General features: G+C 73.5%; 212 protein-coding genes, 1 tRNA gene, 5 pseudogenes and 2 riboswitches (2 of these 220 cut by a window edge). Of the genes and pseudogenes, 106 read left to right on the forward strand and 112 right to left on the reverse strand.

All coding sequences use genetic code 11. The features are described 5' to 3' along the window. From ACGFZ2_RS13045 to ACGFZ2_RS13055, 3 genes are all read right to left on the reverse strand, one after another. On the reverse strand, positions 1–412 hold the 5' portion of the coding sequence (locus ACGFZ2_RS13045) for an RNA methyltransferase (RefSeq protein WP_357694048.1). The gene continues 212 nt to the left of window position 1, outside the view; the window shows 412 of its 624 coding nt (coding positions 1–412); it begins with the start codon at positions 410–412; its stop codon lies off the left edge, out of view. Between the two features lie 165 nt (positions 413–577). Then, on the reverse strand, positions 578–1,102 hold the full coding sequence (locus tag ACGFZ2_RS13050; protein ID WP_393258217.1) for a hypothetical protein: 525 nt from the start codon (positions 1,100–1,102) through the stop codon (positions 578–580). A 61-nt stretch (positions 1,103–1,163) separates the two neighbouring features. Then, positions 1,164–1,679: a MaoC family dehydratase gene (locus tag ACGFZ2_RS13055; protein WP_350678051.1), complete on the reverse strand. Its 516-nt coding sequence runs from the start codon at positions 1,677–1,679 to the stop codon at positions 1,164–1,166. Between the two features lie 547 nt (positions 1,680–2,226). Between ACGFZ2_RS13055 and trxA (ACGFZ2_RS13060) the strand changes: the two genes are divergently transcribed. The 3 genes from trxA (ACGFZ2_RS13060) (at position 2,227) to ACGFZ2_RS13070 (ending at position 4,078) form a co-directional block, all read left to right on the forward strand. Next, the gene (gene trxA, locus ACGFZ2_RS13060; RefSeq protein ID WP_091098340.1) at positions 2,227–2,589 is read left to right on the forward strand and encodes a thioredoxin; all 363 of its coding nucleotides are present in this window, start codon (positions 2,227–2,229) and stop codon (positions 2,587–2,589) included. 134 nt (positions 2,590–2,723) lie between these two features. Further along, positions 2,724–3,164, forward strand: a complete 441-nt coding sequence (locus ACGFZ2_RS13065; RefSeq protein ID WP_393258212.1) for a hypothetical protein — start codon at positions 2,724–2,726, stop codon at positions 3,162–3,164. Continuing rightward, positions 3,161–4,078 carry an HTTM domain-containing protein gene (locus ACGFZ2_RS13070; RefSeq protein WP_393453020.1) on the forward strand — a complete coding sequence of 306 codons (918 nt, stop codon included), beginning with the start codon at positions 3,161–3,163 and terminating at the stop codon, positions 4,076–4,078. Before ACGFZ2_RS13065 ends, ACGFZ2_RS13070 begins: the two co-directional genes overlap by 4 nt. Here the strand turns inward: ACGFZ2_RS13070 and ACGFZ2_RS13075 are convergent. Continuing rightward, entirely contained in the window at positions 4,042–4,461 is a 420-nt protein-coding gene (locus ACGFZ2_RS13075) for a DUF393 domain-containing protein (RefSeq protein WP_350701473.1), read from the reverse strand. The two genes, ACGFZ2_RS13070 and ACGFZ2_RS13075, sit on opposite strands and share 37 nt — an antisense overlap. 101 nt (positions 4,462–4,562) lie before the next feature. On the opposite strand from ACGFZ2_RS13075, the gene ACGFZ2_RS13080 reads away from it, so the two are divergent. The 4 genes from ACGFZ2_RS13080 to ACGFZ2_RS13095 all read left to right on the forward strand — a co-directional run bounded on the left by ACGFZ2_RS13080 (position 4,563) and on the right by ACGFZ2_RS13095 (position 7,080). Next, entirely contained in the window at positions 4,563–5,612 is a 1,050-nt protein-coding gene (locus ACGFZ2_RS13080) for an Rv2578c family radical SAM protein (RefSeq protein ID WP_393453670.1), read from the forward strand. Positions 5,613–5,635: 23 nt separating this feature from the next. Next, positions 5,636–6,376, forward strand: a complete 741-nt coding sequence (locus ACGFZ2_RS13085; protein ID WP_393453023.1) for a hypothetical protein — start codon at positions 5,636–5,638, stop codon at positions 6,374–6,376. A 22-nt stretch (positions 6,377–6,398) separates the two neighbouring features. Further along, positions 6,399–6,806 (forward strand): CoA-binding protein, encoded by a 408-nt coding sequence (locus ACGFZ2_RS13090; RefSeq protein WP_393453026.1) that lies wholly within the window; start codon positions 6,399–6,401, stop codon positions 6,804–6,806. Positions 6,807–6,885: 79 nt separating this feature from the next. After that, entirely contained in the window at positions 6,886–7,080 is a 195-nt protein-coding gene (locus tag ACGFZ2_RS13095; protein WP_393453029.1) for a hypothetical protein, read from the forward strand. Between the two features lie 12 nt (positions 7,081–7,092). Here the strand turns inward: ACGFZ2_RS13095 and ACGFZ2_RS13100 are convergent, their stop codons facing one another. Further along, positions 7,093–8,289 (reverse strand): acyl-CoA dehydrogenase family protein, encoded by a 1,197-nt coding sequence (locus tag ACGFZ2_RS13100; protein ID WP_393258201.1) that lies wholly within the window; start codon positions 8,287–8,289, stop codon positions 7,093–7,095. A 174-nt stretch (positions 8,290–8,463) separates the two neighbouring features. On the opposite strand from ACGFZ2_RS13100, the gene ACGFZ2_RS13105 reads away from it, so the two are divergent. Continuing rightward, entirely contained in the window at positions 8,464–9,000 is a 537-nt protein-coding gene (locus ACGFZ2_RS13105) for a DUF4190 domain-containing protein (RefSeq protein WP_393453032.1), read from the forward strand. Positions 9,001–9,019: 19 nt separating this feature from the next. On the opposite strand, the gene ACGFZ2_RS13110 is transcribed toward ACGFZ2_RS13105, so the two are convergent. Next, positions 9,020–9,925 (reverse strand): SDR family NAD(P)-dependent oxidoreductase, encoded by a 906-nt coding sequence (locus ACGFZ2_RS13110; protein WP_350701482.1) that lies wholly within the window; start codon positions 9,923–9,925, stop codon positions 9,020–9,022. 120 nt (positions 9,926–10,045) lie between these two features. Between ACGFZ2_RS13110 and ACGFZ2_RS13115 the strand changes: the two genes are divergently transcribed. Beyond that, complete coding sequence (locus tag ACGFZ2_RS13115; protein ID WP_393453035.1) at positions 10,046–10,549, forward strand: DUF4190 domain-containing protein; 504 nt, start codon at positions 10,046–10,048, stop codon at positions 10,547–10,549. Positions 10,550–10,606: 57 nt separating this feature from the next. Here the strand turns inward: ACGFZ2_RS13115 and ACGFZ2_RS13120 are convergent, their stop codons facing one another. Continuing rightward, positions 10,607–11,563, reverse strand: a complete 957-nt coding sequence (locus tag ACGFZ2_RS13120) for an HpcH/HpaI aldolase/citrate lyase family protein (RefSeq protein ID WP_393258192.1) — start codon at positions 11,561–11,563, stop codon at positions 10,607–10,609. Positions 11,564–11,691: 128 nt separating this feature from the next. Between ACGFZ2_RS13120 and ACGFZ2_RS13125 the strand changes: the two genes are divergently transcribed. Together ACGFZ2_RS13125 and ACGFZ2_RS13130 are read left to right on the forward strand one after the other, a co-directional pair. Further along, entirely contained in the window at positions 11,692–12,516 is an 825-nt protein-coding gene (locus ACGFZ2_RS13125; RefSeq protein ID WP_393258189.1) for an SDR family NAD(P)-dependent oxidoreductase, read from the forward strand. A gap of 40 nt (positions 12,517–12,556) precedes the next feature. Continuing rightward, a complete protein-coding gene (locus ACGFZ2_RS13130) occupies positions 12,557–13,339 on the forward strand; it encodes a GNAT family N-acetyltransferase (protein WP_393453038.1) in 783 nt (260 codons plus the stop codon). 28 nt (positions 13,340–13,367) lie between these two features. Here ACGFZ2_RS13130 and ACGFZ2_RS13135 read toward each other — a convergent pair whose 3' ends face one another. After that, complete coding sequence (locus tag ACGFZ2_RS13135) at positions 13,368–15,569, reverse strand: APC family permease (RefSeq protein ID WP_393453041.1); 2,202 nt, start codon at positions 15,567–15,569, stop codon at positions 13,368–13,370. 137 nt (positions 15,570–15,706) lie between these two features. Next, the gene (locus tag ACGFZ2_RS13140; RefSeq protein ID WP_393453044.1) at positions 15,707–16,666 is read right to left on the reverse strand and encodes a DMT family transporter; all 960 of its coding nucleotides are present in this window, start codon (positions 16,664–16,666) and stop codon (positions 15,707–15,709) included. A 105-nt stretch (positions 16,667–16,771) separates the two neighbouring features. Here ACGFZ2_RS13140 and ACGFZ2_RS13145 point away from each other — a divergent pair, with 105 nt between their 5' ends. Then, the gene (locus tag ACGFZ2_RS13145; RefSeq protein ID WP_393453047.1) at positions 16,772–17,554 is read left to right on the forward strand and encodes an HAD family hydrolase; all 783 of its coding nucleotides are present in this window, start codon (positions 16,772–16,774) and stop codon (positions 17,552–17,554) included. Between the two features lie 40 nt (positions 17,555–17,594). Here the strand turns inward: ACGFZ2_RS13145 and ACGFZ2_RS13150 are convergent, their stop codons facing one another. Further along, complete coding sequence (locus ACGFZ2_RS13150) at positions 17,595–18,104, reverse strand: hypothetical protein (protein ID WP_393258174.1); 510 nt, start codon at positions 18,102–18,104, stop codon at positions 17,595–17,597. Positions 18,105–18,196: 92 nt separating this feature from the next. After that, positions 18,197–19,066 carry a PhzF family phenazine biosynthesis protein gene (locus ACGFZ2_RS13155; RefSeq protein ID WP_393258171.1) on the reverse strand — a complete coding sequence of 290 codons (870 nt, stop codon included), beginning with the start codon at positions 19,064–19,066 and terminating at the stop codon, positions 18,197–18,199. Between the two features lie 33 nt (positions 19,067–19,099). Here ACGFZ2_RS13155 and ACGFZ2_RS13160 point away from each other — a divergent pair, with 33 nt between their 5' ends. From ACGFZ2_RS13160 to ACGFZ2_RS13170, 3 genes are all read left to right on the forward strand, one after another. After that, entirely contained in the window at positions 19,100–20,383 is a 1,284-nt protein-coding gene (locus ACGFZ2_RS13160; protein ID WP_350701507.1) for a magnesium transporter MgtE N-terminal domain-containing protein, read from the forward strand. After that, positions 20,376–20,993 (forward strand): DUF1003 domain-containing protein, encoded by a 618-nt coding sequence (locus ACGFZ2_RS13165; RefSeq protein WP_393258168.1) that lies wholly within the window; start codon positions 20,376–20,378, stop codon positions 20,991–20,993. The genes ACGFZ2_RS13160 and ACGFZ2_RS13165 overlap by 8 nt, the downstream gene beginning before the upstream one ends. Before the next feature lie 156 nt (positions 20,994–21,149). Further along, a complete protein-coding gene (locus tag ACGFZ2_RS13170; protein ID WP_393258165.1) occupies positions 21,150–22,298 on the forward strand; it encodes an Mrp/NBP35 family ATP-binding protein in 1,149 nt (382 codons plus the stop codon). 214 nt (positions 22,299–22,512) lie between these two features. Here the strand turns inward: ACGFZ2_RS13170 and ACGFZ2_RS13175 are convergent, their stop codons facing one another. Continuing rightward, the gene (locus tag ACGFZ2_RS13175; protein WP_393258163.1) at positions 22,513–22,935 is read right to left on the reverse strand and encodes a preprotein translocase subunit TatB; all 423 of its coding nucleotides are present in this window, start codon (positions 22,933–22,935) and stop codon (positions 22,513–22,515) included. Positions 22,936–23,010: 75 nt separating this feature from the next. Next, the gene (locus ACGFZ2_RS13180) at positions 23,011–24,336 is read right to left on the reverse strand and encodes a S1C family serine protease (RefSeq protein WP_393453050.1); all 1,326 of its coding nucleotides are present in this window, start codon (positions 24,334–24,336) and stop codon (positions 23,011–23,013) included. 298 nt (positions 24,337–24,634) lie between these two features. Between ACGFZ2_RS13180 and ACGFZ2_RS13185 the strand changes: the two genes are divergently transcribed. After that, positions 24,635–25,222 (forward strand): O-methyltransferase, encoded by a 588-nt coding sequence (locus tag ACGFZ2_RS13185; protein ID WP_357693991.1) that lies wholly within the window; start codon positions 24,635–24,637, stop codon positions 25,220–25,222. Positions 25,223–25,262: 40 nt separating this feature from the next. Here the strand turns inward: ACGFZ2_RS13185 and ACGFZ2_RS13190 are convergent, their stop codons facing one another. Next, positions 25,263–26,735, reverse strand: coding sequence for a leucyl aminopeptidase family protein (locus tag ACGFZ2_RS13190; RefSeq protein WP_393453053.1), 1,473 nt, complete (start codon positions 26,733–26,735; stop codon positions 25,263–25,265). A 129-nt stretch (positions 26,736–26,864) separates the two neighbouring features. Further along, entirely contained in the window at positions 26,865–27,032 is a 168-nt protein-coding gene (locus ACGFZ2_RS13195; RefSeq protein ID WP_007455245.1) for a DUF3117 domain-containing protein, read from the reverse strand. 190 nt (positions 27,033–27,222) lie between these two features. On the opposite strand from ACGFZ2_RS13195, the gene ACGFZ2_RS13200 reads away from it, so the two are divergent. Both ACGFZ2_RS13200 and ACGFZ2_RS13205 read left to right on the forward strand, forming a co-directional pair. Beyond that, the gene (locus tag ACGFZ2_RS13200; RefSeq protein ID WP_393258155.1) at positions 27,223–28,047 is read left to right on the forward strand and encodes a PaaX family transcriptional regulator C-terminal domain-containing protein; all 825 of its coding nucleotides are present in this window, start codon (positions 27,223–27,225) and stop codon (positions 28,045–28,047) included. Next, positions 28,044–28,835, forward strand: a complete 792-nt coding sequence (locus tag ACGFZ2_RS13205) for an enoyl-CoA hydratase/isomerase family protein (RefSeq protein WP_393453056.1) — start codon at positions 28,044–28,046, stop codon at positions 28,833–28,835. Before ACGFZ2_RS13200 ends, ACGFZ2_RS13205 begins: the two co-directional genes overlap by 4 nt. 105 nt (positions 28,836–28,940) lie before the next feature. Here ACGFZ2_RS13205 and ACGFZ2_RS13210 read toward each other — a convergent pair whose 3' ends face one another. From ACGFZ2_RS13210 to ACGFZ2_RS13225, 4 genes are all read right to left on the reverse strand, one after another. Further along, entirely contained in the window at positions 28,941–29,564 is a 624-nt protein-coding gene (locus ACGFZ2_RS13210) for a hypothetical protein (RefSeq protein WP_393453059.1), read from the reverse strand. Between the two features lie 13 nt (positions 29,565–29,577). Next, on the reverse strand, positions 29,578–30,159 hold the full coding sequence (locus ACGFZ2_RS13215; protein WP_393453062.1) for a DNA-3-methyladenine glycosylase I: 582 nt from the start codon (positions 30,157–30,159) through the stop codon (positions 29,578–29,580). A gap of 177 nt (positions 30,160–30,336) precedes the next feature. Beyond that, positions 30,337–30,834, reverse strand: coding sequence for an SRPBCC family protein (locus ACGFZ2_RS13220; protein WP_393453065.1), 498 nt, complete (start codon positions 30,832–30,834; stop codon positions 30,337–30,339). Next, positions 30,831–31,637 (reverse strand): DivIVA domain-containing protein, encoded by an 807-nt coding sequence (locus ACGFZ2_RS13225; protein ID WP_393453068.1) that lies wholly within the window; start codon positions 31,635–31,637, stop codon positions 30,831–30,833. The genes ACGFZ2_RS13220 and ACGFZ2_RS13225 overlap by 4 nt, the downstream gene beginning before the upstream one ends. Before the next feature lie 214 nt (positions 31,638–31,851). Here ACGFZ2_RS13225 and folP point away from each other — a divergent pair, with 214 nt between their 5' ends. Continuing rightward, entirely contained in the window at positions 31,852–32,721 is an 870-nt protein-coding gene (gene folP / locus ACGFZ2_RS13230) for a dihydropteroate synthase (protein WP_393258144.1), read from the forward strand. Between the two features lie 95 nt (positions 32,722–32,816). Here the strand turns inward: folP and ndhC are convergent, their stop codons facing one another. Next, a complete protein-coding gene (gene ndhC, locus ACGFZ2_RS13235) occupies positions 32,817–33,194 on the reverse strand; it encodes an NADH-quinone oxidoreductase subunit A (protein WP_350678128.1) in 378 nt (125 codons plus the stop codon). A gap of 124 nt (positions 33,195–33,318) precedes the next feature. Here ndhC and ACGFZ2_RS13240 point away from each other — a divergent pair, with 124 nt between their 5' ends. The 3 genes from ACGFZ2_RS13240 to ACGFZ2_RS13250 all read left to right on the forward strand — a co-directional run bounded on the left by ACGFZ2_RS13240 (position 33,319) and on the right by ACGFZ2_RS13250 (position 37,911). Next, entirely contained in the window at positions 33,319–34,731 is a 1,413-nt protein-coding gene (locus ACGFZ2_RS13240; RefSeq protein ID WP_393453071.1) for a hypothetical protein, read from the forward strand. Between the two features lie 305 nt (positions 34,732–35,036). Continuing rightward, positions 35,037–36,884, forward strand: a complete 1,848-nt coding sequence (locus ACGFZ2_RS13245) for a 2-oxoacid:acceptor oxidoreductase subunit alpha (RefSeq protein WP_393258139.1) — start codon at positions 35,037–35,039, stop codon at positions 36,882–36,884. Beyond that, positions 36,877–37,911: a 2-oxoacid:ferredoxin oxidoreductase subunit beta gene (locus ACGFZ2_RS13250; RefSeq protein WP_393258137.1), complete on the forward strand. Its 1,035-nt coding sequence runs from the start codon at positions 36,877–36,879 to the stop codon at positions 37,909–37,911. Before ACGFZ2_RS13245 ends, ACGFZ2_RS13250 begins: the two co-directional genes overlap by 8 nt. A gap of 124 nt (positions 37,912–38,035) precedes the next feature. Here the strand turns inward: ACGFZ2_RS13250 and ACGFZ2_RS13255 are convergent, their stop codons facing one another. Next, positions 38,036–39,841: a trypsin-like serine protease gene (locus ACGFZ2_RS13255; protein ID WP_393453074.1), complete on the reverse strand. Its 1,806-nt coding sequence runs from the start codon at positions 39,839–39,841 to the stop codon at positions 38,036–38,038. A 351-nt stretch (positions 39,842–40,192) separates the two neighbouring features. Then, positions 40,193–41,206 (reverse strand): NAD-binding protein, encoded by a 1,014-nt coding sequence (locus tag ACGFZ2_RS13260; protein WP_357693958.1) that lies wholly within the window; start codon positions 41,204–41,206, stop codon positions 40,193–40,195. Positions 41,207–41,463: 257 nt separating this feature from the next. Between ACGFZ2_RS13260 and ACGFZ2_RS13265 the strand changes: the two genes are divergently transcribed. Both ACGFZ2_RS13265 and ACGFZ2_RS13270 read left to right on the forward strand, forming a co-directional pair. Beyond that, positions 41,464–41,988 (forward strand): helix-turn-helix domain-containing protein, encoded by a 525-nt coding sequence (locus tag ACGFZ2_RS13265; RefSeq protein WP_393453078.1) that lies wholly within the window; start codon positions 41,464–41,466, stop codon positions 41,986–41,988. 135 nt (positions 41,989–42,123) lie between these two features. After that, the gene (locus ACGFZ2_RS13270; RefSeq protein ID WP_393453081.1) at positions 42,124–42,723 is read left to right on the forward strand and encodes a ClpP family protease; all 600 of its coding nucleotides are present in this window, start codon (positions 42,124–42,126) and stop codon (positions 42,721–42,723) included. 165 nt (positions 42,724–42,888) lie between these two features. Here ACGFZ2_RS13270 and ACGFZ2_RS13275 read toward each other — a convergent pair whose 3' ends face one another. Next, entirely contained in the window at positions 42,889–43,770 is an 882-nt protein-coding gene (locus ACGFZ2_RS13275; RefSeq protein WP_393258123.1) for a trypsin-like serine protease, read from the reverse strand. Positions 43,771–44,073: 303 nt separating this feature from the next. Further along, positions 44,074–44,439: a winged helix-turn-helix transcriptional regulator gene (locus tag ACGFZ2_RS13280; protein WP_393453084.1), complete on the reverse strand. Its 366-nt coding sequence runs from the start codon at positions 44,437–44,439 to the stop codon at positions 44,074–44,076. 116 nt (positions 44,440–44,555) lie between these two features. On the opposite strand from ACGFZ2_RS13280, the gene ACGFZ2_RS13285 reads away from it, so the two are divergent. Next, positions 44,556–45,404 (forward strand): SDR family oxidoreductase, encoded by an 849-nt coding sequence (locus ACGFZ2_RS13285; RefSeq protein ID WP_393453087.1) that lies wholly within the window; start codon positions 44,556–44,558, stop codon positions 45,402–45,404. A gap of 54 nt (positions 45,405–45,458) precedes the next feature. Here the strand turns inward: ACGFZ2_RS13285 and ACGFZ2_RS13290 are convergent, their stop codons facing one another. Further along, complete coding sequence (locus tag ACGFZ2_RS13290) at positions 45,459–46,436, reverse strand: zinc-binding dehydrogenase (protein WP_393258114.1); 978 nt, start codon at positions 46,434–46,436, stop codon at positions 45,459–45,461. A 384-nt stretch (positions 46,437–46,820) separates the two neighbouring features. Between ACGFZ2_RS13290 and ACGFZ2_RS13295 the strand changes: the two genes are divergently transcribed. Then, complete coding sequence (locus ACGFZ2_RS13295; protein WP_393453090.1) at positions 46,821–47,363, forward strand: DUF6650 family protein; 543 nt, start codon at positions 46,821–46,823, stop codon at positions 47,361–47,363. Positions 47,364–47,906: 543 nt separating this feature from the next. Here ACGFZ2_RS13295 and ACGFZ2_RS13300 read toward each other — a convergent pair. Together ACGFZ2_RS13300 and ACGFZ2_RS13305 are read right to left on the reverse strand one after the other, a co-directional pair. Continuing rightward, positions 47,907–47,979, reverse strand: a tRNA-Arg gene (locus tag ACGFZ2_RS13300). 573 nt (positions 47,980–48,552) lie between these two features. Next, a complete protein-coding gene (locus ACGFZ2_RS13305) occupies positions 48,553–49,197 on the reverse strand; it encodes a serine/threonine protein kinase (protein WP_393453093.1) in 645 nt (214 codons plus the stop codon). 110 nt (positions 49,198–49,307) lie between these two features. Between ACGFZ2_RS13305 and ACGFZ2_RS13310 the strand changes: the two genes are divergently transcribed. Then, a complete protein-coding gene (locus tag ACGFZ2_RS13310) occupies positions 49,308–50,162 on the forward strand; it encodes a hypothetical protein (protein WP_393453096.1) in 855 nt (284 codons plus the stop codon). Between the two features lie 65 nt (positions 50,163–50,227). After that, positions 50,228–50,350: pseudogene (locus tag ACGFZ2_RS13315) on the forward strand (hypothetical protein); the annotation flags it as partial. Between the two features lie 177 nt (positions 50,351–50,527). Here the strand turns inward: ACGFZ2_RS13315 and ACGFZ2_RS13320 are convergent. Further along, a pseudogene (locus ACGFZ2_RS13320) lies at positions 50,528–50,626 on the reverse strand (RNA polymerase subunit sigma-70); the annotation flags it as partial. A 204-nt stretch (positions 50,627–50,830) separates the two neighbouring features. After that, a complete protein-coding gene (locus tag ACGFZ2_RS13325; protein ID WP_393453099.1) occupies positions 50,831–51,895 on the reverse strand; it encodes an AI-2E family transporter in 1,065 nt (354 codons plus the stop codon). Positions 51,896–52,074: 179 nt separating this feature from the next. On the opposite strand from ACGFZ2_RS13325, the gene ACGFZ2_RS13330 reads away from it, so the two are divergent. Beyond that, positions 52,075–52,521: a hypothetical protein gene (locus tag ACGFZ2_RS13330; protein WP_393453713.1), complete on the forward strand. Its 447-nt coding sequence runs from the start codon at positions 52,075–52,077 to the stop codon at positions 52,519–52,521. Positions 52,522–52,773: 252 nt separating this feature from the next. On the opposite strand, the pseudogene ACGFZ2_RS13335 reads toward ACGFZ2_RS13330, so the two are convergent. Beyond that, positions 52,774–52,917 (reverse strand): annotated as a pseudogene (locus ACGFZ2_RS13335) (hypothetical protein); the annotation flags it as partial. Between the two features lie 84 nt (positions 52,918–53,001). On the opposite strand from ACGFZ2_RS13335, the gene ACGFZ2_RS13340 reads away from it, so the two are divergent. From ACGFZ2_RS13340 to ACGFZ2_RS13350, 3 genes are read left to right on the forward strand one after another with little or no spacing between them, the layout of a single operon-like run. Beyond that, the gene (locus ACGFZ2_RS13340; RefSeq protein ID WP_393258102.1) at positions 53,002–53,568 is read left to right on the forward strand and encodes a hypothetical protein; all 567 of its coding nucleotides are present in this window, start codon (positions 53,002–53,004) and stop codon (positions 53,566–53,568) included. 3 nt (positions 53,569–53,571) lie between these two features. Next, entirely contained in the window at positions 53,572–54,219 is a 648-nt protein-coding gene (locus ACGFZ2_RS13345) for a nucleotidyl transferase AbiEii/AbiGii toxin family protein (RefSeq protein WP_393453102.1), read from the forward strand. Continuing rightward, positions 54,216–54,464, forward strand: coding sequence for a hypothetical protein (locus ACGFZ2_RS13350; RefSeq protein ID WP_393453105.1), 249 nt, complete (start codon positions 54,216–54,218; stop codon positions 54,462–54,464). The genes ACGFZ2_RS13345 and ACGFZ2_RS13350 overlap by 4 nt, the downstream gene beginning before the upstream one ends. Positions 54,465–54,772: 308 nt before the next feature. Here the strand turns inward: ACGFZ2_RS13350 and ACGFZ2_RS13355 are convergent, their stop codons facing one another. Beyond that, positions 54,773–55,348 carry a hypothetical protein gene (locus tag ACGFZ2_RS13355; protein WP_393258097.1) on the reverse strand — a complete coding sequence of 192 codons (576 nt, stop codon included), beginning with the start codon at positions 55,346–55,348 and terminating at the stop codon, positions 54,773–54,775. Further along, entirely contained in the window at positions 55,345–55,842 is a 498-nt protein-coding gene (locus ACGFZ2_RS13360) for a sigma-70 family RNA polymerase sigma factor (RefSeq protein ID WP_363702819.1), read from the reverse strand. Before ACGFZ2_RS13360 ends, ACGFZ2_RS13355 begins: the two co-directional genes overlap by 4 nt. Before the next feature lie 174 nt (positions 55,843–56,016). Between ACGFZ2_RS13360 and ACGFZ2_RS13365 the strand changes: the two genes are divergently transcribed. From ACGFZ2_RS13365 to ACGFZ2_RS13375, 3 genes are all read left to right on the forward strand, one after another. Beyond that, complete coding sequence (locus ACGFZ2_RS13365; RefSeq protein WP_393453108.1) at positions 56,017–56,298, forward strand: hypothetical protein; 282 nt, start codon at positions 56,017–56,019, stop codon at positions 56,296–56,298. A 73-nt stretch (positions 56,299–56,371) separates the two neighbouring features. After that, a complete protein-coding gene (locus tag ACGFZ2_RS13370; RefSeq protein ID WP_393453110.1) occupies positions 56,372–56,875 on the forward strand; it encodes an NUDIX hydrolase in 504 nt (167 codons plus the stop codon). Between the two features lie 86 nt (positions 56,876–56,961). Further along, entirely contained in the window at positions 56,962–57,132 is a 171-nt protein-coding gene (locus tag ACGFZ2_RS13375) for a transposase (protein ID WP_393453673.1), read from the forward strand. 55 nt (positions 57,133–57,187) lie between these two features. Here the strand turns inward: ACGFZ2_RS13375 and ACGFZ2_RS13380 are convergent, their stop codons facing one another. Together ACGFZ2_RS13380 and ACGFZ2_RS13385 are read right to left on the reverse strand one after the other, a co-directional pair. Further along, positions 57,188–57,691 carry a hypothetical protein gene (locus ACGFZ2_RS13380; protein WP_393453113.1) on the reverse strand — a complete coding sequence of 168 codons (504 nt, stop codon included), beginning with the start codon at positions 57,689–57,691 and terminating at the stop codon, positions 57,188–57,190. 209 nt (positions 57,692–57,900) lie between these two features. Beyond that, complete coding sequence (locus tag ACGFZ2_RS13385) at positions 57,901–58,221, reverse strand: hypothetical protein (RefSeq protein ID WP_393258085.1); 321 nt, start codon at positions 58,219–58,221, stop codon at positions 57,901–57,903. A 176-nt stretch (positions 58,222–58,397) separates the two neighbouring features. Between ACGFZ2_RS13385 and ACGFZ2_RS13390 the strand changes: the two genes are divergently transcribed. The 15 genes from ACGFZ2_RS13390 to ACGFZ2_RS13460 all read left to right on the forward strand — a co-directional run bounded on the left by ACGFZ2_RS13390 (position 58,398) and on the right by ACGFZ2_RS13460 (position 73,862). Beyond that, positions 58,398–59,165 (forward strand): BTAD domain-containing putative transcriptional regulator, encoded by a 768-nt coding sequence (locus ACGFZ2_RS13390; RefSeq protein ID WP_393453116.1) that lies wholly within the window; start codon positions 58,398–58,400, stop codon positions 59,163–59,165. Positions 59,166–59,366: 201 nt separating this feature from the next. After that, the gene (tvaA, locus tag ACGFZ2_RS13395) at positions 59,367–59,594 is read left to right on the forward strand and encodes a thioviridamide family RiPP peptide (protein WP_393258081.1); all 228 of its coding nucleotides are present in this window, start codon (positions 59,367–59,369) and stop codon (positions 59,592–59,594) included. A gap of 152 nt (positions 59,595–59,746) precedes the next feature. Beyond that, positions 59,747–60,703 (forward strand): phosphotransferase family protein, encoded by a 957-nt coding sequence (locus tag ACGFZ2_RS13400; protein ID WP_393453119.1) that lies wholly within the window; start codon positions 59,747–59,749, stop codon positions 60,701–60,703. After that, positions 60,700–61,710 (forward strand): T3SS effector HopA1 family protein, encoded by a 1,011-nt coding sequence (locus ACGFZ2_RS13405; protein WP_393258076.1) that lies wholly within the window; start codon positions 60,700–60,702, stop codon positions 61,708–61,710. The genes ACGFZ2_RS13400 and ACGFZ2_RS13405 overlap by 4 nt, the downstream gene beginning before the upstream one ends. A gap of 26 nt (positions 61,711–61,736) precedes the next feature. After that, the gene (locus ACGFZ2_RS13410; protein ID WP_393258074.1) at positions 61,737–62,606 is read left to right on the forward strand and encodes a phosphotransferase family protein; all 870 of its coding nucleotides are present in this window, start codon (positions 61,737–61,739) and stop codon (positions 62,604–62,606) included. Then, a complete protein-coding gene (locus ACGFZ2_RS13415) occupies positions 62,603–63,220 on the forward strand; it encodes a flavoprotein (RefSeq protein ID WP_393258071.1) in 618 nt (205 codons plus the stop codon). Before ACGFZ2_RS13410 ends, ACGFZ2_RS13415 begins: the two co-directional genes overlap by 4 nt. A gap of 1 nt (position 63,221) precedes the next feature. Next, complete coding sequence (locus ACGFZ2_RS13420; RefSeq protein WP_393258069.1) at positions 63,222–64,439, forward strand: 50S ribosomal protein L11 methyltransferase; 1,218 nt, start codon at positions 63,222–63,224, stop codon at positions 64,437–64,439. After that, complete coding sequence (locus ACGFZ2_RS13425) at positions 64,436–65,791, forward strand: YcaO-like family protein (RefSeq protein WP_393453122.1); 1,356 nt, start codon at positions 64,436–64,438, stop codon at positions 65,789–65,791. The genes ACGFZ2_RS13420 and ACGFZ2_RS13425 overlap by 4 nt, the downstream gene beginning before the upstream one ends. Positions 65,792–65,802: 11 nt before the next feature. Then, complete coding sequence (locus ACGFZ2_RS13430) at positions 65,803–66,525, forward strand: TfuA-like protein (protein ID WP_393258065.1); 723 nt, start codon at positions 65,803–65,805, stop codon at positions 66,523–66,525. Beyond that, positions 66,491–67,375, forward strand: coding sequence for a phytanoyl-CoA dioxygenase family protein (locus tag ACGFZ2_RS13435; RefSeq protein WP_393453125.1), 885 nt, complete (start codon positions 66,491–66,493; stop codon positions 67,373–67,375). The genes ACGFZ2_RS13430 and ACGFZ2_RS13435 overlap by 35 nt, the downstream gene beginning before the upstream one ends. Further along, positions 67,359–68,192, forward strand: a complete 834-nt coding sequence (locus ACGFZ2_RS13440; protein WP_393453128.1) for a C1 family peptidase — start codon at positions 67,359–67,361, stop codon at positions 68,190–68,192. Before ACGFZ2_RS13435 ends, ACGFZ2_RS13440 begins: the two co-directional genes overlap by 17 nt. A gap of 82 nt (positions 68,193–68,274) precedes the next feature. Next, on the forward strand, positions 68,275–68,448 hold the full coding sequence (locus tag ACGFZ2_RS13445; RefSeq protein ID WP_393258058.1) for a hypothetical protein: 174 nt from the start codon (positions 68,275–68,277) through the stop codon (positions 68,446–68,448). Positions 68,449–68,545: 97 nt separating this feature from the next. Continuing rightward, entirely contained in the window at positions 68,546–69,427 is an 882-nt protein-coding gene (locus tag ACGFZ2_RS13450; protein WP_393453131.1) for a hypothetical protein, read from the forward strand. Positions 69,428–69,468: 41 nt separating this feature from the next. Then, the gene (locus tag ACGFZ2_RS13455) at positions 69,469–71,649 is read left to right on the forward strand and encodes a B12-binding domain-containing radical SAM protein (protein WP_393453134.1); all 2,181 of its coding nucleotides are present in this window, start codon (positions 69,469–69,471) and stop codon (positions 71,647–71,649) included. A 203-nt stretch (positions 71,650–71,852) separates the two neighbouring features. Further along, complete coding sequence (locus ACGFZ2_RS13460; RefSeq protein ID WP_393453137.1) at positions 71,853–73,862, forward strand: FG-GAP-like repeat-containing protein; 2,010 nt, start codon at positions 71,853–71,855, stop codon at positions 73,860–73,862. 102 nt (positions 73,863–73,964) lie between these two features. On the opposite strand, the gene ACGFZ2_RS13465 is transcribed toward ACGFZ2_RS13460, so the two are convergent. Then, on the reverse strand, positions 73,965–75,254 hold the full coding sequence (locus ACGFZ2_RS13465; protein WP_393453140.1) for an alpha/beta hydrolase family protein: 1,290 nt from the start codon (positions 75,252–75,254) through the stop codon (positions 73,965–73,967). Between the two features lie 272 nt (positions 75,255–75,526). On the opposite strand from ACGFZ2_RS13465, the gene ACGFZ2_RS13470 reads away from it, so the two are divergent. Next, positions 75,527–76,465: an ATP-binding cassette domain-containing protein gene (locus tag ACGFZ2_RS13470; RefSeq protein WP_393453142.1), complete on the forward strand. Its 939-nt coding sequence runs from the start codon at positions 75,527–75,529 to the stop codon at positions 76,463–76,465. Further along, positions 76,462–77,289, forward strand: a complete 828-nt coding sequence (locus ACGFZ2_RS13475; RefSeq protein ID WP_393453145.1) for an ABC transporter permease — start codon at positions 76,462–76,464, stop codon at positions 77,287–77,289. Before ACGFZ2_RS13470 ends, ACGFZ2_RS13475 begins: the two co-directional genes overlap by 4 nt. Positions 77,290–77,326: 37 nt before the next feature. Here ACGFZ2_RS13475 and ACGFZ2_RS13480 read toward each other — a convergent pair whose 3' ends face one another. From ACGFZ2_RS13480 to ACGFZ2_RS13530, 11 genes are all read right to left on the reverse strand, one after another. Further along, complete coding sequence (locus tag ACGFZ2_RS13480) at positions 77,327–77,983, reverse strand: response regulator (RefSeq protein WP_393453148.1); 657 nt, start codon at positions 77,981–77,983, stop codon at positions 77,327–77,329. Between the two features lie 109 nt (positions 77,984–78,092). After that, positions 78,093–79,604, reverse strand: a complete 1,512-nt coding sequence (locus ACGFZ2_RS13485) for a sensor histidine kinase (protein WP_393453151.1) — start codon at positions 79,602–79,604, stop codon at positions 78,093–78,095. Positions 79,605–79,779: 175 nt separating this feature from the next. Continuing rightward, the gene (locus ACGFZ2_RS13490; RefSeq protein ID WP_393258039.1) at positions 79,780–80,145 is read right to left on the reverse strand and encodes a hypothetical protein; all 366 of its coding nucleotides are present in this window, start codon (positions 80,143–80,145) and stop codon (positions 79,780–79,782) included. 44 nt (positions 80,146–80,189) lie between these two features. Beyond that, on the reverse strand, positions 80,190–80,957 hold the full coding sequence (locus ACGFZ2_RS13495; protein WP_393258037.1) for an ABC transporter ATP-binding protein: 768 nt from the start codon (positions 80,955–80,957) through the stop codon (positions 80,190–80,192). After that, on the reverse strand, positions 80,957–82,141 hold the full coding sequence (locus tag ACGFZ2_RS13500) for a FecCD family ABC transporter permease (protein WP_393453154.1): 1,185 nt from the start codon (positions 82,139–82,141) through the stop codon (positions 80,957–80,959). Before ACGFZ2_RS13500 ends, ACGFZ2_RS13495 begins: the two co-directional genes overlap by 1 nt. A 5-nt stretch (positions 82,142–82,146) precedes the next feature. Next, positions 82,147–83,154 carry an ABC transporter substrate-binding protein gene (locus tag ACGFZ2_RS13505; protein ID WP_393453157.1) on the reverse strand — a complete coding sequence of 336 codons (1,008 nt, stop codon included), beginning with the start codon at positions 83,152–83,154 and terminating at the stop codon, positions 82,147–82,149. 28 nt (positions 83,155–83,182) lie between these two features. After that, positions 83,183–83,366: riboswitch (cobalamin riboswitch) on the reverse strand. Between the two features lie 84 nt (positions 83,367–83,450). Continuing rightward, entirely contained in the window at positions 83,451–84,164 is a 714-nt protein-coding gene (locus ACGFZ2_RS13510; protein WP_393453160.1) for an ABC transporter ATP-binding protein, read from the reverse strand. Further along, positions 84,161–85,237, reverse strand: coding sequence for an ABC transporter ATP-binding protein (locus ACGFZ2_RS13515; RefSeq protein ID WP_393453163.1), 1,077 nt, complete (start codon positions 85,235–85,237; stop codon positions 84,161–84,163). Before ACGFZ2_RS13515 ends, ACGFZ2_RS13510 begins: the two co-directional genes overlap by 4 nt. After that, positions 85,234–86,103: an ABC transporter permease gene (locus ACGFZ2_RS13520; RefSeq protein ID WP_393258025.1), complete on the reverse strand. Its 870-nt coding sequence runs from the start codon at positions 86,101–86,103 to the stop codon at positions 85,234–85,236. Before ACGFZ2_RS13520 ends, ACGFZ2_RS13515 begins: the two co-directional genes overlap by 4 nt. Beyond that, the gene (locus tag ACGFZ2_RS13525; RefSeq protein WP_393258023.1) at positions 86,096–87,133 is read right to left on the reverse strand and encodes an ABC transporter permease; all 1,038 of its coding nucleotides are present in this window, start codon (positions 87,131–87,133) and stop codon (positions 86,096–86,098) included. The genes ACGFZ2_RS13520 and ACGFZ2_RS13525 overlap by 8 nt, the downstream gene beginning before the upstream one ends. Next, positions 87,103–88,695: an ABC transporter substrate-binding protein gene (locus ACGFZ2_RS13530; RefSeq protein WP_393258020.1), complete on the reverse strand. Its 1,593-nt coding sequence runs from the start codon at positions 88,693–88,695 to the stop codon at positions 87,103–87,105. The genes ACGFZ2_RS13525 and ACGFZ2_RS13530 overlap by 31 nt, the downstream gene beginning before the upstream one ends. A gap of 70 nt (positions 88,696–88,765) precedes the next feature. On the opposite strand from ACGFZ2_RS13530, the gene ACGFZ2_RS13535 reads away from it, so the two are divergent. Further along, on the forward strand, positions 88,766–88,930 hold the full coding sequence (locus ACGFZ2_RS13535) for a hypothetical protein (RefSeq protein WP_393453166.1): 165 nt from the start codon (positions 88,766–88,768) through the stop codon (positions 88,928–88,930). Between the two features lie 220 nt (positions 88,931–89,150). Here ACGFZ2_RS13535 and ACGFZ2_RS13540 read toward each other — a convergent pair whose 3' ends face one another. Then, positions 89,151–90,398, reverse strand: coding sequence for a hypothetical protein (locus ACGFZ2_RS13540; RefSeq protein ID WP_393453169.1), 1,248 nt, complete (start codon positions 90,396–90,398; stop codon positions 89,151–89,153). Positions 90,399–90,613: 215 nt separating this feature from the next. Here ACGFZ2_RS13540 and ACGFZ2_RS13545 point away from each other — a divergent pair, with 215 nt between their 5' ends. Beyond that, positions 90,614–91,129 carry an RNA polymerase sigma factor gene (locus ACGFZ2_RS13545; RefSeq protein WP_393453172.1) on the forward strand — a complete coding sequence of 172 codons (516 nt, stop codon included), beginning with the start codon at positions 90,614–90,616 and terminating at the stop codon, positions 91,127–91,129. Next, a complete protein-coding gene (locus tag ACGFZ2_RS13550; RefSeq protein ID WP_393453175.1) occupies positions 91,122–92,309 on the forward strand; it encodes a WD40/YVTN/BNR-like repeat-containing protein in 1,188 nt (395 codons plus the stop codon). The genes ACGFZ2_RS13545 and ACGFZ2_RS13550 overlap by 8 nt, the downstream gene beginning before the upstream one ends. A 44-nt stretch (positions 92,310–92,353) precedes the next feature. Here the strand turns inward: ACGFZ2_RS13550 and ACGFZ2_RS13555 are convergent, their stop codons facing one another. Continuing rightward, positions 92,354–92,908: a hypothetical protein gene (locus tag ACGFZ2_RS13555; protein ID WP_393453178.1), complete on the reverse strand. Its 555-nt coding sequence runs from the start codon at positions 92,906–92,908 to the stop codon at positions 92,354–92,356. Positions 92,909–93,088: 180 nt separating this feature from the next. On the opposite strand from ACGFZ2_RS13555, the gene ACGFZ2_RS13560 reads away from it, so the two are divergent. From ACGFZ2_RS13560 to ACGFZ2_RS13570, 3 genes are all read left to right on the forward strand, one after another. Further along, a complete protein-coding gene (locus ACGFZ2_RS13560; RefSeq protein WP_393453181.1) occupies positions 93,089–93,544 on the forward strand; it encodes an ATP-binding protein in 456 nt (151 codons plus the stop codon). 89 nt (positions 93,545–93,633) lie between these two features. Next, positions 93,634–94,467: an MEDS domain-containing protein gene (locus ACGFZ2_RS13565; RefSeq protein WP_393453184.1), complete on the forward strand. Its 834-nt coding sequence runs from the start codon at positions 93,634–93,636 to the stop codon at positions 94,465–94,467. After that, on the forward strand, positions 94,464–95,432 hold the full coding sequence (locus tag ACGFZ2_RS13570; protein WP_393453187.1) for an anti-sigma factor RsbA family regulatory protein: 969 nt from the start codon (positions 94,464–94,466) through the stop codon (positions 95,430–95,432). Before ACGFZ2_RS13565 ends, ACGFZ2_RS13570 begins: the two co-directional genes overlap by 4 nt. Before the next feature lie 27 nt (positions 95,433–95,459). On the opposite strand, the gene ACGFZ2_RS13575 is transcribed toward ACGFZ2_RS13570, so the two are convergent. Next, positions 95,460–96,269: a hypothetical protein gene (locus ACGFZ2_RS13575; RefSeq protein WP_393453189.1), complete on the reverse strand. Its 810-nt coding sequence runs from the start codon at positions 96,267–96,269 to the stop codon at positions 95,460–95,462. After that, positions 96,266–96,847: an RNA polymerase sigma factor gene (locus ACGFZ2_RS13580; RefSeq protein WP_393453192.1), complete on the reverse strand. Its 582-nt coding sequence runs from the start codon at positions 96,845–96,847 to the stop codon at positions 96,266–96,268. Before ACGFZ2_RS13580 ends, ACGFZ2_RS13575 begins: the two co-directional genes overlap by 4 nt. Before the next feature lie 237 nt (positions 96,848–97,084). Here ACGFZ2_RS13580 and ACGFZ2_RS13585 point away from each other — a divergent pair, with 237 nt between their 5' ends. The 3 genes from ACGFZ2_RS13585 to ACGFZ2_RS13595 all read left to right on the forward strand — a co-directional run bounded on the left by ACGFZ2_RS13585 (position 97,085) and on the right by ACGFZ2_RS13595 (position 100,061). Beyond that, a complete protein-coding gene (locus ACGFZ2_RS13585) occupies positions 97,085–98,323 on the forward strand; it encodes a DUF2786 domain-containing protein (RefSeq protein ID WP_393453195.1) in 1,239 nt (412 codons plus the stop codon). A 98-nt stretch (positions 98,324–98,421) separates the two neighbouring features. Further along, positions 98,422–98,790, forward strand: a complete 369-nt coding sequence (locus ACGFZ2_RS13590) for a YciI family protein (RefSeq protein WP_393257992.1) — start codon at positions 98,422–98,424, stop codon at positions 98,788–98,790. Beyond that, positions 98,787–100,061, forward strand: coding sequence for an RNA polymerase sigma factor (locus tag ACGFZ2_RS13595; RefSeq protein ID WP_393453198.1), 1,275 nt, complete (start codon positions 98,787–98,789; stop codon positions 100,059–100,061). Before ACGFZ2_RS13590 ends, ACGFZ2_RS13595 begins: the two co-directional genes overlap by 4 nt. A 52-nt stretch (positions 100,062–100,113) precedes the next feature. Here ACGFZ2_RS13595 and ACGFZ2_RS13600 read toward each other — a convergent pair whose 3' ends face one another. The 8 genes from ACGFZ2_RS13600 to ACGFZ2_RS13635 form a co-directional block, all read right to left on the reverse strand. Continuing rightward, on the reverse strand, positions 100,114–101,634 hold the full coding sequence (locus ACGFZ2_RS13600; protein WP_393453676.1) for an alpha/beta hydrolase: 1,521 nt from the start codon (positions 101,632–101,634) through the stop codon (positions 100,114–100,116). 177 nt (positions 101,635–101,811) lie between these two features. Beyond that, entirely contained in the window at positions 101,812–102,081 is a 270-nt protein-coding gene (locus ACGFZ2_RS13605) for a hypothetical protein (RefSeq protein ID WP_350701618.1), read from the reverse strand. Then, the gene (locus tag ACGFZ2_RS13610; protein WP_393257986.1) at positions 102,078–102,434 is read right to left on the reverse strand and encodes an ArsR/SmtB family transcription factor; all 357 of its coding nucleotides are present in this window, start codon (positions 102,432–102,434) and stop codon (positions 102,078–102,080) included. The genes ACGFZ2_RS13605 and ACGFZ2_RS13610 overlap by 4 nt, the downstream gene beginning before the upstream one ends. A 139-nt stretch (positions 102,435–102,573) precedes the next feature. Continuing rightward, entirely contained in the window at positions 102,574–103,071 is a 498-nt protein-coding gene (locus ACGFZ2_RS13615; protein WP_393453201.1) for a hypothetical protein, read from the reverse strand. A 181-nt stretch (positions 103,072–103,252) separates the two neighbouring features. Beyond that, positions 103,253–103,426, reverse strand: coding sequence for a CsbD family protein (locus ACGFZ2_RS13620; protein WP_357453060.1), 174 nt, complete (start codon positions 103,424–103,426; stop codon positions 103,253–103,255). Between the two features lie 207 nt (positions 103,427–103,633). Continuing rightward, entirely contained in the window at positions 103,634–105,886 is a 2,253-nt protein-coding gene (locus ACGFZ2_RS13625) for a heavy metal translocating P-type ATPase (RefSeq protein WP_393257981.1), read from the reverse strand. A gap of 10 nt (positions 105,887–105,896) precedes the next feature. Then, positions 105,897–106,898, reverse strand: a complete 1,002-nt coding sequence (locus tag ACGFZ2_RS13630; RefSeq protein ID WP_393453204.1) for a hypothetical protein — start codon at positions 106,896–106,898, stop codon at positions 105,897–105,899. A 29-nt stretch (positions 106,899–106,927) separates the two neighbouring features. After that, a complete protein-coding gene (locus ACGFZ2_RS13635) occupies positions 106,928–107,137 on the reverse strand; it encodes a copper ion binding protein (RefSeq protein ID WP_357697820.1) in 210 nt (69 codons plus the stop codon). A 148-nt stretch (positions 107,138–107,285) separates the two neighbouring features. Between ACGFZ2_RS13635 and ACGFZ2_RS13640 the strand changes: the two genes are divergently transcribed. Next, complete coding sequence (locus tag ACGFZ2_RS13640; protein WP_350681148.1) at positions 107,286–107,588, forward strand: metal-sensitive transcriptional regulator; 303 nt, start codon at positions 107,286–107,288, stop codon at positions 107,586–107,588. Between the two features lie 54 nt (positions 107,589–107,642). Here ACGFZ2_RS13640 and ACGFZ2_RS13645 read toward each other — a convergent pair whose 3' ends face one another. After that, complete coding sequence (locus ACGFZ2_RS13645) at positions 107,643–108,272, reverse strand: DUF305 domain-containing protein (RefSeq protein WP_393453207.1); 630 nt, start codon at positions 108,270–108,272, stop codon at positions 107,643–107,645. Positions 108,273–108,349: 77 nt separating this feature from the next. Beyond that, on the reverse strand, positions 108,350–108,922 hold the full coding sequence (locus ACGFZ2_RS13650) for a hypothetical protein (RefSeq protein WP_393453210.1): 573 nt from the start codon (positions 108,920–108,922) through the stop codon (positions 108,350–108,352). Between the two features lie 428 nt (positions 108,923–109,350). Between ACGFZ2_RS13650 and ACGFZ2_RS13655 the strand changes: the two genes are divergently transcribed. Together ACGFZ2_RS13655 and ACGFZ2_RS13660 are read left to right on the forward strand one after the other, a co-directional pair. Continuing rightward, entirely contained in the window at positions 109,351–110,694 is a 1,344-nt protein-coding gene (locus ACGFZ2_RS13655) for a YibE/F family protein (RefSeq protein WP_393453213.1), read from the forward strand. 166 nt (positions 110,695–110,860) lie between these two features. After that, a riboswitch (cyclic di-AMP (ydaO/yuaA leader) is annotated at positions 110,861–110,992 on the forward strand. 3 nt (positions 110,993–110,995) lie between these two features. Then, positions 110,996–112,015 (forward strand): coiled-coil domain-containing protein, encoded by a 1,020-nt coding sequence (locus ACGFZ2_RS13660; RefSeq protein ID WP_393257967.1) that lies wholly within the window; start codon positions 110,996–110,998, stop codon positions 112,013–112,015. A gap of 241 nt (positions 112,016–112,256) precedes the next feature. Here the strand turns inward: ACGFZ2_RS13660 and ACGFZ2_RS13665 are convergent, their stop codons facing one another. Then, complete coding sequence (locus tag ACGFZ2_RS13665; RefSeq protein WP_393453216.1) at positions 112,257–113,045, reverse strand: carbonic anhydrase; 789 nt, start codon at positions 113,043–113,045, stop codon at positions 112,257–112,259. 206 nt (positions 113,046–113,251) lie between these two features. Here ACGFZ2_RS13665 and ACGFZ2_RS13670 point away from each other — a divergent pair, with 206 nt between their 5' ends. Continuing rightward, positions 113,252–113,578, forward strand: a complete 327-nt coding sequence (locus tag ACGFZ2_RS13670) for a MarR family winged helix-turn-helix transcriptional regulator (RefSeq protein WP_357697807.1) — start codon at positions 113,252–113,254, stop codon at positions 113,576–113,578. A gap of 134 nt (positions 113,579–113,712) precedes the next feature. Here ACGFZ2_RS13670 and ACGFZ2_RS13675 read toward each other — a convergent pair whose 3' ends face one another. The 3 genes from ACGFZ2_RS13675 to ACGFZ2_RS13685 all read right to left on the reverse strand — a co-directional run bounded on the left by ACGFZ2_RS13675 (position 113,713) and on the right by ACGFZ2_RS13685 (position 117,645). After that, positions 113,713–114,405 carry a hypothetical protein gene (locus tag ACGFZ2_RS13675; protein ID WP_357697805.1) on the reverse strand — a complete coding sequence of 231 codons (693 nt, stop codon included), beginning with the start codon at positions 114,403–114,405 and terminating at the stop codon, positions 113,713–113,715. After that, positions 114,402–115,877 (reverse strand): type VII secretion protein EccE, encoded by a 1,476-nt coding sequence (eccE, locus tag ACGFZ2_RS13680; RefSeq protein WP_393453219.1) that lies wholly within the window; start codon positions 115,875–115,877, stop codon positions 114,402–114,404. Before eccE ends, ACGFZ2_RS13675 begins: the two co-directional genes overlap by 4 nt. Positions 115,878–115,965: 88 nt before the next feature. Then, positions 115,966–117,645: a right-handed parallel beta-helix repeat-containing protein gene (locus ACGFZ2_RS13685; protein ID WP_393257960.1), complete on the reverse strand. Its 1,680-nt coding sequence runs from the start codon at positions 117,643–117,645 to the stop codon at positions 115,966–115,968. A gap of 310 nt (positions 117,646–117,955) precedes the next feature. On the opposite strand from ACGFZ2_RS13685, the gene ACGFZ2_RS13690 reads away from it, so the two are divergent. The 3 genes from ACGFZ2_RS13690 to ACGFZ2_RS13700 are packed head-to-tail and all read left to right on the forward strand — an operon-like array spanning position 117,956 to position 120,062. Continuing rightward, on the forward strand, positions 117,956–118,324 hold the full coding sequence (locus tag ACGFZ2_RS13690) for a YwqJ-related putative deaminase (protein ID WP_393259183.1): 369 nt from the start codon (positions 117,956–117,958) through the stop codon (positions 118,322–118,324). Next, complete coding sequence (locus ACGFZ2_RS13695; RefSeq protein WP_393257958.1) at positions 118,321–118,806, forward strand: SUKH-3 domain-containing protein; 486 nt, start codon at positions 118,321–118,323, stop codon at positions 118,804–118,806. The genes ACGFZ2_RS13690 and ACGFZ2_RS13695 overlap by 4 nt, the downstream gene beginning before the upstream one ends. After that, complete coding sequence (locus tag ACGFZ2_RS13700) at positions 118,800–120,062, forward strand: SseB family protein (RefSeq protein ID WP_393257956.1); 1,263 nt, start codon at positions 118,800–118,802, stop codon at positions 120,060–120,062. The genes ACGFZ2_RS13695 and ACGFZ2_RS13700 overlap by 7 nt, the downstream gene beginning before the upstream one ends. A gap of 67 nt (positions 120,063–120,129) precedes the next feature. On the opposite strand, the gene ACGFZ2_RS13705 is transcribed toward ACGFZ2_RS13700, so the two are convergent. The 5 genes from ACGFZ2_RS13705 to eccCa form a co-directional block, all read right to left on the reverse strand. Further along, positions 120,130–120,561, reverse strand: a complete 432-nt coding sequence (locus tag ACGFZ2_RS13705) for a hypothetical protein (protein WP_393453222.1) — start codon at positions 120,559–120,561, stop codon at positions 120,130–120,132. A 96-nt stretch (positions 120,562–120,657) separates the two neighbouring features. Continuing rightward, a complete protein-coding gene (mycP, locus tag ACGFZ2_RS13710) occupies positions 120,658–122,013 on the reverse strand; it encodes a type VII secretion-associated serine protease mycosin (RefSeq protein WP_393453225.1) in 1,356 nt (451 codons plus the stop codon). Between the two features lie 100 nt (positions 122,014–122,113). After that, a complete protein-coding gene (locus ACGFZ2_RS13715; protein ID WP_393453228.1) occupies positions 122,114–123,859 on the reverse strand; it encodes a hypothetical protein in 1,746 nt (581 codons plus the stop codon). A gap of 34 nt (positions 123,860–123,893) precedes the next feature. Beyond that, positions 123,894–124,511 (reverse strand): hypothetical protein, encoded by a 618-nt coding sequence (locus tag ACGFZ2_RS13720; RefSeq protein ID WP_393453231.1) that lies wholly within the window; start codon positions 124,509–124,511, stop codon positions 123,894–123,896. 108 nt (positions 124,512–124,619) lie between these two features. Then, positions 124,620–128,576 carry a type VII secretion protein EccCa gene (eccCa, locus tag ACGFZ2_RS13725; protein ID WP_393453234.1) on the reverse strand — a complete coding sequence of 1,319 codons (3,957 nt, stop codon included), beginning with the start codon at positions 128,574–128,576 and terminating at the stop codon, positions 124,620–124,622. A gap of 141 nt (positions 128,577–128,717) precedes the next feature. On the opposite strand from eccCa, the gene eccD reads away from it, so the two are divergent. Next, entirely contained in the window at positions 128,718–130,106 is a 1,389-nt protein-coding gene (eccD, locus tag ACGFZ2_RS13730; protein WP_393257944.1) for a type VII secretion integral membrane protein EccD, read from the forward strand. A gap of 50 nt (positions 130,107–130,156) precedes the next feature. Here eccD and ACGFZ2_RS13735 read toward each other — a convergent pair whose 3' ends face one another. Beyond that, a complete protein-coding gene (locus ACGFZ2_RS13735; RefSeq protein WP_393453237.1) occupies positions 130,157–130,903 on the reverse strand; it encodes an SUKH-3 domain-containing protein in 747 nt (248 codons plus the stop codon). A 140-nt stretch (positions 130,904–131,043) separates the two neighbouring features. Here ACGFZ2_RS13735 and eccB point away from each other — a divergent pair, with 140 nt between their 5' ends. The 3 genes from eccB (at position 131,044) to ACGFZ2_RS13750 (ending at position 133,271) form a co-directional block, all read left to right on the forward strand. Next, on the forward strand, positions 131,044–132,471 hold the full coding sequence (gene eccB, locus ACGFZ2_RS13740; RefSeq protein ID WP_393453239.1) for a type VII secretion protein EccB: 1,428 nt from the start codon (positions 131,044–131,046) through the stop codon (positions 132,469–132,471). Positions 132,472–132,636: 165 nt separating this feature from the next. Then, positions 132,637–132,966: a WXG100 family type VII secretion target gene (locus tag ACGFZ2_RS13745; RefSeq protein WP_393257938.1), complete on the forward strand. Its 330-nt coding sequence runs from the start codon at positions 132,637–132,639 to the stop codon at positions 132,964–132,966. A 17-nt stretch (positions 132,967–132,983) separates the two neighbouring features. Then, positions 132,984–133,271, forward strand: coding sequence for a WXG100 family type VII secretion target (locus ACGFZ2_RS13750; protein WP_393257936.1), 288 nt, complete (start codon positions 132,984–132,986; stop codon positions 133,269–133,271). 156 nt (positions 133,272–133,427) lie between these two features. Here the strand turns inward: ACGFZ2_RS13750 and mycP (ACGFZ2_RS13755) are convergent, their stop codons facing one another. Next, entirely contained in the window at positions 133,428–134,723 is a 1,296-nt protein-coding gene (gene mycP, locus ACGFZ2_RS13755) for a type VII secretion-associated serine protease mycosin (RefSeq protein WP_393453241.1), read from the reverse strand. Between the two features lie 154 nt (positions 134,724–134,877). On the opposite strand from mycP (ACGFZ2_RS13755), the gene ACGFZ2_RS13760 reads away from it, so the two are divergent. The 5 genes and pseudogenes from ACGFZ2_RS13760 to ACGFZ2_RS13780 all read left to right on the forward strand — a co-directional run bounded on the left by ACGFZ2_RS13760 (position 134,878) and on the right by ACGFZ2_RS13780 (position 152,726). Further along, entirely contained in the window at positions 134,878–135,270 is a 393-nt protein-coding gene (locus tag ACGFZ2_RS13760; RefSeq protein WP_393257931.1) for a YbaB/EbfC family nucleoid-associated protein, read from the forward strand. After that, on the forward strand, positions 135,267–135,608 hold the full coding sequence (locus ACGFZ2_RS13765) for a hypothetical protein (protein ID WP_393257929.1): 342 nt from the start codon (positions 135,267–135,269) through the stop codon (positions 135,606–135,608). Before ACGFZ2_RS13760 ends, ACGFZ2_RS13765 begins: the two co-directional genes overlap by 4 nt. Before the next feature lie 45 nt (positions 135,609–135,653). Next, the gene (locus ACGFZ2_RS13770) at positions 135,654–150,530 is read left to right on the forward strand and encodes a toxin glutamine deamidase domain-containing protein (RefSeq protein ID WP_393453244.1); all 14,877 of its coding nucleotides are present in this window, start codon (positions 135,654–135,656) and stop codon (positions 150,528–150,530) included. Between the two features lie 53 nt (positions 150,531–150,583). Continuing rightward, positions 150,584–152,076: pseudogene (locus ACGFZ2_RS13775) on the forward strand (DUF6406 domain-containing protein). 23 nt (positions 152,077–152,099) lie between these two features. Further along, positions 152,100–152,726 (forward strand): hypothetical protein, encoded by a 627-nt coding sequence (locus ACGFZ2_RS13780; protein WP_393257923.1) that lies wholly within the window; start codon positions 152,100–152,102, stop codon positions 152,724–152,726. 148 nt (positions 152,727–152,874) lie between these two features. Here ACGFZ2_RS13780 and ACGFZ2_RS13785 read toward each other — a convergent pair whose 3' ends face one another. Both ACGFZ2_RS13785 and ACGFZ2_RS13790 read right to left on the reverse strand, forming a co-directional pair. After that, entirely contained in the window at positions 152,875–153,411 is a 537-nt protein-coding gene (locus ACGFZ2_RS13785; protein ID WP_393453246.1) for a hypothetical protein, read from the reverse strand. 570 nt (positions 153,412–153,981) lie between these two features. Then, positions 153,982–154,248, reverse strand: coding sequence for a hypothetical protein (locus ACGFZ2_RS13790; protein ID WP_393453249.1), 267 nt, complete (start codon positions 154,246–154,248; stop codon positions 153,982–153,984). A 293-nt stretch (positions 154,249–154,541) separates the two neighbouring features. Here ACGFZ2_RS13790 and ACGFZ2_RS13795 point away from each other — a divergent pair, with 293 nt between their 5' ends. The 6 genes from ACGFZ2_RS13795 (at position 154,542) to ACGFZ2_RS13820 (ending at position 158,957) form a co-directional block, all read left to right on the forward strand. Then, positions 154,542–154,955, forward strand: coding sequence for a hypothetical protein (locus ACGFZ2_RS13795; protein WP_393453252.1), 414 nt, complete (start codon positions 154,542–154,544; stop codon positions 154,953–154,955). A gap of 294 nt (positions 154,956–155,249) precedes the next feature. Further along, on the forward strand, positions 155,250–156,062 hold the full coding sequence (locus tag ACGFZ2_RS13800; protein WP_393453255.1) for a hypothetical protein: 813 nt from the start codon (positions 155,250–155,252) through the stop codon (positions 156,060–156,062). An 88-nt stretch (positions 156,063–156,150) separates the two neighbouring features. Further along, positions 156,151–156,483, forward strand: a complete 333-nt coding sequence (locus ACGFZ2_RS13805; RefSeq protein WP_393257909.1) for a DUF1232 domain-containing protein — start codon at positions 156,151–156,153, stop codon at positions 156,481–156,483. Between the two features lie 32 nt (positions 156,484–156,515). Continuing rightward, complete coding sequence (locus ACGFZ2_RS13810) at positions 156,516–156,920, forward strand: pyridoxamine 5'-phosphate oxidase family protein (RefSeq protein ID WP_393257906.1); 405 nt, start codon at positions 156,516–156,518, stop codon at positions 156,918–156,920. A gap of 352 nt (positions 156,921–157,272) precedes the next feature. After that, complete coding sequence (locus tag ACGFZ2_RS13815) at positions 157,273–157,959, forward strand: C39 family peptidase (protein ID WP_393257903.1); 687 nt, start codon at positions 157,273–157,275, stop codon at positions 157,957–157,959. Positions 157,960–158,072: 113 nt separating this feature from the next. Beyond that, positions 158,073–158,957, forward strand: coding sequence for an aminoglycoside phosphotransferase family protein (locus tag ACGFZ2_RS13820; protein ID WP_393453679.1), 885 nt, complete (start codon positions 158,073–158,075; stop codon positions 158,955–158,957). Positions 158,958–159,110: 153 nt separating this feature from the next. Here ACGFZ2_RS13820 and ACGFZ2_RS13825 read toward each other — a convergent pair whose 3' ends face one another. Continuing rightward, positions 159,111–159,560 carry an Lrp/AsnC family transcriptional regulator gene (locus ACGFZ2_RS13825; RefSeq protein ID WP_393257900.1) on the reverse strand — a complete coding sequence of 150 codons (450 nt, stop codon included), beginning with the start codon at positions 159,558–159,560 and terminating at the stop codon, positions 159,111–159,113. A 96-nt stretch (positions 159,561–159,656) separates the two neighbouring features. Between ACGFZ2_RS13825 and ACGFZ2_RS13830 the strand changes: the two genes are divergently transcribed. Next, positions 159,657–160,562 carry an SMP-30/gluconolactonase/LRE family protein gene (locus tag ACGFZ2_RS13830; RefSeq protein WP_393453257.1) on the forward strand — a complete coding sequence of 302 codons (906 nt, stop codon included), beginning with the start codon at positions 159,657–159,659 and terminating at the stop codon, positions 160,560–160,562. 97 nt (positions 160,563–160,659) lie between these two features. Here the strand turns inward: ACGFZ2_RS13830 and ACGFZ2_RS13835 are convergent, their stop codons facing one another. The 3 genes from ACGFZ2_RS13835 to ACGFZ2_RS13845 form a co-directional block, all read right to left on the reverse strand. Further along, entirely contained in the window at positions 160,660–160,896 is a 237-nt protein-coding gene (locus ACGFZ2_RS13835; protein ID WP_393257895.1) for a ferredoxin, read from the reverse strand. A gap of 4 nt (positions 160,897–160,900) precedes the next feature. Further along, on the reverse strand, positions 160,901–162,106 hold the full coding sequence (locus ACGFZ2_RS13840; protein WP_393257892.1) for a cytochrome P450: 1,206 nt from the start codon (positions 162,104–162,106) through the stop codon (positions 160,901–160,903). A gap of 192 nt (positions 162,107–162,298) precedes the next feature. After that, positions 162,299–162,481, reverse strand: coding sequence for an antitoxin (locus ACGFZ2_RS13845; protein ID WP_393257889.1), 183 nt, complete (start codon positions 162,479–162,481; stop codon positions 162,299–162,301). 259 nt (positions 162,482–162,740) lie between these two features. On the opposite strand from ACGFZ2_RS13845, the gene ACGFZ2_RS13850 reads away from it, so the two are divergent. After that, positions 162,741–163,877, forward strand: a complete 1,137-nt coding sequence (locus ACGFZ2_RS13850; RefSeq protein WP_393257887.1) for an AI-2E family transporter — start codon at positions 162,741–162,743, stop codon at positions 163,875–163,877. Positions 163,878–164,058: 181 nt separating this feature from the next. Here the strand turns inward: ACGFZ2_RS13850 and ACGFZ2_RS13855 are convergent, their stop codons facing one another. Then, positions 164,059–164,724 carry a dienelactone hydrolase family protein gene (locus ACGFZ2_RS13855; RefSeq protein ID WP_393257884.1) on the reverse strand — a complete coding sequence of 222 codons (666 nt, stop codon included), beginning with the start codon at positions 164,722–164,724 and terminating at the stop codon, positions 164,059–164,061. A 213-nt stretch (positions 164,725–164,937) separates the two neighbouring features. Here ACGFZ2_RS13855 and ACGFZ2_RS13860 point away from each other — a divergent pair, with 213 nt between their 5' ends. Further along, positions 164,938–165,114 (forward strand): hypothetical protein, encoded by a 177-nt coding sequence (locus ACGFZ2_RS13860; protein WP_393257881.1) that lies wholly within the window; start codon positions 164,938–164,940, stop codon positions 165,112–165,114. A gap of 39 nt (positions 165,115–165,153) precedes the next feature. Here the strand turns inward: ACGFZ2_RS13860 and ACGFZ2_RS13865 are convergent, their stop codons facing one another. From ACGFZ2_RS13865 to ACGFZ2_RS13905, 9 genes are all read right to left on the reverse strand, one after another. Next, complete coding sequence (locus ACGFZ2_RS13865) at positions 165,154–167,526, reverse strand: glycoside hydrolase family 65 protein (RefSeq protein ID WP_393453260.1); 2,373 nt, start codon at positions 167,524–167,526, stop codon at positions 165,154–165,156. Then, complete coding sequence (locus tag ACGFZ2_RS13870; protein WP_393453263.1) at positions 167,523–168,275, reverse strand: HAD-IA family hydrolase; 753 nt, start codon at positions 168,273–168,275, stop codon at positions 167,523–167,525. The genes ACGFZ2_RS13865 and ACGFZ2_RS13870 overlap by 4 nt, the downstream gene beginning before the upstream one ends. Positions 168,276–168,339: 64 nt before the next feature. Beyond that, positions 168,340–168,804 carry a DUF4442 domain-containing protein gene (locus ACGFZ2_RS13875; RefSeq protein WP_393453266.1) on the reverse strand — a complete coding sequence of 155 codons (465 nt, stop codon included), beginning with the start codon at positions 168,802–168,804 and terminating at the stop codon, positions 168,340–168,342. A 46-nt stretch (positions 168,805–168,850) separates the two neighbouring features. Beyond that, complete coding sequence (locus ACGFZ2_RS13880) at positions 168,851–170,146, reverse strand: ABC transporter ATP-binding protein (protein ID WP_393453269.1); 1,296 nt, start codon at positions 170,144–170,146, stop codon at positions 168,851–168,853. Between the two features lie 159 nt (positions 170,147–170,305). Continuing rightward, complete coding sequence (locus ACGFZ2_RS13885; RefSeq protein ID WP_393453272.1) at positions 170,306–172,513, reverse strand: CDP-glycerol glycerophosphotransferase family protein; 2,208 nt, start codon at positions 172,511–172,513, stop codon at positions 170,306–170,308. Between the two features lie 16 nt (positions 172,514–172,529). Further along, positions 172,530–174,542 (reverse strand): DUF5941 domain-containing protein, encoded by a 2,013-nt coding sequence (locus ACGFZ2_RS13890; protein ID WP_393453275.1) that lies wholly within the window; start codon positions 174,540–174,542, stop codon positions 172,530–172,532. Continuing rightward, positions 174,539–175,285 carry an ABC transporter ATP-binding protein gene (locus ACGFZ2_RS13895; RefSeq protein WP_393257866.1) on the reverse strand — a complete coding sequence of 249 codons (747 nt, stop codon included), beginning with the start codon at positions 175,283–175,285 and terminating at the stop codon, positions 174,539–174,541. The genes ACGFZ2_RS13890 and ACGFZ2_RS13895 overlap by 4 nt, the downstream gene beginning before the upstream one ends. Positions 175,286–175,287: 2 nt before the next feature. Next, positions 175,288–176,115, reverse strand: coding sequence for an ABC transporter permease (locus ACGFZ2_RS13900; RefSeq protein ID WP_393453278.1), 828 nt, complete (start codon positions 176,113–176,115; stop codon positions 175,288–175,290). Positions 176,116–176,174: 59 nt separating this feature from the next. After that, positions 176,175–177,545 carry an L-serine ammonia-lyase gene (locus ACGFZ2_RS13905; RefSeq protein WP_393453281.1) on the reverse strand — a complete coding sequence of 457 codons (1,371 nt, stop codon included), beginning with the start codon at positions 177,543–177,545 and terminating at the stop codon, positions 176,175–176,177. A 384-nt stretch (positions 177,546–177,929) separates the two neighbouring features. Between ACGFZ2_RS13905 and ACGFZ2_RS13910 the strand changes: the two genes are divergently transcribed. Beyond that, positions 177,930–178,136 carry a PspC domain-containing protein gene (locus tag ACGFZ2_RS13910; protein WP_393453284.1) on the forward strand — a complete coding sequence of 69 codons (207 nt, stop codon included), beginning with the start codon at positions 177,930–177,932 and terminating at the stop codon, positions 178,134–178,136. Between the two features lie 55 nt (positions 178,137–178,191). Here the strand turns inward: ACGFZ2_RS13910 and ACGFZ2_RS13915 are convergent, their stop codons facing one another. The 7 genes from ACGFZ2_RS13915 to pdxH form a co-directional block, all read right to left on the reverse strand. Beyond that, positions 178,192–178,956: a DUF4230 domain-containing protein gene (locus tag ACGFZ2_RS13915; RefSeq protein ID WP_393453287.1), complete on the reverse strand. Its 765-nt coding sequence runs from the start codon at positions 178,954–178,956 to the stop codon at positions 178,192–178,194. Between the two features lie 144 nt (positions 178,957–179,100). Further along, positions 179,101–180,261 (reverse strand): acyl-CoA dehydrogenase family protein, encoded by a 1,161-nt coding sequence (locus ACGFZ2_RS13920; protein WP_393453290.1) that lies wholly within the window; start codon positions 180,259–180,261, stop codon positions 179,101–179,103. 99 nt (positions 180,262–180,360) lie between these two features. Next, positions 180,361–180,666 (reverse strand): type II toxin-antitoxin system VapB family antitoxin, encoded by a 306-nt coding sequence (locus tag ACGFZ2_RS13925; RefSeq protein WP_007454850.1) that lies wholly within the window; start codon positions 180,664–180,666, stop codon positions 180,361–180,363. Positions 180,667–180,856: 190 nt separating this feature from the next. Next, positions 180,857–181,459: a nitroreductase family protein gene (locus tag ACGFZ2_RS13930; protein ID WP_393453293.1), complete on the reverse strand. Its 603-nt coding sequence runs from the start codon at positions 181,457–181,459 to the stop codon at positions 180,857–180,859. Positions 181,460–181,471: 12 nt separating this feature from the next. Beyond that, positions 181,472–182,401 (reverse strand): aldose 1-epimerase family protein, encoded by a 930-nt coding sequence (locus tag ACGFZ2_RS13935; protein ID WP_393257844.1) that lies wholly within the window; start codon positions 182,399–182,401, stop codon positions 181,472–181,474. 53 nt (positions 182,402–182,454) lie between these two features. Next, the gene (locus tag ACGFZ2_RS13940; RefSeq protein WP_393453296.1) at positions 182,455–183,756 is read right to left on the reverse strand and encodes an MFS transporter; all 1,302 of its coding nucleotides are present in this window, start codon (positions 183,754–183,756) and stop codon (positions 182,455–182,457) included. Then, positions 183,753–184,382: a pyridoxamine 5'-phosphate oxidase gene (pdxH, locus tag ACGFZ2_RS13945; RefSeq protein WP_393259180.1), complete on the reverse strand. Its 630-nt coding sequence runs from the start codon at positions 184,380–184,382 to the stop codon at positions 183,753–183,755. Before pdxH ends, ACGFZ2_RS13940 begins: the two co-directional genes overlap by 4 nt. Positions 184,383–184,664: 282 nt before the next feature. Between pdxH and ACGFZ2_RS13950 the strand changes: the two genes are divergently transcribed. The 4 genes from ACGFZ2_RS13950 (at position 184,665) to ACGFZ2_RS13965 (ending at position 189,502) form a co-directional block, all read left to right on the forward strand. Further along, positions 184,665–185,771, forward strand: coding sequence for a citrate synthase 2 (locus tag ACGFZ2_RS13950; protein WP_350685273.1), 1,107 nt, complete (start codon positions 184,665–184,667; stop codon positions 185,769–185,771). Between the two features lie 270 nt (positions 185,772–186,041). After that, on the forward strand, positions 186,042–187,169 hold the full coding sequence (gene serC / locus ACGFZ2_RS13955; RefSeq protein ID WP_393297896.1) for a phosphoserine transaminase: 1,128 nt from the start codon (positions 186,042–186,044) through the stop codon (positions 187,167–187,169). A 187-nt stretch (positions 187,170–187,356) separates the two neighbouring features. After that, positions 187,357–188,439, forward strand: coding sequence for a septation protein SepH (sepH, locus tag ACGFZ2_RS13960; RefSeq protein WP_393453299.1), 1,083 nt, complete (start codon positions 187,357–187,359; stop codon positions 188,437–188,439). Positions 188,440–188,515: 76 nt separating this feature from the next. Further along, positions 188,516–189,502 carry an aldo/keto reductase gene (locus ACGFZ2_RS13965; RefSeq protein WP_393453302.1) on the forward strand — a complete coding sequence of 329 codons (987 nt, stop codon included), beginning with the start codon at positions 188,516–188,518 and terminating at the stop codon, positions 189,500–189,502. A 181-nt stretch (positions 189,503–189,683) separates the two neighbouring features. Here the strand turns inward: ACGFZ2_RS13965 and thpR are convergent, their stop codons facing one another. The 5 genes from thpR to ACGFZ2_RS13990 form a co-directional block, all read right to left on the reverse strand. After that, positions 189,684–190,262: an RNA 2',3'-cyclic phosphodiesterase gene (gene thpR / locus ACGFZ2_RS13970; RefSeq protein ID WP_393453305.1), complete on the reverse strand. Its 579-nt coding sequence runs from the start codon at positions 190,260–190,262 to the stop codon at positions 189,684–189,686. 13 nt (positions 190,263–190,275) lie between these two features. Further along, positions 190,276–190,785, reverse strand: a complete 510-nt coding sequence (locus ACGFZ2_RS13975; protein ID WP_393453308.1) for a hypothetical protein — start codon at positions 190,783–190,785, stop codon at positions 190,276–190,278. A 103-nt stretch (positions 190,786–190,888) separates the two neighbouring features. Continuing rightward, positions 190,889–192,172 carry an MFS transporter gene (locus tag ACGFZ2_RS13980; protein WP_357452896.1) on the reverse strand — a complete coding sequence of 428 codons (1,284 nt, stop codon included), beginning with the start codon at positions 192,170–192,172 and terminating at the stop codon, positions 190,889–190,891. A 70-nt stretch (positions 192,173–192,242) separates the two neighbouring features. After that, a complete protein-coding gene (locus ACGFZ2_RS13985; protein ID WP_350686624.1) occupies positions 192,243–192,692 on the reverse strand; it encodes a MarR family transcriptional regulator in 450 nt (149 codons plus the stop codon). Positions 192,693–192,812: 120 nt separating this feature from the next. Continuing rightward, positions 192,813–194,291, reverse strand: coding sequence for an NCS2 family permease (locus ACGFZ2_RS13990; RefSeq protein WP_393453311.1), 1,479 nt, complete (start codon positions 194,289–194,291; stop codon positions 192,813–192,815). Between the two features lie 88 nt (positions 194,292–194,379). On the opposite strand from ACGFZ2_RS13990, the gene ACGFZ2_RS13995 reads away from it, so the two are divergent. After that, positions 194,380–194,628 (forward strand): DUF2530 domain-containing protein, encoded by a 249-nt coding sequence (locus ACGFZ2_RS13995; protein ID WP_393257823.1) that lies wholly within the window; start codon positions 194,380–194,382, stop codon positions 194,626–194,628. Between the two features lie 46 nt (positions 194,629–194,674). Here ACGFZ2_RS13995 and ACGFZ2_RS14000 read toward each other — a convergent pair whose 3' ends face one another. Further along, positions 194,675–195,514 (reverse strand): DUF3027 domain-containing protein, encoded by an 840-nt coding sequence (locus ACGFZ2_RS14000; protein WP_393257820.1) that lies wholly within the window; start codon positions 195,512–195,514, stop codon positions 194,675–194,677. Between the two features lie 87 nt (positions 195,515–195,601). On the opposite strand from ACGFZ2_RS14000, the gene ACGFZ2_RS14005 reads away from it, so the two are divergent. Both ACGFZ2_RS14005 and ACGFZ2_RS14010 read left to right on the forward strand, forming a co-directional pair. Beyond that, a complete protein-coding gene (locus ACGFZ2_RS14005; RefSeq protein ID WP_393453314.1) occupies positions 195,602–197,278 on the forward strand; it encodes an MFS transporter in 1,677 nt (558 codons plus the stop codon). Then, the gene (locus tag ACGFZ2_RS14010) at positions 197,275–197,925 is read left to right on the forward strand and encodes a futalosine hydrolase (protein ID WP_393453317.1); all 651 of its coding nucleotides are present in this window, start codon (positions 197,275–197,277) and stop codon (positions 197,923–197,925) included. Before ACGFZ2_RS14005 ends, ACGFZ2_RS14010 begins: the two co-directional genes overlap by 4 nt. A gap of 43 nt (positions 197,926–197,968) precedes the next feature. Here the strand turns inward: ACGFZ2_RS14010 and ACGFZ2_RS14015 are convergent, their stop codons facing one another. After that, the gene (locus ACGFZ2_RS14015) at positions 197,969–199,015 is read right to left on the reverse strand and encodes a GNAT family N-acetyltransferase (RefSeq protein WP_393453320.1); all 1,047 of its coding nucleotides are present in this window, start codon (positions 199,013–199,015) and stop codon (positions 197,969–197,971) included. Positions 199,016–199,754: 739 nt separating this feature from the next. On the opposite strand from ACGFZ2_RS14015, the gene ACGFZ2_RS14020 reads away from it, so the two are divergent. Further along, complete coding sequence (locus ACGFZ2_RS14020; protein WP_393453323.1) at positions 199,755–200,648, forward strand: 1,4-dihydroxy-6-naphthoate synthase; 894 nt, start codon at positions 199,755–199,757, stop codon at positions 200,646–200,648. Here the strand turns inward: ACGFZ2_RS14020 and ACGFZ2_RS14025 are convergent. Then, positions 200,609–200,995, reverse strand: a complete 387-nt coding sequence (locus tag ACGFZ2_RS14025; protein WP_393257809.1) for a cold-shock protein — start codon at positions 200,993–200,995, stop codon at positions 200,609–200,611. The genes ACGFZ2_RS14020 and ACGFZ2_RS14025 overlap by 40 nt on opposite strands. A 28-nt stretch (positions 200,996–201,023) precedes the next feature. Beyond that, entirely contained in the window at positions 201,024–201,647 is a 624-nt protein-coding gene (locus ACGFZ2_RS14030) for an HAD family hydrolase (RefSeq protein ID WP_393453324.1), read from the reverse strand. A gap of 87 nt (positions 201,648–201,734) precedes the next feature. Between ACGFZ2_RS14030 and ACGFZ2_RS14035 the strand changes: the two genes are divergently transcribed. Next, positions 201,735–204,218: a helicase-associated domain-containing protein gene (locus ACGFZ2_RS14035; protein ID WP_393453326.1), complete on the forward strand. Its 2,484-nt coding sequence runs from the start codon at positions 201,735–201,737 to the stop codon at positions 204,216–204,218. Between the two features lie 59 nt (positions 204,219–204,277). Here the strand turns inward: ACGFZ2_RS14035 and ACGFZ2_RS14040 are convergent, their stop codons facing one another. After that, positions 204,278–204,526, reverse strand: a complete 249-nt coding sequence (locus tag ACGFZ2_RS14040; protein ID WP_393453329.1) for a hypothetical protein — start codon at positions 204,524–204,526, stop codon at positions 204,278–204,280. A gap of 129 nt (positions 204,527–204,655) precedes the next feature. Beyond that, the gene (locus tag ACGFZ2_RS14045; RefSeq protein WP_393453332.1) at positions 204,656–205,522 is read right to left on the reverse strand and encodes a L,D-transpeptidase family protein; all 867 of its coding nucleotides are present in this window, start codon (positions 205,520–205,522) and stop codon (positions 204,656–204,658) included. A 176-nt stretch (positions 205,523–205,698) separates the two neighbouring features. Between ACGFZ2_RS14045 and ACGFZ2_RS14050 the strand changes: the two genes are divergently transcribed. Then, entirely contained in the window at positions 205,699–207,378 is a 1,680-nt protein-coding gene (locus ACGFZ2_RS14050) for a DNA repair helicase XPB (protein ID WP_393257796.1), read from the forward strand. 1,023 nt (positions 207,379–208,401) lie between these two features. On the opposite strand, the gene ACGFZ2_RS14055 is transcribed toward ACGFZ2_RS14050, so the two are convergent. The 3 genes from ACGFZ2_RS14055 to ligD (ACGFZ2_RS14065) all read right to left on the reverse strand — a co-directional run bounded on the left by ACGFZ2_RS14055 (position 208,402) and on the right by ligD (ACGFZ2_RS14065) (position 211,102). Beyond that, the gene (locus ACGFZ2_RS14055) at positions 208,402–209,166 is read right to left on the reverse strand and encodes a TIGR03089 family protein (protein WP_393257790.1); all 765 of its coding nucleotides are present in this window, start codon (positions 209,164–209,166) and stop codon (positions 208,402–208,404) included. A gap of 93 nt (positions 209,167–209,259) precedes the next feature. After that, entirely contained in the window at positions 209,260–210,171 is a 912-nt protein-coding gene (gene ligD / locus ACGFZ2_RS14060; RefSeq protein ID WP_393453335.1) for a non-homologous end-joining DNA ligase, read from the reverse strand. Further along, the gene (gene ligD, locus ACGFZ2_RS14065) at positions 210,161–211,102 is read right to left on the reverse strand and encodes a non-homologous end-joining DNA ligase (RefSeq protein WP_393453338.1); all 942 of its coding nucleotides are present in this window, start codon (positions 211,100–211,102) and stop codon (positions 210,161–210,163) included. Before ligD (ACGFZ2_RS14065) ends, ligD (ACGFZ2_RS14060) begins: the two co-directional genes overlap by 11 nt. Positions 211,103–211,187: 85 nt before the next feature. Here ligD (ACGFZ2_RS14065) and ACGFZ2_RS14070 point away from each other — a divergent pair, with 85 nt between their 5' ends. The 6 genes from ACGFZ2_RS14070 (at position 211,188) to ACGFZ2_RS14095 (ending at position 215,736) form a co-directional block, all read left to right on the forward strand. Beyond that, positions 211,188–212,204, forward strand: a complete 1,017-nt coding sequence (locus ACGFZ2_RS14070) for a Ku protein (protein ID WP_393453341.1) — start codon at positions 211,188–211,190, stop codon at positions 212,202–212,204. A 177-nt stretch (positions 212,205–212,381) separates the two neighbouring features. Continuing rightward, entirely contained in the window at positions 212,382–212,774 is a 393-nt protein-coding gene (locus tag ACGFZ2_RS14075) for a MerR family transcriptional regulator (RefSeq protein WP_350701749.1), read from the forward strand. After that, positions 212,744–213,091, forward strand: coding sequence for a thioredoxin (gene trxA / locus ACGFZ2_RS14080; protein ID WP_393453344.1), 348 nt, complete (start codon positions 212,744–212,746; stop codon positions 213,089–213,091). Before ACGFZ2_RS14075 ends, trxA (ACGFZ2_RS14080) begins: the two co-directional genes overlap by 31 nt. Before the next feature lie 156 nt (positions 213,092–213,247). Continuing rightward, complete coding sequence (locus tag ACGFZ2_RS14085) at positions 213,248–213,928, forward strand: FKBP-type peptidyl-prolyl cis-trans isomerase (RefSeq protein ID WP_393453347.1); 681 nt, start codon at positions 213,248–213,250, stop codon at positions 213,926–213,928. Between the two features lie 196 nt (positions 213,929–214,124). Then, the gene (locus ACGFZ2_RS14090) at positions 214,125–214,949 is read left to right on the forward strand and encodes a hypothetical protein (protein WP_393453682.1); all 825 of its coding nucleotides are present in this window, start codon (positions 214,125–214,127) and stop codon (positions 214,947–214,949) included. Positions 214,950–215,064: 115 nt separating this feature from the next. Continuing rightward, positions 215,065–215,736, forward strand: a complete 672-nt coding sequence (locus ACGFZ2_RS14095) for an HAD family hydrolase (protein ID WP_393453350.1) — start codon at positions 215,065–215,067, stop codon at positions 215,734–215,736. Between the two features lie 4 nt (positions 215,737–215,740). Here ACGFZ2_RS14095 and ACGFZ2_RS14100 read toward each other — a convergent pair whose 3' ends face one another. Continuing rightward, positions 215,741–216,265 (reverse strand): SAM-dependent methyltransferase, encoded by a 525-nt coding sequence (locus ACGFZ2_RS14100; RefSeq protein WP_393453353.1) that lies wholly within the window; start codon positions 216,263–216,265, stop codon positions 215,741–215,743. Positions 216,266–216,524: 259 nt separating this feature from the next. On the opposite strand from ACGFZ2_RS14100, the gene ACGFZ2_RS14105 reads away from it, so the two are divergent. After that, positions 216,525–217,541, forward strand: coding sequence for an NADPH:quinone reductase (locus ACGFZ2_RS14105; RefSeq protein ID WP_393257769.1), 1,017 nt, complete (start codon positions 216,525–216,527; stop codon positions 217,539–217,541). Positions 217,542–217,766: 225 nt separating this feature from the next. On the opposite strand, the gene ACGFZ2_RS14110 is transcribed toward ACGFZ2_RS14105, so the two are convergent. Next, a complete protein-coding gene (locus ACGFZ2_RS14110; protein ID WP_393453685.1) occupies positions 217,767–219,401 on the reverse strand; it encodes a fatty acid--CoA ligase in 1,635 nt (544 codons plus the stop codon). A 98-nt stretch (positions 219,402–219,499) separates the two neighbouring features. Between ACGFZ2_RS14110 and ACGFZ2_RS14115 the strand changes: the two genes are divergently transcribed. Beyond that, positions 219,500–219,991, forward strand: coding sequence for an NUDIX domain-containing protein (locus ACGFZ2_RS14115; protein ID WP_393453356.1), 492 nt, complete (start codon positions 219,500–219,502; stop codon positions 219,989–219,991). A 95-nt stretch (positions 219,992–220,086) separates the two neighbouring features. Here ACGFZ2_RS14115 and ACGFZ2_RS14120 read toward each other — a convergent pair whose 3' ends face one another. Together ACGFZ2_RS14120 and ACGFZ2_RS14125 are read right to left on the reverse strand one after the other, a co-directional pair. Then, positions 220,087–221,754, reverse strand: coding sequence for an MDR family MFS transporter (locus ACGFZ2_RS14120; protein WP_393453359.1), 1,668 nt, complete (start codon positions 221,752–221,754; stop codon positions 220,087–220,089). 109 nt (positions 221,755–221,863) lie between these two features. Continuing rightward, on the reverse strand, positions 221,864–222,424 hold the full coding sequence (locus tag ACGFZ2_RS14125) for a type 1 glutamine amidotransferase domain-containing protein (RefSeq protein WP_393257761.1): 561 nt from the start codon (positions 222,422–222,424) through the stop codon (positions 221,864–221,866). Between the two features lie 117 nt (positions 222,425–222,541). Between ACGFZ2_RS14125 and rfaE2 the strand changes: the two are divergent. After that, positions 222,542–222,740, forward strand: a pseudogene (gene rfaE2, locus ACGFZ2_RS14130) (D-glycero-beta-D-manno-heptose 1-phosphate adenylyltransferase) (its annotated part continues 1,724 nt past the right edge of the window); the annotation flags it as partial.

Below are 222,740 nucleotides of genomic sequence, written 5' to 3' on the forward strand. Positions count from 1 at the left end.
ACCCGGGCAGGTTGTCGATGCCGACCACCGGCAACTCCCGCGCGACCGCCCAGGCCACGAACTCCTCGATGGTCTCGTGATGCCGCACGTGCTGGTAGCGGTCGGTCACCATCGCGCCGCGCCGGTTCCACCGGCGGCGGCCGACGATGTGCACCTCGGCGGCGAGGAAGGCGTTGGCGTTGCGGACGACCGTGCCGATGTTGAAGTCGTGCTGCCAGTTCTCGATCGCCACGTGGAAGTCGTGCCGGCGCCGGTCCAGGTCGGCCACCACGGCCTCGCGCCGCCAGTAGCGGTACCGGTCGACCACGTTGCGCCGGTCGCCCTCGGCGAGCAGCTCGGGGTCGTACCGCGGGTCGTCCGGCGGGTCCCCCGGCCACGGTCCCACGCCGACGTCGAGCTGGTCTCCGGTCACGGTCACGCAGGGTACGGCCCACGTGCCCGACCCAGGGCCGCGCCCCCGGCGGCGGCCCGGTCCGGCAGCGGCCGGATCGGCGGGCCACCGGGCCCGGGGCGGCCGGCAGCGGCCGGATCGGCGGGCCACCGGGCCCGGGGCGCCGACGGGTCGACCGGCGGCGGCTCAGCCCAGCCCCAGTGCGCCGCCGAGCCGGTCGAGGAAGCGGCGGTCGGCGGGTGCCGGCGGCAGCGCCTCGGCCCCGGGCGTCGCCGCCCGGCAGACCCGGGCCGCCACGGACTGCACCCACTGCCGGTACGCCGCCGAGTCGGCGGGATCGGCCCGCCGCAGCACCCGGGTCGCCGCGCGGCAGACGGCCAGCAGGTCCACCAGGTCGGCGGGCCGGTCGACCGACGGGGAGGCCCCGTCGTGGCGGGCGTAGATGGCGGCGACCACCGCGCGGACGAGATCGCTGTCGAAGGCCCGACCCGCCGCGACCGCGTCCAGGCCGGCGAGCCCGGCGGAGACCCCCCGGCGGGGCCGGCCGGGGCCGGGCGCGGCGGCGGCCACGATCACCCGACCGGGCAGGCTGGTCAGCAGATCCCACTCGGCGGCGGAGTAGACGGCGGTGGTCAGCGGTGCGGCGCGGCGGCCGGCAGAGGGCGGCTCTCCGGCGACGGAGTGGCTCATGGGGACCTCCGGCGCCAGCATATGCCCCGGAAGGGGAAAAGGGCCCCTTCCACACGAACCCGGCGGGAAGGGGCCGTCGACGTCAGCGCGGCTCGGGGAAGCTCGGCCGCTCCGGGTCCACGCCCTCGGGCACGGTCGTGGCCGCGTACTCCTTCTTGGGAACCATCACCCGGCGGCGGAAGACGCAGACCATGGTGCCGTCCTGGTTGTAACCCCGGGTCTCCACCGAGACCACGCCCCGGTCGGGCTTGGAGGACGACTCGCGCTTGTCCAGCACCGTGGTCTCGCCGTAGATCGTGTCGCCGTGGAAGGTCGGCGCCACGTGCCGCAGCGACTCGACCTCGAGGTTCGCGATGGCCTTGCCGCTGACGTCGGGCACCGACATGCCCAGCAGCAGGGAGTAGATGTAGTTGCCGACCACCACGTTGCGCTTGAACTGGCTCGCGGACTCGGCGTAGTGCGCGTCCAGGTGCAGCGGGTGGTGGTTCATGGTGAGCAGGCAGAAGAGGTGGTCGTCGTACTCGGTGACCGTCTTGCCGGGCCAGTGCCGGTAGACCGCGCCGACCTCGAACTCCTCGTAGTAGCGGCCGAACTGCATCCTTGTCCCCTTCGACGGGCGGCGATGGAGTTCGGCACAGCATGCCTTATGGAGTGTTAAGGCGATGGGTGGGGCGCGGGCCGTGCGGAAATGTCACACCGGCGCCACCGAGGGGAGACGCAATGAGCGGCGGGGCCCTCCCCGGCACCCGCCGCCCACGCTCTGATGCGGAAGATTCTGCCGTACGACAACGAGGACCGAACAGAGACAGAGGTCACATTTATCTTTTCGTAACACTACCCTGCGTCATCACATCGGGAGCCGTCGGCGATCTCCGCACATCGGATAGCCGCTTGTCAACCGCCAGATTGCTGAATTACGGCGATCCGTTGAGTCGATCTTCATGGAAGCGTTCCCATCACCGCTGGTCACGCAAATGCGTGTTGCACTTGCGATCAGCACCTCGTGCAAAGCCACCTCCGTCGATGGGAGCGGGACCACCCTCACGGGCCGTGGGCGCGCGTTTCGGCGCGCAACTGTCGGGAATTCCACGCGGTACGCCCTGGTTCCACCAGACGTAGCTATTCCGCGCCGATCGGAGACTTTCATGGCAACCGTAGAGCTGACCACGGCAAACTTCGACGAGGTGGCCGGCAGCGACGGCATCGTGCTCGTCGACTTCTGGGCCGAGTGGTGCGGCCCGTGCAAGCGGTTCGCCCCGGTCTACGAGCGCTCCTCGGAGAAGCACCCCGACATCGTCTTCGGCAAGGTCGACACCGAGGCGCAGCAGGAGCTGGGTGCCAAGTTCGACATCCGCTCCATCCCGACCATCATGGCGATCCGCGACGGCGTCATCGTCTTCGCCCAGCCGGGCGCCCTCCCCGAGTCCGCCCTGGAGAACCTGATCGAGCAGGTCCAGGCGCTCGACATGGACGACGTCCGGCAGAAGCTGGCCGGTCACCAGCACTGAGCCGACCCACTCCACGACGGCCGGGCCCCACGGGCCCGGCCGTCGTCGCGTCCGCGACCCCGTCCGCCCGGCGGCGACAAGTGGCCGTCGGAGGGACCCGGAGCGGGCGGTACATCCCGTATCGTCACGACCCGATGGAGACCTTGACCAGCCGTGGACGCGCGATCCGGCTCGCCGCCACCGCCCTCGGCCTGGCCGTCCTGCTCGCCGGCACCGTCTGGGGCACCGACGACCACTTCCCGTTCGGCCCGTTCCGGATGTACTCGACCTCCAACCCGCCGAACTCCCCCGCCCCGGACACCCGGGTCGAGGGCGTCGACAGCACCGGCGCGGTCGTCGACCTGGGCGAGCGCGCGACCGGCATCCGCCGGGCCGAGATCGAGGGCCAGCAGGACCGCTACGCCGCCGACCCCGAACTGCTCACCGAGGTCGCCGACGCGTACGCCGAACGCCACCCCGACGCGGCCGAGCTGGTGGAGGTCCGCATCGTGATCCGCTGGCACGGCATCCGCGACGGCCGGCCCACCGGCCGCTGGACCGACGAGACGGTGGTCTCCTGGCAGGCGGACCGATGAGCCGCTGGTTGACCGAGCCGGTGCCCCGCGGGCGGGTGGCCGCCTTCCGGACGCTGATCTACCTCTTCGTCGCCGCCGACCTGGTCGTGTTCACCCCGTGGATCCGCACCCGGGTCGCCGTGCCCGGGGAGCTCTACCAGCCGCTGCTCATCGGGCGGGTGCTGCCGCTGCCCACGCCCACCCCGGCGCTGGTCGCCGTGATCTTCTGGGCCCTGCTGCTGCTCGCCCTGCTCGCCGCGACCGGCCGGGCGCCCCGGCTGCTCGGCTGGGCCGTCTTCGCGCTCTACTTCGAGTGGATGATCGTCGCGATGAGCTACGGCAAGGTCGACCACGACCGGTTCGGCCTGCTCGTCGCGCTGGCCGTGCTGCCCACCGCCGGCCGGGCTCGGCACGGCGACGCCACCCGCTCCGAGGCCGGCGGCTGGGCCCTGCGGGTCACCCAGATCGCCGTCATCTGCACATACTTCCTGGCCGCCTGGGCCAAGCTGCGCTTCGGCGGGCTGGACTGGCTGACCGGCTCGGTGCTGGCCCGGGCGATCCTCCGGCGCGGCACCGAACTGGCCGACCTGATCGCCTCGGTGCCGTACCTGCTGATCGTGGCGCAGTTCGGCATCGTCGCGTTCGAGCTGCTCAGCCCGGTGGTCTTCCTGCTGCGGGAACGCTGGCGGCTGGCGACGGTCGGCTTCTTCTACTCGTTCCACCTGGTCACCGTCGCGACCATCACCATCTCGTTCGCCCCGCACCTGGCCGCGATGACCAGCTTCCTGCCGCTGGAACGGGTCCGGCCGGTCGTCTGGGCGCGCCGGCTGCTCACCCGCCGCGCGGGGGACGGTGGACGGCCCGCCGACGCGGGCGGCCGCGCGCCGTCACTCGCCGGTCAGGCGTCCGCCGCCGGCCGACCGGACGGGCCGTAGAGGCGCTCCCGCGCCTCCTGGGGCAGCGCGCAGGCGGCCGTCCCGCCGGGGAGCCGGTGCCGGTTGCGGGCGACCCAGCGGTACGCGGGCCAGGCGGCGGCGCGTACCGGCGGGAACCGGAGGCCGGTGCCGGCCACCCGCCAGAGCGGGCCGCTGTCGCCGAGCAGCTTCGCGATCGCGTCGGGGCCGGCCGCGCGGGAGCCGTCCGCCCCGACCCACTGCACCGCCTCCTCGCACTCCGCCTCGGTCAGCCCGAGCGCGTCGAGGTCGGCGAACTGCCACGGCACCACGTGCACACCCGTGGGGATCCGCCGGTCGATGAACTCGGCGCACCGGGTGCAGAACGCGCAGTCCCCGTCGTAGACGAACGTCGACCTCTCCATGCCTCCATCCTCCACCCGCCGGCCACTGACCGAACGCCGAGGTGGGCGGGAACACGGCGATTCGCTTGCACTCCGCTCGTACGCGTGTTCGAATGAAGGTCATGCGCTGGGACAACCTCTCCGCTCCCCCGGACGAGGGGGTCCCCGATCGGGCAGCGCCAGCGACGCCACCCCTGCCGCTGGCGCTGCCCGGCGCGATCGCCCGCACCTTCGACACCCCGGGCTTCGCCGGCATGACGTTCTACGAGATCCGGGCCAAGTCGATCATCAACAAGGTGCCCGGCGCCTCCCGTGTCCCCTTCGAGTGGACGATCAACCCGTACCGGGGATGCAGTCATGCATGCGTCTACTGTTTCGCGAGAAATTCTCACACCTACCTCGACCTCGATGCCGGTACGGACTTCGACCGGAAGGTGATCGTCAAGGTCAACGCGGGTGAGCTGGTCCGGCGGGAGCTGGCCGCGCCGCGCTGGCGGGGCGCGCACGTCGCGATGGGCACCAACGTGGACTGCTACCAGCGGGCCGAGGGGCGCTACCAGCTCATGCCGCAGATCATCGCGGCGCTGCGCGACTTCGCCAACCCGTTCTCGATCCTCACCAAGGGCACGCTGATCCTGCGGGACCTGCCGCTGCTGCGCCAGGCCGCCGAGGTGACCCGGGTCGGCGTCTCCTTCTCGGTGGGCTTCGTCGACGAGCGGCTCTGGCGCGCGGTCGAGCCGGGCACGCCCAGCCCGCGGCGGCGGCTGGACGCGGTGCGGGCGCTGACCGACGCCGGCTTCGACGTCGGGGTGCTGATGGCGCCGATCCTGCCCGGGCTCAGCGACGACGACGCCTCGATCGACGCCACGGTGGCGGCAATCGCGGCGGCCGGGGCGACCAGCGTGACCCCGTTGGCGCTGCACCTGCGCCCCGGAGCCCGGGAGTGGTATGCGCGCTGGCTCGGCCGCGAGTTCCCCCATCTGGTCCCCCGCTACCGCGAGCTCTACCGCTCCGGCGCGTACGCCCCGCAGTCCTACCAGCGGGAGTTGACGGCGCGGGTGCGGATCGCGTCACGCCGGCACGGGCTGCACCGGGGCGAGCGCGGAGACGACCGCCGCCTGCCCGACCCGACACCCGCGCCGCCGGCCGCCGAGCAGCTCAGCCTGCTGTAGACGCCGGCCGATACCCTGCCGCCGTGCGGGAGAGGATCGACCGGGCACTGCGCCGGCAACGGATCGCGGTGACGGTCGCGCTGGCAGTCGGGCTGCTGTGGGGCGTGGCGACCGGGTGGGCGCTGCGCACGGGCGATACCGGCGCCCTGCTCACGCTGCCGCCGTTGCTCGCGCTCTGCTGGAGCCTGCTGCGGCTGTTCGGACGGCCGAGCACCGCCGAGCTGCGGGTCGCGGAGCAGGAACGCGCCTTCTTCGGGCCGCCCAAGCACGGGATCGGCTACCGCTGCTCCCTCCTCGGCTTCCTCGCCTTCCAGGCGACGTACCAGGCGAGCCACCCGGCTGCCTCGACACCGGACGGGTGGCGGTGGCTCCTGGGGCTCCTGTCCGGGCTGTTCGCCGTAACGCTGACGGTCGCCCTCTGGCGACGCGTACCCACCGTCGCGTTGACGCCGGACGGGATCACCGCGGGCGACCCGCTGCGGCACCTCCACGTGCCGTGGGAGGCCCTGGACCCGGCGGTACGGGTCCGCTCGCCGCGGCAGTCCGGCTTCCTCCGGTTGCCGGTGCGGCGACCGGAGCTGATCCGGCACCGCGGCCTCGGCGTGCGCCGCGCGGTGGCCATGGAGACCGGGGAGCTGGACGTCGCGCCGGAGCCGCTGGTCGGGGCGATCCGGCACTACCTCGCCCACCCGGAGCACCGCGCGGCCATCGGCACGTCCGAGGAGTACGCCCGGCTGCGCCGCGCGCTCGGGAGCGGCGGCTGAGCGGCGGGGTTAGAGTCGGCGGGTGCGTTCCGCTCAGCAGATCCTCGCCGACTCCGCCGTGATCGCCGTCGTGGGCGCGTCCCGCGACCCGCGCAAGGCCGCGCACAGCGTGCCGTTGCAGATGCAGCGGTACGGCTGGCGGATCATCCCGGTCAACCCGACCGCCGACGAACTGTTCGGCGAACGGGTCTACCGGTCGCTGGCCGAAATCCCGCACCCCGTCGACCTGGTCGACGTGTTCCGGCCGGCGCAGAACGCGGTCGAGGTGGTGCGCGAGGCGGTGGCGATCGGCGCCCCGGCGGTCTGGTTGCAGCTCGGCATCGTCTCGGCCGAGGCGCGGCGGATCGCCACCGAGGCGGGCATCGACTACGTCGAGGACCGCTGCCTGATCGTGGAGCGCGCCGCTGGCGGCCTCACCCGACTGAGCTGACCCGGCTCGGGAAAGGGTCGCGCCGCAACGGCAAGGGCCGCCCGCCGTGGCGGTTGTCCGCGGCCCGTACCCTGCGGCCGTGTCTCCCCGACGGCTCGGTCGACGGTCGAAGCGCGACGACGGGCTCTGGTCCCGCAGGCTGCTGGCCGCGACGGTGGCCGCAGCGGTGACGATGATGGTGGCCGCGATCGAGGCGTACCGGGAACGGCCGCAGGTGCTGGCGGTGGGGCCGGTCACCGCACCGGAACCGGCCGTCGAGCCGGCCGGTGGGTGACCGGCGCGCCCGTCAGAGCTTGTACTCCTTGAGCAGGCCGCGGGAGATGATGGTCTTCTGGATCTCCGAGGTGCCTTCGCCGATGAGCAGGAACGGAGCCTCCCGCATCAGCCGCTCGATCTCGTACTCCTTGGAGTAGCCGTAGCCGCCGTGGATGCGGAACGCCTCCTGGACGACCTCGGCGCAGTATTCCGAGGCGAGCAGCTTGGCCATGCCGGCCTCGACGTCGTTGCGCTGGCCGGCGTCCTTGAGGCGGGCGGCGTTGACCATGAGGGCGTGCGCGGCTTCGATCTTGGTGCCCATCTCGGCGAGCTTGAAGGCGACCGCCTGGTGCTTCGCGAGCGGCTGGCCGAAGGTGCGGCGTTGCTGGGCGTACGCGACGGCGAGTTCGAAGGCGCGGATGGAGATGCCGCAGGCGCGGGCGGCGACGTTGACCCGGCCGACCTCGATGCCGTCCATCATCTGGTAGAAGCCGCGGCCGACCTTCTCCGCGCCGCCGAGGACGGCGGTCTCGGGGACGGTGACCCCGTCGAGCACCATCTCGGTGGTCTCGACGCCCTTGTAGCCCATCTTGTCGATCTTGCCGGGGATGGTCAGGCCGGGCGCGGTCTCGCCGAAGCCGGGCTCCTTCTCCAGCAGGAACGTGCTCATGTTCCCGTAGACCGAGTCCGCGCCGGTGTCGGTCCTGACCAGGGTGGCCACCACCGAGGAGTACGCGCCGTTGGTCAGCCACATCTTCTGGCCGTTGATGACGAACCGGTCGCCCTCACGTACGGCCTTCGACTTGATCGCCGAGACGTCGGAGCCGCACTCCGGCTCCGACATCGAGAAGGCGCCGCGCACCTCGCCGGTGGCCATCCTCGGCAGCAGCCGGGCCTTCTGCTCGGCCGAGCCGTGCTGGGAGATCAGGTACGCGACGATGAAGTGGGTGTTGACGATGCCGGAGATCGACATCCAGCCCCGCGACAGCTCCTCGACCACCAGGGCGTAGGTGAGCAGGGACTCGCCGAGCCCGCCGTGCTCCTCGTCGATGGTGAGGCCGAAGAGGCCCATCTCGCGCATCCCGTCGAGGATGTCGGTCGGGTACTCGTCGGCGTGCTCCAGCCGCTGCGCGTGCGGGATGATCTCCTTGTCGGCGAACTCCCGGACCGTTTCCAGGATCGACCGCTGCACATCGGTCAGGCCGGGCGTCTGGGCGAGTCGGGCCATCTCAGCCTCCGGGGGTCGGCGCCTTACTCATGGGTAACTGAACGCTCGGTCAGTATCAGCCGCCTGGCGGGCGAGGCCAAGGTGACCAGTCCACACAACCGCTGTGAAAAGGTTCACCGCTGCGGGTAGCGTCCGGCAAGAGGGGACGTGATCCGCCACCGGCAGGAGGAGACCGTGAGCCAGCCACCGCCGCCGGGCCCGCCCGATCCGGACCGGCCGCCGTCGCCCTGGGAGCCCCCGCCGGGCCACGACCCGTCACGGTCCGAGCCGCCACCGTCGTGGTCCGAGCCGCCGGCGCCGTACGGGCAGCCGCCCGCCCACGAGCAGCCGTCCTACGGGCAGCCGGCGTACGGGCAGCCCTCCTACGAGCAGCCCGGCGAGCCGCCGCACGGCCAGCAGTGGGCGCACCAGCCGCCGTACGCCCCGCAGGTGCCCTACGGGCAGTACGGCCCGCCGTCCGGCCCCCGCCCTGGCGGCGGCACCAACGTGCTGGCCATCCTGTCGCTGGTGCTCGCGTTCGTGTTCGCCCCGGCCGGCATCGTGCTCGGGCACCTGGCCAAGCGGCAGATCCGCACCACGGGCGAGGAGGGCGACCAGCTCGCCACCTGGGGCCTCGTCCTCAGCTACGTCTTCACCGGGCTGGGCCTGGTCGCCTGCTGCGGCTGGATCGCCCTGGTCGTCGTCGCCGGCGACCACGGCACCACCTACTGACGCCCGCCGTCGGCCCGGCTCAGCGGAACTGTGCCTCGCGGACGCTGTTGCCGCCGTCCACCACCAGCATCTGCCCGGTGATGTACGACGCGGCCGGCGAACAGAGGAAGGTAATCGCCGCGGCCACCTCGTCCGGCGTGCCGGGGCGGCCGACCGGGGTGCCGAGGCCCTGCTTGATCTCGGCGACGGTCGAGGCCGCGGTGTGGATGGTGCCCGGGGCGACCGAGTTGACGGTCACCCCGTCGGCGATCATCTCCATCGCCAGTGCCCGGGTCAGCCCGACCACGCCCGCCTTGGCCGCCGCGTACGCCGCCTCGGTCGGCAGGGCGTTGACCGGCCCGGCGGTGGCCGCGAGGTTGACGATCCGGCCCCAGCCCCGCTCGGCCATGCCGCCGATGAAGGCCCGGCTGCACAGGAACGCGGTGGTGAGGTTCCGGTCGATCTCGCCGCGCCACTCGTCGTAGCTGAGCTGGGCGACCGGGCGCAGCACCTCGGGGCTCGCCCGGCTGGCCAGCCCGGCGTTGTTGACCAGCACCTCCACGTCGCCGAGCTGCTCGGTGACCGCGTCGGCGAGCGCCCCGACCTCCGACTCGTCGGTGAGGTCGGCGACGAAACCGGTGACGCCCAGCTCGCTGGCCCGCTCGTGGATGCGTCGGGTGGTGGAGACGATGGCCACCCGGGCGCCGAGATCGGTCAGCCGGCGCGCCGTCGCGTACCCGATGCCGTCCGGGCTGCCCGCCCCGGTGACCAGGGCGACCTTCCCGTCGAGTCGCATCGTCACCGGGTCCGGCAGCGGCGCCGGCTCGTCGGTGCCGGCGGGGCTCGCCGCGGCGGCGGCCCGGGTGCGCCGGGCCAGGCCGGGGCGGCTCACGTCCCGTCTCGGTCGGCTTCCGGAGCGGTCCGCGGCTCGCGCGTCAATCACCATGCCAGGATCCTGCCCGCTTCCCGGGGCCCGGGCAACGCGGCACACCCGGTGGCGACCCCCCAGGGTTTGCGCCGGCGTGACTACCCTGACGGGCGCACCCGCACCCAACGGAGTAGACGAATGACATATCCCCCGCCGTCCGGCGGCTGGAACGACCCGGCGTGGTCGGGCCAGCAGTCGAGCCCGCCCGCCGACCCGGCGAGCGGCCAGCCCATCCCCACCCAACCCACCGCCGACCCGTACGCCCCGGCGGACCCGTACGCGGGCGGCGACCCGTACGCCGGCATGAAGCAGGCGGACCTGTCCACGCCCGCCGGATACCCGCCGCCGCCGGCCTACCCGGCGTACGGCTACGCCCCGCAGAGAACCAACGGCATGGCGATCGCCGCCCTGGTGCTCTCCCTGGTCGGCTTCGCATCCTGCATCACCGCGCCGGTCGGCGCGATCCTCGGTCACGTCGCGGCCAAGCAGATCCAGCAGACCGGCGAGGGCGGCGAGGGCATGGCGAAGGCCGCCATCATCATCGGCTGGATCCTCACCGGCCTGATCGTGCTGGGCATCCTCTTCTACGTGGGGATCATCATCTTCGCGATCAGCCAGGCAGACACCAGCAGCAGCTACTGAACGACGGTGCCGCCCCGGTGTGGACCGGGGCGGCACGGATCGTCGGTCCCGGCGGGACTACTCCGCCGGCGGGGTGAAGGACGAGGTCCGGGTCATGCCCGCGGCCCGGCCCTTCGCCGCGACCACGAGGGCCATCTTGCGCGACGCCTCGTCGATCATCTCGTCACCGAGCATCACGGCGCCGAGCCGACCGCCCGCCTCCGAGGTGTAGTGCTCGTACGCGTCGAGGATCAGCTCGGCGTGGTCGTAGTCGGCCTGGGCCGGCGAGTAGACCTCGTTCGCGGCGTCGATCTGGCCCGGGTGCAGCACCCACTTGCCGTCGAAGCCGAGCGCCGCAGAGCGCTTCGCCACCTCGCGGAACGCGTCCACGTCGCGGATCTGCAGGAACGGGCCGTCGATGGCCTGCTTGTCGTGCATCCGCGCGGCCATCAGGATGCGCATGAGGATGTAGTGGTAGGGGTCGCCCGGGTAGTCCGGGATGAGGGCGCCGACCACCAGGGACTTCATGTTGATGGAGGCCATGAAGTCGGCCGGGCCGAAGATGATCGTCTCGACGCGGGGCGAGGCGGCGGCGATGGCGTCCACGTTGACCAGGCCGGCGGCGTTCTCGATCTGCGCCTCGATGCCGATCCGACCGACCTCCAGGCCGAGCGTCTTCTCCAGCTGGGTCAGCGTCATGTCGAGCCACTGCACCTGGGCCGCGTTCTGCACCTTCGGCAGCATGACGCAGTCGAGGTTCGCGCCGGCCCCCTCGACCACGTCGATGACGTCCCGGTAGGTCCACGGGGTGGTCAGGTCGTTGACGCGCACGACCCGGGTCTTGCCCGACCAGTCGCCCTCGTTGAGCGCCGCGACGATGTTCTTCCGGGCGTCGGGCTTGGCCAGCGGGGCGACCGCGTCCTCCAGGTCCAGGAAGACCTGGTCGGCGGGGAGGCCCTGGGCCTTGCCGAGCATCTTGACGCTGGAGCCGGGTACCGCGAGGCAGGACCGGCGGGGGCGACCGACTGCGGCCATGGATGCGCTCCTTCCAGCGTGCGGCGGGCACGCCGACGCCACCTGACGAGAAAGGCGAGAACTTAACGATCCCAAAGGGCTTTGTGACGCCACGGTAACCTCGTGCCGTGACCGGGGTGAATGGACCTGTGGAAGATTTCACTGGGCGTCGGCTGGTGGTGGTGACCGGGGCCAGCTCGGGCATCGGGCTGGCGGCCGCCGTCGACCTGGCGCGCCGCGGTGACCAGGTGGTACTGGTCGGCCGGGACCCGGCCCGGCTCCAGGCCGCGGCGGAGCAGGTGCGCGAGGCGTCCGGCGAGCGGCCCGAGCTGTTCCGGGCCGACTTCGCGGTGCTGGACGACGTCCGCCGGCTGGCGGAGAAGCTGCGGGCCGCGTACGACCGGATCGACGTGCTGGCCAACAACGCCGGCGCGATCGTCCTCCAGCCGCTCACCACCGTCGACGGTTTCGAGCTGACGGTCCAGGCGAACCACCTGGCCCCGTTCCTGCTCACCAACCTGCTGCGGGACCGGATCGGCCGGATGGTGGTGACCGCCTCCGCCGCGCACCGCAGCGGCGCGCTCGACCCGGACGACCTGAACGCCCCGCTGCGCCGCTACCGGCCGATGCAGGCGTACGGGACCAGCAAGCAGGCGAACATCCTCTTCACGGCCGAGGCGGCCCGGCGATGGCCGGAGATCCCGGCGTACTGCCTCCACCCCGGGGTGGTGCGCACCCGGTTCGCCAACGACAGCCGGCTGGTCGCCCTGGGCATGCGGCTGCTGCCGTTCCGCAGCCCCGAGAAGGGGGCCGAGACGCTGGTCTGGCTCGCCAACCAGGATCCGTCCCGGCTGCGTACCGGCGGCTACTACGCCGACCGGCAGCCGCGCCGGCCGCTGCGCAAGGCGGCCGACCCGCAGCTCGCCGCCCGGCTCTGGGCGACCAGCGCCGAGGCGGTCGGCGTCGCGGGATAGCGGTGTCGCCCGTAGCCGCCCCGCTGCCATACTCCGCCGCATGACGACGGGGAACGACACCGCCGCGCGCGACGCCACGGCCGGCAGCGGCGACGGCGACGGCGACGGCGACACGCTACGGGTGCTCGGCGCGGACGAGGAGTTGGCGGCCCGGCTCGACGCCGAGCTGACCGCCTTCAACAACCGGGCGACCGGCGCGGCCGACGAGGCCGACGAGGCCGACGAGGCCGACCTCTCCGTCCGGGTCACCGACGCTGCCGGCGAACTCGTCGCCGGGCTGACCGGCTGGACCTGGGGCGACTGCGCCGGCATCAACATGGTGTGGGTGCGCGAGGACCGGCGGGCCGAGGGCTGGGGCGGCCGGCTGTTGCGCGCCACCGAGGAGGAGGCTCGCCGGCGCGGCTGCACCCAGATGTCGGTCGCCTCGTTCTCGTTCCAGGCGCCGGAGTTCTACCGTCGCAACGGCTACCTCGACACCGGGCGTCGGGAGGGCATCCCGGGCGGCCACGTCGACCACCACTTCTGGAAGTCGCTGGTCACCGATCCGGCTGCGGCGTTGCGCCTGGTCGCCCTGGTGGAGTTGCCCGAGGTGGAGGGCGGCCGGCGGTACGAGGACACGGTGCTGGGCCTGCTCGGGCGGCACGGCGGGCGGTTGGAGCGCCGGCTGCGGACCGGCGACGGGCACACCGAGGTGCACCTGATCCGGTTCGACACCCGCGACGGCTACGACGCCTTCCTGGCCGCCCCGGAGCGGGTGGCCCTGCGGGCCGCGCTGGGCGACGCCGCCCCGGCCGCCCGGGTGCTGGAGGTCCACGAGGTCTGACGGCCGCCGCCACCGGCCGGCGAGGAACCTACTCGTCCGGGTGCACCGGCAGGCTGGTGACCACCACCCCGGGCAGCCGGCGCAGCGCCGCGCGGAGCCGCTGCTCGGTGCGGCTGTGCAGCAGCCGGTGCCAGCGGCTGCGCACCACCACCTCCGGCACGACGACGGTCAGCACCAGGTCGGCGCGGGAGGCGTGCAGCGCCTCCAGGTAGTGCGCGAGCGGCCCGATCACCGCCCGGTACGGGGACACGATCGTCTCCAGCCGCAGGTGGTCGCCCCATGCCTGCCACTGCTCCCGGAACCGGTCCGCCTCCGGCTCCTCGGGGGCGATGTGCACGGCCAGCGTCGGCTGCCCGAGCGAGGCCGCGTACGCCAGGGCCCGCAGCGAGGACCGGTTGAGCCGGGCGACCGGCACCACCACGAGGTGGCGTACCTGCTCGGGTAGTTCCTCGTCCTCGGGCGCGGCGGGCCCGGCGGTGGGCGGCCGCGCCGGCACCACCGGCGGCCCGGGCACCGGGCCGGCCGGCGGCGGGTGCAGCGCGAGGGAGCGGTGCAGCGTCCGGTAGTGCCGCTGGATGGCCCGGAACAGCAGGATCAGCAGCGGCACGGCGACGACCACCACCCAGGCGCCCTCGGTGAACTTGGCGACCGCCGCGGTGACCAGGACCAGCCCCGAGAAGACGGCGCCCACCGCGTTGATCGTCGCGCGGCGTCGCCAGCCGGACCCGCGCCGGCGGCGCCAGTGCACCACCATCCCCGTCTGGGACAGGGTGAAGGCCAGGAACACCCCGACCGCGTAGAGCGGGATCAGCGCCTCGGTGCGCCCCCGGAAGGCCACCAGGATCACCGCCGCCGCGGCGGTCAGCGCGACCAGCCCGTTGCTGAAGGCGAGCCGATCCCCCATGTGCAGGAACCGGCGCGGCGCGTGGCCGTCCCGGGCCATGAAGAACAGCAGGCGGGGAAAGTCGTTGAAGGCGGTGTTCGCGGCCAACAGCAGGATCATCGCCGTCGCGGCCTGGACCAGCCCGTACCAGGGACCTCTGGGAAACGTGACCCGGGCCAACTGGGAGAGCATCGACTGCTCGGCGGTGGGCACCAGCCCGGACAGGTGGATCAGCCCGATGAGCCCGAGGAAGAACAGCACCAGCATCGCGACCATCCAGGTCAGCGTGGTGCGCGCGTTGCGCCACTCCGGCGGCCGGAACGCGGGCACCGCGTTCGAGACCGCCTCGATGCCCGTCATCGACACCGCGCCGGAGGAGAACGCGCGGAGCACCAGCAGCAGCCCCAGCCCCTCGACGGCCGGCACCGGCGGCGGGTCGACCGGGACGAACCCCCGCTCGGCCACCCGGAACCAGCCGACCGCGAGCAGCGCCAGCAGCGCGACCACGAAGGCGTACGTGGGCAGCACGAAGAGGTTGCCGGCGGTGCGGACGCCGCGCAGGTTGCCCGCGAGCAGCACGCCGACCACGGCCAGCCCGAGGGGCACCGTCCAGCCGGTCAGCCCCGGGACCGCCGAGGTGACCGCCTTGACGCCGGCGGAGACGGACACCGCCACGGTCAGCACGTAGTCCATCATCAGACCCGCCGCCGCGGCGAGGCCCGCCCCCGCGCCCAGGTTGTCGCCGGCCACGATGTACGAGCCGGCCCCGTGCGGGTAGGCGGCCACGGTCTGCCGGTAGGAGACGCCGACCGCGACCATGAGCAGCGCCAGCCCGGCGGCCAGCGGCAGGGACAGCCCGAGCGCGCCGCTGCCGGCGAGCAGCAGCACGGCCAGCATCGCCTCCGGCCCGTACGCCACCGAGCTGAGCAGGTCGGAGGAGAGCACCGGCAGGGCGACCAGCTTGCGCATCCGCTCGTAGAGCACGGCGGCGCTGCTCAGCGGCGGCCCGAACAGCACCCGCCGCAACCGGGTGCCCGCCCGGCCGAAACGGGTGCCGGGCAGGTTTGCCGGCTCGGCGGCGACCAGTTCGTCCGGCTCCCCGACCCGGAACATCGCGATCGGGGCGAGCCGGCCGAACCGGGTCGGGGCCGGCTGGCCGGGATGACGGCGCAGCGTCGGATCGACGGGCAGGATGTCCCCGCCGGGCGGTCGGCCCGGCCGGGCGGCCCGCCAGCGGTCGCCGATCCGGCGCAGCGCCCGCAGCTCGTCCGGGTCGAGTGGCGGGAACTCGGCCGACGGCGTGACGACCGTGCCACGATCGCCCTCGCCGCCGTCCCGCTTCGCCATCCGCCGTCCCGTCCCGTGTCTTCCCTCCCCCGCACTCTCACGGACGCGGCCGTCTCCGGCGGGCGGAACGGCGGTTCTCGCGGCAAAGAGTGTTGGCGGCCGGCCGACCGTGCCCGGGGCCACGGTGCGGCGGGGGGTCAGTCGCGCAGCGGGCCCACGTCGGCCGGGACGGCGGTGGACGCCGGGACCCGGCGGGCGACGCGGGCGCCCCCGAGCACCACCACCGCGACGCCGGCCAGCAGCAGCGCCAGCCCGGACAGGGCGGTGGCCCGGGGCAGCTGCCCCAGCCAGGCCCAGCCGATCAGGGCCGCGCCCGGGGCCTCCAGCAGGACCAGCACGCTGATCGTGGTCGCCGAGACCCGGCGCAGCGCGTAGTTGAACATCGAGTGCCCGAGCAGTTGGGCGCCGGCCACCAGGGCCAGCACGGCGGCCCAGGTGCCGGTGTCGAAGCCGGTCAGCGGCACCCCGCCGACCAGGCAGACCACCAGCAGGAGCAGCGCGCAGACCCCGTAGCAGATGGTGGTGTACGTGGTCGTGCTGATCGTCGTGCGGGCCCGCTCGCCGAACGCGGTGTAGACCGCCGCGAACATCCCGCCGACCACCGCCAGCAGGTCGCCCGCGAAGGCCCGACCCGAGACGCCGAAGTCGGCCCCGGTGGCGAGGGCCGCCCCGGCAACCGCCACCCCGATGCCGACCCACACCGCGACCGGCAGGCGGCGGCCCTGGCCGCGGGCGATCAGGCCCTGCCAGACCGGCTGGGTGGCGCCCAGCGCGGTCGCCGCGGCGACCGAGGTGAGCTGGGCGCTCGGCATCCAGGTGGCGAAGTGGGCGGCGAGGGCGACCCCGGACAGGACGCAGTAGAGGCCCTCGCGCCGCCCGGCGCCGACCGTCAGCGACCGGAACTCGGCGCGCCGCCGGCACAACGCGTACGGGCCGAGCACGGCGACCGAGAGCGTGTTGCGCCAGAACGCGACGGCCAGGGCCGGTGCCGCCGCGAAGGCCACCAGCGGCGCGGACGACGAGACGGCGACGACGGCCAGGACGAGCGCCCCGGTGGTCACCGGGTCGAGCGTCGGGCGGAGCGGTGCGGTGGACACGGGGAGCAATCCTCACACGGCACGGGCCACCACGGACCGTCAACGCTCGGTTACGATCATGCCTGTCCGCGCCGGCGACCCCCTCGACCGCCCGGAGGCGCTCCCATGCCCACCTACCAGGCGGTGCTGTTCGACTTCTTCGGCACGCTGACCCGTTCCGTGCAGCGGGGCGCGGCGCACCGGTCGACCGCCGAGCTGCTCGGCTGCCCGCCCCGCACGCTCGTCGACGTGCTCGACCGCACCTTCTACGAGCGGGCCTGCGGCCGGTACGGCAACGCCGAGGCGACTCTGCGCTGGGTCTGCGAGCAGGCCGGCGTGCACCCCTCGGACGACGCGGTCCGGTCGGCGGTGGCCTCCCGTCACCGGGCCGTACGCGCCGACACGCGGCTGCGCGACGAGGCGGTGCCCACGCTGGCCGCGCTGCGCCGGCGCGGCCTGCGGACCGGGGTGATCAGCGACTGCACCCACGAGCTGCCGGCGTTCCTGCCGCAGCTGCCGGTCGCCCCGCTGCTCGACGTGCGGGTCTTCTCGGTGCAGGTCGGGCGTTGCAAGCCGGACCTGGCGCTCTACCAGGCGGCGTGCGGGCGGCTCGGCGTGGCCGCGGCGGACTGCCTCTACGTGGGCGACGGCGGCAGCCAGGAGCTGACCGGGGCGGAGCGGGCCGGCATGACCGCGGTGCGGCTGGCCGCGCCGGACCTGGCCGAGCACATGGTGTTCAACGCCGACGCGGCCTGGCGCGGGCCGGTGCTGCGCTCGCTCGACGAGGTGGTCGACCTGGTCGACCGGTCGCCGATGCCGGCGGGCACGCCGACCCCGGCGGCGGCACCCGTGCCGGCGGGGGCATCCGTGTCGACGGGGCCACCCGTGCCGGCGGGCTGCCTCTCCTGACCCGGCCGTGCCCGCGGCCCACGACGTGACCGGCCCGGTTTCAGCGGCGGCGGACCCGGTGCAGGCGGAACGGCTTGCGGATCGCCCGGACCACCGGCGCCTCCCGGGGCACCTCGGCCAGCGAGCCCGCGGGCAGCGCGGCGCCGGCGAGCGGCTCCCCGGCCGGGGCCAACCGATTCACCGCGCAGCCGTCGGCCGCCCAGCGGTCAACCAGCTCGGTGGTCGGCCCGGGCGCGTTGAGCCGCTTCGCGGCCACCAGCGGGGCCGTGCTCTCCCAGTGCTCGGTGCCCGGCACGAGGCGGCTCACCCGGGCCGGCCAGGTGACGATCCGCCCGCCGTGGTCGCCGCGCAGGGTGACCTGGGCGTCGGTGGCGTCGGCCAGCCCCGGCGCGGACTGCTCCCCCGGGCCGCTGACCACGAAGAGCGCCCCCTCCAGGGGGACGCACCAGAGAGCGAGCGCCGGCCCACCGGGCACGCTCACCCACGCCACGGCGGCCTTCTTCATCGCCTCGTCGACCAGCGGCGTGCTGGTCCGGTCCGCGTCGGTCACACCGGCATCCTCCCGCACCCGCCCCCGTCCCGTCAGCGCCGCCCGGCGTCCGGCCGCGTGGCCGGTGGCCGTGGCGGCACGGATTGCGCAGGTCAGCCGACGAACGGGGGGACCATGATCTCGCCCCGGGCCACCGGCATGACGTGGCCGGCCACGGTGGCGCCCACCGCCTGGCCGCCGGCGGCGGTCACCGTGCAGGCCAGCACGGACGGCCGGTTGATCTCGATGCCCTGGTGGACGGTGTACTCCGCGCGCCCGTCGGCGGGGAGCAGGCCGCTGGCGACCAGCCACACCCCGAGGCCCAGGGCGGCCGAGCCGGTGGCCGGGTCCTCCGGCACGCCCAGCCCGGGAACGAAGACCCGGGCGTGCGCGGTTTGCGCGGCGGCGTCCCAGGAGAAGACGCTGACGTGCTCCACTCCGTACCGCTGTGCCGCCGCCGCGTTCACCGTGGCGCGGGCCACCGCGTCCGGGCGGACCGGGAGGTACGGGAACTCCAGCCCGCAGCCGGCCACCCGGGGCGCCGGGCCGACGTGGTCGTCCGCCGTCAGGCCGGCCATCTCCAGCAGCGGCTCCGGGTCCAGCTCGGGGCCGAGGGTGGGGACGCCGCCGGTCAGCGTGGCCCCGGTCGCGGTCACCTCGATCGGAAGCACGCCCGCGCCGCACTCCTGGGTGACCTGCCCCGCCGGGAAGAGTCCCCGGCGGCTGGCGGTCACCGCCGCGCCGACGCTGGGATGCCCGGCGAAGGGCAGTTCCTCGGCCGGGGTGAAGATGCGGGCCCGGTAGGTGGCGCCGACCTGGGTGGGCGGGAGCACGAACACCGTCTCGGAGAGGTTGAACTCACACGCGAGCGCCTGCATCTGCTCGGTGGCCAGCGCTTCGGCGCCGAACACCACGGCCAGCGGGTTGCCGGCGAACGGGCGGTCGGTGAAGACGTCCACGATCTCGTAGGCCAAGGTCGACATGTTGATAAACACTAGGCGCTTAGGCTGGTGCCCGTGAGCACGCCGACCCGGATCTACATCGCCCGGCTCGCCGGGGTCGCCGTCTTCGACCCCAACGGTGACCAGGTGGGCCGGGTCCGCGACGCGGTGGCCCGGCTGCGGCCGACGCAGCGCCCACCGGAGGTGGTCGGGCTGGTCGCCGAGATGCCGATGCGGCGGCGCATCTTCCTCTCCATCAACCGGATCACCTCCATCGACGCCGACGCGGTCGTGCTCGGCAGCGGCACGCTCAACCTGCGGCGCTTCGAGAAGCGCCCGAACGAGCTGCTCGTGCTCCAGGAGCTGCTCGACCGGCGGGTGCAGGTCGAGCCGGGCGGGCAGCCGGGCTCGGTGGTCGACGTGGCGATGGAGTGCAGCCGGGGCGGCGAGTGGTCGCTGACCCGGGTGGCCGTACGCGAGCAGACGGGCCGGCTGAGCCGCCGGGGTCACCTGCACCAGGTCGAGTGGGAGCGGGTACGCGGGCTCAGCGGCATCGCCGACAGCCGGGGCACCGCCAACCTGCTCGCGGTGCTGGAGGACATGCGCCCGGCCGACCTCGCCAACGCCCTCCAGGACCTGCCCGACGCCCGGCGCAACGAGGTCGCCGCCGCACTCGACGACGAGCGCCTGGCGGACGTGCTGAGCGAGCTGCCGGAGCACGACCAGGTGGAGATCCTGGCCGCGCTGGACCGGGAGCGGGCCGCGGACGTCCTGGAGGAGATGGACCCCGACGACGCGGCCGACCTGCTCAGCGAGCTGCCGCCCCCGGAGCAGGACGTGCTGCTCGACCTGATGCAGCCGGACGAGGCCGACCCGGTGCGTCAGCTGCTCAAGTACACGCCCGGCACGGCGGGCAGCGTGATGACCTCCGAGCCGGTGATCCTGCCGCCCGACGCCACGGTCGCCGAGGCCCTGGCCCGGATCCGGGAGCCGCAGCTGTCGCCCGCGATCGCCGCGCAGGTCTTCGTGTCCCGGGCGCCGATGACCACCCCGACCGGCCGCTACCTCGGCATGGTGCACTTCCAGCGGCTGCTCCGCGAACCGCCGGCCGACCTGCTCGGCGGGGTGGTGGTCAACGACATCGACCCGCTGCGGGCCACCACCCCGCTGCCGGAGATCACCCGCCGGATGGCCACGTACGACCTGGTGGCCATGCCGGTGGTCGACCGCAACAACCGGCTGGTGGGCGCGGTCACGGTCGACGACGTGCTGGACCACCTGCTCCCCCGGGACTGGCGGGACCGGGACGCCGCCGCGAGCCCGGCCGCCACCGAGCCGGTGGGCGGCGCGGATGGCTGACCAGCGACGGGCGCCGCGGCTCGACCAGCCACGCGAGCCCCGGGGCGTCAAGCTGCCCCGGTTCGACCCAGAGGCGTTCGGGCGGTGGTCGGAGGGCATCGCCCGGGGCATGGGGACGGCGAACTTCATCGTTTACATGACGGTCGTGATCGCGCTCTGGTTCGGCTGGAACACCCTGGCCCCGGCGCACCTGCGTTTCGACCCGTACACCTTCACGTTCCTGACCCTGGTGCTGTCCCTCCAGGCCAGCTACGCGGCCCCGCTGATCCTGCTGGCGCAGAACCGCCAGGCGGACCGGGACCGGGTGGCGCTGGAGGAGGACCGCCGGCGGGCGACCATGCAGAAGGCCGACACGGAGTACCTGGCGCGGGAGATCGCCGCGCTGCGCAACGCGATGGGCGAGGTGGCGACCCGGGACTTCCTCCGCTCGGAGCTGGCCCGGCTGGCCGAGGAGCTGGACGAGGCGAGCCAGCGCCGGCAGCGGTTGGAGCGCCGCCACCAGGAGCGGTCCACGCAGCTCGAGCAGGGCGGGGGCGGGCTCGACGAGCCCCGCGACGACCTGGACGGCGACTGGGCCCGGGACGGCCGGCCGGAGGCCCGGGACGCGTGAAATGCCGCTCGCCCCGGGGGGCCGGGCGGGCGGCGTTCGGGTTGAACGTCCCATTTCGCGCCGCAGGCGGTCCACCCCCAACCGTCGTCATCGATTCGCTCACACCGGGCCCCGCTGGCGGCGGCGCGGGGTCACCCCCGACGTAGCATTGCGGGCATGTCAGCACCCGTCAGCACCGTCTCCGACGCGATCCAGGCCGCGCTGGCCACCGTCAACGACCCGGAGATCCGCCGGCCCATCACCGAGCTGGGCATGGTCCGCTCCGCCGAGGTCGGCGACGACGGCGTCGTACGGGTCGAGCTGCTGCTCACCGTCGCCGGCTGCCCACTGAAGGACAAGCTGCGCGCGGACATCACGGCGGCGGTCGGCGCGGTGCCCGGGGTGACCGGCGTGGAGATCGAGTTCGGTGTGATGAGCCCCGAGCAGCGCCAGGAGCTCCAGGCGAAGCTGCGTGGCGGCGGCGCCTCCCAGGAACCGGTCATCCCGTTCGCCCAGCCGGGCTCCCGCACCCGGGTGTACGCGGTCGCCAGCGGCAAGGGCGGCGTCGGCAAGTCCAGCGTGACGGTCAACCTGGCCGCGGCGCTGGCCGCCCGCGGGCTCTCCGTCGGCGTGGTCGACGCGGACATCTACGGCCACTCGGTGCCCCGGATGCTCGGCGCGGACGGCCGCCCGACCCGCGTCGAGGACATGATCATGCCGCCGCAGTCGCACGGCGTGAAGGTCATCTCGATCGGCATGTTCACCGCCGGCAACGCCGCCGTGGTGTGGCGGGGCCCGATGCTGCACCGGGCGTTGCAGCAGTTCCTCGCCGACGTCTACTGGGGCGACCTGGACGTGCTCCTGCTCGACCTGCCCCCGGGCACCGGCGACGTGGCCATCTCGCTGGCCCAGCTGCTGCCCAACTCCGAGATCCTGGTCGTCACGACGCCGCAGACCGCCGCCGCCGAGGTGGCGGAGCGGGCCGGCGCGATCGCCCTGCAGACGCACCAGCGCGTCGTCGGCGTCATCGAGAACATGTCCTGGCTGGAGCTGCCGGACGGCTCGCGGATGGAGGTCTTCGGCGCGGGCGGCGGCCAGACGGTCGCCGAGTCGCTGACGAAGACCATCGGCGCGCAGGTGCCGCTGCTCGGGCAGGTGCCGCTCGACACCCGGGTCCGCGAGGCCGGTGACGAGGGCACGCCGATCGTGCTGGCCGAGCCGGAGTCGCCGGCCGCGAAGGCGCTGGGCCAGGTCGCCGACCGGCTCGCCCTGCGGCGGGAGTCGCTGCTCGGCAAGCCGCTGGGTCTCAAGCCCGCCGGCCGCTGATCCGCCCGCCGGCCCCGCCGGCGCTGTCGCCACCCGACCGGGGCGGCGTTCCCCCGGGAGCGCCGCCCCGTCGCCGTTCCCACGAGGCGTACGGCGTGGCACCGGCCCGGCGACCCGCGGGCGTCGGGCCGGTGCGCCGGGCCCGGCACCCCGTCGCAACGATGCCCGGGCAGGCCGGGGGCGCTGGTCAGGCCGAAGCGGTGGGCGCGGGGTCTCAGGTGGCGTCGTCGTAGCTGACGCGGGGGGCGGGGGCCGGCGCGCCGCCGGTGGTGGTGCTCGGGCGGGTGCCCTTCGACCGCAGGTCCGCTGCGGAGGCGACGTCCTTCAGCTCGTTGTGCACGCCGGTGACGTCCGCGCGCAGGTTGTCGTAGACGCCCTGCAGCGGCTTCCGGATCGCCTGCTCGTCCTCCTCGCTGAGCAGGTGCTTGCGGATGAACGCCTTGGGGTGCAGATCCTCCAGCTGGATGTCGGTGCCCAACTCCCGGCTGAGGTCGGTGGTGGCACTGTGGGCCATTTTGCGCAGGTTGCGCACCATCCGCAGGCCGTCACTGATCACGGCAGGCAGCCGGTCGCCGAAGATCAGCAGCGCCAGGAGCAGCAGCCCACCGATCTCCCACCAGTTCAGGTTGTCGAACACTGCACGGGCCTCCTCTCCGCGTCAGCAGCAAGACTACGCACGTCGGACGCCGCGCGGGGAGGGGGTGACCGGCTGCTACTTGGCGTCTGCGGCCAGCGTCACTGAGGCGTTCTGCCGGTCGGAGCCCCGGCGGTACTCCACCGTCACCACCGAACCCGGCGCGAACTTCCGCACCAGGGCGATCAGGTCGGTCGGCTCGGTCATCGGCCGCCCGGCGAGCTTGAGGATCACGTCGCCGGCCCTCAGCCCCGCGCCAGCCGCCGGCCCGGACGGCTCGACGGCCGCGAGGCGTACGCCGGCCCCGCCGGCGCCCGCGCCCTGCCCGCCCACCTGGGCGCCGATGACCGTCCGCCGGGCCTTGCCGGTGCCGATGATGTCCTGGGTGACCCGCTTGGCCTGGTTGATCGGGATGGCGAAGGCGAGGCCGATGTTGCCCGCCTCCTGCCCGTCCGAGACCAGCGACTTGATCGTCGAGTTGACGCCGATCACCCGGCCGGCCCCGTCGACCAACGGGCCGCCGGAGTTGCCGTGGTTGACCGCCGCGTCGGTCTGGATCGCCGCGTAGTAACGCGTGGGGCCGCCCGGCTCGCCGGCCTGCATCGTCCGGTCCAGCGCGCTGACGATGCCGGCGGTGACCGTGTTGGCCAGCGAGAGCGGCGACCCGATGGCCAGCACCGGGTCGCCCACGGCCAGCGCGTCCGAGTCGCCGAACTCGACCGGGCGCAGGCCCGTCCGGGAGACCTTGATCACCGCGATGTCGGACTCCGGGTCCTGCCCGACCACGGTGGCCGGGGCCGAGCTGCCGTCGTTGAAGATCACCGACGCCTTGCCGCCGGTCGCTCCCGCCACCACGTGGTCGTTGGTGATCACGTGCCCGTCGGCGCTGGCGACGAAGCCGGAGCCCTCGCTGGTGCCGCCGAGGCTGGCCACCCGGACGGTCACCACGCTGGGCAGCACCCGCTCGGCGACCCCGGCGAGCGACTCGGGCCGGCGCTGGGCCAGGCCGGGGGCCTGGGGGTCGGCGCCGAGCACCGGCCCGCCCCCGGCGCCGCCGCGCACCGCGAAGGCGTACCCGAGGGCACCGCCGAGGCTGCCCGCGAGCAGCGCGGTGATCAGCGGGATGAGCAGGAGCTGGCGCAGCGTCGGCCGGCCCGGTGCGTCCGGGTCGCTGACCGGCTCGGGCTCGGTGCCGGGGCTCGGGGCGGCCGGCAGCACCACGGCGGCCGGCGCGGCCGGGTCGCGCCACGGGTCGGCGAGCGCGTCGGACCACCACGGCGATGTCGTGCCGCCCGCGGCGCCCTGGAGCGCCGGTGGCGGCCCCGCCGGCGGGTACCCGGGCCCCGGCGGTCGCGCCGGTGCCGGAGTCCCCCCGGGCTGGCGCCAGTCCCAGCCGTCGGTCACGTCGGTGCCTCCCAGTCCTTCCCCGGATCCCGCGCGCCACGGAACCGGCGAGGGGGCCGCCCGGTCGCGATCGACGGAATACCGCTTCCAGGATTACACGGATGCCACGGACTCAGTCACCGGTTGCCGGCCGTGATCGTCGGGTGGCGGACGCGCGGCTGCGTCCGTTCGACGTCGCCTCTAGGCTCACAGTGCCCACCCGCCCCGCACCACTCGCGCCGCCCGGAGGTGTCCCATCGCCACGGTCGCCGGTTCCGGCAGTTCGACGACCCAGGCCCTGCAGTTCGCCGAGTCCTACGTGACCGAGGACCTCGTACTGCGCACCGCCCGCAGCCTGGCCCGGGAGGTCGGCCTCGACGCGGTCACCCCCGGCGCCGGCGCGGCGCTGCGGCTGCTCGCCGCCGCCGGCAGCGCCCGCGCCGTGGTGGAGATCGGCACCGGCACCGGGGTCAGCGGGGTCTGGCTGCTGCGCGGCATGCGCGCCGACGGCGTACTCACCACCATCGACGTGGAGGTGGAGCACCAGCGCATCGCCCGCCGGATCTTCGCCGAGGCGGGCTTCGCCGCCGGCCGGACCAGGATCATCACCGGCCGGGCGCTGGACGTGCTCCCCCGCCTCGCCGACGGCGCGTACGACCTGGTCTTCGTGGACGCCGAGTCGACCGGGTTCGCCGCCTGCGTGGACGCGGCGCTGCGGCTGCTGCGGCCCGGCGGCGTGCTGGCGCTCAACGGCATGCTGGCCGACGGCCGGATCGCCGACCCCGCCGCCCGGGACGTCGAGACGGTCACCATCCGCGAGACGATCAAGGCGGTCCGGGAGTCGGAACACTGGACCCCGGCGCTGCTGCCGGTCGGCCACGGGCTGCTCGCCGCCGTGAAGTGCTGACGCCGGCGCCGGCCCGCCGGGGGCCGGCGCCGCCCGGCGGTCAGCCCAGCGTCGCCAGCCAGCGCAGCAGCGAGCGTACGCCCCAGCCGGTCGCGCCCTTGGTCAGCTCGGCGTCGTCGCCCTCGGCCCACGACGGCGCGGACATGTCCACGTGCAGCCACCGGTCGCGCAGCTCGCCGGTGAACTCCCGCAGGAACAGGGCGGCCATCACCGAGCCCGCGCCCCGGTCCGGCGAACTGTGCAGGTCGGCCAGGTCGCTGCCGAGGTGCTCGACGTAGTCGGCGGGCAGCGGCATCCGCCAGGCCGCCTCGCCGGCGGCCCCGATCGCGGCCAGCACGTCGGCGGCGAGCCCGTCGTTCTCGCTGTAGAGCGCGCCCATCCGCTTGCCCAGCGCGACCGCGTTCGCCCCGGTCAGCGTGGCGAGGTCCACCAGCAGGTCGGGCTTGAGCTCGGCGACGGCGTAGGCGAGCGCGTCGGCGAGGACCAGCCGCCCCTCGGCGTCGGAGTTGGTGGTCTCGCTGGTCGTGCCGCCGTAGTGGCGGACGATGTCGCCGGGGCGGAACGCCGAGCCGCTGAGCATGTTCTCCGCCAGCGGCGCGAGCGTGGTGACCCGGACGGGCAGGCGCAACGCCGCCGCGCCGAGGGTGGCCGCGACCACCGCCGCCGCACCGGCCATGTCCTTGCGCATCAGCTTCATCGCCGGCACCGGCTTGATCGAGATGCCGCCGGTGTCGAAGGTGATCCCCTTGCCCACCAGCACCACGTGCGTACGCGCGCCGGCCGGTCGCCAGTCCAGCTCGACCAGGCGCGGCGCGCTGGCCGAGCCGCCGCCGACCGCGAGGATCCCGCCGAAGCCCTCCGCCGCCAGCTCCTCCGGGCCGCGTACCCGCAGGTGCAGGTCCGGCACGTCGACCTCGGCCGCGGCGAGCGCGACCTGGCCGGCGAACCACTCCGGGTTCTTGACCGACGACGGGGTGTTGGTGAGGTCGCGGGCGAACCTGGTCATCCGGGCGGTCGTGCCGGCAGCCGCCACGGCCGGCCCGTGCGCGTCCGGGTCGGCCACCACGACGTCGACCCCGGCCAGCGCCGCGGCGGCGCCCGCCTCGGTCAGCCGGAACCGGTACGACGCCAACAGCAGCCCCTCGACGAGCCCGCGTACGGCCGCCGGGGTGGCCCCGGCCGGCATGACCAGAGTGACGCGCGTCTCATCCTTGGCGGCCCGGGCGAGCGCCGCGCCGGCCGTCCGCCATTCCGCCTCGTCGCCCTCGCCGATCCCGAGCAGCAGCAGGCGGCCGGGGTCGCGCCCGGGCCGGAGGTGCGCCTGGACCTCGCCGGGCCGCCCGGTCGCGCGCGCGGCCGGGACCAGGGCGGCGGCTTCCTCGGCCACACCGTCGGGCAGCACCACGTCGGTCGGGACCGGCCGGGCCGGGGCGTCGTCGGCCGCGGCGGGCCGCACGGGCAGCACGAGGACGTCGGGCCGTTCCGGCTCGACGAGCAGACGAATGGCGAGCACGCGGAGCCGTACCTCCAGGAAAGCTCGCGGAGCCGGGCTCCGCGGGGAATGAAGACCCTGAGCCACCGGCCGGGCCGGTGGCTCAGGGGTTGACGAAACGCCCGCGCGGGCGCGCGGACCGCTCCTCGGTCAGCCGGCAGCCGCCTTGAGCGCGTCACCGAGCGCGTTGGCCTCGTCGGGAGTCATCTCGACGACGAGCCGGCCACCGCCCTCCAGCGGGACCCGCATGACGATGCCCCGGCCCTCCTTGGTGACTTCCAGCGGACCGTCGCCCGTCCGCGGCTTCATCGCCGCCATGTTGTCTCCCCTCAGACCTACACCAGGGTCGGTGGGTTGCCCCACAGCCACTTCGTCTTGACCACCCGCAACGTACGCGGGGGTGTCGACCAACGATTTTCCCTGATGAACACCGCCGGACCCAAACCGAAGCAGCATTGATGTAACAGCATCTAGCTTATCCTGAGAAGGCCTGTCACAATGTGCGGTCATGCAGGCACGGTCGGCACTCTTCGACCTGTACGGCGACCACCTCCGGGCGAGGGGCGGCCGGGCACCCGTCGCCGCCCTGGTCAAGCTGCTGGCGCCGCTCGGGATCGCCCCGCCCGCCGTGCGTACGGCGGTCTCCCGGATGGTCCGCCAGGGGTGGCTGGACCCGTGCCGGCTCACCTCCGGCCCGGGATATTCGATCACACCGAAAGCCGCCCGCCGACTGGACGAGGCAGCCGCCCGGATCTACCGGACCGGCCGGATCACCTGGGACGGCCGGTTCGACCTGCTGGTGCTGGAGGCACCCGCCGCGCGGCGGGAACGCCAACGCCTCGCCGCCAACCTGACCTTCCTCGGCTACGGGGCCCTGGACGACTGCACCTGGGTGGCCACCCGCCCCGGCGAGGACGTGGACGTGCTGCTCGACGAGGCGGGCGTGCGCTACGAACGGTTCACCGCCGCGCACACCTCCGGCACCCCCGGCGCGATGGGCGTCGTGCGCCGCGCCTGGAACCTGACCGAGATCGGCCAGGCGTACGAGCAGTTCGTCGCCGAGCAGCGGCCGCTGTTGGCCGGCGTCACCGTACGCAGCCAGGACGAGGAGGCGTACGCCGCCCGGTTCCGGCTCGTGCACGCGTGGCGTACCTTCCTCTTCCGGGACCCGCAGCTGCCGCCGGCGCTGCTCCCCGAACGCTGGCCCGGCACCGCCGCGGCCAGTTTCTTCGACCGGCACGCGGCCCGGCTGCGGCCGGCCGCAGACCGGTACGTCGAGCAGTGCCTCGACGCCGGCAACCGCCTCGCCCGACAGAAGGGTCGTGAGACGTGACCGAGCCCCTGCTCGTCGACCGCACCGACGCCGTCGTCACCCTGACACTGAACCGCCCGACGGCGATGAACGCGCTCGACGTGGCGCTCAAGGAGGCGCTGCGGGACACCCTGGCGGAGCTGGAGAACGACCGCTCCTGCCGGGCGGTGGTGCTCGCCGGCGCGGGCCAGTCGTTCAGCGCGGGCCAGGACCTGCGCGAGCACGTGCAGACGCTGGAGTCCAACGACGGCGACCCGCTCCACACCGTCCGGGCGCACTACAACCCGATCGCCGCCCGGCTCGCCAACCTGCCGAAGCCGGTGGTCGCGGCGGTGCGGGGGATGGCCGCCGGGGCGGGCGCCTCGCTCGCCTTCCTGGCCGACATCCGCATCGGCGGGCCGTCGACCAGCTTCCTGATGGCCTTCGCCAGGGTCGGGCTCGCCGCCGACACCGGCGCCTCCTGGACGCTGCCCCGGCTGGTCGGCCACGCCAAGGCGGTCGAGCTGCTGATGCTGGCCGAGCCGGTGCGCGCGGCGGACGCCCGCCAGCTCGGGCTGCTCAACCGCCTGGTGGAGGACGACGAGCAGGTGCTGCCGACCGCGCAGGAGCTGGCCGCCCGGCTGGCCGCCGGCCCGACCGTCGCGTACGGGGCGATCAAGCGGCAGCTCTCCATCGCCGACGCGGGCACCCTCGCCGACGCCCTCGCCGCCGAGGCGCAGGCGCAGGCGATCTGCGGGGGCACCGCCGACCACCGGGCCGCCACCGTCGCCTTCGTCAACAAGCAGAAGCCGGCCTTCGAGGGCCGCTGACGCCTCCGGCTCCGCCCGGGCGTCGCGTCGCGACCGCCCGGGTGGCCCGGCATCGGCGCAACCGCCCCGGCCCGGCGCCGTCGCGGCGACGTCGCCCCGGTCAGGTCAGTCGTCCTCCTCCGGATCCTGGTTGGCCTCCGCGCCGAGCACGAACGCCTGCATGGCCAGCTCGTCGCCGGAGGGAGAGACGAAGGCGGGCAGCTCACGCGGCCCCAGCTCCTGCACGTAGGCCCAGAACAGCCGGACCGCCTCGGCGGGCGAGGCGGCCTCGATCGGCAGGTCGAGGCTGACCAGCCAGGAGCGCCGCTGCGGCGGCGGGCCGAGCTTGTCGGCCAACTCCCGGAACACCGTCGGGTCGAGCGCGGTCACCGGCCCGTCGAGCGCCACCGCCTCGGCCGGCACCGGCTCGTCGAAGGCCCGCCGGGTGTACGCCACCACCAGCGGCGCCTCGCCCCGGTCGGAGAGCGGATCCTCCGGGTCCTCCCGCTCCTGTCCGCTGGCCGCGGCGACCCGACCCAGCGCCACCAGCCGGGGCGGCTCGTCGGCCAGCACCGCCACCCGGTCGCCGGGACGGGGCCGGTCGGCGGCGGCCAGGCCGGTCAGTTCGAGCGTGTCGTGGTGGACGAGCCGCTCGGCCTCGTAGCGCCCGCCGGGAAGCAGCACGGCCCAGGCCCCCGTGCCGTCGGCGTGGGCCGCCCCGTCCACCCGGTGCGCGGTGTCGGTCGTCATGCCCTCCATCCCATCACGCCGCCCGCGCCGCCACGACGTGGCAGCCCGCAAGGTGGTCGTCGACCATCCCGGTGGCCTGCATCAGCGCGTAGGCCGTGGTGGGGCCGACGAACCGGAAGCCGCGCTTCTTGAGCGCCTTGGCCATCGCGGTGGACTCGGCGGTCAGCGCGGGCACCTGCGCGAAGGACGTGGGCCGGGCCGGTCGGGGCGGTGGGGCGAAGGACCAGAGCAGCGCGGAGAGCCCCTCGGGCAGCTCCAGCGCCGCCCGGGCGTTGGCGATCGCCGCCTCGATCTTGGCACGGTTGCGGACGATGCCGGCGTCGGCGAGCAGCCGGGCCACGTCGGCCTCGCCGTAGCCGGCCACCGTCTCGATCCGGAAATCGTCGAAGGCCAGCCGGAACGCCGGGCGCTTGCGGAGGATGGTCAGCCAGGACAGCCCCGACTGGAACGCCTCCAGCGTGATCCGTTCGTAGAGCGCGTCGTCGCCGTGCAGGGGGTGGCCCCACTCGATGTCGTGGTAGGCGGCGTAGTCCGGGGTGCTGGTCCCCCAGCCGCAGCGCGGCAGCCCGTCGGCGCCGATCACCAGGTCAGTCACGCGTCCACGCTAGGGCACGGGCCCGACGGCCCCGTCGCCCGCGGTCGCCCTCCGGCGTCCGTACGCGCGCCGCGGGCACGGCTCGGTCAGCCCGAGGTCAATGAGATCGGGGCGTCCCGGTCGGGTCGACACCCCGACTGTCAGGGATGTCGAGTCGATCATGCAGTCGCCCGACGGTCAGGGCAGCCGGCCCTGCTCGACCAGCCGGCCGAACTTCTTCAGTGCCTGGGTCAGGCCGAACTTCGAGCCGGGCCACAGCACCGGCCAGGTCACCCGCCCGGCCGGGCCGCCGGGCAGGTGGAACCACTCGTGCCAGACCACCTGGGTGCGGTCCCGGGCCAGCGGCGTGCAGCGCAGCACGCCGGGGCCGCGCAGCAGCCTCCCGCAGTGCACCACCCGGACCTCGTAGGGCGCGTCCACCCGGACCACCCGCATCTCGTCGCGTAGCACGGCCGGGCCGAGCGCGGTGACCGCCTCGACGAGGCTGCCCTCGCCGCCGTCCCCCTCGACCACACGGACGGTGGTGAACGGGACCCAGTCCGACTGCCGCTCCCAGGCCGTCAGCGCCGCGAAGACCCGCTCCGCCGGCGCGTCGACGATCACCGTGGCGGTGACCTCGCCCGCGCCGGGCTGTGCCGCCTCGCGCAGGTTGTCGCCGCCCACGGGCCCGGTCACGCCGACTCCGACCGGACCACCGGCCCCTGCCGCCCGGCGTCGCCCGCCGGCGCCGTCGTGTCGTCGTCGCCCAAGGGTGCCGTCACCCGATCGTCGCCCGACGGTGACATCGCCCGGTCGTCGCCGCCGGTCAGGTCCTCGCGCCGGGACTCACGTGGTTCTTCCCCGGCGGCGACGCGGCCGGTCCGGTCCCCGGTGCCGTCGCCGCCCGCCGGGGCGGCGGGTGCGTCGTCGGGGCGCCCGGTGGAGTCGGCGCCGGGAGCCGACGCCGCCCACCCGGTCGACCCGGCCGGCGGCGCGTCACCCGTCGCCGGGGCGGTGCCCGGGTCTACGAACGCGGGGATCGGCTCGACGACCAGGTCCCGGTTCCCGGCGGCGTCCGGCCGGTCGGCCCCGACCGGCACCGCCCCCCGTGCCTGCGGCGACGCCTCGGCGGCGGTCGTCCCGGCCGCCTGCTCCCGGGCGCGGCGCAGGGCGTCGGCGTCCGCGGTCCGCCCCTCGCGCAGCGCGGCGACCTCCGCCTCCAGCACGCCGACGAGCTCGGACTTGTAGCCGATGTCGTAGGCCGCCCGGCGCATCGCCTGGTCGACCTGGTCCATCCGGTAGCCGCGCAGCGCCGTGTCGAACCGGACCTCACCCACGTCGGCCTCGCGGAGCGGGCGGGTGGCCGGCAGCGGCACGGCGCGCCCGTCCGGCTCGGCCGGCGTCAGGCCGGGATCCCGGCCGGTGACCAGCACGGTCACACCGAACACCACGGCCGCGACGGTCAGCGCGACGACAAGCAGGAGCAGAACCTGATCCATGCACAGATCGTGGCATGTCGAAGGGGCCGGAGCGACCCCACCACCCCACCGGCGCACCGGAACCGGGGCGCCGGCCCGGCGGGCGGCGACGACGGGCGGAGCGAGCGCGACGACACGGCGACGACCGACCGGGCCCGGCGGCGGCGGACCGGATAGCGTCGTGATCGGCCGGCGACGGGGACGGGACGACGGCGCGGACCTTTCAGGAGGCGGTATGGCCGGGGCGCTTCGGCTCGGTGGGCGGACGTTCGGCCCGGGCGAGCTGGTGGTGATGGCGATCGTCAACCGGACGCCGGACTCGTTCTTCGACCGGGGCGCGACCTTCGCCCAGGACAGCGCGCTGCGCGCCGTGGAGCGGGCGGTCGAGGAGGGCGCCGAGATCATCGACATCGGCGGGGTCAAGGCCGGCCCGGGCGCCGAGGTCGACGTCGCCGAGGAGATCCGGCGCACGGTGGCGACCATCGCCGCCGTCCGGGCCGCCTTCCCCGACGTGGTGATCTCGATCGACACCTGGCGGGCCGAGGTCGCGGCGGAGGCGGTGGCCGCGGGCGCCGACCTGCTCAACGACACCTGGTCCGGCGCCGACCCGGTCCTGGCCCGGGTGGCGGCGGAGACCGGCGCCGGGCTGGTCTGCTCACACGCCGGTGGTCTGGCGCCCCGGACCCGGCCGCACCGGGCGGCCTTCCCCGACGTGGTCGCCGACGTGGTCGCGACGGTGACCGGGCTCGCCGAGCGCGCGGTCGGGCTGGGCGTACGGGCCGACGGGATCCTGATCGACCCGGCGCACGACTTCGGCAAGAACACCCGTCACTCGCTGGAGATCACCCGCCGGCTCGACGAGCTCACCGACACCGGCTGGCCGCTGCTGGTCGCCCTGTCGAACAAGGACTTCGTCGGCGAGACGCTGGACCTGCCGGTGGCCGAGCGGCTGGAAGGGACGCTGGCGGCCACCGCCGTCTCCGCCTGGCTGGGCGCCCGGGTGTTCCGGGCGCACCAGGTACGCCCCACCCGCCGGGTGCTCGACATGGTCGCGTCGATCCGCGGTGACCGCCCGCCCGCGGCGACCCGGCGCGGCCTGGCCTGACCACGACGACCTCGCGCGGCCCGACCTGATCACGGCGGCCGACGCGGGCGGTGGGAGCCGGACGGTCGCCGGCGCCCGGGCCGGCCGGGCTCAGGTCAGGTCCAGCGCAGGATGTTCTTCCGCCAGGCGTAGAGGATGCCCAGCGCCAGCACCGCGACGAAGACCGCCATCTCCACGACCGTCACCATCCCGAACCCCGGCCGGTCGAAGACCACCGCCCAGGGGAAGAGGAACACGGACTCCACGGCGAACAACACGTAGAGATACGCGTACACGTAGTAACGGATCTGCATCTGGGCCCAGTCGGCGCCAACGGGGTCGAGGCCGCACTCGTAGCTAGCCCGCTTGCCGTAGGGATCGGCCGGACGGGCAGGACGTAACACCCGATTGGCCGAGAACGCCGTAACGAAGAAGAGGACGCTGGCGAGCAGCAGCAGCCCGAGCGTCGCGTACGAGCCCAGGTAACCGGTCACGGTCGATCAGCCTACCGCCCCGCGCGGCCGGCCGAGCGTTACGGACTTGTTTCCGGGCGGGACTAGTGCCAGTGGACAACGGTTGCCGAACATTGGAACCCTCACTCATCGTCACGGAGGACAGATGGCCCGCGTGGACGTACGGCCCGGCCGGCGGGCGGGTGACCGGCGTACCGTTCCCCTGCTGGCGATCTCCCTCGCGGTCGGGCTCACGGTCGCCGCGGTGCCGGGCTGGGCGGCTGCGGCCCCCACCGCCGCCCGGGTCGCCACCGCCGCCACGGACCCGGTCGGCGAGCCCGGCGCGGAGCCGTCGACGGCGGACCCGACGGACACCGGACCGGTGCCCAGCGAGGCGCCGCCGACCACCTCTCCGCCGCCGGAGTCCACGCCGCCGGCCGGGACGACCGAGCCGACCCCGACGACCACGGCCCCGGAGGACCCGGCGCCGACCACCGCCGCACCGACCCTCAGCGCGCCGCCGACGGCGCCGTCGGTGCCGCCGGTGCGCCCGAGCGCGCCCGCCCCGGGCAGCCCGGCGGCTCCCCCGGCCGCGGTCCGCGTCACCACCGGCGACATCACCCTGACCGCCGCCTACTGGAACGCGCCGAGCACCGTGACCACGCTGCGGGTGACCGTCACCAACACCGGGGCGGCGCCCGCCCGGATCCGGCTCGCCTACACGCTCCCGGCCGGGCTGACCGACGCCGGCACCCGGGGCTGCGCCCACGTCGGCGGCGGGGCACACCGCTGCGGCGAGTGGACGAGCGCGCCGGGTGCCCGGTTCAGCACCCTGATCCGCGTACGCGTCAGCGGCGACGCCTGGCGGCAGATGCCCCTCAGCGGCTCCGTCCAGGTCACCGCGACCGCCCCCGGCGCGGAGCCGGCGCGCGACGACGAAGGCTTCGCCGTGCTCTTCCCGCCCGGCCCGCCGGCGCCCGGGATCAGGCTGGAGGCCGGCGAGGTCGCCTTCGACATCAGCGGTGGGGCGAGCGGGCTCGACGTACGCCTGGGCAACACCGGCCGGGTGGACGCCGACGGCCGGGTCGAGGTGGTCCTGCCGGCCGGAGTGACCGTGCCGGCGCCCCCGCCGGGCTGCACCGCCGCCGGCCCGACGCGGACCCGCTGCGACCTGGGCACCGTCCCCGCCGGCCGCGCCGCCCACCTGCGGCTGCCGGTGTCCGCGACGCCCGAGGCCCAGCGGACGGCCCCGCTGGCCGGCGCGGTGCTCGGCAAGCTCGACCCGCGCAGCGGCCGGGCCCGGCAGGTGCAGATGAGCTTCCGGATCACCGCTGCCGCCGCCCTGGCCACCCCGGTGGCCTCGCCGCCCGCCCCGACCGGGTCGCAGGGCGTGCTGGCCGCCGATTCCCCCGCCCTGCGCGCCGGCGGGGGCGGCTCGGTGCGGCAGACCGCGATCATCCTGATCGCCGTCTCCACGCTGCTGGTGGTGCTGGCCCTCACGCTGGCCACCACCTCCCTGCGGCGGCGGCTGGGCGCCCCGGTGCCGGAGCCGACGACGGCGCCCGCGCCGACGGACTGACCCGGGGAAGCCGGCCGCCCGGCCCGGATCGACGGGCGCCCCGGTGATCTGGATTACGGCGGGCGGGCGGAAACACCGCAAACCGGTGTGGAACCCCGCCCGATCGCATCCCAGAGGGCGGCCTACGAGAAAGTTGGGAGGGCGATCCGACGTAGGCTCTCAGGTGAGGAACTACGGCGGACCGGGCCTGCCCCGCGCGGGTCCGGTGCAGCGGTGCGTCAAGGAGGTCACGTGGCCGGGCTAGGCGAGGTCACCATCATGTTCAGCCGCCCGCGCGACCGCGCACAGCGAAGCGAGGTGCAGGCGTGACCAAGCAGATCCGTCAACTGGACCGGGTGGTGATCCGGTTCGCCGGCGACTCCGGCGACGGCATGCAGCTCACCGGCGACCGGTTCACCTCGGAGACCGCGCAGCTGGGCAACGACATCTCCACGTTGCCGAACTTCCCGGCGGAGATCCGGGCCCCCGCCGGCACCCTGCCGGGCGTGTCGAGCTTCCAGGTGCACTTCGCCGACTACGACATCCTGACCCCCGGCGACGCGCCGAACGTGCTGGTGGCGATGAACCCGGCGGCGCTCAAGGCCAACCTCGTCGACCTGCCGCGCGGGGCGGACATCATCGTCAACACCGACGAGTTCACCAAGCGCAACCTGGCCAAGGTCGGCTACCAGGCGAACCCGCTCGAGGACGACACGCTCGCCGGCTACGTGGTGCACCCGGTGGCGCTGACGTCGATGACGGTCGGCGCGCTCGCCGAGCACGACGTGTCCAAGAAGGACGCCGAGCGGGCGAAGAACATGTTCGCCCTGGGCCTGCTCTCCTGGATGTACAACCGGCCCTACGAGTCGACGCTGCGCTTCCTGGAGCGCAAGTTCGCCGCCCGCCCCGAGCTGGTCGCGGCGAACGTCGCGGCGTTCCGCGCCGGCTGGAACTTCGGCGAGACGACCGAGGACTTCGCGGTCCGCTACGAGGTCAAGCCGGCGAAGATGCAACCGGGCACCTACCGCAACATCACCGGCAACGCGGCCCTGTCACTCGGCCTGGTGGCCGCCGGCGTGCGCTCCGGGCTGCCGGTCTTCCTGGGCGCCTACCCGATCACCCCGGCCTCGGACATCCTGCACGAGCTGAGCAAGCACAAGCGTTTCGGCGTGCTCACCATGCAGGCCGAGGACGAGATCGCGGCGGTCGGCGCGGCGCTGGGCGCGTCCTACGGCGGCTCGCTCGGCGTCACCACGACCAGCGGCCCGGGCGTGGCGCTCAAGAGCGAGACGATCTCCCTCGCCGTGGCGCTGGAGCTGCCGCTGGTCATCGTCGACGTGCAGCGGGCCGGCCCCTCCACGGGCATGCCCACGAAGACCGAGCAGGCCGACCTCAACATGGCGCTCTACGGCCGCCACGGCGAGGCTCCGGTCGCGGTCATCGCGCCGCGGTCGCCGGCGGACTGCTTCCACGCGGCCATCGAGGCGGCCCGGATCGCGCTGACCTACCGCACGCCGGTCATCCTGCTGTCCGACAACTACGTCGCCAACGGTTCCGAGCCGTGGCTGCTGCCCGACGTCGAGTCGCTGCCCGACCTGCGGGTCGAGTTCGCCACGAAGCCCAACGGCGAGGACGGCACCACCTTCCTGCCGTACCTGCGCGACCCGGAGACCCTGGCCCGGCCGTGGGCCGTCCCGGGCACCCCCGGGCTCGAGCACCGCATCGGCGGCCTGGAGAAGGCCGACAAGACCGGCGACATCTCGTACGACCCGGCGAACCACGACTTCATGGTGCGCACCCGGGCGGCCCGGATCGAGACGATCCCGGTGCCCGACGTCGAGGTCGAGGACCCGAACGGCGACGCCCGGGTGCTGGTGCTCGGCTGGGGCTCGACGTACGGGCCGATCGGCGCGGCGTGCCGGGGCCTGCGCCAGCGCGGCCACTCCATCGCCCAGGCGCACCTGCGGCACCTCGCCCCGATGCCGGCCAACCTCGGCACGGTGCTGAGCTCCTACGACCGCGTGGTCGTCCCCGAGATGAACCTCGGCCAGCTCGCCCACGTGATCCGGGCCAAGTACCTGGTCGACGCGATCGGCTACAACCAGGTCCGCGGCCTGCCGTTCACGGCCAACGAGCTGGAGACGATGCTGGAAGAGGTCCTGAAGAATGTCTGAGCCCGTCGCCCTCAAGCTCACCGCCAAGGACTTCAAGTCCGACCAGGAGGTGCGCTGGTGCCCCGGCTGCGGCGACTACGCGATCCTCGCCGCCATCCAGCAGTTCATGCCGGAGCTGAACATCCCGCGCGAGCGGATCGTCTTCGTCTCCGGCATCGGCTGCTCGTCCCGCTTCCCGTACTACATGAACACCTACGGGATGCACTCGATCCACGGCCGCGCCCCGGCGATCGCCACCGGCCTGTCGGCCAGCCGCCCCGACCTGTCGGTCTGGGTGGTCACCGGCGACGGTGACGCCCTCTCCATCGGCGGCAACCACCTGATCCACGCGCTGCGCCGCAACGTCAACCTGAAGATCCTGCTGTTCAACAACCGGATCTACGGCCTGACCAAGGGGCAGTACTCGCCGACCTCCGAGGTCGGCAAGGTCACGAAGTCGACGCCGGCCGGCTCCGCCGACGCCCCGTTCAACCCGCTCTCGCTCGCCCTCGGTGCCGAGGCCACCTTCGTGGGCCGCACCATCGACTCCGACCGCAAGCACCTCCAGTCCGTGCTGCGGGCCGCGGCGGAGCACCAGGGCTCGGCGTTCGTGGAGATCTACCAGAACTGCAACATCTTCAACGACGGGGCGTTCGACCAGCTCAAGGAGCCGGCCACCCGGGACGACTACCTGATCCGGCTGGAGCACGGGCAGCCCATCACGTTCGGCAAGGACGGGCAGTTCTGCGTCGTGCACCCGCCCGGCGGGTTCGGCCTGGAGGTCCGGGAGACCGCCTCGGTCAGCCCCGGGGAGATCGTCGTGCACGACGCGACGGTCACCGACCCGGCGTACGCCTTCGCGCTGTCCCGGCTGCCCGGCCTCGACCTGCGCAACACCCCGATCGGGGTGTTCCGCTCGGTCGACCGCCCGTCCTACGACAGCGTGGTGCAGGGGCAGCTTTCCGCGGCGAGGGCGACGGTGACCGAGACCCCGGAGCAGCAGCTCGCCGGTCTCCTCGCCAGCGGGGACACCTGGACCATCCTCTGACCGGCGCGGCCGGTCGCCGCCCCGCGAGGGGGAGCGACCGGCCGCCGCAACACCAGGACGAAAAGGGGCCCGCAACCGGTCGGTTGCGGGCCCCTTCGTTACTGCGCGGGAGTGGCTTCCCTGATCAGAAGATCAGGTTGTAGCTGCCCCAGCCGCTGGAGATCACCTTGCCGCTCGCGTCGATCCACTGGCCCTTGCCGTTGGTCGTGTAGAGCCGCATCTGGTTGCTGCTGTTGACGCCCAGCATGTCCATCATGTTGTCGCCGTTCCAGTCGCCCAGCGTCATGATGCTCTTGAAGCCACCCCAGCCGCTGCCGATCTGGGTGCCGGCCGGGTTGGTCCAGCCGCCCTTGCCGTCGGACTGGTACATCTTGAGGTAACCGGTCGAGGTGCGACCGATGATCACCTCAAGCCCGTCGCCCTTCCAGGCGCCCGGCGTGAGGAACAGGTTGAACCCGTTCCAGCCGGTGCCGATCCGGGTGCCCGACGGGTTCTCCCAGCCGCCCGCACCGTTGCTGGTGTAGCGGATGAGGTCACCGTTGGACTTGCGGACCAGCAGGCTCGGGCGGTTGTTGCCCATCCAGTTGTTCGTCACCATGAGCGCGGTGAAGTTCGCCCAGCCGGTGCCGATCAGCTTGCCGCCACCGACGAGGTTGCCGCCCCCGTCGGTGTTGTAGATGTACAGCTCACCGGTGGTCTTCATCGCCATGATGGACGGCCGCTTGTCGCCGTTCCAGTTGTAGACGCGGAAGACCCGCTTGAAGCTGCCCCAGCCCGAGTTGAGCTGCTTCGGCGCGTAGTAGAAGCCGCCGTACCCGTTGTTGGCGAACCCGGCGCCCTCGAAGAGCTTGAGGTTGCCGGCGGTGTCCCGGGCGATGAGGTCGGTGTGACCGTCACCGGCCCAGTCGGCGTTGATCAGCGGCGGACGGGTCAGGTCCTCCTTGACCGTGTTCACGTAGTTGTTCAGCCGGACGTAGTAGCCCGGGCTCTCGCCGCACGGCTCGAAGCCCCAGCTCGTGATGCCGACCTGCTTGCCGCCGACCATCAGCGGACCACCGGAGTCGCCGCCGCACGTGTCGGTGCTCGGCACGCTGGGCGTGCCCGCCCCGGCGCAGGTCATCGCGTTCGGGTCGTACCCGTAGGTGCTGCAGACCGAGTCGGACCGCATGGGAACGGTCCCCTTGCGCAGGCGGCTGTCGCCCCCCTCGCCCTCGGCTTCTTCCCCGGTCACGCCGTAGCCGGCGATGACCGCGCTGGTGCCCTCCTGGTACGGCGTCGAGTCGCCCTGCGTGCTCAGCGTCACCGGCGTGTACTCGGCGGGCAGGTTCTGCTTGAGCGTCAGCACCGAGACGTCGTGCTTGATCGGGATCGTCGGGTCGTTGTAGACCGCGCTGATGTTCCAGCTCTGGTGGGTCCAGGTGGAACCGACCTCGGCGACGAACCCGCTGCCGTCGAGGATGTTGCCGTTGCTGTCTACCAGCTGGTCGTTACCGGCGATGACACGGGTGGTGCCCGGGCCGTCGGCGGTGCAGTGCGCGGCCGTCAGCACCTTGTTGGGGGCGATGATCGTGCCGGTGCACCAGTACCAGTAGAAATCTCCGGCGTACTTGAAGCTGGTCACGACGCCGACGATGTAGGGGAACTCCGACGCGCTGGCGAACTCCCCCTTCACGATGCGCGGCGACGGACCCGTGCCGGTCTGGAACCGAGGTCCCTTGGCGCCCGGCGAGGGCAGCTCCAGCTTGCCCTTGTGCAGGTTCGGCAGCCTGTCCAGGTTCCTGGTCCCGGACTCGCTGGCCGCGTCGTACACGCCGTCCCCGGCGGGGGCGGCCTGAGCGACGGTAGCGGGTGCGACGAACGCCGCACCGGCGAGGGCGAGGCCGACGACGCCGGCCGACCAACGCCGCCTGGCTCCTGCGGATGTTGCCACTTCAGCCACTGATTGATTTCCCGTCGTTCGATTAACGAGGTGCTCGGAACGGCTCGGCGAAGATGCGCCCGACCGGACGAGAAGACGACGATCGACGCGCGGGCGTCAGCCCACGTGCGAAAGATGAAGCCCCCGTCGTGCCTGTGCCATTGACGGCGCGTCGACTGCGGTCGATAACGCTCCCCGGCAATTCCAAGCCGCCAAACGGTAGCAAACAAGCCGGCGCGGAAAAAGATCCGCGAAGACGATTCTTGGTCAGCCCAAAGGGCCGGACCGGGGCGGCCGTCCAGCGACGACCGCCGGCCATGCCGGCACAGTCAGCCGCTCCGGCGTCGGCCCGCGCGGGGCCGGTCAGGGCGCGGTGGTCGCCTGAGGGCGGTCGTCGCGGACGTGGACGAGCATGTCGCCGGTCTCGATGACCGCGCCGGCCTTGTCGGCCAGCGTCACCACCTTGCCGCGCCGGACCAGGGCGATGACCAGCGAGTCCAGCTCCCGGGGGGAGCGGCCCACCTCGGCCCGCTCGGCGGAGCGCATCGCCAGCGCCATGCCCTGGCCGGGAGTGAGCAGGTCCTCCACCACGTCGATCAGCGGCGGGGCCGAGGTGGACAGGCCCAGCAGCCGGCCGGCGGTGGCCGAGGAGACGATCACGTGGTGCGCGCCGCTCTGCTTGAGCAGCGGGGCGTTCTCCGCCTCACGGGCGGCGGCGATGATCCGCACCTGGCCGGCGGTGAGCTGCCGTACGGTCAGCGCCACCAGGACCGAGGCGTCGTCGCTGTCGGTCGCGATGATCACCGCCTTGGCGTTGCGGACGTGCGCCTCGTTCAGCACCGACGAGCGGGTCGCCGATCCCTCGATCGCCACCAGGCCGGCCGAGGTGGCCTGCCGCAGGGCCGGGCCGCTGCGTTCCACCACCACGATCCGGGACTTGTCCAGCCCGTTCTCCAGCAGGGCGGAGACCGCGCTGCGGCCCTTCGTGCCGTAGCCGCAGATGATGACGTGGTCCTTCACGGCTCTCCTCCACCGCGACAGGCGGCGCCCGGTGCGGTACTGCTCGGTCAGCACTTCCAGGGTGGTGCCGACCAGGATGATCAGGAAGATCACCCGGGCCGGCGTGATGTAGACGACGTTGACCAGCCGGGCCGTCTGGCTGACCGGGGTGACGTCGCCGTAGCCGGTGGTCGAGAGGGTGACCACCGTGTAGTAGAAGCAGTCGAGGAGGGTCATGCCGTCCTCGTTGACGTCGCGGTAGCCGTCGCGGTCGAGGTAGACCACGGCGACGGTGGCGAAGACCAGGCCGATGGCGGCGGCAAGGCGGAGGCTCAGCGCGCTCAGTGGGCCCCGTCGCTGCGCGGGAAAGTGGATCACCTGATGACCTGCCCCGACTCCGTCGTCGCCTGCACGCCCACAACATAGCGGCCCGACGGGAATCCGCACGGCGGGGTCGGCGACGGGGCAACCTGTCGGGCCCGGATGCGGCGGTGGCGGTGGGCGGGCAACCTGGACGCGCTGGTCCGCCGCGGTGGCTCCCGTACGGCGGCGCGCCGACCGGGCCGGTCCACGGGGCCGGGACAGGGCATGATGGGGGTGGTGTCCCCGACGGCGACCACGAGAGTGAGGCCCGCATGTCGTTGCTGCGACGAGTGATCGGCGGGGTGCTGCGCCGGCTCCGCCTGCGGCAGGGCCGCACGCTGCGCGAGGTGGCCGAGGCCGCCGGGGTGTCGGTGCCCTACCTGTCCGAGGTCGAGCGCGGTCGGAAGGAAGCTTCTTCGGAGGTGCTCGCGGCGATCTGCCGGGCGCTCGGCATCCACCTGTCGGACCTGCTGGAGGAGGCGCGCGACGACCTGCGCCGTGTCGAGCCGCGCATCCCGGCGGCGCCCCGGGCGGAACTGGCCTCCGCCGCGGCCGCTCCGGCCGGCCCCGACCCGGTCGGGCCGGAGCGGGCGGACGCCCCCGATTCCACGCCGGTCGCGCGAGCCGGTCTCCGGACCGGCGGGCCGTTGCTCCACCTGGCTCCCCGGGCCGGTGGGCCGACCGTCCGGGTCGGACGCTCCGCCTCCGCGCGCGGCGGTCGCCCCGGGCCGCGTACCAGTGCCGTGCTCGGCTGCGGACGGTGCCGGTCGGGCCGACGGCGGCTGGCGGTCGTCTAGGCCCGGCCGCTTCCGCCCTCAGCGGATCTGCCGCGGGCAGAATTGTTACGGCGACGCGCCGTCCAGCGGGCAGCCTGAAGGGGCCGGTCCCCCGGGCGCCTCCGGTCGCCCGCCGGCACTGTGGGAGGGCGCGCGATGATCGCTACGGGCGTACGCATGTTGGACGGTGGGCATCCGTCCTTCGACGACCAGGTGTTCAACCGGCTGCTGAGGGAGCGGATCATCTTCCTCGGCACCGAGGTGACCGACGAGTCGGCGAACCGGATCTGCGCCCAGATCCTGCTGCTCGCCGCCGAGGACGCGGAACGGGACATCTTCCTCTACATCAACTCGCCGGGCGGCTCGGTGAGCGCGGGGATGGCCGTCTACGACACCATGCGCTACGTCAAGAACGACGTGGCCACCCTGGCGCTCGGCCTGGCCGGCTCGATGGGGCAGTTCCTGCTCTGCGCCGGGGCGGCCGGGAAGCGTTACGCGCTGCCCCACTCGCGGATCATGATGCACCAGCCGTCCGGCGGGATGGGCGGCACGGCTGCGGACATCACCATCCAGGCCGAGAACATGCTGCACGTGAAGCGGACCATGCAGGAGCTGATCGCCCGGCACAGCGGGCGCACCCTCGACGAGATCCAGCAGGACTGGGACCGGGACCGGTGGTTCACCGCCGAGCAGGCCCGCGAGTACGGCCTGATCGACAAGGTGCTCACCAAGGTCGCCCAGCTGCCCGAAAGCTGACCGGCCGGCCGGGTCGGGCGGCGGCCGGGCGAGCGGGGCCGAGCCGGCACGGCAGCCGGATCGGCCGGCCCCCGGCGGCCGGCACCGCGGCGACGGGGGGCGGCCGGGCGGTGACGCGCGGCGGCAGTCGGCGATGGTCCCGCCGGCCGCCGCCGCGTTCCGCCGTCAGGGCAGGTCGACGAAGTCGTCCAGGAAGTCGCGGGCGCTGTCGCTGTCCAGCCGGTAGGTGACGTTGGTGGCGTAGCAGGGGCCGTCGCCGGTGATCGTCGTGGCGGCGAGGAGCCGCTGCCCGCCGGTGGTGACGAAGTTCGGGCCGCCCGAGTCGCCGTAGCAGGCCCCGCCGTAGTCGCGGCTCTCGTTCATGGCGAGCCGCACCCAGGTGTTGTTGAGCGCGCTGAAGCCGACCTCCGCCTTCATCCGCACCCCGCCGCCCGGGTGGACGTGCCCGCCGGGCTCGCGCTGGGCCTCCGCCGTGCCGTACCCCATGACCTCCCAGCGGGCCGCGTCGAGCGCCCGGGAGCCGAGCGCGCCGAGCTGGCCGGCCGTCGGCAGGGTGGCCGGGGTGAAGTCCCAGCGCCGGTCCAGCTCGGCGGCCTGCGCGGTGTCGAGGGTGACCACGGAGATGTCGTGCGAGTCGGCGGAGTTGCCCGGGTAGTCGGGGTGGACGTGCTCGGTGCCCTCGACGCCGACGGCGGCGGCCACCTGCGCCGGGCTGAGCCCGGCGGCCTTCGCGGCGGCCAGCTCCGCCTCCACGTCCTGGGCGAGCGAGACGTAGAAGCGGGCGCCCGGCGACCAGTCGGTGGTGCAGTGCGACGCGGTCAGGAAGACGTCGCGGTCGATCATGGTGCCGGAGCAGTACCAGTCCACGACGTCCGGCGTGCCGGGATCGCCGTCGCGGTCCCACTGCACGATCAGGGCGCCGACCTCGGTGCGCTCCGGGGCCGGCAGGGCGTTGTAGGTGTTGATCGCGGATGCCGGTGTGGCGGCGACGACGGCCGCGGCGAGCGCCGCGGTGGTCAGCGTGGCGAAGAGTGCGGTACGACGCACAGGGTCCTCCGGTGTCAAATCGAAAAGCGGCACCGGCGCCGGACGCGCCCCCTCGATCCGCGTCCGACCCGCGGTACGCGATGGCCGCAGGTGGCGGCCGTCGATACGCGGAGCCTATTCCCGGAGGTGGGAATATTCGCGGGCTGCAAGCGCAGCGTCTTGTCAGCGAATCTCGTTACATCCGGAGGCCGGCCTTCCCGACGGGCTGGCCTTTCTCGCGGCGCCGACGAAACACCGGCTCTGGCTGTCGCCCGGGCCGTCGGCTGCCCTCCCCGACACACGCCCGCACCCCCGTCCTCCGGTCTAGCGAGGCTCGGCGTCGTATCGGGCGCGGGCGGCCTCCACCTCGTCGAGGTGGGTGGTGGCCCAGGACTCGAGCCCGGCGACCAGGTCGAGCAGGCTGCGGCCGAGGTCGGTCAGCGCGTAGTCGACCCGCGGCGGGACGCTCGCGTGCACCGTCCGGGTCACCAGGCCGTCGCGTTCCAGCGCCCGCAGGGTCTGGGTGAGCATCTTCTGGCTCACCCCCTCGATCCGCTGGGCCAGCTCGCCGTAGCGCTTCGTGCCGTCGGCGAGGGTGAGCACGACCAGGACGCTCCACCGGTCGCCGATCCGGTCCAGCACCTGCCGGCTGCCGCAGTTGCGGGCGTAGACGTTCGGGTGCACGGCCACTCTCCATCGGTAAGTCACGCACTTCAAGGTGCCTACTCTCCAACGGGAAGTATCGCGGTGGCATTCCCGTTGCCGATGACGTCAGACACCATCCCGCACGCACGCAAGGAGTGCCCATGTCCATCGTCGTCACCGGCGCCACCGGCCACCTCGGCCGACTGATCGTCGACTCGCTGCTGCGCCGGGGCGTACCCGCCGGGCAGGTCGTCGCGCTCGGCCGGGACACCGACCGGCTGGCCGACCTCGCCGCGCGCGGCGTGACGGTGCGGCAGGCCGACTACAGCGACCCCGACTCGCTGCGCGCCGCCCTCGCCGGGGCCGAGAAGCTGATGTTCGTCTCCGGCAGCGAGGTCGGGCAGCGGGTGCAGCAGCACCGCAACGTCGTCGACGCCGCCAAGGAGGCCGGCGTCGGGCTGGTCGTCTACACCAGCATCACCAAGGCCGACACCTCCAGCCTCATTCTCGCCACCGAGCACCGCGCGACGGAGCAGGAGATCCGCTCCTCCGGTCTGCCGTACGTCCTCCTGCGCAACAACTGGTACTTCGAGAACTACCTCCCGCAGCTCCCGGCCTACCTGGAGCACGGCGTCGCCGGAGCGTCCGGCGACGGCCGGATCGGGGCCGCCGCCCGCGCCGACTACGCGGAGGCCGCCGCGGCGGTGCTCACCACCGAGGGCCACGCCAACCGGGTGTACGAGTTGGCCGGCGCGCCGATCACCATGACCGAGCTGGCCGAGGAGCTGTCCCGGCAAACCGGTCGCCAGGTCGGCTACACCGACCTCACCGTCGAGAAGTACGCCGAGGTGCTCACTGGCGCCGGCGTGCCGCAGGCGTACGCGGAGGTGCTCGCCGACGGCGACCGGGGCGTCGCCCAGGGTGACCTGCACGTCGAGAGCGACGACCTCGCGAAGCTGATCGGCCGGCAGCCGACCACGCTGGCCGAGGCGATCCGCGCCGCGCTCTGACGACCGCCCACCCGGCCGCCCCGCCGACGACGCGCGGGGCGGCCGGGTGCCCGGTCAACGCTCCACGGTCAGCACCACCTTGCCCAGCGCCCGGCGCCCCTCCAGGTCGGCGTGCGCCGCGGCGGCGTCGGCCAGCGGATAGGTCGTGACCAACGGGCGCCACCAGCCCTTCCCGGCCAGTTCCAGCGACCGGGCGGCCAGCGCCGGAATGCCGCCGGGCAGGGCGCGCATCCGCTGCCCCAGCCAGCCCACGGTCAGGCCGCGCCCGATGACGTCGTCCGTCCCGATCCGGGTCGCCTCGCCGGCCGACCAGCCGAACATCATGAACCGGCCGCCCGGCCGCAACAACTCCAGGGCCGCCCGACCCACCGCGCCGCCCACCCCGTCGTAGACCAGGCTCAGGCCGCCGACCTGCTCCCGCACCCGATCGGTCCAGTCCGGCAGCCCGTAGTCCACCACCATGTCCGCGCCGAGGTCGCGCAGCGCCGCCGTCCGGTCGGCGCCACGCGCCGCCGCCACCACGGTGGCACCGGTCGTCCGCGCGGCCTGCACCAGCAGCCAGCCCACCCCACCGGCCGCGGACGGGACGAAGACGACGTCGTCCGCCGTCGGCGTCTCCAGGTCGAAGATCCCGAGCGCCGTCCGGCCCGTCCCGACCGCCGCCACCGCCTCTGCGCAGGTCAGATTCCGCGGTACGGCGTAGAGCGACTCGACCGTGGTGACCGCCTGCTCGGCGTACCCGCCCGGCACCATGCCCAGGTGCGCGACGACCCGCTTGCCGCGCCACGACCCGTCGACGCCCTCGCCCAGGTCGTCGACGACGCCGGCGACCTCTCGCCCGGGGATGGTGGGCAGGTCGGGCAGCGGCATCGGGCCGCCGGCCTCGCCCCGGCGCAGGCTCGTGTCGAGCAGGTGCACACCGCTCGCCGACACCGCGATCCGGACCTGGCCGGGGCCGGGCGACACGTCGGGCACGTCGTCGAGCACCAGGTTTCCGGGGGGACCGAACTCGTGAAGCTGAATCGCACGCATGCCCCCATCCGACTACCTCAACCGCGCTTGAGGTCAACCCGACCCGTGGCCCGGAGACCACCAGTCTCTGTGCGCACAGGGGTCAAGGGTTCCCGCAGGCCGTCGCGTAGCGACGCGCCCTTGATGGTTCCGCAGCGGCCGCGGCAACGTGGTGTCATCCTCGACATACTCCCGCGCCTGGGGGGAAGGCGCGGACGCTGAGCCTGACCCCGGATCGGCTGGCCTCTCCCCTGGCCGGGCGGCCTACGATCTGCGGCACGCCGGGGTGTCGCTCTGGCTGAACGCCGGACTCCCGGCGCCGGAGGTCGCGCAGCGGGCCGTACACACTCGGTCGGCCTGCTGCTCAAGGTGTACGCGAGATGCATCGACGGAGAGCGCAGCCGGATGAACGAGCGCATTGACGCACCGGCATGGGACCATCGAGGCATGGGTATTCGCTTGACCGGGCTATCGATCCCTGGAGGGTTCGGCGCTCAGTGGCAGAAGGCCGAAGGCGACAAGGACGTCGCTCGACGGGTCCTGCTCTTCCTTGAAGACCGTCGGCTTCTTTTCGGCCAGCGACATCGAGAAGACAAGAGCCACTGCATTTCCTCGGCGCTCCAGATCAGAGCCTTCCTCACCGAGCAACTCGTTCTAGTCAAGCCCAAGAGCGATCTTTTCGAGAACCTCCGGGCCATGCGCGCCGCCTGCAGGCGGTTCATCGAAGCAGCAGGGCCAAACGGCAGCTACCTCAGCTACGGAGAGCGTTACGGACAGGCGGACCCATTCTCGCTTGCTCTCGGTGGCCTTCGCAGCATGATGGGCATCCACATCGCCATCCTGGCCCAAGCCTATGACTTAGAAGTCGATGAAGAGCTCGCATCGATCCTGCCGCCGCAACCTCAAGATGACGATGGCGATCTTGGTTGGCTTCCCGGGTTCGACTGAGCTTGACCCAATCACCGGAAGCCCTACTGCCATACCGTCTACCGGCAACCCGCCCTCCTGGGAGCAAGCCTCCGCCCGACCCGCCACGTCAAGACGGCCTTGACGGCTCGTACGGACGCTGGCGGGCAGTGGTCTGCTCGGCTCGCCTGGGTCGACGGTGGGCGGGATGGCTCCCCCACCGCAACCACTCACGGACCGCGAGCCGCCGGCGGTGCCCCGCCCATCCTGAGGCGGAGCGCCCCGCCGGAGTTCTGTTGACATCCTGCTCAAGGTCTACGCCAAGTGCATCGACGGGGAAGAGGCCCCGTCAACGGCCGGATCGATGAGGCCCTGACCGGCGTGGCCTGGCCCGTATGACGGTCGCCATTCCGGATCTTGCCTCGGATACCTCGGCCACCTGGTCAGATGCCTCCAAGATCATTCCGTGCATGTTCCGCGACCTGCGGCAAACGGCGGCTTCCAGTGGCCCACGACTGCCCAGCCGACCAATCGAGCGCTGCGCGTATTGCCAGCTCAGGTAGCGTTCTTTGCCGATCTTCGAGGTGCCCCCGGCAGGATTCGAACCTGCGACACACGGTTTAGGAAACCGTTGCTCTATCCCCTGAGCTACGAGGGCGCGAGGGCCTAGTCTAGCGACCTGCGGGTTCACCTGGGGTGGCAGGGAGTGGCCCATGTTCACCCACGTCACCCGGGCCCCCGTTCTCCCAGCCCAGGACCACACCCCGAGCACACGAACCCCGGTTTGCGACCGGCGGTCGCCGCAGTGACCCGCGTTGGCACCGGTTGACCCGGGTTGGCATCCGTTGGAGAGCACACACCGCGCACATCATCGAAGATCATGGTGTGCGCTCCCCCGGCCCTGGACCCGCGGCAGTAGCGCGGCGCGGCGGCAACTCTCCGCGAGCTTCGTTCACAGGCTCAGGTCAGACGCCGACGCAGGGTCAGCGTTCGGAATGAGTCCCGCACGACGCTCAGCGCCCGGATCAGTCACGGGCTGCGCTGGACCCGCTCTCGCAGCTTGCCCTCCCGCGAGTCCCCTGAGTCGGGATCCTTCCGCTCAGGAGGTGCGCCACCACTGTCACAGGCCTCGGCGCGCGTTACGGGTTCGGCAGGGTGCTGCGCCAGGCTGCGGCAAGTGCTGCCACGTCGGGGTATCGGTCGGCGGGTGTCGTGGTGGTGGTCCGTACGGCTACCTGTTGTTGGTGGTGGGAGCCGCGCCAGCCGGGTGGGGAGTCGAGGAGGTGGTGGATGGTGCGGCCGAGGGTGTAGACGGTGGTGCGCTGGTCGATGACGGCGCCGCGGACGAATTCTTCGGGGGCCATGTAGCGGCGGGATCCGGGGAGGCGTCGGTGTCGAGGGTGAACGGGCCGGGACGGTACTCGTCGAGGTCGATCAGACGTAGTTGGCGGGCGTGGAAGTCGTAGAGGAAGCAGCCGTCGTAGAGGTCGACCGCGACGTAGCCGGCGGCGGTGATGGCCAGGTGTGCGTCGAGGATGGTGTCGATGGCCGTTTCGACGTCGCGCAGGGGTAGTTGCTGGAACCGGTGCAGTGCGCTGCGGTCCGAGCCGTGGGTGGTGGCATGGTTCAGCACGCTGCCGTTATGCCACGGGTAGACCAGCGTCGGCCCGTCGAGGACATGCTCGGGGCGCACGATCGCCGGGTGTCGGACCGCGGCGTGAAACTGGGCGGCCCGCAGCAAGGAACGGCGGCTCTGCGCGGTGGTGGCTGTCTTGACGAACCAGCGGCGTCCGGACGCCTCGACGCCGTAGGAGACGCACCCCGAGCCCTGGGCGTCGAAGACCGCGAACGCGGAGTCCAGGGGTAGTTCCATCACGTAGGAAGAGTAGGGCCGCATCCCCTTTGCAGAATGCGAATGCCGCCGGCAGCGCCGTGGTGAGTCGCATGGTTGTGGCATCGTGTCACCGCAAGGGGGAGGTGACGCGGGTGGATGTGTCGTCGGCACCGACAAGGTACGCCGAAGCGTTGCTGTTCGCCGCCGAGGTGGTCGATGCGGCCACCCGCCCCCCACACGGTGACCACGGCGAGGAAGCGCTGCGTGATCCCTACGCGCGGGAGATGCTGAGGCATCAGAGCGACTGGTCGTGGTGCGACAACCGGCAGGATGTCGACCTTGCCGCCGGCGGGGCGCTGCGCGCGACCGTCGAGTACGTCGCCCGTCGTCACGCCACAGCGCTGCCCGACCACACCGGTCGCGCCGGTGAACACTGGTCCGACGTCGATGACTGCCTGGCCCGGCTGGCCGCGGCGCTGCGCTTCGCCGCCGAGGCCGCCGAGCAGGCCTGGCCGCACCGGCTGCAGCAGGTCCTGGCCCCCTGGGTACGCCAGCGGCTCGCCGCGCTGCTGGCCGCCACCGACCGGGCGGAAGGGCTGGGCATTCTGGACGCCCGCGTGCGGCGCGCGGTCGTGCTGGCCTGGCAGTACCGGTCGGTGCGGCACGAACTGTTCGCCGACCACCACCGGCAGGGACGACCGCCGGCACCATGGTGGTGCCTCGACGGCACGATCGCCGTCCGCTCGCCGTTCGACGGCTACGCCACCGGTCAGGTGCCGTCCTACGCCCTGCACCTGACCCACCTCGACCTCACCATGGGGCGAGGCAAAGGTGAGCTGACCGTCGCCCACTCCGGCACCGTCCCACTCACGGCATACCCAGTCACCATCACCGACAGTGCGCCGACGCTGGCCGCCGACGTGGAGGCCGAACACCGGACGGCGGTGGCCGACGCGCTGTCAGCCCTCGGCTTCACCCACGCCGAAAACTGGAGACCACCCTCGTAGGGCCCGTCAACAACGAGTTCGTTGTTTTTCCGGCACTGCACCAGCGACCGAACAACAGAGGTCACCTGCTTCTCGTTTCGGCAGGTCACTTCGGCGGCATCGCCGACGTGCCGCCCGAGAAGGCGGCACCCATGCTGGCTGCGCGTCAGGTAACGACGCAGGCGGTGAAGGCTGCGTTCGGTGCCAGCGGGGCGACGGTGCGGCTCAACCTGGGACCTCCCGCTCAAGACATCTTCCATCTCCACTGGGCGAGGTCGCCATCGGTGTGCCGCTCCGTTTGGCAGGCGTCGGAGCAGCGCCAGCCACCGGCGGGCCGACCGCCACTCGGAGCGGACCGCATTGGTGGCGACGACCAGCAACCACGGCAACGCCGAGCCGTCCACCAGTCGGACGTCGCGGCGGCGCCAAGCCACGAGGAACGTCGCCTGGGTGACGTCCTCGGCCGTTGACCACGACCCGGTCAGCCGGAACGCGTGGTTGTAGACCGGGCGGGAGTACCGGTCAGAATGGCCGGATCGACGTGGCCCACGTCTCCACGGGGACGCCGGTGCGGCGGGAGCGGCGGCGTGAGACGACGCACACGTAGCCGACGGCTGGCAGCCGCGCCAGCCGCGCGCCGACCAGCATCGCCGCGCTGGGGAGACAGCAAAACATCCACCCGCCTGCCGTCATGTCTCGCCCGGTTCCGCGCAGGAATCGCGTTGGGTGACGGGGACGACTTCGCGCAGCATGATGCGGATGATGCCGGCCGCCGGTATGGCCAGCAGCGCGCCGACCAGCCCGCCGAGTTCCGCGGCGATCAGCACACTGATCAGCACGGCCAGGGGGTTGAGCTGCACCGTGTGGGACATGATGACCGGCTGCAGCAGGTGGTTTTCCACCTGCTGGTAGGCGACGAAGAAGACCAGGACGACCATCCCGGCGGTGGGCGAGTGCAGGAATGCTGCACCGCCGGCGGCGATCGCCCCCAGGGTCGCCCCTACGAGAGGAATCAGGTCGGCCACCGCGACGACGAGGGCGATGACGCCGGCGAACGGCACCCCGGTCAGAACCAGCACCACGAATGTCGCGAGCCCGCAGATCACGCTGATCACTAGGTTGCCGCTCACGTAGCCGGTGATCGTGCGCGATGACTCCCGCCCGATACGGCGTAGCCGCTCCCGCCGGCCCTCGCCGGCCACCGCCAGCGCCCCGGCGACCAGCCGCGGCCCCTGCACGACCATCAGGAATGCGAGCACCATCACTGTCAACGCTCCCGCAACGCCTTGCACCGTCGCGCGTAGCGCCCCGACCGTCGACCGTCCGACTCGGCCGCCGTATTGCTGCAGCTGGTCGATGTGCGCTCCGGCGGACCGCCGCAGGTGCAACCGCTGCAGCAGCGTACCGACGGGGCCCTGACCGGCCCGGGTCTCCCGCAGCAGCTCCGGCGCCCGCTCAGCGAAGCGGCCCACCTGCTCTACCAGGGGGACCAGGACCAACGCGGCGAGCGCGCCGAGCACGACGAGGAAGGCGAGGAACACCACAAGCGTGGCCACCGCCCGCCGTCGCACCCATCGCCGCTGCACGCGCTCCACCAGCGGATTCAGCGCCACCGCCAGGAACACCGCCACCACTGTCCAGCCCAGCACCCTACGCGTCTGCCATACCAGCGCCAGTCCGGCGGCGGTGGCGAGGACCAGGCCGATGGCGATCAACACCTGTCGGGCCGTGGTTCGGTCGTCGACCTCGCTCATCGCGCGCGGCTTCCCGGGCGCGAGGCTGATGAAACGCCAGCCTCCGTGGCGGGCTCTTCGCGCGTCGTGCGCCCGGTCGCAATGTCACCCGTCCCAGGTGAGACGGACTCATCCGGGCCACGTCACGCTGTGCGTGAGACCTACACCCGCCGAACCGGTTGTGGAGGTGAGGTGAAACCATGGACTTCGTCCAACGGCTGGAGACGCTCGAGCAGCGTCTGGCCTTCACCGGGGCAGAGGTGCTCGCCGCGCAGACCGAGTCGCGTGAGCAGCTCAGGCAGCGGATCGAGACGACCCAGAGCGAGATCGAGCGGTCGGCGATCGAGTCGCAGCAACACGCCGACGAGGTACGCGCCGGCGGAGGCAGCGTCTGGGCCCAGATGAAGGCCGACGCCGCCGCCATGCGCGCCGACGTTCGGGCCACGTTCGAGGAGCGGACCCAGAATATGGACGCTCAGGCGGCCACCGCCGAGGCAGACTGGGCGGAAGCCGGCGCGCAGGATGCCCTCGACTACGCCGAATGGGCGGCCTACAACGCCGAGCTGGCCATGCTGGACGCGATCAACGCCCGCTCGTACGCCCAGGAGCTGGGCGGAGGGCAGGAACTGACCAGAACGACGCGGTGACCTGGGGACCACCGTCAGGGTGAGCGTCCCGGGAGTTTCCTGTGCATGGACGCTGGTGACCGGGCTCTTGACGTAGGTGAGGGCCGCCGGGTGAGGTGAGCTTGTCCAGCGCACCGCATCGCCCGGTGGTCCTCGTGCCCACTCCCGGTGCAGGATGGTCACTGGGGTCGCGAATCGGCTGGCAGCCCCTCGCGTGGGTGATCGATCGCCGCTTCTGCGGGCAATGCGCTGAAGCAGTACGGGGGGCCACGGGCCCAGAAACCGGATCCGGGCGGCCGGCTGCTCGTCCTGAATGCGGGACAGCTCAGCCCCGAGTTGCTCTACCCGGTCGCGGTGCACGAGAACAGCGGCGCCCAGCACGCGAACCTGACCCTCGACCCCATGAGTGCATCCCATCGCGGTCACCAAGACTGGTCCCGCCGGTTACAGGGATATGACAGAAAGCCAAGCGTGCTGGGCCTAGCGTAGTAGGCTGACGGTATGGATCGGTTCTCCGAGGATGAGCTGCATGCGGTTGTCTCCAGGTACGAGGCGACGCGTGCGGCCGCATTGACCGAGCGGGACGAGCAGCTGCGAGCGTTTCATGCGGCCGGCTGGCGGCCGGTGGATCTGCAGCGGGTCACCGGGTACAGCCGAGAGACGATCCGTCAGGCGCTCCGACCGGAAGTCCGGCGGGCGACCAACCTCAGCCGGCGCCGGACATCCCCCCGGCCGCCGGCGGACTACCGGCCCTACGGTGACCGGAAGCCCTACGTGGTCGCCGAAACCCTCGCCGAACTGCACGGCCCCACCGGAGGCACGGTGACGCTTCCGCGTCATCTCGACTGGTCCGGCCATGCCGAGTACGACCTGAACCGGGCCGCACGCCTGGCCAGCATGTACAAGGTGGTACTCACCGAAGCCAGTACCGTCGAGGACCTGAACACCTGGCTCGATGCCGACCTCCTCCGGCGGCTCTGGCCCACCCTGTGGCTGCCACCCCAGCTCCGCCAACGCTGGGAGGACGCCTTCCCCGAACTCACCGCAACCCGCAGCAACGCGGGATAAGAGGTGGACCCCTTCCACGAACGCCTTGCCCGCACCGGGCTCGCGGCCGCCGGTCGATACGGCTTCGCGCTGGCCGGCGGCTACGCCGTGCAGGCCGCTGGACTTGTCGAGCGGCCCAGTGAGGACGTCGACCTGTTCACCGCCTGGGACCGCCGCGACGAGTTCACCGCTGCGGTCGCCGCCGTCGTACAGGCCTACCGGGACGACGGCCTGACCATCGAGACCGAGCGGCAGTACGACACGTTCGCCCGGCTGGCTGTCACCGACGGCATGCGGATTTCCAAGGTCGAACTCGGTGTGGACTGGCGTGCCAACGAACCGATCCTCATGGCGATCGGGCCGGTACTGCACCCGGACGACGCGGTCGCGAACAAGATGAGTGCCCTCTACGGGCGAGCGTTCGCTCGCGACTTCATCGACATTGACGCCGCGCTCCGATCCGGCCGCTACACGCGCCAGGCCCTCCTCGGCCTCGCGCAGCGCGCCGACCGTGGTTTCGACCGGCGCATCTTCGCCGACGCTCTCGGACAAGCCACCCAGCTCGATCCCGACGACTTCGCCCAGTACGGCGTCACCGGCCGAGCGCTGGACAAACTCCGAAGCCGATTCGCCGAATGGCGCCGCGAACTGCTCGACGACGAGGAAGGATGACTCGGCTCCCGACTCGCGGCAGCCGAACCGGTAATAGCCCGCGCCATCGAGCGTGGCGAACTCCCCGGGACACCGACGCGGCCGAACTGCTCAAGACCCTTGCCGCGCCGATCTACCTGCGCCTGCTCATCACCGCCGAGCCAGTCGACGAGGCGACCGCTGACCAGGCGGTGCGGATCACGCTGGCCGCCGCGCGCGCCAGCGCACTGCGGCTGGCATGCGCCAGCAAGCCGACTGCCGAGTAGGAGTTCTCGGAAACAGCCGTCCAGCCCGAGGTGATCGACCTGGTGCGCGCCCGCTCACCGGCGCGGCGTCCGCATCGTCGCGTTTTTCTCCGGCGCCGTACCGGAGGTTCGGCGATGCGTGTTGATTCCTCGTTCCCGACGGAACACGCCGGATTTTCGGGCGCGCAGAACTGGCGCGTGCGGTGCGGACCTGAGCGGTCCGCACCGCACGCCGATGAGCGTCTTCAGCGGTGGCGGGTGTGCGATCTCTGTCGTGCGGCTCGCGGCCGCCGGAGCTGCTCGACGAGGGGGTACGGCGGCCAGGATGATCACATGTTGCTGCAGGTCATCCGGTTCTTCCAGGCCAGGCCGAACGCGACCGGGCCGTGAGAGTCCTTGTAGCCGATGCTCACCACCGCGCCCTTCGGAATGGCCGACGGGTTGATCACCAGGAGAGTGTTCGCGTCCGCCTCGCTATGCGAGGGGAAGATCCTTTCATTAAGTCGGGGCGCGGGCACGGAGGAGCAGATCGAGCCGACCCTGACTTCCGCCGGCACGCCGGCTTCGGACAGCGCCTTTCGAACCGCGTCCGGGTCGGCGACCTGCTTCTTCGACAGGGTGAGTAGCACCGTCCCGTTGGGCTTGCTGGCCACGGAGAAGGCGACCAGCTGCGTCGGAGCCATGCTGGCCGGCCGCTCCGCGGACGGCGGCGAGGCGGGTCCCGGGCCGGTGAGCGCCGGCACGGCCAAGGCCAGCCCGGCGAGCATCACCCCGGCCGCGGTCACTGCGGCCAGCCGCCGTCGGCGCCGCGTATTGCCCGCGGCGATGATGTCCTCCGCCGGCCGATCCATGTCCAGGCCGGACAGGCCGTCCGCCACCGCACGCAGTACGTCTTGGTCTCTCACTGCTTAATCTCCTGAGTCTCGGCGGGTACCAACTGGCCGCGCAGCGTCGCGACGGCCCGGGAAAGGTGAGCGGTGACAGTTCCCGCAGCGATGCCGAGCACCTGAGCGGTGGTCTCGGTGTCCAGGTCCAGGAACGCCCGCAGCGCGATCACCTCTCGCTGGCGGGCGGGCAGCCGTCGCAGCGCCGCCATCAGCGCCGCGTCCACGCCCCCGGCGTCCTGGCCGACCGCCACGTCGTGCCCGTCAGCCAGGGCGACCTCGCGGCGGCGGCGCCGCCAGGCCGACACCCGCACGTTCAGGGCGGTACGCACCACCCACGCCTGGGGAGCCGGGTGCCGGCTGACCTTCCGCCAGGACATCCAAGCCCTGGTGAACGCCTCTGCCACCAGGTCCTCAGCGCCCTCGCGGTCGCCCGTGCTGGCCACCACCGCCCGCGCGCAGGCGGCCCGGTGGACCCGATAGAACTCTGCGAACTGTGCTTGCTCGTGTCCCACGTCCCGTACACGCCTGAGCCCCTCGGCCCACTTACCCCCGGCCCGAACTCGCATGAAGAAAATTGTCTGCACCGCCGTCACGGTTGCCTGGCACGCCGAGCAACCACGGCAGTGGCGCCGTCGGTACCGCAGCCAGCCTGCGCCACGCCACGCCACGAGAAGGGTGTCCCTGGCGTGGTCGTCGAGATCCTGCGCCAGCGCGAGCACATCGCCGAACTCCTCGGCAAAATCCGCGACCTGAATACCGGCTGGGCCGAAGACGACCGAATTCGTATGACCAGTGAGAACCTCGCCCTCAAACGCACCGTGCGCGATCAGGAAACCGGGGTCCGAAGCCTCGCCGACAAACTGGCCGCCGCCCGCGAGGACAACCGCTTCGCCGACCGCCCCATCGCCGAACCACAAATGGGACAGGGAAACGAGGTTGGTCAGCACAGCGCCAACGGCAAGCCATAAAAGACCGAGTGGGGGGCTGATAGTCTCCGGATATGTCGATCGTCGTTCGCCGCGCCGCCGCGTCCGACAGACCATGACGCCGAACCTGCGTCGGTCCGTCCGTGCGATCGTGCTCGACGAGGACGACCGCATACTGTTGTGCCAGTTCGTCTTCCCTCACCCGGCAGTGCCGGGCCAGGCGAAGGCCGTGTGGGCGGCACCGGGCGGCGGCATCGAACCCGGCGAGGAGCCGCTGACGGCCTTGCGTCGCGAACTTCGCGAGGAGACAGGTCTGACGATCACCGTGGACCCGCCGCACGTCTGGCACCAGGAAGTCGTCGCCGCCGACCACGCGTCCGGTTTCGACGGCATCATCAATGACTACTTCCTCATCCGCGCGAGCCACTTCCAGCCCTGCGGCGAGCTGACCGACGACCAACTCGCCGCCGAGAACCTGGCCGCGTTCCGCTGGTGGCAGCTCTCGGAGATCGTCAGCTACGCCGGCCATGATCTGTTTTCGCCCCGTGACCTCGCCACACCGTTGAGGGCGCTTCTCACCACCGGCACGCCGACGCATCCGGTCCAACTCGGCCTCTAGCAAGCTTCGGCAGCGACCACCCACGCCTGTGTCGAAGCTGAATTCGAGCTGACGAGGCACCACGCGCTCGCCGATGGAACCGAGCGATTTCATCGACGCGACACGCCGAACCGGCATCAGCTCGGCACCCGTCGCAGTTCCGGCGTCAGGCCGCGGCGTTGGTGCTGGATTCCGGCCGCACGATCCGTGACGTGGGCCGGGAATTGGGCGTCAACCACGAGACCCCCGCGCAGTTGGGTCGCGCAGTTGCGGCATGACACAGAGATGGATCTGCCCAGCGCACATGCCGCGATCAGGGTGGGGAGCGTGGAGTCAGTGTGCCGTCAGTGCGGGCCTGCGGCGAACCCGCCACCACACCTCGACGAGGATCGGTGGCAGCGCGATCGCGGCGCCGGCGAACGCAAGTGCCCGGGTGCGCCGTTGCTGAATCTCTTCACGTAGTTCTTCGTAGGTGGCCTGGTGTTCGATGACGTCGCCGCGGGACCGTACGCATTCGTCGCCGGGCCCGATCAGGACATCGTGGTTGGCCGGGTTGGCCTCGAAGCAGGCGATCCTGGTCGGCTTCAGTTCCCAGTTGACGCGGTCCCAGTCGACGTCGACCCACGACTGCGACGTGCACACGTCGCCTGAGCAGGAGGTTCGCACCGGCAACTCCCAGCCGGAACACAGCATGAGAGCGCCGACGAACAGGCCCAGCAGGACAGAGCTGAGGGAGACGACCGCGCGCATGTCAGGTTGGACCGCCGGCAGTCGTGCCTGGTTCCACCAGAGGCCCTCCAGAATGATCCTTCCCGCGCTCGCCTCGGCGTACTCCACCGAGACGAGCGCGGACGGCCGGCTGTTCGCCGACGGTAGTGGTTCCGGGCGGCCGACGACGATTCCGCGCGGCCTGCCGCGTGCGTCGATGCGATGACCACGGCGCAGATCCGTGACACGTCGACGAGGTAGCGTCTCGCGTCGTGATGGCAGGGCTTGATCAACAGGGTGAGGATGGCCACCGTCTCGATCAGGAAGCGATGCGGCTGCTACGCGATTGCCTTGGTGGTGATCTCCGCCGGCGTGAGGGTGGCGTCGATGGAGGTCAGCTTGCCTGATGCGCGGTAGTGACTGAGTGTGGCTGCCACGGCTGGTCGGTAGGACTGCAGGCCCGCGGTGATGCGGTCTGGGTTGTCGTCGTGGCGCTGGAACGGTTCACCTCCACAGCGGTCGCAGACGTTGGGCGCCCACGGCGCACTGTTGGCGCCGCAGAAACTCAGAATCGCTTTCGGTGCCTCGTCCGTTATGTCTCCAGCGCCTTGACGACAGGCCCCCATGATCACATTTACCCTGGTAACCTCGTGCGTCACGGGTAAAGCCCACCTTGGACGCTCATATCATGGGGACAACGGGGAGTCACATGAGCTGGCACCAAATGGCCTTGTCACCTGCACCAATACGCGATTCCTGGAACGCTCGGGCGACCAAACCGGCGATAGGGGAAAGTTACTCATCGGTATTACGGTTCGGAATTCTCGGGCCCACCGTGGCGTGGAGCGCCGACCCCGGCCGTGACAAGGAAGTCGAGCAGGCGCTCTCCGAGAACAAGGCCCGCAGCGCGCTCGCCGTGCTGCTCTTACGGGCCAACCAGTTCGTCACCCAGGCGCAGCTGATTCATTCGCTGTGGGACAACCCGCCGGACTCGGCGCGGTCCAACGTCCGGTCCTACGTGGCACAGGTGCGCAAGGCGCTCACGATTGCCGAAGAAAGTCCGCCAAGGCTGTCGTCGGTCAAACGGGGCGGGCAGTCCGACGGCAATTCCTACCGGTTACGTGTGGAACCCATGGAATTGGACGCCGACGTCTTCGTACGCCTGGTCCGGCACGCCGACGAAGAGGCCCGCGCCGGCGCGGTGGCCGCCGCCGCGTCCACCCTGCGGGTGGCCCTGGGACTGTGGCGGGGCGACGCCGGCCACACCGACCTGGCGGTGGCCGAGGCCCTCCGGGCGCAGATCGAGTCCCTCAATCAACTGCGGCTGGTGGCGTACGAGGATCTGCTGTCGCTCCAGTTCCGCCTCGGGGAGCACCGGCTCATGATCCCGGAGATCCGCGCCCTGCTGGCCGAGCACCCGATGCGGGAAGGACTTTGGGCTCACCTCATGCGCGCCTACTACCGCTCCGGCGACATCGGCGGGGCCCTCGGCGCCTACCAGGAATTCTGGCGCATTCTGGACCGCGATCTCGGGGTGCAGCCGGGCGCCATTCTCCAGCAACTGCATCGGTCAATTCTGCGCCGCGACGACGATTCGGTGTGACGCGCCCACAAGACCTTATCAGGACATTGCGGTGCGACGGCGACGATCGCCCTCGGCCGGCTTGTTTCGGCTGCACCAGATGACCGGAGAAGCAATAGTGATCTCCGGCCAACATTCGCTCGACGCGTTCGCCATGCGGCGCCGTGCGAGGCTCCTCCTGCCGGCTCACCGCGAGCCGAAATCTCTATCCTGGGAGGAAATATGACTGCTCCAGCCGAGAGCATCGAGGATCTGATCAGCCAGATCCAGGCCGACGAGTCCAACGCGGCCACGGCTGTCGACTCAATCGACGCCTCGTTCAGCGAACTGGCCGGCGTCTCCTCCGAGGAACTGCAGAAGTTCCTCGAGGAGCAGGTCGGAATGAACCCGGACGAGGGCGTTCAGGGCACTTTCGTTTCGGTCGTCGTGACGCCTGCGACCCACTGCTGAACCAAGCAGACATGACGGAAAGCACAGGGGCACTCGAGCTTCTGCGCGCCCGGGCGCTGGGGTTTTTCACCCCGCGCCCGGGTCGGCGCCTGGCTCCCCGCCAGATTGGAAACGATCTGGCGGACTTCCGGCCCGATTACGCGGTGCTCGCGATGCTGGGCCTCGAGCAGGAGCGGATCGTGCGGGTGGAACGGTGCTCCTCCCGGCGCGTCGTCCTGATGGTCGAGCTCGACGACGGGACGGCACGCCTGGTGAAGTTCCCGGACACCGACACCGAGCTTGACAACGACTACGAGCGGGTCGTGCTCGGCATGCTCCGGGAGCTCGACCTGTCGCCGCGGGCCCGGCAGGCGGTGCCGCACATCACCGCGTGCGGCGACGGCACCCGCGCCATCGCGCTGGACGTGGTGAAGGACTGCGACAGCCTGCGGGAGCTGACCCAGCGCGATCCGGCTGTCGACGTGACCCATCTGGTCAACCTGGCCGCCGCCCTGGCCGACCTGCACAAGGCGCCCATCGCGGAGGCCTACCGGAAGTACCCGGAATGGCTGCTCCACCCGCCGGTGCCGACCAACACGCTGCTTACGCCGTACGAGTACGCCTGTGGCGCCGGCCTCGACTTCGACGTCTACCTGCGTGTCATGCAGCAGCTCGAGCCCGAGTTCCAGGAGCTCCACGCGCAGTGGCGGCCGGACACGATCGTCCACTACGACTTGCGGGACGACAACATCCTCTTCCCGCGCGGCCCGGGCAGTGACTGCCCGGTCCGGCTCATCGACTGGGAGCTCGCCGGCTTCGGCGACCCGTGTTACGACGTCGGCTATCTGGTCGGGCAGTTCCTCGTGGAGTCGGTCCGCCGGCACGGCGACGTCGAGGCACTGCGGACGGCACGGCGCAACGCCCGCACGTTCCTGTCCGCCTATCGCGCGCTGACCGGCATCCCGGACGACACCGAGCTGCGCATCCTGCGGTATGCCGGCGTCGCTCTGCTGCTCCAGGCCGCGATGCGGCTCCAGCAGCTCGGCATGCTCACCCAGGTCGGCCACCTGTGCCTGCTCTACGGCAAGCGACTCATCGCCGATCCGACCCCAAAGGTGATCATGAAATGACGATGTACCGCGACGTCATCCGCCGCATCGCCGACGAGGTGGTGATCCTCGACGAGAGAACCTTCTCGCACCCCCGGTTCGGGCGTCTCACCCCGCCACGGGACATGGAGGCGCGGTCCGACTATCCCGTGGTGTCCTATCTGTCCCGCGTCATCTACCTCACCTACTACGCCGGTGACGACGCCGCCGCCCGCCTGCTGATCGGCGGCGGGAAGGTGGCCGCCGCGTTGGTGGATCACGAGGACTACGCGTTCACAGAGCAGATCCACGCGGCGAACACGGGCACCGGATACCGGGTTCCGGGCTGGCGCGTCCGGTCCCCCCGGGACGATGCCTGGCTGATCGAGAAGGACGGCATCACGGTGCTGGCCGCCGCCGATGACCTGGTGCACGACGGCCCGCTGGCGCCCGACGACGAGGTCGCGGTCGTGCTGCCGCCCTGGCGGCGCTACGCGGTGCTCGGCTGGTACATGGCGGTGGGCGACGAGGGCCCCCCGCACAAGTCCGACGAGTCCACCATGGTCCGGGTCTACTTCACCCTGGCCGGCCCGGACGCGGCGCCGGACGTGATGCGCGTGGTGACGGGCGAGCTGAACCGCCGGAAGGTCCCCTTCAGCTTCAAGCTGGCCAACCATCCGAGCGCCTACGTCCGGCGCGACGCTGGCGTGCTCTACCTGCGCGAGGCCGACTGGCTCGATCACGAGTCCATGGTGCCGGAGATACACGGGCAGCTCACCGGCCGGCTCCGGGACGACCGGCCGTGCTTCGTCAAGCCGCTGCTGCCCGGCATCTCGTTTGCGGTGGAGCCGCAACTGAGCGGGCGCACGGTCAGCTTCGGCGAGAACCGGTGCACGCTGGTGGCGGAGGGCCTGGTCGCCGCGCACGCCGGCGGTGTGACGGATCTGGAGGGCCGAATCGAGGCCGTTGCCGAGCGCTTCCGTCAGGAGGGCCTGTCCATCGAGCGCCCGTACGAGGCGCCCCAGCCGCTCCTCGGAGCCGCGCCGTGACGGCCGGCGCCACGACGGTGACGACGGTGCGATCGATGGAGGGCCCGTTCGTGGCGCGTCGCTGTGTGCGCTCGGGGACCGGGTACCGGTGGTTCGAGCAGGCGCACGCCCCCGGCGACTATCTGGACGCCGCCCAGCTGCAGCGCCTCTCCGGCTCGCTGCCCGCCGGCGACGTGCCGGCTGCGCCGGCCGAGCTGGTCCGGCCCGACCTGGCGACCTGGCCGGTTCTCCCCACTCCGATGCTGCTCTGCGACCCCCTGTTCGGGGCTCCGCCGGACGCGGACGCCGGAGCGTGGGAGGGCGCGTGTACCGCACTCGGCGCGTTCCTCGGTCGGCTGCACGCCGTACCCGCCGCCGAGGTGTCGTTCCTCCCGGGCCGGCGCCGGGCGGCCTGGCTGCCCGCGGCGTCCGCCGTCACCCACCGAGTCGCCGCAGCGCGCACCGACCTGATCCGGCGCAGCGACGGGGTCCTCGCGTTGGCCGCCTCCGCCGCCGGACCCCCGGCACGGCCGGACTGCCTGGTGCACGGCCGGTTCTCGTCCGGACTGGTCGTACCGCTGGATCGCCCGGTGGTCATGGGCTGGCGCGAGGCCGGCGTCGGCGACCCGGACCGCGACCTGGCCTACTTCCTCGCCGAGCTGATCGAGGCCGCCGCCGTGGGGACCGGCGCCGCGCGGTTCCCGGCGCTCGTGCGCTGCTTCCTCGCCGGCTACCGCACCGTGGCCGGGCAGCCGTGCCTCGACCGGCTCCCGGCGCTGGTCGCGGACCGGCTGCTCGAGCACTACGCGCAGGGCGTCGTCGCGGTCGGCTCGGCGGACCACGTCGAGCAGGTGGCGGCCGCCGCCACAGGGCGGTGGCGGGAACTCGCCGATCTTCTCCCGAAGGGTGACCGGTGACCGGGACGCGTCACGACTTCAGCGAGATCCGCCTTCTGGTCTTCGGAGCCGGATCCGTCGCGGTGCTCGGACTGCCGCACATCCTGCTGTGGCTCAAGAACCGGCTGCGGCTGAGCCGGATCCGGGTCGTGCTGACGCCCATGGCCACCCGGCTCGTCACCGTCGAATCGATCCGCCGCGTCGCCGGGTGCGAGGTGTACGTCGAATGGGACGACCTGCCCGCCGACGCGCGCTCGCACGTGTCGCTGGCCGAGTGGGCCGACGTGGCGATTGTGCTGCCGGCCACCGCGGACTTCGTCGGCAAGCTGGCCCACGGCATCGCCGACAACCTCGCCACCTCGACGATCATGGCGGTCGCCGCCCCGGTGATCGTGGTGCCTTCGACCAACGCCACCACGTGGGCGAAGCCGGCCGTACGCCGCAACGTCCAGCAACTCAGGGACGACGGGTTCACCGTGGTCGAGCCCGTGGACGGCCTGGCGGTCGCTGGCGACACGTCGGAGACCGGCTCCATGGGCGACTACCGGACCGCGTTGCTGCACGCCTTGATCCGGGCCGCCGGTGGCGCACCGGACGACCATCACCGCTCCGAAGCAAACACATTGGGGGACTGACATGTCCGTAGGCTCCACCACCGTTCTCCGTCGGGTTCCCGAACTCCTGGTCGAGGTCGACAGCGCCCATCAGGTGCGGATCCACCACGACCGGCGGATCTTCGAGTTCGGGCAGCACGCGATGTCGCTGCTCGACGTGTTCTACGAGCCGCGGTCGGTGGCCGAGGGGATCCAGCGGCTGCGTCCACGACTCACCGGTCACCGCGCTGTGGAGGAGCTCATCGGCACGCTGACCGCGATGGTGAACTCCGGCATCCTCACCACGGACGCGCCGGACGGCTACACCGATCTGATGTTCCCCATCGGCGGTTACGGGCTGGCGTACCTGAACATCGCCATCCTCGAGGACCCGCTGCGCAAGAACCTGTTCATCAAGGCGATCGAGGAGACGGTCACCCCCGACGACGTCGTGCTGGACCTCGGCACCGGCTCCGGGATCCTGGCGATCGCTGCGGCCCGCGCCGGCGCCCGGCACGTCTACGCCCTGGAACCGGCCCGCTCCGGTGACCTGGCTGCCAAGGTCATCGCCCACAACGGTTACGCCGACCGGGTGACCATGATCCGTGGCTGGTCCACCACGACCGAACTGCCGGAGCGGGCGACCGTACTGACCACGGACATCGTCGGCAACGACTGCCTCGACATGGTGATCTGGGAGAACCTGCAGGACGCCCGTCGGCGGCTACTCACCCCGGACGCCCGGCTGATCCCGGAGTCCTTTGAGTCGTACGTCTATCTCGCCTGCATGCCCGAGGACATGCGGGCCCGGCACCGCGTGCTGCCTGAGCACATCAGCCGCTGGCAGGACCGGTTCGGGGTCGACTTCTCGCCGATGCTTGACGAGGACATGAAGCGGGTCGCCGGCTTCTACGAACGTCCGGAACGGGTGCAGGAGTGGGAGCCGCTGTCCGAGCCGGTGCCGCTGTACAACCTGAGCCTGCACAACGACGTACGGAAGTTCTCGAACACGGTGACGGTGCCGGTGTCCCGTCCCGGTGTGGTGAACGCCGCGATCGTGTTCTTCAAGGGGAAGATCGGGCCCACCACCTATCTCTCCACCGCACCGTGGGACGGCGGCGACCGCAGCCACTGGTTCACCGCGGGCTGGGCCTTCGCCGAGGGGCACCATGTGAAGCCCGGTGACGAACTGACGCTGACCTATCACTACGAGGGCGACGGTCGCGCCCGCATCGCACTGGACGGGGAGGGGACGCTGTGAAACTACGCACCAGCGCACCGAAGGTGAACGGTGTCGGCACCCATCGGGAGATCACCAGCGCACAGACGTACGCCAGGATACAGCCGCACCTGCTACGCGCCGGCATCACCCGGGTCGCCGACATCACCGGCCTGGACCGGATCGGCATCCCGGTCTACAACGCCATCTCGCCGCGCTCGAACGACATCATTTCTGTCTACAACGGCAAGGGCCTGACCGCGATGGACGCCAAGACCTCCGCGGTGATGGAGGGCATCGAGCGCTTCTCCGCCTGGCTTCCCCGCCGCCCCGACGCGATCGCCACCTACAACGAGCTGGTCGCGCAGGGTCGGTCGGTGATGCACCCCAGCGAATATGTCTTCGAGCTGGCCCCGTACTACACCGACGACCTGCCGATCTCCTGGACCCTCGGGTACGACCTGCTGAACGAGGAGGAGGTGCTCGTCCCGCAGGACGGCGCCTGCTACTCCCCGAAGTTCCACGAGGCGCCCTGCTACAAGATCACCACGACGAACGGCCTGGCCTCGGGCAACACCATCGAGGAGGCCATCTGCCACGCGCTGTGTGAGGTGATCGAACGGGACGCCATCACGATCAGCGAGGTCCTCAGCAGCCAGCTCAGCCAGGTCCTGGAGAAGGGCCTGTCGTCGGTGCCCGCCCAGTCCCGGGAGGTGACGGGCTTTCTGCGCGAACTCAACCCGCACGTGGCCGTGAGCTCGCTGCCGGAGCGCGCCCAGTCGCTGATCGCGAAGATCCACGCCGCCGGCCTGGAGATGCGTGTCATCCAGCTGAACAGCAACCTCGGCATCCCGAGCTTCATGGCGGCCACCGCCGAGGACATGGGCCCGACGGTGTCACAGGGGCACGGCGGGTTCGGCACGCACCCGGATGCCGAGGTGGCGATCATCCGGGCCATCACCGAGTGCGCGCAGGGCCGGGTGGTGGACATCCAGGCGATGCGCGAGGACATCAGCCTTCCGGGCAGCGACGTGCCGAAGCACATGTACCACGTACGCCGGTCGTCCACCTTCGACAAGGGCGCCTGGATCTGGAAGCCGATGGGCCGGGTGCTGGACGCCGCCGACCTCCCCACGTACCAGCACGACGACGTGATGGACGATGTCCGGCTGATGCTCGGCCGGCTGCGCAGCAGCGGCATCCGGCGGGCCGTGGTGGTCGACTTCTCGCCGCCGCACATCCCCGTCAACGTCGTCCGGATGATCGTGCCCGGCCTCGAGTCGTGGGCGGTCGACCACTGCAAGCTGGGTGACCGAGCGACGGCCGCCTGGAAACGCGCGGTGCAGGAGATCTCGGCACGGCACCGCACCCTCGCCACCGCGAACGCACGCTGAGGAGCGCACCGATGAGCGCTGTTGTCTATCTGGGCCCGAGTCTTCCCGTCCCGGCCGCAGCTGAGGAACTGGAAGCCGAATATCTGCCGCCGATCGCCCGTGGCGACCTGGCGGAGATCCTGCGTCGGCCGGTGCTGCCCCGCGCGATCGGCATCATCGACGGCAAGTTCCTGTCCACCCTGTGCGTGTCGCCGAAGGAGGTGCTGGAAGTCGTCGACCGCGGCATCAAGGTCTTCGGCTCCTCGAGCATGGGCGCGCTGCGGGCGGCCGAGTGCCACCACTGGGGCATGGTCGGCGTCGGCAAGATCTTCGAGGCCTACCGTACGGGTGAGGTGGACGCCGACGACGAGGTCGCCATCGCCTTCGACGAGGAGACCGGGGCGCCCGTCTCCGAACCGATGGTGAACCTGCGTGTCGCCGTCCGCGCGGCGCTGGAGTCCGGCGTCGTGCGTCCGGCCACGGCCGAGGCGTTCCTGCAGGCAGCCAAGGACATCTACTTCCCGCAGCGGACCGCCCGCGCGACGCTGCTCGCCATCCGCGGCAGGGTGCCCGAGGACGAGCACGCTGCCCTGTCGCGGTACTTCGCCACGGACGCGCCGGACGCCAAGGCGGACGACGCCCGGCTGCTGCTGCGCACCATGCGCGACTACCTCGCCGGCAACCAGGGACAGAAGGTCGAGCGTGCATTGGGGGTGCACCGTGGCGGAGTCCCCCTCGCGGCTCAGGCCGGCTGAGATCGAGCACTTCTGGCAGCAGGGCTACCTGTTCCCGGTCGAGGTGCTGACACCGGCCGAGGTGGACAGGGCCCTCGCCGCCTACCGCGCCTATCGCACGGTGACCGGTCGGGTCGGCGGCCTGCTGCGCCGCCGCTGGAACTATCCCAAGATCCACCTGGTGGCCCGGTGGGCGGACGCGCTGGTCCACCACCCACGACTGCTCGAAATCGCGGCCAGCCTCGTTGGGCCGGACCTGCTGGTCTGGTCGACGAACCTGTTCGTCCGGGCCGGGCACAGCAACAGCCGGCTGGCGTGGCACCAGGACGCGCCGTACTTCGGGTGGGAGGGCGCCGACGGCAAGGTGGTGCGCATCTGGCTGGCGCTGACCCCGACGAGCCGCCGCAACGGTACGATGCTGTACTGCCGGCGCTCGCACGAGGCCGGTCTCGTCCGGCACGAGTTCGTCGACCGGACGATCGCCGGCCTGATGCAGGGCGAACAGGCCGACTACGACGTCCAGGAGAAGGACGTCGTGGCCGTGGAGATCGGGCCCGGTCAGGCCTCGCTCCACCAGCCGACCACGGTGCACAGCAGCGGGCCGAGTTCCACCGACGAGGAGCGGATCTGCTTCGCGGTGGACTATCTGTCGCCGTCGATCCGGCCGCTGCACGGGCCGGACAGTGCCCTGCTCGTGCAGGGCAAGGACCGTTACCACCACTTCCTGCCCGAGCAGCGGCCGGCCGCCGACTTCACACCCGAGGCCCTGCGCGGCTTCCGCGACGCGGTCCTCATGCGTGACCAGCGGTTGGCCAAGGTCATGCAGGTCGTCCACGCCGAGCGGGTCACCGAGCGTGTCGGCGGCGCCTGAGCCGCCGGGTCGCGCCGGCCGCGACCCGGCGCAGTTCCACTGGGACGGCGCTGCCATCACGCCACCGTGGCCGGCGGAACCGGAGGGCCGGGTGACGCTGGACCGCTGGTTCCCTCCGGTGATCGACCAGGGCACGGTGCCGCTGTGCACCGCGGCGGTGGTGACGGCGCTCGCCGCCTACTTCGCCAGGCGCGCCCGGCACACCATGGTCCAGCCGTCGGTACTGTTCAACTACCGGATGGCGCGCCGCCTGATGGGCACGCCCGACCGACGCGGCGCGCACATCGAGTCGAGCATCGCCGCTTGGCAGCGGTTCGGCCTGCCGGACGAGGCCTCCTGGCCGTGGGACGCCTCGACGGTGAACGCGGACCCGCCGACGGACCTCGCGCCGTCGCCGGACTGCCCGGCGGAGGTCACCTCCTGGCGCATCCGGCGGGACTCGATCGACGCGTCCCGCTACCTCGCAGTGCTGCGGGACGCGCTGCGCGTCGGGCTCCCGGTGGCGTGCGAGTTCCCGCTGTACGTCTCGCAATTCGCCGCGATCGGCACTGGCGTCATCCCGATGCCGCGGGAGAACGAACGGTCGCTGGGCCGGCACATCGCCCTGCTGACCGGCTTCGACGACGCCGGCCGGCACTTCCGCGTCCGTAACAGCTGGGGACCGGAATGGGGCGAGCGGGGCTACGGCGTGCTGCCCTACGCCTACATCGAACAGGGACTGGTGGGCGACAGCTGGCTGGTCGCCGAGAACAGCTGGACCGTCCCGGCCAGCGTGCCGGTCGGGGAGCCCCTCACCGGAAGGCAGCGCCTTGGTTGACCAGCAGACCCCGGTCCGGTCGCGCCCTCCGCTGCCCCCGGCGCCGCCGCGGGTTCGGGCGACCGCCGCGGGGAGCGAGCCGGTGTTCGAATCGATCGGCCGGATGGCGTGCGACGACCTGCGGCGAAGCGCACGGGCCGCCGGCCGGCCGCTCACCGGACCGGACCTGTCGGTCCTCGACTTCGGGTGCGGCTGCGGGCGGGCCCTGCGGCACTTCGACCCGGAGATGGTGAGCGACAATTGGCGAACAGAATGATCGGGGAAGGTGAGACCGTTCGCCGTGGCCGGTCAGGCGGCGGAGACGAGGACCAAGTTGTTCCGGCCGAGCTTTCCTGTCTCAAGGAGGTGGACCGGTGAACGAGCCGAAACGCGCCGGTCGTTCCCCTGCGCACGATCCCCCGCGTCTGATGCCGAAGCTGTTGAAATGGACGGCCGTCTCGGTGATCGCCGTCGAGTTGCTGCTGGTGGCCACCGGCCTGCTCGATCTCGGCGACGCGGTGGTGATCGCAATCGGGCTCGAACTGCTCTGCGGCGTGCTGGCGCTCGCTCTCGCCGTCACCGCGCGGGTGGTCTACCGCCAGTTGCGCCGCGAGGGTGAGAGCCGGTGGGAGGCGTTGTTCCAGGCGGCCGCAACCGTGCTGCCCCGGCCCATAGTCATGCTGCTGCACCAGGAACTCGCTTCACTCGTGTCGATCGCTCTGCTCGTCCGCGGGCGCAAGGACGTACCGGCCGGCGCCACCGTCATCAAATACGGTTCGACCCACAAGGTGTTCATCATCGTGATGATGGTGATCATTCCGGTGGAGGTCATGCTGGTGGAGTTCCTCGTACCGTGGGCCTGGTTGCGGACGGTGCTCCTCGTTTTCGCCATATACAGCGCGATCTGGTTGTTCGGTTTCTACGCCGGCCTGCACACGAGGCCCCATTACATCGACTCGAGTCGTCTGGTAATCCGCATGGGGCACCTGGCGGCGGTTTCTGTCGACGTCGGTTCCATCCGCTCCGTGCGGCGCGATTACCACCCCAAATACAAAGGGCTGGTGGCCGTCGCGGACGACTACGTGGCGGTGCCGGGCATGAGCGGCACCGTGCTCACGGTGACCCTGGCCCGGGAGACGCCGGTGCGAATCCGGGGCCGGGAAACGGTGCACGCCGGCGAGGTCCGGTTCGACACGGACGACGTCGAGGGCGCGAGCCGGTCCATCCGGGAGCGCGCCGGCTCGCCCCAGGGCTGAACCGCCGAGGCCGCTCCGCACTGCCATGACGAGGAGGACACATGCGTCCGGCCCTGATCTATCCGCCCCTGACCGATCCGACCTGCGGGTACCACTCGCTGTGTTACCTCGACTCGTACGCCCGGGCACAGGGGCAGGCGGCCGCGACGATCATCGACGCCAACATCGAGGCGTTCCACCACTCTTACACCGACGTCCCGTACGACTGGCTGATGCGCCAGGCGTCGGTGCCGTCGGTGTTCGACGGGCGGATGCCGGCCGCCGCGGCCGCCGCCATTCGGCTGCGGGCCGGCGAGGTGTCGCCCGAGCAGACGGCCGAGGCGGTGCGAGTGTTGCAGGACCCGGTGCGGTTCTACGACTATCCGCGGTACCAGCACGCCGTCGAGACCGTCACCGGCTGGATGAACACGCTGGGCGCCGCCGGGCTGCCCGGGCAGTTCCACAACGGCTTCGATTTCCAGCCGTACGACCACTTCAACCCCTCGTCGGTCCGGGACCTCACGGACGAGGCGACGCTGGCCCGGCTGAGCAACGCGTTCACCCCCTACTACCAGGATCGGCTGCTGCCCCGGCTGGTCGCTGGCGGGCACGACGTCGTCGGCATCAACATCACCTTCGTCTCGCAACTGCCGTTCGCGCTGTGGATGGCACGGCTGATCCGCCGGGCGCTGCCGGGCGTGTTCCTGATGGCCGGCGGCACCGAGGTCTCCGACGTCTGGAAGTACGCCCTCGACAAGAACATGGTCTTCCAGATCTTCGACGTGTTCGACGCGCTGGTGGTGGGCGAGGGTGAGACTGCGTACCTGGAGATCCTCGACGCCCTCGACGCCGGCCGGCTGCCCAGCGGCCACCCCAACGTGCGGCTGCACCCGAGGCACGGGATCGGCCGGGCCCTGCCGATGTTCAAGTACGAGCAGCTGGCCACTCTGCCGACGCCGGACTACTCGACGCTGCCGTGGGAGCAGTACCTCAGCCCGGAGCCGTTCGTCTACTATTCGCCGACCCGAGGCTGCTACTGGAACAAGTGCACGTTCTGCGACTACGGCCTGAACGGCGACAGCCCGACCAGCCCGTGGCGGCAGGATCCGGTGGACAAGATGGTCACCGATGTCGGTGCCATCTCCCAGTTCGCCAAGTTCATCTACTTCTCGGTCGACGTCCTGGCGCCGGCGACGATCCTGCGGTTCGCCGAGCGGGTGGTCGAGATCGGCCTGGACTTCCGTTGGGGTGCCGAGATCCGCCTGGAGAAGTACTGGACGGAAGAGCGGTGCCGCACCTTGAAGGACAGTGGCTGCGTCTCCGTCTCGGTGGGGTTCGAGTCCGCGAACCAGCGCGTCCTCGACCTGATCGACAAGGGCACCACGCCGGCCCGCGTGTCGCAGACGATCGACGCCATGACGAGGGCCGGGATCGGCGTGCAGATGATGGGATTCACCGGCTTCCCCTCCGAGACGGTGGAGGAGGCGATGGAGTCCGTCGACTTCCTGCGTGAGCACCGTGACAAGTGGACGTTCGGCGGGCTGGGCACGTTCATGCTCACCTCGGGGTCGATCGTCGCCAAACAGCCCGAACGGTTCGGGCTGCGCAACGTCGTGCCCTATCCCGGCCACGACATCGCCCGGGCACTGAGCTTCGAGCAGGTCGGCGGCGCGCCGGGCGACCGCGCGCTGGCCGAGTTGGAGAAGGCCAAGGCGGCGCTGACCGGCAACGACCTCGGGCGGCCCTGGGTGGGCGGCACGGACTGCGCGCACACGTACTTCTATCAGGACCGGTACGGCATGGACATCATGACCGTGGTGGGCCTCGCCCAGCCGGACCGCGAGGTCAGCTACGTCCTCAACGGCACGGTGATCCCCCGGCCGGAGCCGGAGGTCGCGCAGGCCTACCGGTACTACTTCCAGTGGTCTGCATCCGCCGGCGCGACCCCGCCCGGCCGGTTCGCCTTCCGCCGCGTCGACGGCCAGTTGCACTTCATCCCGGACGGTCTGGTGCCGCTGCTCCAGCTCTTCACCGTGCCGCGCACCCTGCCGGAGGCGGAGTCGGCCCTAGCCGCCGTGCCCGCGTCGGTCGCCCAGCGGGCCTGGGAGCACCTGGTCAGCCGCCGGCTCGTGCGTGCCGAGTCACGCCGCGACACTGTCCTCGCCGGAGGTCATCCACCGGTCGAACAAGATCGGGACGGCCAGCCCGCCCGGCCGCCTGACTGGGTCCCGCAGACTGTGTAGAGATCATCATCTGAGCCGACTTCTCTCGTCGGCTGCCGTTCCAGCGGGGGCGAGGCGCTACCCGGCGCTGCGTTCGGACGGCCGGCGGTGGACCCGTGCCGGCAGTGACGTTCCCATATGCGTCAGCGCTGTTGCGTACGACGGAATCCCCGGGATCTGGAGAGTGCATGTTGTCGCAGAAGCGAAGGCCAGGCCGTGTCGTGATGGCCCTGCTGACGGCCCTGCTCGCGGTGATGGCGTCCACCACACCGGCGTTCGCGGCGGCCCTGACGCCACCGGCCTCGGTCAGCGCGGCGGCGGTTTCCGCGTCCCGGGTCGAGGTGAGCTGGCAGGCCGCGGCCGGTGCCAGCAGCTACGAGGTACGGCGCGGAACCGTGTCGGGTGGCCCGTACGCGCCGGTGGGAACGGCCACGGGGACGTCCTACGTCGACGACACCGTCGCGCCGGAGACGACGTACTACTACGTCGTGCGGTCCCGTTCCGACAAGCGGGCGTCGGGCTACTCGACCGAGGCGTCGGTGCTGACCTCGCTTCCGAAGCCCGTCGGCGTGCGGGCGACCGGGGCGGAGACGAGCATGACCCTGCGTTGGCAGGGCGTGTCCGGCGCCGCGCGGTACGAGATCGTCCGGCTGAGCAGCGCGGCACCGGTGGAGACGGTGGTCGGCACCACGACGTCGACGGAGTACGTGGACACCGGCCTCACGGTCGCCACCCGCTACGTCTACTGGATCCGGGCGGTCGCGGCGGGCGGCGCCACGGCCACGTCCGACGCCGTACGGGTCTACACCGGCCCTGCCACGACGACGACGGTCACCGTGTCCCCGGGCTCGGTGGAGCAGGGGCAGCGGATCCTGCTCATCGCGAGCGTGCGCTACGCGGACGGTCGGATTCCCAGCGGTGAGGTGGCGTTCATGTCCGCGGCCGGCGCGGTCGCGTTCGCCAGCGTCCACGGCACCGACGGCACGGCGATCGCCATGGTCGACGGCAGCGGATGGACCCCGAAGCCGGTCTACGCGCAGTTCCAGGGGTACGACTGGCAACCGGCCGGGGCGAGCGCGTCCGCCGACGCCGTGCCCGTGGTCACCCAGCCGTACGGCTCGGTGGTCTTCGACGGCCCCTCGTGGCTGAAGCTCGGCTCCCGGGAGGAAGCCGTCGCCGCCGGCGACCTGACCGGCGACGGGCTCTCCGACGTGGTGGTCACGACGACCGAGTACTCCGACGACGCCCACGACCACTCCGCGTTCCTGTTCGTGCAGGAAGCGGAGAACCAGCTCATGCTGAGGCAGCAGGTGGCGATGTCGACGCCCACCGGCGGCAGCATGTACCCGGTCATCGGTGACGTGGACGGTGACGGCGCCAACGAACTGGTCGTCGCGACGGGCGACGGGGTCGACGTGTTCCGCCGTACCGGGACCGGGCTTTCCGCCGCCGAGCACCTGTCGTTCGCCGACGACCTGATCGACCTCAAGCTCCGCGACCTGGACGGTGACGGCCGGACGGACATCGTCGCGGTGAGCGACAACGGCGTCCTCGTGCGGTACGGCGACGACACCGGTGGCTTCGCCCCCGCGGCTCTCGTCTCGCCGCACCGCGGCTTCGTGCTGGACGTGGTCGACATGACCGGGGACGGCCGGCCGGACCTGGTGGCGCAGCTCGGACAACTGATCCGGATCAGCACCCAGACGGCGCCTCGATCGTTCGCCGACCCGGTGGGATACCAGGCTCCCGCCGGGTACCTGCGCGTGGTCGGTTCCATGGCCGTCGGCGACGTGACCGGGGACGGCAGGAAGGACGTCGTCGTCACCGTGTCCGGCAACGCGCCGGACGCCCAGGTGCAGGTGCTCACCCACGACGGCGCAGGCGTGCTCGGACAGTGGATCCGCTACCCGGTCTACGAGGTGCCGGACGCGATCGCCATCGCCGACGTGAACAACGACGGTCGTGACGACGTCGCCGTCACCCACGGCGGCTGGAGCTCGGCGGGCGTCCTGCTGCAACGGCCGGACGGCTGGCTGGGCAACGAGTTCCGCGTCTCCCAGCTGCCGCCCGCCAGCTCCTTCACCCCGCGCGGTCTCGCGGTGGCCGACATCAACGACGACGGCCTGAAGGATCTGCTGATGGCCAACTACAACTACGGGCTCGTGGTGGTGCCGCAACGCCCCGCGGCGACGTCGGCGGCGACGTCGACGAAGGTCCAGGTGGGTCGGCCCTGAGCGACGACGGACAACGCCGCTCCCGCCTGGCAGGCGCTGGGGCGTAGGGCCGACGACGCCGCCGGCCCGCCTTGACGGGCCGGCGGCGTCCTCGACGGTTGGTCAGCGGACGAAGGTCACGTCGGGGTGCCTCGGCGACGGGCGGTCGAGCAGCGCCCGGGGTCGCTGGCGGAGGTGCTGGTCGAAGAAGGCGGTGAGGTAGGCGCGTTGGGCGGCGACGATCCGGCCCGGGTCGACGGTGCCGATCAGGCCGGTGACGAGTCCCTCCGGCAGCGGGAACGCCGCGTCGAGCTGCGGCAGCAGCACCTGGTGGTCGGTGAAGGTGAAGTGCTGGCCCTCGGGGACGTACAGGTCGAGCTTCCAGCCGGTCGAGTTCGCCCAGAACGACCGCCAGTCCGGGGCGTCCAGGTGGGTGTACGGCCTGCCGCCGACGAGACCGGCGCCCATCAGCAGGAACGGGCGGTCCAGCCCGTGCTCGGCCACGTCGCCGAGGTCGTCCCTGCCGTACGCCATGCTGCCGTCCAGGTCCGCTCCCGCGTCCAACCGCCGGTCGGCGAGCATCGCCTCGGCGGTGGTGAAGCCACCGGCCGAGTGGCCGAACATGCCCGCGCGGGACAGGTCCAGCGCGGCGCCGAGGCCGCGTGGTAGCGGGCGCTCGCCGGCGTCGGGGTTGCCGCCGCGGGCGAGGACGGCGAGCTGGTCGAGGACGAACCGGGTGTCCTGGATCCGGGTGTGGATCTGTGCGCGCATGAGGTCGGCGGGTTCCAGGTCGGGTAGGCGCTGCGTCTCCACGCGTCCGCCGGGGAACTCGACGACCGGCGCCTCGTACGTGTGGTCGACCGTCACCACGACGTAGCCCCGGCTGGCCAGTTCCTCGACGAGGACCGTGCCCTCCGCGCGGGGCCGCTCGCCGCCGGGCGAGTACACGACCACCGGGAATCCTCCGCGCCTGGCGCGGGCGGGCGCGCCGGCCCGGGCATGGGTGGTGATGCCCGCCCAGTCGACCTGCCCGGCGGGGACGCCGAGCATGCCGCCGAGATTCTCGCCGTACCGCTGCGCGGCCAGCGGCGGCAGGTACGGCGCGAGTGGTTCGCCGCCCGCCGGGCGAGCCGGGTACCAGACGGTGACCATGAGTTCCCGCGGCTTGGCGGCCACCCACGGATCGGGCCGGCCGCGGTCGACCAGATGCAGTTCGGTGGCGGCGACGGGGTGCGGGCCGGTCGGTGCGGGAAGACGCAACCGCAGCGGCGCGCTCGTGGCCGGCGGCGGGGTCGAGCCTGCTCCCGGGTCCGGTGCGGCCAGGGCGGGAGCCGCCGGCGCGGTCGACACCATCGCCGCCGACACCGCGACCGCGGCGCCGCCCAACAGCCATCGTCGAGAAATCGTTCGCATGCGGCAAGGCTCGCCCGGGGCGCTCGCCGACGGCATCTGCCGGAAGTAACCATGTCGGCCCTGAGAAATCTCAGGGGCGGCGGGCCTCGGGCCGGGAGACACCACAGTGGACGGCAGGTCGGGCCGGTCACGGGCCCGGCCCCGCGCTTCTCGACGGCGGGCGCACCCGGGTCCTGACTTTCGTCAGGGCCGACCGATGCCGATCGGCGGCTGTGCCCCGCCCCGCCGATTCCTAGCGTCGACGTCGAGATGGCACCTTCACCGGGAGAACAATGATCACATTACGCGGGTTGACGAAACGCTTCGGCGCGACGACAGCCGTCGACAACCTGACCCTGGACCTCGCCCCGGGCCGGGTCACCGGTTTCCTCGGCCCGAACGGGGCCGGGAAGTCCACCACGATGCGCATGATCGTCGGTCTGGACCGGCCCACCGCCGGCGAGGCGCTCATCGAGGGCCGGCGGTACGCGACCCTGCGGCACCCGCTGCGCGAGGTCGGTGCGCTGCTCGACGCCAAGGCGGTGCACCCGGGGCGGAACGCCCGCAACCACCTGCTGGCGATGGCCCGCAGCAACGGCATCCCCACCCGACGCGTGGACGAGGTGCTCGCCACGGTGGGCCTGACCACCGTCGCCGGCAAGCGGGCCGGCACCTACTCCCTCGGCATGGGCCAGCGCCTCGGCATCGCCGGCGCCCTGCTCGGCGACCCCGGGGTGCTGATGTTCGACGAGCCGGTCAACGGACTCGACCCGGACGGGGTGCGCTGGGTCCGCCAGCTCATGCGGTCCCTGGCCGCCGAGGGACGGACCGTCTTCGTCTCCAGCCACCTGATGAGCGAGATGCAGCTCACCGCCGACCAACTCGTGGTGGTCGGCAAGGGCCGGCTCCTCGCCGACGCCCCGATAGCCGAGGTCATCGGGGGCAGTTCGTCGACGGCGGTGCTGGTCCGCAGCCCACAACCGGCCGGCCTGGCCGAGCTGCGGCGCCGGCTCGTCGCGGCGGGCGTCGCGGTCCAGCAGGAGGCGGACGGCGCGCTCGTCGTCACCGGCGCCGGCGTCGAGCGGGTCGGCGACCTGGCGCACGAGATCGGCGTACGCCTGCACGAGTTGAGCGTGCGCGAGGCGTCACTGGAGGAGGCGTACATGGAACTGACCGCCGACGACGTCGAGTATGGCGCGCTGGCGACCACCCGATCGGGGGCGCGGAGATGACGACGGCCACGACAACCCTGCCCGCCGCCGACCGGTCGACCCGACGCGGCGACCCGACCGGCGGCGGCCTGACCGGTGCTGTCGCCAGCGAGTGGACCAAGCTCTGGTCGGTGCGCTCGGTCTGGTGGAACCTGCTCGCCAGCGCCCTGCTGATGGCGGCGGCGGCCGGGCAGGAGGCCATCTACGTGGTCAACGAGAACACCAACACCGACCCCGCCGACGACCCGGGGGTGGTCGGTGTCGGTACCGTCGCGATCAGCTCCGTGCTCCTGGCGCAGTTCACGGTGGTCGCGCTGGCGATGCTGGTGATCACCGCCGAGTACGCGACGGGCACGATCCGGAGCACGCTGCAGTGGACCCCGTCACGGGGCCGACTGCTGCTGGCCAAGACCGCCGTGGTCGCCGTGGTCACGTTCGTGGTGGGCGCGCTGCTCGGGGCGCTGGGCTCCGCCGTCGCCGACCCGGTGCTCGGTGGGTGGGGCCGGTTCCGGGCGGGGGAAACCGTCGGCGACGTGCTGGCGGTGGCCGCGTACCTCTCCTTGATCAGCGTCTTCACCCTCGGGCTCGGGACGGTGCTGCGTAGCGCGGTCGGCACGCTGACCACCGTGTTCATGATCCTCATGGTGGTGCCGATCTCGCTCGGCGCCCTCGACATCGAGTTCGTCAACCGGCTCGTCGACGGGCTGCCGGGGGTGGCCGGATCCCACTTCATGAGTGGCGACACCGACCCGTACCCGCCGGCGGCCGGCCTCGCCCTGCTCGCCGCGTGGGCCCTCGCGGCGATGCTCGCCGGTTACGCGGTGCTGCGGTCCCGGGACGCCTGATCCGGAGCCGGGTGGCGGCGGTCCGACACGACCGCCGTCACCCGGCGTCGTCCACCAGGCCGGCGTCGTACGCGACGATCGCGGCCTGCACCCGGTTCCGCACGCCGAGCCGGGCGAAGATCGTGCTCAGGTAGCTCTTCACCGTGCCCTCCACCAGGAACAGCCGCCGGGCGATCTCCGCGTTGGACAGCCCCGCCCCGACCAGCGCCAGCACCTCACGTTCCCGGTCGGTGAGCGTCCCGATGCGGGCCCAGGCGGCCGGGCCGCGGGCCATCCGCGCGCCGCCCAGCTCGATCACCCGCCGGGCGATCCGCGGCGACAGGTAGGCGCCGCCGTCGGCCGCCGCGCGCACCCCGGCCAGCAGTTCACGCGGATCTCCGGCCTTGAGCAGAAAACCGCTGGCCCCGTCACCGAGCGCCCGCGCGACGTAGTCGTCCTCACCGAAGGTGGTGAGCATGAGCACCGCGGTGTCGGGCACGAGCCGACGGATCTCCACGGCGGCCGCGAGCCCGTCCAGCTTCGGCATCCGGATGTCCAGCAGCGCCACCCGCGGCCGGTGCGCCCGGGCCAGGTCGACGGCGGCCCGCCCGTCCGCGGCCTCCGCCACCACCTCGATCTCGGGATCCGCCGCCAGGATCACGCGCACCCCGGCCCGGATCATCGCCTCGTCGTCGGCCAGCAGGACCGGGATCACCGCATCTCCTCGGGGTCGGGCGCGGACGGCATTCGGCCCGCGCGGGAACGCATCGCGTGAATGACGAGCCCGGCAGCCGAGCCAGGTCGTCGCCGGCCGCCGACCGCCGTCAGTCGGACATCCGGTCCTTGGTCAGCAGCCGGCCCTCGGCGAAGCAGAGCCGGTAGGCGGCCTGGCCGAGGGGGAAGTTGCCGTCGGTGTAGAACTCACAGGAGGCGCCCGGGGGTAGCGACCACCCCGTCGGGTCCGGCCGTTCGACGACCTGGCGCTCCGGCAGCAGGCCCCGCAGTTCGGTGCGGTGCTGGCCGATCCGCATCCGGTCGAAGTCCGCCGGTTCGAGGACCGCGTCGAAGGTGGCGAACGGGTAGTAGGCCAGTGACAGCACGCCGGCGGCCACCACCGGGGCGGCCACGGCCACCACGAGGCTGCGCCGCACCCGCCGCCGCGCCTCACGCAACCGGGTCGCCGACGCCGGCCGGACCGGGCGTACGCCCTCGTCGGCGTCGACCGACACGGCGCCGGCGGCGTGGGGCAGGCGGGCGGTGACCTCGAAACCGCCGCCTCGTGGCCCGGCGCTCAGCGCGCCGCCGGCCAGCCGTACCCGCTCCCGCAGGCCCAGCAGGCCGGAACCCGTCGAGGCCACACCGGGCGGCAGACCGCCCGGCGGGGGCTCGTTCGCCACGCTCACCACCGTCTGCTCGGCCGAGCGGGTCAGCAGGACGGTCACGGCGGCGCCCGGCGCGTGCCGGGTGGCGTTGGTCAGCGCCTCCTGGACCACCCGGTGCACCGCCCGCTCGACCATCGGCGGTGCCGGCGCCTCGGACCCGTCCCACCTGAGCCGGACCGTCATCCCGGCGTCGCGGGCCCGCCCCACCAGGTCGGCGACGCCCTCGGCGGCCGGCCGGGTCGGAGCCGGCGCACCGTCCTCCCGGAGCACGCCGATGATCTGGGCGAGCTGCTCGGTCGCGGCGGTGACGCTGGCACGCAGCTCCCCCGCCGCCCGCCGGTGCCGCTCGTCGAGGTCGGTGGCCACCTCCAGCCCGCCGGCCTTCAACGCGATCAGGGCCAGGTCGTGGCCCAGGGAGTCGTGCATGTCCTGGGCGATACGGGCCCGCTCCCGCATCCGGGCCCGCTCGGCGGCGGCGCGCTGCTGCCGTTCGAGCAGATCGGCGTGTTCCCAGCCGGCGTGGACGAGCGCCCGCTGCTGGCGGCGGTGGCGGCCGACCAGCCAGGGGAACACCCCGACGAAAAGCAGGGTGGTGGTGAGGAAGAACCAGGTGGTCACGCCCGAGCCGAGGACGCCGACCGTCAGCGCGGTGCCTCCCGCCGCGATCACGGCGAACGTATACGCGGCCGGGCGGGCCCGGGGCATCCGCAGGCCCACCAGGTAGCTCATCACGGGGACGGCGAACACGAAGTTGCCCTCGAACGCGGTCGGCACCACGACGATCAGCAGGGAGACCGTCGGGTGGTGCCGGCTGACCACCACCGCGAGGGCCATCAGCAGGAGGCAGCCCACCAGCCGCCAGCCGGCGTACGGGCCGGTCGGGGCGACGACCAGGTCCCAGGCGATCGGCGCCGACAGGACCGCCCAGAGCGACACGTCGGACAGGACCTTCACCCACGATCCGGCCTGCCCACCGGAAGGCGGCCCTCCGGAGCGGGGAAAAGGCATCCACCGCTGCCGTCCGCCGCGCCACCAACCTGCCACGGGGCCAGGTTACAAAGCCACCACCTGCGTCGTTACTGCCGAAAGTCAGGTCGTCGGCACGACGGCCCGGGCAGCCCCGGCCGTCTCACCCGCCGGTGGGGAGCGTCGGGGTGACCACCGACAGCTCCAGGGTGGCGGGCAGCGGCGCGACGCCCGGCCCCCCGGCGCGCACCCAGTCGGTGATGTCGTCGACCACGGAGTCGTGCAGGACGAGACCGAACCAGACCGGCCGCGCGCCGGCCCGTCGCGCCGACGGCGCGGGGTGGACGACGACCAGGTTGGACTGCGCGCAGAGGTCGAGGCAGGCGCTGACGCGTACCCGGTGCGGCGCCGGCAGCGCGGCCCGCAGTCGCCGCAGCTGCGCGTCGTGGTCGACGGCGGGGTGTTTGCGGGTGCTGCCACAGCAGCAGTCGCGGCACACGGTGACCAGACAGCCCGGTGTGGCGGTCATGTCCGACTCCTTGGTCCCGGTCGAGCCCGGCGGCACGTGCCGGGTCACGACGCGGGCGGGTGGTAGGTGATGGTGGGCCGACCGGTGCCCGGGTGCGTCGCCACGTCGGCCTGGACGCCGTAGACGTCGGCGAGCAGCCCGGGAGTGAGGACCTCGGCGGGCGGGCCGGCGGTGACGACCCGGCCGGCGGCCAGGACGACCACCGTGTCGCAGAACATGGCGGCCAGGTTGAGGTCGTGCAGCGCGGCGAGGGTGGTGACCCCGGCGCGGCGGACCAGGTGCAGCAGTTGCAACTGGTGGCCGATGTCGAGGTGGTTGGTGGGCTCGTCGAGCAGCAGCAGGTGCGGTTGCTGGGCGAGCGCGCGGGCCAGCTGGACCCGCTGCCGTTCGCCGCCGGAGAGGGTGTGCCAGCGGCGGCCGGCGTACCCGTCGAGGTCGACCCGGGCCAGCGCGTCGGCCGCGGCGGCACGGTCGGCGTCGCTGTCCGACCATCGCGAGCGGCGGTGCGGGGTACGGCCGAGCAGCACCACCTCCTCGACGGTGAGGTCCAGGTCGGTGTCGGCGTGCTGGGCGAGCAGCGCGGCGCGGCGGGCCAGCGCCGCGCGGGGCAGGGTGGCGACGTCGTCGCCGCCGATGGTGACCCGCCCGTTGTCGGGCGCGACGAGCCGGGCGACGATCCGCAGCAGGGTGGTCTTGCCGCAGCCGTTGGGGCCGAGCAGCCCGACGAGGCTGCCCGCCGGCACGGCGCAGGTGACGTCGTCGAGGATCCGCCGGGCCGCGACGGCCCAGGACACGTCGGTGACGGCGAGCATCAGTCGCCCGCCTTCCGGCACCCGGCCCACCGTCCCCGGGGTCGCCGCGACTCTGCCGGCCGGGCCCGGTGCAGCAGGACCACGAAGGCGGGCACCCCGAGCAGCGCCGTCAGCACGCCCACCGGCAGTTCGCGGGGCGCGAACAGGGTCCGCGCGGCGGTGTCCACCCAGACCATGAAGATCGCGCCGGCGAGGACGACGACGGGCAGCAGGCGCCGGTGGTCCGCGCCGGTGAGGAACCGGGCGGCGTGCGGCAGGATCAGCCCGACGAAACCCACCGCGCCGCTGACGGCGACCAGCGCCGCGGTGAGCAGCGCGGTGGCGACCAGCAGCAGCCACCGGACCCGGGTGACGGGCACGCCGAGGGTCTCGGCGGCGTCCTCGCCGAAGGCGAAGGCGTTGAGCGTGCGGGCGTGCGCCGCCACGAGGGCGAGCACGGCGGCCAGCACCGGTACCACCCAGGCCAGGGCGGGCCAGTCGACGCGCGCCAGCGAGCCGGAGAGCCAGAAGGTGATGCTCTGCGTGGCGTGCGGGTCGGCGACCCAGACGATGACGAACGACGTCGCCGCCCCGCACAGCTGCGCGACGGCGACCCCGGCCAGCACCACCCGGGTGGGCGCCAGCGCGGCCCGCCGGCCGGCCACCGCCGCCACGACGGCGAACGCGGCCAGCGCGCCGGTGAAGGCGCCCCCGGTGAGCGCCGCGACCCCGCCGCCGACGCCGAGGACGAGCACCGCGACCGCGCCGAGCGACGCCCCGGAGGAGACCCCGAGCAGGTACGGGTCGGCCAGCGGGTTGCGGGTGACGGTCTGTGTCACCGCCCCGACGGCCGCCAGCCCGGCGCCCAGCACTGCGGCGCCGAGCACCCGGGGCAGGCGCAGCCGCCAGACGATGTGCTCGCGCAGCAGCGGCACGTCGGCGTGGGCCAGGCCCAGGCGGTCGGCCACGACGGCCCAGACCGTCGACACGGGGATGTCGGCCGGCCCGACGGTGACGGCCGCCCCGATCGACACGACCAGCACCGCCAGCAACGTGACCAGCAGCGCGACGGTGCCGACGGGACGGACGGGCCGGCCGCGCCGGACCCCGGAGGCAGTGGCGCCGGGATCCGCGCCGGCCCGACCGCGCACGGCGAGACGGCGGGCCACGGCGAGACGGCGGGCCACGGCGGTACGGCGCGCCACGGCGGTCAGCGGCCCGCTCGGGCGGGAAGCTGCGCCATCCCCGCGGCGAGCGCCTCGACGCCGAGCACCGCCCGCACCCCGGCGGTGGTGGACGAGAACGGAATGACGACGAACCGCTGCCCGGCCACCGCGGGCAGGTCCTTGAGGGTGGGGTGCCGGGCCAGGAACGCCTGCTTCGCGGCGGCCGGGTCCCAGGTCGCGTCGACCAGCACGACCGCGTCGGGGTCGCGCGCGACGGCGCTCTCCCAACTGGTGTCGGCCCAGCCGCCGGCGAGGTCGCCGAAGGCGTTGCCGATCCCGACCGCCGACATGATCATGTTGGGGCTGCCGCAGCAGGCGCCCACGCTCGGGGCGTCGGTGCCGGCGTCCCACCAGAGCACGGAGACGTCCCGCGTGCCGTCGAGCCTGGCGGCAGCGGCGGCGATCCGGGCGCGGTGGTCGGCGATGAGCGTCTCGGCCCGCTCCGGCACCCCGAAGACGGCCGCGACGTCCCGGATCTCGGCGAACACGTCCTCGACGGTGAGCTTTCCCGGCCGGTGCGGCTTCGGGCACCCGGCGGGTGAGAGATAGGTGCCGATGCCGAGCCCCGCCAGGGCGGCCCGGTCGCCGACGCCCTCGTCGCCGAAGGCGCTGTGGAACGAGGCGTAGACGAAGTCCGGCGCCGTCTCCAGGAGTTTCTCCTTGGCCGGGTACTTTCCGGACAGCACCGGCACCGATGCGTACGCGGCGGCGTGCTCCGGCAGGATCGCGTCGTCCAGGTACGCCGTGCCGGCCATGCGGTCGGCCAGGCCGAGCGCCAGCATGATCTCGGTGGCGGGCTGGTTCAGGGTCACCGCCCGCTGGGGCGGGGCGGCGACGGTGACCGGCGTGCCGCAGTTGGTCAGGGTGGCCGGCGCGCCGGATGCCGGGGCGGGGTCGTCGTCCGTGGCGCAGGCGCCGAGCAGGACGAGGAGGACGGACAGGGGCGCGGCTACGCGCCGGGACAGGGTGGACCGCACAGCGCGCACGCGCATCGGGACCGCCTTCCAGCACCTCGTGGACGGGTCATCGCAGTGCCGTGGCCGGTCTCCTGGCTGACGGGAGGTGCGTCCGTGGCCGGCCTTCCCAGGCGTGCGACACGCCCAGTGACCTCTGACGACGAGGGCCGCGGACTTCCCGATCACAGTGGCGAGGGCCGCACCGGTCTTCCACCGGCTTCCCGAACACCACGGCAGCGTCACCCTAGCCTGCGCCCGGCCCCGAATGCCACGGTGACGAATGCCATGGAGCGGCCGGCTTCACCACTGTGGACGGTGCGGCGCGCGGCGGTTCACGCTCCCGGCGGGGGCGGAAGGTCGACGACCCGGGTCGCCCAGCGGGCCATCAGGGCCGGGTCGTGGGTGATCAGCAGGACCCCGGCGCCGCGCTGCCGCTGGTAGTCGGTGATGACGGCGGCGAGGTGGGCCTGGGTGGAGGCGTCGAGCATGGCGGTGGCCTCGTCGCAGAGCAGGTAGGCCGGCCGGTGCACGAGCGCCCGGGCGAGGCAGGCCCGTTGCAGCTGCCCGTCGCTGACCGCGTGCGGGCGGCGGGCGAGCAGGTCCGCGGTGAGGCCGACGAGGTCGGCCAGCTCGGCCGCGTGGGCCCTGGCCTGCTCGGCCGGTACGCCGGTGGCGCGGAGCGGTTCGGCGACGATGTCCGCGAGGCTGAGCCGCGGGTCGGTGGCGGCGCGTGGGCTCTGGAACAGGATCGCGACGCGGGTGCGGACGGCCGCCGGCAGCCGGTGGCGGACTCCGGCGACCCGGTGGCCGTCGAGGGTGACGTGCCCGGCGTCGGGGGCGTGCAGCAGGGCGAGTACCCGGGCCAGGGTGGACTTGCCGCTGCCCGAGGGCCCGTGCAGCCCGACCGTCTCGCCGGGGGCGACGTGCAGGTCGACGCGGTCGAGGACGCGCTGCCGACCGTAGGCGACGGTGACCTGGTGGGCGGCGAGCGCGGTGGCGGTCGCCTCCGGGCCGAGGTGTCGACGGGTGGCCGTGGTCGTGGTCATGCCGGCGCTCCGACGGGCAGCGGGTGGTGGCAGGCGACCTGGCCGGAGCCGTCCACGACCGGGGTGGGCGGCGTGCGGCAGGTGTCGGTGGCGCGGTCGCAGCGCGGGGCGAAGGCGCAGCCGGCGGGCAGGTCGGTGAGCATCGGCGGGTGGCCGGGCACGGGGCGGAACGCCCGCTCGGGCAGGGCGTCGAGCAGGCCGGCGGTGTAGGGGTGGGCGGGCGCGGCGAACAGCGCCTCGGTGGGCCGGCGCTCGACGACCCGGCTGGCGTACATGACGGCGACGGTGTCGGCGACACGGCGGGCGGCGGCCAGGTCGTGGGTGATGAGCAGGACGGCGTTGCCGGCGTCGCAGCGGCGGCGCAGCAGGTCGAGGGTGTGGTCGACCAGGGGCCGGTCGAGGCCCGTGGTCGGTTCGTCGGCGAGCAGCAGCGGCGGGTCGGGGGCGAGCGCGAGGGCGGTGGCCAGGCGTTGCGCCATGCCGCCGGAGAGCTCGTGGGGGTAGCGGTCGAGGTCGGCGGGGTCTAGCCCGACGTCGGCGGCGACCCGCTCGGCCGCCGAGGGCGCGTCGCGGCGGGCGTGCCCGTGGGCGCGCAGGGTCTCTGCCAGCAGCCGCCGGCCGGTGCGTACGGGGGTCAGCGCGGTGGCGGGGCTCTGCGGCACCAGCCCGACCGCGCGGCCGCGTACGACGCGGGCGAGGTGGCGCTCGGTGCAGCCGATCAGGTCGACCTGGTCCCCGCCGGGCGGGCGCAGCCGGGCGTGGCCGGAGACGGTGGCGTTGCCGGGGAGCAGGCCGAGCAGGGCGTGGGCGAGCACCGACTTGCCGCAGCCGGACTCCCCCACCACGGCCACCAGTTCGCCGGGGTGGACGGTCAGGCGCAGGTCGGTGACGGCCCGCACCACGGCGTCACGGAGCTGGAAGCGGACGGTCAGCCCGTCGACCTCCAGCAGGGCGGGACGAGGACCGGCCGCGCTGCCGACCGTGGAGGCGGCGCTGCCGACCGTGACGGGCGTGGCGTCGCCGGTGGCGGCGGTGCCGGCCGTGGCGGCGTGGGGCTCGCGGGTGGTGGTCAAAGGTTCAGCTCCGCTCGTACGCGCGGGTCGAGGCGGTCGCGCCACCGGCCGGTGAGGGTGGCCAGGGCCAGCGTGACGACGACGAGGAGCAGGCCGGGGACGAGGCTGGCCCACCAGGCGCCGGTGAGCAGGGAGCGCTGCCCGTCGTTGATCATGTTGCCGATGGAGGCCAGGTGCGGGGGCAGGCCGAGACCGAGGAAGGACAGCGCGGTCTCGTGCCAGACGGCGTGCGGCACCATCAGCGTGGTGGCCAGGGCCAGCCGGGGCAGCACGTGCGGGAGCAGGTGCCGGGTGATTACCCGCGCGCGGCTGGCGCCGCCGGCGATCGCGGCGTCGACGAACGGCCGGGTGCGCAGGCTGAGCAGCTCGGAGCGGACGATGCGGGCGGTGGACAGCCAGTGCGTCAGCCCGATCGACACGATCACCGCGCCGAGGCTGGGGCGCAGCATCGCGACGATGAAGATGCCCAGCAGCAGGTGCGGCAGCGCCGCGATGGTGTCGACCACCCGCATCAGCGCCCGGTCGACCCAGCCGCCGAGGGTGCCGGCGACCGCCCCGACGAAACCACCGATCACGGTCGCCACGAGCGCGGCGACCGCGCCGACGAGCAGGGAGACACGCAGGCCGTAGAGGCCGCGGTGGGCCACGTCGCGGCCCAGGTCGTCGGTGCCGGCCGGGTGCGCGGCCGAGGGCGCGAGCCGGGTACGCGCCAGGTCGACGGCGCTCTCGTCGAGCGGCCACAGGACGGGGGCGAGCAGGCAGGCGGCGACCGCGCCGACGAGCACGGCCCAGGCGACGGCGGTACCGGCGCGGCCGGCCCGCGGCTTCGGCCGCCGGACGCGGGCGGGGCGGGCGAGGTCAGTCATCGAGGCGTACCCGGGGATCGGCGGCGGAGTAGGCGAGGTCGGTGGCCAGGTTCGCGGCCAGCACCACGACGGTGGTGGCGAGGGTGGTCGCGGCCAGCAGCGGGAAGTCGCTGCCCAGCGCGGCCTGCACCGTCACCGCGCCGAGACCGGGCAGGGAGAACACGGTCTCGACCAGGACGGCACCCCCGATCAGCTCCGGCAGGTGGGTGCCGACGAGGGTGAGGAACGGCAGCAGCGCGGTGCGCAGGGCGTGGCCGAACAGGACGGTGCGCCCGGGCAGGCCCCGGGCCCGGGCGGCGAGGACGTGGTCGTCGCGGAGGCTCTCGGCGACGGCGTCGCGGATGAACAGGACGAACCACGGCGCCTGGGCGACTGCCAGCACCGTCACCGGCAGGACCAGGTGCCGGGCCACGTCGGCGGGGTCGGTGGTGGTGGCGGTGACGTCGGTGAGCCCGCCCGCCGGCAGCCAGCCGAGGGTCAGGGCGAACAGGGCGATCGCGGCCAACCCGATCCAGAAGACCGGCATGGACTGCACCGCGTACGCGCCGGCGCGCAGCACCCGGTCGAACCAGCCGCCGCGCTGGTACGCGGCCAGGGTGCCCAGCAGCAGGCTCGCCACGAGGACGAGGGCGAGGGCGGCGCCGACGAGCAGCAGGGTCCAGCCGGCGCGGGCGGCCAGCACGGAGGTGACGGGTTCGTGCCGGCTGGTCGACCAGCCCAGGTCACCCTGGAGCAGGTTGCCCACCCAGCGGAGGTACTGCACCGGCAGCGGGTCGTCGACCCCCCAGTTGGCGCGGATCTGCGCCAGGTTCTCCTCGCTGGTGGTGAACGCCGCCGCGCCCGCGTACTGGTGGGCGGGGTCGATCGGCGAGGCCGCGCCGAGGGCGAACATGCCGACGCTGGTGGCGGCGAGGATCGGCACGGCCACCAGCAGGCGCCGGCGGACCACGGCACCGGCTCCCGCCAGCCGTCGGCGGCGGGCGGGGGTGGCCGGTGCGGTCACTTCCTCGTCCAGGTGTGGATGTTCCACCAGAGGCTGTTGGCCACGTCGTGCTCGTGCGGCTCCACCCGCGGCGTCACCCCGGCGAGGCCGTCCTTCACGACGTAGGTGTGCTGGAGGTAGGTGAGGAACACCCACGGCAGGTCGGTGGCGAGCTGCTTCTGGAAGGTGGCGTACGCGGCCTTGCGGGTGGCCGGGTCGGCGTTGTCGCGGGCGTCCTGCAACGCCTTGTCCACAACGGCGGACCGGTAGGAGCCGGGGTTGAAGAAGCCCTGGCCGGCGAAGTCGGAGCGAAACAGCTTGTAGGAGAGGAAGTCCGGGTCGTACGGGGTGCCGAAGCCCATGACCACCGCGTCACTCTTCATCCGCGGGGTGATCGCGTCCCAGGTCAGGCCCTCCGGGGTGATCTCGATGCCGACCTTCTTCGCGTCGGCGGTCACCGCGAGGGCGAGTTCCTTGCGCAGGCTGTCGGTGGCCGGGTACATCAGCGCGAAGGCCGCGCGCCGGCCGTCCTTCGCGCGGATGCCGTCCGGGCCCGGCTTCCAGCCGGCGGCGTCGAGGGCGGCGGTCGCGGCGGCCGGGTCGGCGGCGGGCTTGCCGACGATCGACGGCTCGGCGAACTCCGACGACGGCGGGACCGGCCCGAACGCCGGCTCACCCGCTCCGCCGAGCAGGCCGGTGACCATCGCCGCACGGTCCACCGCCGCGTTCAGCGCCCGCCGCACCGCCGGGTCGCCGGTGACCGGGTTGCCCATCGGCAGCACCACGCCCCGGTAGTCGGCGGTGGGCACCCGCTCCACCCGGTGGCCGGCCAGCCCGTCGAAACCGGCGGCGAGCTTCGGCGCCAGCTCCGCCGCGTCGAACTCGCCCGCCCGCATCCGCTGCGCGCGGACGTTGTCGTCGGGGACGAACGCGACCACGACGCCGGAGTTGGCGGGCCTGCCGCCCCAGTACTTCTCGTTGGCCGCGAGGACGAGCCGGTCGCCCGGGGTCCACGACGTCACCCGGTACGGGCCGGTGCCCACCGGCCTGCGGTTGAACTCTGCCTTGTTGACGTCCTGCCCGGCCAGCGCCTTGGCCGGCACGATGCCCAACGCCAGCCGCTGCGGGAACGGCGCGTAGGCGTACTTCAGGGAGAACACCACGGTCGACGGGTCCGGCGCGGTGACCGAGGCGAGCATGTCGAGGTCGGAGCGGAGCGTGGAGTCGACCTTCGGGTCCAGCACCGCCTGGTAGGTGAAGACCACGTCCTGGGCGGTCAGGGGGCTGCCGTCGTGGAACAGCACCCCGTCGCGCAGCTTCACGGTGACGGTCCTGCCGTCCGCGGAGACGGCCGGCAGCTCCCGCGCCAACGCCGGCACCAACTGGTTGCGCGCGTCGCGTTCGACCAGCCCGTCGAAGATCAGCGAGCCGCCGTCGACCCCGTAGTTGAGCACGGGGTTCAACGCCTCCGGCTCCCCCGCCGTCGCCACGACGAGGGTGCCGGCCGCGCCCGGGCCCGTCGACGTGCTCGTCGGGGACGAGCAGCCCGCCACGGCCAGGACAGCGCCGACGGCCATCGCCGCCACCCGCACGGACACCGGCGTACCCATCACATGCTCCCGGTCTGTTCGTCGCACGACCCCGGCGTTCGCCGCGCCGGGGCCCTGAGGTGGGCCGGCCGTGACCGCGGCCGATGGCGTGCGGCGTGGCCGGCGACGGGCCGGATCGGTGCCGCGCGACGGGAACGGCCCGTCGCGCGGTCAGATGATCTCCAGCGCCGCTGCCGCCAGCATTCCGCAATTGCCAAAGATGTGCAAGAAGGGGCCCGGGGCCGCCCGCAAGTGATCCTCTGTAGGTGGAGGGCGCTCCCGGTCATCCGCCGGGTCGCCGGGTGGCGCCGCCGGTGGTTCAGCCGGTCGGCGGGGCCGTCACCCAGCGCTGCCGGGCGTGCTCGGCGCGGGCCGGGTCCTGGCCGGCCGCGAGGACGTGGTGGCCGAGGACCGGGGCGTCGCCGCGCTCGGCACCGGGAAGCCGCAGCCAGCCGGCCAGGGTGGGCGGCCGGGCGTCAGGGACCGCTCGGCGGGCAGAGGAGCCGGTCCAGCAGGGGCAGCCGGAGGACGTCCAGACAGAGGTCGACCGCGGCGGGCTCCGACGCCGACGGCGCGGTGGTCGGGGCCGGCGCCGGGGCGACCGGCGCCGTGGCCGTCGGCGCCGGGGCGGGAGGGGGCGGGGCGGCCGGCGGGGCCGGGACGGGGACCGGCGGCGGGGCGGGCGCCGGCCCCCGTGCCGGGGCGGCCGGCGGAACGGAGCCGCCCGTGCTCACCACGTCCTGCCGCACGACCGGCACCCGCGCTCCCACGGCGACGCGGGCCCGGGGAACCGCCGTCCCGCCGGTGCCCGGCCCGACCTCCTCCGGCACCACCGGCTCCTCGGCAGCGGTCGTGGTGACGGTCGGCACCACCGGCACGGCGGGAACGCTCCCGGCGCCGCCGTCCGCCCGGTACGGCGGGCCGGGCCGCTCCGGCCCGAACGCGCCGGCGGTCAGCATCGCGTACGCCAGCGTGGCGACGGCGGCGGCGAGCGCCGTCCGGCGATCGGGGCGCAGCGCGGTCAGCGGGGCCCGGCCCGGCGCGGCCGGCGCCGGCGGGACCGGCCGCGCGTGCTGGTGGGCGGCCACCAGGGCGTCGAGCTGCGCGGCGACGGCGGCGCGTTTCCCGGTGGCGGCAGCGAGGGCGAGCGTGAGGTAGAAGCGGAAGTTCACCGTGGCGGTGGCCGGCACCCGCAGCCCGGCGAGCCGACTGCCGTCGGTGGTGTGCAGCAGGGTGAGCGGGACGTCTGGGTGGTGCGCGGCCCCGAGCATGTCCGCGTACGCCCACTCGCGCCGCCCGGCGCGGCCGGCGAAGGCCACCCGGCGGTTGGTCACGACGGCCGGGCCCGCGTCGACGACCCGGAGCCCCTTCGGCAGCGCGCGGCCCGTCGCCGCGACCTCGGCCGTGGCGACCGTCAGCCCCGGCGCGGGCAGCCCCGGCACGTGCCGGGCCTCCGCCTCGACCAGCTCCGCGGCCGGCAGCACCCGGAACACGACCTCGTCGTCGCCGAGGTCCACCGGCAGGCCGGTACGCGGCTGCGCGTACCCGAGGAAACCGGCGGCCTCGATCCGCAACCGGATCAGGTGGTCGTTGCGCCGGCGCCAGCCCTCGACCTCGGCGTCGTACGCGCGCGACCGCCGCCCGCTCTCACGCTCCGCCCACCTGACCCGCCAGGCCGGCCAGGCTGCCGTCGCCGGGATCACGATGTTGGTGCGTGGTTCCACCGTCACGCCCGGTACAACCGCCCGCCTTCCGTCCAGGACACGCGCGGCGATCGATACTTCCCATTGTTCCGTTAGGTGGCGGTGTGCGAACCGCAGGGATCTGCCGCCTGCCGAGGTCGGCCCACCTACCATTGGCCGATCTTCCGCATTGCAGCGGATGCAACCCCTCCGCTCTGCCGCTGGTCCGTTCAGTAGAGGCGGCAGAAGGAGAGCGGATGGACGGCGTGACGGCGGTGCACGAGGCATACCGGGCGCACTACCGCCGGCTGGTGGGTCAGGTGTACGCGTTGACGGGCAGCCTGCCCGAGGCGCAGGACGTGGTGCACGAGGCGTTCGCGCGGGCGTTGGCTCGGCCCGCGCGCTTCCTCGCCGTGAACGACCCGGAGACCTGGCTGCGGACGGTCGCGATGAACCTGGCGCGGACCCGGCACTGGCGGCAGCGGTTCCTCGACCGGCTGATCCGCAGTGGCCGGGCCGGGCCGCCCGACGACCATCCCGGGCTTTCGCCCGACCGGGTCGCGCTGATGGCCGCGCTGCGCAAGCTCCCTCGCCCGACCCGCGAGGCGGTGGTTTTGCACCACCTGGCCGACCTGCCGGTGGCGGAGGTGGCGGCGGCGCTGGACGTGCCCGTGGGCACTGTCAAGGCCCGCCTCTCCCGGGGCCGGACCGCACTCGCCCGGCACCTGACCGACGAACCCATCAGCGACGAGAGGACGGTGCGGTATGCCTGAGCCGGACTTCCACGGACTCCGCGACGAGGTCGACCGGTTCGTGCGGCAGCCCGACTTCGACACCGTGCGGCAGCGGGCTGGCCGGCTGCGGACGCGGGCCCGGGTCGCGGCGGCCACCGGCGTGCTCGGGGCGCTGGTCGCCCTCGCACTCGGTGCGGCCTCCGTGCTGCCGTTCCTACGGACGCCTGTCGCCCCAGCGGCGGGCGAGTCCCGCGTGCTGTGGGCCGGTGGCGGCGACCGAACCCACCTGTACGCGGTGCTGGCCGACTGTGCGACCTGCCCGCAGCGACTGGTCGCCTCGACGGACGGGGGACGCAGTTGGGACCGCCGCGCGGATTTCCCGTCCGGCGGTGACGATCCGGTCACCGTGACCGTGCTCGGCCCGGAGTTCCTGGTGGCGCAGGTCCCGGTGGGATCGGCCGGAAAGGGCGCGGGCGGGAGCGTCCGGCGGATCAGCACCGACGGCGGCGCGACCTGGCGGGACGCCGGCCAGGGCGGCACGCCGCGCGCCGCGGCCGTGCCGGGCACCCGGCTCTGGGGCTGCCTGATCCACGTTCCGCAGGGCTGCGACGTTCTGGTGCCCGATCCGGGGAGCGCCGCCGTGGTGCCGCTGGCGACGCAGCCACCGCTGGACGCGGCCGTGCCCGTCGACGCGCCACCGGCGGCCGGACACTGGGTACGCGGCTGTGATCCGGCGACCGGGCGGAGCGCCGTCGCGGTGAGCCGCACTGGCGGCCGGAGCTGGCAGAAGACCGTCTTCGACCGGGAACCGGAAGCCGACCCTCCGGTCGGCTGCGCGTTCGACCTCGCCACCACCGACGGCAGGACGGTGTTCGCGACGCTCTCCGGCGAGCAGGGCGTCCCGCGGCGGGTCTACCGCAGCGTCGACGGCGGTGCCACCTGGCAGGCGGAGGACCCGCGGCTGCCGGATGGCTGGGTCGTGCAGGCCGGTTCGACGGTCACCGTGGACGGAACCCACGTCCTGCTCGCTGAACTCGATTCCCGGTTCGGGCTACTGACCAGCCGGGACGGACGGACCTACGCGCCACTGGCGGTCGACGGGCCGGTGCACCACGACGCGCCGCGGGCCGTGGCCCCGGACCGCTGGATCCGCCACGACGAGCGGACGGTGTACCTGTCCGACGACGGCCTTCACTGGCGACCGCTGGACGTCGGCTGACACCCGGGCCGGGCAGCAGGCGGCCCGTCGCGGCCTGGGCCTGGCTAGTCGGCGACGACCAGCGCCTGCGGGGCGGCGGCCTTCATGCGGGTACGCAGCCACTTGAGCTGGATGGCGGTCTCCGCCTCGCAGCGCTCGACGACGGCCAGCAGTTCCTCGTCCCGGGCGCCGTAGGCGGCCTGACCGACGACGGTCCAGGCGATGTCGCACTCGGCCGCCATCAGGTAGAGGTCCTGCAGGTCGCGGAGCAGGCCGATGTCCCAGTCGGTCTCCACCAGGCGGTCGCCGTCGCGGACCAGCGGGCGGGTCAGGCGATCCGGGCTGTTGTTGGCCTGCCAGCCGTACAGGTCCTTCGGGCCGAGGCGGCCCCGGTTGATCCGGTCCACCGCGCGGCCACGCACCCCGACGATCCGACCGTCGGCGACGGCGATGTCCATGGCGTCGCCGTTGGAGTGCAGCACCGAGGCCGACTGCACCCACCGGTCCACGTCCGCCTCGGTCAGGTCGCCGGCGAGGTGGCGATCCACCCGCACCGGCCACGGCTCCCCCGGCCCGTACGGCGTGCGCGACCCCCACGGGTCGGCGATCCGGTCGACCACACTGCCCTCCCCTCCGGCGCGCTCACCGACCTACTTCTCCCAGAACACGATCGTCACACCTTCTCGTCTCCGGAGGACCGGAAATCCGATCCGCCGGTGTGCCGCCCGGCACACCCGAACCGGTGCGCTGACCGACCCGTCCCCGGCTTGAGCCGGGCGGGGACGGGGTACCACTCCGCCATGGGTCAGCTCAGCAGTTCGCCACCCCCGCCGCAGGCCGTCGAGCTGCGGCGGTGGACGTTGTCCGAGGGGGCGGACCTGCGCGGCCTGCGGGCGTCCCTGCACGAGGAGTTGACGGGCGACGTGCTCGGCGAGGGCGAGGCCCTGGAGGAGGTCCCCGAGCTGGTCGTGCTGATCGCCACGGAACTCGCCACGAACGCCCTGCGCCACGGGAGGCCGCCGACCATCGTCCGGCTGCTCGCCACCGACGACCACCTCGTCCTCGACGTCGCCGACCACGACCTCGGTTCCCTGCCGGAGCTCGCCGACACGCAGCCCGAGGGTGCCGGCGGGCGCGGTCTGCAACTCGCCCGCGCCCTCTCCCTCGACGTCGGCTGGTACGCCACCGGCACCACCAAGAACATCTGGGCGTCCTTCCCCCGCACCGCCCGGTTGGGCGGCGCGCGGCACGCCTGACCGGCGGGCCGCCCGCACCGGCCGGGCAGTTCGGGCCCCCGGGGCCCCGTCTCCCGACGACCTACACTGGTTGCCGTGGGGCAATCAGCGTGATCGGCGAAGAGCGGCGGGCCGCGCCGCGGGGGCACCTCTGCTGGGCGTACGAGGACCTGGGGTCGCTCGCCGCCCGGGCGGAGCGCTACCTGCTCGCGGGCCTCGCCGCCGGCGAACGCGTCTGGTACGTCACGCCGCACCCCGCGGACGCGGTGGCCGACCGGCTGCACCGCCTGCCCGGCTTCGCCGCCGCCGTGCGCCGGGGCGCCGCCGCCGTGGTCCCCCTGTTCCCGACCTACTCGCACGGCCACGTCGTCGACCCACCGACGCAGGTCGCCGCCTACGCGGCCGCCACCGACGAGGCGCTCGCCGCCGGGCACACCGGGCTGCGCGTGGCCGCGGAGGCCACCGAGCTGGTCCGCACCCCGGCCCAGCTGGAGAGCTTCACCCGCTACGAGCACCTCGTCGACCGCTACATGCGCACCCGGCCGTTCTCGGCCATGTGCGCCTACCACCGACCCGGGCTGGGCGACCGGGCGGTCGCCGAGCTGGCCTGCATGCACCCGGCCAGCAACGTCGACGACGTGCTGTTCCGGTTGTACGCCGTCCCGCCCGCCGACGGGCACGCCGCGCTGGCCGGCGAGCTGGACCTGTCCAACCACGAGCTGTTCCGCACCGCCCTGGACCGCGCCGACCTGCGCCCCACCGACGGTGAGCTGGTGCTGTCTGCGGCCGGGCTGCGCTTCCTCGACCACCGTGCCCTGACCCACCTCGCCGAGTACGCGCGCTGCCGCGGCGCGACCGCCGTGCTGCGCACCTCCCGCTCGGCGGCGGCCCGGTTGGTCGACCTGCTGGACCTGCCCGGCATCCGGGTGGCGGTCGCGCGATGAGGACCGGCGCCGCCGCCCAGCACCACGGCTACTACCACGAGGCCGTCCGGTACGACTCCGACGACGAGCTGCTCGCCGTGGTGGTCCCGTTCCTGCTCGGCGGCGTCGAGGCGGGCGAGCCCACCTACGTGGCCCTGGGCGAGCGCACCGGCGCGCTGGTCCGCTCGGCGCTGCCCGCCGGCTGCGGGGTCGAGTTCCTGCCCGGCGGCGACGTCTACGCCCGGCCCGCCTCCGCCATCCGGTTATACCGTGAACTCCTCGCGGCACAGGTGGCCGCCGGCGCCCGGCAGATCCGGATCCTCGGCGAGGTGCCCCCGGCCGCGTTCGACGCGACGTGGGACTGGTGGGCCCGGTACGAGTCGGCGATCAACCACGCCTACGACGACTTCCCGCTGTGGAGCATGTGCGCGTACGACACCCGGTGCACGCCGCCGGAGGTGCTGGCGGACGTGGCCCGCACGCATCCCCGGTTCGCGACCGCCGACGGCCGGCACGTGCCGAGCACGACCTGGACGTCGCCGACGGATTACCTGCGGGAGACCCGGCCGGTCGTGCCCGACCCCCTCCAGGTGGAGCCACCGGTCGTCGAGCTGACCGACCCGACGGCGGCCGAGGCGCGCGCCGCCGTGCACAAGGCCGACCGGGGCCAAATGTCGGCCGACGACGTGGACGATCTCGTCGTCGCGGTCAGCGAGATCGTCACCAACGCGCTGCGCCACGGCCGGCCGCCGGTCCTGCTGCGCGTCTGGTCCGGCGACGACCGCATCGTGGCGACGGTCCGCGACGGCGGCGACGGGCCGGGGGACCCGTACTGCGGGCTGCTCCCCGCGTCCGGCGGCGCCCCGGGCGGGCTGGGCCTGTGGATCACCTACCAGTCGTGCAGCCACGTGACCTGGCACCGCGACGGCGACGGCGACGGCTTCACGCTCCGGCTGACGGCCGGGAACCCGCACGCCGCCCACTGACCCACCGGCGCCCTGCCGGCCGCGGCGTCACCGCCCCCAGGGCTCGGCCGGTCGGCAGTCACCGCCGGGCCGGCCGTACACCACCGTGCCGGCGGGGTCGACGTAGCAGTGGTCGAACTCGTCCGAGGGCTGGAACAACCGTCGGCGGTCGATCTCGGTGCCGGCGGCGTCGTAGCTGACCAGTTGCGCCCCGTCCTCGTCGAGGTCGGCGCCGACCGTCATGACCGCGAAGACACCATCGGAGATCCGGGCGGCGGTGGTCTTCCCGTCGCCGTGTTCCAGCACCAGGCGGGCGACCCGGGAGCTGACCCGGCCGCTGACCGTCACGTCGCCACCGGACCGCTTCGTGGAGGTGAGCAGGAGTCGTTGCACCGGTCCGGGGAGCAGGTCGTGCGCGGGCCAGCGGTCGATCGAGAGCCCGCCCGACACCTCCGCGCCCGCCGACCGGTGCACGTCGCAGGTCACGTAGCCCGTCTCGGCCAGAAAGAACACCACAGCGCGGTCGCCCCGCTCGGCCGCCACGGCCAGATCGGTCATTGTCGGTGCCACGTCCGGGTCCCGCGGGCTCCACGCCAGGCACTGCCGGGCAGCCGCCCGGAGGGAGGGGGACAACTCGCCGTACCCCATCGCCAGCACCTCCACCGTCTCGGCGTCGGAGGGCGCCCGTACGGCGAACCCGGCCGCGACCACCGCCAGCGCGGTCGCACCCACCGCGAGCCGCAGGCGGACCCGTCCGGTCGCCGGGCGGCGGACCGCACGGAGGACGTCGGCCCGCATCCGGTCCGCCACCCGGGGCGGCAGGTCCCGCTCGCCGGGCGGCTCGAGGGTCTTCGTCATCGCTGTTCCTCCTCGTTCTCGTCGGTGACCAGCCGCGCCAGCCGTTTCCGGGCGCGGCTGACCCGGGACCGGACGGCGACCTCGCTGACGCCGAGGGCCGCCGCCGCGTTCGCGTACGGCACCCCCGACCAGAGGCAGAGCGCGACGGCCTCCCGCTCCGCCCGGGGCAGCCGCCGGGCGGCGGCCAGGATCGCCCTCATCCGTCGCTCGTCGTCCAGCCGCTGCGCGACCTCCTCCGCCGGGTCGTCCGCCGCCTGCCGGTCGACCGGCAGGCGGCGCAGCAGCGCCGCCCACCGTCGCGCCGACCGCCACTCGGTGCGTACGGCGTTGCTCGCCACCACCAGCAGCCAGGGCAGCACCGACCCGTCCACCAGGCGTGCCGCGTCCCTCCTCCGCCAGGCGACCAGGAAGGTGGCCTGGGTGATGTCCTCCGCCGTGCACCAGGAGCCGGTCAGCCGGAAGGCGTGGTTGTAGACCGCACGCGAGTGGCGGTCGAAGAGCTGCCCGAACGCGCCCTCGTCGCCTGCGGCGACGGCCGGCCAGAGTTCCTCGTCGCAGGGCCGTGTCTCGGTCTTCACACCCCACTATGGCCGGGTCGCCCGGTGTTGTTGCGGCAGCCGCCACCCGAGCCGCCCGCCGGCACCCGAACCGGCGGCCGGCGCCGGCCGGGCGGGACCGCCGCGTCCACGCGCCGCAGCCGGCTCCGGTGGCACCCGTCACGACCGGCGGACGGCGGGCAGGCCCGGGGGTACGTTCGGCGGGCAGGCGACGATCGTTCCCGGACGCGCCGGAGCAGACCCCAGGAGGACGCGGCCGTGCCGGACGCCGAGGAACTGATCAGCGACGCCCTCGCGGCGGTACGCGGCACCGACGTACGCCTCGCGGAGCGGCAGTTGGACCGGCTGATGATCGGCACGGGCGCGACGGACGGCGCGACGGCCGTCGACGCCGCGCTCCTGCGCCGCCTGGTCCGCGGGGTCGGCCGGCTGGTGCCGCGCGGCTGGCAGCCGGTGGACCTGGCCCGGCTCGCCATCCGCCGGCTCGGTGCCCGGTCGGCCGGGCTGGTGACCGACGCGCTCGCGGCGCACCGCCGCGAGCTGACCGGGCCGGTGCCTCCCTGGTGGGACGACCAGCTCCGCGACCTGGGCGCGCGGGTGTGGTGGGACGCCGACGAGGGCCACCTGGCCGCGTGGTCGGCCCGCGCCGGGTGGGACCGGTTCACCGCGCTGCGCGCGGCGGTCGACGCGTTGGCCCTGGTCGACGGGCTCCCGCCGGTCGCCGTGCTGCGCCCGCCGCCCGGCGCCACCGGGGCGGTCGCCGCGCGCGGCGGGTCCGGCGGCGGGTCGCGGATGCTCGACCGGGTGCGGGCGCTGCTGGCCAAGGCGGAGTCGACGACCTACCCGGCCGAGGCGGAGGCGCTGACCGGCAAGGCCCAGGAGCTGATCGCCCGGCACAGCATCGACCAGGCGCTGCTGGCCGGCGTCGCCGAGCGCGCCGACCAGCCCGGCGGGGTGCGTCTCGGCACCGACCCCCCGTACGCGGGCGCCAAGGCGCTGCTGGTGCAGGAGGTGGCGGCGGCGAACCGCTGCGAGGCGGTGTGGTCCGACGACCTGGGCTTCACCACCGTGCTGGGCTGGCCGGCCGACCTGGAGGCGGTCGAGCTGCTCTACACCTCGCTGCTGGTGCAGGCCACCGCCGCGATGCTGCGCGGCCGGGGCGAGCGACGGGCCAGGGGCGCCGGCCGCCGCACCCGGGACTACGACGAGTCCTTCCTCAACGCGTTCGCGCTGCGGATCGGCGAGCGGCTGCGGGCGGCCACCGAGGACGCGGACCGGCAGGCGGCCACCGAGGCCGGGCCGGAGCGGCTGCTGCCGGTGCTCGCCACCCGCGCCGAGGCGGTGCGCGAACGCCTCGACACGCTCTTCCCCGGCATCACCCGGGCCCGGCTCACCGTCCGCGACGCCGACGGCTGGTCGTCCGGCACCTCCGCCGCCGACCGCGCCTCGCTCGGCGGCGGCCCCAGCCCGAAGCGCCAGGTGCGCGGCCGGCGCTGAGAATCTTCCCGCGCCGCTGTCGGATCCGGCGGGTCGGCTCCGACCCTTCACCGAAGACGCGTCACCATGGGCGCGGCCGAGCCGACGAGGAGCACCCGATGAAGTACATGCTGCTGATCTGGAACCGTCCCGGGTTCGCCGAGGAGCTGTCGGAGCAGGAACGCACCGCGCTCTTCGGCGAGGTCGACGAGATCATGCGCGAGCTGACGGAGTCCGGCGAGCTGGTCGGCGGCCAGGCGCTGGCCGACCCGTCGCAGGCGCGTACGGTCCGGCTGGCCGGTGACCGGCCGGAGGTGACCGACGGGCCGTTCATGGAGAGCAAGGAGCAGTTCGCCGGCTACCTGATGGTCGACTGCGACGGCCCCGAGCGGGCCGCCGAGATCGCCAGCCGCTGGCCGGACGTACGGCTGGGCTTCGGCGCGCTGGAGGTGCGGGCGGTCATGAACGAGGCCGGGACGGACATGTGAGCGGACGGCGCGTCGAGGACCTGCTGCGCGACCTGGCGCCGCAGGTTCTCGGCCTGCTCGTCCGCCGACACGGCCAGTTCGACGCGGCCGAGGACGCCGTGCAGGAGGCGCTGCTCGCCGCCGCCATGCAGTGGCCGGAACAGGGCTTGCCGGACAACCCCCGGGCCTGGCTGCTCACCGTCGCCGGCCGCCGGTTGACCGACGAGTGGCGCAGCGAGCGGGCCCGCCGGGACCGGGAGGTCGCGGTGGCCGTCCGCGAGCCGGCGTACGCGACGGTCGCGTCCCCGGCCGACGAGGAGCCGCCGGCCGGGGACGACACCCTGACCCTGCTGTTCCTCTGCTGCCACCCGGCGCTGGCCCGGTCCGCGCAGGTCGCGCTGACGCTGCGCGCGGTCGGCGGCCTGACCACCGCGCAGATCGCCAGGGCACACCTGGTGCCCGAGGCGACCATGAGCCAGCGCATCCGCCGGGCCAAGCAGCGGATCGAGGCCGCCGGGGCCCGGTTCCGCATGCCCTCGCCCGGGGAGCGGGAGGAGCGGCTGCGGACCGTGCTCCAGGTGCTCTATCTGATCTTCAACGAGGGCTACACCGCCTCCAGCGGGCCGGACCTGCACCGGGCCAACCTGACCGCCGAGGCGATCCGGTTGGCCCGCACGCTGCACCGGCTGCTCCCCGACGACGGCGAGGTGAGCGGGCTGCTGGCGCTGATGCTGCTCACCGACTCGCACCGGGCGGCCCGGACCGGGCCGGCCGGCGAGCTGGTCCCGCTCGCCGAGCAGGACCGCGACTGCTGGGACGCCGCCGCCATCGCGGAGGGGATCGCCCTGGTCACCGAGGCGCTGACGTGGTCGCCGCCCGGCCCGTACCAGCTCCAGGCGGCGATCGCCGCGGTGCACGCCGAGGCGTCGTCGGCGGAGCTGACGGACTGGCCGCAGATCCTGGCGCTCTACCGGCTGCTCGCCCGGATCGCCCCGAACCCGATGATCACCCTCAACCAGGCGGTCGCGGTGGCCATGGTGGACGGCCCCCGCGCCGGTCTGGCCCTGCTCGCCCCGCTCGACGCCGACGACCGCACCGCCGGACACCACCGACTGGCCGCCGTCCGCGCCCACCTGCTCGAGCTGGCCGGCGAGCCGCGGGCGGCGCGGGCGGCGTACCTGGCGGCGGCCCGGGGCACGACGAGCCTGCCGGAGCAGCGCTACCTGGAGCTGCGCGCCACCCGGCTGGCGACACCGACGAGTCCCGGCGTGCCCCGCCGAGAGCCGCGCTGACCGGGCACGCCGGCAGACGTGCGGCACGGGGCGCACGCCGGCCGGCGCTCCGTCAGGCGACCGGGACGGCCGGGCAGCGGGTGTCGCGGGCGGGCACGTCGACCGAGATCAGATAGCGGTCGACCGTGTCCTGCACGCAGGCGCTGCGGGTGTAGTTGCCGTGCCCCCAACCCTCGTAGGTCAGCAGCACCCCCGAGCGGCCGAGCTGCCGCGCCACGTTCGTCGCCCAGTTGTGGCCGCTCGCCGGGTCGTGCCGGGTGTTCGCGAGCAGCAGCGGCACGTCGGTGCGGACCCGCAGCCGGTGCTGCGGGTTGGCGACCGGGGCCGGCGTGCCGAGGCACGTCGCGATCGCCAGCAGCGCCTGCGGGTAGCGCACGTCGGGCGCGATCCGGGCCATCCGGCGCAGGTGGGCGGCGTACTCCCGGTGGTCGCGGACCGGCAGGTGCCAGTCGGCGCAGAAGACCGCGAAGGCGTGCGGTCGCACCGCGTCCTCGCTTGCGGCAACGGCGGTGGCCGGGAGCCCGGTGGGAGCGGGCGGGGTCGCCCGCAGGGCCACGATGTCCCGGGCCAGTCCGGCCCAGTCCGGGCCGTACAGCGCGCGCTGGGCGAGCCGGCTGAGGTCGTACGGGGTCAGCGTCGCCCCGGGCCGGTCCGGGTCCGCCAGTTCGCCCCGCTCCGCGCGGGGGAACAGGCCCGCCCAGGCGGCCCGGACGTCCTCGCCGTGCAACGGGCAGCTCGGCGTACGGGCGCACCAGGCGACGAACTCGTCGAAGGAGTCCTGGGCGGCGGCGCCCTGGGTGTCGAGGAACGCCCGGGTACCGAGGCTGTGGTCGACCACGCTCTCCAGCACCATGGCCCGGACCCGGTGCGGGAACTCCTCGGCGTACTGCTCGCCGAGCAGGGTGCCGTACGAGCTGCCGTGGAAGGTGAGCCGGGGCTCGCCGAGGGCCGCCCGGACGGCGTCCAGGTCCCGGGCGGCGCTGCGGGTGTCGACGTGGTCGAACAGCGGCCCGGTCCGCTGCCGGCAGTCCGCCCGGAGCAGCGCGTTGTCGGCCAGGGTGGCGTCGAACCGGGCCTGGTCGGTGATGACCTGGGGCTGCCGGTCGAGCAGCGCCGCCGAGCAGAGCACGGGGTTGCTCCGGCCGATGCCGCGCGGGTCGAAGCTGACGATGTCGAACCGGCGGCGCAGGTCGTCGCTGAACCGGTCGTTGCGCAGGATCCGCCGGACGCCGGAGTCCCCCGGCCCACCCGGGCCGAACACCAGCGAACCGATCCTGGCGGCCGGGTCGGTGGCGGCGCGGCGGGCCAGGTGGAGCGTGAACCGGTCGCCGTCCGGCCGGTCCCAGTCGACGGGGAGCGACAGGGTGCCGCACTCGGCGGTGCGGTCCTCCGCGCAGGGCTGCCAGGCGATGCCCGGCGCGGCGGCCGGCGCCGGTGGGGCTGCCAGGGCGGGCGCGGGCGCCGACAGGCCCGCCGCCAGCAGCGCGGTGGTCGCGCCGAGCGCCAGCGCCCGGAGCCGGAGCGGACGCCGGGGTCCGCCCTCCGCGTCCTGTCGGCCCGGGTCGCCCACGATGTCGGGCACCCGGGGTCGGTCGCCGCCACGAGGGGCGGATTTGCGTACGCGCAGCACGAGATGTTGTCCTCTCCGTCGAAGGAGCGTTGCGATGAGAACTCGCCCACGGGCGAGGTGGTGCTGCTTCCACCCGGGCTGTCGAGTTGGCGCTCGACGGCCCGGGGCCTTTCCGCTGCGCTAGTCGACGTCCTTCAGGACGCGTTCCAGCGACACCAGCCGGGACTCCATCCCGCCGAGCCGGCCGTCGAGGGCCGCCAGCACCCGGGCGGAGGCCGCCTGGGCCTCGACGGCGGTCTGGGCGAGCCGCCGGTACTCCTCCTCGCGGGCCCCCGCCGCCCGGGCCCGCCGGGTCTTGGCGACCTGCACGATCGTCACCGTGATCACGCTGACGAGCAGGGCGAAGATCCCGATCGCCCCGACCACCTCGGTCCAGTCGTGCTCGCTCATGCCCGCCGTCCCTCGTCCTCGTCCGGCCCCGCGCCGGATCCGGCGGTGAGCGTGTCGGCCGCCACCGCGATGGCGGCAGGCGTGAGCGTGTACGCGAACGGACTCACCTCGTAGTACTTCATGGCCTTCCCGTCCTCCGACAACTCCAGGTGCGCGGACACGAGGCCGGCCGCCGTGAGCCGGCGCAGGTGCACCTGCACCAGCGCCCGGCTGATGCCGAGCTCGCGGGCGAGTTCGCTGACGTACGCGCGGCGTCGCGCCAGCACGGCGACCACCCGCATCCGGTGCGGGTTGGCCAACGTGGCCAGTACGCGCACCAGTTCGTCGCCGGTGGCCGTCGGACCAGCGCTCATGACCAGCCCTTGCACATGCAAACGGACGCTAGCGGGTCAATCGCCGGCACGTCACCAGTGGACGGTCGATCTCAGGGACGGGTGGGGGATGCCCCCTGGTCCTCCCCCGGAGCCACCGGAGATCGGCGCAGGGGTCGGCTCAGGCGTGGCACTCGCGGGTCAACCGCGTCGGGATGCCGGTGAAGGTGGAGTTCATCCAGGCGGCCGGGCGGGACGCCCGGGAGCCGGCGTCGATCCGGTCGGCGGTGTCCTCGACCAGGGCGCGGATCCGCGGGTCGGCGGCCCGGCGGGCCTGGGCGCGTACGTCGTCGGCCAGGTCGGCCAGGTTGCGCCGGAGCTGGTCGGTGACCTGCTCGCCGGTGAGGTCACGGCGGACCGAGGCCGTCGAGTCGGTGGCGATCTTCTGGCTGCCGGTGAGGATGACCCGGTCCACCTGCCGGCAGACGTCGGCGGTGTTGGCGGCGGTCGTGGCCACCGGGGACGGGCTCACGGTGGCACTCGCCGGAGCGGTCGGGCCCGCCGACGACGCGCCGGTCGGTGCGTCGGCCTCCCGGGGCGCGTCCTGGCAGCCCACGGCCAGCACCCCGAGCGCCACGGTGGCGGCGGCGCGCCGCGCGTACACGACGGATCGGGACATCGGACCTCCCGTTCACGGGTCTCGGCCGTCCGGCGGACGGCACGGGGTCGACCGACGCCGGGCGGCGAGACGTCGTCCTGCCAACGAGCGGGGTCACCCCCGGGACACGTCGGCCGTCGCGGCCCGACACGCGGTCCGCCGGGCCGGCGAGGGCCGGCCCGGCGGTTTCCGCGTACGCGGGTCAGCTCTTGAAGGCGTCCTTGACCTTCTCGCCGGCCTGCTTCAGCTTGGCGCTGGTCTGGTCGTTGCGCCCCTCGGCCTCGAGCCGCTCGTTGTCGGTGGCCCGGCCGGCGCCCTCCTTCAGCTTGCCGGCGGCGTCCTCGGTCGCGTTGTTGATCTTGTCGTCGAAGCCCATGTCAACCTCCGATCGGCAGTGCCGGTACGTGGTCGGGGTACCCCGCCCGGCCACCGCCCAACCGCCCCGGCCACCCACCGTCGACGTGGCGACCCGCCTCGGGCCCGTGTCGGCCATGGCGGTCAGGAAACAGGGTCCGGCGAGAACCGCCCCGACGACCGCGCCGCCGGCCCCCTTCCGGGAGGACCGGCGGCGCGGTGGGCAGGGTCAGGCGACCGGGCGGAAGCCGCGCAGCCGCAGGCTGTTGGCGACGACGAAGACCGAGGAGAAGGCCATCGCGGCGCCGGCGATCATCGGGTTGAGCAGGCCCGTGGCCGCCAGCGGCAGGGCCGCCACGTTGTAGGCGAAGGCCCAGAACAGGTTGCCCTTGATGATGCCGAGGGTGCGCCGGGAGAGCCGGATCGCGTCCACGGCGGCCATCAGGTCGCCCCGCACCAGGGTCAGGTCGGACGCCTCGATCGCCACGTCGGTGCCGGTGCCCATGGCGAGGCCCAGGTCGGCCTGGGCCAGCGCGGCGGCGTCGTTGACGCCGTCGCCGACCATCGCCACGGTCCGCCCCTCGCCCTGGAGCCGCCGCACCACGTCGACCTTGTCGGCGGGCAGCACCTCGGCGATCACCTCGTCGATGCCCACCTCGGCGGCCACCGCGCGGGCGACCGTGGTGTTGTCGCCGGTCAGCAGCACCGGGGTCAGACCCAGTTCCCGGAGCCGCGCGACCGCCGCCCCGCTCGTCGGCTTGACGACGTCGGCCACCGCGAGCACGCCCCGGGCCCGCCCGTCCCAGCCGGCCAGCACGGCCGTCCGTCCCTCGGCCTCCGCCGTGGTCGCCGCCCGCGCCACCTCCTCCGGTACGTCGAGGCCGCGCTCGCGCAGCAGCCGGAGCCGGCCGACCAGCACCTCGCGGCCGTCCACCGTGCCGGTCACGCCGAGCCCCTCGACGTTGGCGAAGCCGGTCACCGGCGGCAGCACGCCCGCCTCGGCCGCTCCGGCGGCGACCGCCTGGGCGATCGGGTGCTCGGACGCGGCCTCCAGCGCCCCGGCCAGCCGGAGCAGCTCCGCCCGGTCCTCGCCGGCCGCCGGGAGCACGTCCACCAGGGTCATCTTCCCGGTGGTGACGGTGCCGGTCTTGTCCAGCACGACGGTGTCCACCTGCTTCGTGGACTCCAGCACCTCCGGGCCCTTGATCAGGATGCCGAGTTGGGCGCCCCGGCCGGTGCCGACGAGCAGGGCGGTCGGCGTGGCCAGGCCGAGGGCGCACGGGCAGGCGATGATCAGCACCGCCACGGCTGCCGTGAACGCGGCCGTCGCGCCCGCCCCGGTGCCGAGCCACCAGCCGAGGGTGCCCGCCGCGAGAGCGATCACGATCGGCACGAAGACGCCCGAGATCCGGTCGGCGAGGCGCTGCACGGCGGCCTTGCCGGTCTGCGCCTGCTCGACCAGCCGGGCCATCTGCGCCAGCTGGGTGTCGCCGCCGATCCGGGTGGCGGTGACGACGAGGCGGCCGCCGGCGTTGACGGTGGCGCCGACGACGGTGTCGCCGGGGCCGACCTCGACCGGGACGGACTCGCCGGTGAGCATGCTCGCGTCGACCGCGGAGGTGCCCTCGTCGACCACCCCGTCCGTGGCGACCTTCTCGCCGGGCCGGACCACGAACCGGTCCCCCACCGCGAGCTGGTCCACCGGGATCCGGGTCTCCACGCCGTCACGCAGCACCGCGACGTCCTTGGCGCCCAGTTCGAGCAGGGCGCGTAGGGCCGCCCCGGCGGTCCGCTTCGCGCGGGCCTCGAAGTAGCGGCCGGCGAGGATGAAGGCCGTCACCCCGGCTGCCGCCTCCAGGTAGATGTTGCCGGCGCCGTCGGTGCGGCTGATGTCGAGGGTGAACGGGTGGGTCATCCCCGGCTCCCCGGCGGTGCCGAGGAAGAGCGCCCAGACCGACCAGCCGAACGCGGCCAGGGTGCCGAGCGAGACCAGGGTGTCCATGGTCGCCGCGCCGTGCCGCAGGTTGACCCAGGCCGCCCGGTGGAACGGCAGGCCGCCGTAGACGACGACCGGGGCGGCCAGGGTCAGCGACAGCCACTGCCAGTAGTCGAACTGCCAGGCCGGCACCATCGCCAGCACGATCACCGGCACGGTGAGCACGAGCGATACCCACAGCCGGGTACGCAGGCCGCGCAGCTCGTCCACGGGCTCGGCGGCCGGCTCCGCGCCGGCGGGTGCGGGCGGGGGCGGCAGGGCGGCGGTGTAGCCGGTCTTCTCCACCGTGGCGATCAGGTCGTCCGGAGTGACGTCGTCGGCGTACTGGACGCTGGCCTTCTCGGTGGCGTAGTTGACCGTGGCGGTCACGCCGTCCATCCGGTTCAGCTTCTTCTCGATCCGGGAGGCGCAGGAGGCGCAGGTCATCCCGCCGATCGCCAACTCGATCTGGTTGGGTGCCATCTGCAGTGGCTTGGTGGTGGTCATCACGGTCCCGTCAGTTGTGCCCGTGACCGGGGGCGCCGTGGCCGGCGTCGGCGGTCGGGGAGCTCGTGGCGGCGGGCGAAGGCGTCGCCGGGGTGCCCGTCGCGGTCGGCGTGGCCGACCCCGTGGGGGTGCCGGCGACGACGGTGAACTCGGCGGTACGCACCACGCCGCCGTGCTTGAAGTCCAGGTAGAGCCGGTAGGCGCCGGCCGACGGCACCTCGGCGAAGAACCTCACCTCGGGGCCGGGCTTCGTCCGTCCGTCGCCCGGCTCGCCGTCGGGGTGCACGTGCAGGTACGCCAGGTCGCCCTGGCGCAGCGCCACCAGGTGGCCGTACGCGCCCAGGTAGGGCTCCAGGTCGGTGACCGGCGCGCCGTCGCGGTTGACGGTCAGGGTCAGCTCGGCGGTGCGGCCGGGCTGCGGGGCACCGGTGAGGGTGACGGTGTAGCCGTCGACCGTCGTGCTGGCCGCCGGGGCGGGCAGCGGCCGCTCGGTCAGGGCGCCGGGAACGGTCACGTCGACGCCGAGGGTCAGCGCCTCGCCCCCGGTGGGGGTGAAGTCCGCGAACGCCCGCCAGACGCCGGGCCCGCCCAGCGGCGAGTCGACCTGCCAGGTGCCGTCCGCCGCCATCTCGGGGTGCACGTGCCGGAAGCCGGACAGGTCGCGGCGGGCCACGATCAGGTGCATGCGCTTGTCGTGCGCCACGTCGTACGCGGTGACCGGCCGGCCGTCCGGGCCGGTGACCTGGAAGGCGAACTGCCCGGCCGGGGCGTCGACCGGTCGGAGGGTGTAGCCGCGGTCGGAGACGAGCAGTCCACCGGGCAGGCTGGCCGCCGCGCCGCCCTCGTCGCCCCCGTGTCCGGCCCCGTCGGTGTCCCCGTGGCCGTCCGCGGCGTCGTGGCCGGTCTCGGCGGCCGGGGCCACGGGGCCGGCCGCCTGGCCGACCCCGTACGCCGCGCCGAAGACCGCCGCGAGACCGAGGACGAAACCGCTCAGTTTCGTCGCCGTGTTCATGGTGTGCCTCGGTTTCCCCGTGCCCGCCGTCAGGCGCCGACGAGGTCGTAGCCGGCCTCGTCGACGGCGGCGCGCACGGTGTCGATGTTCAGTGGGCTCTCGCTGGTGACGGTGACCCGCCCGGCGGCGAGGTCGACCTGGACGTCGCTGACGCCCGGGATGGCGCCGACCTCGGCGCTGACCGAGCTGACGCAGTGCCCGCAGGTCATGCCCTGCACCTGGTACGTCGTGGTGACCATCGAACTCTCCTCTCGACGCCTCCAGCATATACCCCCCAGGGGTAATGAGGAGGCGGACGGATGACTGCTCCGCGTACCGATACCCGGTGGGGGTATCGGACAAGGAGGACCCTACCATACCCCCGAGGGGTACGCTATCCTCGATCGCATGACCACACCGACGCCCGCCCCGACCAGGGGCTACACCGCCAGCAAGGACCAGTTGCTCGCGCGGCTGCGCCGCGTCGAGGGGCAGGTCCGCGGCATCGAGAAGATGGTCGACGACGACCGCTACTGCATCGACGTGCTCACGCAGATCTCCGCGATCCAGGCCGCCCTGGACAAGGTCGCCCTCGGCCTGCTCGACGGGCACGCCCGGCACTGCATGCACGAAGGAGCGGCCGAGGGCCGGGCCGACGAGATGGCCACCGAGATGATGGCCGCCGTCGGCCGCCTCATGAAGCGCGGCTGACCCGGCCGGCGGTGCCCCGGCGCCCCCAGGGTGCGAGCGCCGGGGCAGCCCGGGTCAGAGCCGGCCGAGGATCTTCTCCATCGTGTCGATCTCGGCCTGCTGGGTGGTGACGATCTGCTGGGCCAGGGCCTTCGCCTCCGCGTTCACGCCCCGGGCCAGCTCGTCCCGGGCCATGGTGACGGCGCCCTCGTGGTGAGCGATCATCATGGTCAGGAACTGCCGGTCGAACTCCCGCCCGGAGGCCGCCGCCAGCTTCTCCATGTCGGCGTCGGACATCATGCCGGGCATGCCGTGGTCCATGTGCGGCGTCTCGGCGCCGGGCGACGGCACCGGCCGTCCCCAGGCCGACAACCAGCCGCTCATGGTGGCGATCTCGGGCGCCTGGGCGGCCTTGATCTCCCCGGCGAGCCGCTTGACCTCCGGGTCCGCCGCCCGCGTGGCGGCCAACTCCGCCATCTCCACCGCCTGCCGGTGGTGCGGAATCATCATCTGGGCGAACATCGCGTCGGCGTCGCCGAAGGTGGCCGCGCCGGACGCGGAGGCCGTCGGCCCGCTGGTGGCGGGCGTGCCGTGCCCCGCACCCGGGGACGAATGCCCGTCGCCGCCGCAGGCGGTCAGGACGAGGGCGGCGGTGACGGTGGCGCCGGCCAGGGCGGCACGGCGCGCGATGGTACGAGTGGTCACATCTGGGCCTTTCGGTATCGGAACGTACGCAGCAGGACGGGGACGCGGGCCGGCTGACCGGGCCGCGCCGGGGCGTCCTATCTGCGCAGCACCGAGACCGTGGCGAGTCGCAGGCCGACCGGCCGGGACGGCGGGGCACGGGGCGACCGGGCCGGCCCGCCCGACCCCCGGCCCGCTGGGCCGACGGCCTGTGCGCCGGCCAGCAGCAGCACGGCGAGCAGCAGCGGAGCGGCGAGCGCGCCCAGCACCGCCAGGCACACGCCCCACCAGGGCAGCTCGCCGCCCGCCCCGCCGGACGGGAGGAACCGCTCGTGCGGGCAGTCGCCCGGGCAGCCCACCACGCCGGACGGCGCCGCCGGGACGACGTACGCGATGGCGGGGTCCTGACCGAGCGGCGCGGCGGTGTCGTGGCGGGGCAGCGCGGCGGTGACCTGACGGAGCGGCGCGGCGGTGTCGTGGCGGGGCAGCGCCTGCGCCGCGCCGCCGTGCCCACCGGCCGCGGCGACGGCCTGCGCGGAAACCTCGGCGGGATGGCCCACGGAGTGCGAGCCGTGGCCGAGGGTGTGCATCGCGGCCAGGCCGAACAGTGTGCCGACGAGCAGCAGCAGCCGGGCCCATCGCCCCGCCGTCACTGTCGCCGCCGCCCGCACACCGACCACGGTAGTCCCCGGGGCCGGTGCGTCCGGGGGCGACCGGCGCACCCGACGGCGAATCCGCCCCGAACGAGACCGCCATCAGGCCACCACGGGAGGGCCGCCCGGCCGCCACCCGACAGTGACATGGTGGTGACCGGCGGCTGCCGGACGGGACGGACCGCGGCCGACACCAGCCCTCACGACCTGCGGCCGGATATCGGGATGGCTACCATTCGGCCGGTGGCCCTCCGCACTCCGCGCCGCCCGCACCGTCGCCCAGACCGGGCGGCGGTTTCGAGCGACCGCGACCGGCCGGGCCGGGCCGTCGCGGTGCGTGACCGAACCGACACCCCAGGGCGATCCGCCGCGGCGGTCACCCGGCCACGCCGAACCGACCGGCCCGCCGGCACGCACCCCGCCCTGGACTCGTTGGGAGACACTCGATGGGCGCCGACCACACCCGTCCCGCACCGTCCGCCCCACCGAGGGTGCGACGGATCCTCGTCGCGACGGTGGTGCCCCTGTTCGTCTCCACCCTGATCGCGGCCCTGCTGCTCTGGCCGTGGGACGCCCCGGACGCCGCGCCCGGCACCGATCCGCCCCGCCACCACGGCACGGTGACCCGGGTGGTGACGGAGCCGTGCCCGCCCACCCCGGAGGCGCCGGAGGGTGCCCCGGAGGGCCCCTGCGGCACCGTGACCGTACGCGTCGACGACGGCCCCGACGCCGGCCAGCAGGTGGAGACGCCCGTACCGGCAGGGCCGGGGGCGCCGACGGTCGCGGTCGGCGACGAGATCATCCTGGTCCAGCTCACCGATCCCGCCGACCCCTCGGCGAGCGCCTACAACATCGCCGAGCACCAGCGCGGCAAGCCGCTGCTCTGGCTGGTGGTGCTGTTCGCCGCCGCGATCGTCGCGTTCGGGCGGTGGCGGGGGCTCGCGGCGCTGGCCGGCCTAGCGGCCAGCTTCGCCATCCTGCTGACCTTCGTGCTGCCCGGCATCAGCGCCGGCAGCCCACCGCTGCTGGTCGCGGTCGTCGGCGCGGCACTGATCATGTTCGTGGTGCTCTACCTGACGCACGGGGTGACCGCGCAGACCTCGGTCGCCGTGCTCGGCACGCTGGGCAGCCTGGTGCTGACGGGCGTGCTCGGCACGATCGCCACCGCGGCGACCCACCTGACCGGGTTCGGCACCGAGGACGCCACCACGCTGTCGATGTTCCAGGCCGACGTCGACCTGCACGGCCTGCTGCTCGCCGGGATCATCATCGGCTCGCTCGGCGTGCTCGACGACGTCACCGTGACACAGGCCGCGACGGTCACCGAGCTGGCGCACGCCAACCCGGGGCTGTCCCGGATGCAGCTGTACCGCGCGGCCACCCGGGTCGGCCGCGCGCACATCGCCTCGACGGTGAACACCATCGTGCTGGCGTACGCCGGGGCCTCGCTGCCGGTGCTGCTCCTGCTGACCGCCGACTCCCGGGCGGTGAGCCAGATCCTGACCAGCGAGTTCCTGGCCCAGGAGATCGTCCGCAGCGCGGTCGCCACCCTGGGCCTGATCGCCGCCGTGCCGCTGACCACCGGGCTCGCGGCCGTGGTGACCACGGCCGGCCGGCGCGGCGGGGAGTCCGCCGACCGCGGCGCACTCCCGACCCCGCCGGCCCCCCGGCCGGCGGCCGACCGGTCCGAGGCGCTGGAGGCCCTCAGCGGGCCGCGCGCCGGAAGCACCCCCTCCGCCGCCCCCGCCGGGTGGCCCGACCGAAACGGGAGCACGGACACCGCATGGTGAAACTCCTCAGCGTGACCGATCAGGACGTGCCGCCTGATAAACGCGTCACTGGTCACCCTCCGCCGTTACGAAATAACGCATTTAGTCGGCTTAGGGACGTAGATCCCCGGGAGGGCTCTCGGGTAACCTCGCTGCCGGTCACCGCCGAAGGCGCGCAGCGGCGCCTGCGGTGCCGCCGCCCAATCGCCGCCAGGCGAGCCGGGGACCCAGGCACGTGGGGTGAATCCGCGACAGCGGTAGGGGCCACTTCCGCCCCGAACCCGTCAGCTAACCCGGTCGGCGGTCGACGGAAGGGAAAACTGTGACGGCACCCCTACGCCGCTGGTTGACACCTGTGGTGGCCGTGATCGCCGCCCTGGCCGTCTTCGCCGGGCCCCTCCCGGCGGCGGCCGCACCCACCCCGCCGGCCCAACCCTCCGGCCACGGGGACGACGAGCCCAAGCTGCTCAACGACCTGATCGAGACGCGGAACCGCAGCTACGTCCAGGCCAAGGCGAAGCTCGCGAAGTCGAAGAAGCGCCAACTGGAACTGGCCCTGGAGGTCGACCGGGCGCAGGCCGACCTGGCAGCACTGGCCCCGCAGGTGAGCCAGATCGCCGCCCAGTCCTACCGGACCGGGCGGATCGGCGCGGTGTCGATGCTGCTGGACACCGCCAGCCCCGACTCGTTCGTCAAGCGCGCCGCCGCCCTCGACGAGCTGAACCTGGTCAATGCCAAGAAGCTCGCCGAGGTGAACGCGGTCAAGACCCGCGCCGAGCAGGCCAAGCTGGCGCTCGACGCCGAGGTCCGCGAGCAGCAGAAGCTGACCAACGAGATGGCCCGCGGCAAGCGCGACGCGGAGAAGGCGCTCGCACTGGTCGGCGGCAGAGGGCTGACCGGCGGCAAGGTGGTCGCCACCTCGCCGGTGGCCCGGATGGCACCGGGTCGTACCGCCGACGGCGACTGGAAGCCCCTGTCCTGCACCGAGAACGACCCCACCACCTCCGGCTGCATCACCGCGCGCACCCTGCACATGTACAAGGAGGTCAAGCGGGCCGGCTTCAACCGCTTCGTCGGCTGTTACCGCTCCGGCGGGCCGTACGAGCATCCGAAGGGCCGGGCCTGCGACTGGTCGCTGCAGAGAAGCGGCTTCTCCCCCTGGCACAACGACGACACCTACATGTACGGCAACAACCTGACCGCGTTCCTGGTCCGCAACGCCGACCGGCTCGGCATCTACTACGTGATCTGGAACCGGCAGATCTGGTTCCCGGCGACCGGCTGGAAGTCCTACAGCGGCCCGTCGAACCATACGGACCACGTGCACGTGTCCCTGCTCTGACGCAGCCAACGACAGGGCCGCCCCGCGCCTGCGGGGCGGCCCTGTCGGCGTCTCTGGGCCCTGTCGGCATCTGTAAGGCGTCTCTACGACCCGCTCCGGCGTCGCGCGGCCCGGTCCGGACAGCTGTGGGCCCGGTCGGCGCTCTCGGCGCTTCTGGGACCCGTGGGCGGTTGAGGCCCACTCGGCGTCCGTTGGCCCCCGTCGACGGGCGTCGGCGTCCCGGGCCGAGCGAAGGAACGGGTCAGGCGAGGGCGGCACTGACGGCAGGCTGCGCCCCGTCGACCGCGCCCGACCCGTTGGCCACCTCGGCGCCCCCCCGCGCCTCGCCGGCGGACACGGCGGTCACCGCCCGCGCCTCGCCGGCCGCCAGCCGGTACGACATGCCCACGACGGCGCAGCGCCCGGCGGCCACCTCGGCGGCGAGCACGGCCGACCTGTCCAGCATCGCCTCGACGGTCTGCGCGATGTGGATGTCGACGATGCGGTCGATGTCGTCCACGCCCTCGGCGGCGGCGCGGCGCAGGCTGGGCACCACGGCGTCCACCACGGCGCCCAGGTGCCCGGCCGGAGACGTGCCGGTGGCGTCCGCCGTACGGGCCGCCTGGACCGCCCCGCAGGAGTCGTGCCCGAGCACCACCACCAGCGGTGTGCGCAGGACCGTCACGGCGTACTCGACGCTGCCCAGCACCTCGGGGCCGACCGTGTGCCCGGCGGTGCGTACCACGAAGAGGTCGCCGAGGCCGCGGTCAAAGATGATCTCCGCGGCGAGCCGGGAGTCGGAGCAACCGACGATCACCGCGAACGGGTGCTGCCCGTCCGCGACTGCGGCACGGTGCCCGGCGTCCTGGTTGGGGTGGCGGGGGGTGCCGGTGACGAACCGGCGGTTGCCGGCCTGCAACTCGGCGAGCGCCTGCTCCGGACCGCCCGGCGTGGGGAACGCGCCCCGCACGGCGGTCGGGTCTTCCGGTGCCGGCTCCGACGACTTCCGCTCCGGGCCCGGCTGAACGCCGGGGGATCCGGGACGACTCATCTCCCTCACCTCGTCCCTCACGAACGACCTGGTCACCCCGGCCGACGCTGGGCGCGGGCTGCCCCCACGGTCACACGCACCCGAAGATACGTCAAGGGATGCGTGATATGCGTTTCATATGTTCGCGCCCGCCCGCAGACGTCGGGCGGGGCCTCCCGCGCGAGGGCGCGGCGGAAAACCCGAAAGGCGCGCCATACGATGACGACATGGCGACGACAGGGGAGAACGGGAGCACCCGCAACTGGACGTTCCTGACGAACCACGGGCACGTGCTGCTCGCCATCGCCCGCAACCCCACCGCCCGGCTACGCGACGTCGCGGACGAGGTGGGCGTCACCGAGCGGGCCGCCCAGGCGATCGTCGCCGACCTGGAGGCGGGCGGCTACCTGCACCGCACCCGGGTGGGCCGGCGCAACGAGTACACGCTCAACCCGGCCGGGCGGTTCCGGCACCCCGCCGAGGCCGACCGGCAGGTCGGCGACCTGCTCGCCCTCTTCACCGACGACGATCCCGAGAGCGCCGGCCGCACCTGAGGCCCGGGGGGCAGGCCCCGCCGTCGGCGCGCGACGGTAATCCCATGCCTGCGCGACATCGGCGGCGCCGCGTCCGTCGCCAGGCTGTCAGGGCTCTCGCCGGCGACACGGCCGAGACGGCCGACGGAGGACGATCAGCCGCCGCGGGCGACGGGGCCGATCAGCTGACGTTCGATGGGGGTCATGCTGAGCATCACCCACTGCACCTTGCCCTTGGTGATCAGGCCGACCATCTCGGGGTGCAGCTGGGTGAACCAGCTCTGCACGCTCATCAGGCCCAGCGCGCTCGCCGCCGTCGCGGCCTCCGTCTCTGCCAACCGCTGGAGCAGCACGATGTCGCTGCGTACCAGCGCGTCGACGTCCCAGCCGGCCAGGTCGTCGCGGACCACCAGGGTGGCCCGCCAGGGCGCGCTGAGGCCCGAGTCAGGGCCGGTGACCGGGCCGGTGTCGATCACGACGAGCTGCGGCTCGGTCGGGGTGGCCGCGGTCGGCGGCGCAACGCCCGGCGGTAGAAACGAGGCGACCTCCCGGCCGATGACGCAGCGCCGCAGGAAGCTGTCCCACTCCTGCTCGCGGGCGGTCTGGATGAACAGCCGGGCACCGAGCGCGAGGGCGCGGAACGCGAGCAGCTCGGCGCAGCGTACGCCGCCGGTCAGGAGCAGCCGCGTCGGTTCGGCCCGGAACAGGCGCAGTCCCACCGGCTCCTGCTGCCGGCTGCGCCCGACGACCAGGCCGCCGCCCCCGGCAACCAGGTGCAGACTGCCGACCGTGGCGGTGTCGGCGACGTGCAACCCCATCCGGCTGCCGGGGAAGGCGACGCTCTTCACCGCAGGAAACCTCCGAGCGGAAGCGTGGCGGCCACGCCGTGCGCGTGCTCGCCGTCGAGTCGTTGCAGCCGACCGCCGTGGCCCCGGATAGCCTCGTGCAGGGCCTGGTCGGCGGCGGCGAGGGCGGTCGGGTCGGTGCCCATCAGGCGGAACGCCACCTCCACGGCGACGTCGTCGCCGACGGTGCGGCTGGCCGCGATCGACACCACGCTGGCGGCGGCAGGCAGCCCCCGCAGCAACGGGTCGACCTCCCACGGCCGGCGGGGCCAGACCAGCATCCGGTGACAGCTCTGCGGGGCGCCCTGGGTCGACCAGCCCCGCCAGGTCTCCCAGGCCAGCGGCCGCTCCCCAGCAGCGCCGGGCGACCCGCCGGTCAGGTGGGTGAGGGCGGTGACGGCAGCGAGCACCTCGTCCCGGTTGAGCATCCGGGCGGTCACCCGCTCCTGCCGCAGCTGCCGCCGCATCCGCCGAATCGCCGCGGTGAGCGTCGGGCGCAGGTCACGGTCGGCGTGGAAGTCGGGGGTCCGCGCGACCTGGAGCACCACCCAGGCCTGCCGGCTGGCCGGCACGTCCCCGTTGGTCAGCTCCCGGTATGCCCGGTCCACCGCCGCCGCGCTGGAGCGGGCGCGCGGTGCCGGCGTCACCTGGATCAGCAACTGCACCACCACCGGGGGCGCTTTCTCGTCGGGCGCCGGCAACAGCGAGGCCGGGGACGGCAGGGCCTGGGGCGCACTCATCAGCAGGGCGCCCTCGGTCGGGTCGACCTCGAAGACGGCGCTCAGCCCGCCCCGATGGGTCAGCAGCGCGGCCGGCTGGTCGTCGACCTCGACGGTCTCCAGCTCGACGCCGCGCTCCAGGTGGGCCAGCAGATGCGCGGCCGCGTCCCCACCGGCGGCGGTGAGCTGCCGGCGGCGGCCCCGGAAACCCCACCAGACCGAAATCCACTGGTACAGCCACCGGCTGCGGAACCGGATCATCGTCGGGGTGAGCAGCAGCACCGCCCCGGTGGCCACCGTGGCGGTGAGCGGCACGCCGTGCGGGGAGGCGGCGAGCACCGCCGCTGCGCCAGCCTGCCATGCCACCAGTTGGGCGACGTTGATGCCGCCGATCCCCTGGGCGGCCTGGTGTGGTCGTACCGCTTGATTGGCTGCGGCCGTGGCCGCGACCGCCACATCGGCGGCGGCAGCGGCAGCGGCGGGCTGGGGGGCGGGAGTGGCGGCGGCCCGCGGGGGCGGCGCGGCCTGCGCCGTGGCGGCGGCCTGTGCGGCCGTCGCGGCCCGTGCCGCACTGGCCGCCTGGCTGATGTACGCGGTGCCGACGGCTGCCCGGCCCTGCCCGCGCTGTGCCGCCCCGTCCTGCCGCGGGCCGCTGCCGGCCCGGCTCACCGTCGGCGCGGGCGCCGCTACGCCGGCCTGCTGCGGTGGTGCCACCCGTGGCGCGGGCGGCACCTGCCGAGCCGGTTGGGCGGCCACACCCGGATGGTGCTGCCAACCCGGTTCACCCGGCCGTGCCGCACCCGGATGCGTCACCTCGCGTCCCTCCTCACCTGGGCCGGCCCGCTCAGCGACCGATCGCGGCGCGGATGTCGGCCACCGTCACGGTACGCAGCTCGTCGAGGCTGGGCCGCTGACCGGACTGACGCAGCCGTTGCGCCTGGGCCTTGCGAACGCCCTCGAAGAGCTTGCGGGCCTCGCGGGCGTTGCCGAAGTTCTGGTCCCGCTCGATGGTGGCGAAGTGCGCCTGGAGCAGATCGGAGACCCCGTCGGCGAGCAGATACTCGTCGCCGACGGCCATCCGCTCCACGATGACGACCAGTTGCTCGGGGCTGTAGTTGCCGAACTCGATGGTCTTTGCGAAGCGGGACGCCAGACCCGGGTTGGCGTCGAGGAACTGGAGCATCTCCCCGGTGTAGCCGGCGGCGATGACGGCCACCTCGTCGCGATGGTCCTCCATCAGCTTGACGAGCGTGTCGATGGCCTCCTGCCCGAAGTCGCCACCACTGCCGAAGGAGCGGGAGAGGGTGTACGCCTCGTCGATGAAGAGCACCCCGCCCCGGGCCAGGTCGAAGGCCGCGGCCGTCTTCTCGGCCGTGTGGCCGAGGTACTGGCCGACGAGGTCCCGCCGGGACACCTCCCGGAACGCGCCGCCGGGCAGCGCGCCGAGTGCCGCCAGCAGCTCGCCGTAGATGCGGGCCACGGTGGTCTTGCCGGTGCCGGGTGCGCCCGCGAAGATCAGGTGGTGGCTGACCGTGCCGACCGGCAGGCCGGCACTGCGCCGCCACTCGTTCACCTGGATCTCGTCGATGAGCGCGCGGACCTCCTCCTTCACCGACTCCAGGCCGACCATCGCCTCGAGCTCGGCGAGCAGCTTGTCGGTGCGTGCGGTGTCCTGCTGCTTCGCGGCCTGCGCCGCCTCGGCCCCGAAAGTGGCCCGCCGGCTGGCCGTGCCCTCCACGACGGTCGGTGCGGCGCCCTCGGCGACCTCGATCGCCGGCAGTGCGGTGTTCTCGGTGGTGCACTCCTCGACCGTGCCCTGACACCCGCGGGCGAAGGAGACGGCCGGGCCGCGGGTGTCGCGGATCCGGCAGCGGCGCAGTACGGGCGCGCTCTGGTGCACCACGGCGACTCCGGCGTGACCGGTCTGGGAGATGTCGCAGGCCTCGATGGTCGGGCGGCCGTACTGGTAGACGTAGATGCCACGGTTGCCGCAGCGGGTGACCGTGCTGGTCCGGATCGTCGGGGCGGCGCCGATCCGGACGATGATGCCGTCCTCGCTCAGGTCGCTGAACTCGCAGCCCTCCACGGTGCCGTCGGAGTCCTCGACCACCAGCCCGTAGCGGGCGCCGGTGACGCGGCAGCGGGTCAACGTGAACTCCGACCGGCTGGCCACCGAGACGGCCGGGCCGAAACCGGCGCTCAGCTCACACCCGGTCATGGTGAGCGCCGCCCGGTCGGCCGCCACGACCGGCGCGTCCCCGGCCTTGAGGACCAGATCGCGCAGCTCCAGCCGGCCCGAGTTGCACGACACCGTGGGATATGCCCCGGACGAGGCGTCGATGGTGACCGTGCCGGCGCCCTGCGCGGCGACGATGGTGACCCCACGGTCGTTGACGAACAACGCCTCGTAGTAGGTGCCGGGGCTGACCGAGACGACGGCGTCGTCGTCCGCCACCGCGAGCGCGTCACCGATGGACGGATAGGCGCCGGGCTGGTCCGGGGAGACGAGAAGGGTGCGCGTCATGGCTCCGGTCTTCGTACGGCGAAGGGGCACGCCGACGATATCCCAGGCGGTCGACACGGCGGGAGCCCCGTCGCCGCGAGCCGAACCGTGCCACCCGGGACCCGTCCGGTGCGGGGCAGCGGGACCGGGTGCGTCGGCTGCTGGCGGCGCCGATCGGCGGTGCCGGCGAAGGTTTGGCGCGGCCGGGCCAGGTCGACGACGGGTCGGGCAGCCCGGTGCCGGCCCGAGCGGCACGGTGACGGGCCGCTAGGCTCGAACCCGGACCGATGGCCGGTACGCAAGAGCGGGAGGACGGATGGCGGAACTCCGGATGTTGCCGCTCGCCGCGGGCGCGCTGCTGGTCGACGGGACCGTCCACACGCACACCTCGATCCGCGGCGACCTCGCGCCCGACCTGCACCCGGTCATCCGGCGCTTCCTGCACGAGCTGCCGAGCGGCCAGCGGGAGCGCTTCGCCGGCTGGTGCGCCGAGTCGGTCCTGCTCTCCGACCGGCTGTACGCGGCCGAGGCCGAGGGGGGGCCGCTCAGCCCGGCCCGGGCCCGGTCGCTGCTGTGGGGCGCGAAGGTGCGGGTGACCCGGGTCCGGGAGGAGGGCGACCCCCGCCACGGTGAGGTGCAGCCGCCCTGCCGCTCGTGCGCGGCCCTGCTCGACTGGTTCGGCGTGGAGGCGCTGGCATGACCGCACGCTTCCCACCCCTGGTGGCCGAGACGCTCCAGGTCGCCGGCTGGGTTCCCGGCCGCCGCGACGACGAGCGGGCCCGGCGGTGGGCGCTGAGACTGGCCGCCGTCGCCGCGCCGGACGGCCGGCAGCACACCGTCGTCCGCGCCGCCGTCGAGGCATTCGCCGAATTCGGCGGCCTGCTGGTGCGCCCGCAGGGCGACGGAGAAGAGATCGCACCGAGCACGTTCCACCTGGACCCGTTCCTGGTGAACCACTCGGCGGCCACCCTCGCCGCGTTGGCCGGGGCCATCGGCACGCCGCTCACGCCGCTGGGCGAGGAGGGCGACGGCACCGGCATCCTCGCGGTCGACGAGTCGGGGCGCGTGTTCGTGCTGGACCACGGCGGCGACTGGTGTCTCGGCGAGCACCTCGACGAGGCGATCACCGCGTTGGTGCTCGGCCGGCAGCCCCGTCGGGTACGCCAGGACGGCACTTGGTGACCGACTGGGGGCCCGCGACCCCGACGGAGGAGGCACTGCTGGCCGCCGCCGAGGCCGGGGACCGGGACACGCTCCTGGCGACGCTGGCCACCGGACCGCTGCTGCTGCCGGTGTCCCCCGAGGCGGCAGCCGGCCGCGCGCCGGTGGCGTGGCCGACGGCCGGGCACGACGGGCGGACCCACGTCATCGCGTTCACCTCACCCGGGGCGATAGCCGCCTGCCTGCCTGGGCAGTCGGTCAGCTACCGCGTGCTCGCCCTTGCGGACCTGGCCACCGACTGGCCGGACGACGACTGGCTGCTCGCGATCGACGCCGGGCTGCCGATCGGCGTCCGGCTCACCGCCGGGGAGGTGCGTGCGATCGCCGCGCCCGCCCTCGATGCTGAGCGGGAGCTACGCGAAGCGATCGGCCGGCAGGAGCCGGACGCCCTGATGGCGGCCCTGCTCCGGGCGGAGCTGCTGCTGCCGCTGCGGCCGGGCGGGTCCGAGTCGCGGGACCTGTCCGATCCGGACTTCCCGTGGTGGTGCCTCCCGGATGAGCAGGGGCAGCCCTGCCTGCCGGTCTTCACCGCCGAGGCCCGCCTGCGACAGTCCCTCGGCGACCACGATCTGGTCGCGGTCAGCAGCCTCCAGTTGGCCGAGCAGTGGCCGGACCCGTCGTGGCAGCTCCTGCTGAACCCCGGCACTCCGCTGGCGGCGGCGCTGCCCGGCGAGGCCGTGCGGACCCTGCGCGACTGGCTCGGTCAGCTACGGCAGGCGGTCAGCGATGCCACCGAGGAGGAGCGTCAGCGCCTGGAGACGGCCGCGTACGCCGAGCCGGCCACGGTGGGCGTACCGGCACAACGGACAGCGCCGGACGAGGACGACGCCGAGTACGAGCCGGACCCGGACCTGCCGGTGCGGCTGCAGCTGGTCATCCCGCACCGGTACCTGCCGTCGTATCTGGAGGACGGCTATCAGCGGGCCGCCGGGCTGGTGCACGCCTGGGCCGGGCCGGGCCGGGACACGCCCACCCGGCTCTACCGGCGCCTCGGCCTGCTCGGCGAGGGCTCGCCGTTCGCGGAGTCCGACGAATGGGTGGCCGTGCTGCGTTGGGAACCCGACGAGGGCACGCCCGAAGACTGGGGGCGCGGCCAGCCGCGGATGGAGTCGTTGGTGGTACCCGACGGGACGGGCCTGCACTGCCTGCACCACGACGGCCGCGACGAGCTGCTGGCCCGCTTCGACGCGGCCAGCGGGCGCTGGCTGCCGGCCTGACCGTCGGCCGGCTCGTGGCCTTGGCGCAGCCGCAGCCCGGGACGGCCGGGGCTGCGCCGGCAGCGCGTCAGCGTCGGTCGCCGCCGAACCAGTCCCTGGCCGACCGGCTCTTGAGCAGGGCGAGTGCCACCCCGGCGAGCCCGCCCACGACCAGCGGCGTGACCATCGTCGGTTGGAAGCTGAGCTTGCCCTGCACGAGCAGGCCGACCAGGGCGACGACGAAGAGCCCGAAGGTGAACGTGGCCGGCGTCCGCAGCCCCGCGGCGCCCGCCCGGCGCCAGGCGAAAACCATCCCACCCACCGTCATGGCCACCAGCAGCAGGCAGAGCGCGAGGATCAGCACGGCGATGACGATCAGGAAGATCTTGTCGTCTCCGTCGCTCCTCGCCATCGCCACGAAGAAGGCGACGCCCGCGACGAGCCAGGTGAGGGCCGTGGGCACCATCAGGAGGATCGCCGCGACCACCGTGATCGGCCGCCGGGTGGCCGTGGGCGGCACCGGCGCACCGGACGGTCCGGCATGCGGGGGTACGGCACCGGGCGGTGGCGGGGGTACGGCACCGGGGAACCGGGCCGACATCTCGCCTCCTGCCCGTCAGGCGCCCGGCCGGCGCCAGCCGGCGTCGCCCGTCGGGTCGGTGGGGTGGGCCGGCTGCCCGCCCGCCGGGCCCGACGGCGGCACGCCCGGCCCGGCCGGATGCGTTCCCGCCACCGGCGGGTACGGCTCGCGCGGTGCCGGCGGGTACGGGGTTCCGCTCTCCGCGGGACCGGCGACCGCGGTGCGGGCCTCCTCAGAGGAGGCCGCGGTCTTCCGACGGAGGCGCCGCCACACGAGCAGCACCACCGTCACCACGAGGCCGAGGAAGAGGAGCACGACCGCCAACGAGACCACGAATTCGACGGTCTTGTTCGATGTCCCCGAGTTCTCCGCGCGCGCACGGGCCAGCGTCGGGTCGAGCGTGGGCTCCTGAGCCGCCTGGCTTTGGCCGCCTCGGCCGTCCGGCTCGCCGGTCAACGCCCGGCGCAGGTCGAGCTGGCCGTAGCCGTAGTCGAGGTCCTTACCCGGTTTGCCGGCGTCCCGCGTGGTCTCCAGCATCCGCTTGAACAGGTCGTGCGAGTTGAGGTTCGGGTACTTCGACTTCACCAGGGCGACCGCGCCGGAGACGAGCGCGGCAGAGCCGCTGCTCCCGGTGCTCATCGTGTACTGCCCGTCGGGCAGCGCGGCGAACAGGTCGTCGCCGGGTGCGGCGAGGTCGGTCTCCTCGGCGGGGATGGCGGCGATTCGGCTGGGGCGACCGTTGCGGTCGGTGCCGGTCACCGCGAGCGCGCCGGGGTGCCGGGCCGGGCTACCGATGATCGCGTCCTGCTTGTTGCCGACAGCGGCGACGACGATCACGTTCTTCTGGTACGCCCGTTTCACCGCCCGGTCCAGATCGGCGTCGGTCGAGCTGCCCAGGGAGACGTTGACGACGTCGGCGCCGTGGTCCACCGCCCAGTCGATCCCGGCCGCGAGCGCGTCCGGCGCGATGATCGCCTTGCCCTCGGCGCCCTGCACGGTCACCGGCAGGATCTTGGCCTTCGGGGCGACGCCGAGCACGCCCTCGCGGCCGCCCGGGCCGTGCCCGTGCCCGGCGATCAGGGACGCCATCGCGGTGCCGTGCCCCTGCCGGTCCTGGTGCCCCTTGCTCCGGTCGTCGTAGAGATCCACGCCGGGGAGCACGTTGTTCTTCAGGTCCGGGTGCCGGGCATCCACTCCGGTGTCGACGACCGCGACCGTGATGCCCTCACCCTGGCTGACCTTGTGCAGCTCGGTCAGTTCGAGGGCGTCGAGGTGCCAGGCGTCCTTGCGGCTGTCGGCGGCCTGGGCCGGCGTGCCCGCCAGGGCCAGGGCCGCCAGGACGCTCAGCGCGGCCGTGGCCAGCGTGGCCGCCGGGCGGGGGGCAAGGAGCATCTGTGCGTACCTTCCTCTGTGGGCCGTCGATCGGCCGATGCACGGTCACCGCATGGTACGGGCCGGCCACCCATGGTGTGGTGACCGGCCCGCCCGTGTGTCAGCCCTGACCGAGCGCCTTGCCCTGCTGCCGCGGTCGGTGCTCCACCGGCGCCTCGATGGTGCCGGCCGAGGCCGACTCGGTGGCCCAGAGCTCGTCGTCGCCCTCGCCGTACTCCCAGGTCTCCGACTCGTCCTCAGCCCGGTGTGCGGCGCTGCGGGAGCCTGGGACGGCTGGGCCTCCCCGGCGTCCACCCAGCGACGGCGCCGGCCCGGTGGTGGGGGCCGGACGCGCCGCGCCACGGCCCGTGAGATCCGGACGGGCACCCGTGCCAGGGGTGAGCGGACCACCGGCACGGGTGCCGCCGGTGCTCGGGCGAGCGGCACTCGGCGGTGTGCCGGGACGGCCGGTGGTCGGGGACCCGGCGCGCGGGCCGGACGTGGCGGGCGTGGCCGGGCCGGTGCCGCGCTGGCCGCCGAGGCTCGGCGGCGGCGACGCCGGCCGGGCCGGAGTGCCCCCCGCGCGCTTGGGGCCGGCGGTGCTGCCCGGCAGACGCGGGCTGGACGGCGGGGCCGCCGGACCGGTCGGCCGAGTGCCGAGGCCCGGCGCGCCGGAGCGGGGGCCACCCGGCCGGCCGGTGCCGGTGTTGCCGGGCAGGGTGGGTCGGTTCGGCGCGGCGCCGCGATTCGCCGGGTTCCCGCCGGGGCCGGGGTTGCCGGCGCCCGGCAGGGTGGGCCGGTTCGGCGCCGAACTGCGGGTGCCCGGGTTGGGTGCCCCGGCACCCGGCAGGGTGGTGCGCGGGGTGCCCGGCCGGCTGGTGGTGTTCGGCGCGTTCGGACGCGGGTTGCCCTGGCCGCCGGCCACCGGCAGCACCGGGGTGGGCGGGGGCGGGGTTGCCGGCGTGCCGGTGACCGGCGGCGCGGCGGGCGGGGGCCCGGGCGGCGCGGGAGGTGCGGTCACGGTGCCGGCGAGCGTGACCTCGTCGGGCAGGCCCGGCGGCGGCGGGGGGGTGGGCGTGGTGGGCGTGTCGGGGCGGTTGGGCATGTCCGGCCGGGTCGGCCGGTCGCCGGACATGGTCGGGGCGACCGGCTTCGGCCCGGCCGGTGCGCCGGGGCGAGTGGGCCGCGGGGCCAGCGAGGGGGTGTGCACGACCGCGTTCGTCGGCCCCTTGTACATGCCGCCGCGCGTGATGTTCGAGATGTAGACGTCGATGTAGAGGTCCGCGAGCGGCTTGACGATGTTCTTCGCCCGCTCGTGGAATTCCTTCTGCACGTCCTCGTACGACTTGGCGTTGTTCATCCCGAACAGGTCGCCGAACTGCACGCCCTCGTCGTCCTTGGCCTTCTGGGCCTGGTGCTCCTGCTCGGCCTTGTACTCCAGCCAGAGCTCGCGCATCTCGGTCTGCGTCGTCTGGATCTTGCCGGCGAGCTGCTCCAGGCCGCTGGCCGTCTTGTCGGCGACATCCTTCCACTCGTCCAGCGAGTAGAGGGCCGCGCCCACCTTGCTCATGAAGACCCGGCCCGCCGGCGACCGCCACTTGGCGTCCAGCGCGTCGGCGTGCCGCTTGAGGTTCTCCCGCGTGGTCTGCAGCAGGCTGCTGGTCCGCCGCCAGGTTTCGGCGAGGGCGACGGTACGCTCGTCGCTCTCCTTGCGGGCGTACTCCCACATCTGCTCGACGGTGACCCCGTCCCACTGGGTGGGCTCGTAGGGTGCGGCCTGGGCAGACCGCTCGGCGGCGTAGTCGTCAACGTTGCCGGAGTAACCCGGGTCGTACGGCTTCGTCCATCCGTAGTAGTTGTCGCTCATCCCCGCTCCTCAGGTTCCCGTCCCCTGCCCACCGTCAGGACCGCACGTCCGGGCGTGCCACCTCGTCGCCGTACATCTGCTCGTTGTCACCCTGGACCTGGTAGGATCCGGAGCCCTCGCCGATGGTCTCCGGCTTGTCCACGTCCGGCGTCTCCTCCGCGTCGTCGTCCGCAGTGCAGACCTCCGGGCCGTAGTAGGTCGCCGGGTCCATGGCCTCCTGCGGGACCGTGCTGGCCGGGTCCTTGTTCTCGTCCCCGCCCTGCTGCCAGTAGTCGTTGAGCGTCTTCTGCCCGTCGACACCCGAGAAGGCGTTGTAGACGTCGTCGTTGGTGGCCTGGGACAGCGCGTCCCCGGTGAGGTACTCGGCGGAGATCGACGCCGCGGCCGTGCTGAGCGAGATCAGGCCCTTCATCGCGTCGCCGAGCATGTGCGCCACCGCCGAGCGGCTCTCGTCGTGCCGGCCCCGGAAGAACTTGCCCTCCTTGAGCCCACCTCCGCCGAACGGCGCCTGCACGGTGAGCATGGGGCGTACGCCGTTCTCGAAGCTGGGCCGGAAATTGGTTTCCAGCTCCTCCTGGATGGCCTTCGCGAAGTCCTTCAGCTGCTGGATGTCGACGTCGATGTTCTCGTCGACGAGCCACTCGTCGCCCATCTGCCTCCCCGTTCGCTCACACGCCAGCGGCGCGGCTGTGCCCCCAGCCGCGACGCCATACTTCCACTCTGGTGGACGATAGCCTCATCGGGCAACCCCGCGTGGTGCTCACGTCCGTGGCGGCAGATTCACCAGCTGCACGAGGCGGGTGCCCTCCCGCCGCGTGACCAGCCAGCCCCGGCCCGGCGGCAGCGGCCCGGGGCGGACGGTGCCGAGCAGCACACCCTCGTCCCGGTTGCCGGACATCACGATGCCCGGCGTGCTGATCTCCCGCAGCCGCATCAGCACCGGCTCGTACAGCGCCCGGCTCGCGCCGCCGGTGCGGCGGGCGATGACCAGGTGCAGACCGATGTCCCGGGCCTGCGGCAGGAACTCCAGCAGCGGGGTCAGCGGGTTGCTGCCCGCGCCCGCCACCAGGTCGTAGTCGTCGACCAGGACGTACAGGTCCGGGCCCTTCCACCAGCTACGGGCGCGCAGTTGGTCCGGCGTCACGTCGTTGGGTGGCAGCCGGTCCCGCATCACCCCTGCGACCTCGGCGATGATGCCCTCGGTGAGCTGGGCCGACGAGCCGTACCCGATCAGGTGCGGGGTGTTGATGTCGCCGAGCATGCTGCGGCGGTAGTCGACGATGACCAGCCGGGCCTCGGTCAGCTCGTTGCGGTCGACGATGGTCTGCGCCAGCGCCCGCAGGAACGTGCTCTTGCCGGACTCACCGTCGCCGAAGAGCAGGAAGTGCGGGTCGGCGGAGAAGTCCAGGTGCACCGGCTGGAGGTCCACCTCGGCGATGCCGATCGGCACCCCGGGACGTCCGGTGGCCGGCAGGCTGTTGTACGGGACCACCGGCGGAAGCAGCCGGATCGGCGGAGCGCCCGGCCCCTGCCAGGCGCCGGCCAGGTCGTTGACCAGCTTGCGGGCCCCCTCGGGCAGGGTGTCCGTTTCCTGCGCGCCGTCGGTGCGGGGCAGGGCGGCGAGGAACTGCTGCCCGTCGGCGGTGATGCCCCGGCCGGGTGACTTCTCCGGCACGTTCATCGCGGCCCGACGGTCCAGGAGGGAGTCCCCCGCGTCGGCCAGCCAGAGCTCCAGCCGGGTACCGAAGACGTCCCGCACGGCAGGGCGCAGGTCCATCCAGCGGCCGGCGGTGACGACCAGGTGGATGCCGAAGGAGAGACCCCGGTTGGCGATGTCGTTGATGGTCGGCTCGAGGTCCTCGAACTCGGCGCGGATGGTGGACCAGCCGTCGATGACCAGGAAGACGTCGCCGAACGGATCGTCGGTGTGCTGGCCGTGCCGACGGGCCCGCCGGTACTCGGTCATCGAGTCGATCCCGCGCTCGGCGAACCGCCGCTCCCGCTCGCCCATCAGCAGTTGCATCTCGGCGACGGTCCGGCGGACCAGACCGCCGTCGAGCCGGGTGGCGACCGCGCCGACGTGCGGCAGGTCGCGCAGCGAGGAGAGCGCGCTGCTACCCAGGTCGAGGCAGTAGACCTGAGCCTCCCGGGGAGTGTGGGTCAGCGCCAGCGAGGCGACGATCGTACGCAGCAGCGTGCTCTTGCCGCTCTGCGGGCCGCCGACGACCACCGTGTGGCCGGCCGCGCCGGCCAGGTCGAACCAGAGCACGTCCCGGCGCTGGTCGAACGGCTTGTCGACGACGCCGACGGCCACCTGCAGCTCGCCCACCAGGCCGGCGTGCGCGACCGTCACGCCCCGGGCCGGGTCCGCGGTCAGCGGCGGCAGCAGCTGGTCCAGCGTCGGCGGCTCCGCCAGCGGGGGCAGCCATACCTGGTGGGCCGGCGCACCCCGGCCGGCGAGCCGGCCGACCAGGATGTCCAGCACGCTGTCGCCGCCCGTGTCGGCCGGCTCCGGTGTCGTCTCCTGGACCGTACGGGTCACCGGCGGCGCGACGTAGACGGTGCTGTACTCGCGCACGCGCTCCTCGCCGTCACCGGCGGCGACCGCCTCGGCCGTCTTGCTGCGGTAGGTGCCGGAGACGTACGCGGCCTTGAAGCGGACCAGTGGCTCGGTGCCGAAGCGCAGGTAGCCGTGGCCCGGCGAACGGGGCAGCTCGTACGCGTCGGTGGCGCCGAGCACCACCCGGCTCTCCATCGCCGAGAACGTCCGCAGACCGATCCGGTACGACAGGTGGGTGTCCAGGCCGCGCAGCCGGCCCTCCTCCAGCCGCTGCGAGGCGAGCAGCAGATGCACGCCGAGCGACCGGCCGACCCGGCCGATCTGCACGAACATGTCGATGAAGTCCGGCTTGGCGGTGAGCAGCTCGGAGAACTCGTCGCAGATGATGAGCAGGCTCGGCAGCGGCGCCAACGGGGCGCCCGCCGCCCGGGCCTTCTCGTAGTCGCGTTGCGAGGCGTAGTTGCCGGCCGCGCGCAGCAGCTCCTGCCGGCGCACCAGCTCACCGTTGATCGCGTCGGTCATCCGGTCGACCAGCGGCAGCTCGTCGGACAGGTTGGTGATCACCGCGCTGGTGTGCGGCAGGGCGTCCAGCCGGGTGAAGGTCGCGCCACCCTTGAAGTCGACCAGGACGAAGTTCAGGCTCTCCGAGCTGTGCGTGGCGGCGAGCGCCAGCACCAGCGTGCGCAGCAGCTCGGACTTGCCGGAGCCGGTGGCGCCGATCAGCAGGCCGTGCGGGCCCATGCCGTCCTGCGCGGACTCCTTGAGGTCCAGCTCGACCGGAGCGCCGTCGGTGCCCACACCGATCGGCACCCGCAGCCGGTCCCGGTTCGGCCGGGGCTGCCAGGCCCGATCGACCTCGAAATCGTACGGGTCGCCGAGGTTGAGCAGTTCGGCCAGACCCAGCTCGGCGGTGAGCGGGGCATCGCCCCCTCGGGACGCGGCCGAAAGGCGCAGCGGGGCCAGCTGCATGGCGAGCGCCTCGATCTCCGCGATCCGGCAGTCGTCGGCCCGCCCGATCTCCGCCGAACCGTCCACCGTGGTGCTGTGCAGCCGCCGGTCGGCGGTCACGTCGAGCACCAGCCGGGCCCGGTCCAGCACCCGTGGCGCCGGGTGGGAGAGGTCGAGCAGGGTGACCCCCTCCACGCCACCCTCGGTCATCAGGTGGTCCGATCCGGCGGTGTCGCCGCCGTCGATGATGACCAGGACGTGCGGCCCGCCCACCTGAGGCGCACCGCCGGAGGAGTTGAACCGCGGTCGGCTCGCCAGCACGTCGTCGAGCATCGCCTCGAGCCCGGTGACCGAGGGTGCGACCAGCCGGAGCTGACCGAGCGCGTCGGTGCGGGTCGGGTGCAGCGCGTGCGGCAGCCACTTCGTCCACTCCCACGCGGCCCGCCGGTCGGCGGCCACGCAGACCGCGACGAGCATGTCGTCCGGCGCGTGGAACGCGGTGGCCTGGGCCAGCACCGACGTGACCAGCCCCCGCACCGCATCGTCGTCGCCACGCAGGTGAACCCGGGCGAAGCCGTTGAGCGCCATCGTCACCGGCAGGTCCGGCACCTCGCCGTAGGTGGTCAGGAAACGGCGCAGCGCCAGCGCGCACATCGGCTCCAGCTTCTCGAGCGACGTCGCGGGCGGCGGGACCAACGGCGTGGCCAGCTCCTGCGGACCGAGACCGATGCGTACGGTGGCGAAGTCCACGTCGCCGCGCCGGCGCTCCCACAGCCGCGGCCCGAGCGGGACGGACCAGAGCGCGTCCGGATCCGGGTGCCGGTAGAACGCCGCTTCCTGCTGCTTGCGGATCGTCTTGAGCACCCGGCGGCGCTGCCGCGACAGGTGCGTCATGTACTCGCGCCGCTTCTGCAGCATCTCCTGCTTGCTCGGGCCGCCGGAGTTGTTGGTGAGCTGGGAGGCGAGCATGCCGATCGCGGAGAGGCCGAAGAGTCCGCCGGTGACGTAACCGAGGGTGCTGCCGCCCCGGCCGGCGAACATCAGCGCCATGGCGAACGAGCCGGCGAGCATCGGCAGCAGCATCAGCATCTGGCCCCAGGCGCGTCCACTGGGCGCGGGCACCTCAGGTGGCGCCTCCAGCAGGACCTCGCCGGACGGGTACTCCGGCTCCGGCTGCCGGGCCGGACGTTTCACGACGACCGTGCTCACCTATCAGACCTCCCCGCTGGCGCGCCCGGACCCGATCGGACCGAACCGGCGCCCACGCCACCGGCACATGGTAGGTAGCCTCTTCTCGTCATGACAGCCGCGGGCCCTATCCGGTCCGCTCCTCGTCCCGAGGGGTCATCAGTGGTCACCCAGGCCGGAACCGGACTTGTGCGCATCGCCGTCGTCGCCCCGAACCGACGGCTCGATCTCGCCCTGCCCGAGCATCTGCCGCTCGTCGGGCTGCTCCCCGCCGTGCTGCGGCAGGCGGAAGAGCACCCGTCGGACGGGACGGCACACGGTGGCTGGATGCTGCGCCGCACCGACGGCACCGCCGTCGACCTGAACCGTACGCTCGCCGCGCAGAACGTCCGGGACGGCGAGACGCTGCACCTGGTGCCGCGCCGCACCGAGTGGCCCGAGCTGGCGTACGACGATCTGATGGAGGCTGTCGCGGACGGTGCCCGCCGGCGTGGTGTGGCCTGGAACCCGCTCGCGACCCGGCTGACCGGTCTGATCGTCGCCGGTGCGCTGCTGCTGCTCGGCCTGGCCGTCATCGTCGCATCCGACGAGCCCGGCTGGCTCGGTGGCGTGATCGCCCTCGGCACCGCCGGGGTGCTGCTGCTGGTCGGGATCGTGCTGTCCCGGGCGATGGCCGACTCCCTCGCCGGGGCCGTGGTCGCCGCCGCCGGTCTGCCGTACGCCTTCGTCGGCGGCACCCTGGTGATCGGCACCGGAGAGTCGGTCTGGGCGCTCGGCGCGCCACACGTGCTGCTCGGTTCCGCCGTCCTGCTCCTCACCGGCCTGCTCGGCTTCCTCGGTGTGGGCGACGCGACCCGGGTCTTCGTGGCGGCGGTCTTCGCCGGGTTCTGGGGCATGCTCGGCGGCCTCTTCGCCCTCGGCTCGATGGACGCGGCGCAGGGCGCGGCGATCGTGGTCAGCGCGGTGACCCTGCTGCTGCCGGCGATGCCGCTGCTCGCCGTGCGGCTCGGCAAGATGCCGATGCCGGCGCTGCCCCGCACCGCCGAGGACCTGCTGCGCGACGAGCCGCAACCCCGGCGCGAGTTGGTCTATCAGGCCACCGCCCGGGCCGACGAGGTGCTCACCGGCATGATCTTCGGCTCGTTCGTGGTCACCGTCGGCTGCCTGACCGTGCTCACCGCACACGGCTCGGTCGCCGCCCTGCTGCTGGCCGGAGTGGTCGCACTCGGTCACCTGCTGCGGGCCCGGCTGGTGCCGACCGTCCGGCACCGCGTGCCGCTGCTCGCCGTGGGCCTGGTCGGGCTGGCCCTGCTGCCCCTGGTCGGCGCGGCAGACGCCGGAACGGTGTTGCGGGTGCTGGCCGTGCTGCCGGTGGCGGTGGTCGCGGCCGGGTTCTCGGTCAGCGCCGGGCTCGCCTACAGCCGGCGTGCCCCGTCGCCCCGACTGGCCCGCCTCGGGGACCTTCTCGACATCCTGCTGCAACTGGCCGTGGTGCCGGTGGCGTGCAGCGTCCTGGGCCTGTACGCGTTCATGCGCGCGCTGAACGGCTGACGCCGGGCGCTAGCCACCGGTCCGTCGAGGGTGTCCGGGGAGCCGAAGGCTCACAGGGTGACGTCGCTGACCGCCGGTGCCTTGCCGCCGCGGATGAGCGCGACGATCGCGGTGTCGATGTCCGGGCCGAGGAAGAAGTCGTCGGCCCAGTGCAGCTGGAAGACCCGCCCCTGAGCATCGATGACGAGTTCGGAGGGCCCGTCGGCGTTGTTGCCGAGCGGGAAGACCGGGTTGCCGTACTCCTCGGCGAAGATCTCGGAGCCCTCCGCCAACACACCGCCCCGGGTGGGATGGAGGGCGCTCCCGAAGCCGCCTCCCGGCTCGCCGTGCCCGCCGAACTGGGGCAGGCGCAGGCCGCCGAATTCGACCAGGGCGGCCCGTGCCGCCGGGAAGAACTCCAGCCCGGCCAGTTCGTCGGCGAAACGGGTCAGCCACAGGTCGACGGCGGCGGTCATGTCGCGGCCGGGGAACCAGCCGGCTTTCTCCAGCACCTCGCGGACGTCCGGCGGGAAGCGACCCTCGGCGGCGCGGTGCTTCGCGTACCGTTCCGCGATCGCCGGGGCGGGCATCGACGGCCACTGGGACAGCTCCCCGGTCTCCCGGTCGATGACCGCGGTGGGTTGTCCGGTTGCCGCCGGTGGCCGGGGTGGCCCGTTCGCTGCCTCCGGCTCGGGTTCACGGCGAGAGGCGATGAAGCCCAGATCGAACTCGTAGAGGTCGACCTCCGGTGCCGGTCCGGGGTGGCCGGCGGCAGCCCATTGCCGGGCGCGGGCCAGCGCCTCCTCACGACTGATCATCGGAACTCCCTCGGGCCGTGGTCGTCCTGGTCGCCGGCTGCGACCGGGTGCCGGCACCACCGTGTTCGGCGCGGTGCCTATCGTAGGCACCGCGGTCCGGCGCTTCCGTCCGTGCCGACCGTACGCCAGGGGAGGATGCCATGCCGTCGCGGCGGGACCAGGTCCAGTCGTACCAGTTCTTCGTCCAGCGGATGACGTCCGCGCTCGTGGCGCGCGAACCTGATCCGGAGGCCGCGCCGTTCCGGCGGCTCGGTGGCGCCGGCTTCGCGGGCATCATGGTCGCGGTGCTCTGCCTCGCCGCGGTGGGCGTCTACGGCCTGCTGCGTCCCGGTGGCGCCACCAAGTGGAAGGCGGGCGGGGCGGTCGTCCTCGAGAAGGAGACCGGCACCCGATACGTCTACCGGGAGGGCCGGCTGCACCCGGTGGTCAATTACTCGTCCGCGCTGTTGGCGATGGGGTCGGCGGTGCCCACCGTCTCCGTCTCCCGGAACTCGCTGGTCGGCACGCCGCGCGGCCCCCGGATCGGCATTCCGGACGCACCCGACGCCCTGCCCGACCCGAAGCGGATCCTCTCCGGGCCGTGGACGCTCTGCACCCAACCGGCCCGGAACCAGGCCGGTGGGACCGTGGCCACCACCGTCCTCACCGTCGGCAGGGCGCCCAGCGGCGGACGTGAGATGGGCGATACCGCGCTGTTGGTCCGGGACACCAAGACGAGCCGGTTGCACCTGATCTGGCACGACCACCGGTACGAGATCCGCAACCAGAAGATCGTCCTCGAAGGGCTCATCATGACCGCGGAGCCGGTGGTCGAGGTGGGCGGGGCGTGGCTCAACGCGCTGCCCGCCGGCGAACCGATCGGCACCCGGACGGTGGCCGGCCGGGGTGAGCCGTCGGACGCGCTGCGGGATGCCCGGGTCGGCCAGATCTTCGTCGTGGAGAGTCAGAACGGCAGCCGCCAGTACTACCTCGCCGACCGGGAGCGGCTGGCTCCGCTGACTCCGCTGCAGGCCGACGTGTTGCTGGCCGACCCGGAGACGCGGGGGTCGTATCCGGACGGGTCGACGCCCCGGGCGGTACCGCTCGCGGCCGGCACCGCCGCAGCCGCTCCCAAGGCGTCGGTCCCTGCGGCGGGGCCTCACCGCGCGCCCGACCAACGCCCCGAGGTCGCCCGGCTGACCGGCGACCAGCCGGCCGTCTGCGCCGGCTACCAACCGGGGCACGACGAGCCGACCCTGCTGTTGGACGCCCAGGTGCAGCCGGTGAAGGAGCCGGTACGCACCGGCGAGCAGACCGGCGACGGCATCCCGCTCGCCGACCGGGTGGTCATCGAACCCGGGTACGGCGTGCTGGTCGCCGCCATGCCGTCGCCGGACGCCCCGACCGGCACCCTGAATCTGGTCACCGACCTGGGTTACCGGTATCCGTTGGCCTCCGAAGATGTGCCGGGGATGCTCGGCTACCAGGGTGTGCGGCCCGTCGAACTGCCGGCGAGTCTGGTCGTCCGGCTACCGGCCGGCCCCGCGCTCGACCCGGCGAGTGCGAAACGGGCGCTGGACCCGGAGTGACCGCACCCGCCACAGTGGCGCACGTTGCGGGTTCGAATGCAGACCGGCCTAGCGTCGGCTGGACGCGACCCGTTACGGTTCGTACGAGAAATGGTGCACGAGCGCCGTAACAATGGCTGCCCCCAGCGACGCGGGGCGATCGACGAGGACGGGGGTGACTCCACCATGACGATGCGTACCGACACCGGCTTGATGGTGAAGACCGAGGGTGACGTAGATGCCGTCGCCGACCGGCTCACCAGCAACCTGAACGGGCTGATGGACCAGCTCACGCCGCTGTACGACCAGTGGAAGGGTGCTGGTGCGGGCTCGTTCCAGCAGGTTCGCGAGCGGTTCGACCAGGACATGGCCCGGTTGAACGTGGCACTGCGTGCCATCGCCGAGGCCGTCGGGTCCGCCGGTAAGGACTACGACGTCAGCGACGAGGAGATCCGGTCCGAGATGGACTCTGCCGGCGCCACCGCCGGCCAGATCACCGCGGCGCTCAAGCTCTGACGGGGAGGGGTTCCGAGATGGAGATCCGTTACAACTTCGGTGCGTTGAACGCCGCGGCGGACAGCTGCGGTGGTGCCATGCGAAACCTGACCGGCGAGCTCGACGGGCTCAAGTCCGGCATCGCGCCGCTGCTCGCGACCTGGGACGGTGACGCCCGCGAGGCGTACTTCCGTCGGCAGAACGACTGGGAGTCGGCCGCCAACGACCTGCGTGACCTGCTCGGCCGGATCGAGAAGGCGCTGCGCGAGTCGGCGGTCAAGATGCAGGCCCGCGAGGCCGCGAACCGGGCGAAGTTCGGCGACTGAGCCCAACCGTTGAGTGTCGATGGCCCGGCCCCGTGCCGGGCCATCGTCGTTCCCGCCATCGTCTGACGACGCAGGCCCGGCTTCGGACGCGCATTGACGACGCAGGCCCGGCCTCGGGCGTGCCCTGACGACGCAGGCTCGGCTTCGGGGTTGTCTTCAGCCGCGGGGCAGCGAGGTGGGCACCCGGAAGAACGCCTCCTCGGGCTCGTCGACCTCCCGGACCGGGGGTGGCGGCGCTGCCGGCCGGGTCGGCCGCCACCGCAGGCGACGTCCGCGCGGCAGCAACGAGGCCGCCGCGCCGATGGCGAGCGCGATGGCCGCCACCACCAGCCCGCCCCAGAGCGCCACCCGGCCGAAGACGCTCCACCGCTGCGCGCGCTCCTGCGCCGCCGGGTCGTACGACGGGTCGGGCAGCGGGGGCTGGGCCACCGGAGCCCCCTTGGTCAGCCGCTCGGTGACCGCCCGGTACGGGTTCAGCACGCCCTGTCCGTAGCCCTGCTCCGGATTCCCGCGCGCCGGGTCCACCGTCGCGACCAGCCGACGGGTGACCTCCGCCGCCGACAGGCCCGGCTCGGCGGAGCGGATCAGGGCGGCCGTCGCGCTCACCAGCGGGGCCGCGAAGCTGGTGCCGCTCCAGACCGCGTGGCCGGAGAGACGGGTCGCCGCCACCACCGCGCCGCCGGGCGCCACGAGATCGACGTACGGCCCGACCTGCGACTGCTTCACCCGCGCGCCCTGCTGGTCGATCGCGCCGACCCCGATCACACCCTCGTAGGCGGCGGGATAGGGCACCGGGTCGGGACGCTCGCCGTCCTGGTGCAGGTTGCCGGCGGCGGCGATCAGCACCACGTCCTTCTCCCGCGCGTAGCGGATCGCGCTCTCGACGGCGGGGTCGGGGCGGTAGAGCGTCACGGACATGTTCACCACGTCCGCGCCATCGTCGACCGCCCGGCGGATGGCCTGCGCGAAGACCGCTGTGGAGACGCTTCCGCCCTGGTCCTCCCCGCCCTCGTTGCCGGCCCGTTCGCTGACCCGGATCGGGACGATCGTGGCGTCCGGGGCTAGGCCGTGGAAGCCGACGCCGTCCTGCGGACGGGCGGCGATGAGGCTGGCGACCGCCGTGCCGTGCGAGACGCAGTCGACGTCGCCGCCGGCGGTGCCGCGCAGCGCGTCGAAGCCCTTGGCCACCCGGCCGCTCAACTGGGCGTGGTTGCCGTCGGAGCCGGAGTCGATGACCGCCACCCGCACCCTCGCGCCCGTGCTGAACGGCCACACCCGTTGCGGCGCGAGCCACTGCTGGTGCCACGGGGTCGCGCTGATGACCTGCCCCGGATCGCTCGGGTTGTCACAGACCGCCGGGGCCGCCACGGCCCGCGCCGGCGTGCCGAGGATGGTCGTGCCCGTCAGCGCCACCACCAGGGCAGCAGCGGACGTACGACGGCCGAGGGCCATTCCGCGCTCACCTCCAGTCTGCACGGCGTCGGTGCATCGTAGCGATCCTCGGAACTGGACCGGATACCCCGATGTCGCGCCGGTTCAGTATGGTCGACCTGTCACGCCGTCGGTCGGATCGCGGCGGCACGTGGACGTGCAGGGGGAGGACGCCATGGACACGCAGGCGATGCGCGCCCGGGCCGACGAGCTGATGGCCCAGTTCGAGCGGATGCGTTCGGGCGTGGGTGACCTCCAGCAACGACTCAAGGCCGTGAACGCCACCGTCACCTCCGACGACGGGTTCGTCACCGTCACCGTGGGCCCCCGAGGCCAGGTGGTCAAGGTGGAGTTCGACCCACGCATCTACCGGCGGCCGAACTCGAAGGAACTCTCCGCCACGGTCACCGACACGATCCGGCGGGCAACCGAGAAGGCGATGGCCGACGTCGAGGAGCTGTTGCGGCCCTTCGTGCCGGACAGCCAGTTCCAGGCGTACATGGACCACGACCTGGACGGCATCTTCCGTCAGCTGGACAGCGAACTTCCACGGGAGGACGACCGATGAGTGACCCGAACGAGACCTTCGTCAACCCCGACGGCGCGCGGGACGGCGGCCGTCGGCTCGGTGTCGCCGGCTCGACGCTGGCCAGCCGCTGGGCGCAGCACGCGGCCACCATCTCCTCGCTCAACGCCTCGGCCCCCTGGGGCACCGACGAGCCGGGCAAGGAGTTCAACAAGCACTACCTGGAGGGTAAGGACGCCCCCGCCACCAGCGTCCTCACCGGCGGCAAGACGATCGTCGACCTGGTCAAGGTGCTGGGTCCCGACGTGACCAGCGCCGTCGACGGCACCGTCGAGGTCGACGACATGGTCGACAAGTGGTTCGGCGGCGAGGACAAGTAACCTCCCACTCTCGGGCGGTCAGGTCAGGGCAGAGAGGCACAACAGGTGGCGGTACCGAATCCCAAGGCCTCGCTCGGCGAGTACGCGTGGGTCTGGGACGCCATCTGCTGGGTCAGCGCCGGTGAGGCGTGGCCCACCGGCGACGAGGACCGGATGCGCGACCTCGCCGACGCGTGGAACGGCCTCGCCGAGACGATCAACGACGCTCTCGCCGACGCCGACCCGGCCGCCATGAAGATCCTCCAGAACTGGGGCGGCGGTGCCGGCGAGGCGTTCGGCCAGCTCTGGAACCAGCTCGGCGTCGATCCGGGCACCGGCCTGCCGTTGATCCAGGAGGCAGCGTCCGCCTTCGCCAGCGGCTGCGACAACGCGGCCATGGAAATCGAGTACGCGAAGCTGACGGTCCTCATCGCCGTGATGATCACCGTAATCGCGGTCTTCGTGGCGCTGCTGATGGCCTGGCTGGGTGGGGTGTCGGCCGGAGCGATCCCGGGCATCCTCGCCGCCGGCCGGCAGGCTGTGACGGTCGCGTTCCGGCGGCTGATCGCGCAGATGGGCCGGCAACTCCTCACCCGCGCCGGGATGCAGGCGGCCCTGCGCACCGTCGGCACCCAGATCACTCGGCGGGTCACCAGCGAGGCGCTACGCAACGCCGGACGGCGGTTCGCCCTCGAACTCGCCGAGGAGGTCGGCGAGGAACTCATCATCGACATCGGCGCCCAGGCGTACCAGATGAACGCCGGCACGCGGACGGAGTGGGACGTCAAGCGTACCGCCACCGCGGGCATCGGCGGCGCCTACGGCGCGATCCTCGGCACCGGCCTGAACGCCGGCACCCGCTTCGCCCGCAACAACGTGGCGCCCCGGATGCCGGTCTCGTTCAGTCCCCCCGCGATGAACTTCCGGGGCGCCGGGGTCGTCCGCTGGGGTGGCAACTCGCTCGCCGCCGGCCTGCAGAACGCGGTCATCTCGCCAGCCGCCAGCGTTCTGGCCAACGCCACCATGACCGGGCAGTGGAACATGCCCGGGGCTGACGCGTTCCTCGGCGGCTTCGCCAGCGGTGCCGGTCGCGGCGGGGCCACGATGGCGGCCAGCAACCTCGGTAGCGGCATGGCGAACCTGCACAACCGGCTCGCCGGCTTCGACCCCGGCACCACGACGGGCACCGGCACCGGCACCGGCACCACGACGGGCACCGGCACCGGGAACCCGACGGTCGGCGGGGCGAACCTCGGCAACGGCACGGGGACCGGCGCCGGCACGGGAACGGGCAGCGGTGCCGGCAGCGGCGGCGCGGGCTCGACCTCGGGTTCCGGTTCGGGCAGCGGGTCGGGTTCGGGGTCGGGTAGTGGCTCGGGGTCGGGCTCCGGTTCAGGGTCGGGCAGTGGGTCCGGCTCGGGTTCGGGTTCCGGTAGCAGCTCGGGTTCGGGCAGTGGGTCGGGCTCCGGCTCGGGCAGTGGGTCCGGCTCGGGCAGTGGGTCCGGCTCGGGCAGTGGGTCCGGCTCGGGTTCGGGCAGCGGTTCGAGCGGCAGCAGCCAGGGCGACGGGAGCGCCGACGCCGGCCCGAGCAACGCGCCGACCTCCGGGTCCGGATCGATCTCGCTCGCCCCACCGACGGCCGACGCCGGCGCCCCGCCGGCTGCGGACACGTCCGACACGTCGGCCACGGGCACGTCCGACACGGGCACCAGCCAGGGCACCGATCCGGGCACGAGCGACGGTACGCCGGCCGCCGGTACCCCGGTCACCGCCGATGCGCCGGGCACTGGCCTGGTCACCGACCAGGGCTCCGCCGACGCCGGTACGGGCACGGGCTCCGACTCGATTTCCTCGACCACCGGCGGCATCCAGGACGGGTCGTCCACGACCAACGTCGGCAATTCCGTGGGGCCGTCCTCCGAGTCCACCGTGGATCTTCCGCCGTCGCAGACCACCGACCACTCGGGGACGAGCGACACCACGTCGGACTCCGCGGCTGATCCGCTCGCCGGCGACCAGGCACCCGCGGTCGTACCTGGCACGACGGTGGGCACCTCCGTAGCCGGTGGACCTCCCGGCACCGTGCCGACGGCGCCGAGCAGCGGCGGCACCACCACGAACCCGGCCGTGGTCGGGTCGACGGCAGCGACGACCGCACAGCCCACTGCCACCACGAACGCTCCCGCCACGAACGCGTCGACCGCAAACGCCCCCACCACGAACACGTCGGCCACGAACGCGCCCACCACGAACGCTCCCGCCACGAACACGAGCAGCCAGACCGGGACGGGCACCCAGGCCGCGCCGGCGACCAACACCGGTACGAACACACAGCCGACCACCGGCCGCCCGACACCCACCGTCAACCCGACCACGGCGAACTCGGCGGGTTCCATTTCGCTGGGGCCCGCCACCACGCCGTCGACCAGCGCCCCGACGACGAGCACCGCGCCGGCCAGCGGCACCAACCAGGGCACCCCGAACCAGCCGGGCACCCCGGCGCAGCAGGGCACGACCAGCCAGCCCGGCACCGGCCAGGCCAGCCCGTCCGGACGGCCGGAGGGTACCCCGCTGGTCGGTGTCGGGCCCACGGACGTCGCCGCGGCGCCGGACGGCTCGACCCGCCCGGACGCCACGCCGGCCGTCCCCGACGCGACCGGGACCAACCCGTCGAGCACGCCGGACCCGTCGGCAGGCCCGGACGCCAACACCGACGCGACGACGGACCCGGCGGATGCAGTTCCGGCCCAGCGGACCTCCGCCGACGGCGTGGTGGTCGTCCCGGTGTCGACCGGCAACGGTCCGAACAGCGGCACTCCGACCGCGCCGAACGCCAACAACGGGCCGGTCGACCCGACCACGCTGACCCGCTCCACCAGCCCGACCGGTCGTGGCACCTACAGCTGGCACCTCGACCCGATCACCGTCCCCGGCGACCCGAGCGGCCCGGACGCCGAGCGGATGCTCATCGAGGCGTCCCGGACGCTGGCCGAGACCGTCCGGACTGCGGTCAAGGCCAAGACGATCTCCAAGGGCAAGATGCCGGGCATGGCGGGCGCGCTGATGATGCCGAACGGCGACATCACCACCCACACCAGCATGAGGCCCGACAAGGGCACCACGCCGCCGACCCAGCCGGCGGTGCACCCGCTCGCTCAGGCTGCCCTCGGCCGGACCGCAGTCGCCTTGGGCAACAGGACTGGCGCCGGCCACGGCCAGTGCGCTGAGGTCGCGCTGGTATCGGATCAGCTCTACCGGCTTGAACAGCAGTGGCGAACGGTTGGCGAGCCAGGGACCTTCGAGCAGTACGCCCTGGACGCCTTCCAAGGGTCGAAGATCGTCACGCACCAGGTCGCCACCGGATTCGATGACACTGGGGTTCGGTACGACCTGGGCCACTACCGGGCCCCGTGCCGTTCCTGCACGCACTTCCTGCCGCAGTTCAACGTCGATCCGATCACGGATCCGGACAGGTCGCCGTCGGTCTACCAGCCGCCGGTGCCCGGGGTGGTCGGCAACGGGCGACCGCTGAGCGACTCCCGTCCGTACGGGGATCCGCAGGGCCTGGTGCCACCGGACCAGGCCGACCAGCAGGCACTGGACGATGCCGTGCCCCGCAACCCGGACACCGGCCGGCCGGAGGTGCACCCTGACCCCCGCGTGGGCAACTGGGCGGGCCTGGTCAACGACGGGGGCCCGACGGTCCCCGGCCGGGACCGGAACTGCGCCGACGCCGGTCTATCGTTCCTGTCCACCTGGTTCGGTCGGCCGGAGGTGGCAGCGGCCACGGCGGACGCGACGACCGTCGAGCGCAACAGCACTGCCCGGCAGGAACAGGCGTTGCGCACCACCTTCAGCCACCGCGGCACCGGCACGTCCGGACTGGCCGAGATCGCCGCCGCTCTTCGGGACGCCGGCCACGGCTCGGCTGCCCTGATCATCACCACCTCCACGGACTCCAGCGGCCGGGCACACACCTGGAACGCGGTGAACCACAACGGGACGATCGTGTGGGTCGACGTCCAGGCGCGGACGGTCTCCGACACCGGCCCGATCTACAGCGCCGGTGTCGACAACGTCTGGTCCATCACGCTCGATGCCCAAGGTGACCCGATCACGCCGGGCGTCACCCGGACCGACACGGACGCCCCGACCGCCGGACCGGACCCGGTGCCGCCACACTCCACCGCACCGGCGGATCAGAACTCCGAGATGAGCGCCGGCGACCCCACGGCCGCCCAGGACCAGTCGGGCGCCGCAGAGAGCGACTACCTGGGCGAGCTGTCGGGCACCGAACGGGCAACGCTGCTCGACGCCGTCGCCGCGGCCCAGCAGGACGCCGACCAGATCCTCGCCGAACTGCAGGGAGTCGCCGCCGACGTCAACGCGCAGCTCGGGCTGACCGGCGAGGACGCGCTGCGGACGCTGGGCGAGGAACACCGGGTCAAGGGCGCGGAATCGCTGGCCCGCAAGTTCCGCACCGAGCTGGCGCCGATGGGCTATGACCTGGACAGCGCGCTGCAAACCGTCAACGACGTCGTGCGTTTCTCGGTTCGCGGCCCCGAGTCCGAGGCGTACGGGCCGGCCGTCGACCAACTGCTCAGCACGCTGGAAGCCAGCGGCTACCAGGTCACCGACCTGAAGAACTTCTGGCATTCCGGTAACCGGTTCTTCGGGCTGAACTGCACGCTGGTGTCCCCGAACGGCCGTACCTTCGAACTGCAGTTCCCGACAGCGACCAGCTACGCCATCGGTAAGCAGACCCACGTCCCGTACGAGGTGATGCGGGATCCCGCCTCGCCCGTCGTCGCGCAGGTCCACGCGTACCTCGACATCTTGGCGATCAACAAGGCGAACGGTGCGGCGGCGGCCATGCCCGGGGGCATGGACAGTCGGCCGGAGCGATTCGGTACGCCGAAGGACACCAGCTTCGCGGCCTGGGCTGCCAAGCCGGCCCAGGCGGATCTCTTGCAGGAGTACGCCGCCGAGTTGGCCGCGCAGGGCCGTACGTTCGAGGAAGCCCTCGCCGAGCGAGGGTTGGACGCCTCCGACCTGCCCGGCTTCGATCCCGCCTCTCTGGGGAGCACAGATGGCCGAACCCAACTTCCGATACCACCTGTTGTTCCGCCCGGACAATCCGGAAGTGCCGGTCAACGTGATCGCGCTGCTCCGGAGCAGCGGACCGACCCAGGCCGTCATCTGGGATCGGCCGACCAAAACGTGGAACTTCCGACCGGACGTGGCGACGGCGATCCTGTACGCGAATCCGGAGCGTCATCTGACCCGAGCGGTCGACCGGGCCACGGCGGAACGGGAGACGGCCCACTTCACGACGGTTCCGCTGCCGACGGAAACGGAGTTGACGGAGATCTGCCGCCAGGCGACCTGACCGTCGACGACCCGGCGGCCGAGGAGACGGCCGACACGTCGACCGAGGAGACGGCCGGCGAGCAGACCGTCGAGGAGCCGCCCGGGGACGACGACCAGGCCCAGGGCTACCCGGACATGCAGGGCTGGCCAATGCCGGACACCCGGCGTTTCGGGCCGGACGAGCTGGCGCCGCTGGAGGATCCCCAGTTCCAGGACGATATCGCCGACAGCCTCTGGACCCCCGACGGGTACGCCGTCTTCGCGGATCCGTCCACCCACCCGTACGGCCAGCTGATCAACGACGGTGGGGTGGGCCAGCCCGGCCGGAGCAACAACTGCATCGACTGCTCCCTGGCGGCGCTGGCCAGCTTCTTCGGCGATCCGCAGGTGGCCCTGCCGCGCTGGCCGGACCAGCTCGAGGACGGCTCTGTCGACACCGCGACCGGTGAGCTGGACGGCTTCGGCCGGGTGCAGAGCTGGATCGGCGGCGAGTGGACCGGCGACAGCGACGCGCTGCCGTCCACTCCCGCCGAACGCGCTGCGGCGGTGACCGAGCGGTACCAGCAGCTCTACCAGCGGATCCAGGACGCCGGTCCGGGGTCGGCCGCGGTCGTCGTCGTCGAGTGGCTCGCCTTCGACGAGAACACCGGCGAGCCCCAGCTCGACGAAGACGGCAACGTGCGCGGGGCCGCGCAACACGCCTTCCTGATCGTCTACCCCGAGGGCGCGGACGGGCCGGTCTGGTGGGACCCGCAGCAGGGCGACACCATCTCGGACGTGCTGCCCGGCGACTATGTTGATGGGACGTACGACCTGTGGTCGATGGAGGTGCAGCCGAGCGATGCCGATGACCAGGGAGGAAGCCCGGCAACTGATGACCCGCCTGCTGGGGACCAGCAACCCGGTGGCGGTGTTCCCGTTCGAGTTCGGCTGGGCGGCCCAGGAGACGCTCTCTCCGCAGGAGCGGGCACAGGGCAGGCATCTGGGCCAGGGGGTCTTCATCATCGACGAGACGGGAGTGGTGACGGCCCATCCCAGTCTGCCGCCACCCCTGGTGATCAAGCGGTACGCGGCGGCACGCCGCGAGGGCCGGGTGACCGGGCGGCAGGTGTGGCCGAAGGTCGACCAGCCGGACTGACCTCAACCGACGTCGACGCTGACGTCGATGCCGACACGACGGCACCGGGCCTCGACACCGACACCGACCACGCCGCGCAGCCGGCGACCCCGGGCAACAGCGACACGTCCACCGACGGCAGCGTGGCGACGAGCGAACCGATCACCGCGAGCGCACTGCCCGGCACGGCCTTCCATGGCGAGGGACGGGCGCAGGCCGATCCGGACGCCGTCCTCGACCAGGCGCGGGCCGCGCTGCCCGGCGTGGCCGCCCACGCCGGCGTGCAGGCCGTGACCGCCCTGACCGACGGGACGTACCAGGTCACCCGCGCCGACGGCAGTCAGTTCAACCTCCGGGTGACCAGCGGGCCGGTCGCCGACCGTGCGGCCGCCAGCAGCGTGTTCGACACCGACGGTACGGCCGTGGTGACCGTCTCCGACCGGGCCGCCGACGCGGTGATCGGGCGTGCGCTGGCGCACGAGGTTGCCGAGCTGTCCGCCCTCGGGCAGCCGTTGGCGGAGGGCGCGTCGGTCGTCACGCCGCTCACCCGCGCCGACGTGGCCGAGCTGGTGACGGCCGCGCACCAGGTCCGGACCGCGGACAAGTGGTCCCGGTCGGCTGCGCGACGCGAGCTGGCCGCCATCGTGGACCGGCTGGGCCTGCGTGACGGCATGCTCGGCGCCGAGCAGCGAGTCGCGGCCCTGCCCGCCGAGGCGCGGGCCGCGCTGGCCGACGCGACCAGCCAGCGTTCGGCCCGGACGAGCGAGCGCTCCCGGCTGCGCGCCGACCGCCGCGCCGCCGAGGCGGAATCGAATGCCCGCCCCCTCGGTCTGCCCCGGATGCGGACGTACCTGGTCACGCATCTCACCGTGAACTCTCTCCTGGCCGCGCTGGCGGCGAAGCTCACCCTGGACGCCGGCGGCCGGCCGGAGGTCGCCCTGATGCTGGGCGCCGGCGCGCTCGTCGGGGCGATCGCCACCGGACCGGCGAAGTGGCTGGCCAAGCGGGCCGGCCTGGTTGCCGAGGACCGGCGGGCGCGGTACGACGCTCGTCAGGACGCCCGCAGCGCCGCGGAGACGGACACCACCACCGGGGAGGCGCTCGCCGCCCGCACCGGCGACGCGACCTCGGCGCTTCAGGAGCTGGGCGAGGCGGTGACCGGGCTCGGCGAGCAGGCCGCGGCCGTCCAGGAGCAGCTGCGCCAGAACGAGCGCCGGCACCGGCTGATGGGCCGGCCCCGCCGGTTCGGGCCGGTCGGCGGGGACCCTTCGGCGGCGACCGGCCGCGACCCCGGCAGCGGTACGCCGACGTCGACCGACGGCCAGAGTGGTCCGCCCGTCGTCGGGTTGACCCCGCACGAACATGGGCGGCTCGCCGAGTTGCGCAGTCTCGTCGCCCGTCACGACGGGGCGCGGCCGTGGTCCCGGCTCAGCACGGGCCGGGAGATCCGGGCGCTGCTCGACAACCTCGGGCTGCGGCAGGGGACGCCGGGTGCGAACCAGCGCCGGGACCTGCTGCCGGCCGACGTGCGGCCGCTCGTCGACCGGTTCGGCGACTCGCGGACGACCGCGGTCCGGGAGCGGGCCCGGGTCGTCATCGGCCGCCAACCGGCCGACGGGCAGCGGCCGGGCAAGGTCGCGCCCTGGTGGATCTCGGTGGCGGAGACCGCGCCGAACCTGCTGACGGCCGCCACGATCGCGGGGGTCGGTGACCTCCTCGGCCAGCTGAAGTTCGGCTGGTTCGGCATCGCGGGCGCGCTGGCCGCAGCGGCGACCGGCGCGGCGGTCGACCCGGTGATCTCCCGCAAGGAGGCCGCCGCCAAGGACGCCCGGGACACCTGGGACGCGGAACACCCGGCGCTGCCGGCGGAGGCGCTGCTGTCCCAGGCGGCCGAGGCGCTCGCCGACCCGATCGGCGCGGTGGCCGACCGCGCCGCGACCGCCGCCCGACGGACGGCCGACCTGGAGCAGCGCCTGGCCGACCTGGAGCGCCGGCTCGCCGAGTCGCAGCGCCGCAACGGCCTCGCCGACTCGTTCCGCCGCCTGCTCTTCGGCGACCCGGCCTGGGCGGGGCTGGCCGCGCCGGACGTCACGACGACCCCCGGGCCCCGCGCGTCGACCGATCCGGCGACGTCGACCGACCCGGCCGCTGCCGGGCCCCGCGACCCGCGCGACACGGCCTCGCTGCGACGGCTTGCCGAGCTTGCCGCGCGGCACGAGTCCGCGGGCCTGCTGGCCCGCCCGTCGGTGGCCCGGCAGCTGCGGGTCATGGTCGACCAGCTCGGTCTGCGGGAGGGCACGCCGGGCGCGGATCAGCGCCGTGAGCTGCTGCCGGCGGAGCTGCGGCCGGTGGTCGAGCGGCACGGGCGTCCGGGCCTGGCCGACCGGGCGGCACGGCTGCTCACCCGCCCGCCGGCACAGGCGACGGACAGCGCCCAACGGCCGAGCAACGTGCCGAGCATCGGGGTCTACGCGGTCGAGCAGACGCCCGGCCCGTTGGTTCAGGCCGGGACGACGGTCGGGGTGGCCAAGGTCCTCCAGGTCGCCGCCGGGGCCGGGCCGGTCGGCATGCTGGCCGGTGGGCTCGTCGGTCCGCTCCGCGACCTGCTGCTCAAGCGCGTCGAGGCCCGGATCAAGGACGCCCGCCGGACCTGGGACCTGGCCAACCCCAACCCGGCGACAGACCCGACGTCACGGGTGGAGGGGCTCGCCGGCCCGTCGGCGACGGCCGTGACCGACGCCGCCCGGCAGCTCGACGCGGCTTCGCGGCGCCTCGACGACATCAACGCGACCATGGACCGGGTGGCGCAGAGGCACACCGCCTCGGCCGGGTCGACCGAGACCTCGACCACGCCCGGTAGCACGACCACGGCCGGTAGCACGACCACACCCGACCCGGCCGCCAGCGCGCCGGACCCGGCAGCCGCACCGGACCCGGGCGGGACGCCCGATGCGACCGGTCCGGAACGGTTGAGCAGGGCCGACGCCTGGGAGTTGCAGACGGCCGCGCACCAGGTGCGTACCGCTGATCCCGTCTCCCTGAAGCCGGCCCTGCGCGAACTGCACGCGGTGATCGACCGGCTGGGTCTGCGGGATGGCATGCTCGGGGCGCCGGACCGGATCGCGCAGCTGCCCCCCGAGGCCCAGCAGGTGGTCGCGGAGTTCGGCGGCGACCGCGCCGGCCGGACGCGGCAGCTCCGCACGCTCCGGGCCGAACGGCGGGCCGCCGAGGACGCCCGTCCACCGGGCATTCCCCGCCTGCGCACCTACCTCGTGTCGAGTGTGCTGACCACCGGGGCGACCGCCGCCGCGGCGACCGCGGTCGCCGTCGCGGTGGCCAGTCCGCTGGCGCCGGTGATCCCCATCGCCGCGGTGGCCGCCGCGCCGGTGATCGGGGTGGCGAAGTGGCACGCCAAGCGGCAGGGCCTCGCCGCCGACGACGTGCGCAGCCGGTTCGACGCGCGCAGCGACGCCCGGGCCGCCGCCGACCGGGTGGACCAGGTCGTTGACCGGCTGAACGAGCCGATCGCCGAGCTGGAGCGGGCCGCCGACCGGCTCGAGGGCCGCCTGAGCGCCGCCGAGTCGACCACCGGCCGGCTGGCCGAGCGGCTGGCGGAGACGCACCGCCGCACCGGTCTGCTCTCCCGCCTCTTCGGCACCGTCGGCAGCGGCCGGACGGACCCGGCCGCGACCGGTCCGGAGAACGGCACCGGCCCGGCGGCCGGCCCGAACCCGGAGGGCAGCGGCGACCCGGACAACGGCGCCGACCCTGGGCGGATCACGGCGGCGGCGGTACCGAACTCGGGTTTCCACGGTCTGGGGCGGCCGGCGGCCGACCCGGCCGCGGTGCTGGACCTCGCCCGGGCCGCGTTGCCGCAGGTGGCCCCGTACGCCGGGGTGGACGAGGTCGCGGCGGTCGCGCCGGACCGCTTCGAGGTGCGCGCAGCCGGCCTGTTCCCGCTGCGGGTGGAGCTGACCGCCGGCCCGCTGACCGACGGGGTGGTGGCCCAGTCGACGCGCAATCCGGACGGGTCGTTCACGGTGACCGTCTCGGACCGGGCCGTGGACGGCGTCATCGCCCGGGCGCTCGCGCACGAGGTCGCGGAGCTGGTGGCGCTGCACGAGTCCGGGCAGGCCCTGGTCGGACCGCTCGACCCGGGCAACGTCGACGGGCTGATCGACCCGGCCGGCCTCACCGCGCACGACCGGGGCCGGATGGCCGAGATCCGCCTGCTCGCCGCCGAGTACGAGGCCGGCGACCAGGCCACCAGGCTCGCCGTACGCGCCGAGATCGACGCCCTCGTCGACCACCTCGGCCTGCGGGTGGGCGATTTCGCCGCACCCGCGCGGTGGGCCGCCATCCCGCGGGACGTGTTCACGCACCTGGTGCGCCTGAGCGTGCCGTCGGTGACGCCCGAGTCGGTCACCCAGGTGCTGCAGGGCGGCCCGGCGCTCACCGACGTCGAGCGGTTCCGGATGATCGACTATCGGGCCCGACTCGCCCCGGACTTCCAGGTGCCGTCGACCACCGAACTCGACGCGCGGCTGCGCGAGCTGGCGATGCAGGGCGAGCAGGCCCAGAGCAGCCTGCCGCGGATGCCCGCGTACGCCGGGCAGATCATCGCCATGCCGCCGGCTCACCTGGACCTCATCCGGCAGGTGGATCCGCAGCTCGCCGACCGGATCGCCGCCGAGGGCGTGTACGTCGACCTGACCGGCCAGTTCGACCTGCGACCGTACGCGGTGGACAGCCAGCCCGAGATCGACCTGGGTGACGCGCGGCCGGCGTTCGACCTGGGTACGCCGGCCGGCAGGCAGGCCCTGCTGGTCGAGGACCGGGTCCGGGCACGCGCCGCGCTACGTGGTCTCGCCGGTGGCCAGCCGGTCCCCCTGCTCGCCACCCACGACTTCCACTACCTGGGCGCGGGCCGGGTGATGGGCCTGGTGCCGGACGCGCTGACCCAGGTGCTGCGCGGGTTCAGCCCGATCGCCGAGGCGACGACCGGGGAGACCACCGCCACCGCCTCCGGCCCCGCGGAGACCGCCGCGGTCGCCGACCGGGTCACCCTGCCGGCCGCCGAGGCGGGCACCCCGGCCGTGGCGTACGGGCAGGCGCTCGACAGCCAGAACGGCCAGCCGCCGCCGCTGTTCGACGGGCCGCCCAAGCGCGAGGACGTGCAGCAGGGCATGCTCGGCGACTGCGGCATGATCGCGGTGATCGGCGCGGTGGCCGGCCACCTGCCCGCCGCACTCGCCGACCTGTTCCACGTCAATTCGGACGGCACGGTGGACGTACTGCTGCACGAGAGCAGCCTGCCCGGCCGGTCGGTGACGCCGACCGGGCGGCGGCTGCGGATCACCGTGCAGCCGAACGTACCGCTGCGACCCGGCCCGGACGGCCGGACGGCCTACGCGGACCAGTCGTCGGTGGGCGTGGCCTGGGCCTCGCTGCTGGAGAAGGCGATCGCCGCGATCGACCGGACCTGGACGCAGGAACGCCACGACCAGTGGCAGCAGCAGTGGACCAACCGACCCGGCGTGGCCGACACCCAGGCTGCCCCGCTCGGCTACGCGCGGCTGAACAACGGCAGCTCGCGACTGGTGCAGGCGGAGCTGCTCACCCAGCTGACCGGCCTGCCGACGTCGGTGGACCAGCTGGACACCGCGCCCGGTCAGGAGGCGGTCGCCGAGGCCCGGCTGGCGGAACTGCTGGCCGTCGGCAGTCCGGTGATCACCGGCACCCGGCCGGCATCGGCGTACCAGACCGCGACGCTTCCGCACGGCCTGTACGCCGGGCACGCCTACGAGGTGGTCGGCGTCGCCAACGGTCAGGTGCAGTTGCGTAATCCGTGGAACAGCAGCCACCCCACGCCGATGTCGGTGCGCGCCTTCCTCGACCTGATGAGCCCCTGGTACGCGCACGTCGAGCTGGCCCGTACCACTACCACCGCGGTGCCGAACTCGTCTTTCGACGGGCTCGGTCGGCCGACGGCTGACGCCGCGGCGGTGGTGGACGCGGCCCGGGCCGCGCTGCCCACGGTGGCTGGCGCTGCGCGGGCGGACCAGATCGTCGCGGTCACCCCGGACCGTTTCGAGGTGCGGGTGGCCGGCCTGGACCCGCTGTCGCTGAACGTGGCGGCCGGCCCGCTCGCCGACGGCGTGGTGGCCCAGACGGTGCGGAACCTGGACGGCTCGTTCACGCTCACCGTGTCGGACCGGGCGACTGACGCCGCGGTCACCCGGGCGCTGGCGCACGAGGTGGCGGAGCTGGTGGCGCTGCACGAGTCCGGCCAGGCTCTGGTCGGTCAGCTGGACGCCGACCACCGCGACGGGCCGATCGACCCGGCCGGTCTGACCGCGCAGGACCACGGCCGGCTGGCGGAGCTGCGGATCCTGGCCGCGTCGTACGCGGGCGCGGATCCGGCGACCCGGCTCACCCTCCGGGCCGAGATCGACGCCCTGGTCGACCATCTCGGGCTGCGCCTGGGCACCCCGGACGCGCCCGCCCGCTGGGGCGTCCTCCCCGGCGACGTGGCCACCCACCTGATGCAGTTGAGCGTGCCGCTGGTGACTCCGGAGTCGATCACCGATGTGCTCGGCGGCATCCCGGCGAGCACCGTCGAGCGCTTCCGCGCGATCGACTACGGGGCCCGGCTGGCTACGGGCTCCCAGGTGCCCTCGGCCGCCGAGGTGGATGCCCGGCTGCGTGAGCTGGCCGTCCAGGGTGAGCAGGCGCAGTCCAGCCTGCCCCGGATGCCGGCCTGCGCCGGGCAGATCATCGCCATGCCGCCGGCTCAGCTGGACCTGATCCGGCAGGTGGATCCGCAGCTCGCCGACCGGATCGCCGCCGAGGGCGTGTACGTCGACCTGACCGGCCGGTTCGACCTGCGCCCGTACGTGCTCGACCGCGCGCCGGAGTTCTGGCTGGCGGAGTCGCGGTCGGCCTTCGACCTGGGCACGGAGGCGGGGCGCCAGTCGCTGCTGGCCGAGGACCGGGTTCGCGCCCGGGTCGCGTTCCGGGCCGAGTACGGCGCGAACCCCGCCGCCATGGCGGTGCTGAACACGCACGACTTCCACTACCTGACCAACGCCCGGGTGCTGGCCCTGGTGCCGGACGTACTCACCCGCGCGCTGCGCGCGTCGGTGCCCGGCGCACCGCCAGTGGACGTGGAGGTCGACGCGACCGTCACGGCCGGCGAGACCGTGGTGGTCGCCGACCGGGTCACGCTGCCGGCCGCGGAGCCGGGCCAGCCCGTCCCCGAGTACGGCCGGGCACACCACGCGCAGACCGGCCAGACCGTTCCGACCTTCGACGGGCCGCCCCGCCGGGAGCAGGTGCGGCAGGGCATGCTCGGCGACTGCGGGATGCTGGCCAGCATGGCCGCCGTCGCCGCCCACCGTCCGGACGCCATCGCCGGGCTGTTCCAGCCCAATCCGGACGGCACGGTCGACGTGCTGCTGCACGAAAGTGCCCTGCTCGGGGACTCGATCAACCCGACGGGCCGGCGACTGCGGATCACTGTGCACCCGGACGTGCCGCTTCGCCCTGGCTACAACGGTGCGACCGCCTACGCTGATCAGTCGGTGAACGGCAGCTCCTGGGCGTCGCTGTTGGAGAAGGCGCTCGCGGCGGTCGACCGCACCTGGAGCACCGAACGGCACGAGCAGTGGCAGCGCGACTGGCGGTCGTGGCACAGCCCGAAGGATCCGCACGTGGCCGCGCCGACCGGCTACGCCCGGCTGGACGTCGGCAGCACCCCGCGGATGCAGGCCGAGCTGCTCACCCAGCTCACCGGAGTGCCGAGTCGCGCCGAACAGTTCGACACGACGCCGGGGCGGGAGGCAGCCGTCGAAGCCCGGCTGGCCGCACTGCTGGCCGCCGGCAGCCCGGTGATCACCGGCACCAAGTCGGAAACGGAATACCCCGCATCGATCCGTAAGAAGCTTCCGCACGGGCTCTACGCCGGTCACGCCTACGAGGTGGTCGCGGTCGGCAACGGTCAGGTGCAGCTGCGCAATCCGTGGAACAGGGACCACCCGACGCCGATGACCGTGCGGGAATTCCTCGATCTGATGAGCAGGGGCTTTGCCCACCTGGAGCCGCAGCCGACTCCGCCGCCACCGATGGCAGGTCCGCCAGCGGCGCCGCCGGCCGTCCCCACGCCGCCGATCGCCACGTCGGACCCGCACACCTTGGGCCGCACCGATCTGGAGGACGAGCGCTACACCCTCGTCTACTACGCCCTGCTGGCCACCAACGGTACGGTGAGTGGCCTGGGAGTGGTCGAGTCGTCTGAGCGGGGGCAGCGCTCGGCCCACTGGACGGCGGGCGGGGCACCGCCCGGTCCGGGGGGCTCGCTGCCGGTCGGCCGGGCGGAGGCCGAGCGGATCGCCCGGGAGGTGCTCGGCTTCTCGCTGCCCGACGAGGCGACGCTGCACGACATGCTGAACGGGTGACCGTGCCGAGAAGAGAGCTGGGAGGAGAGCCGTTGCGCTCCTACACGGACGTCATGTCCATCCGCAACAACGTGCCGTCGGACATCGGGCCGGCCCGGCTCGGCGTTCGGTGGATCAACGAGGGTCCTCCGGTCCGGTGCGAAATCGCCGTCATGCCCCACTGGAGCGAGGAATCCCCCCACTACGAGGTCGCTCTCGGCGAGACCTTCCCGGTGGGCGACGAGACCTGGCGCTTCGCGGACGTCGACATGAAGAGCGCGGACGAGTGGCGGGTGATCGTCCGTCGGGTCGACGAGAACGAGGTGATGACGCCACCAACCGGCCACGTCTGGAAGTCCGCCCGGCTGCGGCCCTACGGTCAGCTCGACGAAGCGCAGCTACAAGCAGTGGAGGTCGAACTCGGCATCTCGTTGCCGCCGAGCTACCGCGACTGGCTGCGTGACAACAACGGGGCACAGCCCGAGGTCGAGCACCACGTCCCCGGCCTGCCCTTCAGCATGTTGCCGGAACGTCCCCTGCTCGGCGTTCACCCCCAGTACCCGCCGTTCGACCTGGTGCACGCTCAGCGCGTACACCGGGATCCCTGGCTGTCGCCGACCTGGCTGGTCATCGCGAACCTCTCCGGCGGTCTGCTGGTGCTCTCGCTGCGGCCGCGCGACATGGCGGAGGAGGGCGTGTACTTCCTGCCGGAGTCCGGCCTGGGCGGGGCGATCGGTCCTGAGGGTGCCGCCGGGCGCGAGCGGCACCTGGTTCCGGTGGCCCGCTCGTTCGGGCACTTCCTTGGCAAGCTGACTCCGATCGACCTGTCCGACCTGCCGCCGGCGCAGATCATCCGGCCCGGCGAGCCCGGCCACTCCCAGCATGACGACCAGCCGTGGTGGGCCACGCGACCTGAGGATCAGCAGCGATGACGACGACACACACCGCGCAGGCCCTGCTGCTGCCGGTCGGGCAGTTCTTCGGCACCTTCCACCCGGTGGCCGGTTCGACCGAGCGCTACCACCGGGTCCGCCTCGGCGACGAGGTGTGGGAGCTGGACGACCAGCGCTTCACCCTGTGGGCGCTGGCGCACGGCGCCGGCGACCAACCGGCCGAGCAGCCCTGGACCCTGCCCGCGGTACGCGACGCGGCCGCCGCGCAACTGCCCGGTGTCGACAGCGCCCCGCTGCTGCACGGGCTGCTGGCTGAAGGGCTCGCCGTCGAGGTCGCCCCTGATGCCGGCGAGGCGGTGGAGTTCGCTCGTCGGCACCGGGTCGGCGCCCGGATGCTCGGGCTGGGCAACAGCGCCGAAAAGCCCTGGCTCTGGTCGATCGGCTTCTACGAGCACCCGGTGGTGAGCGTCACCCGCACCGTCTACGACCTCTGGGAACGGTGCCCGTCCGGGGAGAGCCTCTGGACGATGTGCCGGGCCCTCGCCGACGAGGAGCGGGAGGCCGGCGGCACCGACCCGGACCTGGTCGACCCGGAACGGCTGCTCACCGCGTTCCTCCGTACCGCCCACCTGCTGCTCGCGGCCAGCGTCGTCTACCTGGAGCCGCTGCCGTGACCGATACGACGAGGGACCCCGCGATGGCCGATCCGCTGATCCTGCCGGTAGGGCGCTACACCGGGGAGTTCCACCCGGCCGTGGGCGCTCCGGTGAAGTACTACTCGCTGGGCATCGGCCGTCTCTCGGTGACCCTGGAGGACCCGCAGGCCTTCGCGGTCTGGGCCGCGGCGCACCGCCCGGTGGACCGGCCCGACGCCACCTGGGACCGGGCCGCCGTGACCGATGCCGCCAGGCAGCTCGGCGTGGCCGACCCGGACCGCATCGTCGCGGAGTTCCTGGAGGACGGCCTGCTGGTGGAGATCACGCCGGACGCGCCGGACGTGGAGGACTTCGCCCGCGCGCACCGGGTGCTCCCACTCATGGTGTCGCTGGGCAACACCCCCGACGACCCGCTGCGCTACGGCATCGGCCTCTTCGGCACCGCGCCGGTCTTGCGGCTGCCGGCGTTGGCGCACGACGTGTGGCAGTGGAGCAGCGTGGGCGCCAGCCTCTGGGACGTCTGTCAGGTCTTCGCCGACGCCGGCGCGCGGGCCGAGGTAGTGGACACCCGCGAGCACGACCCCCGGCACGTGCTGCGCGAGTTCCTGGCCGCCCTCCCCCTGCTGGTCGGCGCGAACGCCGCCTGTCTCGACGAGGCCCGCCGGTGAGGATCGCCGCACCCGGGACCTGGCGGGCCTGAGAACCGACCGCACTGGACGGCATCGCTGCCGGAAGGGCTCGGCGTGACGCGGCCGGCATCCCGGCCGCGGGTCGCGCCGGTGCCGTGGGGGTTGTCGAGGACGACGCGGCGTTCGCTCAGACGGCCTGCGGCAGCATCCCGGCGTACGTGTCGCGGACCGCGGCCAGCCGGCCGCGCCGGAAGCGGCCCGGCTCCCGCCGGCGCAGGTCGCGTCCCCACTCGCTGGTGCAGGCTGCGGCGGGCACCACGTCCTCGCCGGGCGGGATGAACTTGAGCACCTCGTCCAGCGCCGCGACGGCCCGGATCAGCGTGGCCCGGGCCCGCTGCCCCGCGTCCCCGTCCGCCGGCACCGACCTGGCGTACGTGTCGGCCACTCGGAGCCACTCGCCGGGATCGAGCAGCTGCGACGGCTCGTCCCCGCCGTAGCGGAAGCCACCGGCAGGGGCCACGGCGGGCTCGGCCGGCAGCCGGAAGGTGAATTCGCGCGGCTGGCCGCAGGTGGGGCAGGCACCGGTGTAGCGGGCGGCCAAGTCGCCGTCCTCGAGCGCCACGACCGCGCTCTGCCGGGCGAACCGCGTCTCCCCGCAGGAGCAGGGCCGCAGGTCCATGTAGAGGTGCGCCTCCGCGCTCGTACGGCTGGGGGGCAGGATCATGCGCTCCACCGTACCGATCCTCCGCCCTCCCCGGCGCTCCGGTGCCGCCGACGCGAGCCGACGCGGCGGATCGGTCGTACCGTCGCTCAGGCCGGCGCGGCCACGGCCCGGCGGCACCGCTCCGCTCTCCGTCGCACCGGGCTGTACGCGCTGGTCAGGCGGCAGCAGGCCACCACCGCGACCGGGCCGCGACACCAGGACCGCCAGTGAGCCCGTGACCGTACGCCCCGAGGCCGGGACGCACGGGCGCCCACAGCACCGGGCGGGTCACGCCGGCTGAGCACTCGCCCCCGCTGACGAGCGGCGTCGCCATCCGGCTGCCGGACGAAGACCGCTGCGCCCTCAGACCACAGTTTCTGAGCGGGCGGGACAGAGCCGGCCCGCCGTCCCGGGCGCGGTACCCGCGCCGTCCGCTCTGGAGTAGCCGCGGTCCTGCCCGGCACCACCGTCGTCGGACCGGAGCCGCGTCGGCGATTGCGTCAGTTCCACGCCTTGGCGTTGCTCATCTCGGTGCTGACGTGGTTCTCACGCGCAGCACTGGTCCGGCGTCGGTCGCCCCACGCGGTCGGATCAGGACCGTGACCGGGACTTGTCCCGCAACATCCACGGTGTCAGGGCAAGCATCCCGGCCAGCAGCGCGGCCGGGATCCAGTTCGCCGGCTCGTCCAACCCGGCGACGACGAAAACCGGCAGCATCAGCCCGGCCCCGGCCAGGACGAGCACGTGGAACGCCCGCTTCAGCGCGACCGAGGGGCGGAGCCGCTCGTACATGCCGAGCAGGAGGCCCACCGTCACCGCCAGGAGTGACGCCACGAAGAGCCACGACATCCACATCATCAGCGCAACCTAACGTCACTTGTTTCCGGTGGCTTCCGGTAGAACTGCAAGCCCGCACCCAGTCAATCATGATGTCGGTGATCTGCGGGTCGGCCCCGGCCGCGGCCCGGCCCGGCCGCGAGTCCGAGAGGAAGGCGAACGTGCTGTTGCCGCGGGCCGGGACAGCGGGAAAGACAGCCGCCGCCGCTCCCGCCGGACGGGACAGCGTCCACTCCGGACAACGTGGTGGCGGTCACCCGGTCCGATGCCGCCGCCGCGCTGCGCCGGCCGCGCACGGGCGATAGGTTGGACGGGTGCCGTCCGTAGCGTCCACCGACCCGTTCTGGTCGGCCACGCTGCGTTTACTGCGCGAGCTGACCCGACTGGCCGTCGCCGCGCTGGTGCTCGCCGTCGGCCTCGGCGGCGTGACCACCGCACCGGCACCGTCTGTCCCCACCCTCGGCCCGGCCGCGAGCGCACCCGTCGCCGCGGGCGCACCCGTCGCCGCGGGCGCACCCGTCGCCGCGAACGCACCGGTCGCCGCGAACGCGCCGGTCGACCGGCCGCTGCCGCGCCGGGAGCCTGCTGCCGAGCGGACGGTCGACGCGGCCACCCCGCCGGCCGTCCGCCGGGCCGAGAACCCGGTCGCGTCGATCGTCCGCCTAGACGTGCCGACCCGCGACCCCGGTCGGGGCGTCCCCACCCGGCGCGGTCCGCCGACCGCCTGACCCGTCGGCCACGTCCCGAGGCGATCGGCCGCTGCGGCGGACCTCCTCCCGCCGCACGAGGCCATCCGACCGGGCCGCCTTTCGGCACTCCGGCCGCCACGGCTCCGGCCCGCCTACCGCGTGGGGCGGCACGCCGCCCCGGCCGTACCCGCCTCGGCACCGGTCCCGCCCGTTCCCGGCCCGCCCGAGACGACCACCTGCCGCGGTACGCCGCAAGCGTCCACGATGCCCACCCGCCCGTCCGCCGGGCACGACCAACGTCGATTTCCGCCGATCGACCGCGAGGTGCTGACCATGCAAACCGTGCTCTCCTCCGTCCTGCTCGATGTGCCGCGGGCCGCCGTGATCTGGCTGAGCCTGCTCGGCGTCGTCGCCGTCACCGTCGCCGGCCTGTTGCTGCGGCCGGGCCGGCTCCGCTTCGACGCGGGGGTCCTGATCCGCCGCGCGGCGATGCCTAGCGAGCTGGAACGGGCCGAGGAGCAGCGCGAACGGTCCCGGTACGCGGAGGAGGTCGCGGTGGCCGCGGAGCGGGCCGCCGCCACCGCCGCCCGCCTGCGGTCAGAGTGGCTGACCGCGCAGGAGGCGGTCGAGACGGCCTGGCAGGCGTACGAGGCCGCCGAGGCGGACGTCCGACGGCTGGCGAACGCCGAGGCGATGCCCCTGCCGCGTACCGGCCGGACCCCCGCCGAGTACGCCGAGCGCGAGCGCTTCCTGCACCGGGCCGCGCTGGACGCGTACTGGCGCAAGGAGCTGTCGGTGGAGCAGCTCAGCGACGTCTTCGCGCACCGCAACGGATGGGACCCGCGGCTGCACCCGGTCGAGCAGGAGCTGGTGCTGCGCCGGGCGGTACGGGACAACCTGTTCGCCCGGCAGCAGGCCGCCCGGGAGCGGGAGCAGGCCGCCTGGCGCGCCGCCGAACTCGCCGCCGAGTCGGCGCGCAGCCTGCGGGACGAGGCGTTCGCCGCGGTCAACCACCAGCCCGAGGAGGCGCCGTCCCTGCTGCCGCTGATCGAGGGGCCGGTGGAGCAGACCCGGGAACTTCCAGCGGTGTCCGGCCGGGAGGTTCCGCCGGTGGCCCGGGGTCGGGCGGCCGTCGCCGCGTACTGACCGGCACGACCGGGTGGCCGTCGCCGCGTACCGACCGGCCGGCCGACGGATTCGGGCGGAGCTGGCCCGGCTGGGCTAGCGTGGCCGTATGTCCAGGGAGGCGTGGGTCCTCGTCGGTGTCGTGGCGGTCGTCACGCTGGTCGGCGCGGTGCTGCTGGCCGTTCGCGTGATCCGCACCCGCCGGCTGCTCGGCACGCTCGGGGTGAAGGGCAAGGTCGCTTTCTACGGGGCGCTGCTCTACACCGTGCTCCCGATCGACGTGCTGCCCGACCCGATCTACCTCGACGACATGGCCGTGCTGACCGGCGCGCTGATCTACCTCGGTCGGCTGGTCCGGCACCGTCGCGCCGGCAGTCCCCCGCTGCCCGGCCGACCGGTCACCCCGCCGGAACCGGACCGGAACCGCCGCCGCGTTCCCTGACCGGCACGCTGACCGCGAGACAGAGGACGGACATGCCCGACCACCGGTTGGCACCGCAGGACGAGCGGGTCGCCGCGTTCTGCCGGGAACGGCACCTGGCCACGTTCACCACTTTGCGGGCCGACGGCACCCCGCACGTCGTGCCGGTGGGCGTCACCGTCGACGCCGCGGCGGGCCTGGCCCGGGTGATCACCAGCGGCACGTCCCGCAAGGCCCGACACGTCGCCGCAGCCGGCCCCGTGGGCGCCCCGGTGGCCGTCTGCCACGTCGACGGGCGGCGGTGGCTCACCATCGAGGGGCGGGCGGTCGTCCGCTCCGACCGGGCCGCCGTGGCCGAGGCCGAGCGCCGGTACGCCGAGCGGTACCGGACACCGCGCCCCAATCCCGACCGGGTCGTCATCGAGATCACCGTGACGCGCCTGCTGGGAAGTCTGTGACGGTCTGACCGGTTCGCCGCCGGCTCGCCCGGCCTGCCGACGTCGGCTGCGGTAGACGGCCGAACACCGCCGTCCGGGCACCGCCGGCACGAGCCCGAGGAGCCCGTCGCACGTCGTGTGACGAGCCGCATCCGTACGCCGGAATCCTGCTGCCCCTGGCGCCGTTGCATCCCATCGTGCCGCCGGACCCCCGGCCCCTGCCCCGGAATGCCCCGTGGAGCAGGGCCGTTGGATCCCTGGTACGCCCGGCCACGGACGCGCTCCGGGCCGTCGAATCCCTCCAGGCGAGCGCCTGTCCCGGTGCTTGCGCCTCCGGCTCCCGGAGGCGTCAACCCCCGATTGGAGCCCGACCATGAAGCCGATCATCCACAAGAGCGGTCTCTCCGTCGCCGGCCTGCTGGTGGCGGGCGGTTGCATCGCCGGACCCGCGATGGCCGCCCAGGCCGCGCCGGTGACCACCGCCCCGGTCGCCTCGGTGCACACCGACAAGGGCGGGCGGGCCGACAAGGCCGACAAGAACGGCCGCCCCGACAAGCGGGCCGAGCGCACCGTGGGCATCGAGTACCAGGCGCAGCCCAACTTCTACTACTGCGGCCCGGCCGCGACGCGGATGGCCCTGTCCGCGCAGGGCAAGATCCTCTCGCAGGACGAGGTCGCGAAGCTGCTGGGCACCACGGAGGCCGGGACCGACTCGGCCCTGGACACCACGCGGGTGCTCAACGAGCTGACCGGCGGCCGGTACCGGACCACGGAGATTTCGGGCCCGGTGGCCAAGCCGGAGCAGGTCGACAAGCTGCGGGCCGACGTGGTCGCCGCCCTGGACGAGGGCCGGCCGGTGGTGGCCAACGTCAAGGGCACCGCGGTCGACACCGACGGCCACCCGCAGTCGTACGAGGGCGGGCACTACCTGACCCTGGTGGGCTACCGGGACGGCGGTGACCTGATCCGGATCGCCGACCCGGCCTCTCCCGAGGGCGAGTACTGGATGACCCTGGAGAAGGTCGCCAACTGGATCGCCGAGCGCGGCTACTCGTCCTGATCCGACGCACCGGCGAGGGCCGGTCTCCCCGCCCGGGGGGACCGGCCCTCGGCATGCCCGGTGAAAACCGATCGCCCTGGCCCCGGGCCGGCGGCAGGATCGGCCCGGTGAGGATGCATGCCGACCAGGTCGACGTCACCGCGGACGTCGTCACCGCCCTCGTCGCCGACCAGTTCCCCCGCTGGCGTGGGCTCCCGGTGCGCCCGGTCACCTCGTACGGCACCGTGAACGCGCTGTTCCGCCTCGGCGAGGACATCGTGCTGCGCTTCCCGCTGCAACCCGGCGTCGACCCGGAACTCCGCGAGGACCTGCGGCGCGAGCAGGAGGACGCGCGTCGCCTCGCCCCGCACGTACCGCTGCCGGTTCCCGAGCCGGTGGCCCTCGGCGAGCCGGGCGAGGGCTACCCGGGGCCGTGGACGGCGTACCGCTGGATCCCCGGGGAGACCGCCGGCGACCGGAGCATCGGCGATCCGGTCGAGTTCGCCCGTGACCTCGCCGGGTTCGTCCGCGCGCTGCACGAGGTGGAGACCGGCGGCCGGGCGTGGAACGGGCGCACCCGGGGCGGCCCGCTGCCCGCCCGGGACGAGTACGTCCGTAGCTGCCTGGCCGAGAGCACCCACCTGACCGACACCGCCCGGGTCGCCCGGGTCTGGGCGGAGTGCCGCGACGCGCCCGCGCACGACGGGCCGGACGTGTGGATCCACGCCGACCTGATGCCGGGCAACCTGCTGGTCCGCGGCGGCCGGCTCGCCGCGGTCATCGACCTCGGGGCGGTCTGCGTCGGCGACCCGGCGGTCGACCTCATGCCGGCGTGGAACCTGTTGCCGCCCGGTGCCCGGGAGACCTACCGCCGGGCGCTGGGGACCGATGACGCTACCTGGGCGCGCGGGCGGGGCTGGGCGATCGTCCAGGCCGTCGGCGCCCTCCCCTACTACGTCGACACCAACCCGGTGATGGCCGACACCGCCCGCCGCACCCTGGACGCGGTCCTCGGCTGAAGCCTGGGAGCGGCCCGGACGCGGGCTTGGTGGACCGGCTGCGGGACGCGCTCAGCGGCCGGCCCACGTCGATGGCGGAGCTGCGCGAGAAGCAGCTGACCCCACCCCGCCGATGGTGGCCGCGCCCCGCTCGGGGGTGCGGCCACCGGCGTCTCAGCGGCCGAGCGGATCCGGCGGGCGGTCGAAGAACGTCTCCAGCACCACGATGGTCTGCGTGCCGGTGACGCCCTCGACCTGGAACAGTCGCCGCAGGCTGGCCTGGAGCTGCTCCGGTGACCCCGCCCTGATCTTTACCAGCAGCGAGGCCGGGCCGGCCACCACGTGGGCCTCCTCGACCTCCGGCAGCGCGGCGAGCGCCTCGTGGGTGGGTGGGTCCCCCATCCAGGCGTTTGCCTCGATCATCACGAAGGCGAGCACGCCGCGGCCCACGGAGACGGGGTCGACGTCCACTGTGGTGCGTCGGATCACCCCCTGCTCGCGCAACTTCCGCACCCGCTCGTGGACGGCCCCGGTCGACAGCCCGACGGCGGCGGCGAGGGCCGTGTAGGGCTGGGCCGCATCCCGTTGCAGCTCCGCCAGCAGCCTCCGGTCGATGTCGTCCACGCGCTCCTCCGATACTTGTTCGGCGATTCACATTATTGCCTGACTGTCGTTCAGTGGTGTTAGCGTACAGCCGAACAGAAGTCAGGAGGGCGTCTCATGGTCGACCGGGTGAAAGCTCACTTCGAGGTCCTCGACGAACGGTTCCGCCGGGTCAACGGCGACGAGTGGGTCGAGCGGCTCCACACCGGGGGCCGCTGGCTGGAGGGGCCGGCGTACTTCCCCGCCGGGCGTTACCTGGTGTTCAGCGACATCCCCAACGACCGGCTGCTGCGCTGGGACGAGACCACCGGAGCGGTCGGCGTGTTCCGGCAGCCGGCGGGCTACGCCAACGGACACACCGTCGACCGGCGCGGGCGGCTGGTGAGCTGCGAGCAGGGCAACCGGCGCGTCACCCGCACGGAGGCGGACGGCACCGACACCGTCATCGCGGAACGATACCGGGGGCAGCGGCTGAACAGCCCCAACGACGTGGTCGAGCACTCCGACGGCTCGATCTGGTTCACGGACCCGAGCTTCGGCATCGACAGCGACTACGAGGGCCACCGGGCCGAGAGCGAGATCGGCGGCAACCACGTCTACCGGGTCGACCCGCACGACGGCGAGGTGCGCCTGGTCGCCGACGACTTCGGCCAGCCGAACGGGCTCGCGTTCGACGCCGACGAGTCGACGCTCTACGTGGCGGACACCCGGCACCGGCACCTGCGACGCTTCGGCGTCGGCGCGAACGGCAGCCTGCACGGGGGTGAGGTCTTCGCCGAGTGTGACGCGGGCACCTTCGACGGGGTACGCCTCGACGCGGCCGGCCGGATCTGGGCTGCCGCGTACGACGGGCTGCACTGCTTCGACCCGGACGGCACGCTGCTGGGCAAGCTGCGCCTGCCCGAGGTGGTCGCCAACTTCACGTTCGGCGGGCCGAAACGCAACCACCTCTTCGTCTGCGCGTCCAGCTCGCTCTACGCGCTCCGCGTCAACATCAACGGGGTTCGCCACCCCGGATACTGACCACGGGCGTGCCGGCGGCTCGTCCCGCCGGCACGCCCGCCGGACGCACGGCTCCGGCACGTGCACGCGGCTCGCGGCTCCGGCACGCGCACGCGGCTCACGGATCCGGCGCGATCCGGCGCAGGCTGTCCACCTCGGACACGATGACCGCCTCCATGGGGCACGAATCCGCGGCGTCCACCAGCGCGTCGTCGGGCGCCACCCGCTCGGTCAGTGGGCGGGACAGCCCGTCCACCAGCACGAAGTGCCCGGGCGCGGTGCCCGCGCAGATCCCCGACCCGATGCACCGGGCCCGGTCCACGTGCACGCGCCACTGCTCGTCCGACCCGCTCACCGCGTCACCAGCTCACCGGCATGGCCACCAGGCCCCGCACCAGTAGGCCGCTCTTCCAGGTCAGCTCCGACTCGGGCACCGCCAGGCGCAGGCCGGGGGTGCGGGCGATCAGGGTCTCCAGGACGACCTGGAGCTCCATCCGGGCGAGCTGGGCGCCGACGCAGTGGTGCACCCCGTGCCCGAAGCCGAGGTGGGGGTTGGCCTGCCGGGCCAGGTCGAGCCGGTCGGGCTCGGCGAAGACCGTCTCGTCCCGGTTGGCCGACGGAATCGACACCACGACCGGCTCGCCGGCACGCACCAGCACGCCGCCGAGCTCGACGTCCTCGAGGGCGTAGCGGGCGAAGGCCGACGACGCGCCGAGCGGGACGAAGCGCATCAGCTCCTCCACGGCGCCCGGCACCAGCGCCGGCTCGGCCCGCAGCCGTGCCCACTCGGCCGGGTGGGTGAGCAGCACGTACACGAAGTTGGGAATCTGGGTCACGGTCGTCTCGTGCCCGGCGGCGAGCAGCCCGGCGGCCAGCCGCACGACCTCGTCCGCCGCGAGCCGGTCGTCGGCGTCCCGGGCCCGGACCATCGCGCCGAGCAGGTCGTCGGTGGGTTCGCGGTGCCGCCGCGCGATCAGCTCCCCCATGTACGCGAACAGGTTGTCGATGTACTGCTGGGCCTGTTCCGGGCTCAGCGAGGTGGTCGACACGATCGCCTCGGACCAGGTGTGGAAGCGGTCCTGGTCGGCCACGGGCACGCCGAGCAGGTCGCAGATGACCCGGATCGGCAGCGGGGTGGCCAGGTGCTCCACCAGGTCGGCCGGGGGGCCGGCGGCGAGCATGCCGTCGACCAGTTCGTCGGCGACCCTCCTGGTGCGTGGGCGCAGCTCCTCCACCCGCCGGGCGGTGAAGGCCTTCGCCACCAACCGGCGCAGCCGGGTGTGCTCCGGCGGGTCCATGGACAGGATCCCGGAGTCCTGCCGCCGTGGCGAGTTGCGGGGCTCGTCCCGGCCCACCGAGGCGGCCCGGCTGAACCGGGGGTCGCCGAGCACCGTACGCACGTCGGCGTGCCGGGTGGCCAGCCAGGCCGGCTCCCCGAAGGGCATCCGGATCCGGGTGAGCGGTTCGTCCCGGCGCAGCCGGGCGTAGCGCGGGTCGAGGTTGAGCCGGTCGGGGTCGCCGAACGGATAGCGCTGGGGGACGGTCGTCTCGGGTGCCTCGGTCACCGGCTGACTTCCTCTCGTCGCGGCGTCCGCGGGGACGCCGGTCCGGCCGGGGGTGACTCTACGGTGAGTCATGTTCCGACTGCGGATAGTAGCGAGAATGGTCAATGCTTGGCTAGCGGTGACCGTCGATCCGCCGGAAACGACGATCCCGGGCCGCCGACCGCGCGGCGACCCGGGAGCGGACCGAGGAGGTCAGCGGACCTGGTCACCCTCGCCCGTACGGGCCTGGGCCTGGTCGACACCCTTGTCGATCTGGTCGTCGTACTTCCCGCCGGTGCGCTTGTCGGCCATGTCGCCGCCCTTCTCCATGCCCTGGTCGACCTGCTTGTCGTGCTTGTCGGCGAAGTCCTTGGCCTTGTCCATGAAGTCGCTCATCGGGTCCTCCTCGGGTCGGGATTCGATCTCTGCCTTCCCTGGGGCCCCGGGGACAAACGCGACCGGGCAGGCCCTCGCCGACCCGACGGGCCACCGTGGAGCGCCACAGAAGGCCGTGGAGCGGACAGGCCGGCGGGAACGCCACGGGACGCCGACTCGCCCTCCCGGTACCGGGCGCGGCATCCAGGTTGAAAGGGGGCACGGGTGTCGGCAGGACGCTCGCCGGGTACCGACTCGCGGGAGATCGAGGAGGACCGACGTGGTCGCAGACGGTGCCGGGCGGACGCCCGAGGGGACGACGGACCGGGCCGCGGGGCCCCGACAGGCCTGGGCGGCGCTGCCCTGGCCGGTCCGCTCGGCCGTGGTGTGGAGCGCCTGCCTGGTGGTGGTCGTCGCCGGGCTGTACCTGCTGGGAAAGATCGCGGTGCTGCTCGCGCCGCTGGCCATCGCACTGGCGGCCACCGTCTTCCTCACCGCGCTGCTCGACCCGGTGCAGCTCACGCTGCGCCGCCTCCGGCTGCCCGCGTCGCTGGCCGCCCTGCTCACCGTGCTGCTGCTGCTCGGCGTGCTGTTCGGGGTCGGCGCGCTGGTGTGGAACCTGACCGCCAGCCAGTTCAGCGAGCTGAGCCAGGAGCTGAGCCAGGGCCTGCAACGGAGCCGTGAGTTCGTGACCTCCACCCTGCCGGTCAGTGACCAGCAGCTCGACCGGCTGCTCGACCAGGCCCGGCAGGGCCTCGGGCAGGGCTCGGTCGACCCGGTTTCGGGGGCTCGGACGGCCGCCGAGGTGCTCGGCTCGGCGCTGCTCGCGCTCGTGCTGCTGTTCTTCCTGCTCAAGGACGGCCGGTCGATGTGGCACTGGGTGCTGGCCCGGATGACCGGCCCGAACCGGTCGGTGACCGCCGAGGCGGGCCGGGTGGGCTGGCGGACGCTGGGCGCGTACAGCCGGGGCACGATGATGATCGCCGCGATCGACGCGATCGGTATCGGCCTGGCCCTGGTGCTGCTCCGGGTGCCGCTGGCCTTTCCGCTGGCGCTGATCACGTTCTTCGGCGGCTTCATCCCGATCATCGGCGCCACCGTGGCCGGCGCGGTCGCGGTGCTCGTCGCGCTCGCGGCGAAGGGGCCGGTCACCGCGCTGCTGGCCCTGGCCGCCGTGATCGCCGTGCAGCAGATCGAGGGCAACCTGCTGGAGCCGCTCATCATGAAGCGCCAGGTGCGGCTGCACCCGGCGGTGATCCTGGTGGCGGTCACCGCCGGCACCCTGATCGCCGGCATCGCCGGCGCCTTCGTCTCGGTGCCGATCACCGCCGTCGTCTGGCGCGTCATCGACACCGTCCAGCAGCACCGCGAGCGCCCCACCCCGGACGCCAGGGCCACGCCCCCCGCCCCCGCCTGAGCCGGGCCTGCCACGCCGCCGGCCCCGCACGAGCGGGCCTGCCACGCCGCCGGCCACGCACGAGCAGGCCTGCCACGCCGCCGGCCCCCGCCTGAGCGGGGCCTGGCAGGAGGGCGGTGCCCGCCGGCCGGGCCGTCCACGGCCGGCGCCCGCATGAACCGGCCGTCCACCGGGCCGGTGCTCAGGCCGGGCGGGGCACGGCGAGGTGGGCGGTGAACCAGTCGGCGGCGCAGTGGGCGACCTGCTCCAGCTTGCCGGGCTCCTCGAAGAGGTGCGTGGCGCCGGGGATCACCGTCAGCTCGGCGCTCTCCGGCAGCGCCTCCTGCGCCTGCTCGTTGAGGGCGATCACCTGCTCGTCCAGGCCGCCCACCAGCAGCAGCGTGGGCGCGCGCACCTGCCCGAGGGCCGGGCCGGCCAGGTCGGGCCGGCCGCCCCGCGAGACGACCGCGCCGACGAGGTCCGGTCTGGCGGCCGCCGCCACCAGCGCGGCGGCCGCCCCGGTGCTGGCCCCGAAGAGGCCGATCGGCACCCGGCCGAAGGGCCGCTCCGCCGCCAGCCAGTCCACGACCGCCGCGAGCCGGCCGGCGAGCAGTGGGATGTCGAAGCGCAGCTCGGCGGTCCGGGCGTCCACCCGGTCCTCGGCCGGGGTCAGCAGGTCGACCTGCACGGTGCCGAAGGCGTCGCGGTTGAGCACGTGCGCCACAGCGGTGTTGCGCGGGCTGTGCCGGGAACTGCCGCTGCCGTGGGCGAAGAGCACCACGCCGGCCGGCTCGGCCGGGACCAGCAGGTCGGCCGGGAGTTCCGCGTCCCCCGCCGGGATCGTCACCTCGCTGCTGCGCACGTCCATCTCCGCCTCCGTCCCGTACGTCGTCGACCAGGACCGGTCGTCCGACTCACCGGACCACGGCCCCTCCTCCCCGGCGGCTCGCATACCCGCCCGCACGGCCGGCAAGCGGGCCGGCCGCCCCGGTGTTTGCCACCGGGGGCGTCGGGTAGGCGGCAGGTGACCGCAGACCGTACCGGCGCAGGACCGCGCCCCCGACGGATCGCGAGGATCGCCATGGCGCAGCAGCGAGAGTCCCGCCAGCAGACCGCCGACCGGGAACGGCGCGAACAGGACGCCGAACGCGGCCGGGACTGGGCGGACGACGCGGCCCAGGCACGCACGGCCGACGACCCGCGGGCGATGACGCCCCGCGACGCGGCCGGCCGCCCCTCACAGGGCAGGCCGATCTGACCGACGCCGCCGGCCCGCCGAGCGCGGGCCGGCGGCGGGTCACGGCTCGTTCTCGGGCAGGCGGAGCAGCGGGGCCCGGCCCGGCGCCTGCTCCGGAGCCGGTCCGGAGACCTCCAGCGGCGGGATCGGCACGGTGACGGGCTCGTCGCAGGTGACCCGGACCGTCTCGCCGTGGTGCCGCAGCTCCAGCAGGTCCTCCGGGTCACCGTGGCGCAACGCGTACGTGGTCTCGTGCGGCCGGACGTCCACCCGCAGCCGCATCCCGCGCCACTGGAGCGAGAACTCCAGCCGCCCGAGCCGGCTGGACAGGCGCGGCGCGAACGACAGCGTGCCGTCGTGGTCGCGGAGCCCGCCGAACCCGGCCACCAACGCGATCCACGCCCCCGCGAGCGACGCCATGTGCACGCCGTCGCGGGTGTTCTCGTTGAGGTCGTGCAGGTCCATCAGCGCGGCCTCGCGCAGGTAGAGGTGCGCCAGCTCCGGGTGGCCCACCTCGGCCGCCAGCACCGCCTGGGTGCACGCCGACAGCGACGAGTCCCGCACCGTCCGGCGCTCGTAGTAGAGGAAGTTGCGCAGTTTTTCCTCCGGGGTGAACGCGTCGCCCCGCCAGTGCATGGCGAGGACCAGGTCCGCCTGCTTGACCACCTGCTTGCGGTAGAGGTCGAAGTACGGGTAGTGCAGCAGCAGCGGGTACTTCTCCGGCGGCGTGTGCGCGAAGTCCCACTCCTGGAGCCGGGTGAAGCCCTCCACCTGCTCGTGGACGTCGACCTCCTCGTCGTACGGGATGTGCATGGAGGCCGCCGCGTCCCGCCAGGCGGCCGCCTCCTCGTCGGTCACACCGAGGTGGAACGCCTCGTCCCGGTAGCGCATCACCGCGTCGGCGGCGGTGATCAGGTTCCGCTGCGCCATCAGGTTGGTGTAGATGTTGTCGTTCTTCACCGCCGTGTACTCGTCGGGGCCGGTCACCCCGTCGATGTGGAACTGGCCGTGCCGGTCGTGGTGGCCCAGCGACCGCCACAGCCGGGCGGTCTCCACCAGCAGCTCCAGCCCGATCTCGCGCTCCAGCTCCGTGTCCTCGGTGACCTGCACGTAGCGCCGCAGCGCGTCGGCGACGTCGGCCGCGATGTGGAAGGCAGCGGTGCCCGCCGGCCAGTACGCCGACGACTCCGGTCCCTCGATGGTGCGCCAGGGGAACGCCGCGCCCTCCAGGTTGAGCATCCGGGCCCGCTCGTGCGCGGCGGCCAGCGTGCGGTGCCGCCAGTGCAGCGCGTCCCGCACGGCGGCCGGGTGGGTGTAGGTGAGCACCGGCAGGACGAACATCTCGGTGTCCCAGAACGCGTGCCCGTCGTACCCGGGGCCGGTCAGGCCCTTCGCGGCGATCGGCCGCTGCTCCGCCCGGGTGCCCGCCTGGAGGACGTGGAACAGGCCGAACCGGACGGCCTGCTGGACCTCCGGGTCGCCCTCCACCACCACGTCGGCGGCGTCCCAGAACTCGTCGAGGTATTCCCGCTGCTCCCGGTGGAGCCCGTCCCAGCCGTCCAGCCGCGCCCCGGCCAGGGCCGCGCCGACCTGGTCCCGCAGGGCCGGCAGCGAGCGGCGGCTCGACCAGCCGTAGGTGAGGTACTTGACCACCCGCAGCGTCTCGCCCGGCTTGAGCACGCACCCGATCGTGGTACGCACCCAGTCCTCGTACCCCTCGGACTCGATGGTCTTGCGCGCCGGGGCGTACACCTCGTGCTCCATCGCGGCGGCGACCCGCAGCCCGGAGAGCTTGGTCCGGTGGATCAGCAGCCCGCCGTCGTCGGTGGTGAGTTCCTCCTCGGCCTGCAACGGCGACTCCAGCACGGCCGCGACCCGGGGGTCCCGGCTCTGCGCGGGCAGCGTCTCGTTCGCGACGAGTTCCGACTGGATGATCAGCCGCAGCGGGCCGTCGACCGCCTCCACCTCGTAGTTGATCGCCGCGACGGAGCGCTGGGTGAAGGAGACCAGCCGGGTGCTGCGGACCTTGACCTCGCGGCCGGCCGGCGACCGCCAGTGCAACTCGCGGTGCAGGGTGCCGGCGCGCAGGTCGAGGATCCGCTCGTGGGAGAGGAGTTCGCCGTACCGGACGTCGAGCGGCTCGTCGTCGACCAGCAGCCGGATCAGCTTGCCGTTGGTGACGTTGACGATGGTCTGGCCGGATTCCGGGAACCCGAACCCGGCCTCCGCGTACGGCAGCGGGCGCAGCTCGTAGAAGGAGTTGAGGTACGTGCCGGGCAGGCCGTGCGGCTCGCCCTCGTCCAGGTTGCCGCGCAGCCCGACGTGCCCGTTGGAGAGCGCGAACACCGACTCGGACTGGGCCAGGACGTCCATGTCCAGCCGGATCTCCCGGATGTGCCACGGCTCGACGGGATAGGCCCGTTCCCTGATCACGCGGGCCGCCCGGTGTCGAGCAGGTCGGCGAGGTCGGTGACCACCACGTCGGCGCCGTGGGCACGCAGCTCGGCCGCCTGGCCGACCCGGTCGACCCCGACCACGTAGCCGAACCCGCCGGCCCGGCCGGCGGCCACCCCGGCCAGCGCGTCCTCGAAGACGGCGGCGTGGGCCGGGTCGACCCCGAGCAGCCCGGCCCCGGCCAGGAAGGTGTCGGGGTGCGGCTTGCCGCGCAGCCCCTCGGCGCGGGCGACCAGCCCGTCGACCCGCGCCTCCAGCAGCGGTTCCAGGCCGGCGGCGGCGACCACCTGCCGGCCGTTCGCGCTGGCCGTGACGACCGCGCGGCGCAGGCCGGCGGCGGCCGCGGCCTTCAGGTAGGCGACCGAGCCGGGATAGACGTCCACACCGCGGGTGCGCAGCCGCTCCAGCAGCAGCACGTTCTTCCGGTTGCCGACCCCGTTGACCGTGTCGGCGTCCGGGGGGTCGTCGGGCGCGCCCTCGGGCAGCACGATCCCCCGCGAGGCGAGGAAGGTGCGCACCCCGTCGGCGCGGGGCCGGCCGTCGACGTACCGGTTGTAGTCCGGCCCTGGGTCGAAGGGACGGAACGGCTCGCCGGTGGCGGCGGCACGCTGGCGCAGGAAGCCGTCGAACGTCTCGGTCCACGCGGCGTTGTGCACCCGGGCGGTCTGCGTCAGCACCCCGTCCAGATCGAAGAGACAGGCGGTCACGTGAGCAGGCAGGCCCAGCACGGTACGAATCTATCCAGACGTCCGCGCCGGCAAACCGGTTTCGGCCCGGTTGCCCGGGGACGGCTCAGTGCGGGCGCAGCGTCCAGACGACCGTCATCGCGCCGGTGGCCTTCCCCTCCTCGGTGGCGATCTCCACCTGCACCGGGAACTCCGGCCGCTGGCCGGCCTCCAGCTCGGCGACCACCTCGGCGGGGGGCCGACCGAGTCGCGCCGTCGCCAGCACCGGGCCCATGGCGAGCTTCCGGTACGCGATCTCGGCCCGCACCGCCAGCGGCGTGGCCCGGTCGAGCAGCTGCGCGAACGCGGCCAGCACGACCGCGCCGGAGGCGGTCTCGCCGAGGGTGAACATGGCCCCGGCGTGCGGCCCGCCGACGTGGTTGTGGGTGGCCGGCGAGTCGGGCAGGCGGACGACCGCCCGCACCCCGCCCTCCGCCTCGGGGGCCACCTCGACGAATTCGATGCCGAGCGTACGCGCGAACGGCACGGCCTCCAGCATGCCGGCCGCCACCTGGCGCGAGTCGATGGTCATGCCCCGACGCTACTAGCCGGTAACTTCGCCGGCAAGGGTCACCCGGTCAGCGCCAGCCGACGTCGATGCGGTCACCCCGCTCGTCGAAGAAGTGCAGCGCGTCCATGCGCACGGAGACGGCCAGGGGGTGACCGGCGGAGACCGCGGGGTATGGCGCGAGCCGGACCGCCAGCTCGGCCGGGCGGCGGTGGTGCCGGCCCGGGTCGTTCAGCACGCTGGTCCGGGCGCCGGGGGTCGGGGCGCGCTCGTCCTCCGCCGCGCGCCCGGTCAGCCGCTGCATCACCTGGCCGAAGCGGCGCAGACCGCGCTGGTCGACCGGGGCGTCGACGGGGGTGCCCATCTCGTCCACCACGATCGCGGTGGCCCCGATGTCGACGAACGCGAGCGACTCGTGACCGTGGTGCTCCAGGTAGCGGATCCGGCCGTGGAGCACGTCGCCCGGCGTGTCCGGGGCGACCGGGGTGAGCGCCTCGGCCCGCATCCCGACCACGATCCGCTCGCCGTGGTAGTGCGCGACCGCCCGGCTGCGGATGTCGTCCCAGGGCAGGTGCAGCGCCTGCTCGCCGAGGGTGAGGGTGACGTAGCGGTCCAGGTGGACGTAGACCGACGCCTCCAGCAGGTTCATCCGCGGGCTGCCGAGGAACGCGGCCACGTAGAGCGTGGCGGGGCGGCCGTAGACCTGGGTCGGGGTCCCCACGTCCTGGAGGACGCCCCTGCGCATGATGGCGACCCGGTCGGCCATGGTCAGCGCCTCGGCCTGGTCGTGGGTGACGTAGATGGTGGTGACGCCCAGCTCGCGGGTGAGCCCGGAGATCTCGGCGCGCAGCTCGGCCCGGAGCCCGCTGTCGAGGTTGGACAGCGGCTCGTCCATCAGGAACAGGCCGGGGCGGCGGACGATCGCCCGACCCATCGCGACCCGCTGGCGCTGCCCACCGGAGAGCTGGTTGGGCCTGCGGCCGAGCACGTCGCCGATGCCGAGCGCGCTGGCCACGTCGGTGACCCGCTCGCCGCACGGCTCCGGATCCATGCCGGCCAGCCGGAGCGGGAAGGCGATGTTGTCCCCGACCGTCATGTGTGGGTAGAGCGCGAAGTCCTGGAAGACCATGGCGATCTTCCGCTCCCGCGGCAGGAGGTCGTTGGCCAGCTCGCCGTCGAGCAGCACCGCGCCCGACGTCGGGTCCTCCAGCCCGGCGACCATCCGCAACACCGTGGACTTCCCGCAGCCCGACGGGCCGAGCAGCACCATGAACTCGCCGTCGTTGACGTCCAGGTTGACGCTGTCGACGGCGAGGGTGCCGTCCCTGAACACCTTCGTGACATCCTTGAGCGCGACGGTGGTCACCCGTCCCCTCCCCAGCTCGTCGACCGAACCCCGATTGACTGTGACGAGGATCATTCAATCCGGATATCGGGTAAACGTGCCATGTTCGACCCGTGACATTCCTGTTGCGCCCCACCGGGTGGGACGGGCGGGCGACCCCGGGGGCGCGGGCGATCGCGGTCAGCAGCAGCGGGGCTGCGGCTGCTCGCCGAGGAAGACCCGGCGGACCACCCGTTCGGCGGCGTGGCCGTCCTCGAGCGCGCAGAACCGGGCCCGGAACCGCTGCCGGACCCTCGTCGCCTCCGCCGAGTCGACCCCGCCGGCGCGGAACAGGTCGAGCAGGTCGGCGAAGCTGGTGGCCACCGCGCCGGGCGGCTCCGCGAGCAGGTCGAAGTAGACGCCGCGGGCCAGCCGGTACGCCTCCCAGTCCGGGGCGTAGACCACGATCGGCCGGTCCAGCACGGCGTAGTCGAACATCGCCGACGAGTAGTCCGTGACCAGCACGTCCGCCACGAGGTAGAGGTCCTCGACGCGCGGGTGGCCGCTGACGTCGCGCACCCGGTCCCGGTCCACCGGGCGCCGGGCCGGCCGCTCCCGGTCGTGGAAGTAGTGGCTGCGCATCAGCAGCCGGCCGGCCGGGCCGAGCACGTCGAGCAGCCGCCCCGGGTCGAACGGTGGCCGGTAGCCGGGCAGGTGTTCCCGGTGCGTCGGGGCGTACAGGACGACCCGCTCGCCGAGGCCGAGGCCGAACTCCGCGCGCAGCCGGAGCACCTCCTCGGCGGTGGCGTTGACCAGCCGGTCGTTGCGCGGGTAGCCCACCTCCAGGGTGGTGTACGCCGCCGGATAGGCCCGCTCCCACATCTGGGTGGAGAAGCTGTTCGCGCTGATGCTGAAGTCCCACCGGTCCACCCGGCGCAGCAGCCCGGCGAAGTCCATCCCCACCGCGCCGATCGGGTACCGCTGCTGGTCGAGCCCCATCACCTTCACCGGCGTGCCGTGGTGGGTCTGCACGTGCACCGACCCGGGCCGCTTGCGGACGTAGTCCGGGAAGTTCACGTTGTTGACCAGCCACCGCGCCCGTGCCAGCGCCCGGTAGTACGCGGGGGTGCCGGCCACCACGTACTCGACGCCCTCGGGCATAGTGTGCACCCGGTCCCGCCGGACGATCCACACCCCCCGGACCTGCGGCGCCAGCCGCCGCGCCGCCTCGTGGAGCGCGGCCGGGTTGTCCGCGTAGCCGCGGTACCAGTAGGCCGCGTACACGGCCAGCGTCGGGTCGACGGGTCGGCGCAGCTCGGCCCGGTAGTACTCGCGCAGCAGCGTGTCCCGGGCCAGCCGGGCGGCCCGCCGGGCCCGGGGCGCGACCCGCCGCCTCGTCGTCCGGGCGGTACGCCGGGCGGTGTCCCGCGCCCGGTAGACGGTGCGCAGGGCGCTGAACGTGCGCCAGCGCCCGGCGGCCACCAGCCGGTGCTTGAGCCCCTCCGCGCCCCCCGGGGCCGGGTAGCCGCCGGGCGGCAGCCAGCGCGCGTAGTCGGCGGTGATCTGGGCGAAGAAGGCGGGCCGCAGCTCCGGCGCGATCCGCTGCCCGTTGCCGAGCACGGTCAGGTAGTGCCAGATCATCCGCTCGAAGACCGCCGGGCGCAGGTCGTCGACTGCCGGCCCCCAGGAGTCCATCAGCCGGAACACCCGGTGCCACTGGTGGAAGACCTCGAAGTGCCGGTCGCCCCGCGTCCTGGTGATCGCGCCGGACCGTCGCTGGCGGTAGTTGACGCAGACCCGGTCCAGCACGCCGATCCGCTCGGCGGCCATCAGCACCGGGTAGCTGAACGAGACGTCCTCGTACCAGCCGGGGGCGAAGCGCAGCCCCTCCTCGCGCAGGAACTGCCGGCGGACCAGCCGGTTCCAGGCGGTGTGCAGCACCCGCAGCGTCTCGGGCCGGTCCCGCAGCCGGAAGGTGCCCTCGCCGGGCGGCTCGGGGAACACCTCCGCCATGGCGCTGCGGGTCACGGCGTTGCTCCAGTGCGTCCGGACGTGGTCGACCAGGAGCACGTCGGGGCGGGTGGCGCGGAGGCGCTCGGCCACCTCCACCAGGCACTCCGGGGCGAGCCAGTCGTCGCCGTCGACGAACCAGACGTACTCGCCGACGGCCCGGTCCAGCCCGGCGTTGCGGGCCGGACCGAGCCCGACGTTCTTCGTCAGCCGGACGGCGTGCATCCGCCGGTCGCGGGCGGCGTACTCGGCGAGGATCTCGCCGCTGTCGTCCGGCGAGCAGTCGTCGACGCCGATCACCTCGATGTCGGCGACGGGCTGGTCGAGGATGGAGTCCAGGCACTCGCGCAGGTAGCCCTGCACCCGGAAGGCCGGCACGACGAAACTGATCAGTGTCATCCGGCCGGCCCCTCCGTCAGCCCGGCGAGCGGCCTCCCGCACCGGCCAGGCCCACCGACGCCCGCGCGGCGCGGGCGGGCAGGACGACCCAGGCGAGGACGACACTCCCCACGAAAACCACGAGAAGGTACGTACCGAGTGTAGCCATCCCGATACCCGCAATTCCGACGATCGCCGCCAGGGCCAGCAGCACGGACCGCCCCTCCCAGCCGAGCGTGAGACCGTGCAGCGGCGGCGCGGACTGCCGCTTCTCCAGCCGGGCGGTCAGGTCGTAGTGGTGCAGGGTCAGCACGAAGACGTAGCCGAAGACCAGCCACGGCGGCACGTCGCCGACCACCCCGACCGCGATGGCGAAGAGATACTCTCCCGCCCGCAGCGCGGCCGGCACCAGCCAGTCCAGCGGCCCGTTGTGCGCCGCGCCCGCCCCCAGGCCGCCGACCAGGAGCACCAGCAGCGCGACCGGCACCGCCCAGCCCAGGCCCGGCGCCTTGGTGCCGTCCCGGGTGAGCAGGGCCGCCACCAGCAGCGCCGCCGGCCCCAGCGCCGCGACGACCGCCAGCGTCAGCGGGCCCATCGGGCGGACCACCGGCAGCCGGCGGGCCAGCGGGCCGTCGTCGCGGTGCAGGGTGGCGTCGACCGTGTCCAGCACCGGCACCCACATCCAGCGCGCGCGCAGGGTGCGCAGCGCCCCGGTGTACGCGAACGCCAGCACCCCCCACGCCAGCACCGTGTACAGGCTGACCAGCGGGCCGAACAGCGCCACGGTCAGCGCGATCAGCGCCCACCGCTCCCCGATCGGGAAGACCACCGTCCGCTTGAGCCAGTACGACACCGACCCCGTGTCGGCCTGTACCCGGTTCGACGCGGCGTTCAGCTTGTCGCCGATCCCGCCGCCGGAGGTGCCGACGGCCTTCGGTCGGCGCGCCGCCTCGTCGTGCAGCACGCCGTACCACGTGTCCGTCATGTGCCGGACGGTCTGCAGCGTCATCGCGGCGATCGCCAGCGCCCAGCCGTACCGGAACCCGGCCTGGGTGGCCCCGTAGCCGAGGCCGGCGTAGACCACGTACTCCTTCGCGCGGTCGGCCATCGTGTCCAGCCAGCCGCCCCAGGCGCTGAAGTGGCGCGTGTAGCGGGCGAGCTGGCCGTCCACGCAGTCGAGCACGAAGCCGAGGTAGAGCAGCACCGCCCCGGCGACCAGCGCCGGCCGGCCGCCGACGCCGAACAGCACGGCGGCGGCCACCGCGAAGGCCACCGAGATCATCGTGACGGCCGTCGGGCCGAGCCCGAGCCGGGCGGACGCCTTCGTGACGTACGGGGACCAGGTGCTGACGAAGAAGGTGGTGAAGAAGTCGTCCCGCTCCTTCACCGACAGCCGCAGCTCCGCCCGGTCCTCGTCGACGGCGGCCACGGCCGCCTCCGCGGCGGCCAGCCCCGCCGGGTCGCTCACCCGGTGCGCGACGAGCAGGCGTACGCGGTGGGCGAAGGTCAGCGCGCCGAGCCCGGTGAGGCCGGCGAAGAGCCGGTCCACGGCGGGCCCGGCCGGCGGCGGCGCGGCGGCCGGCGGCGTGCCGGCGGGCAGCACCCCGGCGGCGGCCGCGCGCGCGGCGGCGGCGAGCGACGGCAGGTCGGCGACGCCGACCCGCAGCGCGCCGCCGAAGATCCCGGTGGCGTCGCCGTTCAGCGTCTCCGGCGGCCCGGCCTCGACGACCTGGCCGCGCTCCTCGCGCACGGCGGTGCGCCCGTCGCCGGGCGGGTCGGTGAGCACCAGCGCCACCGTCGGCCCGACCGGGCTGGTCGCCAGGTGCCGCAGGACGGCGGTGTGCGCGACCAGGTCGGCGCCGGTGACCAGCACCGGGCCGGTGGCCGCGTCCACGAGGGCGGCCAGCTCGTCCAGGTCGACGGCGCGGCGCACCTCGTCCGCCCCGGCGGCGCGGAGCTGGGCGGCGAGCCGGTCGGCGAGGGGTTCGCCCGCGCGGGTGGGGAGGCTCGCGGCCGGGGCGTCGGCGGCGAGCACGATCGCGAGGGTCACCGCGGGACCGCGGCGTGGTACGCGTCGAGCGCCTCGGCGATCGTGCCGTCGACGCTCAGCCGGCCCCCGTCGAGGTAGAGCCCCCGACGGCAGAACCGGGTCAGGTCCTTTTCGTTGTGTGACACCAGCACCAGAGTGCGCCCCTCCCCGAGCAGACGGTCGATCGTCGCATAACACTTCTTGCGGAACTCCGCGTCCCCGACGGCGGTCACCTCGTCCATGAGCAGGATCGGGTGCGGCAGGTGCGAGATGATCGCGAAGCCGAGCCGAACCTTCATACCGGACGAGTAGTGCCGCACCGAGGTGTCGATGGCCCGCTCCACCTGCTCGCCGGCGAACGAGACGATGTCGTCGAAGTGCCGCCGCAGGTAGCCCGACGACAGCCCGTGCAGGCCGCCGACCAGGTAGAGGTTCTCCCGCCCGGTCAGGTCGTTGGAGAAGCCGGCGGAGAGCTCCAGCAGCGGCGCCACGTCCCCGCGCACCCGGATCCGCCCCTCGTCGGGGATCAGCACCCCGGCGATCAGCCGCAGCAGCGTGCTCTTGCCGGTGCCGTTGCGGCCGATCACGCCGACGGTCTCGCCGGCCGCCACCGAGAACGACACGTCCCGCAGCGGCCAGAACTGGCCGGCGGAGGCGCCGCGCGTGCCCCGGTGGATGAACAGCTCCCGCAGCCGGAGCTGCCGCCGCCGGTTGCGGACGAACCGGATGCCGAGCCCCTCCGCCTCGATGATCGGGTCGGCCATCGTCACAGTTCCTTGAGCACGGCGGGTTCGAGCCGGCGGAACGACCACCAGCCGGCGGCCAGCACCAGCAGGCTGACGCCGACGGTGGTGGCGAGCAGCCGGGCGTCCGGGAACTCGTCCGGGTACCAGACCGCGTGGTGCAGCTGGAAGATGCCGACCAGCGGGTTCAGCTCGTATGCGAACTTCAGCCAGCCCGGCAGGTCGGCGCCCCGCACGAGGCTCAGCGGGTAGATGATCGGCGTCGCGTAGAAGAGCACCCGGATGACCAGCCGCATGAACCGCTCGACGTCGCGCATCAGCACGTTGACCGCCGAGAGCAGCAGCGCCAGCCCGACCAGCAGGACGGCCTGCACCGCCACCGCCAGCGGCAGCGCGAGCAGCGACCAGCCCAGGTCGATCCCGCCGGACGCGGCGTACCCGACGGCGACGGCGACCAGGATCGGCAGGCCGGCGGCGTACTCGGCGAAGCGGCCGGTGACCCGGCCGATCGGGAAGACCTGCCGGGGCACGTTCATCGTCGTGATCAGCCGGGACTGGCCGGTCAGCGCATTGGTCGCCTCGCTCAGCGCCGAGCTGGTCCACATCCAGGCGAAGATCCCGGTGATCAGGAACAGCGGGTACGAGTCGGCCGCGTCACCGAGGTGGCGGGTGGTGTCCCGGGAGTAGAGGACGCCGAAGACGAACCAGTAGATCGCCCCCATGCCGAGGGGCTCGATCAGCGACCAGAGGTAGCCGAGCACGGACTGCTGGTACTTCACCGCAAGGTCGCGCCGGACGAGGATGCGCAGGGAGTTGCGGTGCGACCACAACGCCGCGACGCCAGAGGTCACCGCCGCCTCCCGCCTCACCGGACGGACGACAGGTTAGCAGTCGGTGAACGAACGCCCCCTCAGCACTCGATCACGTTGACGGCCAGGCCGCCGCGCGCCGTCTCCTTGTACTTCACCTTCATGTCCGCGCCGGTCTCGCGCATGGTCTTGATGACCTTGTCGAGCGATACGTGGTGCACCCCGTCGCCGCGCAGCGCCAGCCGGGCGGCCGTGATCGCCTTGATGCTAGCCACCGCGTTCCGCTCGATGCAGGGGATCTGCACCAGGCCACCGACCGGGTCGCAGGTCAGCCCGAGGTTGTGCTCCATGCCGATCTCGGCGGCGTTCTCCACCTGCTCCGAGGTGCCGCCGAGCGCCTCGGCCAGCCCGGCGGCGGCCATCGAGCAGGCCGAGCCCACCTCGCCCTGGCAGCCCACCTCCGCGCCGGAGATCGACGCGTTCTCCTTGAACAGCACGCCGATCGCGCCCGCCGCCAGCAGGAACCGGACCACCCCCTCGTCGGAGGCGCCCGGCACGAACCGGGTGTAGTAGTGCAGCACCGCCGGGATGATCCCGGCCGCCCCGTTGGTCGGCGCGGTGACGACCCGGCCGCCGGCCGCGTTCTCCTCGTTGACGGCGAGGGCGAAGAGGGTCACCCAGTCCATCGCCCGCAGCGGGTCGGTGGGGTCGGACTCCGTCGCCAGGCTGCGACGCAGCTCGGCGGCGCGGCGGCGGACCTTCAGCCCACCGGGCAGCACCCCGTCCCGCGAGCAGCCCCGCTCGACGCACTCCCGCATCACCCGCCAGATCTCCAGCAGGCCGGTGCGCACCTCGCCCTCGCTGCGCCAGGACAGCTCGTTGGCGAGCATCACCTCGCTGATCGACAGCCCCGTCGACGCGGTCACGTCGAGCAGTTGCGCGCCGGTGAGGAACGGGTGCCGCACGCGCGTCGCGTCCGGCTTGATCCGGTCCGCCCCGGCCGCCGCCTCGTCGACCACGAACCCGCCGCCGACCGAGTAGTACGTCCGCACGCGCAGCTCCGCGCCCCGGTCGTCGTACGCGACGAAGGTCATCCCGTTCGGGTGGTACGGCAGCGACCGGCGCCGGTGCAGCACCAGGTCCCGGTCCGGGTCGAAGCCGATCTCGTGCGCGTCGAGCAGGCTCAGCCGGCGCTCCGTCCTGATCCGGCTGATCCGCGCGTCGACGGTGTCGGTGTCGACCGTCTCCGGCGCCTCGCCGGCCAGCCCGAGCAGCACCGCGCGGTCGCTGCCGTGGCCGTGACCGGTGGCGCCGAGCGAGCCGAAGAGTTCCGCCTGCACCCGGACGGTGCCGGTCAGCAGCCCGTCGGCCTTCAGCCCGGCGACGAACGTGCGGGCGGCCCGCATCGGCCCCACCGTGTGCGAGCTGGACGGCCCGATGCCGACGCTGAAGAGGTCGAAAACGCTGATCATGCTGCACTTCCTCGCCGTCGTACCCCTCGCGGGGTCCGGCCCGGTCGTGGCCGGCCCGGACCCGGGCGGCCGTCGGCACCCGGAGGTACGGGTGCCCGACGGGCGAGCCTACCCGCCCAGCTCACCGGCTGCCCGGCGCGTCGCCCCGATCGTCGGCATCCGAAAAGCCGGCGCCGCGCGGGGACTGCCCCGAGGCCCCCGTGGGCCGTCGATCCGGGCGGGTGCCCGTGGCACCCGTCCGCGCGGCGCGTCGGGCGGACGGCTCCCGGGTAACCACCTACGGGGACGCGGGCGGCCGATCCTCCCCAGGGCCGAGGGCGTGGTGGGCGCACGTTCCTACCGTTGAGGCAGACGCGGCGAACGCCGCAGAGTGGGAGTACGACGATGAGTCGCAAACTGGTCCGCCCCCGTCAGGGACGCATGATCGCCGGTGTCTGCGCCGGTCTGGCCCAACGTTTCGGCAGGTCGGCGGGGTTCGTCCGGCTGCTGTTCCTGCTGTCGCTGCTGCTGCCCGGCACCCAGGTGATCTTCTACCTGGCGCTCTGGCTCCTGATGCCGAACGAGGACCGCCACGCCGCCACCCGCTACTGACTGCTCTTGACGGCCGGCTCCATCCGACTGATGGAACTCTGGCGGTCACCGACGGTCACGGGGCGGTGTAGGTGACCGTGACCTTCGCGTAGCCGAGGGAGCGGAGCAGGCCCTCCAGCATCTTGCGGGTGTTCTCCTCGGCCCGCTGGCTGAGGCCGCTGTCCCGGGCGGCGGTGGTGATCCGCTCCTCGGCGAGCTGGTAGACCTGCTGCTGGCGGTTGGGATCGCCGTCCACCAGCTCGCCGATCCGGTTGAGCAGCCCGCGCTCCTCGGCGAAGACGTAGCTCTTCTCCAGGTCGAGGTTGGTCTTGCCGAGCTGCGGCGCCGGCAGCCTGATCTCCACCGACTTGCCGTCGGCCGACTCGACCACCGCGCCCTCGGAGATCCTGGCGAAGTCCACATACGCCTCGACGCTGCCCGCCCCCACGAAGAGGGTGCGCTGGTTGAGCAGCCAGTCGGGCACGTTGCGCCGGTCGTTCTGGAGGTCCACGACCACCTGGAAGTTGCCCTCGGCGGCGACGTAGCGGCTGAGGTCCTGGATCGACTTGAGCAGCGGCGGCTGACTGCGGTCGGTCTGCTCCTTGGCGAACGGGTTGCGGAAGTCCGGCAGGATGCCCGTGGCCTGCACGCCGAGCAGCACCACCACCGCCAGGGCCGCCGCGCCGAGCACCCAGAGCAGGCCGCGGGCCGGCCCGCCGGCCGGCGTCGGCGCGCCCGGCGCGGGCTCGGGTGCGACGTCCGTCCGGGCCTTGAGCTCGTCGCCGGTCGGGTAGCCCGGGAACTCCCTGGTGGGCTCGTTGCTGTCACCGTCGCGGGCCATGGCCCTCACCGTCCTCGTCAGACACGTCGTCTGTCATGACGGTAAGGCCCCGGTACGACAGGCGCTCGCCGAGCGGCGCGACCGGGTGCCCGCGCCTCGCGGGAGCCGGCGTGGACACCGGTCGGGCGGGGCGGAAACCGTAGGTCAGGCGAAGGCCGACAGCCCGGTCAGCCGCTGCCCGATGACCAGTTGGTGGATCTCCGACGTGCCCTCGTAGGTGAGCACGCTCTCCAGGTTGTTGGCGTGCCGCATGACCGGGTACTCCCCCGAGACGCCGTTCGCGCCGAGGATGGTGCGGCACTGCCGGGCGATGGCCAGCGCCTCCCGGACGTTGTTGAGCTTGCCCACGCTCACCTGGTCGGGGCGCAGCCGCCCGGCGTCGGCGAGCCGACCCAGGTGCAGCGCCAGCAGCGCGCCCTTGTTCAGCTCGACGGCCATGTCGGCGAGCTTGGCCTGGGTGAGCTGGAAGCCGGCCAGCGGCCGACCGAACTGGGTGCGCGTGGTGGCGTACTCCAGGGCGGTCTCCAGGCAGTCGCGGGCCGCGCCGAGGGCGCCCCAGACGATGCCGTGCCGGGCCTCGGTCAGGCAGCTCAGCGGCGCCTTGAGCCCGACCGCCTCGGGCAGCCGGGCGTCCGCCGGGAGCCGCACGTCGTCGAGCACGACCTCCCCGGTGACGGAGGCGCGCAGCGACATCTTGTGCCGGATCTCCCGCGCCGTCACCCCGGGCGTGTCCATCGGTACGGCGAAGCCGCGCACGCCGTCGTCGGTGCGCGCCCAGATCACCGCGACGTCGGCGACCGGCGCGTTGGTGATCCACATCTTGGCGCCGGTCAGCACCCAGTCGTCGCCGTCGCGGCGGGCCCGGGTGGTCATCGACGCCGGGTCGGAGCCGTGGTCGGGCTCGGTCAGGCCGAAGCAGCCGATCGCCTCGCCGGTCGCCATCGACGGCAGCCAGCGCTGCTTCTGCTCCTCGCTGCCGTAGCGCCAGATGGCGTACATGGCCAGTGAGCCCTGCACCGAGACCAGGGAGCGGACGCCGGAGTCACCGGCCTCCAGCTCCAGGCAGGCCAGCCCGTACGCGACGGCCGACGCGCCGGCGCAGCCGTAGCCCGTCAGGTGCATGCCGAGCAGGCCGAGCTTGCCGAACTCGACGGCCAGCTCCCGGGCGGGCACCCGGCCCTCCTCGTACCAGCCGGCGACGTGCGGGCGGACCCGGTCGTCGACGAGCTGGCGCACGACGGCGCGGATCTGCCGCTCCTCCTCGGTGAGCGAGGAGTCCAGGTCGAGCAGGTCGGTACGGCTCATGGCAGCCACCTTAACGAAGCCTCAGGCGCGGGCGTCGGACGAGGCGCGGACGCCACGAGGCGTGGGCGTCGGACGCGGCGCCCGCGACGCGAGCCCTCGTCACTCGATCGGCTCGGAGAGGACGAGCACCCGGGCGTGGATCTGGTTGCGCTGCTGGAGCGCCGCCCGCAGCGCGCGGTGCAGCCCGTCCTCCAGGTAGAGCCCGCCGTTCCACTGCACCACGTGCGGAAAGAGGTCGCCGTAGAAGGTCGAGTCCTCGGCGAGGAGCTTGTCCAGCGCCAGCTCGCGCTTGGTGGTGATCAACTGGTCCAGGCGCAGGGGCCGCGGCGGGATCTCCGCCCACTGCTTGAGCGTCAGGTTGTGCTCCGGGTAGGGACGCCCGTCCCGGACCGCTCTGAAGATCACGACGGCACGCTCCCCTCCCCCTAGGCCCGGCCGACCCACGACGCGGGGCCGGATCGCGGCACGGCGCCGCGACCTGCGGTGCCGATGACCGTGCCAGCGTAGCGGGCTGCGGCACCCCGCGTTCTGCTCCCTGATGTCAGTTTCACTACCCACAGTCCGGTTCTCAACCGGGCGAAACACCCCGAGCCGGTCAGCTCCACCGCCCGCGCCGGATCACCTCGTCCACCGGACGCCGTCCCCGGCGCAGCGACGGTGACCGGTGGTCCGGCGCCCGGTAACCCACGGTGACCGCCCCGATCGGCTCGTACTCGCCCGGCACGCCGAACGCCTCCCGGTAGGCGTCGAGGCGCTGCGGCGGGATGCCGAAGAAGCAGGCCCCCAGCCCCTCGTCCACGGCGGTCAGCAGCATCAGCAGGGCCGCGAAGCCGGTGTCGACGTACCAGTAGGGCACCGGCCAGCGCTCCGCCGAGCGGTCCGCCCAGCCCTTGTCCGGCTCCGCGTACCGCTCCAGGTAGGCCGAGCGGTTCGCGTGCGGCACGACGATCAGCGGGGCTCGGCGCATGCCCGCCAGCCAGCGCTCCCGGCCGCCCCCGCCGGGGGTGGCCGCCGCCCAGAACCGGTCCCGGTCCGCCGGCTCCTCCAGCACCAGGAACCCCCACCCCTGGGCGAAGCCGGCCGACGGCGCGTGGACCGCGTGGTCGAGCAGCCGCTCCACCACGTCGGGCGGCACGGGACGGTCCGGGTCGTAGTTGCGGACCATCCGGCGCCGCCGGACCACCTCGCTGAACTCCATGCGCTCCCCCGCTCAGACCCCGGGCCGTACGCCCCAGACACCCCGCCACGTCGCGCCCGACTTCAGGGTGATCACGTCCCGGCCGGAGCGGAACGCGTCCGGCGGGCAGGTCATCGGCTCCACCGCGACGGAACGGCGGCACCGCTGCCCGGGAAGCGCGTCGCCGGTGAACACCTGCCACCAGCCGAACTCCCGGTCCGCCCAGATCCGCACGCCCGCCGAGCCGTCCGGGGCAGACAGGGTGACCGCCGAGCCGCCGTCGTCGTCGCGGATCACGTCGCCGAAGGTGACGTCCAGCCGGGCGCGGCCGATCCGTCGGGGGCTGGTCCAGTCGTACTCGGTGCCGGCGACCTCGCTGGCACCGATCGGCAGCAGCCGGGAGTCCACCTGCAACCGCCTCCGGGCCGGCAGCCGCATCGACAGGTCGTCCACCGCCACCCCGGGCACGCGCAGGTACGGGTGCACGGCGAAGCCGAACGGCGCGGGCTCGGCACCGAGGTTGGTCGCCTCGTGCTCCGCGCGCAGCCCGTCCGGGCCGACGCTCCACCGGGTGCGCAGCCGCAACGGCCACGGGTAGCCGGGCTGCGGCGGCAGGTCGTAGCCGACGGTCACCGCGTCGGGCGACCGGTCCAGCAGCCGCCACGGCACCCAACTGACCAGCCCGTGGATGGCCACACCCCGGTCCGGCTCGCTGAGCGTGAGCTGCAACAACCGGTCGCCGAAGGTGTAGCGGCCGTCGCGGATCCGGTTCGGCCACGGGGCCAGCACCTGCCCGGCGCAACCGGGGCACATCTCGTCGGCGTCGTACCCGTCGAGGTGGTCGACCCCGTCGTGCCGGTATGTCCGCACCCCGCCGCCCACCTCCACGATGACGGCCTCGTGGCCGGCGCCGGAAATGGCCCACTGTGCGCCCGAAGGCGACCGCTGGTCGGGGATGTCCATGCGGGCGACCCTAGCGGTTCGCGCCGTGCGGTCGCTCGCCCCGACCCGGCCGGTCAGCCCCGTTCAGAGCCGGAGGCGGACGCCGCCCGGTAGCGCAGCAACGCCGGGAACGCCACCGCGAGCAGCACCGCCAGCGCCGCCGAGATCAGCCCGCCGCTGACCCAGGCGACCCCGCCGCCGAACCCGGCCGCGACCGCCCCGGCCCGCAGGTCACCCAGGCGCGGACCGCCCGCGATGACCACCGTGTTGACGCCCATGAGCCGGCCGCGCATCCGGTCCGGCGCGTAGACCAGCAGCATCGACTGCCGCAGCACCGCGCTGACCAGGTCGGCCGCCCCGGCCACCGCGAGCAGCAGCACCATCAGCCAGAGCTGGCCGGCGAGCCCGGCCACCGCCACGGCCAGGCCCCAGGCGACCACGGCCGCCACCAGCGCCAGGCCCTGCCGGCGCAGCCGGCCGATCCAGCCGGAGCTGAGCCCGCCGAGCATCGCGCCGAGCGCGAGCGCGCTGTAGAGCCAGCCGACGGCCGCCCCGCCGCCGAACCGCTCCTCGGCGATCTCGGGAAAGAGCGCACGGGGCATGGCCAGCACCATCGCGATCAGGTCGATGGCGAAGGAGAGCAGCAGCACCGGCGTGGTGGACAGGTAGCGCAGCCCGTCGACGATGCTGGCCAGCCCGGCCCGCCGGGGAGCGTCGCCCCCGTCCGGGTCCGGCTCGGGCGGCATCGCCGGCAGCCGGAAGGTGGCCCAGACGGCGACGGTGAACAGCACGGCGTCGAGCGCGTACGCGATCGGCAGGCCGACCTCGGTGTCCCAGCGGGCGAAGATCAGGCCCGCGGCCAGCGGCCCGAAGACCGCCGCCGCGGTGTAGGTGGTGAAGTTCAGCGTGCTCGCCGCCGGCACCAGGTCCAGCGGCACCAGCCGGGGCAGGATCGCGTTGCGGGTGGGCGAGCTGATCGCGAAGGCGATCGACTGCACCGCCACCAGCACCAGCAGCAGCAGCGGGCTGCCGACCCCGAGCAGCGCCTGCGCCAGCAGGCCGAGCGTCGACGCCCACAACACCGCCGAGGTGGCCAGCAGCACCATGCGCCGGTCGCGCGCGTCGGCCACCGCGCCGCCCCAGAGCCCGAAGACCAGCAGCGGTACGAACGCCGCGATGCCGATCAGCCCGACCCAGAGCGAGTCCTCGGTCAGCGCGTACATCTCCACCGGCACGGCCACCGCGGTGAACTGCATGCCGAACATCGCGATGCCGTTGCCGAGCCACATCCGCCGGTACGCCGGCTCGGCCAGCGGGCGCAGGTCGATCGCGAACCGGCGCAGCCCGCGCGGCCGGGGTTCCTGGAGCTGGGTCACGGAGCCAGCCGCTCGACGGTCCACTCCCCGTCCCCGGCACGCCGGAACCGCAGCCGGTCGTGCAGCCGGCTGGCCCGGCCCTGCCAGAACTCCACGGAATCCGGCCGCACCCGCAGCCCGCCCCAGTGCGGCGGCGCCGGGATCGGCTCGACCTCGGCGAACCGCTCCGCCGCCGCCCGGTACGCCACGTCCAGCGCCGCCCGGTCGGGGACCACGCGGGACTGCGGGCTGGCCCAGGCGCCGAGCTGGGAGCCGCGCGGCCGGCTGGCGAAGTATTCCTCGGTCTCCGCCCGGTCGACCCGCTCCACCCGACCGGCGACCACCACCTGCCGCTGCATCGGGAACCACGGGAACACCAGACTCGCGTACGGGTTGGCGGCCGCCTCGGCGCCCTTGCGGGAGCCGTAGTTGGTGAAGAAGACGAAGCCCTCCGGGTCGTACCCCTTGAGCAGCACCGTCCGCGCGCTCGGCCGGCCGGCGGCGTCGGCGGTGCCGACCACCATCGCGTTCGGTTCGGGCAGCCCGGCGGCGACCGCGTCGGCGAACCAGCGGTCGAACTGGGTGTGCCAGTCGGCGGCCAGGTCCGCCTCGGAAAGGCCCAGGTCCGCGGCGTACTCGTTACGCATCGCGGACGGGGGCACTGTGTCGCCCGTCACTTTCTCTCCCCTCCCCGTCGACCCGGCCCACGCCCTCCGAGCAGGCCAGCCCGCACCGCCCAGTGTCGCCGACGAGTCCGGGCCGCCCCGGGCGGGGGATGTCGCGTGCAGCACAGTCGCAGCGGGTCGCGGATCCGGTACCCAGCAGGCAAGATGTCACGAACACATCCCTGATGAGGGTCGCCTGGGGCGCTCGGCCGACTGGCCGGTGAGGGCTGGCCGGGCGCACCGAGCAGACCCAGGAGAGATGACATGGCCGATTTCAAACCCGGACTGGAGGGCGTCGTAGCCTTCGAGACCGAGATCGCCGAACCCGACCGCGAAGGCGGCGCGCTGCGCTATCGCGGGGTCGACATCGAGGATCTGATCGGCCAGGTCTCCTTCGGCAACGTGTGGGCGCTGCTGGTCGACGGGCGGTTCGGCCCGGGCCTGCCGCCGGCGGAGCCGTTCCCGGTGCCGGTGCACTCCGGCGACATCCGGGTGGACGTGCAGTCCGCGGTCGCGATGCTCGCCCCCTACTGGGGCCTCGACCAGCTCCTCGACATCTCCGACGAGCAGGCCCGCGAGGACCTCGCCCGGGTGTCGGTCACCGCACTGTCCTTCGTCGCCCAGTCCGCCCGCGGCCTCGGCCTGCCGGCGGTGCCGCAGAAGGAGATCGACAAGGCGTCCACCATCGTCGAGCGGTTCATGAAGCGCTGGCGCGGCGAGCCGGACCCGCGGCACGTCAAGGCCGTCGACGCCTACTTCATCTCGGCCGCCGAGCACGGCCTGAACGCCTCCACCTTCACCGCCCGGATCGTCGCCTCCACCGGCGCCGACGCCGCGGCCTGCATCTCCTCCGGCATCGGCGCCCTCTCCGGCCCGCTGCACGGCGGCGCCCCCTCCCGCGTGCTCAGCATGCTGGAGGCGGTCGAGCGCAGCGGCGACGCCGAGGGCTACGTGAAGGGCGTCCTCGACCGGGGCGAGCGGCTGATGGGCTTCGGCCACCGGGTCTACCGGGCCGAGGACCCGCGCGCCCGGGTGCTCCGCCGCACCGCCAAGGAACTGGGCGCGCCGCGCTTCGAGATCGCCGAGGCGCTGGAGAAGGCCGCGCTGGCCGAGCTGCAGGCCCGCCGCCCGGACCGGGTGCTCGCCACCAACGTCGAGTTCTGGTCGGCCGTGGTGCTCGACTTCGCCGAGGTGCCGGCGCACATGTTCACCTCGATGTTCACCTGCGCCCGGATGGGCGGCTGGAGCGCGCACATCCTGGAGCAGAAGAAGCTCCAGCGGCTGGTCCGCCCGTCGGCCCGCTACGTCGGCCCGGGCAGCCGCAAGCCCAGCGACGTCGAGGGCTGGGACGCCATCCCGCACGGCGTCTGAGATGTAAGGAAGGGCACCTTCTTATCGCCTCGTGCATAGGAAGGGGCCCTTCCTTGCACCTGGGCGGCGCGTGTTGTGGCGGATGCCTCACGACCGGGTGTGGGACCAGCCGCCGAGCAGGCCGGCCCGGGTGGGAGGATGAAGGCCGGCAGAGTCGCCGGACCGGGCCCGGATCCCGGCCGCCCCGCGCGCCCGCGCGCGTCCGCCGTCGATCCGCGCCCGCCTGCAGACCGGGCCCGCCCTCGCCCATGCGGAAGGATCTCGACAACCGTGGCTGACGCACCGACCATCCGGATTCCCGACGACCTCAAGCCCGCCGACGGAAGGTTCGGCTGCGGGCCGTCCAAGGTCCGTCCGGCGGCGGTCTCCGCCCTCGCCGACGTGGCGACCAGCTACCTGGGCACCTCCCACCGGCAGAAGACCGTCCGGGACCAGGTCGCCCGGCTGCGCCGTGGCATCGCCGAGTTCTTCTCCCTGCCCGAGGGCTACGAGGTGGTGCTCGGCAACGGCGGCACCACCGCGTTCTGGGAGGTCGCGACGTTCGGCCTGGTCCGGGACCGGGCGCAGTTCGCCAGCTTCGGCGAGTTCGGCGCGAAGTTCGCCAAGTCCGTCAAGGACGCCCCCTTCCTCGGCGAGCCCACCATCCGCAAGTCGGAGGCCGGCACCGCCCCGAGCCTGGTGGCCGAGGCGGGGGTCGACGTCTACGCCACCCCGCACAACGAGACCTCGACCGGCGTCGCGGTGCCGATCAGCCGGGTGGCCGGCGCCGACCCGGGCTCGCTGCTGCTGGTCGACGCCACCTCCGGCGCCGGCGGGCTCGACGTCAACGTCGGCGAGACCGACGTCTACTACTTCGCCCCGCAGAAGTGCTTCGGCTCCGACGGGGGTCTCTGGCTGGCCCTGATGTCCCCGGCCGCCCTGGAGCGGGCCGGCGAGATCAAGGCGTCGGGCCGCTACGTCCCGGCCTTCCTCGACCTGGTCACCGCGATCGACAACTCGCGGCTGGAGCAGACCTACAACACCCCTGCCCTGGCCACCATCTTCCTGGCCGCCGAGCAGACCGACTGGATGAACGCACAGGGCGGGCTGGCCTGGGCGGCCAAGCGCACGGCCGAGAGCGCCGCGATCGTCTACGGCTGGGCGGAGCGCTCCGACGTGGCGACGCCGTTCGTCGCCGACCCGGCGCTGCGGTCCAACGTGGTCGCCACCATCGACTTCGCCGACGGGGTCGACGCCACCGCGATCGCCAAGGCGCTGCGCGCCAACGGCATCGTGGACACCGAGCCCTACCGGAAGCTGGGCCGCAACCAGCTGCGGGTCGCGCTCTTCCCGGCCGTCGAGCCGGCCGACGTCGAGGCGCTGACCGCGTCCATCGACTACGTGGTCGAGCGGCTCTAGGTCGCCGTCACGTTCGGTGGCCGCCGGCCCGTACGGCGGCCACCGAACGTGATCATCGCCGCAGCTCAGTCACGACATGCGGGTGTCGCATCCCCCACCTCAGGGAAGATGCGCGTACGGTGGTGCGAGACGCCCGGGTGGCCGGCTCGTGGCGTGACGGCCAGCGAAGCGGGACGGAGGCAACGCTATGCGCCCAGTACGCTTCGTCGCCCTCTCCGAGGACGGCCAGGCCCTGGTGCTCGCCGACGAGGTCGGGCGCCTGCTCGCCCTGCCCATCGACGAGCGGATCGCCGGCGCGTTGCACGCCGAGCCCGGCGCCCCGCCGCTCGCCGTGGCCCCGGCGGCTTCCGCCGACCCGGTGCCCTCGCTCTCCCCACGGGACATCCAGGCGAAGATCCGCTCCGGCGAGTCCGCCGAGGACGTCGCCCGGATCGCCGGCGTGCCCGTCGACCGGGTGCTGCGCTACGCCGGCCCGGTGCTCCAGGAGCGGGCCATGCTCGCCCAGCACGCCCGGCGCACCCGGCTCAAGGGCGCGGAGAAGCCGACCCCGCTCGCCGAGGTCGTCAACGGCCGGCTGGCCCAGCACGGGATCGACACCGAGAAGATCTCCTGGGACGCGTGGCGCCGCGACGACGGCACCTGGCGGATCGTCGCGACCTGGCCGTCGGGCAAGGCGACCGCGCAGGCGGTCTGGGATCTCGACAAGACCCGGCAGGCGGTCACCCCGCACGACGACATGGCGCAATACCTGTGCGCCGAGCGGCCCACCCCGATCCTCGGTCAGGAGCCGGCGCCGGAGCGGGGCGGTCACGCGCTGCCCGGCCCGTCGCGGGGCGAGCCGAGCCGGGGCGGGCACGGCCTGCCGGCGCCGGCCGAGCACAGCCGGCCTGGCCGCGACCCGATCCGGGCCGGGCGGGACGCCCTGCTCGCCTCCCTCGACCGTCCGCTCGGCTCGACCTCGGGCCGCGGGCTCGACCCGCGCTCCCCGGCCGCCCTGGCGGGGCAGGATGCGCCCCGGCAGCGGCCGGTCGGCGGCGGCGCGGCGGCGCTGCTCGGCGGCGGGCAGGGTTCCGCGTTCGACGACGACTCGGACGCGCCCAAGGAGGTGCCGGCCGTGCCGTCCCTGGCGGTGCTCCGGCCCCGCCGCACGGGCGCGCCGGCGGCCTCGGCCGCCGAGTCTGCCGAGGCCGGGGGCAAGCCCCGCAAGCGCCTGCCGAGCTGGGACGACGTCCTCTTCGGCAGCGGGCCGGCGGCCCGCGAGTCCTCCTGACGCGTCGACTCCGGCAGCGAGCGTTCGCCGGAGTCGACGCGAGGCACTCGAAGTGCCGCCGTGGCAGGGTGGCCGTATGGAGTACACGAACCTGGGCCGCACCGGCCTGTCGGTCAGCCGTCTCTGCCTCGGCACCATGAACTTCGGGCCGCAGACGACCGAGCCGGACAGCTTCGCGATCATGGATCGGGCCCTCGATCAGGGCATCAACTTCTTCGACACCGCCAACGTCTACGGCTGGCAGACCGGCGAGGGGATCACCGAGCAGATCATCGGCCGCTGGTTCGCCCAGGGCGGCGGCCGGCGGGACAAGGTCGTCCTGGCCACCAAGGTCTACGGCAAGATGGGCGAGTGGCCCAACGAGCAGGGCCTGTCCGCCCGGCACATCATCCGGGCCTGCGAGGACTCGCTGCGCCGGTTGCAGACCGACACCATCGACCTCTACCAGATGCACCACGTCTCCCGGGCCACGCCGTGGGAGGAGATCTGGCAGGCCATGGAGACCCTGGTCGCCCAGGGCAAGGTGCTCTACGTCGGGTCGTCCAACTTCGCCGGCTGGCACATCTCGGTGGCGCAGGAGGCGGCGGCGAAGCGCCACTTCCTCGGCCTCGTCTCGGAGCAGTGCATCTACAACCTCCTCACCCGGCACGTCGAGCTGGAGGTGGTGCCCGCCGCGCAGCACCACGGGCTCGGCATCATCCCGTGGTCGCCGCTGCACGGCGGGCTGCTCGCCGGGGTGCTGCGGAAGATGGCCGAGGGCGGGGCCGCGCGCGGCGCCAGCGGCCGCTCCGCCGACGCGCTCGCCGAGCACCGGCCGACCATCGAGGCGTACGAGAAGCTCTGCGGCGAGCTGGGGCACGACCCGGCGGACGTGGCGCTCGGCTGGCTGCTGTCCCGGCCGGGGGTGACCGCCCCGATCATCGGGCCGCGCACCGCCGACCAGCTCGACCGCTCCCTGGGCGCCCTGACGGTCACCCTCGACGAGGACACCCTCGCCCGGCTCGACCAGCTCTTCCCGCCCGTCGGCAACGGCGGCCCCGGCCCGGAGGCCTGGGCCTGGTAGCCACGCGCCACGGCGGAGCCGGCGGCAGGCGACCGCCGGCTTCACGGGTGGGCGCCGCCGGGGCCGGCGGCGCCCACCCGGGCTGACGTGGCCCGGCGGTCACCTGGGCACCGGCGGCCAATGGCTGGCGTGGTCGGGGTCAGACGGGGCAGGCCGGCCATCGGCTGGCGCGGCCGGGCGGTCAGATGGGCCAGGCGGCCAGGCGGTCGTAGGTGGGGCGGGGGCCGGGGTGGCTGCGCATCAGCACCATCTCGGCGGCCGGCCACGCCGGGCCCTCGTAGCCGTCCAGGGTCGCCAGGTCCGCCGCCACGTCGACGTCGGGCACCCGGTCACCGGGTCGGGCGACCGTCAGGTGCGGGCGGAACGGCTTCTCGTCGTGCGGCAGGCGGGCGTGCCGCAGCCGGGAGCGGATCAGCCGGGCCAGTATCTGGAGCTGCTCCACCTCACCCCGCAGGTCGACCCAGAGCACCGTGAACCGGCCCCGCCCGAAACGCCCGCCGCCGGCGATCCGGAGCCGGGGCGCGGCGGAACGGCCCTCCCGGGACCACTCGGCGGCCAGCCCCAGCGCGCTCGCCACGTCGACCAGCCGGTCCGCCTCGACGTCGCCGAGGAAGGCGAGGGTGACGTGGGCGGTGGCCGGGTCGGCGAGCCGGACGTTGATCCCGGAGGCGGCCGCCGCGCCGACCCGCAACCGGGCGACCTGCGCGCCGAGGTGCGCGATCGCCTCCGACGGCGGGTAGACCGCGACGAAGAGCCTCACGCCGGCCCGCCGCTCAGTGGTGGCGCTGCCGGTGACCGGCCCGGGCGGCGGGCAGGGTCAGCCCGGCGGCGTGCAGGAGGCCCTCCACCCGGACCCGCTCCAGCTCCAGGTCGACGCCCTCCAGCTCGGTCAGGTGCTCGGTGACGCCGAGCGCCCGGCAGGCCAGCCGGAGCCGGTCGTCGTACGCCCGGAGCACCGTGCCGTGCCAGACCGGCTGTCGGCCGTCGGTGCTGGCGCCCTGGCCGCGCAGGCGGCGCAGGTCGGCGGCGAGTTGTTCCAGCGGGCGCCGGTCGGGCCGGTCGAAGTCGGTGAGGTCGATGTCGCGGGTCAGCGCGTCGGCCTCGACGGCCCGGTCCAGCCGGGCGATGGTGCGCCGCTCCCGCCGGCGCTCACGCCACTCGGCCCACCCGCAGGCGACCCGGTCGATGATCTCGTCGGCGCAGAAGACCGCGGCGATCACCGCCGGCAGGCTGGCCACGCCCACGAAGGCCAGGACCAGCAGCACCCCGCGTCCGACCTCCACGCATCGACGCTAAGCCCGATCCCCCCGGGCCGCCACCGGATTGGCCGCATCCACGCCATCCGCAGGATGGGACGGATCGTCCCACCCCGGGCGGCGAGGGCGGTCAGCAGTCGGTGGAGGTGACGTAGAAGCGCGGCATCGGCAGGATGCGGAAGCGCAGCCGGGCGCCGGCGCGGCGGAGCTGCCAGGTGAGCGCGATCAGGGCGGTGGCCAGCGAGACGAGCCCGCCGATCCAGATGCTGGCGCCCGCGCCGTAGGTCTCCGCCACCCAGCCGATCAGCGGCGCACCGACCGGGTTGGTGCCGAGGAACACCAGCACCCACAGGGCCATCACCCGGCCCCGGAAGGCGGCGTCCGTGCCGAGCTGGACCCGCTGGTTGGCGGCCTGGGCGAAGAACACCATGAAGAACCCGGTGGGCAGCAGGAGCGCCACCACCATCCAGTACGCCGACGCGAGCCCGACCAGCGTGCCGAAGCTGGCGCAGCCGACCGCGGCGCCGAGCACCACCCAGACCGACGGGCGGCTGCGCCGCCCGGTGCCGGCCAGCGCCCCGACCAGCGCGCCGACCGCCAGCGCGGTGCTGAACAGCCCGAACGAGGCCGCCCCGGTCTGGAACACGGTCTTGGCGAGCGCGGCCAGGGTGAGCTGGAAGTTGAACAGCGACATGCCGATCACCGACATCACCGCCATCGGCAGCAGCAGGTCGGGGCGGCGCCAGACGTAGCGCAGGCCGTCGACGACCTTGGCCGAGGCCCGCTCGTCGCGCGGCGGCAGCGCCTCCCGGTGCAGCTCGGCCGGGCGCATCCGGACGACGTTGACCAGCGGGGCGATCGAGCTGAGCGCGGTGAACAGGAAGACCGGCCCCACGTCGAACGCGGCGATGGCCAGGCCGGCGACGGCCGGCCCGACGATCCGGGCGGAGTTGAACACGGCCGCGTTCAGCGAGAGCGCGTTCGGCAGCAGCGACGTGCCGACCAGTTCCGAGACGAACGCCTGCCGAACGGGGGTCTCCACGGCGTTGGCGACGCCGAGCAGGGCCGCGAACGCGAAGACGTGCCAGAGCTGAACGAGGCCGGTGATCACCAGCAGGCTCATCGCGAGCGCCAGCACGGTCCAGAACGCGTTGGCGACGAAGAGCAGCATCCGCTTGTCGTAGCGGTCGGCGAGCCGCCCGGAGAGCAGGGTGAGCAGCAGGACGGGAGCGAACTGTAGGGCGGTGACCACGCCGAGTGCGGTGGCGGAGTTGTCGGAGAGCTCGAGGACGAGCCAGTCCTGGGCGATGAACATCATCCAGACACCGATCAGCTTGATCAGTTGCCCGGATGCGAAGAGCCGGTAGTTGCGGACCTGTAGGGACTGGAACATCGTGCTCAGCTTCGCCTGCACTCTTTGTGCGCCTCCTCGCGGTCGTACGCGTCATCGACAGCGGACGGCGCGGTGGTGCGAGGCGCGCGGGTCAGGCGCGGGCGAGCTGCTGAAGGATCTCGGCGGCCTGCCGCAGGGTGTCCCGTTCTGCTTCGGTCAGCTCGGCCAGCCGGTGGGCCAGCCACTCGTCGCGGACGCGCTCGAACTGGTCGAGCACCGCCCGTCCCCCCTCTGTCGCCGCGAGGATGACCTGCCGTCCGTCGGTCGGATGGGGGGTGCGCTGCACGAGGCCACGCTCCTCCAACTTCGCGACGATCTTGGTCATCGTCGGCGGCTGCACCCGTTCGACGTCGGCCAGTTCCCGGGGCGTCAACGCGCCCGCCAGCCGGAGGCTGGTGAGCGCGGAGAGCTGGGTGACCGTGAGGTCGCCGACCGGCCGGGCCTGGCGGACCCGTCGGTTGAGTCGGGTGATCGCATCACGCAGCTGTGGTGCGAGCTGCGCCGGTGGCACGCGTTTCGCCGTCACCGTCCGCTCCGTCACGATAGTTAGCTTAACTAATGAGCCTTGCTAATGAGCTGCGATATGACCATGCTCACGAGAAGTTTGCCCTGCTCCGGGCCGGCTACCCGATTTCGGTCACCGGCCCGGAGCGGAGGGTGGTCAGAGCACCAGGGACTCGATCGGCCCGCGCAGGAAGTACAGCACGAAGAGGGCGGCCACCCCGTACAGCAGGGGGTGGATCTCCCGGGCCTTGCCCTTGGCGAGCTTCACCACCACGTACGTGATCAGGCCGGCGCCGATGCCATTGGAGATCGAGTACGTGAAGGGCATCAGGACGATCGTGAGGAACGCCGGGATGGCGATCTCGTAGTTGGACCAGTCGATCGTCCGCACCGCGGTCATCATCAGGAAGCCGACCACCACCAGCGCGGTGGAGGCCGCCTCGAACGGCACCACCACGACCAGCGGCGCCAGGAACATCGCCAGCAGGAACAGGCCGCCGGTGACCAGGTTGGCCGCGCCGGTACGGGCGCCCTCCGCCACACCGGCGGCGCTCTCGATGTACGACGTGTTGCTCGACGTGCTCGCCGCACCGCCGGCCGCCGCCGCGATCGAGTCGACCAGCAGGATCTCCTTGGCCCGCGGCGGGGTGCCCCGCTCATCGAGCATGCTCCCCTCCTGCCCGACCGCGACCATCGTGCCCATGGTGTCGAAGAAGTCCGTGATCAGCAGGGTGAACACGAACATGAGGACGACGAGCCAGCCGGCCCGGCTCCACGAGTCGAACACGTTGAAGTTGCCGAGCAGCGACAGGTCCGGCACGTCCAGCCAGGTCTTCGGCAGCTCGGGGACGTTCAGCGCCCAACCCTTCGGGTTCGGCTTGCCGTCGACGAAGGACGGCCCGATGTTCGCCACCGCCTCGACGACGACCGCCAGCACGGTGGAGCCGAGGATGCCGATCAGGATCGCGCCCTTGACCCGGCGTACCAGCAGCACCACGGTCAACAGCAGGCCCACCACGAAGACCAGCATCGGCCAGCTGCCGAGGGTGCCGTCGAAGCCCAGGCCGACGGGGACGGTGGTGTTCGCCGAGTCCGGGACGCGGCGGACGAAGCCGGCGTCGACCAGCCCGATGATGGTCAGGAAGAGGCCGATGCCGACGCCGATCGCCGTCTTCATCTGCGTCGGCACCGAGCGGAACACCGCCGTACGCAGGCCGGTCAGCACCAGCACCGCGATGATCACACCCTCGATCACCACGAGGCCCATCGCGTCCGCCCAGGTCATCTCCGGGGCGATCTCGTACGCGACCAGCGCGTTGACGCCGAGACCGGCGGCGAGCGCGATCGGGAACCGGCCGACGACGCCCATCAGGATCGTCATCAGGCCGGCGACCAGGGCGGTGGCCGCCGCGAGGGCGGGGATGGGGAGCTTCTGGCCGTCGCCGTCGACGGCACCACCGATGATGAGCGGGTTGAGCACCACGATGTACGCCATCGTGAAGAAGGTCGCCAGGCCACCGCGCACCTCGCGGCTCATCGTCGAGCCACGGGCGGAGATCTCGAAGAACCGGTCGAAACCGTTACGCGGGTGAGCCGGATCGGGTGGTGTGCCGTTGTCGGGTGGAGCTACTGCCATCAGGTCCTCGCAGGTGATCTTCCGTTGTCGCGCCGCATCGTCGCAGATCACGGGCCAGCAGCGAAAGTTGATCGCGTACGCTTGCCGCGTGCCGAAGGAGCAGCCGCCGCGACCCGAGCCGCTCGACCCGCCGATGGTTCCGTTCGCCCTCGCCGGGATGGCGGCCTGGGCGCTCGCCGGGTTGGCGTTACTCGTCTTCTTCCGCGACTGGCTGACCGCGCACGGTCACCAGGACTGGTTGTGGATCTGCCTGGCCGGTTTCCTGTGGGGTTTCCCCGGTCTCGCCGTGATGATGCGGCACGACGCCAACCGACGCCGCCGCCGCGCCGGCCGCTGACCTGCGCCGACGCCGATCCGCCGGCCCGGCGCCGCGGCCGGTCCCGTCAGGGGTGGCCGTACGGTTCCGCCGGCTCCGCGGCCTCCACCGAGCCCGGAGCCCGGCTGACCGACACGGGCTCCACCGCGCTGTCGTCGTAGACCGTCGGCATCTCGTCGACCGGGGTGTCGGCGGCCTCGATCAGGGTCTCCGAGTGCGCGCCGCAGCCGTGGTCGGCGCTGACCACCCGGCCGTCGTCGGGGGCGTAGAAGTTGCCGCAGGCGCCGAAGGACTGCCGCAGGGCGCCGGCGAGCGGCAGGTAGAAGCCGCAGGTCCCGCAGCGGGCGGCGGCGGGAGCGGCGACCGAGATCGCGGCGGAGGGGCCGTGGTCGCCGTCGTACCAGCGCTGGGCGGCCTCGCTGCGCCCCTCCCGGGAGAGCACCCGGGCCCGGCCGAGCCCCAGCTCCCAGGCGGTCTCCTCGACCGCCGGGTCGTCGGAGAGCACGTAGCCGGGCTGGAGCCGCTCGTCGTCCGCCGGCGTGGGCAGCAGGTCGCCGGGACCGAGGTCACCCGGCTTGAGCCGCTCCTGCCACGGCAGCCAGCCGGGCGCGAGCATCGCGTCCGCGCCGGGAAGCAGCACCGTCTCGCAGACGGTGACGTGTCGGCTGCGGGGCACCCGGGTGACGGTGACGGCCCACCGCCAGCCGCGGTAGCCGGCGAGCCGGCACTCGAAGTAGTGGGTGACGAGCCGGTCGCCCTCCGCGACAGCCTGCAGGTGGTCGCCGATGTCCGAGGCGTCGACCTCGGTGATGGCGTCGCGCGCCACCTCGACGGCGGCGGCGCAGACCTGGTCGAGACGAGCGGCGCGGGCGGAGGCGGGCCTGGTCACCCGACCATTGTTCCCCATGCGTACGGCCGACCGACAGGCACCCGCCGAGGACGTTCTGGCGCAGTGGTGCGGCGTACGCGGACCGGATGGGCAAGGATGGTGGGCATGCCGCTGTTCTCCCGCTCCGGGCGGTCCGTGCTCGGGCAGACCGTCGGCACCGGCATCAAGGCCGTCCGCCTGCTGTTCCGGGGCTCGGTCAGCGGTGGGCGCTGGATGACCCGCCGGGCCGGCCGGGCCCGCGCCCGGGGCGCCGGGGACGAGGTCGGCATGGTCCGCCTCTTCGACCTGCACGCGGTCTCCTGCGCCGGGGACACGCTGATCGCCATCGGCCTCGCCGGGACGATCTTCTTCAACGTCCCGCTCGGCGAGGCGCGCAGCAAGGTCGCCCTCTACCTGCTGGTGACCATGGTGCCGTTCGCCATGCTCGCCCCGGTGGTGGGCCCGCTGCTCGACCACTTCCGGCACGGCCGGCGGTACGCGCTGGCCGCCACCATGCTCGGCCGGGCCTTCCTGGCCTGGCTGATCTCCGACTACATCCACGGCTTCGGCCTCTACCCGGCGGCCTTCGGCGTGCTGGCGCTCTCCCGCGCGTACGGGGTGGCCCGCTCGGCGGCCGTGCCCCGGCTGCTCCCGGAGGGGCTCGGGCTGTCCCAGGTGGGCGCCCGGGCCAGCGTCTACGGCACGGTGGCCGGCGCGCTGGTCGCCCCGATCGGGCTGGCCGCCTTCTGGTTCGGGCCGCAGTGGCCGCTCCGGGTGGCCTCGGTCATCTTCCTGGTCGGCATGGTGATCTCCCTCCGGCTGCCCCCGAAGGCCGACTCGGAGCCGCCGGAGCGGGTGCCCCGGCCGCTGCGGGCGCTGGGTCGCCGCACCGGGGACCGCCCGCTGGGCCGGGGGCGGCCGGCGGGCCGACTCGTGATCGCCACCCTGATCGGCGCCGCGACGCTGCGCGCGGTCTACGGCTTCCTGCTGCTCTTCCTGGCCTTCGCGATCAAGGCGGGCGACCTGACCACCGTGGCCTTCGGTCGGGACCTCGGCGACGAGGCGGCGCTGGGCCTGGTCGGCGCGGCGCTCGCCGTGGGCACCTTCCTGGCCACCGCGGTCGGCACCCGGCTGCGCATCCACCGGCCCGCCGCGATCCAGTCCAGCGGCATGGTCGTCGTCGCCGGGGTGGCGATCCTCGCCGCGTTGAAGTTCTCGCTGCCCATGGTCGCCCTGCTCTGCCTGGTCGCCGCGCTGAACAGCGGCATCGCCAAGCTCGCCGTGGACGCCTCGATCCAGGAACGCATCCCGGAGCGGCTGCGGGCCAGCTCCTTCGCCCACTCGGAGACGGTGCTGATGCTCGCCTTCGTCGCCGGGGGCGGCCTGGGGCTCGTACCCTTCGACGGCCGGATCGGGATCGCCGTCGTCGCCGCCGTCGGCACCGTGGCCGCCGCCCGGGGCCTGGTGGTGGCCGGCCGGCTGCGCGCGGAGCGCCTGCTCGGCCGGCCGCTCGGCGACGACGAGCTGACCGACGGAACCGACGGGACCGACGAAACCGACCCCGATGCCCCGGGCGCCCCGGGCGCCCCGGGCACCGACGGTGCGGATTCCCCCGACCCGGAGGCCGGGCGCCGACACGACCCCACGCCCACCTCCCCCGCCCCGGCGCAGGGCGGCTCTCCGCTGGACGACCCCGGCCTGGCACCGCCGGGCTACCACATCTACCGGCCCTCGTCGGCCGTCGGCGGGCCGGGCGGGACGGACGACGAGACCCGCCGGGAGCCGCAGGGGCCGCTCTCGTGACCGGCCTGCTGGTGGTCACGGCGGTCCCCGCCGAGGCCGAGGCGATCCGCGCCGGCCTCGCCGACCAGACGACCACGGTGCTGCCGGTGGGGGTCGGGCCGGCCGTCGCCGCCGCCACCACGACCCGGCTGCTGGTGCTCGCCGAGGCCGCCGGCCGGCCCTACGGCGGCGTGGTCAGCGCGGGTGTGGCGGGGGGCTTCGCCGGCCGGGTGGAGGTGGGCGCCACGGTGTTGGGCACCGTGTCCGTGGCCGCCGACCTCGGCGCCGAGTCGCCGGCCGGCTTCATCCCCGTGGACGAGCTGGGCATGCCCCCGGACTGGCTGGGCGGCGCCACCGCGCTCGCCGCCGACCCGGGCCTGCTCGCCCGGCTGCGGGCCGCGCTTCCGACGGCCACCGTCGGCCCGGTGCTGACCGTCAGCACGGTCACCGGCACCGCCGCCAGCACCGACGCGCTACGCCGGCGGCACCCGGACGCGGTCGCCGAGGCCATGGAGGGGTACGGGGTGGGCGTCGCCGCCGCCCAGGCGGGCCTCCCGTTCGTCGAGCTGCGTACCGTCTCCAACCCGATCGGCCCCCGCGACCGCGACGCGTGGCGCATGCGCGAGGCGCTGGCCGCCCTGACCACCGCCGCCGCGGCCCTGACCTGACCCGTCTGGCCTGCCCGGCCTGCCTTCCCGCACGGCCGGACCGTCAGCCCGCGACCGCCGGCCGACGGTCGAGCCGCAGCGACCACGGTCGGTACGCCTCCAGTTCGTAGCCGCAGGCGAGCAGGAAGTCGCTCCCGCCGGCCCCGGCGGTCGCCAGCACGGTGCGGATACCGATCCTGTCCATCTCCTCCGCGAGGAGCTGGAGCAGCCGGCGGCCGATGCCCAGGAAGCGCAGCTGCGGTGCCACCACCACGCCGTCCAGCACCATCTCCCGCCGGCCGCCGCCGTCCTCACCCAGCAACAGATCCTCGCTCCGCTCGTGCGCCCGCAACTCGCCGACCGGCCCGCCACCGGGCAGTTCGGCCACGAATCGCCAACACCCGTCCGGCACGTCCTCGGTCACCCGGCGAAACTCCACGGCGGCGCGAAGCCGCTCCCGTACCCGTCGCTCGTCGCGCCGCCCGCGGTCGAGGTCGTACGTCCGCTCGGGCACCCGCACCGGCCACTGCTCCGGCGGTACGTACCAGTGCCCCCACCACGCGCCCGGCCAGTCCTTCAGCGTGCGGACCTCCCGGACGTCGAGGTGCGCGGGATAGCGGCGACCGCCCTCGTCGCGTCGTCCGTCGTGCGGGACGGCCGGCGGCACCGCGAGAGCGCCCGGCCCGACCGAGGACGGCGTTCCACCGTTGCCGTTGCCGTTGCGATCGCCGACACCGACGCCAACACCGACGAAGTCCGAAATGCCATCCGGAGCACCATCCCGAGCGCCGGTCGGAGGACCGTTCGCGATGCCGTTTGTGCTGCCGTTCGCGATGCCGTTTGTGCTGGTTCTTGCGATGCCATCTGGGAAGGCGTCTGCCATGTCGAGCCCGGCGTCTCGGACACCGACCACCAGTTCCCCGCCGGCGGCCCGGACCAACCGCTCCACCGTCCGCAACCTCGGATCGGCTCCCGGATCGGATTCGATCCGCGCCACGGTGCTCTTGGGCACGCCCGACCGCCGTGCCAGTTCCCGCTGGCTCAGGTCCGCCTGGCGCCGCAGTGCGCGCAGCGCCGCCCCCACGTCGATCGGCCCGCTCCGCTCCGTCACACCTCGATCGTCGCCATGGAGTGGGCCGACTTTCAACAACAGCCGCCCACCTGTGGAAAAGCCTGTGGATAACCGGCATGGTTGTGTGCAGCCGGATGCTCTTGGGCGGACCAGCGTGGCCCGAGCCGAGCTGGCGCCGATCTGCCCGCAGCGCGCCCGGCCCGGCGCAGCCACAACCACAGCCGCAGCCGATCCGGTGGCGCAGCCGGTCGCCGTTCACAGCCACAACCCAGTCACCGCACAGTCGCTGTCGAGCTGCCCCGCCTATGAGACCACCGGTGCGCACCGGCCCAGCGCTCCTGGCCGGGGGCGTGCCCCATCTGTGAGGGCAGCTCGACAGGGCCGAACGGGCGTGGTGACGCCACCGACGGTGCCGGCTCGGCACCGTTACCCGGTGACGCCACCGACGACCCGCTCGACACCGTGCCTCGTGTGCCTGTGGCCCGTGGCTGACGCCAGCGGGATACACCGCGCACCGCGCACCGCGCACCGCGCACCGCGCACCGCGCACCGCGCACCGCGGGCCGTGGGCCGCGCACCGCGGGCCGTGGGCCGCGCACCGCGGGCCGTGGGCCGTGGGCCGTGGGCCGTGGGCCGTGGGCCGTGAGGCCAGCGGAACGCGGCTCGGCACCGTAGGTGTGTCCCGATCCGGTCGCGGACGGATCCACGTCGCGGGGCAGGTCACAGTCGCGGGGACCGGGCGGAGCCGACCCGCTGCGGGCGGGGATACCGTGGGGGCGTGGCGCTCTCGCTGGCGATCTCGCCCTGCCCCAACGACACGTTCGTCTTCCACGCCCTGGTGCACGGCCTCGTGCCCGACGCGCCACCGGTGGAGGTGACGTACGCCGACGTCGACGTGACCAACACGGCTGCCGAACGGGGCGCGTTCGACCTGGTGAAGGTGAGCTACGCCGCGCTGCCGTGGCTGTTGGAGGACTACCACCTGCTGCCCTGCGGCGGGGCGCTCGGCCGTGGCTGCGGCCCGCTGGTGCTGACCAGGGGCGACGGCGCCGGCCGACCCGACCGCCCGGGCAGCGCGGGGCACGCCGACCGCGCCGACCGAGCCGACCGCGCCGACCTGACCGGCGCGACCGTGGCGGTGCCCGGCGACCGGACGACGGCGTACCTGCTCTTCCGGCTCTGGGCGGCGGACCGGCCGCCGGCGCGGATCGAGGTGGTGCCGTTCCACGAGATCATGCCGGGCGTGGCCGCCGGCCGGTACGACGCCGGCCTGGTCATCCACGAGGCCCGGTTCACCTACCCGCGGCACGGCCTGACCGCCCTGGTGGACCTGGGCGAGTGGTGGGAGGCCGACACCGGCCTGCCCATCCCCCTCGGCGCCATCCTGGCCCGGCGCGGCGCGGTGGACCCGGAGGCCGCCGCCGGGTGGATCCGCGAGTCGGTCCGCCGGGCCTGGGCCGACCCGGCGGCGAGCCGCGACTACGTGCTGGCGCACGCGCAGGAGATGGAGCCCGACGTGGTGGACCGACACATCGACCTCTACGTCAACGAGTTCACCGCCGACCTGGGGGACGCCGGGTTCGCCGCCGTGGAGGCGCTGCTCGGTCGGGCCGCCGCCGCCGGGCTGGTGCCTCAGACCTCCAGCTCGCGCGCGACGGCGTGGACCAGCTGAGCGATCTTCTGCGCGGCCTTGCGGTCGGGGAAGCGGCCCCGGCGCAGGTCCGGCTGCACCTTCGCCTCCAGCACCTTGATCATGTCCTCGACGAGGCCGTGCAGCTCCTCGGCCGGCCGGCGGCGCAGCTCCGCCACCGACGGCGGGGCGTCGAGCAGCTTGACCCCCATCGCCTGCGCGCCCCGGCGGCTGTCCACCACGCTGAAGTCGACCCGCTGACCGCCCTTGAGGTCGGTGACACCCGCCGGCAGCGCGGTCTTGGGAAGGAACACGTCGCCACCCTCGTCGCTGGTGACAAACCCGTATCCCTTGGCCGCGTCAAACCACTTCACTCGACCCGTCGGCACCTGAGAACCCCTGCTTCGCTTGAGACGTCTACTGCCCCAAGGCTAGCCGGATCATCCCGTCCAGCGCCGCCGGGAATCCGGTGAGATCATCCAGCACCGCCTCCGCCCCGGCGGCGCGGAGTTCGTCGGCCGAACACGGGCCGGTCGAGACGGCGATGCCGGGCACGCCCGCCGCCCGCGCGGCCACCATGTCGGCCACGTGGTCGCCGACGTAGTGCGTGGCGCCGTGCTCGCGCAGCGCGGTCGCCTTCTCCTCGGCGAACAGGTCGCCGGCCAGCTCGTCGACCGCCAGTCCGAGGTGGTCGAGGTGCAGCCGGGCCAGGCGGCCCAGCTTGGAGGTGACCACCAGCACCCGGCCGCCGCGGGCGCGGATCGCGTCGATCGCCTCGCGGGCGCCGGGCAGCGGGACGGTGGGCGTGATCGCGTACGCCGGGTAGAGCTCGCGGTACGTGCGGACGGCCGCGTCGACCTGCTCCGGCGGGAACCAGCGGGCGATCTCGGTACGCAGCGGCGGGCCGAGCCGGGACACGGCGGCCTCAGCGTCCACGTGCACGCCCGTCCGGGCGGTCAGCGCCCGGTAGGCGGCGGCGATGCCGGGGCGCGAGTCGACCAGGGTCATGTCGAGGTCGAAGCCGACCGTCAGTGCGGGCATGCGGAGAAACCTACCCGCCCGTCCGCACGGGTCAGCCGGACGTCCGAGGGGCGGGAAGACCCCCTGCCGGGCTAGCGTGGAACGACGATGACCACCTCACTCGCCGACCACCTGCGGTCGCTGCCCGACGAGTCGCTCGCCGCCCTCCTCCAACTGCGGCCGGACCTCGTGGTGCCCGTGCCCGCCGACGTCTCCGCGCTCGCCATCCGGGCCCAGTCCCGGGTCTCGGTGGCCCGCGCGCTCGACGGGCTCGACCAGTTCACCCTGCAGATCCTGGACGCCGCCCGGCTCACCCGGGACCCGGCCGAGGGCACCACCTCCACCGCCTCGGTGCTCGCCATGGCCACCGCCGGGCCGCACCCGCCCGCCCCCACCTCCGTCCGCGCCGCCGTGAACCGGCTGCGGGCGCTCTTCCTGCTGCACGGCCCCGAGAGCGCCCTGCGCGTGGTGGAGAGCGTCGACGAGGTCTCCCCGTACCCGGCGGGGCTGGGCCGGCCGGCGGCGGAGCTGGACCCGCGGTCGGCGGCGCTCTGCGCGGACCCGGCGAAGCTGCGGCGGACGCTGCTGGCCGCGCCACCCTCGGCCCGGGCCATCCTGGAGCGGCTGGCCGCCGGCCCGCCGGTGGGCAGCGTGCCGGCGGGCGCGTTGCAGGCGCCGCCGGTCGGCGCGGAGGACGACCTGCCCCCGGACCCGACCAACGGCGGCGCGCCGACCGGCTCGCCGGTGCGCTGGCTGGTCGACCACCACCTGCTGGTGCTGGTCTCCGGCCCCAGCAAGGCCAGCGCCACCGGCACCGTCGAGCTGCCCCGGGAGGTCGGCCTGCTGCTGCGCCGGGACAGCGGCCCGCTCGGCCCGCTGCGGACCAGCCCGCCGCCGGTGGCCACGCCGCCGCGCGAGCCGAAGGCCGCCGACTCCGCCGGAGCCGGGCAGACCATGGAGGCGGTACGGCACACCGAGGCGCTGCTGGAGCAGCTCGCGGCCGAGCCGGCGCCCGTGCTGCGCTCCGGCGGCCTGGGCGTGCGCGACCTGCGCCGGCTGGCCCGCGCGGTCGGGGTGGACGAGCCGACGGCCGCCCTGCTGCTGGAGGCGGCGTACGCGGCGGGGCTGATCGGCGAGGTGGACCTGCCCGGGGCCACCACCACCCGCTACGGGGCCGACCAGCAGGTGCTGCCCACCGCCGGGTACGAGGTGTGGCGGGCCGGCACGCTGGCGCAGCGCTGGGAGCAGCTCGGCCGGGCCTGGCTGACGATGACCCGGCAGGTCGGGCTGATCGGGCAGCGCGACGATCGGGACCGGCCGATCACCGTGCTCTCGGCCGAGGCGGAACGGGCCGGGGCGCCGGCCGCCCGACGCGCGGTCCTCGGGGTGCTCGCCAACCTGGAGCCCGCCACCGCGCCCACCCCCGAGGAGGTGCAGTCGCTGCTCGACTGGCGGGCGCCGCGGCGCAGCCGGGGGCGGGAGGCCGCGCACCGCGAGGTGCTGACCGAGGCGGCGACGCTGGGCGTGACCGGGCTGGGGGCGCTCACCTCGTACGGGCGGCTGCTGCTCGCCGACGTCACCGCCGTCGACGAGCGGGGCGGGGACGACCCGCTCGGGCTGCGCGCGGACGCCGAGGACGGCGACGGGACCGGCGCGGTGCGCGCGCTGGACGCGTTGTTGCCCGCCCCGGTCGACCACTTCCTGGTGCAGGCCGACCTGACCGTCGTGGTGCCCGGCCCGCCCGATCCGGCCCTCGCCGCCGAGCTGGAGGTGGTGGCCGAGCACGAGTCGGCCGGGGGCGCCAGCGTGCACCGGGTCACCCCGGCCAGCGTGCGCCGGGCCCTGGACGCCGGCTACTCGGCCGACGACCTGCACGCCCTGTTCCGGCGCCGGTCCCGCACCCCCGTACCGCAGGGGCTGACGTACCTGGTGGACGACGTGGCCCGCAAGCACGGCGGGCTGCGGGTCGGCTCCGCCGGGGCGTACGTGCGCAGCGACGACGAGGCGCTGCTGACCGAGGTGCTCGCCGACCGGCGGCTGGAGTCGCTGGCCCTGCGCCGGCTCGCGCCGACGGTGCTGTCGACCCCGTACCAGGTGGGCCGGATGCTCACGGCCCTGCGCGAGGCCGGGTACGCCCCGGTGCCGGAGGACGCGAGCGGGGCGGCGGTGCTGTCCCGCCCGAAGACCCGCCGGGCCCCGGCCCGGGTGTCGGTGGCGACCCGGACCCTCGACCCGCTGACCGCGCCGAAGCTGTCCATGCCCCGCCTGCTGGGCGTGGTGGAGCAGATCCGGCGCGGCGACGCGGCGGCCCGGGCGGCGCGGCGCGCGCCGGCGGTGGTCCGGGGCGGTGCGGCGCGTACCGGGCCGGTGCCGGCGCACACCCACAGCGACGCCCTCGCCGTGCTCCAGCAGGCGGTGCGGGACAAGGCGCTGGTCTGGGTCGGGTACGTCGACGCGCACGGGGCGAACGCGTCCCGGCTGGTCCGGCCGGTCTCGATCGGCGCGGGTTACCTGCGCGCCGAGGACGAGCGGACGGAGATGCTGCACACCTTCGCCCTGCACCGGATCACGGCGGCGGTGCTGGAGGACTGAGCGTCGCGCCCGTCCCCCACCGGTCGTTCCTCCGGCAGGGCCGGCGACCTCGGGCCGGGTCAGCGCCGGCTGCGGCGTACCGTCCCGACGACGGAGACGACCAGCAGCAGCGCGAATCCGGCGCCGGCCGACTCGCCGACCGAGTCGACGAAGCCCTGTTCGAGCACCAGCCAGCCGAAGAGGAACCAGCCGAGGAGCACCGCCGCGGCGGCCGCGTACGCGACGACGGTGACGGTGGAGACCCCCTCGTCCGGCGACCGGTCGCGCTCGGCACTGTGCTCCGGTCTCGCTTCCCGGTCGACCGTCATCTCCAGCCTCCCCGTCGGTCCGACGCCTGGCATTCCAGCGTGTCACTCGGGTGACCGGAGTGACAGGGGATAAAACCCCGATCGGACGACATGTGCGCCGCGGACGGGCCGGGACCCCGGGGCGGCGGCTCAGGTGCCGGGGCGCCGCCCGACCAGCACCACCCGGCTGCCGACCTTGCCCAGCTCCCAGTACCGGACCGCGTCGGCGTGCAGCAGGTTGACGCAGCCGTGCGAGCCGATCGCCTTGTTGTGCAGGTAGGTCGTGGTCTCGTGGAAGCCCATCCCCTGGGTGAAGTGCTGCCAGTACGGGAGCCAGACCTCGTACGGGTCGGACCACTCCTTGATGTTGCGATAGTTGATCTTGAAGGTGCCGGCCGGGGTGCGGTAGCCGGGCATCCCCGTCCGGGTGACCGTCGGCTTCACGAGCACCTTGCCGTTGCGCATCACCCAGGTCGTCTGCCGGGTCAGGTCGATGCAGAAGGTGGTGCCCGAGCCGGCCTTGCAGCGCGCCGTGTCGGTGGTGGCGAGCCGCTTCGCCACGTCGTGGGTGGTGGGCCCCGCGCGGCCGTGGGCGGGGCGGATGTCGTACCGCTTCTGGAACTTCTTGATCGCGGCGCAGTCGGCGGCGGACTGGCGGCCGTCCACGGTCAGCGTCCCGAAACCGCCCAGCCGGGCGAGGTACGCCTCCACCGCGCGCTGGTGCTCCCCCTGCGGGCAGCCGGCGGCCGACGGCGACGTGGTGGGCTTCGGCGCGGGCCGGGTCGGCCTCGGACGGTTCGGCGCGGGCTTCACCGCCGGCTTCGCCGTCGCCGTGCCGGCCCGCTGGTCCGGCCCGGGCGCACCGCTCGCCCCCGTTAGCTGCTCCGTGGCACCGACCGGGACGGGACCCCCGCCCCCACCTTCGTCGGCCCGCGGCTCGAACGCGCACGCACCGGCGCCGACCAGCGTGGCCACTGCCAGGGCGACGAGCCGGGTGGTGATCCGGACGTGTTTCATGGCGCCTCCCGTGACAGGTGTCCTATTGCTAGACGTTGCGAGTACCGCTCCGGTTGCGCCCCGTGTCCAGATTTTTCTGGCGTCACCCGGATACGTGCAAGACTGGTGGGTCGGCCCGGGGCGGGTCAGTCACCTCCCGGACAGCCGGCGACCCGAGGCGGAGGAGAGGCACTGGCGTGAGCGGTGGACCCCTGATCGTGCAGTCGGACAAGACCCTGCTGCTGGAGATCGACCACCCCGACGCGCAGGCGTGCCGGATGGCCATCGCGCCCTTCGCGGAGCTGGAGCGCTCCCCGGAACACGTGCACACCTACCGGCTGACCCCGCTCGGGTTGTGGAACGCGCGCGCCGCCGGGCACGACGCCGAGGCCGTGGTGGACGCGCTGATCAAGTACTCGCGGTACCCGGTGCCGCACGCGCTGCTGGTCGACGTGGCCGAGACGATGGACCGGTACGGCCGGCTCCAGCTCGCCAACGACCCGGCGCACGGGCTGGTGCTGCGGGCCCTGGACCGGGTGGTGCTGATCGAGGTCGCCAAGAGCAAGAAGCTCGCCGGGATGCTCGGCGCGAAGATCGACGACGACACGATCGCGGTGCACCCGTCCGAGCGGGGCCGGCTCAAGCAGGCGCTGCTCAAGCTGGGCTGGCCGGCAGAGGACCTGGCCGGCTACGTCGACGGCGAGGCGCACCCGATCGAGCTGGCCGAGGCCGGCAAGGACGGCGGCAAGCCGTGGACGCTGCGGTCGTACCAGCGGGAGGCCGTGGAGGCGTTCTGGGCCGGCGGGTCGGGTGTGGTGGTGCTCCCCTGCGGCGCGGGCAAGACGCTGGTCGGGGCGGCGGCGATGGCCGAGGCGAAGGCCACCACGCTGATCCTGGTCACCAACACGGTCGCCGGGCGGCAGTGGAAGCGCGAGCTGATCGCCCGCACCTCCCTGACGGAGGAGGAGATCGGGGAATACTCGGGCGAGCGCAAGGAGATCCGCCCGGTCACCATCGCCACGTACCAGGTGCTCACCTCGCGGCGCGGCGGCGCGTTCACCCACCTGGACCTGTTCGGGGCGCGCGACTGGGGCCTGGTCGTCTACGACGAGGTGCACCTGCTGCCCGCGCCGATCTTCCGCTTCACCGCGGACCTCCAGGCCCGCCGCCGGCTGGGGCTGACGGCGACGCTGGTCCGCGAGGACGGCCGGGAGGGCGACGTGTTCAGCCTGATCGGCCCGAAGCGGTACGACGCGCCGTGGAAGGACATCGAGTCGCAGGGCTGGATCGCCCCGGCCCAGTGCACCGAGGTACGCGTGACGCTCACCGACGCGGAACGCATGTCGTACGCGACGGCGGAGGCCGAGGAGCGCTACCGGATGGCGGCGACCGCCCGCACGAAGCTGCCCGTGGTCAAGGCGCTGGTGGATCGGCACCCGGGCGAGCAGACGCTGGTGATCGGCGGCTACATCGAGCAGCTGCACCAGCTCGGCGAATACCTCGACGCGCCGATCGTGCAGGGCTCGACCACCAACAAGGAACGGGAGCGGCTCTTCGACGCGTTCCGCTCCGGGGAGATCCGCACCCTCGTCATCTCGAAGGTCGGCAACTTCTCCATCGACCTGCCCGAGGCGGCGGTGGCGATCCAGGTCTCCGGCACGTTCGGCTCCCGTCAGGAGGAGGCGCAGCGGCTCGGGCGGGTGCTGCGGCCCAAGGCCGACGGCCGGCAGGCGCACTTCTACACGGTCGTCTCCCGGGACACCATCGACACCGAGTACGCCGCCCACCGCCAGCGCTTCCTGGCGGAGCAGGGGTACGCGTACACGATCGTCGACGCCGACGACGTCCTCGGCCCGAAACTCCCGACGATCGACTGACTCCCGTCACCTGTCGAGCCGTCGGGAGACCTCGCGGGGAGCACAGGTCCCTCCGGTCGACGTGGTGGACCTGGACCCCGGCTCAGCGGTGTGGCCCGACGCTGACGAATGACTGATCTCTGCCCGGGTACGCGGGCTGCGATACCGGCGACGGATTCGGGCCCGTGGCCCCGCACCGCCACCACGCTGGGCCACGACCCGGCGCGATTCGCGATGGCCGATCCGACATACGCGAGAAGAGGCATGCGATGAGGGACAGGATCCTCCAAGCTCTGAAGAGGCAGACAAAGTCAATCATGGTGCGCCGTAGGCGCAGGGATTCCATGATCAGCAAGCGGGGCCGCTCCAGAAGGCCCGGCAGGCTCTTCCAATAAGCGCGCATACGAAAGGGGTTGACGAGCCGCTACCGCGGCCCGTCAACCCACACGCGTCATCAAGGCCCGCCCGGGTGCTGGCCCGGCTCAGCGCCCGCGTCGAGCCGGGCGGCGTCACCGTCTCGGCCGAGGACCAGCAGGGCGTACGCCACTGGGTCTTCTGCGACCGGCCACTTGCCCGGCGACGCGCGGTGCACCCTGCCGACCAACCACACCGCGCCCTGCTCCCGCCGCCCCTGACGAACCCGCAACCAACCCGAGTAAGAGACGACCCGCCGTCCATCCGCGACCCGGCCCACTCCGACCGCGCGTTGCTCCGGCCAAATCTTGGACAGTTTCCGTTCCCTGGGAACGACAACTGTCCAAGATTGCCAAGCCGGCGGGGGCAGGGGCGGCGCAGCGGCGCCGATGTGGTCCCGACCGCTGAGCACGCGCGGGGCGGGCGGCGGGGCGTTGGGGGCCGACGGGCGAGCCGGCGCGGACGGGCCCGTGCTCGGGGCTGCCGGGTGGCTACGGCCGGCGGACCCGGTAGTAGAGGCGGGGACGTCGCCGTTCTCGTACCAGCGGAAGAGCAGGTCGAAGCCGCTCTCGCCCGGACCGGAGACGTAGCCGTCCAGCGACATGCTCGCCTCGGTGTAGACCCCGGCCATCAGAGCACCCGGGTGATCTGCTCGGCGGCGATCCGGGCTTCCAGGGTCGCCGGGTCGAGGTTGGCGCAGAGCACCACCGACGCGCCGACGGACAGCGGTGCCAGCAGCCAGTACACCGGCTGCTCGTGCTCGGCGACGTCGACCAGCAGCCGGTCGCCGGCCCGCAGGTCGAGCCGCTCGGCCACGGCCCGCGCGACGCTGCCCCACTGGCGGTAGCTCGTGCCGTCCGGGCTGGCCGCGTCGGCGCTGGTCAACGGGGCGGACGCGGGCAGCGCGTCGGTGTGCCGGGCCACCTCGGCGAGCCAGTCCAGGTAGCCCAGGGGCACCTCGGCCAACGGGGTGGACCCGAGCCCGAGGACGTAGCGGTGCCGGCCCTCGGGCACGTCCTCCAGCCAGTCGTCCAGCCGCTTCGCGCTGACGAAGACCGCGTCGAACGGCTCGTTGTCGCCCGGCCCGAGCTGCGGCAGCCCGGCGGTCGCCCGGGGGCGGAACGACACCGCCACCCCGGCCGACCAGGCGCCCAGCAGCACGGCGGCGGTCTGCCAGTGGGCCGGGAGCAGCACCGCGGCCCGGTCGCCGACGCCCAGCCCACAGCCCTCGCGCAGCAGCCCGGCGGCCCGCGCCGCCCAGCCGCCCAGCTCCGTGGCGGTCAGGTCGACCCGCTCACCGGTCGCGTCGTCGAGATACGTCAGCAGCGGCCGGTCCATCTCGGTGGGCCGGTCACCGGTCGGCGACTCCCGGACGAGGGCATCGGTCAGGATCATCACGCACTCCTCGGGCAGGCTCAGGCCACCCTACTCAACCAGCGTCGGACCGGCATTCCACTGACGCGCCGGCGAGGATCCACTGAGGACCCGTCACACCGGCAGCTCGGGGCCACCGTCGAGCAGCGGGGCGAGCAGGTCGCCGTCCTTCTCCACCCGCTTGAGCACTTCGCCCGCCACGTACGGCTTGGTGGCCGGCCGCTTCCCGGCCGCGCCTGCCTCGACCTCGTCCCAGGTCAGCGGGGTGGACACGGACGGCACCGACTGGGCCCGCAGCGAGTACGGCGACACGGTCGTCTTGGCCGCGTTGTTCTGGCTCCAGTCGATGAAGACCTTGCCGGGCCGCAGGTTCTTCGCCATCTTCGACACGACCAGTTTCGGGTGCGCCCGTTCCAGTTCCTGGGCGATCCGCTTGGCGTAGGCGGACACGTCCTCGGCGTCCTGCGTGCCGGCGATCGGGCAGCAGAGCTGCATGCCCTTCTTCCCGGACGTCTTCGGGTAGCTGTCGATGCCGTCCTCGGCGAGCCGGTCCCGCATCAGCAACGCCACCTGGCAGCACTGGCGCAGCGCCGCCGGCGGCCCCGGATCCAGGTCGACCACCATCATGTCCGGGTGCTCACCGATCTTCCACTGTGGGGTGTGCAGCTCCAGCGCGGCGAGGTTGGCCAGCCAGACCAGGGTGGGCAGGTCGTCGGCGACCACGTAGTCGATGGTCTCCCGGCCTTTGCTCGACCCGGGCGCGGGCAGCGTCTCGGTGCGTACCCAGCGGGGGGTTGCGGCCGGGGCGTTCTTCTCGAAGAACGAGCCGCCGGTGACCCCGTTGGGGAAGCGGATCCGGGTCAGCGCCCGGCCTTGCAGGTGCGGCAGGAGCACCGGGGCGATGCGGGTGTAGTAGTCGATCACCTCGCCCTTGGTGAACCCCGCGTCGGGATAGAGCACCTTGTCCAGGTTGGACACCTCCAGCGAGCGCCCCTCGACGTCCACCTTCAACCGCTCACCCGGCATCGTCGACCTCCTCGGCGGGCTTGTCCGGTCGCAGCCGGAGCACCCGGGGGAACCGCAACCGCCCGTCCGGGGTGCGCTGGCCGTACTTCACCTCCACCACGACCCTCGGTGTTACCCAGATCGCGCCCCGCGCATCCTCGCGCGGCAGGGCGTCGGCGAACGGCGACCCGCCGGTGCGCAGCGGCTCCAGCTCACGGAGCAGTTCCCGCTCGATGGCCGCGCCGATGCCGCCGCCGACCCGCCCCCGGTAGGTGAGCCGCCCGTCCGGGCGCGGCACCCCGACCAGCAGGCCGCCGATCTTCCGCGCCCCGGGCCGCCAGCCGCCGACCACGAAGTCGCCGGTCACCTCCAGCTTGACCTTCACCCAGTCCGGCGAGCGCACCCCCGGGCGGTAGACCGAGTCGACCCGCTTGGCCATCACCCCCTCCAGGCCGTGCTCGCCCGCCGCCTCGTAGGTGGCCAGGCCGTCGGGGAAGACCGGCGACACCGCCCACCGGGCGCCGCCGAGCGCCAGGCCGTCCAGGGCCTCCCGCCGGCGGGCGTACGACCAGCCGGTCAGGTCCTCGCCGTCGAGCCGGAGCAGGTCGAAGATCATGTACGTCACCGGGATGCTCGCCGCCAGCCGGGCGGCCTTGTTCCGGTCGCGGACGTGCATCCGCTCCGCCAGGGCGGTGAACGAGGGCTGGCCGTGCTCGCCGAGCAGCACCACCTCGCCGTCGAGCAGCGCGTCGCCCACCTGCTTCTGGAGGGTGGCCAGCTCGGGGTACGCGACGGTGATCTCGACGCCGGAGCGGGCGTACAGGTGCTGCCGGCCGCCGGAGATGTCGGCGAGCGCGCGCACGCCGTCCCACTTGAACTCGTACGCCCAGCCGGCACCCGCCGGGAGCTGCCCGGTCATCGCGAGCATCGGCTTGAGCGGCGCGCCGGGCACCCCATGACTGTACTTGCGCACGGAAGCGCTCGCGTGGCCTTCGATCTTTTGGGATCCTGGGCAGTACCGGCGAGAGGAGCACGGGATGCGGGCCATCTGGAAGGGAGCGGTCTCGTTCGGGCTGGTCTCGATCGGGGTGCGGGTCTACTCGGCCACCGAGGAGAAGGACATCCGCTTCCACCAGGTGCACCGGGACGACGGCGGCCGGATCCGTTACAAGCGCACCTGCCAGGTCTGCGGCGAGGAGGTCACCTACGACGACATCGCCAAGGGCTACGACATCGGCGGCGGCGAGATGGTGATCCTGACCGACGAGGACTTCGCCGACCTGCCGCTCTCCACCTCGCACGCGATCGACGTGCTGGAGTTCGTCCCCGCCGAGCAGGTCGACCCGATCCTCTACAACAAGGCCTATTTCCTGGAGCCCGAGGGCACCGCCACGAAGCCGTACGTGCTGCTGCGCGACGCGCTCGCCGACTCGGAGCGGGTGGCGATCGTCAAGGTGGCGCTGCGCCAGCGGGAGCAGCTCGCCACGCTCCGGGTCCGGGAGGGCGTGCTGCTGCTCAACACGATGCTCTGGCCGGACGAGATCCGTAGTCCCGACTTCGGCTTCCTGGACGAAGACCTGAAGGTCCGCCCGCCGGAGCTGGCCATGGCCAGCTCACTGATCGACTCGATGGCCGGCGAGTTCGAGCCGGACGCCTTCACCGACGACTACCGGGCGGCCCTCCAGGAGGTCATCGACGCGAAGGTGGAGGGTCGCGAGGTGGTCCAGCCGGAGGAGGTCGAGGAGGCCCCGGCCGCGGCGGTGGACCTGATGGCGGCGCTGAAGGCGTCCGTGGAACGGGCCAAGGCCGCCCGGGGCGAGGCGCCGGCCGGCGGTGGCGGCGAGCCGACCCCGATCTCGGCGGCCCGCTCCGCCCAGAAAAAGGCCGCCGAGAAGAAGGCCGCCAAGGCGCCGGCCAAGAAGGCCGCCGAGAAGAAGGCGGCGCCCAAGAAGACGGCCGCGAAGAAGGCCGCCCCGAAAGAGGCCGCCGAGGGCGAGAAGAAGCCCGCGACGAAGAAGGCGGCCCCGAAGAAGGCGGCCCGCAAGACCGCCTGACCCGCGCCGGTTCGCACCCGTACCGCCCCGCGCGAGCTGATCTCGCGCTCGCCAATTCGTTAGCAGGGGGCCCTTCCTCTACCGGAAACGTTAATAAGGTGCCCTTCCTTACAGCCGAGGTTGCCTTGACGCCGGTGGCAAGGTCTAGCGTCGGTCGCGTCGGACGAGGGAGGTCGGATGCTGATCGGTGAGCTGGCGGAACGCGCCGGCACGAGCACCCGGGCCCTGCGCTACTACGAGACGCACGGCCTGGTCCGGGCGGCCCGCTCGGCCAACGGCTACCGCGTCTACGACGAGGCGGAGCTGCACGTCGTACGCGAGATCCGGGCCCTGCTCGCGGTGGGCTTCGGGCTCGACGACATCCGCCCGTTCGTCGCCTGCCTCCGGGCCGGCAACGCCTCCGGTCACGTCTGCCCGGACTCCGTCGCGGTGCTGCGGCGGAAGCTGGCCGAGGTCGACGCCGGCATCGACCGACTGCACGCGGTCCGGCAGGAGCTGCGGGACCAGCTCGCCCACGCCATCGCCCACCGGGAGGAAACATGCTCAAGACTGCGCCGGACGGCTCGCTGACCGCCGTCACCGATGACACCTTCGCCGCCGTGGTGCTCGCCGCCGACCGGCCGGTGGTGGTCGACTTCTGGGCCGACTGGTGCCCGCCGTGCCGGGCGATCTCCCGCAGCCTCGCCGAGCTGGCCGGGGAGTTCGCCGGGCGGATGGTCTTCGCCACGATCGACACCGACGCGAACCCGGACACCACGCGCACGTACGGCGTGTTGTCCCTGCCCACCCTCCTGGTCTTCCGCCGGGGTGTGGTGGTCGGCTCGATCGTCGGGGCCCGTCCGAAGCACCACCTGCGGCAGTCCCTGGCCCGGCACCTGGCCGACTGAGCCCGCGCGCGTCGGCCGGCCGCCGCCCTGCCCCGGGCGTTCCTGCCGGTGCTGGTGGGGCGGGGGTGGCCCGCGTGGTGGAAGCGGGACGGCCGAGGCGGCACGGTGGGCGTCGGGGCGGGTACCGTGTGCGTCGGCTTTCCCCCCGGCACTCCGATGCCGGCCACACCTTCGCAGCAGGGAGTCGACGCCGTGAGCGAGCGTACGCAGAACCGAGCCCAGAAGTCGGAGCGGCGGCTGGCCGCCCAGTTGGCGGCGCAGAAGGCGGCCGAGGCGAAGCGTCGCCGGCAGGCCTGGGCCGGCGGGCTCGCCGGCGTCGCCGTGGTCGCGGTGCTGATCGCCGTCTTCGTGACGATCGGGCAGAACGACGACGACTCGAAGGAACAGGCAGCGGGCGCCCCGTCGGCGTCCGCCACCGCCCCGGCGGCCGACGCGCCCCCCGCCCCGCAGCTCCCGGCGGGTGCGGACCCGGCCCTGGGCACCAAGCCGACGGTCGCCGCCGGCAAGGGCGAGCTGAAGAAGCTCACCGTGACCCCGCTGATCAAGGGCACCGGGCCGGCGGTGCAGAAGGGCCAGACGATCACCACGAACTACGTGGGCGTGTTCTACAAGGACGGCAAGGAGTTCGACTCGTCGTGGAGCGGCGGCCAGCCGGCCTCCTTCGCGATCGGCGTCGGCCAGGTCATCCCTGGCTGGGACCAGGGCCTGGTCGGGGTGACCGTCGGCAGCCGCGTACAGCTCGACATCCCGGCCGAGCTGGCGTACGGCAACGACGCCTCCAGCGGGCGGCCGACCGGTCCGCTGCGCTTCGTCGTGGACGTGCTCGCGGCCCAGTGACCCGGGTGGCCGGCCCGGTTCGCCCGGGTTGTCGCCCCGGTGTGATGCAGTAGCCCACAAGGGGCTTCCGGCCCTTCACCCACCGGCAGTAGGTTCGGCGTCACCCCGGGCGGTCCGGCCGGCCGGGGTGACAACCGGACCGGACGCGGAGGTGCACGTGACGGCGCTGGACGACGCGGGGCGGACCGCCCGGGTGATGTGGACGCACTTCGAACCGGTCCACGCGGTCACCTACTTCCATCCCCGGGCCTGGGCCGCCTTCGAGGCGGTCGGGCTGCGCGGCTTCTGGCGTGGCTACTTCGCCGGCCGGGCGGCGCCGCTCGGGCCCGTCGACGCCGCGCCGGTGGTCGGGTCGTTCTTCAGCTTCGCCCCGCACACCGTGGCGCGGGCGCTGCCGGCGGTCTGGCGGCTCGCCACCCCGCAGGAGGCGCTACGCGCCCGGCTCACCGGCGCGGTGCAGGCGCTGGCCGAGCTGACCTACGAGCTGCCCGAGTCGCACCTGGTCGAGGCGGCCGAGCTGCTGGAGGCGGCCGCCGCCGAGGTGGAGCCCGCCGGCCGGGTGCTCGGCGCGGCCAATGCCGCCCTGCCGCGCGGCGAATACCCGCTGGCCCGGCTGTGGCAGGCCGCCACGACGCTGCGGGAGCACCGGGGCGACGGGCACGTCGGGGCGCTGGTCGCGGCCGACCTCGACCCGGTGGAGACGCTCGCCTGGCGGGTCGCGGTCGGCATGTCCCCGCTGAACCTGACCGGGCGGGGCTGGGCCGAGGAGCAGTGGGTCGCCGCCCGTGCCCGGCTGACTGAACGGGGCTGGCTCACCGCCGAGGGTGAGGCGACCGCGCAGGGCCGCGCCCGGTTCCAGGCGATCGAGGACGCCACCGACGCCGCCGCCGCGCGACCGTGGCGGGCGCTGGGCCGGGAGCGCACCGACCGGCTCCGGGAGCTGCTCGAACCGATCGCCCGCGCCGGCCACTCCGTCATCCCGGAGGGGAACCCGATCGGCCTGCCCGCCCCACAGAGCTGACCGCCGCCCGTCCGGGACGGCACAGGTCATGGTCCGCCCGGGGGACGGCGCGGGTCATCGCCCGGCGAGTCGGCGCGGGTCACCGCCCGTCCGGGGCGGCGCGGGTCATCGCCCGATGGGGCAGGATGGGGCCGTGGCGGATGCGGTGATCTTCGACCTGGACGGCGTGATCGTGGACTCCGAGCCGGTCTGGGAGGAGGTGCGACGGGCGTACGTGGCGGCGCACGGCGGGACCTGGCAGGCCGACACGCAGCGCCGGCTGATGGGCATGAGCACCGGCGAGTGGGCCCGGTACCTCAGCGGGGAACTGGGCGTCGACCGGAGCGCCGAGCAGGTCGCCACCGAGGTGGTCGAGGAGATGATCCGGCGGTACGCGGCGCGCGTACCGCTGATCGACGGGGCCGACGAGGTGGTGCGCCGGCTGGCCGGGCGGTGGCCGCTGGGGCTGGCCAGCTCGTCGCCGACCCGGCTGATCGCGGCGGCGCTGGCCGCGACGGGCCTGTCCGACGTGTTCGGCGCGACGCTGTCGACCGAGGAGACCGAGCGGGGCAAGCCGGCGCCGGACGTCTACCTGGCGGTCGCCGGGCGGCTGGGCGTCGACCCGGCCCGCTGCGTAGCCGTGGAGGACTCGTCCAACGGCGTCCGGTCGGCGGCCGCCGCCGGGATGACGGTGGTGGCGGTGCCGCACGGGTCGTACCCGCTGGACCCGGACGCCGAGCGGCTCGCGGCGGTGGTGCTGGGCGCGGTGGACGAACTGACCCCCGCCACGGTGGGCCGGCTCGGGTAGCAGCTCAGGCCGGGCGGGCGACCACGCCCAGCAGCGGCGTCGGCCGGTCGACCCGGGCGATCTCCGCGACGGTCCAGCCCGCGGCGCCCACGCGGTCGGTGAGCCGGTCGACGAGCGGGGCCAGCCGGGCGGGGTGCGGCGGCTCGTAGACCAGGTGCAGCACGCCGTCGGGGGCCAGCAGGCCGGCGAGGCGGCGGAACTCGGCCGTGGGCGGCCGGGTCCAGAACAGGTTGACGTTGACCGCGAGAATCCGGTCGTAGCGTTCACCGGACGAGTCCAGGGTGGACAGGTCGGCGTGCCGGAAGACGGCCCGGCCGGCGGCGACCTGTGCGGCGTTGCGCTGGGCGGCGGCCCGCAGCGCGGTGGCGGACCGGTCGACCGCGACGACCCGGGCGACCGCCGGCACCGCGCAGATGAGCGCGACGGCCACGCCGTTGCCGCAGCCGATCTCCAGCACCCGGTGGCCGGCGCGCAGGTCGAGCCGGTCCACGGCCCAGCGCAGCCGCTCCGGCACCGGCCTGGTCGCCACCCGGTCAGCGTAGCCACGCCGGGCCCGTCAGACCCGCCCGACTCGGGCCCGACCTCGGCACGCGTCGCCGCGCGGTCCCGCAGCTCCCCGGTGCCGGCCGGTTCGGCGTCGGCCCCAGCCCGTCCCGCATGACCACTCCCTCCCTCCGGTCACCCGGTTGCACGGTTTCCGGCCCCGCCGGGATCGGCATGAGCGCGGGTCCGCCGGGTACGGCAGCCGACGGCGCCCCGCGCCGGGGCCGCCGGGTGAGGAGACGGGGATGAAGGCGATCGTGTACGAGCGCACCGGCGACGCCTCGGTGCTGCAACTGGTCGACCGGCCGGTGCCGGAGCCGGGTCCCGGCGAGGTCCTGGTGCGGGTGGCGGTCTCCGGGGTGAACCCGACGGACTGGAAGTCGCGCCGGCAGGGGCCGCTGCCGGACGGCTGGCAGACGCCGGGGCAGGACGGCGCCGGGGTGATCGAGTCGGTCGGCGAGGGTGTCGACCGGGAGCTGACCGGCGAGCGGGTCTGGCTGTGGGAGGCCGCCTGGCAGCGTCCGTGGGGCACCGCAGCCGAGTACACGGTGGTGCCGGTCCGGCAGGCGGTGCCCCTCGGCGACGCCTCCTTCGACGTGGGAGCCTGCCTGGGCATCCCCTTCCTCACCGCGCACCGGTGCCTGACGGCCGGGGAGTACACGCCGGACCGGCTGCACGCCGGGTCGCTCAGCGACCACACGGTGCTCGTGCAGGGCGGGGCGGGGGCGGTGGGCAACGCGGCCATCCAGCTCGCGCGGTGGGCGGACGCCTGCGTGGTCGCCACGGTCAGCAGCCCCGAGAAGGCGCAGCTCGCGGCGGCGGCCGGCGCGTCCTTCGTGGTCAACTACCGCGAGCAGGACGTGGTCGAGGAGGTCCGCAAGATCGCGCCCGACGGGGTGCACACGATCGTCGAGGTCTCCGCGGCGCGCAACGCCGCGACCGACGTGCAACTGCTCGGGCGCGGCGGCGCGGTGTGCGTCTACGCCGACGACGGCGGGGACGAGGTGACTCTGCCGATTCGGCCGTCGATGGTGCCGAACGCGCGCTGGCAGTTCGTGCTCGTCTACACGGAGCCAAAGGCGGCCAAGGCCCAGGCGGTGGTGGACGTGGCCGCCGCGGCGGCGCAGGGCGGCATCCGGGTGGGCGAGGACGCGGGCCTGCCGCTGCACCACCACCCGCTCTCGGCGACCGCCGCCGCGCACCGGGCGGTGGAGAACTCGGTGGTCGGGAAGGTGCTCATCAGCACCAGCGCCGCAGGGTGACGGCCCGTCGGCCAGGATGGGATCAGCCGCCCGAAACCCCTCTGAGCTGGGCGAATTTCCCCATCGCCGGGACAGAGGCGAACAACTTTCGCAACAATGGTGGTGCGGGTCGCCCCGCAAGGAGCGGGCGGCCCCGGCGCGGTGCGAACGCCGGGGCCGCCCCTGGGGAGGGATGTCTCAGGAGTGCGTCCCTTACCCCAACAGGCGACGGTGCGCCTGAAAACGTTACGGGGCCGTCAGCTCCCGCACACTCAGCTCACCCTCGGCGTACCGCGAGCGGACCACCTTCTTGTCGAACTTGCCGACGCTGGTCTTCGGCACCGCGTCGATGACCGCCCAGCGCTCCGGCAACTGCCAGCGGGCCACCGACCCGGCCAGGAACTCCCGCAGCTCCTCCGGGTCGACCGACGCCCCCTCGCGGAGGACGACGGTGGCCAGGGGCCGCTCCCCCCAGCGCTCGTCGGGCACCCCGACCACGCAGGCCTCCAGCACGGCCGGGTGGGCCATCAGCGCGTTCTCCAGCTCCACCGAGGAGATCCACTCGCCGCCGGACTTGATCACGTCCTTCGACCGGTCGGTGAGGGTGATGTAGCCGTCCGGCGAGAGGGTGCCGACGTCACCGGTGCGCAGCCAGCCGTCACGGAACTTCTCCTCGTCCGGGGTGTCGTCGCCGAGGTAGCGGGCGGTCACCCAGGGCCCCCGGACCTCCAGCTCGCCCACGGACGTGCCGTCGGCGGGCATCGGCTCGCCCAGCGGGCCGACGATCCGGGCCTCGACCCCGGCCGGCACCCGGCCCTGGGTGTAGCGGTAGCGCCAGGCGTCGTCGCCGGTCGCCCCGGCCGGCGGGCGGGCCACCGAGCCGAGCGGCGACATCTCGGTCATCCCCCAGGCGTGCACGATGTCGATGCCGTGCCGATCGCCGAACGCGTGCATCAGCGCCGGTGGACAGGCCGAACCGCCGACGATCACCTCCTTCAGCGAGGAGGTGTCCACCTCGTGGCCGTCCAGGTGGGCCAGCAGGTCGTTCCAGATGGTCGGCACCGCCCCGGCCAGGGTGGGCCGCTCGGCGGCGATCATGTCGGCGATCGGCGCGGCCTGGAGGAACCGGTCCGGCATGATCACCGACGCACCGGAGATGAACGCCGCGTACGGCAGCCCCCAGGCCATGGCGTGGAACATCGGCACGATGACCAGCTCGCGGGTGGTCGGGCCGAGGCCGAACGACTCCGGCATGCAGACCTGCAGCGAGTGCAGGTATATCGACCGGTGCGAGTAGGCGACGCCCTTGGGGTTGCCGGTGGTCCCGGAGGTGTAGCAGAGGGCGGCGGCGGCGCGCTCGTCCACCTCCGGCCAGTCGTAGACGTCGGGCCGATCGGCCAGCAGCGCGTCCCAGTGGTGTACGGCGATCCGGTCGCCGGCCGCGGCCACCAGCGGGGCCGGGTCCCCGCCGCCGACCACGACCACGTGCCGCACCGTGGTCATCTCGCCGATCACCCGGGCGAGCAGCGGGATGAGCGTCGAGTCGACCAGCACCACCCGGTCCTCGGCGTGGTTGGCGATGTAGGCGACCTGCTCCGGGAAGAGCCGGATGTTGAGGGTGTGCAGCACGGCGCCCATGCTCGGCACCGCGAAGTAGGCCACGAGGTGCTCGTTGTTGTTCCACATGAAGGTGGCGACCCGCTCGTCGCCGGTGACCCCGCACTCGTCGCGCAGCGCGTGGGCCAGCCGGGCGGCCGTCCGCCCGACCTCGGCGTACGTCATGCGGCGCGGTTCGCCGCCGGTCCACGTGACGACCTCGGCCGTGCCGTGCACGGTCGAACCGTGGGTGAGGATCCGCGCGACCTGGAGGGGGGCGTCCATCATCGTGCTACGCATGGGTAACAAATTAGTGTCGCCGGTCACACCTTGGGAACCCTGGAAAACCCGTCCGCCCCCGGCCAGCCCCGTAAATTGTCCGGGTGAGCATCTCCTGGGCCGATTCGTACGTGGGCCAGTTGCGCGCCCTGGCCGGTGACCGGACGCTGATGTTCGTCGGGGCCCGCGCCGTGGTCCGCGACAACGCCGGGCGCGTCCTGCTGATCCAGCGCTCCGACAACCACCAGTGGGCCCTGCCGGCCGGGGCGATGGAGCTGGGCGAGTCGATCGCCGACTGCGCCGTCCGCGAGGTGCGCGAGGAGACCGGCCTGCGCGCCCTGCGGGTCAGCGCCTTCGCCCTCTACACCGGCCCGGACCGCACCCACACCAACATGTACGGCCACACGTACCAGATCTTCACGACCGCCTTCCGCGTCGAGGAGTGGGACGGCAACCTGGCCCGGGCCACCGACGAGACCGTCGACGCCGGCTTCTTCCACCGGGAGCAGTTCCCGGCCCCGCTCTCCACGAGCGTCCCCGAGACCCTCGCCGACCTCGACGTCTTCGAGCAGACCAACCGCCTGATCCTCAAGTGAGGTGTAAGGAAGGGCCCCTTCCTATCCAAAAACGATAGGAAGGGGCCCTTCCTTACACCTCAGGCCTGGGCCGGGCGCTGGTTCGCGCACCCGGGTCACAGCATGGTCTGGCTCTTCGCCTCCATCTCGGCGGCGGCCTCCTCCTTCGACTCCCGGGACAGCGGCTTGCCGCCCGGCGCCGGGGCCTCGCCACCGAGGCCGTCCGTGCCGCCCGTGGTGCCGCCGGGGCCCGCCCCGCGCAGCTTCTCGTTCGGCAGCGCGAGGGTGACCAGCACCGCCACGATCGCGATCAGCCCGGTGGTCAGGAAGACCAGGTGCAGCGACTCGACGAACGACACCTGGACGGCCGCGCGGACGGGGGCGGGCAGGGCCAGGATGGTGGCCGGGTCGTTGACCGAGACGTTCGCTCCGCCGCTCGCCGCCACCGCGGCCTGCTGCTGCGGGGGCAACTGGGCGATCGCCCCCGGCAGCCGGTCGGCCAGCTCGGACGTGAGCCGCGACGACAGCACCGCACCGAGGATGGCGACGCCGAACGACCCGCCCAGCGACCGGAAGAACGTCGCCGACGAGGTGCCGGCGCCCAGGTCCCGCATCGAGACGGCGTTCTGCACGGCCAGGATCAGCGACTGCATGCAGAGGCCCAGCCCGACACCGATCACCACCATGAAGCCGAAGGCCGCCCAGAGCGAGGTGCCCACCTCCAGCCGGGTGAACAGCAGCATGCCGACCACCAGCACCGCCGCACCGGCAACGGGGAACCACTTGTACCGCCCGATCCGACTCATCGCCCGGCCGGTCAGCACCGAGGTGACGATGATGCCCGCCATCATCGGCAGCATCAGCAGGCCGCTGCGGGTCGGCGAGGCGCCCTTGACGATCTGGAGGTAGAGCGGGATGAAGATGATCGACCCGAACATCACCAGGCCGAGCACGAAGCCGGCGCTGTTGGCCAGGGCGAAGGTGGCGCTGCGGAACAGCCGCAGCGGCAGGATCGGCTCGGCCACCCGGGCCTCCTGGAGCACGAAGAGCACGCCGAGCACCACGCCCGCGACGAAGAGCCCGATGATCACGCCGGAGTCCCAGGCGTACTCGTTGCCGCCCCAGCTCAGCGCGAGCAGCAGGCAGCTCACCCCGGCGACCAGCAGCGCCGCGCCGAGCCAGTCGATCGCGTGGTCGCGCCGGGTGAACGGGATCAGCCGCATCACCCGGGAACAGACCACGATCGCCAGGATCGCCAGCGGCACGTTGACGTAGAAGATCCACCGCCAGTCGGTCTCGGCGAAGTAGCCGCCGACCAGCGGCCCGGCGACCGAGGAGAGACCGAAGACCGCCCCGAACAGCCCCTGGTAGCGACCGCGTTCCCGGGGCGTGACCACGTCCGAGATGATGGTGAACGCCAGCGTCATCAGGCCGCCGGCGCCGAGACCCTGGATCCCGCGGGTGACGATGAGCTGGGTCATGTCCTGCGACAGGCCGGCCAGCAGCGAGCCGAGCAGGAACGTGCCGATGGAGAAGAGGAACACCGGGCGACGCCCGTACAGGTCGGCCATCTTGCCGTAGAGCGGCGTCGAGGCGGTGGAGGCGAGCAGGTACGCGGTGACCACCCACGAGTAGTGGTTGATCCCGCCCAGCTCGCCGACGATCGTCGGCAGGGCGGTGCCGACGATCGTCTGGTCGAGCGCGGCCAGCAGCATGCCGGTCATCAGGCCGAACATGAGCAGCCGGATCTGCCGCCTGTTGAGCACCGGGGCTTCCGTGGTCATCCCAGGTCCTTTCCCCGCCCACCCGAAACATGCGTGCCGGCCGGGTCGACCGTGCGGTGGGCCGGCGGTGCCGGTCGTCGGTCCGCCGACCGCCACGGTCGACGAGGGGTCACCGGGACGGGTGCGGCCCCTCGGCGAACTCCTCGACGATCTTCGCGCAGAAGGCCGGCAGGTCGCCGGGCTTTCGGCTGCTGACCAGCCCGCCGTCCGTGACGACCTGCTCGTCGACCCAGGTCGCGCCCGCGTTGGTCAGGTCGGTGCGCAGGCTCGGCCAGGAGGTCATCCGGCGGCCCCGCACCACGTCCGCCTCGATCAGCGTCCACGGGCCGTGGCAGATCACCCCGACCGGCTTGCCGGCGTCGAAGAACCCCCTGACGAAGCGCACCGCGTCCGGGTCGGTCCGCAGGAAGTCCGGGTTCGCCACCCCGCCGGGCAACACCAGCGCGTCGTAGCCGCCCGCGTCCGCGTCGGCCACGGTCACGTCCACGTCGTACGCGGTGGACTGGTCCAGGTGGTCGAAGGACCGGATCGTGCCGGGCCTGAGCGAGACCAGCACCGCCGTGGCGCCGGCCCGCTCCACCGCCTCGCGGGGCTGGACGTACTCGACCTCCTCCACGCCGTCGGCGGCCAGGAACGCGATCCGCCTGCCCTGAAGTGTCGTCGCTGTCATGTCGGTGTCCTCTCCTCTCCGCGGTACCGTCCGTCCCTTCCCGGGGCCCGGTGCCCGAAACCCGCGCCCAGGGGGTGCCCAGGTTTGACGGGGGTGCCGAGGGGGACCCCGGGAGGCATGGCAGCAGCAGCGGAACAGCGCCGGCTCGCCACCGTGGTGGAGGGCTGGCTGGGGCGTCCGGTCCTGGTCATCGGCGACGCCATGCTCGACGACTGGCGGTTCGCCGAGTCCGACCGGCTCTGCCGGGAGGCGCCCGCCCCCGTCCTCACCCTGCGCCGGCGGATCTCGGCGGCCGGCGGGGCGGCGAACACCGCGG

This window comes from Micromonospora sp. NPDC048063 (genome assembly GCF_043202855.1).
GTDB lineage: Bacteria > Actinomycetota > Actinomycetes > Mycobacteriales > Micromonosporaceae > Micromonospora.

Bases quoted from the DNA above. Each gene is read 5' to 3' on its own strand.
- ACGFZ2_RS13050 (WP_393258217.1), bottom strand. From the start codon at position 1,102: ATGCTGGCGCCGGAGGTCCCCATGAGCCACTCCGTCGCCGGAGAGCCG.
- ACGFZ2_RS13055 (WP_350678051.1), bottom strand. From the start codon at position 1,679: ATGCAGTTCGGCCGCTACTACGAGGAGTTCGAGGTCGGCGCGGTCTAC.
- trxA (WP_091098340.1), top strand. From the start codon at position 2,227: ATGGCAACCGTAGAGCTGACCACGGCAAACTTCGACGAGGTGGCCGGC.
- ACGFZ2_RS13065 (WP_393258212.1), top strand. From the start codon at position 2,724: ATGGAGACCTTGACCAGCCGTGGACGCGCGATCCGGCTCGCCGCCACC.
- ACGFZ2_RS13070 (WP_393453020.1), top strand. From the start codon at position 3,161: ATGAGCCGCTGGTTGACCGAGCCGGTGCCCCGCGGGCGGGTGGCCGCC.
- ACGFZ2_RS13075 (WP_350701473.1), bottom strand. From the start codon at position 4,461: ATGGAGAGGTCGACGTTCGTCTACGACGGGGACTGCGCGTTCTGCACC.
- ACGFZ2_RS13080 (WP_393453670.1), top strand. From the start codon at position 4,563: ATGCGCTGGGACAACCTCTCCGCTCCCCCGGACGAGGGGGTCCCCGAT.
- ACGFZ2_RS13100 (WP_393258201.1), bottom strand. From the start codon at position 8,289: ATGGCCCGACTCGCCCAGACGCCCGGCCTGACCGATGTGCAGCGGTCG.
- ACGFZ2_RS13110 (WP_350701482.1), bottom strand. From the start codon at position 9,925: ATGGTGATTGACGCGCGAGCCGCGGACCGCTCCGGAAGCCGACCGAGA.
- ACGFZ2_RS13115 (WP_393453035.1), top strand. From the start codon at position 10,046: ATGACATATCCCCCGCCGTCCGGCGGCTGGAACGACCCGGCGTGGTCG.
- ACGFZ2_RS13120 (WP_393258192.1), bottom strand. From the start codon at position 11,563: ATGGCCGCAGTCGGTCGCCCCCGCCGGTCCTGCCTCGCGGTACCCGGC.
- ACGFZ2_RS13130 (WP_393453038.1), top strand. From the start codon at position 12,557: ATGACGACGGGGAACGACACCGCCGCGCGCGACGCCACGGCCGGCAGC.
- ACGFZ2_RS13135 (WP_393453041.1), bottom strand. From the start codon at position 15,569: ATGGCGAAGCGGGACGGCGGCGAGGGCGATCGTGGCACGGTCGTCACG.
- ACGFZ2_RS13145 (WP_393453047.1), top strand. From the start codon at position 16,772: ATGCCCACCTACCAGGCGGTGCTGTTCGACTTCTTCGGCACGCTGACC.
- ACGFZ2_RS13155 (WP_393258171.1), bottom strand. From the start codon at position 19,066: ATGTCGACCTTGGCCTACGAGATCGTGGACGTCTTCACCGACCGCCCG.
- ACGFZ2_RS13165 (WP_393258168.1), top strand. From the start codon at position 20,376: ATGGCTGACCAGCGACGGGCGCCGCGGCTCGACCAGCCACGCGAGCCC.
- ACGFZ2_RS13170 (WP_393258165.1), top strand. From the start codon at position 21,150: ATGTCAGCACCCGTCAGCACCGTCTCCGACGCGATCCAGGCCGCGCTG.
- ACGFZ2_RS13195 (WP_007455245.1), bottom strand. From the start codon at position 27,032: ATGGCGGCGATGAAGCCGCGGACGGGCGACGGTCCGCTGGAAGTCACC.
- ACGFZ2_RS13200 (WP_393258155.1), top strand. From the start codon at position 27,223: ATGCAGGCACGGTCGGCACTCTTCGACCTGTACGGCGACCACCTCCGG.
- ACGFZ2_RS13210 (WP_393453059.1), bottom strand. From the start codon at position 29,564: ATGACGACCGACACCGCGCACCGGGTGGACGGGGCGGCCCACGCCGAC.
- ACGFZ2_RS13225 (WP_393453068.1), bottom strand. From the start codon at position 31,637: ATGGATCAGGTTCTGCTCCTGCTTGTCGTCGCGCTGACCGTCGCGGCC.
- folP (WP_393258144.1), top strand. From the start codon at position 31,852: ATGGCCGGGGCGCTTCGGCTCGGTGGGCGGACGTTCGGCCCGGGCGAG.
- ACGFZ2_RS13240 (WP_393453071.1), top strand. From the start codon at position 33,319: ATGGCCCGCGTGGACGTACGGCCCGGCCGGCGGGCGGGTGACCGGCGT.
- ACGFZ2_RS13250 (WP_393258137.1), top strand. From the start codon at position 36,877: ATGTCTGAGCCCGTCGCCCTCAAGCTCACCGCCAAGGACTTCAAGTCC.
- ACGFZ2_RS13265 (WP_393453078.1), top strand. From the start codon at position 41,464: ATGTCGTTGCTGCGACGAGTGATCGGCGGGGTGCTGCGCCGGCTCCGC.
- ACGFZ2_RS13270 (WP_393453081.1), top strand. From the start codon at position 42,124: ATGATCGCTACGGGCGTACGCATGTTGGACGGTGGGCATCCGTCCTTC.
- ACGFZ2_RS13285 (WP_393453087.1), top strand. From the start codon at position 44,556: ATGTCCATCGTCGTCACCGGCGCCACCGGCCACCTCGGCCGACTGATC.
- ACGFZ2_RS13290 (WP_393258114.1), bottom strand. From the start codon at position 46,436: ATGCGTGCGATTCAGCTTCACGAGTTCGGTCCCCCCGGAAACCTGGTG.
- ACGFZ2_RS13295 (WP_393453090.1), top strand. From the start codon at position 46,821: ATGAACGAGCGCATTGACGCACCGGCATGGGACCATCGAGGCATGGGT.
- ACGFZ2_RS13325 (WP_393453099.1), bottom strand. From the start codon at position 51,895: ATGAGCGAGGTCGACGACCGAACCACGGCCCGACAGGTGTTGATCGCC.
- ACGFZ2_RS13330 (WP_393453713.1), top strand. From the start codon at position 52,075: ATGGACTTCGTCCAACGGCTGGAGACGCTCGAGCAGCGTCTGGCCTTC.
- ACGFZ2_RS13340 (WP_393258102.1), top strand. From the start codon at position 53,002: ATGGATCGGTTCTCCGAGGATGAGCTGCATGCGGTTGTCTCCAGGTAC.
- ACGFZ2_RS13350 (WP_393453105.1), top strand. From the start codon at position 54,216: ATGACTCGGCTCCCGACTCGCGGCAGCCGAACCGGTAATAGCCCGCGC.
- ACGFZ2_RS13370 (WP_393453110.1), top strand. From the start codon at position 56,372: ATGACGCCGAACCTGCGTCGGTCCGTCCGTGCGATCGTGCTCGACGAG.
- tvaA (WP_393258081.1), top strand. From the start codon at position 59,367: ATGACTGCTCCAGCCGAGAGCATCGAGGATCTGATCAGCCAGATCCAG.
- ACGFZ2_RS13400 (WP_393453119.1), top strand. From the start codon at position 59,747: ATGCTGGGCCTCGAGCAGGAGCGGATCGTGCGGGTGGAACGGTGCTCC.
- ACGFZ2_RS13405 (WP_393258076.1), top strand. From the start codon at position 60,700: ATGACGATGTACCGCGACGTCATCCGCCGCATCGCCGACGAGGTGGTG.
- ACGFZ2_RS13420 (WP_393258069.1), top strand. From the start codon at position 63,222: ATGTCCGTAGGCTCCACCACCGTTCTCCGTCGGGTTCCCGAACTCCTG.
- ACGFZ2_RS13430 (WP_393258065.1), top strand. From the start codon at position 65,803: ATGAGCGCTGTTGTCTATCTGGGCCCGAGTCTTCCCGTCCCGGCCGCA.
- ACGFZ2_RS13455 (WP_393453134.1), top strand. From the start codon at position 69,469: ATGCGTCCGGCCCTGATCTATCCGCCCCTGACCGATCCGACCTGCGGG.
- ACGFZ2_RS13460 (WP_393453137.1), top strand. From the start codon at position 71,853: ATGGCCCTGCTGACGGCCCTGCTCGCGGTGATGGCGTCCACCACACCG.
- ACGFZ2_RS13465 (WP_393453140.1), bottom strand. From the start codon at position 75,254: ATGCGAACGATTTCTCGACGATGGCTGTTGGGCGGCGCCGCGGTCGCG.
- ACGFZ2_RS13470 (WP_393453142.1), top strand. From the start codon at position 75,527: ATGATCACATTACGCGGGTTGACGAAACGCTTCGGCGCGACGACAGCC.
- ACGFZ2_RS13475 (WP_393453145.1), top strand. From the start codon at position 76,462: ATGACGACGGCCACGACAACCCTGCCCGCCGCCGACCGGTCGACCCGA.
- ACGFZ2_RS13490 (WP_393258039.1), bottom strand. From the start codon at position 80,145: ATGACCGCCACACCGGGCTGTCTGGTCACCGTGTGCCGCGACTGCTGC.
- ACGFZ2_RS13495 (WP_393258037.1), bottom strand. From the start codon at position 80,957: ATGCTCGCCGTCACCGACGTGTCCTGGGCCGTCGCGGCCCGGCGGATC.
- ACGFZ2_RS13505 (WP_393453157.1), bottom strand. From the start codon at position 83,154: ATGCGCGTGCGCGCTGTGCGGTCCACCCTGTCCCGGCGCGTAGCCGCG.
- ACGFZ2_RS13510 (WP_393453160.1), bottom strand. From the start codon at position 84,164: ATGACCACGACCACGGCCACCCGTCGACACCTCGGCCCGGAGGCGACC.
- ACGFZ2_RS13520 (WP_393258025.1), bottom strand. From the start codon at position 86,103: ATGACTGACCTCGCCCGCCCCGCCCGCGTCCGGCGGCCGAAGCCGCGG.
- ACGFZ2_RS13530 (WP_393258020.1), bottom strand. From the start codon at position 88,695: ATGGGTACGCCGGTGTCCGTGCGGGTGGCGGCGATGGCCGTCGGCGCT.
- ACGFZ2_RS13545 (WP_393453172.1), top strand. From the start codon at position 90,614: ATGGACGGCGTGACGGCGGTGCACGAGGCATACCGGGCGCACTACCGC.
- ACGFZ2_RS13550 (WP_393453175.1), top strand. From the start codon at position 91,122: ATGCCTGAGCCGGACTTCCACGGACTCCGCGACGAGGTCGACCGGTTC.
- ACGFZ2_RS13560 (WP_393453181.1), top strand. From the start codon at position 93,089: ATGGGTCAGCTCAGCAGTTCGCCACCCCCGCCGCAGGCCGTCGAGCTG.
- ACGFZ2_RS13570 (WP_393453187.1), top strand. From the start codon at position 94,464: ATGAGGACCGGCGCCGCCGCCCAGCACCACGGCTACTACCACGAGGCC.
- ACGFZ2_RS13575 (WP_393453189.1), bottom strand. From the start codon at position 96,269: ATGACGAAGACCCTCGAGCCGCCCGGCGAGCGGGACCTGCCGCCCCGG.
- ACGFZ2_RS13590 (WP_393257992.1), top strand. From the start codon at position 98,422: ATGAAGTACATGCTGCTGATCTGGAACCGTCCCGGGTTCGCCGAGGAG.
- ACGFZ2_RS13605 (WP_350701618.1), bottom strand. From the start codon at position 102,081: ATGAGCGAGCACGACTGGACCGAGGTGGTCGGGGCGATCGGGATCTTC.
- ACGFZ2_RS13610 (WP_393257986.1), bottom strand. From the start codon at position 102,434: ATGAGCGCTGGTCCGACGGCCACCGGCGACGAACTGGTGCGCGTACTG.
- ACGFZ2_RS13615 (WP_393453201.1), bottom strand. From the start codon at position 103,071: ATGTCCCGATCCGTCGTGTACGCGCGGCGCGCCGCCGCCACCGTGGCG.
- ACGFZ2_RS13620 (WP_357453060.1), bottom strand. From the start codon at position 103,426: ATGGGCTTCGACGACAAGATCAACAACGCGACCGAGGACGCCGCCGGC.
- ACGFZ2_RS13625 (WP_393257981.1), bottom strand. From the start codon at position 105,886: ATGACCACCACCAAGCCACTGCAGATGGCACCCAACCAGATCGAGTTG.
- ACGFZ2_RS13630 (WP_393453204.1), bottom strand. From the start codon at position 106,898: ATGAACACGGCGACGAAACTGAGCGGTTTCGTCCTCGGTCTCGCGGCG.
- ACGFZ2_RS13635 (WP_357697820.1), bottom strand. From the start codon at position 107,137: ATGGTCACCACGACGTACCAGGTGCAGGGCATGACCTGCGGGCACTGC.
- ACGFZ2_RS13640 (WP_350681148.1), top strand. From the start codon at position 107,286: ATGACCACACCGACGCCCGCCCCGACCAGGGGCTACACCGCCAGCAAG.
- ACGFZ2_RS13655 (WP_393453213.1), top strand. From the start codon at position 109,351: ATGGGCGCCGACCACACCCGTCCCGCACCGTCCGCCCCACCGAGGGTG.
- ACGFZ2_RS13665 (WP_393453216.1), bottom strand. From the start codon at position 113,045: ATGAGTCGTCCCGGATCCCCCGGCGTTCAGCCGGGCCCGGAGCGGAAG.
- ACGFZ2_RS13670 (WP_357697807.1), top strand. From the start codon at position 113,252: ATGGCGACGACAGGGGAGAACGGGAGCACCCGCAACTGGACGTTCCTG.
- ACGFZ2_RS13685 (WP_393257960.1), bottom strand. From the start codon at position 117,645: ATGACGCGCACCCTTCTCGTCTCCCCGGACCAGCCCGGCGCCTATCCG.
- ACGFZ2_RS13690 (WP_393259183.1), top strand. From the start codon at position 117,956: ATGTTGCCGCTCGCCGCGGGCGCGCTGCTGGTCGACGGGACCGTCCAC.
- ACGFZ2_RS13695 (WP_393257958.1), top strand. From the start codon at position 118,321: ATGACCGCACGCTTCCCACCCCTGGTGGCCGAGACGCTCCAGGTCGCC.
- mycP (WP_393453225.1), bottom strand. From the start codon at position 122,013: ATGCTCCTTGCCCCCCGCCCGGCGGCCACGCTGGCCACGGCCGCGCTG.
- ACGFZ2_RS13715 (WP_393453228.1), bottom strand. From the start codon at position 123,859: ATGAGCGACAACTACTACGGATGGACGAAGCCGTACGACCCGGGTTAC.
- ACGFZ2_RS13720 (WP_393453231.1), bottom strand. From the start codon at position 124,511: ATGGGCGACGAGTGGCTCGTCGACGAGAACATCGACGTCGACATCCAG.
- ACGFZ2_RS13735 (WP_393453237.1), bottom strand. From the start codon at position 130,903: ATGATCAGTCGTGAGGAGGCGCTGGCCCGCGCCCGGCAATGGGCTGCC.
- eccB (WP_393453239.1), top strand. From the start codon at position 131,044: ATGCCGTCGCGGCGGGACCAGGTCCAGTCGTACCAGTTCTTCGTCCAG.
- ACGFZ2_RS13745 (WP_393257938.1), top strand. From the start codon at position 132,637: ATGACGATGCGTACCGACACCGGCTTGATGGTGAAGACCGAGGGTGAC.
- ACGFZ2_RS13750 (WP_393257936.1), top strand. From the start codon at position 132,984: ATGGAGATCCGTTACAACTTCGGTGCGTTGAACGCCGCGGCGGACAGC.
- mycP (WP_393453241.1), bottom strand. From the start codon at position 134,723: ATGGCCCTCGGCCGTCGTACGTCCGCTGCTGCCCTGGTGGTGGCGCTG.
- ACGFZ2_RS13760 (WP_393257931.1), top strand. From the start codon at position 134,878: ATGGACACGCAGGCGATGCGCGCCCGGGCCGACGAGCTGATGGCCCAG.
- ACGFZ2_RS13765 (WP_393257929.1), top strand. From the start codon at position 135,267: ATGAGTGACCCGAACGAGACCTTCGTCAACCCCGACGGCGCGCGGGAC.
- ACGFZ2_RS13780 (WP_393257923.1), top strand. From the start codon at position 152,100: ATGGCCGATCCGCTGATCCTGCCGGTAGGGCGCTACACCGGGGAGTTC.
- ACGFZ2_RS13785 (WP_393453246.1), bottom strand. From the start codon at position 153,411: ATGATCCTGCCCCCCAGCCGTACGAGCGCGGAGGCGCACCTCTACATG.
- ACGFZ2_RS13790 (WP_393453249.1), bottom strand. From the start codon at position 154,248: ATGATGTGGATGTCGTGGCTCTTCGTGGCGTCACTCCTGGCGGTGACG.
- ACGFZ2_RS13800 (WP_393453255.1), top strand. From the start codon at position 155,250: ATGCAAACCGTGCTCTCCTCCGTCCTGCTCGATGTGCCGCGGGCCGCC.
- ACGFZ2_RS13805 (WP_393257909.1), top strand. From the start codon at position 156,151: ATGTCCAGGGAGGCGTGGGTCCTCGTCGGTGTCGTGGCGGTCGTCACG.
- ACGFZ2_RS13810 (WP_393257906.1), top strand. From the start codon at position 156,516: ATGCCCGACCACCGGTTGGCACCGCAGGACGAGCGGGTCGCCGCGTTC.
- ACGFZ2_RS13815 (WP_393257903.1), top strand. From the start codon at position 157,273: ATGAAGCCGATCATCCACAAGAGCGGTCTCTCCGTCGCCGGCCTGCTG.
- ACGFZ2_RS13820 (WP_393453679.1), top strand. From the start codon at position 158,073: ATGCATGCCGACCAGGTCGACGTCACCGCGGACGTCGTCACCGCCCTC.
- ACGFZ2_RS13830 (WP_393453257.1), top strand. From the start codon at position 159,657: ATGGTCGACCGGGTGAAAGCTCACTTCGAGGTCCTCGACGAACGGTTC.
- ACGFZ2_RS13845 (WP_393257889.1), bottom strand. From the start codon at position 162,481: ATGAGCGACTTCATGGACAAGGCCAAGGACTTCGCCGACAAGCACGAC.
- ACGFZ2_RS13855 (WP_393257884.1), bottom strand. From the start codon at position 164,724: ATGGACGTGCGCAGCAGCGAGGTGACGATCCCGGCGGGGGACGCGGAA.
- ACGFZ2_RS13860 (WP_393257881.1), top strand. From the start codon at position 164,938: ATGGCGCAGCAGCGAGAGTCCCGCCAGCAGACCGCCGACCGGGAACGG.
- ACGFZ2_RS13875 (WP_393453266.1), bottom strand. From the start codon at position 168,804: ATGACCATCGACTCGCGCCAGGTGGCGGCCGGCATGCTGGAGGCCGTG.
- ACGFZ2_RS13885 (WP_393453272.1), bottom strand. From the start codon at position 172,513: ATGACACTGATCAGTTTCGTCGTGCCGGCCTTCCGGGTGCAGGGCTAC.
- ACGFZ2_RS13895 (WP_393257866.1), bottom strand. From the start codon at position 175,285: ATGGCCGACCCGATCATCGAGGCGGAGGGGCTCGGCATCCGGTTCGTC.
- ACGFZ2_RS13905 (WP_393453281.1), bottom strand. From the start codon at position 177,545: ATGATCAGCGTTTTCGACCTCTTCAGCGTCGGCATCGGGCCGTCCAGC.
- ACGFZ2_RS13910 (WP_393453284.1), top strand. From the start codon at position 177,930: ATGAGTCGCAAACTGGTCCGCCCCCGTCAGGGACGCATGATCGCCGGT.
- ACGFZ2_RS13915 (WP_393453287.1), bottom strand. From the start codon at position 178,956: ATGGCCCGCGACGGTGACAGCAACGAGCCCACCAGGGAGTTCCCGGGC.
- ACGFZ2_RS13920 (WP_393453290.1), bottom strand. From the start codon at position 180,261: ATGAGCCGTACCGACCTGCTCGACCTGGACTCCTCGCTCACCGAGGAG.
- ACGFZ2_RS13930 (WP_393453293.1), bottom strand. From the start codon at position 181,459: ATGGAGTTCAGCGAGGTGGTCCGGCGGCGCCGGATGGTCCGCAACTAC.
- ACGFZ2_RS13935 (WP_393257844.1), bottom strand. From the start codon at position 182,401: ATGGACATCCCCGACCAGCGGTCGCCTTCGGGCGCACAGTGGGCCATT.
- pdxH (WP_393259180.1), bottom strand. From the start codon at position 184,382: ATGCGTAACGAGTACGCCGCGGACCTGGGCCTTTCCGAGGCGGACCTG.
- ACGFZ2_RS13950 (WP_350685273.1), top strand. From the start codon at position 184,665: ATGGCCGATTTCAAACCCGGACTGGAGGGCGTCGTAGCCTTCGAGACC.
- sepH (WP_393453299.1), top strand. From the start codon at position 187,357: ATGCGCCCAGTACGCTTCGTCGCCCTCTCCGAGGACGGCCAGGCCCTG.
- ACGFZ2_RS13965 (WP_393453302.1), top strand. From the start codon at position 188,516: ATGGAGTACACGAACCTGGGCCGCACCGGCCTGTCGGTCAGCCGTCTC.
- ACGFZ2_RS13990 (WP_393453311.1), bottom strand. From the start codon at position 194,291: ATGGCAGTAGCTCCACCCGACAACGGCACACCACCCGATCCGGCTCAC.
- ACGFZ2_RS14000 (WP_393257820.1), bottom strand. From the start codon at position 195,514: ATGGGGAACAATGGTCGGGTGACCAGGCCCGCCTCCGCCCGCGCCGCT.
- ACGFZ2_RS14005 (WP_393453314.1), top strand. From the start codon at position 195,602: ATGCCGCTGTTCTCCCGCTCCGGGCGGTCCGTGCTCGGGCAGACCGTC.
- ACGFZ2_RS14030 (WP_393453324.1), bottom strand. From the start codon at position 201,647: ATGCCCGCACTGACGGTCGGCTTCGACCTCGACATGACCCTGGTCGAC.
- ACGFZ2_RS14035 (WP_393453326.1), top strand. From the start codon at position 201,735: ATGACCACCTCACTCGCCGACCACCTGCGGTCGCTGCCCGACGAGTCG.
- ACGFZ2_RS14040 (WP_393453329.1), bottom strand. From the start codon at position 204,526: ATGACGGTCGACCGGGAAGCGAGACCGGAGCACAGTGCCGAGCGCGAC.
- ACGFZ2_RS14045 (WP_393453332.1), bottom strand. From the start codon at position 205,522: ATGAAACACGTCCGGATCACCACCCGGCTCGTCGCCCTGGCAGTGGCC.
- ACGFZ2_RS14055 (WP_393257790.1), bottom strand. From the start codon at position 209,166: ATGATCCTGACCGATGCCCTCGTCCGGGAGTCGCCGACCGGTGACCGG.
- ligD (WP_393453335.1), bottom strand. From the start codon at position 210,171: ATGCCGGGTGAGCGGTTGAAGGTGGACGTCGAGGGGCGCTCGCTGGAG.
- ACGFZ2_RS14070 (WP_393453341.1), top strand. From the start codon at position 211,188: ATGCGGGCCATCTGGAAGGGAGCGGTCTCGTTCGGGCTGGTCTCGATC.
- ACGFZ2_RS14075 (WP_350701749.1), top strand. From the start codon at position 212,382: ATGCTGATCGGTGAGCTGGCGGAACGCGCCGGCACGAGCACCCGGGCC.
- trxA (WP_393453344.1), top strand. From the start codon at position 212,744: ATGCTCAAGACTGCGCCGGACGGCTCGCTGACCGCCGTCACCGATGAC.
- ACGFZ2_RS14085 (WP_393453347.1), top strand. From the start codon at position 213,248: ATGCCGGCCACACCTTCGCAGCAGGGAGTCGACGCCGTGAGCGAGCGT.
- ACGFZ2_RS14090 (WP_393453682.1), top strand. From the start codon at position 214,125: ATGTGGACGCACTTCGAACCGGTCCACGCGGTCACCTACTTCCATCCC.
- ACGFZ2_RS14095 (WP_393453350.1), top strand. From the start codon at position 215,065: ATGGGGCAGGATGGGGCCGTGGCGGATGCGGTGATCTTCGACCTGGAC.
- ACGFZ2_RS14105 (WP_393257769.1), top strand. From the start codon at position 216,525: ATGAAGGCGATCGTGTACGAGCGCACCGGCGACGCCTCGGTGCTGCAA.
- ACGFZ2_RS14110 (WP_393453685.1), bottom strand. From the start codon at position 219,401: ATGGACGCCCCCCTCCAGGTCGCGCGGATCCTCACCCACGGTTCGACC.
- ACGFZ2_RS14120 (WP_393453359.1), bottom strand. From the start codon at position 221,754: ATGACCACGGAAGCCCCGGTGCTCAACAGGCGGCAGATCCGGCTGCTC.
- ACGFZ2_RS14125 (WP_393257761.1), bottom strand. From the start codon at position 222,424: ATGACAGCGACGACACTTCAGGGCAGGCGGATCGCGTTCCTGGCCGCC.